This is a genomic window from Sphingomonas rustica, assembly GCF_039652585.1.
GTDB classification, from domain to species: Bacteria; Pseudomonadota; Alphaproteobacteria; order Sphingomonadales; family Sphingomonadaceae; genus Sphingomonas; species Sphingomonas rustica.
This window is the reverse complement of record NZ_JBDIZK010000003.1, coordinates 283977-447875: the sequence shown is the minus strand read 5'-3', so window position 1 is coordinate 447875 and position 163899 is coordinate 283977. Positions and strand designations below refer to the sequence as shown.

The following is a 163899-nucleotide window of genomic DNA, read 5'->3' as shown; positions in this document are numbered from 1 at the left end:
GCCGTCAGAGGGATCGGCATTGGCTTCGTCGACGGTGAGCTATTGCTGCTCAAATCCTGATGCGTTTGTAGCAACCGCTAACCACCAGTTATCACCGCTCCGCGGTTTCCAGACCACGCTTACGCTCGGGGCATTTCGACGGCAGGAGCAGCAAGGTGATGTTGTCGGGCACGACCAGCGCACGCGAGTCATGCCATCCGGCTTGATCGAGCAGCAGTATGGCGTGTGCGCCCGGCGCGACGGCAGCGGATATCTCTGCCAGATGCAGGGTCATTCCTTGCGTATTGCACCTTGGCAGCACGAGGGCGGCACCCTTGCCCTCAGCAGGGCAGATCGCGCCATAGATATAGGCCGATGCCGTACGCTGGTCCTTCGGCGCCGAAGGCCGGGTCCCGCGCCGCGCCCAGCGGCGGGTGATCCCGCTCTTTTGGCCGATCCGCGCCTCGTCCTGCCACCACAACTCTATCGCCGTGCCGCGCGGGAGCCTCGAGCGGATCGCTGCCACTTGGCCGGGGAAGTTTTTTTAAACGTCGGGATGGCGTCCTCCTCCTGGGCATGGTGGCGGGGCCGCGCCGACAGCTTGCGATACCCCATAGTGCGCAACTCCCGGCTCAATGTCTGCTTGCTGATCGCGATCTCGAACGCGTCCCACACCCACTGCGCCAGATCGATCAGCCGCCAGCGCACGACACCGTGCGAGGCCGGGATCGGGCCACTCTCGATGACCTGCGCCAGGGCTCGGCGCTGCGCGTCGTCGAGCAGCCGCACGCCACCCGGCGGCGGCGTATCGATCAGCCCGTCAGGCCCGGCGGCGTTGAACCGCAAGACCCAATCGCGAACCGTCTGGAGACCAACACCGCCAAGCTGCGCTGCAGCGCTGCGCGAGCCACCTTCGTAAATCGTCGCCAGCGCCAGCAGCCGGCGAACCTGGTTCGCGTCCCGGCTCGTGCGCGCCAGCGCCCGCAAACCAGCCCCGGTGAAATCCCCTCGAAGCGCTATCGCCGCTGCCATCGCAAACCTCCCTCGGTTCGCGACCATTGAATCGAACTTCGAGCCGCTTGGGAATCCCCCCTGTGAGTCAGACCTCACAGGATTTGGTATAAGATGTCCTTGGGATGCAAACATGGTATGGGGTTCTGATCGAACATCCGGGCCATCAGGCCTCGCGTCCGCGTACTAACGCAACTCCCACTGGTAGGCAGGGATGATCTCGCCGCGCGGCTGGTATCGCAGCGTCTGCATCGAGCCATCGCGTTTGATTTCCAGCGTCAGCCAGGCCTTCTGGTCGCCCTGCATGGCATCTTGCGAGAAGGGATTGAGAATCTCGTCCCCTTCGCGCAATCCTGCCATCTCGGCATTGGATCCGGCGACCAGCCCACGGACGATCCTGGGTCTGGCCAGCAATGAATCCGGGTCGAAGCCCAGATCGAAACGCCGCAAAGGCTTTTCCACCCGCCGGAACTTCGGCCCGAATGCGTCCGATGGCGGCAACACCACGCCACCCGCCAGCATCGCGTCGAGCCTGGCGATCCCGTCCGCGCCCAGTTCAGCCGCCAGAAGCTTGCGATACAGTGCCTCGTCCATCGGACGTCCCGCGCGACGCTCGGCAAGCATCTTGCGCACGATGTCGTCGATGCTTCGGGCGCTCCCCGAAGCGGATCGGATCGCCGCGTCGGTTGCGGCGAAATAGAGCGAGCCGCGGTCATAGGGGAGGACGCGGATGCGGGTGTCGCGCCAGAACCCCGCGGCGATGTCGTGGTTCGGAACGCCGATCTTGATGTTCGTGTAATAGCGGGCGGCAGTCTCGTTGAGGTCGGCCAGGAATTCGGCGTCGGAGATCAGTCCGGCGCGCCACGGGAGCAGCCGCTGATAATGGACCGCCAGCCCCTCGCCGAACCAGGATCGATTGAGCCCGTCGGGCGCATCCATCGAATCATCGAGCGAATTGACCCAGGCGTGCAACATCTCGTGCGCAAGGAGCGAGCGCAGGTCCTCGGGCGTGGACGTGTCGTTGAAGGTGAAGGCGAAGCTGTCGGTCAGGCCGATGCCGCTACCGGGATTGCGGGTGTTGGTTCGCCCAAACACGCCGAAGCTGGGCGGCATATAGCCGAAGAACGACCCGTAAAACCGGTGCAGCCGCGACGCCCAGTCCATCAGCGACGTCATCTCGAACGGTGGAACGCCTTGCCAGGCGGCAAAGAACCCGTCTGTGTCGGAGCGATAGGTGCCGGGACGGCCGCCCATAAAGTACATCGATGCCAGCTTCGCGACCGAAAGCGCCTCGCGGCTTGTCGCATTGCCCATGCCCAGGCTCGACACGCCGATCCCACCCGCGCCGTAGCCCTTGAAGTCCCAATCAACGCGGGCCAGGCGCATCGTCTCGTCCGCCGGCAGGATCAGGAACGCGTTGCCGGCCGCCGAGAAGCCCCCTCGCTCGGTCCGCATCTCGTATTGCGGCAGGGAAAGCGGCGGGGCCGCGGCATCGATCATCACCCGGTAGCTGACCGTTACCGTACCGCTGACCGCGCGCTGTGCGAGCCAGAAGCGCGTCCGGTTCGATCCGTCCTCCTCGAGATCCTCGACCCGCACGGCGATCTGTCCCTCATCATCGCGAAAGCTGAGACCGGTGACGTCCTTGCCGCTGGTCACCACCGTGTTCGCGACCAGCGGCAGGCGAAACAGCCGCCCCCCGGCTTCCGCCTCCACCTTGTCGGCGACGATCGTCACATCGAGATACGGCACCTGATGCGCGGCATTTGGCGTCCCTGGGGCGAGCGTGATGCGGATCGTCGGTGCGCCATGTGCGGCGACCGGCACAGCGATCACGAGAAGCGGCGCAGCGAGTGTCAGCAGCGTGGATCGTCGAGTGAGCACCTGATCGTCTCCTGAAGTGGATCCCCGGATCTTATCGGCTCATTGGGCAGCCCCTAACGCGCAGGGCCCCGATAAATTGCGCTCGTGCGCATCATCTATGCGCTCCGCGAGAAGTTCCCGCGTCGATGCGTTCGATGCCGGATGAATTGGCTTCGCGCCTGGACCTCACGCAGTCGGCAGCGGCAGGCGATGGGTGCATTTGATCTCGGACAGCGTCGCGGTCGATCGGATGTCCTCGACTCCGGGCAGCCGCAGCAAGGTCCGGAAGGTGAAATTCTGATACCAGGCCATGCTCGGCGCCAACACCTTGAGCATCACGTCCATCTCGCCGAACAGCGTATAGGCCTCGGTAATCTCGGGAGTTTCGTCGACCGCACGCATGAAGCGCTCGCGTCCCTCATCGTTCAGCCGGCCCATCTTTAGCTGGGCGAAGATGTACATGCTCTCGCCGAACTTCTCGCGATCCAGGACCGCGACCTGCCCCTTGATATAACCCTCTTCCTTCAGCCGCTGCATCCGCCGCCAGCAGGGGGACTGCGACAGCCCGACGCGCTCGGCGATCTCGCTCGACGATTCGGAGGCGTCGATTTGCAACCGGTCGAGGATCTTCAGGTCGAGCCGGTCGAGGGATTCCGCCATGTTTATGCGCCTTCTACGAGATTGCCGCATTAAGTACCCGTCAAAACTAGATAGCAACGCAGTTTAAGGCAAGGATTGCCCGGAGATCGGGCTAGGCTGTGTCTCAGACGGAAGGACTGGCAGATGAAACGCGAGCAGCTGACGATCTTCGACAGCGAGGCGGTTCGCGAAAACCTCTCCTATCCCGACTGCATTCGGGTCGTCCGCGATGCGATGATGGCCTTGTCGGCGGGCACCACCCGCCAGCTGCTGCGTACGATGATCTCCCTGGGCTCGGGTCGCACCTTTGCTCAAATGCCCGGAGCGCTCGGCGAGCGCGACATGTTCGGAACAAAGGCCATCAGCGTCTTTGCCGATCCGCACTCGCCGGGCCTCCGACGGCACCGCGGCCTGGTCGTGCTGTTCGAGCCCGATCAGGGCCGGCCGGTCGCGATCGCGGATGCCGAGGAAATCACCCATATCCGAACTGCCGCGGCGACCGCGGTGGCGACCGATGCCCTTGCGCGTCCGGATGCGAAAACGCTGCTGATCGTCGGCACCGGCGGCCAGGCGCACACGCACCTGAAGGCCCTTCCGCTGATTCGCGATTTCAAGCGAGTGCTGATCTGGGGCCGGTCGTTCGACAAGGCGCAGGCGCTTGCGACGGACTATCCTCATCTCGCGGCCGAAGCCGTCGCCGACCTCCCGCTCGCGGCTGCCCAGGCCGATGTGATCTGCACCCTCACCACGTCGGCGACCCCGGTGCTGCTCGGCGAGTGGCTTTCACGCGGCACGCATGTCAACCTGGTCGGATCCAGCGGCCCTGGCCGGGTCGAGGTGGATAGCGCGCTGGTGGCTGCCGGGCGGTATATCGCCGACAGTCGCGCGTCCGCGCTCGACGCCGCCGCCGAGTTTCTCGTCGCCCGCGATGCCGGCCTGATCGACGGCGATCATATCGTAGCGGAAATAGGCGACGTCCTGAACGGGACCGTGCCAGGGCGATGCTCGGACGAAGAGATCACGATCTACAAGTCGCTTGGCCATGCGGTTCAGGATCTTGCCGCTGCCGCCCATCTTTACCGGAGTTCGCGCCGCTGATGTCGTCGTCCCTGCTGCGCGCCGCGCTCGCTTCCACCCTGCTCACCGCCCTCCCCGCCCTCGCCCAGCAGGAACGATACAGCGTCATCTCGAACGGCGAGAAGGTCGGCTTCATCGACGCCGACCAGCAAGGCGACCGCGTCGTGATCCAGTATGATGTGAAGAACAACGGCCGCGGCCCGACGATGCGTGAGACGATCGACCTGGGTTCGGACGGCCTGCCGGTGCGCTGGACGCTGGACGGCAAGGCGACGTTCGGCGGCGAGGTCCATGAGCGTTTCACCCGCGACGGCACTGCCGTGCGATGGACCGATTCCATGGGCGAGAAGCGCGCACGCGCTACCAGCACCGCGCTCTATATCGGCCAGAACGCCAGCCCCTGGGCGCTCGGCCTCTACGCCCGCGCGCTCCTGAAGGATGAAGACGGAAAGATCCCCGCCCTGCCCGGCGGCGAACTCAGCATCGAGAAGCTGGGGCCTGCCACGATCGGCAAGACGCGCTATCAGGCCTATGCGATCAGCGGCATCGACCTGTCGCCCGAACTGATCCTGCTGGATGATAACAACCGGCTGTTCGCGACCCTGGACACCGGCGGCGCGACGGTGCGGGAGGGACATGAATCGGAGGTGCCGGCGCTCACCGAGCTGGCGACGATCCTGACCAGCGTCCGCTATGCCGCACTCCAGAAGCGTTTCGCCCACCGCATCGATGCGCCGGTGCGGATCCGCAATGTCCGCGTGTTCGATTCCGCCAGCGGCACGCTCGGCGAACCGGTCTCGGTGGTGTTCGCGCATGGCCGAATCACCGGGGTCCAGCCGCCCGACGCCCCGACGACGCCGGGAGAGGCGCAGATCGATGGTGCCGGTGGTACGCTGCTCGCCGGGCTGCACGACATGCATGCGCATGTCGGGCTGGAATCCGCCTTGCTCTACATCGCCGCCGGGGTGACCTCGGTACGCGATATGGGCAATCATAATGATTTCCTGCCCGCGCTGATCGACAAGATCGAAAGCGGCGAAGTCGCCGGGCCACGTATCGTGGCCAACGGCTTCCTCGAAGGCCGCAGTCCCTTCTCGGCGCGGCACGGCATCGTGGTGGACAGCGAGGCAGCGGCGATCGACGCGGTGCGATGGTATGCCGCTCGCGGCTATTGGCAGATCAAGGTCTATAACAGCATGAACCCGGCCTGGGTGCCGGCGATCGCGCGGGAGGCCAAGCGGCTCGGCATGGGGCTGACCGGGCACATCCCCGCCTTCACCAATGCCGACGAGATGATCGCCGCGGGCTATGACGAGGTCACCCATGTCAACCAGCTCATGCTCGGATGGGTGCTCGATCCGAAGGAAGACACGCGCACCCCGCTACGCCTGACCGGCATGAAGCGCACCGCCGGGCTCGATCTCGATTCACCGCGCGTGCGCAAGACGATCGATACGATGGTCGCGAGGAAGATCGCGCTCGATCCTACCGCGGTGACGCTGGAACTGCTGATGCTCAGCCGCGATGGAACCCCGAGCCCGGCGGTTGCCAGCTATATCGACCACCTCCCGATCGGGCTCCAGCGCCGCCGCCGCCAGGCGATCGCGCCGATCGCCGGCCCGGATGACGATCGTGCCTATCTCGGCGGCTTCGATACGGTGAAGCGCGTGCTCAAGCGGCTCCACGATCGCGGCATCATCCTCCTGCCGGGCACCGACGACCAGACCGGCCTGTCGGTCCACCGGGAGCTGCAGATCTTCGGCGAGGCGGGCATCCCGACTGCGGATGTGCTGCGCCTCGGCACATTGGTTCCCGAAATCTATATGGGCCGCGATCAGGAGCTAGGCTCGATCGCTCGCGGCAAGCGCGCCGACTTCCTGCTGCTGCCCGGCAATCCGCTCGCGGACCTGCGCGAGCTCCACCGCATCGCGATGGTGGTCAATGACGGCGTGATCTACTTCCCGTCGGAAATCTATCCGGCGTTCGGGGTGAAGCCATTTGCCCAGGCGCCCAAAGTCATATTGCCCGAAGGAGCCGCCCCTTCCAGCGCAGCGGGCCGCGCGAAGGAATAGCGCCCCAAGTTGCCGGAGAGCCCCGCCGCCAAGGGATATCGACAGACGCCCTAGGCGATCTTCGCCACCCTGGCGTGGACCATCCGGAAGATCGCCCCGATCAGGGTCCAGCCGCCGAGCAGCGCATAGGGCCGCCAATCGGCCTTGAACCCGACAAAGACCAGCGCGAGCGCACATAGCGCCCCGGCATAAGCGAGAACGCGCATCTTCGGCTTTGCGAGCTTGAACGCCGCCAGGTCGTAGAGGTCGGGATGTCGCTCGACGACCCGCGCCGCGGACAGGCAGATTGCAGCATATTTGAACAGGTTCGGAATATTGACCGCCAGGAACAGGAAGGTCAGCTCCATCGGCAGGAACAGTCCGGCGCAGCCGATCACGAAGACTGCGAGCAGTGCAATATGCGGCGTCTGCCAGCGCGGGTGGATACGACCCAGCGCCGCCGGCAGCATCCCCGCGCTGCCCATCGCGAACAGGCTGCGGCTGAACATCGCGAACATCGCGTTGAGCGACTTGCCGATCGAGAGCACTGCGGCAAGCACTGCCAGCGGCGTCGCCAGCGGCCCCATGAACGCCTTGGCAGCGTCGAGGATCGGCGCCTCGCTTGCCCCCAGCGCCGGCGCGCCGATGACACCGAGCGCGACGAAACCCACCGCCAGATAGAGCAATGTCGCCGATCCGATCGACAGGGCGATACCCAAAGGGATCGCCCGCCGGCTGTCGGCGACCTCGGCACCCGCCTCAGTCGCGGCCTCGATCCCGAAGAACAGTCCCATCAGCAGCGGAATGGCCGCGATCATGCCGTGCGCGCCGGTGGGGAAGATCGGCGAGAGCCGGGCGACATCGACCGCAGTCGTCCCGCCCCAGGCGACGAACACGGCAAACAGCAGCAACATCGCCCCCAGCAGCCATTTCTGGACCGTGGCGGCGATGTGTACGCCGAACCAGTTGGCGAGCAGTGCCAGCAGCAGCACCGCGAACATCGTCGGCTTCACCGGCAGCGGGACGACCATCGAGGCATAGCGGACCAGAACCAGCGCCAGCACGACCATCGCGCCCATATTGGCGACGATCCGCGCCCAAGCGATGAAGAAGCCGACAGCAGGATGCAGGAACCGGGCAGGCCAGGCGAAAGACGCGCCCGACACGGGCAGCGCCGAACCGAGAAAGGCGTAGCTGACCGCGATCAGGTACATCGGCAGCGCAGCGACCAGGACCGAGACCAGCATCGCCGGCCCTGCAATCGCCGTAGCTGGCGCGATCGCGGAGAAGATCGATACGCCGACAGCCGTGCCCAGGCCCAGCGCGACCACGCCCCACAGGTCGATGCCCTTGGCGAGCGCGGGCTTGTCGATCACTTGCTGCCCTCAAGCACAAAAGCGCGAATGTCACCGACGAAACTGCGCCAACTGGTGTCGTCCGAATAGGCGACATGCCCGGCGGGATAGCGATGATTGACGAACCGATCCGGCGCGAGCGTCGATTGGGCGAACAGATAGTCCGCGGCGCCGATCGTGGTGGTCAGGTCGTACATCCCGCTGCCGACGAACAGCCTCAGCTTCGGCTCGGCAGCCATCGCCGCTTCGAGCTTCGCCATGAACGGCCAGTCGTTGAACGGCGAATCCCCCGCGCCATAGGCCCAGTCACCGGAGAACCGCGCGATCACCTTGTAGCGCTCCGGCGCCTCGACGCCGATCCGGCGAAGCTGATCGATGACCGCCTTTCCGTAGAGATCGGAAACTGCCGAGAACGCGTCGGAGCCGACCACCGGCCCGGCATCGGCGGCGCGAGGCGCGGTGTAGCGCGCATCATAGCGTCCGAGTACCCTTCCCTCTTGGCGTAACAGTTCGACGCGAAACCGCTCTTTCGAGATGCGCAAATCGTTGGCGAGATAGAAGGCGCCTGGAATGCCTGTCAGATTCTCCAGCTTCTCCGCCACGCGACGGCGCTCCCCGTCGGGCAATGCGCGGGCACGATACAAGGCGGCGAGATAGGTCGGACCATATTCCGTGGCCTCGGCCGCACTCGCAGCGGGGTCGCACGGCATGGGACGCTTGCGATGATAGCAGGCCAGCGCCGCGAGCGTGGGGAGCGCGACCGGATAGGTCACGACATTGTCGGGCCGCTGGGATGTCTCGATCATGTTGAGCGCCTGACCGAACAGCAGCACGCCGCGTACCGCCAGTGCCGGATCCTGCGCGCGTAGCGCGTCGACCATCGCCGCGGCGCGGATCGTGCCATAGCTCTCGCCGAGGATAAACAGCGGCGAGCCGGTTCGCCCGTTCGCCGCCAGCCAGGCGCGCACGAGTTGCGCTGCCGCATCGGCATCGCCCTGGACCGACTGGTAGAAGTTCCTGTCTGCACCCGTAGCAATCGACGAGAACCCTGTCCCCGGCGGATCGAGGAAGACTAGGTCCGCGATGTCGAGCAGCGACTGGTCATTGGCAACCACCGGCGCCGCTGCGGGCAGCGGAGCAGCGGGAACCTGCGGCACCTGCGCACGCACCGGCCCCAGTGCGCCCATTTGCAGATAGGCCGATGCCGCCCCGGGCCCGCCGTTGAAGATGAACAGCACCGGGCGCCGCGCATCGACGCCGTGGCGAACATAGGCGATATATCCCGCCGTCGCGTCAGGGCGGCCCGGCTTGCTCGCCACGGGGAACAGCCCGGCCTCCGCGCGATAGGCAACGCGTTTGCCGCCAATCGTCAAATGCTGTTCCGACCGTCCCTCGATCCCGGGCGCCTCCTGCGCCGCGGCGGGCACGACCATCGCCATCAGACACACCGCCAGCCAGCGCGCTGCTCTCGCTCGCATCATCCGCCTCTCTTGCCTGCCTGGAGATCGCGGTAATGGATCAACCCGTCGGTCAGCGCCTGCAACCCGTAATCCACATCCGCCGGTGCGCGGGCGAACCCGATCCGGACATGCCCGGCCGATCCGAAATACTCAGCCGGCGCAACGATGACGCCACAGCGATCGGCCAGCCATTCGGAAAAGCCGATCGTGTCGTCGATCCCGCACAGCCGGGGAAACGCGATACAGCCGAACTGCGGCAGCGTACCCGATACCAGCCCCTCGCCTTGCCAGTGCGCGTGATAGCTCTCGATGATCGGCCTTGCCTTGCGCAGGATCTCGTCGCGATAGCTGTCGAACGGAGCCGGTCGTTCGAGCACCAGCGCCGCCACGGCGTGGGCGAGATTGGAGATGCCGAACTCGGTTTCCTCGGCAAGCGCCCGGATCCGCCTCATCGTTGCGTCCTCTGCAACGATCCAGCCGCATCGCAACGTGCTCAGGCCGTAGGATTTGGTCAGGCTGTTCACGCTGATCACCGCAGGCGACAGCGTCACCCCCGGGCTGGGCCGACGTTCCGGATCGACATAATCTGCATAGACTTCGTCGACGATGACATGGATGCCGCGAGCCTTGGCGAGCCGTGCAACCGCGGCGAGCGTCCCGGGGTCGAGCGCCATGCCGGACGGATTGTGGAGGTTGGACAGCACGATCAGTCTCGTCCGGGGCCCGATCTTCGCCGCAATCTCGTCCGGATCGATCGTAAATTTATCGCCACGCCGCTCGAAACCGTCGACGCTCAATCCGTGAGTATGCGCGATCGTGTGGAAGAGATCGAAACCGGGGGCCTCGACCAGCACATGATCCCCCGGGCCGGCCAGCGCACGGTAGATCAGCGACAGCGCACCGGTCGCGCCGGTGGTGGACAGAATCTGATCGTCGCTTACGCCGTAACGCCGCGCAAGTTGCTGAACGACATAGGGGTTGCCGTTGAACGCACTGGTGTAGCGCGAGGTAGTGGGCTCGGAAAAGCCGTCGAGCACGATCTGGCGCAGCAGTTCGAACGGTTCGGGCACCGAGCTGTCGAAGAGGCTTACCAGCAGCGTTCGCTCGGACCGCACCGCGCGGATCATCTTGCGGATCCACTGCGAATAGGATCCCGACGCCGGGGTGCCAGGCTCCGCCTCGCTCGCCAACGCTGTCAGTACGAAATCGGAGGACTCCGGCCGGGTCATTGCATCCTTTTCCCATTCGAAGCCAGGAACAGGCGGTGCCGCCCGGCACGGGGCCGGGCGGGAAGCCGCATCATTTCAGCTTGATCGTCGCGCCGACGAAGAAGCGCCGGCCCAGAATGTCGCCATAGGCGATCTGGGGGTAGGACGGTTCCTTGTCGGTCAGGTTGTCGATGCCCGCCCGGATCGCGAACTTGCCCATATCGTACAGAGCAGAGACGCTGTGGACGATGTTCGTGGCGAGGATCGGGTTCGGGTTGGTCTCGATCGTCGCATCGTAGCGGGCGCGGGTCCGGCCGAGATAGTCGGCCTGATAGGTCAGCCGCAACGGGCCGTTGTCATAGGCAAGGTTGAACCGTCCCACCCATTCCGGGCTGAGATAGGTATCGTCCTCGCGGATAAAGGTGGTGCCCGTGACCGAACGGGTCAGCAGCGCATTGTGGGTCGCGGTCGCGGTCAGCCGCAGGCGTCCGATATCCCCGCCGAACACATCCCCGAGCGCAAAGCTGTAGTCGATCGTATAGGTTTCGCCGCGATACTTGATCACGCCCGCATTGAACGTGGTCGTGGTGCCGGTCACGATCGTCCCACCGATACTGGTGGCGTCGGGGGCAGCCAGGCGGGTGAAGGCGTTGCACACCGCCGCATTCCGGGTCGGCTCGTCGAAGCACGCTGCGGCGAAATCCTCGGTGGTGAACGGCGACAGCCCATCCTTCAGGTCGATCTGGATACGGTCGGCGCTGAGCGTCAGGCCGGGAACGAAGCGCGGCTGAAACACCACGCCGAACGTCAGCGTATCCGAGATTTCGTTGCGCAGATTCGGATTGCCGCCGCTGACCACCGTGGTGCGGTTGAAATTCTCCGCCGGGCTCTGAAAACGCGCCAGCCGCTGCGCCGCGCTCAACCCGGCGCCAGTGCCGTCGGGATCGACACCATAGCCGGCGTTGGCGGTGAACAGCGCCAAGCAATTCGCGCGTCGCGCCGCCGGATTGGGGCCGGCGTTGATACGATCTGCGTCGCACGGATCAAAGCCGGCGCTTTCCAGCGTGCTGCTGCTCGGTGCGAGCAACTGTGTCAGCGTTGGCGCGCGGAAGTTGCGGCTACGCGAACCGCGCAGCGTCAGCCCCTCGAACACTTCCCAGCGCAGTCCGGCATCCCAGACATTCTCGCTGCCGGCGATCGAGTTGTCGACGAGTCGAAACGCCCCCTTGAACTCGAGCGCCTTGACCAGCGGCAGGGTGAAATCGCGCCCGACCAGCGGGACGATCAGCTCGGCCGACACCTCGTCGGTATTGTAGCTTCCTGATTGGGCGACCTGCCGCGATCCGTCCCCGAAAACGCCGTCGAGATTGGCCTGCAGCGGATTGAAGGACGCCGTCTCGTTGCGATGTTCATAGGCAGCACCGAACTGGACTTCGCCCATCGGAAGCGTGAACAGCGTACCGCCCAGCGTCGCGAGGAGGTCGATCTGCTCGTTGCTCCAGTCGAGCCCGGCGCGGGTGCTCACATAATTGCGCGCCTCGCTGCTGACCGTTCCGCGTCCGAACGGGTTGATCGGTGCACAGCTGGCGTCGTCATTGGCCGTGGTTGCATCGGCGTTGATCGCACAGACCGCGCGACCGCCCGACAGCACCGAGTTGATGGCGTTGTTATAGCGGCTGTTGATCACTTCCCAGCTGCGCTGCCGGCCTTCGACGCGGGCATAGCTGCCGGACAGCGACCAGTAGAAATTGCGGCTGCCGACATCGAAATCGCCGTCAAGCGTCAGCGCTCCGCGCCATGTGTCGGTCGCGTAGGTCTGCACCGGGTCGGGAACGAGATCGTAGAAATATTTCGAGAGGAAGAGCGGCGCGCCGGCGGCGAAGCTGGGCCGTGCCGCGACCAGAGCCGACTTGGCCGCATCGCTGAGAAAGGCGTTGTTGATCGTGAACGCGATCGGCCCGGCATAGCTGCCCGGATTGAGCACGGTGCGGCTGTTGCCCTGGGGGATCTCCCGCCCCTTGGTCTTCGCATAGAGGAGTTCGGCCGAGAGGTTGATGCCGTCGGTCAGCTCGTAGCTCGCCACCGCATTCGCGGTGAAGCGCTCGACACCGGTGCGCAGTCCTGCAAGCTCCTGATAGGGGAATCCGTCGCCGCCAGAGGCGAAGGGTATGCCCTGGATCGCGCCGGTATTGTACGGAACGACCCTGCCGTCGGCGCCGAACTGCAGCGCGCTGCCGGTGCCGTTGCGCAACAGGAAATTGGGCGGCGGCGCGGGCGCGGTGAAGATCACGCCATTGCCGTTGAACGGCCAGAAGCTGGCATTGAAGATTTCGCGCAGCGCCGGGATCCCGTCGCTCGGGCCGGTATCGGCCGGATTCGAAACGGTCAGGCGGCCCAGATTGGACAGCGGACGCGCCGCGAACGTCAGCGTGGGCGTCTTCGACCAGCCCACGTCCACCGCCACATTGCCACGGCCGCCACCGAAGCTGGTGCCGGCGGTGCCGCGCAGGGCATAGGTGGCGTAGTCGCCACGATCCGAAATGCCGGTCTGCGCGTCGAGCTGGAGCCCGGTGAAATCCTTCTTGAGGATATAGTTGACCACGCCTGCGATCGCATCCGAGCCGTATACCGCGGCGCCGCCGCCCTGGTACACCTCGACGCGCTCGAGCAGGCCGAGCGGGACGATATTCGAATCGACCTGAGCATCGCCCACGCCCCCCGGCGCACCGATGCCAGAGCTGCTGGTCACCATGCGGCGCCCGTTGACGAGCGTGAGCGTGCGACCGACCCCAAGCCCGAACAGATTCGGGGACTGGATGCCCGAGCCGCTGGGATCGCCCGACCCGTCGGCCTGATTGAGAACCGGCACGTTCGAGGTCAGGTCGTTGAGCGCGTCCGCGACACTGACATAGCCGCGGTCGACGATCGCCTGCTGCGAAACCTCGACAACCGGCGCGGCATCGGAATTGGCGGCGCGGCGGATGCGGGAGCCGGTCACCACGATCGTCTCTGCGGCTCCAGGCTCGTCCGTCTCGGCCGGAACGCTCTGCGCATAGGCCGAAGAGGCACAGATCGATGCGACCAGCGCAGTCGACGCCATAAGCCTTCGAATGCGTGTCGCGTGGGTACGAATGATCATAGCCTTGGTGCTCCCCGTGCTCGTCCCTGAGGCGGCCGGCTTGTGCGCGGCCCTTCCATCGGCAACCAAGGTAGCGGCGACCACGGAAATAGTGTTGCGTTCGCGCGAAACGAGACCGGCTTCCTGCAACGAAGATGTCGCATTTTAGCTAGAGTGCGGAATTTTTATGCGCCGCCAGCGAGAAATGTAGAAAGCTCGCGGCCGAACCGATCGGTTTCGCGCGGATCCTCATACATCATGTGACCACCCTCATAGCAGCGCAGCACGAAACGCGCGGCCACCGATCCCGGCAATGCTGCCACGGTCGCCTCGTTGCCCGCGCAACTATTGAGCGAGTCGTAGCGGCCGGCGGCAACCCAGGTGCGCAGACCGGCGGCCTTCTCCATCGCCCGAAGCGTCCAGGGTTGCGAAGGGCTCGGCGGCCCCTCCCCCGCCATCGCTCGTGCGAGTGTGTCCTTGGTGATGGGCGACTGGTCATACTGCCATGTGCCGCCAGCATCGCTTTGCGGACCGTCGATGCCCGCATAGGTCCCGTGGCGATAGCGCAGGCTTGCCCGGTAATAGTCGATGACGAGGCGGGCCTCCGCTGTGTCGTCGCCGCTGCCCCCGGTCGTGCGCATGTCGAAGATACCGAGCGTTTTTCCCTCGGCCGCGAGCAATCCGGTGCGGAACTGACGGGGCGATACCCAAAGGGTCGGGATGTCGATGGCCGAAACCGGCAGGCCCTGATATTGCGCGAGCGCAGCGATCACCGCCGTGCGACGCTCGGGTGTGAGCGCGTCGGGATCGGCGAGTGCAGGCGCATAATCTCGCAACCCCCATGCCCGAACCTCGGCCAGCGTCCGCTCGCGATCGGCCTGAAGCTCGGGCGCGAGACGACCCAGCGCGTGCGCGGTCGCGACTCGGCTGTCGAGCGAGAGTGCGCGGATCCGGTTTCTGTCCGGCAGGTCGCCGAGCGGAATCCCGCCGGAGATCAGCGCGATGCCCGCGACTTTGGTCCCGCGATCGATCAGCACCTCTGCCACGCCGGCCGCACGCCACGTCCCGAAACTCTCTCCGACAAGATAGAGCGGCGCATCGCGGCGCCGGTACGTCCTGCGGAAATCGCCGACAAACCCTGCCACCGACGCGATGTCGGCATTGGTGCCATAGAAATCAGCCGCCTGTTCCGGCCTGTGGGCGGTGCTGAAACCGGTCCCGACCGGATCGACGAAGACAAGATCGCTGGTACCGAGCGGGCTGACCCTATTATCGGCGAGCGTGCCGCCTCTGAAGACGCGCGGGCCAAGCGCATGGAAATGGAGCAGCCGCGAATCTGCGCCGGGCCCGCCATTCCATATGAAGCTCAGGGGCCGCGTCCTCTTCGTCGGAACGATATAGGCAGTGTAGAAGATTCGTCCCGTCGTACCCTTGAGGCTGCGCACCGGCAGCGTGCCCGCGCAGGCGACGTATTCGAGATGCTTGCCACCGATCGACGCACTATGCCGCGTCTCGCTTGCGCCGGAGGCGCAGACGCCGGCCGCCTGAGACGCCGGAGCAAACCCGATCAGCAGGGCACAGCTTATGGCCAATCGCAGCATGTCATTCTCCCTGCCACCCAGGATACAGAGGCACTCCCGGCATTTTTATGCGCAATCCCTCGCTGCAAGCCACAGGCTCTGACCAACCGGGCCGCCGAACGACCCGTAAAATGGCGAGACCTATTCGTCGACGCCGCGCTAAGCTTGTTATCGATGCAGGAGGTCGGATGACGTCACGGGGCAAGGGGATGACGCGGCGCGGCGTGCTGGCCGGCGCAGGCGCGATGCCGGTCGCCGCGCAGGCGGCACGACTGGAGGTCCGCGCGACGCTGCCCGACAAGGCCGCCTTCGCCCCGATGGCGGGAACCTATCTCGATTCCGGGACGATGCATCCGATCCCGCTTGGCGCGCGAGCGGCGGTGCAGCGCTATCTCGACCAGCGCACCAGCATGGATGACCACTATCCGACCGACGACGTCGAGGCCCGGGTAAAGGCCAATTTCGCGCGCCTGATCAACGCCGCGCCCGAGGAACTCGCCTTCGTCCAGAGCACGACCGCCGGCGAGCAACTGGTGATCGAGGCGCTGGACCTGCCGCGCGCTGGCGGCCGGATCGTCACCGACACGCTGCACTTCTTCGGCTCCTTCTATCTGTATGAGGAACTGGCAAAACGCGGCATGGACCTCGCCTGGCTGCGCCCCGAAGGCGGCAGGATCGCCGTCGAGGCTTTCGAAAAGGCGATCACCCCGGGGACGCGACTGGTCTCGCTCTCGCTGGTCTCGACCTATAATGGCTTCGAGCATGATCTGGCACGAGTGTGCGAGATCGCCCATGCGCGCGGGGCTTTGGTCTATGCCGATATCATCCATGCCGCCGGCACCATCCCGATCGACGTCCGGGTGAGCGGCGTCGATTTTGCCGCCACCGCCAGCTACAAATGGCTGATGGGCGATTTCGGACTGGGCTTCCTGTATGTCCGCGCCGATCTGCGCGATAGGCTGAAGCGCACTCGCTTCGGCTATTATCAACTCGCCGGCTTCACCCCCCACGTCTATCCTTTCGACGCTCCCGGGACGACGATCGCGGATACCAAGCCGCGCAATGACATGGAGGGGCTGTTCGCCGGCGGTACGCGCTCGCACGCGGTGCTTGCCCAGCTCGACTGGTCGCTCGATTATCTGCTCAAGCTCGGCGTCGCGCGGATGACCGAGCATCGCCAGCCCTTGCTCGCCCGGCTCCGCCAGGGCCTGGCCGGCAAGGGGTATGCCATCGTCACGCCCGAGGGCAGCCGAACCCCCTTGGTGACCTGCGCGCTCGAAGGCGCCTATGCCAGGCTCGCAGACCCGCTGAAGGCCGCGAAGGTCCAGATCACCCTCTCGCGCAACCGCTTCCGTGTCTGCCCGTCGGTGTTCAACGACGCGGCCGATATCGATCGCCTGATCGCGGCATTGCCGCCTGCCTGATCCGAAGGACACATGATGCGTCTGCTCGCGCTTTTCGGCCTCCCCCTCGCCCTTTTGCCGCTGCCTGCCCAGGCCCAGGATGGCGAGGCGCCGATGTCACCCGCCTTCCTGCGGGCGATGGAGCCGATGGTCGAGCGCGACACCGCGACGAGCCGCATCGTCACCACCCGGCACAGTGTCCGCATTGGCGGCAAGCCGATACCCTATCAGGCGATCGTTTCCGAGCTGCCGATGCCCGGGCCGGACGGCGCCCCGGTCGCGGTGGGCGTCAGCTACGCCTATGTCGCGCAAGGGCAGCGAGATCCCGCCAGACGACCGATCCTGTTCGTGTTCAACGGCGGCCCGGGCGCCTCGTCCTCACCGCTGCACATGCAGGCACTGGGCCCGCGTCGACTGGTCGGCAAAGGTGACGCGTTGCGCCTGGAGGATAATCGCTTCAGCCTGCTCGATGTCGCCGACCTGGTGTTCATCGATCCGGTCGGCACCGGCGCGAGCATGCCGATCAAGGGGAAGGATGCGTCCGGCTATTGGGGCGTCGGCGGGGATGCCCGCGGCGTCTCGCTGATGATCGACGCCTGGGTGCGGGCGAACGGCCGGATCGGCTCCCCGCGGATCCTGGTGGGCGAGAGCTATGGCACTGCGCGCGCCGTTGCGATCCTCAATGAGGACGCCAAGGCCGGGAAGCCGCTGCCCGACGGGGTTGTTCTGCTGTCGCTCTCGCTGGGAGACAGCGATGGCCCGGTCCTGTCGGAAGTGACCACCTTCCCGACCTATGCCGCCGTTGCCTGGTATCATCAGGCAATCGACCGGAAAGGTCGCAGCGTAGCGCAGCATTATGCCGAAGCACTGGCATTTGCGCAGACCGACTATGCCTCCGCCCTGATGCGCGGTCCAAGTCTCCCCGCCGCCGAACGCCGCCGCATCGCCGGGCGTATGGCCGAGCTGATCGGCATCCCCGCCGCGACGATCGAGGCCGAGAATCTGCGGCTCGGGAAATATGACTTCATGCTCGGTCTGCTTGGCGGGAAGGGACTGCGTACCGGACAGCTCGATGCGCGCGCGACCCGGGCAATCGCCGACTCCCGGTTGCGTCCGCCGTTCGACGACCCGTCGATGTCCCTCGGCTCCGGCTCGAGCGCCGCGATCGAGGCCTATCTGAGAGACGAACTCGGCTATGCCCTGCCCAGCGCCTATCGCAGCCTCAACCTCGGCATCAACTTCAAGTGGAACTGGGACAAGGATTATGGCGGCAGCTATCGCGCCATGTCGTTCGCACCTTATTTGAAGACGGCGATGGATGCCAAGGCGACGATGAAGCTGTTCGCCGGCGGGGCCTATTACGACATCACTACGCCGTTATACGCGGGACAGTTCGCGCTGGAACAGGCAGGCATCCCAGCTGAACGCACCACCTACGGACGCTACACCGCCGGGCACTCGGTGTTCGAGGACGAGGGTGAACTCGCCAAGCTCAGCGAGGAGCTGCACAAGTTCGTACGCGACGTCTCGGTCTCTCATTAGTCGTCCGGACCAGATCGTCCGAGTTGCGCGCGGACATGGCGCCCGCCAGGATCGGGTATCAAACTGCCGCGCTTCCCGGATGAAAACCGATATTGAAGGCATTCTTCCGGTGCACTGCTGCACGTCACGTCCCGGCGGCGGCGATCATCGTCAGGCTCGCCTCGACGATCCCGTCCTCGGCGCAGCCCGGCTTCAGGCGCGAGCCGATGACCTGGAAGGTCAGATAGGGGCTCGCCGCGTTCGAATAGATATAGCCCGAGTTCGACCAGCCATTGGCGAGGCTGGTCATCATCAGGTTCGCGACCGGCGCCTCCCGCTTCAGGCGGAGCGCGATCTCGCTATAGACCTCGCCGTTGACCGTGCTGATGTAGACGTCGCCGATCCGCAGCATGCCGACCCGGATCTCGACGGGGGCGCCATCGGCATAGGGCGGCAACGCGCCTTCCCGGACCGGGTCGTCGCGATCCTGCCGGTCGCGGCCCGGACACCGGACCAGCGTCGATGCCCCGCGGATGACCGCGCGGTCCCGCCGCGACGAAATCCGGTAGCGCATGAGGTCGATGGCGGTTTCGCCGAGGATGGTTCCGGTCGCCGAAACCAGCTCGCCCACCTCGTCGACGGCGGTCCGGTAGGCGGTGTTTCGGTCGGCCGGGACGGGCGCGCCCAGCGCGGCGAAGCGGCGGCGCATCACGTCGGCACCCTCTGCGCCCGGCTGCCACGGGCGCGGTGCGGTCAGTCGCATGTCATCGGCGTCTGGCGACCCCGTCCGCGTCCGGCTCAACTTGTTCATCGGCCGCATCAGGCGGGGATTCTGGTCCCCCGATGCGCCCTGCGCGAAGATCGCAACGGTCGCCGGGCCATAGCGGCGCTCGATATAGCGCGACGCCTCGCCGGCGAAGTCGCCGCTCACCACGCCCGCCATGTTGAAGTGGATCGGGTGCATCGCATAGTTGAGATAGACGCCGATCGGCAGGTCGTCGGCGCCCAGGATCTCCAGCACCGACAGTGTCTTGTCCGAAACGCCCGCCGGATTGGGGCCCTGCACCCAGCGCCCCTTCTCGAACAGGTCGCGATTGACGTTCAGATCGATCCGGGTCGTGCCATATCCGATCCGGGCGGGACGCAGCGCGGCCCGGGCGTCGGTCACCGCCTTGACGATCGACTCCGTCAGTAGCGCCGCATCCGGCCTGGACGACCGCATCGGCCCGGCGCTGCTGCTGTGCGTATGGGTCGCGGACACCACGAAATTCCCCGCATCGCATCCGGTCGCCTTCGACGCGCGCCGAATTGCGCCCTGGGCGATCTCGTCGCCGATCCCGACCGCATCGACGCCGACCAGCACGGCGCAGCTCGTTCCGCTCGCGATGACGATGGCCCGCACGAACAGGCGGTCGCGCAGCACATCGCCCGGCCCGAGCGAAGATGCGGCAGGGGTGATGTCGACCTTCGCGGCCCCGGCGGTTACCCTGTCGCCCTGGGCATGCGCAGCCGGAACGAGCGACGACAGCGCCAGCGCCGCCGTCATTACGATGCGTGACGATGCCATTTTCAGTCCTTTGATCAGATAGATGCGCCGGAGCCGCCAGCGAAGGATCCGACAGGCAGGGCGTTGCGCGGGCGGCATGAACCGCCCGCGCTCCCCCTTTATCTGCGCGCGCCCGGCAACAGGTCGCCATATTTCTTCTCGAGCTCGCGGGTGAATGCGTCGCGCTGGCGCAGCGCTTCGAGCGCGCCGTTCACGTCGAATGCGGCGACCTGCGCCGCGATATAGTCGGCACCCTGGCGCCCCCATTCTGCGCGCTGCGCCTCGGTGACCGGAGTGACCCAGCCGCCATGTTCGGACGGGTCAGCATAGAAGCTGCCGGCGGGCGTCCCGTTATAGGGCGGCACGAAACGCGACAGGCCGCTGGGATCCTTCCTGAACTCGTGCTTCGGCTGGCTCAGCCCGATCGGCATGTCGTCCAGGCGACCGGCGATCTGATAGGCGCCATAGGCGAGCAACCTGAAATTGCCGGGTCCGGCATCCGCAGCGGGTGGGGCGGCCCCCTGCCCGCCCATCGCCTGCGCCGGCGGGGCCATCGGCGACCGCGATCCCGATCCGGGCGGCCCGACCAGGCTGGTCGACATCCACAGGACCGGGACGTGCAGTTCGTCATAGGTCTCGCGCACCAGCGGCAGCATCGTATTGCCCGACGGACCGTGCGCGGTCAGGAACACGATGCGGCGGAATCCCTGGCGGATCAGCGAGCGGGTCAATGCCTTCAGATAGGGCAGGCTTTCCGACGTCGAGACATAGACCGTCGCCGGGCTGGTCGTCGTGCCGCCCGGATAGAAATAGGCAAGATAGGGCAGGACAAGTCCGTCGGACTTCTCGGCGAGCTTCATCGCATAGGCGAGCGGAATGACATATTCGACGTCGGTCGGGTTGCCGCCATTGACCTCGGTGGGGCCGACCGGGACGAAGATGGTGTCGTTGCGCTTCAGATATTCGGCGACCTCGTAGCCGGTGAGGCTCGTGAGCAGGCGCGTCCGCATCTTGGCAACGGGCTTGTCGGTGCCCGCCTGTGCGGACGCGGTGTTCGTGGCGAGCGGCGACGCAAGCGCGATGCACAGCCCGGCCAATGCCAGCAGTGCCGTTCGACCCGACGATATCATCCTCATGCTCATTTCCTCCCTGGTTGCGACGTGTCCGGCAGCAGGCGGCACAGGTCGCCGCGCAGATCGGAGGCGGGCTGCACGTCCTGCGGAAAGGCCGAGGAGAAACGGACATAGTCCGGTCTCGCGCTCGTGAAGCCGGGCCAGTCGGGCAGGCCCGCACCATTGGGATTGCCGGTCCTCGCGAAGTTGGCCCAGTAGCGCGTCATCAGCGCCGAGAGCCGCCGGTCCGCATCTCCGTAGTTCGCGGCCGCGAAGCCGGTCGGCGACAGCGTGCCGAACACATAGGGGACCTCGGCGGAATGCGCGGCGCCCAGATGCTCGCGGCCGGGGACGAACTGTTCGAACTGATAGTGCCAGATCGGCGCGCCCAGACCTGCCGCAATCCGTGCGATCTCGACGGCGCCGCAGCGAAAGCTGACATCCGTCGCGAATTGCTCGGCAGGCGTGCCCAGCAGCGGGTCGGCGGTTCCGGCGCGTCCCTCGGCGATGCCGTAATATCGCAGAGCCTTGCCAGCGTTCGGCCCGAAGGCCCTTGCAATCTCCGATCCGAGCGTCGCCGCATCCGGCGTGCCCAGTCCCTCGCGCGAATTGCTTCCGATCAACAGCGCAAGTGGCTTGCCCGATCGAGCCTTCAACCCGCTCGCGGGATCATGCGTCAGCACATGGCCGTCGATGGCGGGCCCGAAGCGCGCGATGTCGCGCGGGGCATGGTCGACAAGCGCCAGGACCCCCGCCTTGTCCAGGCCGCGCAATGCGGCGATGCCCTGCGGCCCGGCCAGTGCGACCCCGCGCTTCTCCGCCTCGGCGATCGTCACCGGGGCGATGGCCTGGCGTGCCGCGCCGCTCTGGACGATCGCCCTGACGAACAGCCCGCGCGTAAGGGGCGACACCATCAGGTCGAGCACACTGGCACCGCCGGCGGACTGGCCCATGAGGGTGACGTTCGACGGGTCGCCGCCGAATGACGCGATATTCGCCTGCACCCAACGCAGCGCGGCGATCTGGTCCTCCAGGCCGAAATTGCCCGAAGACCTGTTTCGGGATTCGGCGGTCAGGTCGGGATGTGCGAGAAAGCCGAAGACGCCCAGCCGATAGTTGATCGTGACGACGACCACGCCTTCCGCCGCGAACCTCGCGCCGTCATAGGTGGGGCTGGTGCCGGACCCGTTCACGAACCCGCCGCCATGGATCCAGACGATCACCGGGCGCCTGGCACCGCCGGTCTGGCGGGGCGTCCAGACGTTGAGGTAGAGGCAGTCTTCGCGACTGAGATCGGACAATTGGGTCATGCCGCGCAGCGGCGCCTGCGCACAGGGCGGCCCGAACGTGTCGGCGGAGCGGATGCCCGACCAGGGGGCAACCCGTTGCGGCGAGCGCCAGCGCAGCGGTCCGGTGGGTGGGGCCGCGTAGGGAATGCCCTTGAACACGGTTCCCGAACCGGTCGAGACACCCGCCACCACACCGGCCGTCGTGCGAACCCGGGCTTCGTCCTCGTCACGGGCACATGCCGGATCCGCCGTGACGGCGGCCAGCATCATCCACGCGGCAACCGCCGCATGGCCGGAAAGCCAGTGCTTCATCGTCCTGCTCCGTCCTGTTGCGGACCGGGCGGTGGCTACCGCCCGGTCCCGAGATGCACGCCGGAGATCAGAAGGCGAGGCGAACCCCGACCCGGAAGGAACGGCCGAGCAGATCGTAATAGGCGTTGTTGTTGATCGCCGGCAGCGGCGGATCCTGGTTCAGCAGGTTGTTGATCGTGAAGTAAACTTCGTTGCGCTTCTGCGGCGTCCCCAGATTGTAGCTCGCGCTGAGGTTCACATAGCCGATCGCCGGGATGACGTTGTTGCTGATGCTGTTGACCAGCGTCGGGCTGTAATCGGGATCGTCCGGGCCGATCTGGGCATTGTTCTGGTGGCTGCGGCTGATCCAGCGATACTGGACGCTGGTTTCGAACCGGCTGCCACGATAGGCGATCGTGGAATTGACCAACCAGCTTGGCAGTCCGGCCGATCCCCCGAACAGCGCGCCGGTCTGGCCCGCGCGGTTCACGCCGTCCGGGAACAGCAGCGAGACGTCGAAGGTCGACTTGTATTCCTGCACATGCGTCGCCAGCACGTTGAAGGTCAGCCGGCCGTTCGCGCCGGAGAAGATCTCGTCGAGCGGCTGGACATAGGACAGACCCAGATCGATGCCGCGGGTCTTGAACTCGGCGAAGTTCGCGTTGTTCGACACCACGCTCAGGATGGCACCGTTGGTCCGGTCGTTGTTGGCGAAGGTGATCAGCGAGCAGAAGGGGCTCGACGGGTCGGCGACGCCGGTCCCGATGCAGTTGCTGATGATCGTGCCTGCCCCGGTCGCACCGATCGCGTCCGAAATCCTGATGCGATAGAAATCGACGGATGCCTGCAGGCGGCTCAGGAAGCGCGGGTTGAGCACCACGCCGAAGGCGGTGGTGCGACCGATTTCCGGCGTCAGGCCGACATTGCCGCCCGTGACCGCATCATAGGCATAGGCGGGTGACGATGCGAAGGCCGGGCGGGGATCCGCGACGATCGGGCGGGGAACGGTGTTGACCGATGCGGTGAAGAGTTCGGGCAGGCTGGGCGCGCGGATGTCGCGCGACAGCGTCCCGCGGAACATCACGTCCGGAATCGGCTTCCAGGTCAGGCCGCCCTTCCACGTGTTCACGCTTCCCGACACGCTATAGTCGGTGTAGCGGAACGCTCCGTTGAACTCGAGCGACCCGGCAAAGGAGTCGCTGGCCATCAACGGAACGATCGTCTCGAAATAGGCTTCCTTCACCGACTGGCCGGCCTTGGCGAAGTTGCGCGGCGTGCGCGCCATGAACAGGCCGGCCTGGCTCCGCTCGTCGACGACGGTTTCGAAGGTCTCCCGGCGATATTCGACGCCCACGCCGACCGAAACCGGCCCCGCCCACAGCGAGAAGGGTTCGCCGTTCAGATTGGCGGCCGCCTCGAACAAGGTGGTGGTGGCAACCGCATCGGTCGTGCCGAAGGCATAGTTATAGGCCTCGGGCGTATAGCTGGCGCGACCCAGGATATTGATCGGCTGGCAGCCCGCCGCGCGGGCCGTGGCGTTTGCGCACACGATCTGGCCGTTCAGCGTCACCGCGTTGATCGCGTTCTGGAAATTGGCCGTCAGCGCCACGTTGCTCTGGACCTGGCGGCTGCGGTTGCGGCCATATTGGACGCTCACGTCCCACTTCCACCGATCGGCAAGCTCGCCCTTCAGGCCGCCGGAAAAGCTGTAGGTCTGGCTCGTCGTCGTGATGACGGGAGGGCCGAAATCATTCCCCAGATACCCGATGGTCAGACCACCGGCCGGGACCAGCGCCAGCTGCTCCGGCGTCAGCGCCGCCTGGAGATAGGGGTTGTTGCGACCGATGTTGAGGAACGAGGTCGTGCCGCCCGTGGCGGCGCGGATCTGGGCGCTGATATTCTGGGTGCGGACGTTCGAATACAGGCCCTGCGCCCAGATCTCGACGCCGTCGCTGATGTCGTATTTGACATGACCGAGGAAATTGTACCGCCGCGACTGGCCGCGCAGCACCTGATACGGGTTCACGTTCGTGCCCCCGACCATGTTGGTCCCGATCTGCCCCTGGTACAGCCCTGCATCGAACGGGGCGGTGGTGACGGTTCCGTTCGGCCCGACGACGAACTGGAGGTTGCGGAGCGCCGCGGGGTTGCTTGCCACGTTCGGCGCGATCAGCCCGCCCGTGGTCAGCGTCCCGAAGATCACATCGTCGGTGACCAGGTTCGCGGGAAGTCCGGCGGGGCGGCTGCCGCTCAGCGCGACGGTGCTGACGTTGCGCCGACCCCAGTCACGCTCGTCGTTGAACAGGCCGGTTCCGTCATTCTGGCTGAATTCGCCGGCGACGACGACATGGCCGCGGCCGCCGGCAAAGGGCGTTCCGCCGGCAAGCGCCAGGAATACGTCGCCCGCATCGCCATATTGCGTCATGCCGCCCTGGGCGGTGGCCCGAACGCCGGTCAGCGTCGTGTTGAGCTGCAGGTTCACGACGCCGGCGATGGCGTCCGACCCATAGGCGGCCGAGGCGCCGCCGGTCACCACATCGGCACGCGCGATCAGGGCGGACGGGATCAGGTTGAGATCGGTTGCCCCGGCAACGGTCGAGCCGGGAAGGTTGACCGCGGGCAGGCGCATGCGATCCACGAGCACCAGCGTGCGCGTCGGCGTCAGCCCGCGAAGATCGACATTGTTGCCGCCGACATTGCCGATACCGCCGCTCTCCGGCGCCTGGGTGCGGCGGAACGAGGGAAGCTCGTTCAGGACATCGGCCACGTTGACGGTTGCGCGGTCCCGGAACGTCTCCGCGCTGACCACCACCGTCGGGGTCGGCGCGACGAAGCCGCTTCGCTCGATGCGGGACCCGGTCACGATGATGTCGTTGGCGCCGTCGATCACCTCCTGCGACGATCCGTCCTGGGGAACGTCAGGTGCCGCAGTCACGGTCGATCCGGCGGGGGCGGGCGCGCCCTGCCCGGGCGCGTCCTGCGCAGCCGCGGAAGGGACCATTGCTACGGTGATGGCACTGGTTGCCAGCAGGTAGCACGCATAGGACGAAAAAAGCCGGATCATCGCTCCCCTTCCAAATCAGTCGCATTGTGGCGATCTAGGTAATTGGCTTGACCAACATCATAAGCTGGCATCGGTCCAACACATAATATTGATCCACTTCCATCAATCCTATTGCTGGATCAGCCAATACCCGCGGAAATGCGTCACTTTCGGCACGCGTTCCTAGCCAGTACAACGCTCTGGTCATACCACGCCGCGTGCCGGTTCAGCGGATTGGACCATGTCCGGCCACGCGAACGGCACCGCACCCATCGATACCATCGATCATCACGCAGCTATTTTATCGATTCACATGTCGCCCGCAGCTCTGCTAACCCGAGCATCAACACGCAGCGGACCGGTGGTCTTACCACCCGGACGTGGACAGACGGCGATCCACGGCTCGCCCCGCTGCAAGATGATCGCCGTCAGGGGAGTGACCAATGAAGACTCTGCGCACCAGGACCGGCTTCATGCTGGCCGCAGCGGCATTGGCCGCCCTGCCCGGTATCGGCGCTGCCCAGTCATCCCGAGGCGCAGCGTCGACGCCGGCGGTCACGATCGACAGCGGTCGCCTCGACGGCGTGCGCACGGGCGCCGGGGTCGACGCCTTTCTGGGCATCCCCTACGCCGCTCCGCCGGTGCGCGACCTGCGGTGGCGCGATCCGCAACCGGTCCGCCCCTGGTCCGGCACCTTCCACGCCGACCGGTTCGCCCCTCAATGCACCCAGCCCCAGCGTACCGGCGAGACCAACCAATATTCCGGGGCGGAAATCACCAGCGAGGATTGTCTCTATCTGAACGTCTGGGCGAAGCCGGGTGCGCGCAAGGCGCCGGTGATCGTCTTCATCCATGGCGGCGGCTTCTTCATCGGCTCGGGGTCGATGCCGCTTTATGGCGGGGAGGAAGCGGCGCGGCGCGGCGCCGTGGTGGTGAACCTCAACTATCGCCTGGGCGTGCTGGGCTTCCTTTCCCACCCGGAACTGACGCGAGAATCCCCGCACGGCACCTCCGGCAACTACGCCTTTCTCGATCAGATCGCGGCCCTGCAATGGGTGCGTCGCAACATCGCGAGGTTCGGCGGCGATCCCGATAATGTGACGATCGCCGGCCAGTCGGCCGGATCGATGGCGGTGCTGGCGCTCCAGGCAAGCCCGCTGGCGCGCGGCCTGTTCGATCGCGCGGTGGGGATGAGCGGTGCGCTGCTGGGCAGTTCGGGGCCCGGCGCGATGCGCCCGCTGTCCGAAGGCGAGAAGGAAGGCGCCAGATTCCTCGACCTGATGAAGGCGAAGGACATTCGCAGCCTGCGGCTCGTCCCCGCGGACCGGCTGGTCGTGCCGCGCGTCCCGGGCAGCCCCGCGATCGGCGCCATCCAGGACGGCTATGTGCTGCCCGCTTCGATCGACGAGATCTTCGCGCGCAAGCAGCAGAACGACGTGCCGCTCCTGCTCGGCTTCACCCGTGACGAATCGCTGGGCGGACTGGGACCGATCAGGACGCTTGCCGAGTATCGCGAGCGCGTGTCGGCGCGCTACGGACAGCGTGCCGGGCAGTTCATGGCGCTCTATCCCGCGAGCAGCGACGAGGAGGCACGAGCCCAGGCCCGCCTGGCGGATCGCGACGCCACGATGGTCGCGTCGATGAAGATGTGGGCGGTCGCGCAGACCGTCAACGGCCGTTCGCCCGTCTACAGCTACATGTTCGCACGACCGCACAGCTATGCCCCGGGCGTGACGTTTCCCGATCTCGATCCCGCGACGGCCGGCGCCTATCACACGTCCGAAGTACCGTTCTGGCTCGGCACCCTCGACAGCTTCAACACCTATCTCACGACGCGCGCCTGGACCGCCGCCGACCGCGCCTTCAGCGCCGAGATGACCGACTCGCTGATCGCCTTTGCGAAGACCGGAAACCCGGACACGCGGACCTTCCACTGGCCGAAGTTCGACCCTGCCGACCCGCAGCTCCTGGAACTGGGCACGACCGCCCGGCCGGGCGCGTGGCCCAGTGAGGGACGACTGGCCTTCTTCCGCGATACGCCGACACCGCGCGGGCCAGGCGGCGCGATCCGCGACTGACGCGCGCGGCCGGGCGAGATGTCGCGAAAACCCCACAAAATGCCGGAGCCGATTGACAGTGCAATCGCGTTGGTATCTGGTCTTACCAATTATCGGAGAGGTCGAATGTGCATTCTACACGCCAGCCTTTGCGGCGCAGCCGCCACGGCGCTCGTCGCTGCGGTCGCGATCCCGGCGGCGGCCGCCGCGCCCGGAGACCGGGTCGAGGCCGTGCGGGAAGCCAAGGCGCCGCGCCAGGTCACCTCGCTGACCGAGGGCTGGCGCTTCCGCTTCGGCGGGGATGCGACAGGCGTAACCGACCCGACGTTCGACGACAGCGGCTGGGAACAGGTCGCACTGCCGCACAGCTGGAACCGCCTGGGCGAATATCAGCCGACCCGCTCTGCCGACAGCAATCTGGCGCAGGGCGTGGGCTGGTACCGCCTGGCATTCACCGCGCCGCCCCGCGACAAGGGCCAGCGGCAGGTGATCCAGTTCGACGGCGTCGGCGCCGTCGCCGAGGTCTGGGTCAACGGGGTTCGGGTCGGCGGCCATGCCGGCGCCTTCTCGATCTTCCGGTTCGACATCACCGACCAGCTTCGCGCCGGAGCGCCCAACCTGATCGTCGTCAAGGCGGACAACAGCAAGCCCGCACCCGGCAGCGCCACCGCCGACGTCATTCCGCTCGGCGGCGACTTTTTCGTCCATGGCGGGATCTATCGCGGGGTCTCCCTGCTGACGGTCGATGCCGCGCAGTTCGACACGCTCGATCATGGCGGCCCGGGCATCTATCTGAGCACGCCGCAGGTCACGGATGCCGCCGCCAGCGTCGCGGTCCTGGCGCGGTTGCGCAATGCGGGGCCGGGCCGGCGCCGGCTGACGGTCAACACCCGCATCCTCGACGCGGGCGGCGCCCCGGTGGCCACCGACAGCGCGCCGGCGACGCTGGGCGCCAACGCTACGCTGGAAGTGCGTCGTTCGCTGACCCTCGCCCAGCCGAGGCTGTGGCAGGGGCGGCAGGATCCCTATCTCTACCGCGTCGTCGCCGAGCTGGTCGACAAGGGGCGGGTGATCGACCGCGTGGAACAGCCGCTGGGCGTGCGCACCTTCGCGTTCGATCCGGCCAGAGGCTTCATCCTGAACGGCAAGCCCACCCGACTGCACGGCGCGTCGCGCCATCAGGACCGCCAGGGCAAGGGCTGGGCACTCAGCCCGCAGGATCATGCCGAGGACATGGCGATCATGGCCGAGATGGGGGTGAACACCGTCCGTCACGCCCATTACCAGCATGCGCAGGAGTGGAGCGACGAAGCCGACAAGGCGGGCATGGTCGTGAAGGCCGAACTGCCGTTCGTGCACCAGTCCTCCATCGTCGACGGCCCGCCGACTGCGGCGCTGGTCGCCAATGCGCGTGCCCAGCTGCTCGAGCTGATCCGCCAGAACTATAATCACCCCTCGATCATGATCTGGTCGGTCGGGAACGAGATCGATATCGGCGCCGCGATCAACGCGCTGCGCAAGGGCGGAAAGGGCCCCAACGCCCAATCGCGATCGATGCTGGTCGAGCTGAACGCCGCGGCACACGCCGAAGACCCCAGCCGACCGACCGCCTATGCCGATTGCTGCGACGGTACGCCCTCGCCGCTGTCGCGACCCGGCGCGGAAGTGCTCAACGACGTCACCGACCTGATCGGGCTCAATCGCTATTTCGGCTGGTATTACGGACAGCCCGGCGGCGTCGCGGGCGCGCTCGGGACCTTGCATGCCCGATATCCGGACCGGGCGATCATGCTTACCGAATATGGCGCCGGCGGCGCCTTTTCGCAGCATACCGACAATCCGCTGGGCGGGCCGGTCAACGCCAATGGCCGGCCGCATCCCGAGGAGTTTCAGTCCTGGGTGCATGAGGAAACCTGGAAAGTCCTGAAGAAGCAGGACTATCTGGGCGCGACCTGGCTCTGGAACATGTTCGATTTCGCATCGGACAGCCGCGAGGAGGGCGAGGCGATGGACCTGAACGACAAGGGTCTGGTCAGCTATGATCGCAAGACCCGCAAGGACGCCTATTATTTCTACAAGGCGAACTGGTCCGACGCCCCCGTCCTGCATCTCAACGGCCGGCGCTATGTCGATCGCGCCTACCCGGTGACGGACGTGCGGGCCTATAGCAACGCCGACACCGCCAGCCTGACGGTCAACGGCCGTGACATCGGGTCGGCCCCCTGCCCCGATCGCATCTGCGTCTGGCCGGCAGTGGCGCTGAAGCCGGGCGAGAATTCGGTTACGGCCACGGCGACGATCGGCGGCAAGCCGCAGTCCGACACCATTGTGTGGCAGGCGCCGGACGCGGCGGACGGGCTGCACATCCGCGTCGGCAGCCTGACCGGGATGACGGTATCAACCGGCGCGCGGTTCGGTTCGGACACCTTCTTCGTCGGCGGAACCGTGCCCGAGATGCGCATGGGTGCGCGCGGCAAGCCCGCGGAAAGCGGCGTCGGCGGGACCCAGGATGCCGAACTCTACGGATCCTATCGCGAAGGCGATTTCGGCTATGAGCTTCCCCTGCCCGACGGGCAGTGGACGGTCACGCTGCACATGTTCGAGCCCGATGCGGCCAAGGCGGCATCGCGCAGCTTCGACGTGGCGGCGAACGGCCGCGTCGTGCTGGCGAAGTTCAATCCCGCGCAGGCCGCGGGCGCCCCGATGACCGCGGTGACCCGCAGCTTCCCGGTGCGCGTGACCGGCGGCAAGCTGTCGCTTCGCTTCACCGCCGTCGGCGGCCCCGCGCTGGTCTCCGCGATCGAGGTCGTGCCTGCGGCGAAACCGACGGCGCGCTGACCGACTGAGGACGGTTCCGCAGCCGGACCGGCGGCGGAACCCGATGTCGATGCCAGGCGACGCGCCCCTGGCCCCGAACGAACCGCCCGACACCCGCCGATCGCCGCTTGCCCGATCCGCTCCCGGCCAACGCCATCCTTCGAAAGCTCAAACCATGCCTGCGCAGCGTCTCGGCCGACTTCGGTGGTGGATCATCAGCCTCGTGACCCTGGGCACGGTGCTGAACTATCTCGCCCGCTCCTCCCTGTCGGTCGCGGCGCCGACGCTGAAGACCACGTTCGACATGAGCACCCAGCAATATAGCTGGGTCGTGGCGGCATTTCAGGCAGCCTATACGGTGTCCCAGCCGCTCGCGGGCCTGGCACTCGACTGGATGGGCGTGCGGCTGGGCTTCGCGATGTTCGCGATCGGATGGTCGGCGGCCAATTGCTGCCACGCCTTTTCGACCGGATGGCCCAGCTTCGCGTTCTTCCGGGGCCTTCTCGGGCTGACCGAAGCGGCGGCGATCCCGGCCGGGATCAAGGTCGTGGGCGAATGGTTTCCGCCGGTGGAGCGGACGGTGGCCACCGGCTGGTTCAATATCGGGTCGTCGCTCGGTGCGATGATCGCCCCGCCGATCGTCGTCTTCTGCATCGCCATGTGGGGCTGGCAGTCCGCCTTTCTCGTGACCGGCGCCGTCGGCTTCGCCTGGGCGGGACTCTGGTATTGGGGCTATCGCAGTCCCGCCGATCATCCCAAGCTGGGCGATGCCGAACGGGCGCACATCCTGGGCGGACGCGACGGGGAGGATGCCGCAGCCGACGCACAGGACGGCGATACGCCGCTGGGCTGGCGCGCGGTCATCATGCGTCGCGATTTCTGGAGCATCGCGATCCCGCGCTTCCTTGCCGAACCGGCATGGCAGACGTTCAGCTTCTTCATCCCGCTCTATCTGGTCGAGGCCCGCGGCATGGACCTCAAGTCCATCGCGGCCTTTGCCTGGCTGCCGTTCCTCGCCGCCGACGCGGGATCGATCCTGGGCGGCTATTACGCCCCATGGCTGATGCGTCGGTTCAAGGTCTCGCTGCTGACGTCGCGCAAGATCGTGATGACCACCGGCGCGCTGTGCATGATCGGGCCCGCCTGTATCGGCCTGGCCGGCAGCCCGGCCATGGCGATCGCGCTGTTCTGCGTCGGCGGATTCGCCCACCAGATGCTGTCGGGCGCGCTGCTGACGCTGTCGGCCGACCTGTTCGACCGCCGGGTCGTCGCCACCGCAACCGGCATGGCCGGGTCGGCGGCATGGATCGGCGGTCTCAGCTTCTCGCTCATCATCGGCGCGCTTGCCGACACGATCGGCTATGACCCGCTGTTCGTCTGCCTGGCCCTGTTCGACATCGCCGGCGCGGCGATCCTGTGGACGCTGCTGCGCGACAGGAAAGTCGGCGTCGTCCGCCCGGCATAGCGCCAGGCCGCCCGTTCACCGTCAGCAGTAGCGGCCCCGGCCTGTCAGGCCTGCCAGGGCAGACGCCGCCGACACGATTACGCATCGACGCAACAAGGCCCCGGAGACGATGTGTCTCCGGGGCCTTGTTGCGTCGTCGGCGCGACGGCAGTGCCTGTGCCGCGGCCTTACCAGTTCCACATCGTCCCGTCCTCGAGCCGGGCGACCGGCAGATAGGCAGGCTTGTAGGGATATTTCGCGGCAAGCGTCTCGTCGATGTCCACGCCGTGGCCCGGCGTGTCGCCGACGAACATCTCGCCCGCTTCGAAACGATAGTCGTGCGGGAACACCTCGTCGGTTTCCGGGGTGTGGCGCATATATTCCTGGATGCCGAAATTCGGCACCCAGGTGTCGAAGTGCAGCGCGGCGCCCATCGTGACGGGCGACAGGTCGGTCGCGCCATGGCTGCCGGTACGCACCTGATACAGCGCCGCCAGATCCGCGATGCGGCGCAGATGGGTGATCCCCCCGGCGCCGACCACGGTGCAGCGGATGAAATCGATCAGCTGGTTCTGGATCAGGTCCTTGCAGTCCCAGATCGTGTTGAAGATCTCGCCGACGGCCAGCGGCGTCACGGTATGCTGGCGCACCAGCTTGAACGCCTCCTGGTTTTCCGCCGGCGTGCAGTCCTCCAGCCAGAACAGCTGATAGGGTTCGAGCATCTTGCCGAGATTGGCGGCTTCCTGCGGCGTGTAGCGATGATGGCCGTCATGCAGCAGATGGTGATCGAAGCCATAGGTCGCGCGCAGCTTCTCGAACAGCTTCGGGACATGGTTCAACGCCTTGCGCGTGTCCCAGCCCGTCACCGACGGGAGGGCGGCGTCGGCCGGTTCGTAGAACAGCTTGCCGCGGCCGACGCCATAGGCGTCCTTGATGCCGGGCACGCCGGTCTGCGCACGGATCGCCTTGTATCCCATGTCGATATAGCTGCCGACCGCATCGACCGTCTCTTCGATGTCGCCGCCATTGGCATGGCCATAGACCATGATCCCGTCGCGGCTGCGCCCGCCGAGCAGGTCGTAGACCGGCATGCCCGCCATCTTGCCCTTGATGTCCCACAAGGCGGTGTCCACCGCGCTGATCGCGCGCATCGTCACCGGCCCCCGCCGCCAATAGGCCCCGCGGTACAGATACTGCCAGATATCCTCGATGCGCCGAGGATCCATGCCGATCAGGCAGGGAATGACGTGATCCTCCAGATAGGACACCACGGCAAGCTCGCGCCCGTTGAGGGTCGCGTCGCCAATGCCGTACACGCCCTGATCGGTTTCGATCTTGAGCGTCACGAAATTGCGTCCCGGGCAGGTGACAATCACGCGTGCCGCTTGAATTTTCATGGATTCCGGTCCCTTCGCCGCTAGTCTCGGTGCAAGATGGTGTTACACTTCTCTTGCCGATTTTTCGATAATTGGTAAGACCTATTTACGGGCAGGGGCAAAAAATGGTTGCGACGACGAAGACCGACGAGCCGGCGACCGAAGGCGGCACCACCCGCCTGTACCAGAAGCTCGCCCGGCGCCTGTTCGAGGATCTGGTCGCGGGTCGCTACGCCATCGGCGACCGCCTTCCGGCCGAGCGCGAATTGTCGGTCCAGCACGGCGTCAGCCGCCCGGCGGTGCGAGAGGCGATGATCGCACTGGAGGTCCAGGGACTGATCGAGGTCCGCATCGGGTCGGGCGCCTATGTCCGCGCCCTGCCCAGCGGCCAGGAACGCCCCGGCTTCACCGTCACCGCGTTCGAGCTGATGGAGGCGCGCCTGCTGGTCGAAGGCGAGGCCGCGGCGCTGGCGGCGGTACATATCCGCGACGACGAACTCGACGAGCTCGACCGGCTGGTGAAGCAGATGGCCGATGAGAACCGCCTGCCCGGCGTCAGCACCAATGCCGATCATGACTTTCACCGCCTGATCGCTGCCGCCACCCGCAACGCGGTGATCCACAACCAGGTCGAGGAAATGTGGCGGCTGCGCTCGACCTCGCCCGATTGCGCCCTGCTGCTGGAAAAGGCGCGCACCGCCAATATCCAGCCGGTGATCGCGGAGCACAGCGCCGTGCTCGACGCGCTGCGCGCGCGCGACCCGGCGGCGGCCCGCGCCGCGATGCGTGCCCATCTCGCCTCGGTGATCGACCATCTCCTGTTCGCGACCGAGGAGGATGCGGTGGAGATCGCGCGGCGCAGCGTTGCCTCGACCCGCGCCCGCTATGGTCGCGCGGCGACTTTATAGGGTTGCCGGGACCATGCGATCGACGACCGCAGGGGGCACGGCTTTTCGGATGAAAGTGGCGGATGCGGCTCGACCAGTTTGATCTCAATCTGCTGATCGCATTCGACGTGCTCGTCGAGGAACGCGGCGTGACCCGGGCTGCGGAGCGCCTGAACCTCACCCAGTCGGCGATGAGCGCCGCCCTGAAGCGCCTGCGCGAGGCATTCGCCGACGATATCCTGGTCCAGCACGGCAAGCGGATGGTCCCGACACCCGGCGCCTTGTCGCTGGCGCCGCATGTCGCTGCGGCGGTATTGAACCTGCGCGGTATCCTGGCCAGCGGCATGCGCTTCGACCCGGCGCAGTCGCGTCGTCGCTTCCGCATCGTCGCATCCGACTATATCACCACGGTCCTGCTCGGCCCTGCGCTGCGGCGGCTCCAGCGCGAAGCGCCCGACATCCAGATCGAGATCACGCTGCCGACCTCGGATATTCTCGAGCAGCTCGACGACGGCGAGATCGATCTCCTGATTTCCCCGGAACAGTTTCTCAGCCCCGACCATCCCCGCGAACTGGTGTTCGAGGAACGCTTCGTCGTGGTCGGGTGCGCCGGCAATCCCGCGCTGCAACGGCCGCTGGATGCCGACACCTTCTACGACAGCGGCCATGTCGTCGTCAGCGTCTCGCGCGACGGGACCTTCATCGACAACTTCCTGCGCGGCCAGGGCGAGCAGCGCCGCATCGAGGTGATCTGCGCGTCCTTCACCCAGGTCCCGTGGATGCTGCCGGGAACGACCCGGCTTGCGCTGATGCACGAGCGGCTTGCCCGCGAACTGGCGCCGCAATTGTCTCTGATGATCCACGATGCCCCGTTCGAGTTGCCCGCGATGCAGGAAATGATGCAGTTCCACAGCGCGCGCGCCGCCGACCGGGGCCTGTCCTGGCTGCGCGAGCGACTGCACGGCGCGGCGATGCCGGAACCTCCGGCACCCGTGACGGACGATGCCGGCTGACGGGCACGGTCGAAGGCAGCAAAGATCATCCCGTAGCGTGATGCCGAATGGCAGGGCAGTCAGCGCCAACTATCCGCCATCAACAGCCGTTGGCATCGACCATGAAAATGACGGGCCTGCCTCGCGAGGTTGGTTCCCACCCTGCCGCCAAAGCAGCGCGAACTCCGTTGATTGCGACGGCGCCGTTCAGCTTCGGGCGCTGACGCTGAGGCGAGCCGTTTGTGGTGCGCGTAGGCATGGGAAACTCCAGTATCGCTTGCCGCTGGGCACCGACCAGCCAAACCGCGACAGTCATTCCACGCCAACCCTCTGCTGTACACCATTGCGGCTCGCGCTGTAGCTCCCACGCATAGGTCTGGCCGTCGACCTCGATCGCCCCGGCAAGATCGCGTTTATAAAGCATGAGGCGATCCTATCACGCGGAAGAACGCGTCGCACGTCACTGGCGCCGAAAGTTGCCAGTCCCGCCTTCCACCCGAGATCGCGGTATTTGCGGCGGCATCGACACTCGGCCAAATAGCATTATTCGATTATTTCAGTACGTGCCTATTCAAGGCCGGCCTGCAGCCACGCAGTCAGTGCCACGAGGATGCTCGCGGTCTCCGCCGGGTCGCGAACCGCGACGGTGTCGATACGCGCGGCCCGGACGGGATCGTCATTGCCGCCCGGATAGATCGCATCGCCCAGAAACAGGATCGCCTCGCGCGCGACGCCGCTATGCTCGACGAGTCGCTGAATGGCATAGGCCTTGTCGACGCCCTTGCCGGTAATGTCGATTGAGGTCGAACCGCCGATCCTGACCGACACGTCGGGCAACGCGACCAGCAGCTTCTGCTGGAGCGCCTTGCGTTTAGCCACGTCCGGATCCCAGGCCTGCTTCTCGGCGAGCGGCGCCTGCTGGCCGAGCGCGGAAAAGGTGATCTGACTGCCGCGATCCTCGATCTGTTCGCCCCAGACATGCTCGGGAACGAGCCCCGCATCCGCGACAGCCTGCGTCACCGCAGCGATGATCCGGTCGCGATCCTCGGCGGAGAAGGTCTCGGCATAAACCTGCGCCCAGCGCCCGTCGATGAAGCGATAGAGCTTTGCTCCGGTCGTCGGCATGACGAACAGGCGGTCCAGCCGGGCGCCCTGAGGGAGCCGCTCGACGAGTTGCGTCTCGAACTGCGGCCAGTCCCCGCCCGAGATCACCGCGACCATGGCGACGTCGAGCATCCGTGCGAGCAGCGCGGCCATATCCGGCTGCAGCGGCTGCTTGCTGTCGGCCAGCGTGCCGTCGAGGTCGAAGGCGATCAGCCGCTTCATGCCGCAGCACTCCGGATGTCGGCGATCGCCTGTTCGCGGTCGGCACTGCCGAAGATTGCGGTGCCGGCAACGATCACATCGGCACCGGCGGCAACGACCGCGCGCGCCGTATCGACGTCCTGTCCGCCGTCCACCTCGATATGGGGGTGAAGCCCCCGCCCTGCACACAGCGCCCGGAGCGCCGCGATCTTGGGCAGCATCTCGGGCAGGAACTTCTGTCCGCCAAAGCCGGGATTGACCGTCATCACCATCACGATGTCGACCAGATGCAGGACATGCTCGATCCAGGCGATCGGGGTCGCCGGGTCGATCACCACGCCCGGCCGCTTGCCGAGCTCGCGGATCCGGCTGAGCACCCGGTGGAGATGGACGGTCGAGCCGGGCTCGGCCTGGACCAGCAGATGGTCGGCGCCGGCATCGACATAGGCGGCGAGCGACCGTTCGGGCTCGACGATCATCAGGTGGACGTTGAGCGGCTTCTCCGTCGCCTTGCGGATTGCGCGCACCATGCCCGGACCGAAGCTGATCTCCGGCACGAAGCGGCCGTCCATGACATCGACATGGATCCAGTCGGCACCCGCCCGGTCGATGCTGCGCACCTCGTCGGCCAGATGGCCCAGATCGGCGGCAAGCACCGAGGGCGCAATGAGGACGCCGCTCATCCCGCGACCAGCGGCATCAGGATATGGTCGATCGCCTGCGCAACGCCATCCTCCGCGTTGGAGCCCGTGATCTGCACGGCCGCGGCCCGGACCTCGTCGGGCGCCTGCCCCATCGCGATCGACAGCCCCGCCCGCGCGAACATCGGCAGGTCGTTGCGCTGATCGCCGATCACCGCGACCGCATCCAGCGGAACCGCCAGCTCGGCCGCGAGCGCGGCGACACCGTCGCCCTTGTTCGCTGCGACTGCGGTGACGTCGAGATAATAGGGCTGCGACCGGGCGACGGTGGCACGGATCCCGAGGGCAGCGGCAACTTCCGCCTCGAGCCCCGCCAGCATCGCATGGTCCGACGACACGGCGACGATCTTGTCGGTTTCCTCGGCAAAACGGGCAAGGTCGGTGCACAGCACCGGTTCCTGATTGGACGAGACCCGCTCGCGTGGGGTGAAATCCTCGTCCAGCCGATCGGCATACCATTGCCCCCGGGCGAACAGCCATCGGATCACCCCGGGCCGATCGATCAGCGCCAGCGTCCGCGTCACGGTTTCGGCGCCGAGATGCTCGGCGGACAGGATCCGGCCGTCGGGATGCAGGATCGTGCCGCCGTTGAAGGCGCCGATCGGTGTCGCGAGGCCCAGCCGCTCCGCGATCCACAGCATCCCGCTGGGCGGACGGGCGCTGATCAGCGACACCGGGACGCCTGCCGCCACGAGCCGGCCGACGGCATCGATCACCGGCGCGCTCAGGCTCTTGTCGGGGCGCACCAGCGTACCGTCGATGTCCGAGATCAACAGGCGCGGGATCATGCGATCACGCGCCCACAGCGCGTCGCGAACGCAGCCGGCGCGAGGCTCATTGCGGCATCTCGACATGCCCGCCGAAACCGAAGCGCATCGCGGAGAGCAGCTTGTCGCCGAACGTCCCCTCCACCCGGCTGCGATAGCGCGCGAACAAGGCAGCGGAGAGGACATAGGCCGGCACCGCCTCTTCCATGGCGGCGTCGATCGTCCACCTGCCCTCCCCCGAATCCGCGACCTTGCCGCTATAGGAATCGAGCATCTGGTCCTTGGCCAGCGCATCGGCCGACAGGTCCAGCAGCCAGGACGAGATCACCGACCCGCGCCGCCAGACCTCGGCGATGTCGGTGAGGTTCAGGTCGAAGCGCTCGTCTTCGGGCAGCCGGTCCGACGACTTGCCCTTGAGCACGTCGAAGCCCTCGGCATAGGCCTGCATCAGGCCATATTCGATGCCGTTGTGCACCATCTTAACGAAATGGCCCGATCCGGCGTCGCCGGTGTGGATATAGCCCTTCTCCGCGCGCGTATCGCAGCCCTCGCGATTCAGGCGATTGGGCGTCGGCGGGATGGTGCCGACGCCGGGCGCCAGCGCCTCGAAGATCGGGTCGAGGCGATCGACCGTCTCCGTGTCCCCGCCGATCATCATGCAGAAGCCGCGGCTGAGCCCCCAGACACCGCCGGAAGTGCCGACATCGACATAATGGAGGCTGCGTTCGCGAGCGGCTTTCGCCCGCCGGATATCGTCCTTGTAGAAGCTGTTGCCGCCATCGATGATGATGTCGCCTGCATCGGCGATCGCCATCAGTGCCTCGATCGTGCTTTCGGTCGGGTCGCCTGCCGGCAGCATCACCCAGAAGATGCGCGGCGTTTGCAGCTTCGCCGCGACATCCTCGAGCGAGGTCGCCGGTGTCGCCCCGTCACCGGCCAGCGCGTCGACCGCTTCGGCATTATGATCGAAGCCGACGATCTCATGGCCATGTTCCATCAACCGGCGCGCGATCCCGGCACCCATTCGGCCGAGACCGATCATGGCAAGACGCATGTGCAGAGTTCCTTTCGTTCAATCACGGAGTCAGAAGGCATTTACGATCGACGTTCCGCCAGGCTGTCACTTCGCCCGATCCAGCAGGGTGCGGGCCTGTTCGACGATATGATCGACCGAGAAGCCATATTTTTCCTGCAGCTTGGCAAGCGGGGCGGAAGCGCCGAAGGTCGACATGGTGATCGTCGCGCCGTCGCTGGTGACGTAGCGATCCCAGCCGAAGGATCCGGCCTGCTCGACCGCGAGGCGGGTCGTCACCGCCGGCGGCAGCACCGCCTCGCGATAGGCCCGGTCCTGCTGTTCGAACAGATACCAGCTGGGCAGCGACACGACGCGCGACCGGACACCCTGGGCGGTCAGCCGCTCATGCGCCTCCACGACCATCGGCAACTCGGATCCGGTGCCGATCAGGATGATCTCCGGATCGCCGCCCTCGGCATCGCCGAGGATATAGCCGCCTTGTGCCAGTCCGTCGGCGGACGCATATCGGTTGCGATCGAGCGTCGGAATGGCCTGGCGGGAAAAGATCAGTGCGGTCGGCTCATGCGTATGTTCTAGCGCCACCTTCCACGCGACTGCGACCTCGTTCGCATCGCCCGGACGGATGGTGTCGAGCCCCGGGATTGCGCGCAACGTCGCGAGATGCTCGATCGGCTGGTGCGTCGGCCCGTCCTCGCCCACCCCGATCGAATCATGGGTGAACACGAAGACCACCGGAAGCTCCATGATCGCCGCGAGCCGGATCGGCGCACGCATATAGTCGGCGAAAACCAGAAAGGTGCCGGTGTAGGGTCGCAGATAACTGAGCGCCATGCCGTTGGCGATCGACCCCATCGCATGCTCGCGCACGCCGAAATGCAGGTTCCTGCCGGCATAGTCGCCCGGCTCGAACGACGCGGCACCCTTGATATCGGTCTTGGTCGAGGGCGACAGATCCGCGGCGCCGCCCAGCAGCGCGGGGATGTGCGGCGCGACCGCGTTCAACACCTTGCCACCGCTATCGCGTGAGGCCAGGCCCTTGGCGTCCGCATCGAACGTCGGGATGGCGTCCTGCCAGCCCGCCCGGATCTTGCCGTGCCGCAGATCGTCGATCTCGGCGGCTTCATCGGGGAACGTCTGGCGGTAGCGCTCGAACAGTGCCTCCCAGGCTTCTCGTGCCGGGCGTCCATGATCCGACACCGCCCCGCCGAACGCCTCGGCGACGCCGTCGGGCACCAGGAACTGCGCATCCTCGGGCCAGCCATAGGCGCGTTTGGTCGCGCGCACATTGTCCTCGCCCAGCGCCTCGCCATGCGCCTTTTCCGAACCGGCGCGCGGCGAGCCCCAGCCGATGACCGAGTGCACGACGATGAAGGTCGGGCGATCGTCGGTCGCCTTGAATTTCTCGAGCGCCGCCACCAGCGCGGCGGTGTCATTGGCATCGTCGACATGGAGGACCTGCCAGCCATAAGCCTCGAAGCGCTTGCCGACATCCTCGTCGAAGGCGAGATCGGTGCTGCCCTCGATCGAGATGCGATTGCTGTCATAGATCCAGCACAGGTTCGACAGCTTGAGGTGACCGGCGACCGAAGCGGCCTCGCCCGAGACGCCCTCCATCATGTCGCCGTCGCCGCACAGGACATAGATGTCGTGATCGAACAGGTCGAAGCCGTCACGATTGTAACGCGCGGCCAGCGCGCGTTCGGCGATCGCCATCCCGACCGAATTGCCGCAGCCTTGGCCGAGCGGGCCGGTGGTGGTCTCGACCCCGGTGGTCATGCGATATTCGGGATGGCCCGGCGTCTTCGACGACAGCTGGCGAAACTGGCGGATATCGTCGAGGCTGACCGCCGGTGCCCCGGTCGGGCGACCCTCGGCGTCGATCTCGCGCACACCGGCCAGGTGCAGCACGGCATAAAGCAGCATCGAGGCATGGCCGACCGACAGCACGAAGCGATCGCGATTGGGCCAGTCGGGCACGGCGGGATCATAGCGCAGGAACCGGGTCCAGATCGTGTGTGCGACCGGGGCGAGCGCCATGGGGGTACCCGGATGCCCGCTATTGGCCTTTTGCACTGCGTCCATCGCCAGCGTGCGGATCGTGTCGATCGCCAGCCGCTCGGGCGATCCGTCCTCGTGCAGGGTGTCGGCGCTATCGGTCATGGGTCGAAAACTCCTGGGTCGCGGTGCGAGCCGGTGGCTTGCAGTTGCGGGAATCGGGTCGGGTTTCCAAGGCAACGTTGCCGGCCGCGTCGGCGATGTACAGGCCGTCAATCTCGGTAACGAACAGGCCGTGACCGAACACGCCCGGGATCGCCGAGAGCGCAGTTGCGAGGGCTGCGGGATCGGCGATGGGGCCGAACCGGCAATCGAGGATGGCGTTTCCGGCGTCGGTGACGAACGCCGCCCCGGTCCCGCCGCGAAGGACGGCGGAGGCGCCAAGATCGGCGACGCGCGCGGCGACGAACGCCTGCGCCGCCGGCAGCACCTCCAGCGGGACCGGGCGCGCGCCCAGGCGCGGCACGCGCTTGCTGGCATCGGCGACGGCGATGTTCCGTTTTGCCATCGATGCGACGATCTTTTCGATCAGCATCGCCCCGCCCCCGCCCTTGATCGCGCGCAGCTCTGGATCGATCTCGTCGACTCCGTCAATACACAGGTCGATCCGGCTCAGCCCGGCGAGGGGCAGGATCGGGATGCCGAGTGCACGAGCGGCAGCCTCCGTACCACGCGACGTTGCAACGGCGCTAACGGCAAGCCCGTCGGCGACGCGACGGGCCAGCAACTCCACGACAAAGGCTGCGGTCGATCCGGTACCCAGCCCGATCACCATATGGTCGCGCACCGCTTCGACCGCGGCGGCGGCGGCGCGCCTCTTCATCTCGTCCGGCGCAGCGTCGACCATGACCCAGAAACGAGGCTACGTCATTGCAGTTCCGCAAGCCGCGCCCTCCGGGAACGCCGGAGCGTCAGACACTGCTTCAGCTGCTGCGCCTTGCCGACTGCGAAGAACATTGCCGCAACATCACCAAGATTTAATGATACATCATATCACGCTATGGTAGGGGTTGGTGCGTTCGACCATCATTCGGAAATGCACGTCATGCGAGTTTCTCCCCTGGTTGCCCTCCTTGCCGCTTCGTTTCTCACCAGCCCCGCCCTTGCCGACGAGGGCATGTGGACCTTCGACAATTTCCCCGCCGCGAAGGTGAAGGCGGAATATGGCGCCACGATCGACAAGGCATGGCTCGACAAGGTGCGGGCCGCGGCGGTGCGACTGTCCGGCGGCTGCTCGGCTTCGGTCGTGGGCGCCCGCGGGCTGGTGCTGACCAACAATCACTGCGTCGCCGAATGCGCGCAGGATCTCTCCTCCAAGGGAAACGACCTCTACACGCACGGGATAGTTGCCGCGCGGGTGGAGGAGGAGCGCAAATGCCCGGGCATGCAGGGCGAGATCCTGGAAGGCATCGACGACGTCACCGCGCAGGTCCGAAGCGCCGGAAGCGGCCTGACCGGGGCCGCGCTGATCGAGGCGCGCACCGCCGCAATCGGCGCGATCGAGCAGAAAGGCTGCGCCGGGTCGCCGACGACGCTTCGCTGCCAGGTGGTCGACCTCTATCATGGCGGCCAGTACAAGCTGTATCGCTATCGCAAATATGACGATGTCCGGCTGGTCTTCTCGCCCGGCGTCCCGACCGCATTCTTCGGCGGCGATCCCGACAATTTCAATTTCCCGCGCTACGCGCTCGATGCCGCATTCCTGAGGCTCTATGACGGCGGCAAGCCGGCCGCGACGCCGCAACATCTGCGCTGGAACCCGGAGGCGCCGGTCGCGGACGAGGCGGTGTTCGTCGCCGGAAATCCCGGCGGGACCGATCGCCAGCTGACCGTCGCGCAGCTGGAACGCCAGCGCGACCGGACGCTCCCGCTCGCACTGGTGCGGCTGTCGGAGCTGCGTGGGCGCCTGATCCAGTTCAGCGGCGAATCCGACGAACATCGCAGGCTGGCGCAGGACCTGCTGTTCGGAATCGAGAACAGCTACAAGGTCTATTACGGGCGGCTGTTCGCGCTGAACGATGCCGGGTTCATGGCCAGCAAGCGCGGGGACGAGGCGGCGCTTCGCGCCCGCGCTGGCCTGAGCGACGATCCCTGGCAGCAGATTGCCGATGCGCAGGTCAAGGCGGATACGCTGAACCTGGACTATAGCTATATCGCGGGCGGCCCGATGGAGTCGTCGCTGTTCGATTATGCCCGCGCGCTGGTTCGCGCCGGGGCCGAACGTGCCAAGCCGTCCGGCAAGCGCATGTCCGGATATGCCGATTCGCAGCTGGCGCTGCTCGAGAAGGAACTGCTGGACCCGACGCCGGTGTCCCCGGAAATGGAGCGGCTGGTCCTCGCCTTCTGGCTGTCCAAGGCGCGCGAATATCTGGGCGCCGACGGTGCACGGACCAGAGTGCTGCTCGGCAAGGACAGCCCCGAGACGCTGGCCGCCGCTCTGGCGGGATCGCGGCTGGGCGATCCGGCATATCGCAAGCACCTATGGGACGGCGGCGCTGCGGCGATCTCGGCGTCGGACGATCCGATGATCCGGTTCGTCCGCCGCATCGATCCCGAGGCGCGCCGGCTGCAGTCCGCCTGGAACGAGGCGGTCACCGGGCCGACGGTCGCGGCCGGCGAGCAAATCGCTCAGGCCCGGTTCAAGGCCTATGGCGACAGCCTCTATCCCGACGCGACCTTCACCCTGCGCCTGTCGTTTGGCCGGATCGACGGCTGGAACGAGCGCGGCAAGACCGTGCCGCCCTTCACCTATTTCGGCGGGCTATATGATCGTGCAACGGGCCAGGACCCGTTCAAGCTCGATCCGCGCTGGATCGCGGCGAAGGACCGGCTGAACCCGAAGACGGTCTTCAACATCAGCACCACCAACGACATCATCGGCGGCAATTCGGGCTCGCCGCTGATCAATGCGAAGGGCGAGGTGATCGGCGCGGTGTTCGACGGCAACATCCACAGCCTGGGCGGCGATTATGGCTATGACGCCGCGACCAACCGCGCCGTGTCGGTCTCCGCCGCGGCGGTGAGCGAGGCGCTGCGCAAGGTCTATGGCGCGACCGCGCTGGCGGACGAACTGGGCGCCTGACAATCCATGCTCAGCGGACAATATCATCAAGGTTCGTTCGGGCGCCCGGCCCTCGGCGAGCGGTCATCGCGATCAGCGCGAGCACAAGCCTCGCACCCAACTGCGACCATCATCCAGTCCCGCCTCCCGGCGTCTCCCTGGAACACCGCCTGCGCCGCGCCACTGCGAAGCCCAAGATGACCGCCGGTACGGTCAACCGACCGTAAACCATATCCTTAGGGGGTTCGGTATCAACCTGTGACGCATGGACCGGGGACGCCGGGCGAAGGCGCAGTTGTGGCGATGATGGGGACCTATGCCGTTTGACTCCTTGCAGATCGCGCAGTCGAGCGGCGCCGCCGGACCGCTGGGCCTGCTCGCGGCATCGGACGGCGTCGCGGTTCATCGCTGGCTTGGCGCCCTGGCAGGCAATGGCGAGCCGATCCGCGACCTGGCGGACGCAGCGCATTATCTGTGCCTGTTGCACGCAACCCATCCGGGCGTGATCGACCATGCCGTGCTTCAGGCGGCCACCGGGATCGAGCGCGACTGGCTGGAAAGCGCGGCCGCGGCCTTTGCCGCCGAGCGTGACTATCTGGCGCGGATCGCCGCGGCAGCCGGGCCGGTACCAAGCACGCCGGGCCAGGCGGAGTGCGAGGCAGCGGCACAGCAGCAGCGCCACGCGATGGAGACCCTGGCGCGATCCGACCGGGCGGGCTGCGCCACGGGTGCGGCGCTTGCGCTCGCACTGGACTGGGAGGCCATTCGCGACCTGCTCGACAGCGGCGCCGATCGACTGGACATCGCGGTGCCGCCCCGCGCCCTGCCGCGCGCGGAGGAAACCGCGACCGTCATCGGCACGCTGATCGCCAATGGTCGCATCGAACGGGCGATGCTGTTCGGCGCGCAGCAGATGTTCGCGCAGCATCGCGGGCTGTTCGACCTGCTCGAGGCGCGCGCGGGCGCGCGTGGGGCGATCTAGGCGCAGCGCCCCTTGCCACCCCCTGCCCTTCCCCTTTACGCATCGAGACGGGTTTCAAAGGACTACCGATGCGCTTCGAAGGCACTCAGAGTTACGTCGCGACCGATGACCTGAAGGTCGCGGTCAATGCAGCGGTCACGCTGCGCCGCCCCCTCCTGGTCAAGGGCGAGCCGGGCACCGGCAAGACGGTGCTCGCCTATGAGATCGCCAAGGCGGTCGGTGCGCCGTTGATCGAATGGAACGTCAAGTCGACCACGAAGGCGCAGCAGGGGCTGTACGAATATGATGCGGTCGCGCGGCTGCGCGACGGCCAGCTGGGCGAGGCCCGCGTCCACGACATCGCCAACTATATCCGCAAGGGCAAGTTGTGGGAGGCGTTCGAGGCGCCCGAGCTGCCGGTGCTGCTGATCGACGAGATCGACAAGGCGGATATCGAGTTCCCCAACGACCTGTTGCAGGAACTCGATCGCATGGAATTCCATGTGTACGAGACTGGCCAGACCGTCCGCGCGAAGGAGCGCCCGATCGTCGTCATCACCTCGAACAACGAGAAGGAGCTGCCCGACGCCTTCCTGCGCCGCTGCTTCTTCCACTATATCAAATTCCCCGATCGCGAGACGATGCAGGCGATCATCGACGTCCATTTCCCCAAGATCCAGAAGCTGCTCGTAAGCCGGGCGATGGATATCTTCTACGACCTGCGCGAGGTTCCGGGGCTGAAGAAGAAGCCGTCGACCAGCGAGCTGCTCGACTGGCTGAAGCTGCTGCTGCACGAGGACATGCCGCTAGAGGTGCTGCAGAACCGCGACCCGACCAAGGCGATCCCGCCGCTGCACGGCGCGCTGCTGAAGAACGAGCAGGACGTGATGCTGTTCGAACGCCTCGCCTTCATGGCCCGGCGCCAGCAGAACAAGGGCTGATCATGTCGCGCGGTGAGCGGCAGCCGACGCCGATCGGCTGAGCGGTGCGCGGCGCGCGAAAGCCCTGGCTCATCGCCGCTGCGGCCGGCGGCGCAGTCCTGATCTGCGGTGTTGCCGCACTGCTCCCCTGGAGCTTCGAGGAACGATTGAGCCTTGCGACGCGGCTGACCTCGCGCTGGGCGGCTTTTTGGTTCCTGGTCGCGTTCACTGCGCGGCCGATGTCTCTACTGATCGGCGGTCCATGGCGCGAGATCCTGCGCCAGCGTCGCTGTATCGGGCTCGGCTTTGCCGCGATCCATACGATCCATGCCGGCTGCTTTCTCTGGCTGACCGCCGCAACCGACCTGACGCGGTCCTTGTCGACCTGGATCGGGGGCGGGATCGCCTATCTGTTGATCTGGGCCATGGCGATCACCTCCAACGATGCGTCGATGCGTGCGCTGGGCCGCAACTGGAAGCGGCTGCACCTGATCGGCGGCTGGTGGGTCTGGGCGGTTTTCGTCTTCAGCTATTCGGGTCGGATCGCCGGGCCGGATACGATGGTTCTGGGCAGCATCATGACGACGCTGTTTCTTGGGGCCGGCCTGATCCGCCTCACGATGCTGCACCGCGCAGCAAGGCAATCGGGGTCAACGCCGTGATGAGAGTCCGGACATACTCTTTACGCGCTTTACGCGCCCGCCGCCGAACGTCATCACCATGGGGAATGATCATCCGGCCTCGCGAGAGCATCTTAGACTCGATGTACCAGTCATGAAATTCCTCAGAAAGCTGTTCGGCAGCGCGAAGGCCGAGCCGGCGCCTGCCGAGCGTGCGCAGGACCTGTTTGCGCAGGAGTTGCTGGCCGCGCTCAGGACCGCGGCGCCCGGCCTTGCGCCGACCTATGATCCGGAAGCTTTCGAGCTGCAGTGTCCGGGCGCGGGCAAGGGTCAGCGAATCTTCCTGCACAACATGTACGCGCAGTATTGCCGGACCCCGGAGACGGAGTGCGGCGATTTGTTCGGCGGTTTCGTCGGGTTCATCCTGGACAGCCAAGCGCCGTTGCCGGCGGGAAATGTCGCACTCGACGCGCTCCTTCCCGTGCTGCGTGCGCGTGCCGATCTGCTGGTCACGATGCCTGAGGATGTTCCGTTCCCCTATCAGAACGCATCGCGGCCTTTCTGCGAGACGATGCTCCTGATGCTTGCGATCGACACGCCGACAACGATCGCGCTGGTCAACGACGAGACGCTGGCGGAACTTGGCATTTCGTTCGATGACGCGATCGGCCTGGCCATCGCGCAGCTGGACGAACGCGGAAACCATAATTTCGGGCAGCTGGGCGACGGAACCTTCGTCACGACCTGTGGCGACCATTATGACGCGTCGCGGATCCTGATCCCCGATCTGGTCGCGCAATTGCCCGTCCGCGGCAATCCCGTGGCAATCGTCCAGGCGCGGTCGGCGGTACTGATCACCGGCAGCGAGGACCCGGAGGGGCTTGCCACGATCGCGGATTATGCGCTGCAGGACTTCGCCGACAATGAGCGCGCGATCTCGCTCACGCCGATCGAGCTGATCGACGGGACGTGGCGGCTGTTCGCTGTCGAAGACCATCACCCGGTGTCGCTGCGCAACCTGCGGTCGCATCAGAGCCTTTGGAGTTACGGCGTCACGAAAGATCGGCTCCAGGCCAGGCTTGGCGAAGAAATTTTCGTGGCCAATCCGCTGGTCTTTGCGAACGCGTCCGACGGCCTGCATTTCACCGTCGCGTCATGGGCGGACGGGGTCACCACCGCCTGCCCCATCACCGACGCGATCATCCTGCAGGAAACAGAGGCGTTTCCCTCGATCCGGCGGCGGTTCGACGACGTGATCCACTTCCTGCCAGATATCGTGCGCGCAGGGGACACCGACTATCCACCCCGCGTGATCCTGCCCGCCGCACTTGACGACGATGCCCGTCGCGAGCTGACGGACGACTATCCCGAATTCAACCCTTCCTGATCTCGAACCCCGCCACCCGGATCGGAACCAGCCATGTTCTTCTCCTTTCTCGACGAGCTGCGCGCCGCAGGCATCCAGGCCAGCCTGAAGGAGCATCTGGTGTTGCTCGAGGCGCTGGACCGCGACGTGATCGAGCATACGCCCGAGGCATTCTATTTCCTCGCCCGCGCCACCTTCGTGAAGGACGAGGGTCTGCTCGACCGGTTCGATCAGGTCTTCGCGAAGGTCTTCAAGGGCGTCGCCTCGACCTATGGCGTCGCACCGGCCGAGATCCCGGAAGACTGGCTGAAAGCCATCGCCGAGAAATATCTGAGCCCGGAGGAGATGGCGAAGATCGAGTCGCTGGGCAGCTGGGACGAGATCATGGAGACGCTCAAGAAGCGGCTCGAGGAACAGCAGGGTCGGCACCAGGGCGGCAACAAGTGGATCGGGACCGGTGGCACCTCGCCATATGGCAACGGCGGCTATAATCCCGAAGGCGTGCGGATCGGCGGGGAGAGCCGGCACAAGCGCGCGCTGAAGGTCTGGGAAGGCCGCGAGTTCCGCAACCTCGACAACACGCGCGAACTTGGCACGCGCAACATCAAGGTGGCGCTGCGCCGCCTGCGCCGCTTCGCCCGCGAGGGGGCTGCCGACGAGCTCGACCTGGACGCGACGATCGAGGGAACCGCGCGCCAGGGCTGGCTCGACATCCGCATGCGCCCCGAGCGGCACAATGCGGTCAAGCTGCTGCTGTTCCTCGATGTCGGCGGGTCGATGGATCCGTTCATCAAGCTGTGCGAGGAACTGTTCTCGGCCGCGACGACCGAGTTCAAGAATCTCGAATTCTTCTACTTCCACAACTGCCTCTACGAGGGCGTGTGGAAGGACAATGTCCGCCGCTTCACCGATCGCACCCCGACCTGGGACGTGCTCCACAAATATGGCCATGACTATAAGGTGATCTTCGTGGGCGACGCCGCGATGAGCCCGTACGAGATCAGCCATCCCGGCGGATCTGTGGAGCATTTCAACGAGGAATCGGGCGCGGCCTGGATGCAGCGGGTCGTGAACACCTATCCCGCCTGCGTGTGGCTCAACCCGATCCCCGAAGCGCAATGGGGTTATTCCCAGTCGACGCGGATCCTGCGCGAGCTGATCCAGGATCGGATGTATCCCCTGACGCTGGGCGGGCTGGACGAGGCGATGCGCGAGCTGAGCCGCAAGCGCTGATGCCCCCGCGCGACAGCGACCGGCACCGCGCGCGATGATCCTGTCGCGTCGTCACCGCTTCATCCTCGTGCGCGGGCGCAAGGTTGCGGGGACCAGCGTCGAGACCGCGCTGTCCACGCTATGCGGTCCCGAGGACATTGCCAGCCCGATGGTGCCCGCAGACGAGCTTCGGCGTCAGGCGATGGGCGGCTTTTGCGGCAATTACTCCGACGATCCGGCGTTCGAGCAGGCCTATCTTCAGCTGGTCCGCCAGGGGCGGGCCGGCCTCCGACGCCCGGCCGCCCGCTACAAGGCGCATATGCCCCTGGCCGCGATCGAGGCCGAGTTCGGCCCGATCGACGGATTCCGCGTGATCGGGATCGAACGCGACCCCTATGCCCGGGTCATCTCCGCCCTGGGCGGGGTCGAGGATCTGGCAGGCCGGCTCGATTCCGCCGCGGAGGATTTCCTGCCCCAGTTGCGCAGCATCTGGCGCTATCGCAATCGTGCCGGCGAACTGGTCGCGACCGCGCTGCGCTACGAGCGGCTGCAGGCCGATCTCGATGCATTTCTGGGCGCGCTGGGCATCGCACCGATCGCCCTGCCCCATGCCAAGCCCGGCATCCTGTCCAACCGCATCGATCCCACGCAGGTGTTCCGCCGCGACCAGATTGACAAGATAAATGCGGTGATGGCCGAGGAGTTTGCCTTCGGTAGTTACCAGAGGCGCTGAGCCGCGCTCAAAGGCGATCGATTGCCCGGTGGAGCCGCCGCAACACCGCTGCGTCGTTTGCCTGGCCGGCAGCGGCCTCGCCCGCCAGCGCCATCAGCCGGATCGCGCCGAAACTGGCCGCCAGCCCCTTGAGCCGGAGCGCCGCTGCGATCCAGCCATCGGCATGCGTCGCGGCCTTCATCGCCTCCAGGCAGCGGCGCACCCCCAGCAGAAAGGCCTCGCGAAGTTCCGCGATCAGCATGGGCTCGTCGCCTACCGCCGCCGCGAGGGTCGCATCGATTGCACCGGGATCATAAGCCATGGCCGTGGAATAACGCGGCAAGATTAACGCTTTCCCACTTCTGCGGGAGTTGGACCGGCTGCGAAATATGGTAAACCCTGTCCATGACAGGGGCAAACCGTATCCATCCCATGGCGTCGACCGTTCAGAGCGCCGAGACTCCTCAGCTTGACGAAGCAGTCGCCGCCGCGATCGCCGGCACACAAGTGGCTCAGGACGAGCCAACCTATCTGCAGGAAGCCTGGGAGGAAGATGATACCGAACGCTCCTTCAGCTGGGTCGCCCCGACGCTCGCGATCGTGGCGACGATCGCCTGGTTCGCCGGCATGGGCTGGCTGTTGCGCGACAGCCTGAGCCCGGCCCTGTCCGCGCCGCAGATCGTCCAGCTGATCGCCGCGCTGTGCGTGCCGCCTGCGCTGATCGGGATCCTGTACCTGCTGGCGATGCGCAACAGCGCTGCCGAGGCGCGCCGGTTCGGCAACAGCGCGCGGGCGATGCGTGCCGAGGCCGCCAGCCTGGAGCGCGTGGTCGGTACGCTGTCGCGCCGGCTGGAGGAAAATCGCGCCGAGCTGGCGCGCCAGACCACCACGCTGATGGCGATGGGCGAGGCCGCGACCGACCGGATGGGCGGTCTGGCAAACGACATGAGCCAGCAATCGCGCATCGTCGATGCGGCGACGCGCACGCTGCACGAAGCCGTCGACGAGGCCGAAAAGAGCGTTGCTATCGTCCTGTCCTCGCTCCCAAAGGCGAGCGCGGAGATGCAGGGCATGGCGACCCGGGTCGAATCCGCCGGTCTGATGGCGAGCGAACGGGCGGCGGCGCTCGACACCCAGCTGACGGCGCTGGCCGAACGGGGTCGCGATGCCGATGCGGTTGCCGGCGGCGCTGCGGATCGGCTGGCGGCGCATATCGCCCGGATGGAGGCGACGAGCGAGAGTGCCGGCGTCCGGCTGGAACAGGTAACCGGCGACATGTCGGTGGCGGTCGATGGCGTGCTCAATCGCGCCGCCCGCGCCGTCGACGAGGCGCGCAAGGGAATCTCGGCGCAGGGCGAGGCCATGCTGGCGATGCTGGAAGCGAACCAGGCGGCGCTCGACCGTACCGGGCGCGACAGCGCAGACGCGCTCGCCCAGCGGATCGCGACGATCGAGGACGCGATCGAACGCATCTCGGTTCGGCTGCACGAGGAACGGGGTCGCGCCGACCTGCTGTTCGACACGCTGGTCAACGGGACCGAGCGGTCCGACCGCGAGCTGAGCCAGTTGCACGACACCGGCATGGAGCGAACCCAGGCGCTGGCCGCGCAGGTCACGATGCTGGGCGACGCATTCGAGGCCGCCAGCGTATCGATCCAGGCGGGCGATGCAGTCGCACGTGCGGTGATCGCGACGTCGGAGGACCTGCTGGTGGCGCTCGACGCATCGGCGCGCGAGATCGACGAGACGCTGCCCGCGGCGCTGGAACGGCTCGACGCGCGGATCCGCCAGACGCGCGACGCGGTTGCGGAGAGCAAGCCCGAACTGATGGCGCTGGTCGCGGCCGCCGAAAATACCCATGACGCGATCGAGGCGATCGCCGATGTCGTCCGCCATCAGCGCGACACGCTTGCCCGCACCCAGGTCTCGCTGCTCGAGACGCTGACCGATGGCCGCGAGCGCGCCGATGCGCTGGAGTCGATCGTCGATGACACCGTGTCGACCGCGCGGCGCTTCGCCGCCGAGGCCGCACCGCAGTTGATCGAGACGCTGCTGCGCGTCCGCGAGACCTCCGCCCAGGCAGCCGACCATGCGCGCGCCACTTTGGCCAGCATCGTGCCGGAGGCCGAGGCGGCGCTGGAACAGGCAGGCGAGGCAGCCCTGCACCGCGCGGTGAACGGATCGATCCGCCACCAGCTCAGCGAGCTGGCGGACACGACCGAGGCAGCGGTCAACGCGACGACGCGCGCATCGGAGCGGCTGACCCAGCAGATGCTGGCGCTCGCCGAGACGACCGCGCAGATCGACCGCCAGATCGAGCGTGCACGGACCGAGCACGAGAAGAAGGACGGCGACAATTTCGCCCGCCGGGTCTCGTTGCTGATCGAGGCGCTCAACTCGGCGTCGATCGACATCACCAAGCGCTTTGCCACCGAAGTCAGCGACAGCGCCTGGGCGGCCTATCTCAAGGGCGATCGCGGCGTGTTCACCCGGCGCGCCGTCCGGATCCTGGACGGCGGAGAAACCCGCGAGGTCGTCCGCCTGTACGGCGAGGATCCCGAATTCCGCGACAATGTGAACCGCTACATCCACGATTTCGAGGCGATGCTGCGCCAGATCCTGGCACTGCGCGACGGATCGTCGATGGGCGTGACCCTGTTGTCGTCGGACATGGGCAAGCTGTATGTCGCGCTCGCCCAGGCGATCGAGCGGCTGCGCGGCTGATCATGGGGGAATCGGGGGTCGGTCGGTGCCGCCCCCTCCCCGGTCACTGGGGGTGATTGACCCAGTCGAGCATCTCGGGCGTCACCCAGCCATAGACATAGTTCAGGTAGAAGAGTGCGAACAGGATCGCAGAGACGATCGTGGTCCGGATCAACACGCGCCTGAGATTGAAATTGACCGGCGCGCTCTCCGCCTGGCCCGGCACCAGATCAGTCTGCGCCTCATGCGCGGTGCGGACGCCGAAGGGCAGCACCAGGAACACCGTCAGCGTCCAGAACAGCATGTAGATCGCCAGGGCCGACTGGAACTGCATGGCGTCAGACCCGGACGATCAGCACGTCGACCACCGGCTTCTTGCCGGTGAAGCGGGTCGCGCAGCGGCGGACGCCAAGCCGCAGCGACTCGCGCAGCCGCTCCTCGGTCTTGCCGCGCTCGTCGCGCACCGCCTCGGCCGCTGCCTTCGATGCCTGCTCGATGAAGCGGTCGCGATCCTCCTCGACCGGGACGCCTTGGACGCGCACCTGCGGCACGCCCTTGAGCTTGCCCGAGCTGTCGATGGCGACCGCCACGGAAATCTGGCCGTATAGCGACAGGCGACGGCGCTCCGCGATGGTGGTGCCGTCGGCCGGCAGTATGACGTCGCCGTCGAGCACCAGTCGCCCGGCCGCGATCTCGCTCAACTTCTTCGGCTTGCCGGGCGCCAGCCGGATCAGATCGCCATTCTTCTGGACGACGGCCTGCGGCACGCCCTGTTCCTGGGCGAAGCGCGCCTGTTCGTGGATGTGCCGCGCCTCGCCATGCACCGGCAGGATGATCTCGGGCCGGATCCACTTGTACATCTCGGCCAGCTCGGGCCGGCCGGGATGGCCGGAGACATGGACGAAGGCCTGGCGATCGGTGATCATCTCGACGCCGGCATCGGCGAGGATGTTCATGATCCGGCCGATCGCAATCTCGTTGCCCGGGATCTGGCGTGACGAGAACACGACGCGGTCGCCCTGGCTGAGCTTCAGCTGGTGCGTGCCGTCGGCGATGCGCGCCAACGCTGCCCGCTGCTCGCCCTGCCCGCCGGTCGCGACGATCAGAACGCGGCTGGGCGGCAGGCTCATCGCCGTGTCGAAATCGATCGTATCGGGGAAGTCGCGCAGATAGCCGGTCTGCTTCGCCACGCGCAGGATGCGGTCGAGCGAACGGCCGGCGACGCACAGCTGGCGCCCCGTGTCGATCGCCGCCTGGCCCAGCGTCTGCAGCCGCGCCGCGTTCGAGGCGAAGGTGGTGACGAGCACGCGCCCCTTGGCCGAGCGGATGACCTCGTCGATGCCCTCGCGCACCGCAGCCTCCGACCCCGATGCCTCGGGGTTGAAGACGTTGGTCGAATCGCACACGAGCGCGAGCACGCCCTCGTCGCCGATCGCGCTCAGCTCCGCGGCGGTCGACGAACCGCCCAGCGCGGGGGCGTCGTCCAGCTTCCAGTCGCCGGTGTGAAAGATCCGGCCATAGGGCGTCTCGATCAGGACCGCATTGCCCTCGGGGATCGAATGGGCCAGCGGGACATAGCGCAGGCCGAACGGGCCGATCTGGAACGGCTCCTCGTCATGGACGATGTTGAGCTGCACCCGGTCCTCGATGCCCTCTTCTTCCAGCTTGCCGCGAATGAGACCTGCGGTGAACGGGGTTGCGTAGAGCGGGACGCCGAGATCGCCGGCGAGATAGGGCAAGGCACCGATATGGTCCTCATGCCCGTGGGTCAGGACGATGCCGACCAGATCGTCGAGGCGTTCCTCGATGAATTGCAGATCGGGGAGGATCACGTCGATACCCGGATAATCCGGCGTGCCGAAGGTGATGCCGCAATCGACCATCAGCCATTTGCCCTGGGTGCCGTAGAGATTGACGTTCATGCCAATCTCGCCGGAGCCGCCGAGGGCGATGAAGAGAAGTTCGTTACCGGGAGTCACTGTTTTCCTGTCTATTCTGTCGTCAGCCAAGGCTCAGCCGGAGCCATGGCCGCGTTCCCAGAGCATCGCGAGGCCCTGGATGGTAAGGTCATGTTCGACGATGTCGAACACATCGGTATGTTTTTCGAAAAGGACTGCGAGGCCGCCGGTTGCGATCACCCTGGCAGGACGGCCGATTTCGGCCTTGGTCCGCGCCAGCAGGCCCTCGATCATCGACACATAGCCCCAGAAGATGCCGATATGCATCTGGTCGACCGTGTTGCGGCCGATCACACTGGCGTCGCGCGGCGCCTCGATCGCGATGCGGGGAAGCTTCGCCGCGGCGCTGACCAGCGCGTCGAGCGACAGGTTGATGCCGGGGGCGATCACCCCGCCCTTGTAGGCGCCGCGGAAGTCAACGACGTCGAACGTCGTGGCAGTGCCGAAATCGATGATGATCAGGTCGCCGGGATGGTTGGCGTGCGCCGCGATCACGTTGAGCGCGCGGTCGGCACCGAGATTGTTCGGTTCCTCGACATCGAGTGCGAAGCCCCATTGCGCGGCGCCCTGTCCGGCGATGACCGCGTCGGTCCTGAAATATTTGCTCGCCAGCACCTGGAGATTGTGGAGCGCGCGCGGGACGACCGTGCCGACGATCACCGCCGTCACGTCGCTGCGCTGATAGCCTTCGAGCGCCAGCAACTGACTGAGCCACACCGCATATTCGTCGGCGGTGCGGCGTGGATCGGTGGCGATCCGCCAGCGTGCGCGGATTTCCCGGCCGCCCTCGACATCGACCAGCGCGAAAACGATATTGGTGTTGCCGGCATCGATCGCGAGCAGCATGGATCCGGCCTTTCTCAGATCAGGAACACGTCGGCAGCGTGAATGGCATGGCTGGTGCCGTCGGCCAAGCGAAGGATGAGCGCGCCCTCGCGGTCGAGGCCGTCGAACAGCCCCTCGATCGCGTCTCCGTCGGCCAGGCGGGCGGTCAGCGCCGTGCCTGCCGGATGGGCACGGGCGAGCCAGCGCTCGCGCACCGGCGCCAGTCCCTCGCCGCGCCAGCGGGCGACCCAGCGATCGAGGCTCTCGGCCAGCGTCTCGGCAAAGACCTGCGGATCCGGTGCGGCGATGCCGTGGGCGGACAGGCTCGTCACTGCGCGTTCCAGCCCCTCGGGGTGGTGCGCGAGATTGACGCCGAAGCCGATGATCACCGCGTCGCCGACGCGCTCCAACAGGATGCCCGACAGCTTCGCCCCGTCGATCAGCAGGTCGTTGGGCCATTTGAGCATTGCGCCGCCTGACAGGAACACGCGAACCGCATCTTCGAGCGCGACAGCGGCGACCAGCGCCAGCGTCGCCGGGCTCGGATCGGTCGGACGCAGCCGGATCAGCGTGCTGGCGAACAGATTGCCGGGCGGCGACTCCCAGGCGCGCCCCTGCCTGCCCTTGCCCGCCGTCTGCCGCTCAGCCCGCAGCCACACGCCCTCGGGCGCGCCGGCGCGGGCAAGATCGGCCAGATCGGCGTTGGTCGATCCCGTCTCGGTGACGGTGCGGACGCGCTCGCTCAGAACAGCGACCGTGCCGCCAGCATGCTGAAGGCCGACAGCGACGACAGGCCGATCAGGCCGATCGGCGAGATCGCCGCCGCAGTCAGGACGATCAGGCCGCCCTCGACCGCACCCGGCGTGCTTTCGAACTTCGGCGCCGCCGGATCGAAATACATCCGCTTGACAATGCTGAGATAATAATAGGCGCCCGGGACCGAGCCGACGATGCCGATCACCGCCAGCCAGAGCAGGTTCGCCTCCACTGCGGCGTTGAACACCGCCAGCTTCGAGAAGAAGCCGAGCAGCGGCGGGATGCCGGCGAGCGCGAACATGAAGATCGCGAGTGCCAGCGCCAGGCCGGGACGCGTCGTCGACATGCCCGACAGGCTGTCGATCGTCTCGACCTGCTGCCCCTGCGCATCGCGCATCTGCAGCACGATCAGGAAGCAGCCGAGCGTCATCACGACATAGACCGACATGTAGAACAGCACGCCGGCGACGCCCGCCTGCGATCCGGCGGCCAGGCCGATCAGCGCGAAGCCGACATTGTTGATCGACGAATAGGCCAGCAGTCGCTTGATGTTCTTCTGGCCGATGGCGCCGAACGCGCCCCAGATGATCGAGAGCAATGCGGCGAACACCACGATCTGGCGCCAGTCGGCGATCGCCGGGCCCATCGCTTCGATCGCGACACGGATCGCCATCGCCATCGCCGCCATCTTGGGCGCGCTGGCGAAGAAGGCGGTGACCGGCGTCGGCGCGCCTTCATAGACGTCCGGCGTCCACATGTGCATCGGCGCCGCCGAGATCTTGAACGCCAGGCCGGCGAAGACGAACACCAGTCCGACCAGCAGGCCGATCGAGCGGCCGCCGTCGGCTGCCGCGGCGGCATAGGCCTCGGCGATGCCGGAGAAGACCGTCGTGCCGCTGAAGCCATAGACCAGGCTGATGCCGTAGAGCAGCATGCCCGAGGCGAGCGCGCCGAGGACGAAATATTTCAGGCCCGCTTCGGCCGAGCGACCGTCGCGGCGCATGAAGCTGGCCAGCACATAGGCGGCAAGGCTCTGCAGCTCGAGGCCGACGTACAGGGTCAGCAGGTCGGACGCCGACACCATCATGCCCATGCCGGCGGTCGAAAGCAGCATCAGCACCGGATATTCGGGGCGCAGATCGTCGCCCGAGGTACGCTGGAAGAAGCCCGGCGCGATCAGGATGCAGACCGCGGCAGCGATGTAGATCACGCCCTTGGAAAAGGCCGCGAACATGTCGGCGCGGTACAGGCCGTCAAACGCCGTACCGCCGGCCGAAGCCGGACCGAACAGCGCGACGAACGCGCCGACCAGGATGGCGACGGCGGCATAGCTGACCGCACGCGACGAGCCCTGCCCGCCCCAAGCGGCGGCGAGCATCAGCAGGATCGCGCCCAGGCCGAGAATGATCTCGGGCAGGGTCATTGCGAGCTGGAGCGAATAGGACATCAATGCGTCTCGGTCTTTGCGGCGGCTTCGCCGTGAGCGGCTGCGGGAGCCGCGCCATGATGGTCGCCATGGGCGGCCTTGGCGGCTGCGGGGTTGCCGGGCGTCGGCTGCGAGTCACCCGCGGGGCGGGCACGCTCGATCCGTTCGACCAGGCGCGCCACGTCGGGCCGCATCGGCTTCATGAAGCTTTCGGGATAGACGCCCATCCACAGCACGACCGCAGCGATCGGCGCCAGCGTCAGCATCTCGCGGCGATTGAGGTCGGGCATGGCGCGGACATCGTCCTTGGTCAGGTCGCCGAACGCGACCCGGCGATAGAGCAGCAGCATATAGGCCGCGCCGAGGATGATGCCGGTCGTGCCGATCAGCGTGATCGTCGTCGACACCTTGTAGGTGCCGGCCAGTGCCAGGAACTCGCCGACGAAGTTGCTGGTGCCCGGCAGGCCGACTGCGGCCATGGTGAACAACAGGAACAGCACGGCATATTTCGGCATGTTGATCGCAAGGCCGCCATAGCGGTCGATCTCGCGGGTGTGCAGCCGATCGTAGATGACGCCGACGCACAAGAACAGCGCGCCCGATACCAGGCCGTGGCCCAGCATGACCATCATCGCGCCCTCGATCCCCTGGGCGTTGAAGGCGAACAGGCCCATGGTCACGATCGCCATGTGCGCGACCGACGAATAGGCGATCAGCTTCTTCATGTCGCTCTGAACCAGCGCGACGAGGCTGGTATAGACCACCGCGACGGCCGACAGGGCGAAGACCAGCCAGGTGAACTGCGCCGACGCCTCGGGGAACATCGGCAGCGAGAAGCGCAGGAAGCCGTAGCCGCCGAGCTTCAGCAGCACGCCCGCCAGGATGACCGAACCCGCCGTCGGCGCCTGAACGTGCGCGTCAGGAAGCCAGGTGTGGACCGGCCACATCGGCATCTTCACCGCGAACGATGCGAAGAAGGCAAGCCACAGCCAGGTCTGGACCTCTGGCGGGAAGTCGTACGCCATCAGCGTCGGGATGTCGGAAGTGCCCGCGACGTTGATCATGTACAGCATCGCGATCAGCATCACGAGCGAGCCGAGCAGCGTGTACAGGAAGAACTTGTACGAAGCGTAGATCCGGTTCGCACCGCCCCAGATGCCGATGATCAGGTACATCGGGATCAGGCCGGCCTCGAAGAAGACGTAGAACAGCAGCATGTCCTGTGCCGCGAAGGTGCCGATCATCAGCACTTCGGTGACCAGGAACGCGGCCATATATTCGGGCACGCGCTTCTCGATCGACTGCCAGCTGGCCAGGATGCAGATCGGCATCAGGAACACGCTGAGCATGATCAGCATCAGTGCGAAGCCGTCGATGCCCAGCGCCCAGGCAAAGCTGCCGAAGACCGGATAATTCTCGACGAACTGCCACTGCGCGGCGTGGAGGCCCTGGTCGAAGCTGGCCCAGAGCAGAGCGCCCAGCACCAGGTCGACCAAAGTCGCCGCCAGCGCGATCCAGCGTGCCCGCTCGGCATCGACGAAGATGCAGGCCACCGCCGCCAGGGCGGGAATGGCGAGCATCACGGAGAGGATGGGGAAACCGTCGAACATCGGGTCAGCCCACCATGAACCAGGTGATGGCCGCAGTGAGGCCGATCAGCATGACGAACGCATAGCTATAGACATATCCAGATTGCAGACGGACCGCGCCGACGCTTCCCAGCTGGACCAGCCTGGCGAGCCCGTTGGGCCCGAACCGGTCGATGGTACCCTCGTCGCCGCGCTTCCACAGGAAGCGGCCGATCGCCTGGGCAGGCTTCACGAACACCACATTGTAGAGTTCGTCGAAATACCATTTGTTCAGCAGGAACAGGTACAGCGGGCGGAAGGCGTCGGCGAACTTCGCGGGGAAGTCCGGGTTCTTCACATAGGCCAGCCAGGCAATCAGCAGGCCGCTGATCATGGCGATGGTCGCGGACAGCTTCACCAGCGTCGGCACCTCGTGCATCGCGTGCATCAGGTGCGTGTCGAACGCCAACGCGCCGCGCCAGAACTCGGCGCCCGTCTCCGCCTCGATAAAGAAGCCGTGGAACACGAAGCCTGCAGCGATCGCACCGATGGTCAGGACCAGCAGCGGGATCAGCATGACCAGCGGGCTCTCGTGCGGGTGATAGCCCGCCGTGCCGGTGACCGGGCCATGATGATGGCCGTGATCGTGATCATGCGCATGGCCGTGCGCATCCTCGTGCGGCGCGTGGCCGGCATCTTCCTGCGGCGGATCGTCATGGTGATGGCCATGATCGTGGACCGCGTGCTGGATATGCTCCGACCCGGCCCAGCGCGGCGCGCCGAAGAAGGTCAGGAACACCAGCCGCCAGCTGTAGAAGCTGGTGAGCAGCGCGACGCCGACGCCGACCCAGAAGGCACTGGGATAGCCGGCAGCCCAGGCAGCCTCGATGATCGCGTCCTTCGAATGGAAGCCGGCAAAGCCGATGGCGAGATGGTTGCCGAACACCGCCGGGATGCCCAGGCCGGTGATCGCGAGCGTGCCCGCGGTCATCGTCCAGAAGGTGATCGGGATGTGCTTACGCAGGCCGCCATAATAGCGCATGTCCTGCTCGTGGTGCATCGCGTGGATCACCGAGCCGGCACCCAGGAACAACAGCGCCTTGAAGAAGGCGTGGGTGAACAGGTGGAACATCGCCGCACCGTACGCGCCGACGCCGGCAGCGAAGAACATGTAGCCGAGCTGCGAACAAGTCGAATAGGCGATCACGCGCTTGATGTCGGTCTGCGTCGTGCCGACGGTCGCGGCGAACAGGCAGGTCGCGGCCCCGACGAAGGTCACCACGCCCTGAGCCACGATGCTCGTCTCGAACATCGGCGACAGGCGGCACACCATGAACACGCCCGCGGTCACCATCGTGGCGGCGTGGATCAGCGCCGACACCGGGGTCGGGCCTTCCATCGCGTCCGGCAGCCAGGTGTGCAGGCCGAGCTGGGCCGACTTGCCCATCGCGCCGACGAACAGCAGCAGGCACAGCACCGTCATCGTGTCGAAGCGCATGCCCAGGAAGCCGATCGTCGATCCCGCCATGCCCGGCGCAGCGGCCAGGATCTCGGGGATCGAGATCGTGCCGAACAACAGGAAGGTGCCGAAGATGCCGAGCATGAAGCCGAGATCGCCGACGCGGTTGACGACGAACGCCTTCATCGCCGCGGCATTGGCGCTGGGCTTCTTGAACCAGAAGCCGATCAGCAGATAGCTGGCGAGACCGACGCCTTCCCAGCCGAAGAACATCTGGACCAGGTTGTTCGCGGTCACGAGCATCAGCATCGCGAAGGTGAACAGCGACAGATAGGCGAAGAAGCGCGGCTGGTCCGGGTCCTCGCTCATATAGCCCCAGCTATACAGGTGGACCAGCGCCGAGACGCTGGTGATCACGACCAGCATGACCGCGGTCAGCGCGTCGACCCGCAGCGCCCACTGGACGTTCATCTCGCCCGAGATGATCCAGGTAAAGGCGGGCGCCACATCCGCCTCGGCCCCGCCGAGGAAACGGATGAAGATCACCCACGAGAGCGCGCACGCGACGAACAGCGCGCCGGTGGTGACGACCTTCGGGAACAGCGTCCCGAACGCCTTGTTCGACAGGCCCCCGATCGCCGCTGCGAGCAGCGGGAGGAGGACGATGAAATGAATCGCCGACATCAGCCCTTCATCCGATTGACGTCGTCGACCGCGATGGTGCCGCGGCCGCGGAAATAGATGACGAGGATGGCGAGGCCGATCGCGGCCTCACCTGCGGCAACGGTCAGCACGAACATCGCGAACACCTGGCCGACCAGGTCGTTCAGCTGCGCCGAGAAGGCGACGAAGTTCAGGTTCACCGCCAGCAGGATGAGCTCGATCGCCATCAGGATGATGATCAAATTCTTCCGGTTCATGAAGATGCCGAGCACGCCCAGCGTGAACAGAATGGCCGAGACGACCAGATAATGGGTGATGCCGATCACAGCTCGACCCCCTGCCCCACGGGCTGATTGACCTTGCGCACGGCGTCCTTCGAACGGCGGTTGATCTGACGGTTGATGTTCTGCGTGTGGACGTCGCCGCGCTGGCGGTGCGTCAGCACGATCGCCCCGATCATCGCGACGAGCAGGACCAGACCCGCGCCCTCGAAGATGAACAGGTAGCGGGTGTAGAGCAGACGCCCGACCGCCTCGATATTGGGTACGGCGCCGTCGATCGGCGCGATGCGGCGACCCAGTTCAAGACCGCCCGCCGAATAGGCGCCGATCGCGATGACGATCTCGGCCGCCAGCGCGACGGCCAGCGCCAGGCCGACCGCGGCATAACGCATCACGCCGGCACGCAGTTCGGCGAAGTCGATGTCGAGCATCATGACCACGAACAGGAAGAGGACCGCGACCGCGCCGACATAGACGATGACCAGCAGCATCGCGATGAACTCGGCCCCGGCCAGCACCATCAGCCCCGCGGCGTTGAAAAACGCCATGATGAGCCAAAGCACCGAATGCACCGGGTTGCGCGACAGGATCGTCAGCGCCGCGGATGCGACGACGACAATGGCGAACAGGTAGAAGGCTAGAACCTGGATCACGGAATCGAACGGCCCCTGAGAATTGGCGTGCGCTTAACGGTACGGTGCATCGGCGGCAAGGTTCGCGGCGATCGCGCGCTCCCAGCGGTCGCCGTTCGCGAGCAGCTTGTCCTTCTGATAGATCAGCTCCTCGCGGGTTTCGGTCGCGAATTCGAAATTCGGTCCCTCGACGATCGCATCCACCGGGCAGGCCTCCTGGCACAGGCCGCAATAGATGCACTTGGTCATGTCGATATCGTAGCGCGTGGTCCGGCGGCTGCCGTCGTCACGCGGTTCGGCCTCGATCGTGATCGCCAGCGCCGGACACACCGCCTCGCACAGCTTGCACGCGATGCAGCGCTCTTCGCCATTGGGATAGCGGCGCAGCGCATGCTCGCCGCGGAAGCGGGGCGAGATCGGGTTCTTCTCGTACGGATAGTTGATCGTCGCCTTGGGCTTGAAGAAGTACTTCAGCGTCAGGGCATGCGCCTTGACGAACTCCCACAGCGTGAACGACCGGATGGTCTGGGCGATACTCATTATTGGCCTTCGCTATATTGAGTTGGGGCGCAAAGCCCTCTGGCAGCCGCGAAATCGGGATCGCCGGCGACAATGTAATTAAAGCTTAAGGCTGTAGCACCCATCATGGAGCTGCGGTTCAGATAGAACATCTCTACCCCCGAAGGGGCATTATCACCCTCGGTGACAGGCCGGAACGAGCCAAAACCATAATAAATTCCATCATCGCTCGGAGGCATCGGCGGACTGATCCAGGCGGTTTTGACGCCGCCCTTATCCCAACCCGGAAGGTCATCTGACTCGAACACGAGCGTGTCCGACGCACGACTGAGCGAGAACGTGAATGGCCGTCCAGAGTAGGTGACGCCAGCGCAAATCCGCTTTTGCCCTATGACATCAAATGACTGGCTACGAGACACGACCGGAACGAAGTTAGAATAGTTTCCGCAGATACCGGTGAGTTGCACGACCCCCTGCTCGGCCCCCTCCTCGCCATACATATCCAGTGTAGAGTACGCACGACCAAGGAACCCTTTCCACAGCCGCCCCTTGTATCGGACTCCGGCTATGGTCGCCTTAAACTTAACATCACCATCCGACGATGAAACGTCGAAGAACTGAATCGGCTTCGCTCCCGAGCCAAGACCAGTCGCTTTAAGCGAAGAGCCACCTCCCGCTCCGCCAAGTTCAATCGCGTAAGACGCTAGACCGTGGTGAACGGACACGACATTGCACTTGACGGAAGTGTGCTGAGCAGAGCTCAGCGATAACGCTGCAGCCACGACTAGTATCATGACGGCAATCCAACCCGGGTGACCATCAGGTAACCGGAAACGAGGAAGACGAAGAACAGCGAGAGCGGGAGGAAGATCTTCCAGCCCAGCCGCATCAGCTGGTCGTAGCGGTAGCGCGGGACGGTGGCCTTCACCCAGCTGAAGCAGAAGAAGAAGAACAGGATCTTCGCGAACAGCCAGATGATGCCCGGCACGTAATAGAGCGGCGCCCAGTCGAACGGCGGCAGATAGCCGCCCCAGAACAGCGTGGCGTTCAGCGTGCACATCAGGATGACGTTGGCATATTCGCCCAGCCAGTAGAGCGCGAACGCCATCGACGAATATTCGGTCTGGTACCCGGCGACGAGTTCGGACTCGGCCTCGGTCAGGTCGAACGGCGCACGCTGCGTCTCGGCGAGCGACGAGATGAAGAACACGATCGCCATCGGGAACAGCAGCGGGTTGAACCCGTATCCGTTCACGGGGAAGAAGGCGAAGTTCCAGACGTTGCGCTGGTCTTCGACGATACCGGAAAGATTGAACGTGCCCGCCCACAGCACGACCGCGATCAGGACGAAGCCGATCGAGACTTCATAGCTGACCATCTGCGCCGCGGCGCGGATCGCCGAGTAGAAGGGATATTTGGAGTTGGAGGCCCAGCCGGCCAGGATGATGCCGTACACACCCAGCGACGAGGCCGCGAGCACGTAGAGCAGGCCGACATTGATGTTCGAAAGCACCACGCCCGCCTGGAACGGCACCACCGCCCAGACGATCAGCGCGACCGTGAAGGTGATGATCGGCGCCAGCAGGAACAGAACCTTGTTCGCGCCCGAGGGAATGATGGTTTCCTGCAGGAACACCTTCAGGCCGTCCGCGAACGACTGGAGCAGACCGAGCGGGCCGACGACGTTCGGTCCGCGGCGCAGCGCCATCGCCGCCCAGATCTTGCGATCGGCATAGATGATCATCGCCACTGCCAGCATCAGCGGCAGCGCGATCAGCAGGATGCCCGCGATCGTCGCGACCAGCCAGGCCGCCTCGAACGGGAGCCCGAGCCATTCAAAAAACGCGGTCACTCCGCCGCCTCCGCAAAATCTTCGCCGTGGATCAGTTCAGCCGAGCAGCGCTGCATCGTCGGGCTCGCGCGGCAGATGGCGTTGGTGAGGTAGAAATCCTTGACCGGATAGCCGACCTCGCCCGAGGCGGCGCTCGCCAGGCTGGGCGGTGCCCACTCGTAACGTACCAGGCCCTCCTGCCCCAGTTCGGGCACGTCGGACGCCATCGCGGCGCGCAACTCGACCAGGCTGTCGAACGGCAGCGTGCGTCCGATCTTGTCCGACAGCGCGCGCAGAATCGTCCAGTCCTCGCGGGCGTCGCCCGGCGCATAGACCGCACGGTCGGCTCGCTGCACGCGGCCTTCCAGGTTTACATAGGTGCCCGGCTTCTCGGCATAGGTCGCACCCGGCAGGATCACGTCCGCGTGATGCGCGCCGGTATCGCCGTGGTGGCCGATATAGACCTTGAAGCTGGTCGCGAAGGCCGAGAAGTCGACCTCGTCGGCGCCCAGGAAGAAAGCGAGCTTCGGCGCGGCGGCGACGATGTCGGCGATGCCGCCCTTCTGCGCATAGCCGAGCATCAACCCGCCCATCCGCGCCGCGGCGAGGTGGACGACGTTATAGCCGTTCCATGCCGCATCGGTTTCGGTCGCGTCGCGCATGAAGCCGCCGGCCATCGCCAGCGTCGGGCCGTGGCCGTCCTTCAGCGCGCCGGGGCCGACGATCAGCACCGGCTTCTTCGCCGCGTCGATCGCCTCGGCTGCACGATCGGGCAGCTTGCCCAGCAGGCCCAGATCGTTGCCCAGCCACTCGACCTTGTAGGTCAGGTCGGTCTCGGCCCCGATCGCGAAGACGCGTGCGCCTTTCTTGATCGCCTTGCGCACGCGGGTGTTCACCAGCGGTGCTTCCCAGCGCAGGTTGCTGCCGACCAGCAGGATCGCGTCGGCATCCTCGATGCCGGCGATCGTGGTGTTGAACGCGACGGCGCCGAGATTGCTCGTGTCATAGGCCATGCCGGTCTGGCGGCCTTCGAGCAGGTCGGAACCCATCGACTTCACCAGCGCCTTGGCGGCGAACATCGTCTCGCAATCGACCAGGTCGCCGGCGATCGCCGCGACGCTCGATCCCGCGTCCTTCGCGACGGCTGCGATTGCCTCGAACGCCTCGTCCCAGCTTGCCTCGACCAGCTTGCCGTCCTTGCGGACATAGGGCTTGTCCAGGCGGCGGCGCGACAGCCCGTCGACATGGTGGCGCGTCTTGTCGTGCGCCCATTCCTCGTTCACGTCCTCGTTGATGCGCGGCAGCGCGCGCAGCACGGCGCGGCCGCGGCTGTCGAGGCGGATATTGGTGCCGACGGCGTCGCTGACGTCGATCGACAGCGTCTTCTTCAACTCCCAGGGACGCGCCTCGAACGCATAGGGCTTCGAGGTGAGCGCACCGACCGGGCACAGGTCGACGACGTTGCCCGACAGCTCGCTGGTCACCGCCTTTTCGAGATAGGAGGTGATCTGCATGTCCTCGCCGCGATAGATCGCGCCGATCTCTTCCACGCCGGCGACTTCCTCGGCGAAGCGAACGCAGCGGGTGCACTGGATGCAGCGAGTCATGACCGTCTTGACGATCGGACCCATATATTTCTCGGTCACCGCGCGCTTGTTCTCGGTGTAGCGCGAATGGCCGCGGCCATAGGCGACCGACTGGTCCTGCAGGTCGCACTCGCCGCCCTGGTCGCAGATCGGGCAGTCCAGCGGGTGATTGATCAGCAGGAATTCCATCACGCCTTCGCGCGCGGCCTTCACCATCGCGCTGTCGGTGCGGACTTCCTGATTGTCGGCGGCGGGCAGCGCGCAGCTCGCCTGCGGCTTCGGCGGTCCGGGCTTCACCTCGACCAGGCACATGCGGCAATTGCCGGCGATCGACAGCCGCTCGTGATAGCAGAAGCGCGGAATCTCCTTGCCCGCGGCCTCGCAGGCCTGGAGCACGGTGGCGCCGGCGGGGACCTCGACTTCGATACCGTCGACTTTAAGCTTTGGCATTACTCTGCCGCCTCTTGGAATGCGGTGTCGCCGCCGCCGTTGCGCTCGGTGATGCGGCGCTCCAGCTCGGGACGGAAATGACGGATCAGGCCCTGGATCGGCCATGCGGCCGCGTCGCCCAGCGCACAGATGGTGTGGCCCTCGACCTGCTTGGTCACCTGGAACAGCGTGTCGATCTCGCTGATGTCGGCGTCGCCGGTGCGCAGCCGCTCCATGACCCGCCACATCCAGCCGGTGCCCTCGCGGCACGGCGTGCACTGGCCGCAACTCTCATGCTTGTAGAAATAGCTGATCCGGCTGATCGCCTTCACGATGTCAGTGGATTTGTCCATGACGATGATCGCCGCGGTGCCCAGGCCCGACCCGACGCCGCGCAGGCCGTCGAAGTCCATCGGGCAGTCCATGATCTGCTCGGCCGGTACCAGCGGCACCGAGGATCCGCCCGGGATCACCGCAAGCAGATTGTCCCAGCCGCCGCGAATGCCGCCGCAATGCTTCTCGATCAGCTCGCGGAACGGGATCGACATGGCCTCTTCGACCACGCACGGCTTCTCGACATGACCCGAGATCTGGAAGAGCTTGGTGCCCTTGTTGTTCTCGGCGCCGAAGCTGGCGAACCACTCGGGCGAACGACGCAGGATCGTCGGGACGACCGCGATCGATTCGACATTGTTGACCGTCGTCGGGCAGCCATAGAGACCGGCACCGGCCGGGAATGGCGGCTTCAGCCGCGGCTGGCCCTTCTTGCCCTCGAGGCTTTCCAGCATCGCGGTCTCTTCGCCGCAGATATAGGCGCCGGCGCCGCGGTGGACGAACACGTCGAAGTCATAGCCCGACTTGCACGCATTCTTGCCGATCAGGCCCGCGTCATAAGCCTCCTGGACCGCAGCGAACAGCGTCTCGGCCTCGCGGATATATTCGCCGCGGATATAGATATAGGCCGCACGCGCGCGCATCGCGAAGCCCGCGACCAGCGCGCCTTCGATCAGCTTGTGCGGATCGTGGCGGATGATCTCGCGGTCCTTGCACGAACCCGGCTCGGACTCGTCGGCGTTGATCACCAGGAAATTGGGGCGATCGGGACGCGGCTCCTTCGGCATGAAGCTCCACTTCATGCCCGTCGGGAAGCCTGCGCCGCCGCGGCCGCGCAGGCCCGACGCCTTGATCCGGTCGATGATCGTGTCGTTGCCGATCTCCAACAGCGCCTTGGTCTGATCCCAGTCGCCACGTTCCATCGCGCCCTTCAGCCCCCAAGGCTGAAAGCCGTACAGATTGGTGAAGATGCGGTCCTTGTCCGCCAGCATTTACTTCTTGCCCTTCCTGGAGGCGGTGGTCCCGGCATAGATCGCGACAAAGGCGCCGGCGAATGCGGCAGCCAGTGCGAACCAGACTGGGTTCACCTGCCCGGTCCCTTCTTCACGAACAGCAGATAGATCCCGACAGCCACGGCGATCAGCAGCAACGGGCCGATCAGCGCGAAGGTCACGCGCAGCACCCAGCCCAGCACGACGAGGCCGCCGATGATTGCGAGGATCGTGACGATCAGATTCTTGTTCTCGGCGTTCATCTCACCACTCCTTGCGATAGTCGTGATTCTCGCCGACCATCGCGGTCAGCGTCGTCGGTCCACCGACCGGTTCGACGGTATGGCGGCCCGGCTCCTGCGTGCCGGCCTTGGGCGTCTCGCCCTTCGCCAGCGCGTCGAGGATCGCGAGCGTCCGCTCGTAGGTCAGATCCTCGTAATTGTCGTCATTGATCTGGACCATCGGCGCCGACGAGCAATTGCCCATGCACTCGACCTCGGTCAGCGTGAACAGACCGTCCTCGGTCGTGTGGCCCTTTTTCAGGCCGCGCGCCTTGCACGCCTCGAACACATCGTCCGACCCGCGCAGCCAGCACGGCGTGGTGCCGCACACCTGGACGTGATGGCGCCCGACCGGGTGAAGGTTGAACATCGTGTAGAAGCTCGCGACTTCCAGCACGCGGATATAGGGCATGCCCAGTTCGCGCGCGATGAACTCCATCACCGGAATCGGCAGCCAGCCCTGGGTCTGCGTGTCCGCGCCCACCTGGCGCTGCGCCAGGTCGAGGAACGGGATCGAGCAGGACTGCTGCCGTCCCGCCGGATAGCGGGCCATGATTTCCTGGGCCTTGGCCGCATTCTCCGCGGTCCAGGCGAACCCGCCCCAGCGCTCGCGAAGCTCCGGCGTATCGAGAAGAGGAGGTTTCTCAGCCATCAGCGAATGAACTCCACCCGATCGACCTTGTCGTCGGTGAAAGAATAGATCGACATCACCTCGAACGGCTCGGCGTCCGCCGCGCGCGACACGCGCTCGTGCAGGACCACCGTCTCGCCCAGGGCATAGGAGCCGAGAATCTCGGCACGATTCTCGGGAAACTGCGCGAACATCGCCGACAGACCGGAACGAACGCCCTCGCGGCCCTCACGCAGCACGTCGCCGCGATAGGTCGCCTCACACGCAGTCTCGGTCATCAGCGCGACATAGCCGTCGACATCCTGCGCATTGTAGCGCTCGATCATCGCCGTCGCGGTCGCGATCCGTGCATCGCTCACCGGTCGCACTCCCCGAACACGATATCCAGCGCACCCAGAATGGCGGTGGTGTCGGCGAGCATGTGACCGCGCGACATGAAGTCCATCGCCTGGAGGTGGCTGAACGCGGTCGGGCGGATCTTGCAGCGATACGGCTTGTTGGTGCCGTCGCTGACCAGATAGACGCCGAACTCGCCCTTCGGGCTCTCGGTCGCGACGTACACCTCGCCTGCGGGGACGTGATAGCCTTCCGAATACAGCTTGAAGTGGTGGATCAGCGCTTCCATCGACTGCTTCATCTCGCCGCGCTTCGGCGGGCCGACCTTGCGGTCGAGCGTCATGATCGGGCCTTCGGGCATCTCCGCCAGGCACTGCTTCATGATCCGCGCGGACTGATAGACTTCCTCGACGCGCACCATGAACCGGTCATAGCAATCGCCGCGGGTGCCGACGGGAATGTCGAACTCCATGCGATCATATACGTCATAGGGCTGCGACTTGCGGATATCCCAGGGAATGCCCGCACCGCGGATCATCGGGCCGGAGAAGCCCCATTTGATCGCGTCCTCACGGCTCACCAGCGCGATGTCGACGTTGCGCTGCTTGAAGATGCGGTTCTCCGCCACCAGGCTGATGGCATCGCCGAACAGCTGCGGCAGGCGCGTGTCGAGCCATTCGCCGATATCGGCGAGCAGCTTGAGCGGCACGTCCTGGTGGACGCCGCCGACGCGGAAGTAATTCGCGTGCATCCGCGCACCCGAAGCGCGCTCGAAGAAGTTCAGGCAGTCCTCGCGGATCTCGAACATCCACAGGTTGGGCGTCATCGCGCCGACGTCCATCACATGCGACCCGAGGTTCAGCATGTGATTGCAGATGCGGGTCAGCTCGGCGAAGAACACGCGCAGATACTGGGCGCGCAGCGGCACTTCCAGGTCGAGCAGCTTCTCGACCGCGAGCACATAGCTGTGCTCCATCGCCAGCGGCGAGCAATAGTCGAGCCGGTCGAAATAGGGCAGCGCCTGCTGATAGGTCTTGTACTCGATCAGCTTCTCGGTGCCGCGGTGGAGCAGGCCGACATGCGGGTCGAGCCGCTCGACGATCTCGCCGTCCAGCTCCATCACCAGACGCAGCACGCCGTGTGCCGCAGGGTGCTGCGGGCCGAAGTTGATCGTGTAGTTCTGGATCTCGACATCGGTGGCCGGAGTGTCCGGTCCGCCGCGATCCATCATGCCCTGAACGGTATCGGTCATTGATCCTGGCCCTTGCCCTTGCTCGGAACCACGTCCGGATCCTTGGGCTTCCTGCTGAGCTTCGGCTTCGGCTCAGCCTTGCCCTCGCCGGTATCGGCCGGGCTGTCGTCGGTCTTGGCGGTCTTCGCGCTCGGCTCGACATCCTTGGTCGCGGCGGCGTCGGCCTTGACCACATCGTCCGCGGTCACCGGCGTCGGCGCACCCTTTTCCTGGGGCACGGGCGGCGGCGGCGGTGCGGCGGGGGTCGGCGCGGGCGCAGGCTTGCCCTGCGGCGTATCGCCCGGACCGCTGCCGGCAGCCTTTTCGTCGCCCGGCAGGATATAGGCGGCGCCTTCCCACGGGCTCATGAAGTCGAAATTGCGGAAGTCCTGCGCCAGCTTGACCGGCTCATAGACGACGCGCTTCGCCTCTTCCGAATAGCGCAGCTCGACGAAGCCGCTCAACGGGAAGTCCTTGCGCTGCGGATGCCCCTGGAAGCCATAGTCGGTCAGGATGCGGCGCAGGTCGGTGTTGCCCGAGAAGAGCACGCCGTACATGTCGTACACTTCGCGTTCGAGCCAGCCGGCGACCGGCCAGATGCCCGTCACCGACGGCACCGGCTTCACGTCGTCGGTGAGGACGCGGACACGGATGCGATGGTTGCGGGTCAGGCTGAGCAACATGTAGCACACGTCGAACCGCTCTTCGCGGTCGAGATAGTCGACCCCGGCGATCTCCATGCACTGCTGATATTCCAGGCCCGGCGTGTCGCGCAGCGCGATCATCGCCTCGACCAGCCTGGGGCGGTCGATCGTGAGCGTCACTTCGCCGACCGCGTCGAGCGTGTCGACCAGCATGTCGCCGAGCGCGGCCTTCGCCGCCTCGATCACGCCGTCATTGGCGGCGTATCTGGGTGCGGGCGCCTTCACCGTTCGATCGTCCCCGAACGGCGGATCTTCCGCTGCAGCTGCATGATGCCATAGAGCAGCGCCTCGGCGGTCGGCGGGCAGCCGGGGACATAGATGTCCACCGGAACGATCCGGTCGCAGCCGCGAACGACGCTGTAGCTATAGTGATAATAGCCGCCGCCATTCGCGCACGACCCCATCGAGACGACATATTTCGGCTCGGACATCTGGTCGTACACGCGGCGCAGCGCCGGTGCCATCTTGTTGCACAGCGTGCCCGCGACGATCATCACGTCCGACTGGCGCGGAGACGCGCGCGGCGCGGCGCCGAACCGCTCCATGTCGTAGCGCGGCATGTTCACGTGGATCATCTCGACCGCGCAGCATGCGAGGCCGAACGTCATCCACCACAGCGAACCGGTACGCGCCCACTGGAACAGCTCCTCGGTCGAGGTGACCAGGAAGCCCTTGTCGTTGAGCTCGGCGTTGATGTCGTTCAGGAAGCCGACATCCGGAAGCGTGCCCGGAGGCGGTGCCTGCGTCAGATCTACTCCCAATCTAGGGCTCCCACTTTCCAGGCGTAAACGAGGCCGAGCGTCAGCTCGGCGATGAAGACCATCATCGAGATCCAGGCCACCCAGCCCAGGTCGAATACCGACACCGCCCACGGAAACAGGAAGGCGGCTTCGAGGTCGAAGATGATGAAGAGGATCGCGACGAGGTAGAAGCGCACGTCGAACTGACTGCGCGAATCCTCGAACGCCGGGAAGCCGCACTCATATTCGGTGAGCTTCTCGGGCGTCGGCTTGTGCGAACCGGTAAGCCGGCTCACCGCCATCGGCAGGAACACGAACGCGCTGGAAAGCACGAGCGCGATGCCCAGGAACAGCAGGATCGGCAGATATTGCGAAAGGTCGATCAATGTCTCTTCTCGCGAGTGCGGAATCTGAGGCGGCTTTAGGACTCTGAACCCCGCGACGCAACGCCTGCGGCCATGAGAATGACTCGCAACTAGAGACATAATAACATCGTTCCATTCCAGCGCTTTCGCAGGTACCGGCTGACATGGCATCGATTGCGCTGCGCTTGCGGACCGGCGCGAACCATTTCTTCAGACGCCCGGGCTATCGTCAGGCGATGCTCGCCCGAATGCCCGCCTTTGCCGTCCTGACCGCGCTGTGCGCCGGCCTCGTCTCGCTGCTGCTCGCATGGGCCACCGGCGGCCTGTCGCCCAGCCTGATCAATCCCGACGAGGGCGCCCACTATGTCAATTCACTCTTCATCGGCGACTGGATCCGGGCAGGCTTCCCCTCCCCCATGGCATATGCGCAGACCTATTATGCGCACTTCCCTCGGCTCTCCATCGGCCACTGGCCGCCCGGCTGGTATCTGGTGCAGTCGCCGGTCTTCGCGCTGCTGCGCCCATCCCCGCTCGGCGCACTGGCGATCTCGGCAGTCGTCGCGGCGCTGCCAGCGGGCGCAATTGCCTGGACGTTCGATCGCATGGGGCGGCGCATGCTGGGCCTGGCGCTCGCTCTTAGCTATGTCGCCCTGCCTCTGGTCAGCGACAGCGCGCGCTACATCCTGCTCGATCAGCCCGTCGCCCTCGCAGTCGCCCTGGCGGCGATCGCATGGATGCACGCGTCGGATGCCCCGCAAAGCCGGCGCTTCCTGCTCTTCGCGTTGCTCGCCGCCGCCGCGGTGCTGATCAAGGGCAATGGCGCGCTGATCGCGCTGGTCCCGGCGATCGACATCGCGCTGACCGGTCGCTGGCATCTTCTGCGACGACCCGGCCTGTGGATCGCGGCGGCGGTGGCGCTGATGCTGGTCGCCCCCTGGTACTGGCTGTCGTTCCGCATCTCCGCCGGCGGGTTCAACTACGAGCCCGGGCTTGCCTATGCGGCCCTCTCGCTGCGCGCCAACGCGGCGGCGCTGTTCGGCAATCTCGGTCCGGCCGGCATCACCCTTGCACTCACAGGGGCGGTCTCGGCATTCCGAACGACGGACGTGATGGAAACCCGGATCGCCAGGCTGTCGCTGGCGGTGATCGCGTCCACCCTTGTCTTCCAGGCGATCGTGCCCGCTGCGATCGAGCCGCGCTATATCGCGCCGATGCTGCCCTGGATGCTCGTGCTGATCGGTATCGGACTGACCGCATTGTGGCGACTGCGCCCCGTCGGACGCCGCCTTGCAGTGCCCGCCGCAATGCTGGCGGCCCTGCCCGCCTGCCTCGCACTGGCGTCACTCGCACCCAAGCCCGATATCGGTGCACCCGCGCTGGGCAGAGAGATGGCGGATACCGGCGGACTGTGGCTGGTCGATGGTCGCGCCGGTGGCGAAGGCTCACTGATCGCTGCTGCGGCCTATGCCGATCGAGGCGCGATGCGCATCTGGGTCGGCCGGGCCTCGCAATGGCTCTCGACCAGCGACTTCATGGGTCAGGACTATCGGCTCGCCGCCGACACGCCTGATCAGGTCCAGGCCATTCTCGACCGCCTCGGCACCAGCGGCGTGGTCTCGGCTGCGGAGAGGAACGCCCTCGCCTTTCCCCATAGCCGCCTGCTTCGGGAAGCGGTCGTCAGCGACGGCTACGCAACGTCCAGGCGCCCCTTCACCCGGGGCAACGGCACGATGATGGTCGCCCGCCGCATCGGGCGCATCACGCCCAACCCGGCGCTGATCGAACGCAATACGGGCTCGGCCAATGTCGGCAGGATGAGCGCCGCCCTGGACTGACGCGCCGCCGCCCGAGCGATCAGCGCAGCGAGTTCGCCACCAGCTTGTGCAGCTTGGAATGCAGTCCGTCGTTCGCTGCCAGGAACTCGTTGCGCTGCATCGCCATGTCCTGTCCGCGGAAGTCGGTGACGAAGCCGCCGGCCTCGCGGATCAGCAGCATGCCGGCCGCGACGTCCCACGGCTTCAGGTCCGATTCCCAGAAACCGTCGAACCGGCCCGCCGCGACCCAGGCGAGGTCGAGGGCTGCCGAGCCGAGCCGGCGGATGCCCGCCACTTCCGGGGCGACCGCACCGAAGATGCGGCTCCACTGCGCGAAATTGCCATGGCCCAGGAACGGGATGCCGGTCGCGATAAGCGCTTCGTCGAGGTGGCGGCGCGACGACACGCGCAGCCGCTGGTCCTGCAGCCAGGCCCCGCGGCCCTTCTCGGCCCAGAAGCTCTCGTCGGTCAGCGGCTGATAGATATAGCCGTGCGTGATCTCGGGCTTGCCCTGCGCACCGTGCGGATCCTCGACCGCGACCGAGATCGCGAAGTGCGGGATGCCGTGAAGGAAGTTGCTGGTCCCGTCGAGCGGGTCGATGATCCAGCGCGGCTTGTCCGGATCGCCGGCGATCTCGCCGCGCTCCTCTACCAGGAACCCCCAGTCGGGGCGGGCCTTCTGCAGTTCCTCGATCATCGTGTCTTCGGCGCGCTTGTCGGCCATCGACACGAAGTCGGCGGGACCCTTGCGGCTCACCTGGAGGTGCTGGACCTCGTTGAAGTCGCGCCGCAGCCGCGGGCCGGCCTTGCGGCAGGCACGCTCGATGACGGTGATGAGGCCGGAATGCGAAACCAAGCAAATTCTCCCGCTTCCCTCGGGAAGCGCTGGGGTGGTCGCCCGCATCCACTGGCGGGCGAGAACGCGATCGGGCGGACGCGAACGCCCGCCCTTTCGTCAATCAGTCCGCGCGGCGGACGTAGGTCTGTTCGTACACGTCGACGACGATGCGGGTGCCGCTGGCGATGTGCGGCGGCACCATCACGCGCACACCATTTTCCAGCAGCGCCGGCTTGTAGCTCGACGAGGCGGTCTGGCCCTTCACCACGGCATCGGCCTCGACGATCGTCGCCTCGATCGTGTCGGGCAGCTGCACGTTGATCGGATCCTCGTCATAGAGTTCCATCACGACGTCCATGCCGTCCTGCAGGAACGCGGCGGCATCGCCGAGCAGATCCCGCGGCAGGGTGATCTGGTCGTAGGTTTCCTTGTCCATGAAGGTCAGGACATCGCCCTCGGCGAACAGGAACTGGAAATCCTTGGTGTCGAGGCGGACGCGCTCGACCGTCTCGGCGGAACGGAAGCGGACATTGTTCTTGCGGCCGTCGCGCAGGTTCTTCAGCTCGACCTGCATATAGGCGCCGCCCTTGCCGGGCTGGGTGTGCTGGATCTTGACCGCACGCCAGATGCCGCCTTCATATTCGATGATGTTGCCGGGACGGATGTCCACGCCGCTGATCTTCATGGGATCGTGCCTGTAGCTTGAGAAAGAGCGAGGCGGCCCTTTAGCTTCCCGCGCCGCCCGGGGCAAGCATCAGCATCGGACAGGGATTGATCGGCTCGCCCTGCGACCAGCGTTGTTCGGGCGTCATCCGCGCCACGCCGAAATGCAGGTGGAAATTGCCGGCACCGGCATTGCCGGTATCGCCGACATAGCCGATCGCCTCGCCAGCACGGACCCATTTCCCTTCCTGAAGCCCGGGTGTGTAGCCCTGGAGATGGGCGTAATAATAGCTCCACAGGCGATCCGGCGACCGGACGTACAGGCTGATCCCGCCGCCGCCTTCCGAGAAGAACAGCTTCTCGACCTGCCCGTCGGCGGCCGCGAGCACGGGCGTTCCAGCGGCGGCCATGATGTCGCACCCCTCATGCGCCCGCGTGCCGTCGCCGCGCGGGTCGCCCCAATTGTCGGTGATCTGCGACCGCTGCACCCCAGCGACCGGAACGGTGAGCGAGGCGACGGCTCCGGGCTGAGCAGTCGAACGCGCAGCTGGCGCACTCGCGGTCACTGCCGTCGCCGAGACATGCGGTGTCGGCTGCGCCGGAGGGGGTTCGGCGGGGACGATCCGGATCATCGAGGCGGCCATGATGACCAGCCCGCCGGCGCCGATCGCGGTAATTATCGTGCTCGCCTTCACAGGGAAGCCCGGGTCGAACAGAGCGGGTGGAACATCGGCACAGGCTCCGGCAGGGATCGGTTCACCTGCACAACGACCTTGCGGCCGATTCTATCCGGTGGGCACTATCCCAGCAGTTCGGTGAACGCCTTGACCGCGGCTTCCTCGTCCCCGCCCCACACGGCGTTTGCAACTGCAAGGAAATCGGCACCCGCGGCAACCAGCGGCGCGGCGTTGTCCGGGGTGATGCCGCCGATTGCGACGCACGGGATTTCGAACAGGGTTGTCCACCAGGACAGGATGGCAGGCTCCGGATGGTGCTGCACCTCCTTGGTCGGGGTCGGATAGAAGGCGCCGAAGGCGACATAGTCGGCCCCGGCCTCGCCCGCCTCCATCGCCAGATGGCGGCTGTCGTGACAGGTCACGCCGATCTGCGCCTGAAGCCCCAGCACCGCCCGCGCCTCGCGCGGGTCACCGTCGCCCTGTCCCAGATGAACACCATCGGCGCCCAGCCTTTTGGCCAGTGACATGCTGTCATTGACGATGAACGCAACCTCGTGATCGGCGCAGATCCGCTGAAGCGGCTCAGCCAGGCGCGCCGCCTCATGCTGGTCGACGCCCTTCACCCGGAACTGGAACGCCGCCACGGGCCCCGCCCCCAGCGCACGCTTCAGCCGCTCGTCGAACCCGCCGGTCACGTCCTGCGGCGAGATCAGATAGAGCTGGCACGGCGGCCGGCGATCGTCCCGCTTGAAATTGGCGGCGAACTCGGCCGCGATCTCGGGGGTGAATTCGGGTGCGTCGTCATCGTCGATCATCCCGCCCCAATCGCGCGCATGATCCCTCGGCGCAAGGGGTCAGCGCGAGCGGGCGCCTATACGATCGTACAACAGGTGTTGTTCGCGGCTTCAGCCGTCCAGGCCGACGCCGCCCACGGGCCTGGTTTCGACATGCGTCTCGAAGCCTGCGATCATCGGGCGGCCCTGCGCAATCGCGCCCTGAACTTCAGGAAGCTTCAGCGAGTCCGCGTGATGCTGCTTCGTTTCCCACACTTCGGTGACCCAGATACCGTCGGCATCCTTCACATCCTCGGCGATGACATAGGCAAGGCAACCCGGCATCGCGCGGGTGCCCGCGCTCAGGATCGCGATCAGCTCGGCGCGCTTGCCGGGCTGCGCTTTCATCTTGCCGATCAGGCCATGGCGTTCGACTTCTTCCATGCGAACTTGCTCCCCGGCCCAGGATGGGCCGCCCAGCACCGCCAGCCCGAGGCCGGCAAGCACCGGGCGGCGCGATACCATTATTCCTCGCCCTTGTAGATGCGGACGAGCTTGTCGAGCATCGCGAGCGCTTCGCCGCGCTCGCGCTGGAAGGTGTTGCGGCCGATGATCGACCCGTTGCCGCCGCCGTCGCGGATGTCGATCGCGTCCTGATAGACCGCGTCGGCACCCTTGGCGGCGCCGCCCGAGAAGACGACGATGCGGCGGCCGGCGAAGCAGGACTGGACGACGTGGCGTACGCGGTCCGACTGCTTCGACCAGTCGGTGCCCTCATAGGACTTCTGCGCGTCCTTCTGCTCGATATGGTCGCCGGGCAGCTTCACCTTGATGATGTGCGCGCCGAGCAGCGCCGCCATGTGTGCGGCATAGGCGCCGACGTCGAGTGCGAGCTCGCCCGACTTGGGCAGCAGGCCGCCGCGCGGATAGGACCAGATGACGGTGGCGACGCCGACCGACTTGGCCTGCGCCGACAGTTCGCGGATCTCCTCCATCATCTCGAAGACATCGTCGCTGCCCGGATAGATGGTGAAGCCGATCGCCGAGCAGCCGAGGCGAAGTGCGTCATCGACGCCGCCGGTCACCGCCTGGTTGGCGCCGCCGGCCCAGCTGTTCGAGCTGTTGACCTTGAGGATCGTCGGGATCTGGCCGGCGAAGGTCCCTGCCCCCGCCTCGAGCATGCCGAGCGGTGCGGCATAGGCGCTGAGCCCAGCGTCGATCGCGAGCTGAAAGTGATAATGGGGGTCATAGGCCGGCGGATTGACCGCGAAGCTGCGCGCCGGGCCGTGTTCGAAGCCTTGGTCGACGGGCAGGATGATCAGCTTGCCGGTGCCGCCCAGGCGGCCCTGCATCAGGATGCGGGCCAGATTGGCTTTCACGCCGGGATTGTCGGACTCGTACTGGTCGAGAATGGCCTTGACGGCTGGCGTGATGCTCATTGGGATCCCCTGATTCGGTCGGATGGACAGGTCCCTATCCTCCCGTTTCGCAGGCGAAAAGGCTGACAACGGTGACGTTCGCACCTGCAGCGAAAATAGATGGGACAGGAGACCGGTACGCTGTAATTTTGCCCCGTCGACCTGACTTCGCGCGCACAAAAAAAGGGCCCGGCGGTCGCGCGACCGCCGGGCCCTGATTGTCCAGCTCGCGGGGTCAGGCGCGGATCAGCGCCGCCACGCCCGGAAGCTCCTTGCCTTCCATCCACTCCAGAAAGGCACCGCCCGCGGTCGAGATGAAGGTCATGTCGCCCGAGACTCCGGCCTGGTTGAGTGCCGCGACGGTATCGCCGCCGCCGGCAACCGAGACCAGCGACCCCTCGCGGGTGAGCGCCGCCGCCGTGCGGGCCAGCGACATGGTGGCGGTGTCGAACGGCGGCGTTTCGAACGCGCCGAGCGGACCGTTCCAGACAAGGGTGCGGCAGGTCTTGAGCACGTCGGCGAGAGCCTCGGTCGCCGCCGGGCCGATGTCGAGGATCATCTCGTCCGCCGCCACTTCATGGACGTTGACGGTGCGCGTCTCCGGGTTCGCCTTGAACTCCTTCGCCACCACCACGTCATAGGGCAGGTGCACGATGCAGTTCGCCGCGTCGGCGGCATCGAGGATCGCCTCTGCGGTGCCGGTGAGGTCGTGCTCGCACAGGCTCTTGCCGACATCGACGCCGCGGGCGGCGAGGAAGGTGTTGGCCATGCCGCCGCCGATGATCAGGTGATCGACCTGGGCCACCAGATGTTTGAGCACGTCGAGCTTGGTCGAGACCTTGGCCCCGCCGACCACGGCCGCGACCGGATGCTCGGGATTGCCCAGCGCCTTGTCGAGCGCATCGAGCTCGGCTTCCATCTGGCGACCGGCAAAGGCGGGCAGCTTGTGCGCCAGCCCCTCGGTCGAGGCATGGGCGCGGTGCGCGGCCGAAAAGGCGTCGTTGACGTAAAGATCGCCCAGCGACGCAAAGCGGTCCACGGTCTCGGGAGCATTCTTCTCCTCGCCCGGATCGAAGCGGGTGTTCTCGAGAATGCCAACCTCGCCCGCGCTCATCTTGGCGATGCTGTCGGCGGCGTCCTGGTCGTCGATGAATCGCACCGGGCGGCCGAGCACCTGTTCGAACGGCCGGGTGACCAGTGCCAGGCTCATCTCCGGATTGCGCTGGCCCTTGGGCCGGCCGAAATGCGCGAGCACCACGACCTTTGCACCGCGGTCGGCAAGTTCGGCGACGGTCTGAACCGCGGCACGAAGCCTTGTGTCGTCAGTGACCTGGCCGTCGGCCATCGGCACGTTCAGGTCCTCGCGGACCAGCACGCGCTGTCCCGCAATCTCACCCATGTCGTCCAGCGTCTTGAAATTACGGCTCATATTTCGATCCTGACCTTTTCGCCGATCCTGATGTCGCCGCCCGCAACGACACGCGTGCAGGCGCCGCCGCGCCAATCGGGCCGAAGCGCAGCCTGCAGCCCGTCCTGAAGTTCGTCCATCCGGACGCATGGATCGCATTCGACGGTGACGCGGAGCACCACGTCGTCGCCGATCAGGATCCGCGCGCCCTCAATCTGGGGCAGGTCGATGCCCGCGACCAGCAGGTTCACCCGCCGCTGCCACCAAGGCAGGTCGGCGCCGATCTCGGCCAGGGCCGCCGCCCAGTCTTCCGCTTCCATCACGGTGACCTGGCGGCGGTTCCTGCCACCGGGTTTCAAGGGCCCGCGATAGCAGCCCTCGATCCCCTTCTCGACCGACACCCTTACCGAATCGAGTGTCTCGATCGGTCCCCGCTTCCTGTGATGGCGGGCGATGCCGGCGAGCGTGCCGATCACCCCAGCTTGGCCATCGCCGATGCGGTGTCGACCATGCGGTTCGAGAAGCCCCATTCATTATCGTACCAGCTGACGACGCGGACCAGCTTGCCGTCGATCACCGCCGTTTCCAGGCTGTCGACAGTCGACGATGCCGGGGTGTGGACGATGTCGATCGAGACCAAAGGCTCGTCCGAATAGACCAGCACGCCCTTTAGCGGGCCGCTCTCGGACGCCGCCTTCAGGATCGCGTTGATCTCGTCCCTGGTCGTGTCGCGCTTCGGCGTGAAGGTCAGGTCGACCAGGCTGCCGTCTGGCACGGGCACGCGGATCGCCGAGCCGTCCAGCTTGCCCTTCAGCTCCGGCAGCACCTCGCCGACGGCGCGGGCGGCGCCGGTGGTGGTCGGGATGATGTTCATCGCCGCGGCGCGGGCACGACGCAGGTCCGGGTGGATCTGGTCGAGGATCTTCTGGTCGTTGGTATAGGCGTGGACCGTGGTCATCAGGCCACGCTCGATGCCGACGCTGTCGTTCAGCACCTTGGCGACCGGCGCCAGGCAGTTGGTGGTGCAGCTGGCGTTCGACACGATCGTGTGGCCGGCCTCCAGCTTATCGTGGTTGACGCCGTAGACGACGGTCAGGTCGACATTCTTGCCCGGTGCCGAGATCAGCACCTTCTTGGCGCCGGCATCGATATGCTTCTGGGCGCTGGCGCGGTCGGTAAAGAAGCCGGTGCATTCCAGCACCAGGTCGACGCCGTTCTCGGCATGCGGCAGGTTGGCGGGGTCGCGCTCGGCAGTCACCTTGATGCGCTTGCCGTCGATGACCAGATCGTTGCCGTCAGCCTCGACCGTGCCCGGATATTTGCCGTGGACGCTGTCGCGCGAGAAGAGCCAGGCGTTCGACTTGGCATCGGCCAGGTCGTTGATCGTCACCAGTTCCAGACCGCTGTCGGCACGCTCGAGAATGGCGCGCGCCACCAGACGGCCGATGCGTCCGAACCCGTTGATCGCAACCTTCGTCATGTCCCAGCTTCTCCTGCTTAGTTCAGTTTCTCTGTGATCTGCGGCACGATCGCCGCTGCGGTCAGGCCGAACAGCTCGTACAGCCCAGGCGCCGGGCCCGAGGCGCCGAACCGGTCGATGCCGAAGCTGAGCCCGTCGGTTCCGACATAGCGTTCCCAGCCGAAGGTCGTGCCGGCCTCGATCGAGACCTTCAGCGCGTCCGCCGGGATCAGGTCGGCGCGATAGGCGGCGTCCTGTGCATCGAACCGTTCCCAGCACGGCATGGACACCACATCGGCACCGATGCCCTGCGCTTCAAGGGCATCGCGCACCTCGACCGCAATCTCGACTTCCGATCCGGTCGCCAGCAGCACGACCTTGCGGTCGGCCTGCGCCGCGCGGAGGCGATAGCCGCCCTTGGCCGACAGATTGCCGGCCTGTTCGCGAAGCTGCGGCAGGTTCTGGCGGGTCAGCGCCAGCAGCGACGGCGTCGCCTTGGTCGCGAGCGCCTCGGCCCAGGCCTCGGCGGTCTCGATCACGTCGCATGGGCGCCAGACCTCGAGGTTGGGCATCGCGCGCAGGCTCATGACATGCTCGATCGGCTGGTGGGTCGGGCCGTCCTCGCCCAAGCCGATGGAGTCGTGCGTCATGACGTAGACGACGCGGGTCTGCTGGAGCGCCGACAGGCGGATTGCCGGGCGGGCATAGTCGGAGAAGACGAGGAAGGTGCCGCCATAGGGGATCACGCCCCCGTGCAGCGCCATGCCGTTCATCGCCGCGGCCATGCCGAACTCGCGAATGCCATAATAGACATAGCGGCCCGAATAATCGTCCGCGGTCAGCGGGCCGGTCTGCTTCGTCTTGGTGTTGTTCGAGCCCGTCAGGTCGGCCGAGCCGCCGATCGTCTCGGGCAATTGCGCGTTGATCGCGTCCAGCACCATCTCGCTCGCCTTGCGGGTCGCGACCTTCTGCGGCGCGGCGAGCAGGCCGGCGATATAGTCGTCGAGCGAGAAGGCAGCAGGCAGGTCGCCCGCCATGCGGCGCTCGAACTCGGCGCGGTCGGCATGATCGGCGAGGCGCGCGGCCCAGTCGGCATGGACCTGCGCGCCGCGCTTGCCGGCGGTCAGCCAGGCCTCGCGAATGTCAGCGGGCACCTCGAACGGCGGGTGGTTCCAGCCCAGCGTCTCGCGCGCGGCCGCGATCTCGCTGGCACCGAGCGGCGAGCCATGGGTCTTCGACGTGCCCTGAAGATTGGGTGCGCCCTTGCCGATGATCGTGCGGCAGCGAACCAGGGTCGGCCGGTCGTCGGCGATCGCGGTGTCGAAGGCGGCACGGATGCTGTCGGCGTCATGACCGTCGCATTCGACGACCTGCCACCCGGTCGCGGCATAGCGCGCGGGAATGTCCTCGCTCGACGAGAGCGAGACCGATCCGTCGATCGTGATCCTGTTGTCGTCCCACAGCACGATCAGGCGGCCGAGCTTCAGATGCCCGGCAAGGCCGATCGCCTCGTGGTTGATGCCTTCCATCAGGCAGCCGTCGCCTGCGATCACCCAGGTGCGGTGATCGACCACGGCATCGCCGAAGCCGGCATTCAGGTGGCGCTCGGCCACGGCCATGCCGACTGCCATCGCCAGGCCCTGGCCCAGCGGACCGGTCGTGCACTCGATGCCCGGAAGCTCGAAATTCTCGGGATGGCCCGCGCACGGGCTGCCGATCTGGCGGAAGGTCTTGAGATCTTCCAGCGTCGGACGGGCATAGCCGCTCAGGTGGAGCAGCGAGTAGAGCAGCATCGAGCCGTGACCGGCCGACAGGACGAACCGGTCCCGGTCCGCCCAGTGCGGATCGGCGGCGTCGAACTTCAGATATTCCTGGAACAGGACGGTCGCGACGTCGGCCATGCCCATCGGCATGCCGGGATGTCCCGAGTTCGCCGCCTCCACGGCGTCCATCGAAAGCGCTCGGATCGCATTGGCGCAATCGGTGAAAGATGCGGTCACTGGAACTCCCCCGGATAGCTGGCGCGGACGCCTTTGGGACGCATGGGCGCGCGCGTCAACCGCTCCGCCGAATAGCGTCGAGACGTGCGACGATAGCGGGTTGCAGCGCCCCGAGGCTGATCGTAAGCGAAATTCCATGGCGGACACTGTATCGAACCGCATCGAAAAGGCGTTGGAACGGATCGAGGCAGCTGCCGCGTCGCGCGCATTCGCTCATGCGCGACTCGCCCGGCGCCATGCCAGGCTGCGTGAGCGGATCGAGGACGCGGTCTTCTCGCTCGACGCGCTGATCGCCCGCGAAAAGGGGGATGCCGAGTAATGGCGGAGATCACGCTGAGCGTGGCGGGCCGAAGCTACACCATCGCCGCCCGCGATGGCGACGAGCCGCATCTGCGACATCTCGAATCGCTGCTGGAAGACCATGCGGCAACGGCGCAGCGCGCCTCGGGCGGTCTGAGCGCAGAGAAAACCCTGGTCTATCTGGCGCTGATCCTGGCCGATCTGCTGGACGAGGCGCAGCGCCATCCCCCGACCGGAGTCTCCCCGGTCCTGCTCGACCGGATTGCCGATCGACTGGAAGCCGTCGCAGCGGCCCTTGAGGAAGACGACGAGGACGCCTAGATAGGCAGGCGGCGGGTACTGCCCGGTACGAGCCTTGGCATTATCCCTGAGGCTATTCATCATCCATGGGGGCTGTCCCTGTGCAGATCCTGGTCTGCGGCATATGGTCCCCACCTGACGTACCAGGCGTCGGAGGATATTCTGGCAAACGGCCAGGGCGGTCCCGCCACCGCACTGTCTCACCCTCGAACCGAAGGGAGACCGCATGATCCCTGACAAGCTGATTCTCCGGGCACGGCTGCGTGCCGAACGCGACCGTTTCGCAAGCGAATCGGAAAGCGGCATCATGGCGCCTGCCGAATTCCTCGACCGGCTTCGGCCAGGGATGACGGTGAGCAGCTATATCGCGGTCGGCAGCGAGGCCGACCCGACCCAACTGGCCGCCGCGGCGGCAGAGCGGGGCTGCCGGCTTGCCCTGCCCCATGTCACGACCCGCGCCACCCCGATGCGATTTCTGCTGTGGGACATGACCGAGCCGCTGGTGCCGGGCCCGATGGGCCTGAAGCAGCCGCCCGCCGATGCCGAGGATGTTGCGCCCGACATCATCATCACGCCGCTGGTCGGGTTCGATTCGCGCCTGGGGCGGCTGGGCCAGGGCGCGGGCTATTACGACCGGGCATTCGCCCGCTTTCCCGACGCCTGGCGCGTCGGCTGCGCATGGAGCGTTCAGGAGGTGCCGGCGATACCGACCGATATCTGGGACGTTCCGCTTCATGCGGTGATTACCGAACGCGGCATGCTATGGCACCCCGAGACATGAGCAGCGGACCCGAACCCACCTGGCGCAAACCCGCCGGCATGATGGCCATCCTGACACTGATCCTGGTGTGGATCGTGCTGGTCGCGACCTTTTCCGCCGAGATCGGGTCGCTGCCCGTGCTGGTGCAACTGATCATCTATCTGGTGCTGGGGATCGTCTGGATCCTGCCGCTCAAGCCCTTGCTGCGCTGGATGGAACTCGGGCGCTGGCGGTGAACGACCCCCAGGCGCCCTCTCCGGGGCCAAAGGGCGGTCGCTGGGAGGCAATCGTCGTCGCCGCGACCTTCGCCTTTGGCGGCGGTCTGGTGTCGCTGACGCTGGTCGGGCTTGCCTGGCTGACCATGGGACCGTCGTTCAGCTGGCCGCTGGTTTCGTCCTTCGTGAACTTGTGCCTCGTCGCCGTGGCGATCGGGGCACCGATTCTCGTGATCGACAGGATTCGCACCCGCACCGACAGATAACAAGGGAGAAAAGATCAATGGCCGACTGGAGGACGCTGGTAGCGCAGCCGCGCTGGGCAACGCGCGGCGACATCGTCCTTCTCGTCACCCGGCTGGTGATCGGCAGCTTCCTGATCTGGGGCGTGTGGGACAATATCGCCAGCGCGGCGCGCATGGCCGAGTTTGTCGATTTCCTGCGGCGCCATCATTTTCCGATGCCCGAAATCGCGGCGCGACTGTCGGTCTGGGGGCAGTTTTTGTGCGGGGTCGGATTCGTGACCGGATTCGCGATTCGCTGGGCCGGACTGGTCTGCGCGATCAATTTCGCGGTTGCGGTTGCGATGGTGGATGCGAACGTCGGCGTGCGCGGTGCGCTGCCGTCGACCTGCCTGATCCTGTTCGGTCTGATCTTCGCTACAACCGGCGGTGGCCGCTTCGGGGCCGACGCCATCGCACTTAAAAAAGGCTAAGCCTTTCAAGGCGATGGCGCGAGTGACGGGGCTCGAACCCGCGACCTCCGGCGTGACAGGCCGGCGCTCTAACCAACTGAGCTACACCCGCTTGAACCAGCGAGGAGGCGGCCACTACCCGGCCCTCAAATGGGTGTCAACCGGATTGATCGCGATTTGTGCGACGAAATCTGCTTGCCGCCCGATCGCCCACCAAAGTTCCATGCTCGAACAGGAATCCGGCGATGTCCGGCTTGCCCGCGGCGTTCATCACCGTCTGCACGATGATGAGGATCGGCACGGCCATCAGCGCGCCCGGCGTGCCCCAGACCCAGCCCCAGAAGCTCAGCGAGATCAGGATCAGGATCGGGCTGATGGTCAGGCGATGGCCGACGATCAGCGGGGTCACGACATTCGCCTCGATCAGATGCGCGCCGATCATGATCGCCGCCGGTGCCAGCGCCCACCAGATGTCGGGAAACGTCATCAGCCCGCCCAGCGCCATCAGGAACGCCGCCAGGATCGGCCCGAAATAGGGAACATAGTTGAGCAGCGCGACCATGCCGCCCCACATCAGCGGGCTGGGCATGCCGACGGCCCATAGCGCGCCGGCGACGATGAGGCCCAGGGTCAGGTTGATCAGCGTGATCGTGCCAAGATAGGCGGACGTATCGTCGACCACGTCCTGGATCACCCGCGCGGTCGCCATCGCGCCGCCGAAGCTGGCGCGGCTGGTGATCGCCCCCCGCCTCAGCCGGGTCCAGCCCGAGAGGAAGAAATAGATGACGAGAATCGCGAAGAAGCTCTCGATGATCGCCGAGGGCGCCGAGGTGGCGAACAGGTCGAGGAGCGAGCGCGGCGGCGTCGCCGCCATCACGGCAGGCTGCTTCATCGGCTCGGCGGCAAAATTGGTCAGCGTGCGATTCACGAACTGGTCGAGATTCGCATAGAGCTCGATCAGCGGCGCCAGATTCTTCTGGATCTGGGGGATTCGCGCCGGCAGGTCGCGAATCCACTGGATCGCCGGCATCACGATCGAGGCCAGCGCGACATTCGCCGCCAGCAGGAACAGCAACACGCAGGTGAAGGCGGCCAGCGCCGACGGCACGCGGTGCCGTTCGAGCCATTCGAGCAGCGGCACCAGCGCGATCGCAATCACGATCGCCGCGGTCAGCGGCAGGAAGAACTCGCTTCCTGCCTTCAGCGCGAAGGGAAGCGCGAGCAACAGCCCGATTCCCGCGATCAGCGCCAATGATGCCATCAGCCGGTCGCGCTGGGCATCGCTTCCCGCTGGTTCGGGCAGGATCGGACTGGGGGGCACCGGCTCCGGCACGGGGACCGTCCCCGCTGCCGCACCGCGGGGCAAATCCACCCCCGCCTGATCTGCCGCGTCGTTCATGATTTCAACCTCATGCCGCAATGTACATCGTGCCGGTCACCAGCAACAAGCGAGCAATGATCGGGGGCACCACATGACTTTCGCCTGCCCTGCCCTTGCGCTAGCGTCGCGCGATGGGAGAGATGCTGCTGGTCATCGACGAGGGGACGACATCGACCCGCGCGATGCTGTTCGCGCCGGATGGAACCGTCCTGGGGTCGCATTCCGCCGAGCTGGAACAGCATTATCCGGGACCCGGCCTGGTCGAGCATGATGCCGCCGAAATCTGGGAAAAGACGCTCGGCTGCGCGCGCAGGATGGTCGAGCAGGCCGGCGGCCCCGATCGAATCGCGGCGATCGGCATTACGAATCAGCGCGAGACGCTGGTCTTCTGGGACAAGGTCAGCGGCGAGCCGCTGGCCCCGGCGATCGTCTGGCAGGACCGGCGCAGCGCGGCGCTGTGCCGCACGCTGAAGGAACAGGGCGAAGAGCCCGGCGTCCAGGCGCGCACCGGCCTGCTGCTCGATCCCTATTTCAGCGGCACCAAGATCGCCTGGGCAATGGAGAACTGGTCCCAGTTGCGCGAGGCGGGCGACCGGCTTGCGCTGGGCACGATCGAAAGCTGGCTGGTGTGGAAGCTGACCGGCGGATTGCATGTGACCGACGCGACCAATGCCTCGCGCACCTTGCTGATGGGGCTGGGCAGCGGCGGATGGAGCGACGGGCTGGTCGATATGTTCGGCGCCCCGCGCGATGCGCTGCCCGAGATCGTCGATTGCGCCGGGACCTTCGGTACCACGACCCTGTTCGGCGGCGAGATCCCGATCTGCGGCCTGGCGGGCGACCAGCAGGCGGCCACGATCGGCCAGGCCTGCCTGAAGAAGGGCGAGACCAAGTCGACCTATGGCACCGGCGCGTTCATCCTGACCAATGCGGGCACCACCCCGCCGACATCGAAGCATCGCCTGCTCGCCACCTGTTTGTGGCAGCTTGGCGGGCGGCGGACCTACGCGCTGGAAGGATCGGTGTTCGTCGCCGGCAGCCTGATCCAGTGGCTGCGCGATTCGGTGAAACTGGTCGAGACGGCACAGGAGACCGAGGCGATCGCGCGGTCGGTCGACGACAATGGCGGTGTCTATCTGGTCCCTGCCCTCTCCGGTCTCGGCGCGCCCTGGTGGCAGCCCGAGGCACGCGCGGCGATCACCGGCCTGAGCTTCTCGACCGGGCGCGCGCACATCGTCCGCGCTGCGCTGGAGGCGATGGCGCATCAGAGCCATGACCTGAAACAGGCGTTTGCCGCCGATGGTGCCGATTGGGCGATGCTGCGCGTCGACGGCGGCATGGTGACCAATGACTGGATCGCACAGGACCTGGCCGACATGCTTGACCTGCCGGTCGAACGGCCCGAATTCGCCGAGACGACGGCGCTGGGCGCGGCGATGCTCGCCGGCGTCGGTTGCGGCTGGTTCGCGGGACTGGAGGAAGCGGCGACGATGCGAGGCGAGATTCGGACATTCGAGCCAAGGGTCGACGGCGCGGTGCGCGACGCGCGGCTGAGCGGATGGAAGTCCGCGATCGAACGCGCCCTGCCCTGAGCCGATCGATGCAGTTTCATCGCGGCTATGCCGTCCTCGCCCTTGCCGTTTTCGCGATCGAGGTCGTCATCGCGCTCTATGTCCGCGACCGGTTCGTTCGGCCCTATCTGGGGGACGTGCTTGCGGTCATCCTGGTCTATCTCGGCCTGCGCACGGTGACGCGGCTGCGGGTGACCGCCGCGGCGATTTGCGCGCTGGCGATCGCATTTCTGGTCGAGTTCGGCCAGTTGTTCGGGTTCGTCGACCGGATCGGCCTGGGCCACAACCGGGTCGCGCGGATCGTGTTCGGCACCGGATTCGACCCTCACGACCTGCTTGCCTATGCCGCGGGCGCGCTGATCGTCGTCGCGATCGAGCGCAGCTGGCCGGGACGCAGGCGGTAGAAGGAGCCGATTCGTTCGCCATGCGTCTGATCCGACGACAGGGTGTGAGTCGCGAACAGGGGCAATCAGCCGATGATCGAACAGGCGAGAGCGAGCAATTCATGCGGCGGCTTTGCCGATGCCGAGCTGGACGAGCTCGAGTCGATCGCCCGCGCGCTTGTCGCCGCCGACACGCTGTTCATGAAGCTCGTCAACCGCGCAGGCAAGGTGACCGGCAGCGTGCTGTCGCGCCTGCCCGAGGGCTGGCAGGGCATGGTGCAGAAGGCATCGGCGGCAGCGCTGAAGGCGGCCTGGGCGGCGGCAGGCACCACCCAGCCGCAGCGACATCGCGGCCGGGTCGGCCGGGCGCTGTCGAACACCACCGGCGAGGGGTTTCACCGGGTGGCGACGGCGGTCAGCGGCGCGGTGGGCGGTGCCGGCGGCGCGATGACGACGGTGCTGGTCGATCTGCCCGCGACGACGACGCTGATCCTGCGATCGATCCAGCAGATCGCGGCGGACTATGGCGAGGATCTGGACGCACCCGATGTGCGCGCGAACTGTATCGCGGTCTTTGCGATGGGCGGGCCGATGTCGGCCGACGACGATCGCGAGATGAGCCTCTATGCTGCGCGCACGGCGCTGACCGGCAAGGCGATCGGCGACATCATCCTCAGCGTAGCTCCGCGCTTCGGCGTGGTGGTGTCGCAAAAGGCGGTGGCGCAGGCGGCGCCGGTGCTGGGCGCGGTGGCGGGGGCGGCGATCAACCCGATCTTCACCCGCTATTACCAGAAGATGGCGCATGTCCGCTTCCGGCTGCGCCGGCTGGAACGCGCGCATGATCCGGCGCAGGTCCAGGCCTGTTTCGAGCGGATGGTCCGATCGATCCGCAAGCCCGATCCCGCGCCGGATGGCGCGGATTAAGCCCGATCAGCCCACCTCGTCGCTGACGAACAATGCCTTCAGATCCTTTTTTAGGATCTTGCCATTGGCGTTGCGGGGCAGCGTCTCGGGCGCGAACAGCACTTTGACCGGTACCTTGAACCCCGCCAGCCGGTGACGCACCCAATCCTGAAGGTCGCTCTCGCTGGCGCTTGCCCCCGGAGCGAGGTGGACGACGGCCGCGGGCTCCTCGCCCAGCGTCTTGTGCGGGACGCCGACCAGGGCGCAGTCCATGACGCCGGGATAGGCGTAGAGCACGTCTTCCACTTCCGACGAATAGATGTTCTCGCCGCCGCGGATGATGATGTCCTTCGCGCGGTCGACGACGTACAGGAACCCTTCCTCGTCGATCCGGGCGAGATCGCCGGTGCGGACCCAGCCGTTGACGAACGTCTCGGCAGTCGCCTCGGGCTTGTTCCAATAGCCCTTCACGATCATCGGCCCGCGCGCCCAGAGCTCGCCGACCTCGCCGATCGGGAGGTCCTGTCGGCCTTCGACGTCCATCACCTTGATGTCGGCGGCGGCAACCGGGATGCCCGCACTGCTCGGCCGCGCGAGATAATCCTCGCCCGAATGCTGGGTCACGGTGGCGGTGGTCTCCGTCATGCCCCAGCCATTGCCCGGCAGTGCCCCGAACTCCTCATAGATGCGCTTGACCAGTTCGGGTGCGGACGGCGCGCCGCCATAGGCGATGCTCTCCAGGCTCGAGAGATCGTAATTCGCACGATTGGGGTGCTCGATCAGCTGCCAGGCGATGGTCGGCACGCCGCCGGTCATGTTGACCTTCTCGCGCTGGATGATCTCCATCGCCAGTTCCGGTTCCCAGCGGCGCATGAAGATCATCGTGCCGCCTGCCGCCACCAGCGTCATCATCGCCGCGCTGCACGCGGTGACATGGAACAGCGGGATCACCAGCAGCATCGTCTTGTGCTCGGGCGCCTCGGGCGGGATCTCGCCCCGGCGCAGCATCGCACGCGCGGCGGTATAGCCGCTCGACATGATGTTGGTGACGAAGTTGCGGTGCGTGCCCAGCGCCCCCTTGGGGCTGCCGGTGGTCCCGCTGGTATAGAAGATGGTGGCGTCGTCGTCGGGCAGGACATCGGCCTCCGGCAGTCCGATATCGTCGAGCGCCGCCCAGGAGCCCGGCGTCCCGATCAGCGCATCGAGCAGCGCGGCACCGTCGAGATCACCGCGCGCCCGGCTGACGATCGCGCGTTCCAGCGCCGGGATCTTGTCGTAGCAGGTCTTCAGCCGCTCGTGCCGCTCGCCATCGACGAACAGCAGCTTCGCGCCCGAATCGTTGAGCGCATATTCCAGCTCGCCGCCGGTCCACCAGGCGTTGAGCGGGACGATGATCGCGCCGATGCTGACGGTCGCGAAATAGATGACCGGCCATTCGGGCAGGTTGCGCATCGCCAGCGCGACGCGGTCGCCCTTCCCCACCCCCATCTCGCGCAGCCGGTGCGCCAGATGGCTGACCGCCCGGTAATTGGCCTCATAGGTGACGCGCTCGTCGTCATAGATGGTGAATTCGCGCGGGCCATAGGCGCGCACCAGCTGGGTGAGGATGCGCAGCGTCGGCGGCGCATTCTTCCACACTTTGGTGGGCACGCCGCCGATATCGACCGTGTCGAGTTCGAACTTCGCGCCGGGAGCGGTCAGCAGCGCGCGGATTTCCGCTAGGGAAGCCTTGGGCCAGTTCGGGTCCAGCGGCACGATCGGATCGGTCGACACGACGGCATCTCTCCAATTGTTGAATGTCGGGTTTGTCCCGCGATCTGTGATTCCTGATTGACCTAGTGTTGATTCAAGCGGCACTCAAGGCAATAGGGGATGCGCAACGAGCGGAAACGCTTGAGACAAGATTCGAAACAAGGGTATGGAGTACGCATGAAGATCGAACGGCCGGAATCGCATGGCTTCGACCCCGGCCGGCTCGCGCGGATCGATGCCTTCGTGAAGGATCGCTATCTCGATTCGGGCAAGCTGCCCCATGCCCAGCTGCTGATCGCGCGCGACGGCGAGATCGTCCATTTCAGCCACCAGGGCGCTGCGCGCGACGGCGGCAAGACCGTTGACGAAGCCACGCTGTTCCGTATCGCGTCGATGACCAAGCCGATCACGAGCCTGGCGTTCATGATGCTGGTCGAGGAATGCAAGGTGGCGCTCGACACGCCGGTCCATCATGTGATCCCGGAGCTGAAGGGCGTCGCGGTCTATGACGGCGGCGGCGCGGGCGTACCGTTCGTGACCAGGCCGGCGCTGGCGCCGATGCGGATGATCGACCTGCTGCGCCATACCTCGGGCCTGACCTATGGCTTCCAGAATCGCAGCAACATCGACGCCGCGCACCGCGAGGGCAGGATCGAGAACTGGTGGGGCAATCTGACGCTCGACGAATTCGCCGCGGCGCTGGGCAGGCTGCCGCTGGAATTCTCGCCGGGAGAGGCGTGGAATTACTCGGTGTCGACCGACGTGCTGGGCCTCGTCGTCCAGCGCCTCTCGGGCATGACGCTCGACCGTTTCTTCGCCGAGCGGATCCTCGAGCCGCTGGGCATGGACGACACCTTCTTCCAGGTGCCGGCGGACAAGCTGGACCGGCTGGCCGATTGCTGGACGCTGTCGCCCAACCGGGAGCGGGTGATGTACGATCGCGGCGCCGAGAGCCATTGGGCGACGCCGCCGCGTCAGCTCTCGGGCGGCGGCGGACTGGTCTCGACCGCGCTAGACTATCACCGGTTCAACACGATGCTGCTGAACAAGGGCGAGCTGGACGGGGTACGGATCATCGGCCGCAAGACGATCGAGCTGATGACGATGAATCATCTGCCCGGCGGATCGGACCTGGCCAGCCTGTCGCGATCGCTGTTCAGCGAGGCGACCAATGCGGGCGTCGGCTTCGGCCTGGGCTTTGCCGTGACCACCGATCCCGCCCGCACGCTAGTTCCCGGATCGGTCGGCGAATATTATTGGGGCGGCATGTTCTCGACCGCCTTCTTCGTCGACCCGGTCGAGCATATCACCATGGTGTTCATGACGCAGTTTTCGCCGTCGAGCTTGTACCCGATCCGCCGCGAGCTGAAGACGCAGATCTATGCGGCGCTGACCTGAGCCGGCGCCCCCTCACCCCTTTTTCCGGCGCCTGCCGGGCCTGATCCAGAAACGGAGAGAAACATGACCTCCCCCATCACCACCAGCCGCCAGGGCGACGTTCTGATCATCACCTCGGACAACCCGCCGGTGAACGCGCTGGGTGCCGCGGTGCGCCAAGGCCTTCAGGCCGGCATCGAGGAAGCCGCCGGCGACGACATCAAGGCGGTCGTCATCACCTGTGCTGGCAAGACCTTCTTCGCCGGAGCCGACATTACCGAATTCGGCAAGCCGATGCAGGAACCGTCGCTGCCGGTACTGATCGATGCGATCGAGGCGCTGGACAAGCCGGTGGTCGCCGCGGTCCACGGCACCGCGCTGGGCGGCGGGTGTGAGGTTGCGCTGGGCTGCCACTATCGGATCGCAGTGCCGAGCGCGAAGTTCGGCCTGCCCGAGGTGAAGCTGGGCCTGTTGCCGGGTGCCGGCGGCACCCAGCGCCTGCCGCGCGTCGCCGGTGTCGAGCTGGCGCTGGAAATGGCGGCGAAGGGCGACCCGATCCCCGCGTCCAAGGCCAAGGACGCCGGGCTCGTCGATCGCCTGGCGGGCGAGGATAGCCTGGTTGCCGACGCGGTCGCCTTCGCCCGCGAGATGGCGGCGGCTGGCGGGCCGCTGCCGCGCGCCAGCGAGAAGCAGGCAAGCGCCTCGCCCGCGCTGTTCGAGACCTTCCGCAAGACCAACGCCAAGCGGTTCCGCGGCTATGAGGCGCCGGCCGACATCATCGCGCTGATCGAGAAGACCACCGGTATGCCCTATGAAGAGGGCGTCCAGCTCGAGCGCCAGGGCTTCATGAAGCTGATCATGGGCACGCAGTCGGCGGCACTGCGCCACATCTTCTTTGCCGAGCGCAAGGCGGCCAAGATCGACGGCATCGCCGACGACATCAAGCTGCGCGACGTCAAGCGCGTCGGCGTGATCGGCGCCGGCACGATGGGCGGTGGCATCAGCATGAACTTCCTGTCGGCCGGCATCCCCGTGACCATCGTCGAGATGGCACAGGACGCGCTGGACCGCGGCACCGGCGTGATGCGCAAGAATTACGAGGCGACCGCCGCCAAGGGCCGGATGACCGCCGAGCAGGTCGAAGGTGCGATGGGCCTGCTGAAACCGACGCTGAACTTCGACGACCTGGCCGAGTGCGACCTGATCATCGAGGCGGTCTATGAGAGCATGGACGTCAAGAAGGAGGTGTTCGGCCGGCTCGACAAGATCGCCAAGCCCGGCGCGATCCTGGCGTCGAACACCAGCTATCTGAATGTCGACGAGATCGCCGCCAGCACGTCGCGGCCGCAGGATGTGGTCGGCCTGCATTTCTTCTCGCCCGCCAACGTCATGAAGCTGCTCGAGATCGTGCGCGGCGCGAAGACGGCCGACGATGTGCTGGCGACCGCGATGGCGCTGGCCAAGAAGATCAGGAAGGTCGCCGTCGTCGCGGGCGTCTGTTACGGCTTTATCGGCAACCGCATGCTGATGCCGCGCCAGGTCGAGGCGATGAAGCTGCTGATGGAAGGCGCCACGCCCGAGCAGATCGACCGCGTCCATGTCGCCTTCGGCATGCCGATGGGCCCGTTCCAGATGAGCGACCTGGCCGGCGTCGATATCGGATGGCACCGCGACCCGACCCGGATCGAGAATATCCGCGACGCGCTGGCCGCCGAGGACCGCTGGGGCCAGAAGAAGGGCAAGGGCTGGTACGATTACGACGAGAAGCGCAACCCCAGCCCCTCGCCCCGCGTCGCCGAGATCATCGAGGAGTTCCGCGCGAAAAGCGGTGCGACCCAGCATGAGGTAACCGACGAGGAGATCGTCGAGCGCACGCTCTACACCATGGTCAACGAAGGCGCGCTGATCCTGGCCGAGGGCATGGCCCAGCGCGCCAGCGACATCGATGTGGTGTGGATCTATGGCTATGGCTGGCCGGTCTATCGCGGCGGCCCGATGTTCTGGGCCGACACCGAAGGGCTGAAGAAGATCGTCGCGGGGCTTGAGAAGCATGGCTTCGAGGTCGCTCCGCTGCTGCGCGAAAAGGCCGAAACGGGCGAGCGCTTCAACAAGTAACGAACAGGCGTCGCGTCGCCGTCGGCACCGGCCGGCGGCGACGGCGACGCGGGAGAGGATGATGAGCGAGGATCTCGAGGCTTTCCGCGCCGAGACGCGGGCTTGGCTGGAGGCGAACTGCCCGCCGACGATGCGCACCCCGCCGCGCAGCGAGAAGGAAACGACCTGGGGTGGCCGCAATCCGGTCTATGCCCATCCCGACCAGAAGGTCTGGCTGGACCGGATGGGCGAACGCGGCTGGACCGTGCCCGACTGGCCCAGCGCCTATGGCGGCGGCGGGCTGAGCGCGGCCGAGACCAAGATCCTGCGCGAGGAGATGGCACGGCTGAAGTGCCGCAACCCGCTCAACAGCTTCGGCATCTCGATGCTCGGCCCGGCGCTGCTCAAATATGGCACCGAGGCGCAGAAGCTGGAGCATCTGCCCAAGATCGCGCGCGGCGAGATCCGCTGGTGCCAGGGCTATTCCGAACCCAATGCCGGCTCCGACCTTGCCGGGCTCCAGACCTCGGCCGAGGACATGGGCGACCATTTCCTGGTCAACGGCCAGAAAGTATGGACCAGCTATGCCGACGAGGCCGACTGGATCTTCTGCCTGGTGCGCACCGACAGGAGCGTGAAGCAGGGCGGCATCAGCTTCCTTTTGTTCGACATGGCCAGCGAAGGCGTCTCGACCAGGCCGATCCTGCTGATCTCCGGCAACTCGCCCTTTTGCGAGACCTTCTTCGACAATGTGAAGGTGCCCAAGGAAAATCTGGTCCACGAACTCAACAAGGGCTGGGACGTCGCCAAATATCTACTCGGGCACGAGCGCGAGATGATCTCGGGCTTCGGCCTCGCCGGCGGCGGCAAGGATGCGCTGCTCGATGCCGCAAGGGCCGGCACCGATCCGATCCTGCGCGCGCAGATCGCGCTGTTCCAGGTCCGAGCCAAGGCGTTCGCCGCCATGTCGGAGAAGTTCATCGACGAACTCAAGGCGGGCAAGGCGCACCCTGCCCAGCCTTCGATGATGAAATATTACGGCACCGAGCTGAACAAGACTCGCCACGAGCTGCTGATGGCGGCCGGTGGCAGCGACGCGCTGGAATGGGAAAGCGACGCATCGACCCATGGCGCCGCCGCCCGCGCCTGGCTGCGAACGAAGGCGAACTCGATCGAAGGCGGGACCAGCGAGATCCAGCTGAACATCATCGCCAAGCGCATCCTCGAACTGCCCGGCGCCTGACACGAAAGTCCCCGACATGCCCATCTATCTTGACGATGATCAGACGCTGCTTCGCGACACCGCCCGCGACTTCGTGGCGGAACATGCCCCGGTCGGCCACCTGCGCGCGCTGCGCGACGCGAACGATGCCACCGGCTTCTCCCGCGACCTGTGGAAGCAGTTCGCCGAGCTCGGCTTCACCGGCATGCTCGTGCCCGAGGCCGATGGCGGCCTGGGTCTCGGCCATGTCGAGGCCGGGCTGGTGCTGGAGGAGATCGGGCGCAACCTGTCGCCCTCCCCGTTCCTGTCGACCGCGGTCGCCGCGGTCGAGGCGTTGAACGGAAGCGCAGCACGCGAACGCTGGTATCCCGGCATCATCGCCGGCGACGCGGTCGCGGCGCTCGCGCTCGACGAGGGCCGCAAGTTCGCCGACGCGGTCGCGCTGAAGGCCGAACGGTCGGGTAACGGCTTTCGCCTGTCGGGCGTGAAGCAGTTCGTCACCCACGGCCATGTCGCCGACCTGATCCTGGTCTCGGCGCGAACCGCGGGCAGCGCCGACGACGCGGAGGGCATAACCATCTTCGCGATCGATTCCAGGGCGGCGGGACTCGACGCATCACCCGAACGGCTCGCGGATTCCAGCATCGCCGCACGGCTGACCTTCGCCGATGTCCAGGTCGATGCGGATGCGGTGATCGGCGAGATCGACCAGGGCCGCACCGTCCTGAACCGGCTGCTTGCCGCCGGCAGGACCGGCGCCTCGGCGGAGATGGTCGGAGTTGCCGGCGGGGCGGCCGACATGACCTACAGCTACCTCAAGGAGCGCAAGCAGTTCGGCGTCACGATCGGCAGTTTCCAGGCGCTGCAACACCGTGCCGCACACCTGTATAGCGAGATGGAAGTCGCGCGCGCCGCCGTGCTGAAGGCGCAGCAGCTGCTCGATGCCGGGACCGACGCGACCGAGGCGGTCGCGGTGGCAAAGGCGATGGCCGGACTCGCCACCACGCTGGCGGTGCAGGAAGGGGTGCAGATGCATGGCGGCATCGGCATGACCGACGAGTATGACATCGGCTTCTACATGAAACGCGCGCGGGTGCTGACCGAGATGTTCGGCGACAGCAATTTCCTTGCCGATCAACTCGCGATATCAGCCGGCTACTGATGGCCGAAGACACACCCCCGCCCACCCCGGAACAGCTGGTCGAGCAGCTGACGACCCTGCTCGACGTCGAGCAGATCGACACCGACCTGTATCGCGGTCCGCGCCAGCCCGGCGGCGTCGGCCGCGTGTTCGGCGGACAGGTGATCGGCCAGGCGCTGCAGGCGGCGCAGCGATCGGTCGAGGACGGCAAGCACGCCCATTCGCTCCACGCCTATTTCATGCGTCCGGGCGACGAGAATCACCCGATCATCTACCGCGTGGTGCGCGATTTCGAGGGCCGCAGCTTTGCCACGCGCCGCGTGATCGCGATGCAGAAGGGCCAGCCGATCCTGAACATGGCGGCATCGTTCCAGCTGCCTGCCGAGGGCCTGCATCATCAGGACCCGATGCCCGACGTGCCCGATCCCGATGCGCTGCGCTCCGAGCGCAAGCTGCGCGAGGAGATCCGCGACCAGGTGCCGGAGAAATATCGCCGCTTCTTCCTGCGCTCCCGCCCGGTCGAGATCCGTCCGGTCGCGCCGCGCAACTGGTTCCGGCCCGATCCCACCGAGCCGGTCCAGCACAGCTGGTTCCGCGTCGTCGCGCCCCTGCCCGACGACCCCGCGCTGCACCGCGCGATGCTCGCCTATGCCAGCGACATGACGCTGCTCGGCACCTGCATGCTGCCGCATGGGGTCAGCTGGATGACCGGCAACGTCCAGACCGCCAGCCTCGACCACGCCATCTGGTTCCACGAACCGATGCGCTTCGACGAATGGCTGCTCTACACGACCGACAGCCCCTGGTCGGGACACTCACGCGGCTTCAACCGCGGCCGCATCTTCACCCGCGACGGCCGACTGATCGCCAGCGTGGCACAGGAAGGGCTGATCCGTGTCCGCGACTGAGCGGTGGGCGGTCACTTCCGCGTGACGGTGTAGCTGGACGGCAGATAGAGATAGACCTCGGTCAGACCGGCGCGCGACCATTCGACCGGACGATCCAGGCCGGTGACATCGACGCCATAGGCCGGGCCGAACTTCGCCGCCTGGCTTGCCGCATCCGCGGCGATCAGGTCGATGATCGCGCTGCGATACTGGTCCGGGTTCACCATGCTGAGCGTCGGCTCGCCCCATAATTTCATCGTCGAGCGGCCGACCTTGTCGACCGACGTGACGAAGCGCGCGACGCGCTCCCTTGCCGCGGCGATATCAACGCCGGGCGCCAGCCGGACCTTCACAAGGATCGTCGTCTGCGACGTGTCAGGGCGCCCGTCGGAGCCATAGGACAGGTTGCGATAATTGGCCGAGCTCAGGGGTTCGACGACATAGTCGCCGACCGCCAGTTCGACCCCGCCCTTTGGCGCGGTCGCGATCGCATTGCGCAAGGTGGCGTTGATTTCCTCGGCCCGAGCGGCCGTTTCGCGGGTATCGCCCGCAACCCGCACCTCCTGGATGACATAGTCGGCGGACCGTTTCAGGACGATGATCGGACGCTGCGCAGGGATCACGACCCCGACATAGCCATTGTCCGCGCCGCGTCGCTTGGCCGTGACGATCACTTCCTGAGCAGCCGCCGGTGCCGCGACGCTGACGGCCGTTGCGGCAATCATCATTCGGAACATCATGGTCATGGCATACCCCCCTGGATACGATCAGTTGCGCGGCCGGACGGTACTGCTCGACGGCAGGAACAAATGGACCTCGGTCAGGCTGGCCCGCTTCCACTGGATCGGCCGGTCCAGCCCGGACACTTCCACGCCATAGCCCTGACCGAAGCGCGCGCTGGTGGCGGAAGTATCCCTGGCGATCAGGTCGATGATCGCGGTACGATATTGCTCGGGGTTCACGACCGACAGCGTCAGCTCGCTATAGGGCTTGATCTGGGCCCGACCCACGGCGGGCACCGCCTTCAGGAACTTCTCGATGCGGGAAAGTGCGGTGCGGGCATCGATGCCGGGCGCCAGTGGCACTTTCACCAGGAACTTGACTGCCTGCCCGTCATCTTCATCATCTTCGTCATCACCGATATCGAGATTGGTGTAGTTGGCCGGGGTCAGCGCCTCGACGACCACCTCTCCGCTGGCCAGCTGGACGCCCGATGTGCCGGCAAGGCCGATCGCCCCGCGCGTCATCGCATAGACTTCCTTGCGAGCCTCTTCCTCATTTACCGTGTCGGAGATGACGATCACCTGCTGGACGGCAAAGTCGGCGGTTCGTCGAAGCATCTGCACCGCTGCCGGGACCGGGACGGGCTTTTCCCGAACGTCATCTTCGCTATCGCGGTCAATACGCCGCATGCCGGTGACGACGATCTCCTCGCTGCCGTCCTGCGCCCATGCCGGCGCGGCTCCCACGAGCAGGCTCGCCGCGACGATCCCGAGAACAAGTCCACGCATGCCCCACGCCCCCTGGTTGCAAGGAGACTGCGCGCGCTTGGGAGGCGTGTCAATCAAAGCCATGCCCGCCGGGGCCGGATCATTTCCCGGACCGCATCGTTCTCGCCGCGACATCGGAATGGGCAATTGAACGGCTGGGAGGCGAGATGCGAAAATCGATGAGGTCGGGGTTGAGGAACGCCATTCCGATCGTTCTTTCGGCCTCCTCCGTGCCCGCGCTTGCGCAGTCCGCCGAACCGATCCAGTCCTATGACAGCTATCGCAGCTGGTTCGTCGCCTGCGACAATACGCTAAGCTGCTTGGTCAAGGGGTTCGATGGGGACCGGGGCGGCTCGGAGATGCGGATCGAGCGCGATGCCGGTCCGGCGGGCCCGCTGGCCGCCACGATCAGCGCGACCGACAAGTTTGCGCCGGCCGATGTTCGGATCGATGGCGCGCCGGCGGGTCTGACCGGACCGGCCTGGAGCTATTCCAGCACGCAGGACGGGACGTCCGTCACCAGCACCGATCTGACCGCGATACGGGCGCTGGTCCAGAAGCTGCGCAACGCGAAGACGATAACATTGGGCGGTGACGCCTCGATCCCGCTCGACGGGTTCAGTGCGGCGATGCTGCGCCTGGACGATCGTCAGGGCCGGAACGGCGGGATGACCGCGCTGATCAAGCCGGGCGCGCTGCCCGCCGCGCGGGTTCCGGCCGCGCCGCCGCTGCCCCGTATCCCGGCGCATCCGATCCAGGCGCGTCTGAAGCCAGGTGAGGACACGCGGCTGATCGAGCGGGTCCGGGCCGAGCAAAAGGCGTTGTTCGACAAGGAATGCAGCGAATCCCCGCAGCAGCCCGAGGCCCATGCGCTCGACGATGCGCGGGCGCTGGTGCTGCTCCCCTGCATCATGGGCGCCTATCAGGGCTCGTCCTTCGCCTTCCTCGCACCGCTCGGCAGCGGCAAGGCGGAACGGCTGATCCTGCCTTTGCCCTATCGCGGCAACGACAGCGATCCCGCCACCGCCGCCTATCTCACCGAAGCCGGGTTAGATCCCAAGACCGGCACGTTGAGCATGGGGGCACGCGGAAGAGCCATGGCCGATTGCGGCATGTCGGCAAGCTGGATCTGGAACGGCCGCGCATTCCAGCTCTCGGCGATGACCCTCCAACAATCCTGTGGCGGCCTGGGGGACCCCGGCGACTGGCCGACGCTGTTCCGGTCGAGGCAATGACCAAAGGGCTCGCTTCGGCCTCGCCCGTCACGCCGCCGTCTTGCCGAACTCCTGGCGTGTTACCGGATGGCTCGACGACAGCCCGCCGTCGACGACCCAGGCCTGGCCGTTGACATAGCTTGCCTCGTCGGAGGCGAGAAACAGCGCGACCCGCCCGATCTCCTCGGGCACGCCGGCGCGGCGCAGCGGATTGAGCCGGCCGATCTTTTCCTCGACGCCCTTTTCGCGGGCATAGTCGAAGGCGCGCTGGGTCATGCCGGTCTCGATCAGCCCGGGGCAGATCGCGTTGACCCGGACGTTCGATCCCGACAGCTGCTGCGCGCTGGTCTGGACCAGGTTGATGACCCCCGCCTTCGACGCGGAATAGGCGGGTCCCCCTGCCCCCGAGCGCAGCCCGGCCACGCTGGCGGTGCAGATGATGCTGCCGCCACCGCGATCGACCATCTTCGGGGCGGCATGCTTGATCGCCAGGAACGGGCCGATCAGGTTCACGCGCAGAACCTCGGTCCACAGCGTCACGTCGGATTCGAACAGCCCGGTGATCCCGCCCGAGATACCGGCATTGGCGTAGAAGATGTCGAGCCCGCCAAACTCGCTGCACGCCAGCGCGACCAGATCCTCGACATCGCGCTCGATCCCGGCGTCCATCTGCACCGCGATCGCCCGCCCCCCCGCATCGGTGATCGCGGCAACGGTCGCGTTGACGGCGTCGGTCTTGTCCGCTGCGATCACCTGCCCGCCTTCGCCCGCGAACAAAGACGCGGTGGCACGACCGATGCCTGATCCGGCGCCGGTGACGATGATCGACTTGCCCTGAAACCTGCCCATATGTCTCTCCGTCAGATCGTGACGCCGCCGTCGATGACGATCGCCTGGCCGGTCATGAAGGCTCCCGCGCGGCTGGCGAGGAACACCACCGCCCCGGCGATGTCGTCGGGCTCGCCGATGCGGCGCAGCGGCACGGTCGAGTTGGTCGCCTCGATCCGCTTGGGGTCTTCCCACAGCGCGCGGGCGAAATCGGTCTTCACCAGCCCCGGCGCGATGCAGTTCACCCGGACATTGTCCGGACCGAGCTCGACCGCCAGGTTGCGCGTCAGCTGCATGTCGGCCGCCTTGGAGATGCCATAGGCGCCGATCACCGGCGTCCCGCGCAGCCCGGCGATCGACGAGACGATGATGATCGATCCGTCGCGCCGCGCGCGCATGTCGGGTGCGACCATCTGAACCAGCCAGTGATTGGCGAGGATGTTGTTGTCGAGGATCTTGCGGAACTGCTCGTCCGAAATCCCGTCCATCGGCCCGTAATAGGGATTGGACGCGGCGTTGCAGACCAGTATGTCGATCCGGCCGAAGGCGTTGCGGGTACCGTCGACCAGCCGCTGCAGCGCCGCCTTGTCGGACAGGCCGGCGGCGATGGCCATGGCACGCCCCTCACCGAACCGATCGTTGATCTCGGCCGCGACCGCGTCGCACGCGTCCTGGTTGCGGCTGGAGATCGCGACCCTGGCACCCTGCGCGACCAGCGCCTCGGCCGTTGCCCTGCCGATCCCCTTGGTCGACCCGGTGACGATCGCGACCTTGCCGGTCAGATCGAACAAGCTCATTGCCCTGTCCCTCCGTTATGCTGGCGCCCCGGCCCTTCGCGCAAAGTCCCAGGACGCGGCGACTAGCCCCGGCAGGCGGGCGACCGTGGCGGCGGCATTGTCGCTCGACGCATTGCCGTCGATCATCCGTTTCTTGATGCCCTGAACGATGCCAGCCAACCGGAACAGATTATAGGAGAAATACCAGTCGAGATCGGGGACGCCGTCACGACCGGTGGCCGCACAATAGCGGTCGACGACCTGCTCGAGCGTCGGGATGCCGGTGTCGGGCCCGGTCAACCCCATCACCCCGGATCGGCTCTCGGGCTCGGTGACCCAGCTCATCAGGAAATAGGAAAAGTCGGCCAGCGGATCGCCCAGCGTCGACAATTCCCAGTCGAGCACCGCGAGCACGCTCGGCTCGGCGGGCGCGAAGATCATGTTGTCGATGCGGAAGTCGCCATGGACGATACTGGTCCGGGTCTGCTCGGGCACGGTGCGCGGCAGGAACGCGATCAGCTTTTCCATCTCGGGCAGGTCGTCGGTCTGGCTGGCCTTGTACTGTTTCGACCAGCGGCCGACCTGTCGCTCGAAATAATTGCCGGGCTTGCCGTAATCGCCAAGTCCAACCGCATCCGGATCGATGCGGTGCAGTGCGGCCAGTGTGTCGGTGATCGCATCATAGGTGGCAGTCCGCTCGCCAGGCGCCATGTCGGGCAGCGACCCGTCCCACAATGTCCGGCCCTCGACCATCTCCATGATGTAGAATGCCGATCCGATGACCGTGTCATCCTCGCACAGCCCATAGGGCCGGGCGACGGGAAAGCCGGTCGGATGCAGCGCCTCGATCAGGCGATGCTCGCGATCGACGGCATGCGCCGACGGGAGGATCGGGCCGAACGGCTTGCGGCGCAGGACATAGGCGCCGCTGCCCGCATCGATCCGGTAGGTCGGATTGCTCTGCCCACCCGCGAATTTGGTGACAGTGATCGGCCCGGCGAACCCGGCGACGTTCGCCGCCAGCCACGCCTCCAGCTGTGCTTCGTCGAGATCGCTCATGGGAAGACGATCACCGACCGCGCGCTGTCGCCCTTGCGAAGCTTCTCCAGCGCGTCGTTGACATCGGCCAGCCCGATCCGCTCCGCTACCATCGTGTCGAGATCGAGCACGCCGTCGAGATACATCTGCACCAGCCGCGGCATGTCGATCGGCGACCGGGTCGATCCCAGCGACGACCCCTGAAGCTTCTTGCCGCTCAGGAAGGTCGGCCCCGCAATGTTCACTGTGTTACCCGGCGCGATCATGCCCAGGATCGTCGCGGTGCCGCCGCGGCGGAGGACGTTCCAGGCAAGCTCGGCCGTGCTGCCGCGCCCGACCGCCTCGATCGCATAATGGACCCCGCCATCGCTCAGCTTCATCACCTGCTTGACGACATCGGCGTCGCCGGCGTCGATCGCGTGGGTCGCGCCCATCCTTCGCGCCAGCTCGCGTTTCTCGGGTACCGGATCGATCGCGACGATCCGGCTGGCTCCGGCGATCTTCGCGGCATTGATTGCCGCCAGCCCGATGCCGCCGGCACCGATCACCGCGACCGTCTCGCCGGGCCGGACCTGGCTGTCGTTGAAGATCGCACCGGCCCCGGTAACCACCGCACAGCCGAGCAATGCGGCGCGGTCGAGCGGCATGTCCTTGCTGATCGCGACGCAGGCATTTTCATGCACCAGCATCAGTTCGGCGAAGGCCGACAGGTTGATGAACTGGTTGACCGGGGTGCCGTCGGCCAGTTTCAGGCGGGGCTCGGCATCCGGCGCGCGCCTCGTCGATGGATCGACGCACAGCGAGGGTCGACCGCTGACGCAGAATTCGCACTGGCCGCAAAAGACGGTGAAGAAGGTCACGACATGGTCGCCGACCTTCACATGCCCGACATCGCTGCCGACCGCCTCGACCACGCCCGCGGCCTCGTGGCCGAGCACTGTCGGCATCGGATAGGGCCAGGCGCCGTCCGCGAAGTGGAGGTCGGACCGGCAGACCCCGGCGGCGGCGGTGCGGATCAGCACCTCGCGCGGGCCGGGCTTCGAGACCTGGACCTCCTCGATCTGCAACGGCGTCTTCGCCTCTCGCAGGACTGCAGCCTTCATGCGCTCTCCATTCCGCTTCGATTGGGCGAGGATCCTGGGTTCAGCGGCTGACGCCGACATCCCCGGACGACACGCGGTCCGCCTTGAACTCGGCATATTTGCCGAATTCGTTGCGCGCGATCGCGCGGTTGTGGACCTCGTCCGGCCCGTCGGCGAAGCGCAAGGTACGTAGGCTCGCCCAGTTGTGCGCCAGCTCGAAATCCTCCGACACGCCGCCGCCGCCATGTGCCTGGATCGCGTCGTCGAGGATCTGCAGCGCCATGATCGGCGCCTGGACCTTGATCATCGCGATCTCGAGCTGGGCCGCCTTGTTGCCCGCCTTGTCCATCATGTCGGCAGCCTTCAGGCACAACAGGCGGGTCATCTCGATGTCGATGCGGGCACGCGCGATCCGCTGTTCCCAGATCGAGTGATCGGCGATCCGCTTGCCGAAGGCGACGCGGCTCAGCAGCCGCTTGGCCATCGCCTCGATGCCCTCTTCCGCAACGCCGATCGTCCGCATGCAGTGATGGATGCGCCCCGGCCCGAGCCGACCCTGGGCGATCTCGAACCCGCGGCCTTCGCCCAGCAGGATATGGTCGGCCGGAACCCGAACGTTCTCGAGCAGGACCTCGCCGTGCCCGTGCGGCGCGTGATCATACCCATAAACCGAAAGCATCCGCTCGATCTTCACGCCCGGCGCGTCCATCGGCACCAGGACCATGCTCTGCTGAGCATGGCGGGAGGCGTCGGGATTGGTCTTGCCCATCACGATCGCGACGCCGCAGCGCGGGTCGCCGACCCCCGACGACCACCATTTGCGGCCGTTGATCACATAGTCGTCACCGTCGCGGACCATCTGGGTCTGGATGTTGGTCGCGTCCGACGATGCGACCGCCGGCTCGGTCATCAGGAAGGCGGAGCGGATTTCGCCCTGCATCAGCGGCTTCAGCCAGCGATCCTTCTGGGCGCGGGTGCCATAGCGGTGGAACACCTCCATATTGCCCGTGTCAGGGGCGGAGCAGTTGAACACCTCCGACGCCCAGCCGATGCGGCCCATCTCCTCGGCGCACAGCGCATATTCGAGATTGGTGAGCTGGGTGCCCTGGAATTCGAAACTGTCGTCGACATGCGACTGGCCGGAATGCGGCGGCATGAAGAAGTTCCACAGCCCTTCGGCCTTGGCCTGGGCCTTCACCTCCTCGATCACCCGGTTCACCTTCCAGCGCTCGCCGGTTCTGGCCTCTTCATGATAATCGGCATCGCGCGGACGGATCCGCGTCTCGATGAACGCCTTCACGCGATCGCGGAAATAGGTCTCGCGCTCGGTCAGCGTGAAGTCCATGGCATCGCTCTCCTGATTGCTGTCGGATTCGGGCTTAGAGCGTACCCGATATTCGGTAAAGCGATTTGATCCCTGAAAATGCGTCGCTCGTCGCGCATCGCGCAATTCCAAAAACCCTCTTTTGGATTGCGCCGAAATGGCTAGAGTGGTGCGATGAACGCGCCCAACAAAGCAGGCGCGGCGGAGGGGGGAACCAAGCGCTTCCTGGCAAAGCGCGACGCCATCCTTGCAGCCGCCGCCGATGCGATCAACGAACAGAGTGCGAAGGGCATGACCTTCGCAGACGTCGCGCGGCGCGTCGGGCTGAACACGACCAGCGTCACCTATTATTTCAAGCGCAAGGAAGACCTGGCCGCTGCGGCGTTCGAGCAGACGCTCGAAAAACTGAAGGAGATGCTTGGCGAGGCGCTGCGCGAGCCGACGCCGGAGCGGCGGGTGGCGCGCTATCTGGCGATCAACTTCGAACGGCTGGCGGCGATCGCGCGCGGCGAGGCCAAGGCGCTGGCGATCCTGTCGGACCTGCGCGCGATGGACGGCGACATGAAGCGCGACCTGCTGGCTGGCTGGCGCGAGGTATTCCGCCTGACGCGCAGCCTGTGGGGCAGCGAGGGCAGCCGTGCTGAGACCGACCTGCGCGGCGCGCGCGCGCATGTGCTGCTCGAGAATACCTTCTGGCTGACCGTCTGGCTCACCCGATACGAGATCGACGAATATCCCCGCGTCGAGGCGCGGCTGATGGAAGTCTTCACCCACGGCTTCGCGGCGCCCGGCGCCCGCTGGCAGCCGCACCTGCTCGACCTGGTGCATGACGACGCGGAGCCGGGGCGCGAGGCGTTCCTGCTGGCGGCAACCCGGCTGATCAACGAGCTCGGCTATCGCGGCGCGTCGGTGCAGAAGATCGCCAGCGAGCTCAACGTCACCAAGGGCAGCTTCTACCACCATCTCGACGCCAAGGATGAGCTGGTCATCGCCTGCTACAAGCGCAGCTTCGACATCATCGCGGATACCCAGCGCCTGGCCGAGGAGCGCGGCGGCAGCTATTGGGACCGGCTCGAGAACATCATGGCGACCTTGCTCGACGTCCAGTTCTCGGAACGCGGGCCGTTGCTGCGCACCACCGCCCTCTCCGGCCTGCCCCCGCGCGAGCGAGAGGTCATGATCGACCGGTCGAACCGCATCGCGCGTCGCTACGCCGGCATGCTGGCCGACGGCATCGCCGAGGGATCGATCCGGGCAATCGATCCGCTGGTCGCCAGCCAGGCGATGATGGCGATGCAGAATGCCGCCTTCGACATGCGCAAATGGGCGAGCACCATGCCGCGCGACCGTGCGGTGGCCTTTTACGCCTCCACCCTCGCCTACGGCCTGTTCGACGATCGGGTGCTGAGCGACTGACGCAGTCAGCGCATCGGTCGCGACGCGGTATGGCTCAGGCCGTCATGCGTCTCGATCGTGATCGGACCGCGCGGATCCCGCGGCAACGCTGCCTTGACCCGCTGGAACAGCCGCCGGGCATCGGCCGGACGCCTCGTGATCGCGCACAGCGTCATCTCGCCCTCTCGGCCCCAGCGGTGGCTGCTCGTGCGACGCACCGTGCGGTCGCGCTTCAGCAGCCGCTCGGTCCGCTCCAGCGCCGGCCGGTCGATCCCCATCGCATAGCTGCCGAACGAGACGGTCACACTGCAGGTGTCGGGAACGCCGCGCTGGGGCAGCTCCGGCGCAGCGGCCGCGGATGCGGCCGGAAGCGACACGAGTGCGGCGATCATCAAAAAGGTCTTCACCAACGGGCTCCTCGAAATCCTGTCCGGACCCTGGTCGGCCGAGGGTGAACGCCGGCTGAGCAATTCAGCGCGCGCGCAGCAGCACGCCCGCGCGCCAGTAATGCCAGATCGCCCAGGGCGTGACCGCGGCGAACAGGATCATCGACCAGCGCAACGAATCCTCGCCCAGCGGCCCGCGCAGCACATGGCTGATCGTCCCGACCAGCGTCGGCCCCAATCCGAGCCCGACCAGATTGATCACCAGCAGGGTGATCGCCGCCCACAAGGCGCGCTGGCGCACCGGCGCCAGGCCCTGGATCAGCGCGAAGCTGGGGCCGAGATAGGAATTGGCGAGCAGCAGGTTGATGAAATAGGCGGCGATCGCCAGGCCGGGCTGGTCGATCAGCAGGAAGCCCAGGGTGAAGGGCAGTGCCAGCGTCTTGAGCACCGCGACCATCGTGCTTTGCATGTGCAGCCCGTGCGTACGCGCAAACCGGTCGGCGAGCTTGCCGCCCAGCACCGCCGACAGCGTGGCGCACAGCCCGCCGGGCAGCGCTATATAGAGCGCGATCTCGGCCTTGGTGAAGTCCAGCGAGCGCTGCATGTAGCTGGGGCCGAACGCGGTCAGGCCATAGCCGATCATCGACGTGATCGTCACCGCCATCACGAGATGCAGCGCCGCCGGGTTGCGCAGGATCGCGGCGAAACCGTCACGCAGCGGCGGGATCGGCGCAGCCATCGCCGCGGCATGCTGCGGATCGGACAGGCCGCGCCGGGGCTCGACGACGAACAGCCACACGATCACCGCCAGCGCGACCCCGGGCAGGCCGATGACGTACATCGCCGCACGCCAACCGTAATGATGCGCGACCAGCCCGCCGATGAACGTCCCGAACGCCGACCCCAGCACCACGCCCAGCGAATAGATGCCCATCGCCCCCGCGCGCTTTTCGGGCGGGTACAGGTCGGCGATCATCGAATGGCTGGGCGGCGAGGATCCTGCCTCGCCGATTCCGACGCCGATCCGCGCGGCGAGCAGCTGACCGAAATTCTGGGAGAGCCCGCCGAATGCGGTCATCGCGCTCCAGATCGCCAGGCTGATCGCGACGATGTTCTTGCGATTGGTCCGGTCGGCCAGCCAGGCGACGGGGATGCCCAACGTCGCGTAGAAGACGGCGAAGGCCAGCCCGGCGAGCAGGCCGAGCTGCCAGTCGGCCAGCATCAGCTCGCGCTTGATGTCCTCCTGGAGGATCGCGAGGATCTGGCGATCCATATAGCTGAAGAAATAGGTGATGGTGAGCAGTGCCAGCGTCAGCCCGCGTCGGCGCAACGCCCGCTGATCCTGCGCGAGCGTATCGATGGCTGGCATGAGCTTACTCCACACTGGGGACGAAGGGCGCGGACCCGCTGGTCCGCGCCCCTCCCGTCCGGTCGCCTCAGAAGCGGAAGCGTCCGGTGATGCCGTAGGTCCGCGGCTCGGCGAGATAGGCCGAGAAGATCTGCGTGCCGCCCGGATAGCGCGCATTGTTATAGGCCGAGTTCAGCGCGGCGCCGGCGGTCGGCCCCTGCTGGAACGGCGAGTTGAACGCGACCTGGGTATAGCCTTCGTTGAAGATGTTCTGCGCCCAGAACTCAAGCGCCCATTTCTGCTGCGGCCCGCGGATGCCGACGCGGCCATTGGCCAGCACGAACCCGTCCTGCTCCTTCTGCGGGAACAGGTCCGAGCCGGTGTTGAAGTCGCCCGTCATGCGCGCATCGACATAGAAGAGCGCGCTGAGCCCCGAATTGCCGATCTCGGGCGTCCAGGCGAAGCTGCTGGTCGCAACGATTTCCGGTGCGTTCGACATGTTGTCGCCGGGCAGCAGCCGGAGCGCCGGGTCCAGCGGCGTGCCGCGCTGGTTGCCGATCAGATTGTCGCGATACTTGGTGTCCGAATAGGTCACGCCCAGGCTGACCCGGATATCGCGGTGCGGGACCAGCGACGCCTCGACCTCGACACCCTGCGAGCGCACGCCCGCCTTGACGTCGCCGGCGGCACAGCCGCCGGTGGTCGCCGCCGGATTGCTGTTGGTCGCGGTCGGCGCGACATAGCCGGGCAGCCCCGGATTGATGCTCTGGTCACGGTCCGCGCCGTTCAAGTCGGTGCCGCAGGAATTGATGTTCTGGACGAGGAAGACCGAGCCATTGAACGTGTTCAGCTGGAAATTCTTGAAGTCCTGGCGGAACGCAGCGACGTTCAGCGAGAACGGACCCGTCGAATATTTCAGGCCGATTTCATAGGCATTGTTGATCTCCTGGTCGAACTCCAGGTTGCCGACCAGCGCCTGCGCGCCGCCCAGGCTGGCAAAGCTCGGGACGGGCCCCTTCAGCGCCGAGCGATCGAGGTTGAACCCGCCCGCCTTGTAGCCGCGCGCATAGCTGGCATAGACCATCAGATCCTCTGTCGGCTTGTACGAAAGGATCGCCGTGCCGGTCCATTCGTCCTCGCTGCGCTCGCGGTTGATGCTGACGCCGTTCAGCTCGCTGCTTGAATTGCCCTGGCAGGTCAGGTTGATGAGGCCGCCCGCGACCGCCGCCAGGCCGGGATTGGCCAGCAGCGGGCCAAGCGCCGCCTGTTGCGCCGGGCATGCGGTATTGTCGCTGCCGAAGGTCGCGTCGAACTTCTTGCGTTCGTTGGTGTAGCGCAGGCCGACGGTCAGGTTCAGCCCGCTGGTGATCTCGAAGATATTGTGCGTGAAGAACGCATAGTTCGAGCTGTTCTGGCGATAGGTCGACAGCGTGTCGCCGACATTGCGCACCCCGTCGAGGCGATCGAACCCGGCCAGGATCAGCGGCCCGGCGGCGCCGAACGCACCCGATACGGTGGGCCGCAGTGCCGGATTGATACAGCCCGTGGCATTGGGCGCATAGGCGAAGCCAAGCGCACCGCTCGTGATGATGCGGCATGCCGCAAACCGGCCATATTGGCTTCCGAAGCGCAGATTGTCGGTGACCGTCAGGTCTTCATTCGCGTAATAGGCGCCGACCATCCAGTCGAGCTTCCCGCCGAACGCCTCGCCCTGCAGGCGAAGCTCCTGCGAGAAGGTGCCGAATTCGCGCGCCGAATTGCCGTCCGCGGCGCGGAACAGGATGTCGACATAGCTGTAATCGGTGTCCGACCCCTGATCGCTATGATAGCCGCGATAGGCGGTGATCGAGGTCAGCTTCGCGCCGCCCAGATCATAGTCGATCTGTCCCGACACGCCCCAGTCGCGGGTCTCGCCGGCATAGCTGCGGCCCGGCGAGGTATAGATGTCGCGGTCATAAGGCGTGGTGAACGCCGCCAGTGGCTGGCCCAGGTCGCGCAGCACGCGCACGATCGGGTTGGTCGCCGGATTGAGCAGGCCCAGATTGGCCGGCGCAACCGTCTCGTCGATGAAGGTCGCCGCGCAGCAGCTTTCGTTGCGCTTGGTATAGTCGCCGATGATCCTGACCGACAGCGCGCTCGACGGTTCGAACAGCAGCTGGCCGCGCACGAAGTAACGGTCACGGTCGTTGACGTCGGTGTTGTTGGTGACATCGCGATAATAGCCGTCGCGCTTGACATAGACGCCGTCGACGCGGCTCGACAGCGTGTCGCCCAGCGGCACGTTGATGTAGCCGCCGACGCGCCACAGATTGTAATTGCCATAGGTCGCCTCGGCCCCGGCGCCGAAGGTGGAGGCCGGTGCCTTGCTCACGATGTTGATCAGGCCGGCCGATGCGTTGCGGCCGAACAAGGTGCCCTGCGGTCCGCGCAGCACCTCGACCCGCTCGATATCGCCCAGTTCGTTGAGGCCGATGCCCGAGCGGGAGCGGTAGACGCCGTCGATGAAGGTCGCGACCGAGCTTTCGAGGCCGGGATTGTCGCCGACCGTGCCGATGCCGCGGATGCGGGCCGATCCGTTCGCTTCCGATCCGGTCGACGAGACCAGCAGCGACGGGGCGATCTGATTCAACTGGCGGATGTCGGTCGCGCCGGTCAGCTCCAGCGTCTCGGCGGCGATCGCGGTCACCGCAATCGGCACGTCGGACAGCACCTGCGCGCGTCCCTGCGCCGTCACGACGATCTCGTTGGAAGGGTCGTCCTGCGCCGGGGCATCGGCATCCTGCGCCCAGGCAGGCGCCGAGAGCGCCATCACGAACGCAGGAACCGCACACGCCGACAAAAGGCGAATCCGCATCATCATCTCTCTCCCACCATGGCCGGAGCACTTTACGGCTCCATACCCTAAACTCGAATAAGCCGGTTTACGCGAAAGACGTCAAGCGCAACACGCGTTGCAAAGCAGGACGCTTCTCAGGTGTTGCAGGAATGTCATAGGAAGACGCGGCCGATCGATCCGAACTGAACCGATCTTCGAAACGAGTAATGCACGGCAGCAAAAAGGGGTGCCGCCGGCACCCCCTGTGGACGTCAGTAGCCACTCAGCCGCGCGAAGCGCTCTCTGTGCCAGGACCCGCTTCCCCACATCGCCTCCAGCACACGCGACCGCTTGAGGTAGAAGCCGGCATCATGCTCGTCGGTCATGCCGATCCCGCCGTGCAGCTGCACCATCTCTCGGCTGACCAGATTCAGCGTCTCGTTCATCACCGCCTTGGCCAGGCTTACCGCGACGCTGACGTCGGCGCGGTTCGCATCGATCGCCTCGAACGCCCCCTCGACCGCCGAGCGCGCGAGTTCCAGCTCGGTGAACATCTTCGCCATGCGGTGCTGCAACGCCTGGAAGCTGGCGAGCGCCTGTCCGAACTGGACTCGGGTCTTCAGATAATCGTTGGTCTGCGCGAACGCCGCTTCGGCCATGCCCAGCATCTCGGCACACAGCGCCGCGGCCGCGCGATCGGTCACCGCGGTCAGCAGGTCCCCGCCCCCCTCCAGCTTCTCTGCCGGCGCGCCATCGAACCGCACCTCTGCATGGCTGCGAAAATCGACCAGATGCCGCGGCGATCGCGTCACGCCGGCATCGCCCGATACCAGATAGAGTCCATCCGTGGCCGCGACCACGAACAGCCCGGCGCTGTCGCCTTCCGCGACGAATGCCTTGGTCCCGGTCAGCGCGCCGCCCTCGACGCGTGCCTCGATCCGATCTGGCGCAAAGCGCGGCCCCTCGTCGATCGCAAGGGTCGCGACCGTTTCGCCGCTGGCGATCTTGGGCAGCCATTCCGCCTTCTGCGCATCCGACCCGCCCAGCAGGATCGCGCTCGATGCGGCGGCGGTGCTCGACAGCGGGGTCGCGACCAGGTTGCGGCCCAGCTGCTCCAGCACCTGCGCGAGCGACAGGAATCCCATGCCGACGCCGCCATGCGCCTCCGGGATCAGCACCCCGGCCCAGCCCATCTCGGCCTGTTCCCTCCACGAATCCGTATCATATCCCGCGGCGGGCGCGGCATTGCGCACTTTGCGGAAGGCGCCCACCGGCGCCTCGTTGTCGACCCATTCGCGCGCCATGTCGCGCAGCATCGTCTGTTCTTCGGTCAGTACGGCCATGTTCTTCTTCCTGACGTCCCGGCGCGCCTCGGCGCGGCCCTGGGAGAGCGATTACTGGTGGTCGAGCATCCCCAGGATGCGCTTGGCGATCACATTGTTCTGGATCTCGGTCGATCCGCCATAGATCGACACCGCCTTGCCGAAGAGCCACATGCGCACCTGCGCCAGCTCGTCCTCGCTGAACCCCTCGCCCTCCCAGCCCAGTCCTGCCAGCCCGCGGATCTCGATCAGCAGTTCGGATCGCTCCTGCATGATCCGCGCGCCGACATTCTTCATGATCGATGTGGCTGCGGACGGCCCTTGGTTGGACTTGGCTTCCATCTGCGCGCGGCGCAGCGTCAGCATGAAGGCACGGGCATCCATGTCGTGACGGATGATCCGGGTGCGCAACTCGGAATCTGCAATCCTGCCCTCGCCATCGACGCCGACCGTCTTCTTGGCGATCTCGGACAGGGGCGGGCCGGAGAACATCCGGCCCGCGGTCGATCCGCCGCCCGACAGGCTGTTGCGTTCATGCTGGAGCAGCCGCTTGCCGATCGTCCAGCCCTGCCCCTCCTCGCCGACGCGGTTCGTCTTCGGCACCCGAACATCGGTGAAAAAGGTTTCACAGAAGGGCGATGCGCCCGAGATCAGCCGGATCGGCCGCGTCTCCACGCCCGGCGCGTCCATGTCGCACAGCAGGAAGGTGATGCCTTCATGCTTCTTCGACTTGTCCGTGCGGACGATCATGAAGCACTTGTCCGCCCATTGCCCGCCCGAGGTCCAGGTCTTCTGGCCGTTGACGACATAATGGTCGCCGGCATCCTCGGCGAAGGTCTGCAAGCTGGCGAGATCGGATCCCGCACCCGGCTCCGAATAGCCCTGGCACCAGCGCACGGTGCCCATCGCGATCGCCGGGATATGCTCGCGCTTCTGTGCTTCCGATCCATATTCCAGCAGCGTGGGGCCGAACATCATCACGCCCATGGTGCCGGCAACCGGGTTGGTCGCGCCCGCGCGCGCCAGTTCCTCCTGGACCACCCGAGCCTCGGCACGACCCAGCCCGCCGCCGCCATAGTCCTTCGGCCAGGTCGGCACCGTCCAGCCCTTGCCGCCCAGCGCCTCGCGCCATCGGGTTTCCTCGGGTGTCTCCTCGACCGGACCTTCGACCGCGGAAAGCCCGCGATCCTTGCCCTTCAGCGTTTGGGGGAAATTGCCCGCGATCCAGTCGCGGACCTCGGTGCGGAACGCGTCGAGCGGAGTCGCCGGCGCATCGATGGTTGCTGCGGAGGCCAAGACATCTCTCCCGGTTGGCCGTTTATCTCTATTTCGAATTTGCGGTATGGTTCCGTCCACGTCAAGCGATGTTGCGCTTGATCGTCAACTTGCGTCCTTGTTCCTTTCATGTTCCATTGGCGTGCCGGCTGGACGGCAGGCTGCGGTTCGGGGCGAGTCGGAGGGGGAAAGCTCGCATGACGTTCCATCATCGTGCCGTGCCGATCGTGCTGATGGCCGTACTGATCGATTCGATCGGCTTCGGCATCGTGATGCCGGTCCTGCCCCGCCTGATCGTCGAACTGAGCGGCGCGACGCTGGCCGGGGCGACCGAAACGGGCGTCTGGATGCTCGCCGCCTATGCCGCGGCGCAATTCCTCGCCGGACCGGTGATGGGCAGCCTGGGCGATACGATCGGACGCCGCCCTGTGATCCTGTTCTCGATGCTCGCCTTCTCGGTCGACTATGCGCTGATGTCGGTGGCGCCGACGATCGCCTGGCTGTTCCTGGGCCGGGTCGTCGCGGGACTTGCCGGCGCGGTCTATGGGCCCGCCAACGCGGTGCTGGCCGACGTCACCCCGCCGGAAAAGCGCGGCCAGGTGTTCAGCCTGATGGGGGCCGCCTTCGGGATCGGCTTCATCCTCGGCCCGGCCCTGGGGGGATTGCTTGCCGAATTCGGCCACCGCGCGCCGTTCATCGCCGCTGCCGCGCTCGCCGGGGTCAACGCCATCTGGATCCTGGTCGCGCTGCCCGAGACGATGACCGCAGAGCGGCGCCGCCCGTTCGTGTGGCGCCAGGCGCATATCGTCGGCGCGTTCCGCCCGCTGATGGACTCGGGCGCCGCCAAATGGCTGTTGCTCGCCGCCTTCTGCTGGCAGTTCGCTCATATGGTCTATCCCGCGACCTGGGCCTTCTGGGCCGAGATCGCGCTGGACTGGGGCCCGCGCGAGATCGGCTGGTCGCTGGCGGCATCGGGCCTGTCGATGGCGCTGGTGCAGGGCTTCGTCACCGGCAAGGCGATCACCCGCTTCGGCGAGGAAAGGACGGTCGTGATCGGCATGACCATCGCCGGGCTGGTCTTCCTCAGCTATGTCTTCATCCGCCAGGGCTGGCTCGTCTATCTCGTGATCCTGCCGGGCGCGCTCCAGGGGTTCGTCTTCCCGTCGATCAATGCGTTGCTGTCGCGGTCGACCGACGCATCGCACCAAGGCGCGGTCCAGGGCGGGATGCAGAGCCTGTCGGCGATCGCCGCGATCCTGTCCCCGCTGGCGCTCGGCTATGCCCTGTCGATCGGAGCGCGAAACGGCTTTCCATCGGGCAATTTCGTCGCGGCATCGCTGCTCGCGTTCGTCGCACTGGGGATCGTGCTTTCGAAGGTGCTAGGGAAACTATCGCCCCGGCCGGTTGCGTAGCGGGGCCGGCTTCCCATCTGGCTGGCTTCACCTCTCAGGGAGCCCGCGCGATGATCGACCTCTTCTACTGGCCCACGCCGAACGGCCACAAGATCACCCTCTTTCTCGAGGAAGCGGGCGTCGATTACACGCTGCACGGCGTCAACATCGGTGCCGGCGACCAGTTCAAGCCTGATTTCCTGAAGATCGCGCCGAACAACCGCATGCCGGCGATCATCGACACCGCCCCGGTCGACGGCGGCGATCCGGTCAGCGTGTTCGAAAGCGGCGCGATCCTGATCTACCTCGCGCTCAAGCACGATCGTTTCTACGGCGAGACGCAGCGCGAGCGGACCGACATCCTGCAATGGCTGATGTGGCAGATGGGCGGCCTCGGCCCGATGGCCGGGCAGAACGGCCATTTCAACATCTACGCGCCGGAACAGGTGCCCTATGCCATTGCGCGCTACACCAACGAGACCAACCGGCTCTACGGCGTGCTGGACCGCCGCCTCGAAGGCCGCGAGTTCGTCGCCGGCAACGGCTATTCGATCGCCGACATGGCGATCTATCCGTGGATCGTCCCGCACGAGGCGCACAAGCAGGACCTGAACGACTTTCCCAATGTGAAGCGCTGGTTCGACGCCATCGCCGCCCGCCCGGCGACGCTGCGCGCCTATGAGGAGGGCAAGACGATCCAGGCCGAAGCGAAGCCGATGACCGACGAACAAAAGGCGGTCCTGTTCGGCCAGACCGCAGCGAACACGACGAAGGCCTGACGGGGTTCGCGGACCCCGACCGTCAGCGGCGGCCGGGGACCGCGCTCAGATGGCGCGGCCGGCCAACACCGCCTGCGCGCGCGGCGTCATCGGAACGCCGGGCGGGAACAGCGCCAGCGCTTCCCTCGCCCGTTCCAGGGTACCGACATTGGCCGCAAGCGTCAGCAGGTCGCCGCGAAACGCGATGTCGAGGTTCACCGTCTTCCAGAAGGTGCGGACATCGACCCGCTCGATCTCCGCAAAGCTGCGCTCGCGCTTGCGGATCACCCGATAGCGCAGGCCTGAGCGCAGGATTTCCAGCAACGGCCGCGCATTGTTGGTCGCAACGGCAAACCACCAGGGCATGCCGCGCACGCCGGCAAAGCTCGCCATGAGGGGGATCGACCTGCCGCCGTCGACGCCGACCTCGATCTCGCCGCGCGCGACGGCTGACGATCGCTTCTTCCAGCCCCGATAGAGCAGCATCACGACCGTCGATACGATCAGCAGCTGTACCGCGAGCACCGCAACGCCAAATATCGTCGCCGTCATGTCCATTCCGCTTCCCCCTGTCCGGGATGCGAAACTCCCCGAGTGGCCGGACGATCCGGAGGGGACGCCGGATTCCGGGCTTGGGCCTATCCCTCCCGGCCCGGCCGCCGTGACTGGCCGATGTCAAGATGTGCCCCTGCATCGACTCGCACGATCTCTCCCGCCAGCGCCCGGCTGACGGGATCGAGCAGGTGGACGACATGCACCGCGATATCGTCGGCCATCGCCGCCAGCGCCATCGGCACCCCGGATGCGATCCGGTCGTTGAGCGCCGCGAAACCCTCGGCACTCAACCGCTTCTCGAACCAGCCGGTGCCGACATAGCCCGGCGCGACCGCATTGATCCGGATGGCCGGCGCCAGCACCCGCGCCAGGCTCTGCGTCATCGTCGCCAGCGCGCCCTTCGACGCGGCATAGGCGACCGACGACCCGTGGCCGGAAATGCCCGCGACCGAGGCGATGTTGACCACCGCGCTCGCCGGCCCCTTGCGCATTGCCGGGGCACAGGCGCGGATCATCTGGAACGGGCCGATCGTGTTGAGCCGGTACAGGTCGAGGAAGTCGTCCGCGCTCAGCGCGTCGAGATCCTCATGTGCGGCAAATTTCGTCTTGCCGGCATTGTTCACCAGCAGGTCGATCCGGCCGTAATTGTCCATCGCCGTGGCGACGAGCGCGCGACACTCGGCATCGTCGCCCACATCGGCGCGAACCGCGATACCGCTCACGTCCGCGGCCAGCGCCTCGGCATCGTCGCGGCTGCTGGCATAGTTGACGACGCAGCGCACGCCGCGCCCAGCCAGCCGACGCACCGTCGCTGCGCCGATGCCCGTTCCGCCGCCGGTCACGATCGCCACCATGCCCTGCATCCGATCCGACATCCTCGCGCTCCTCCCGAAATTTTTCGAAGATCGCGTATGGCATTCCGGGCGCCCCTCGCCTAGCGCTTGCGCGAAAAGGCGAGGGTGAATGAACGCAGAAACGATGCTGGCCAGCGAGTTCGCGACGCTGTCCGACCTGATCCGGGCGAACGCGAACGAGCGTGGGGCCAAGCCGGCATTGATCGCCGACCAGCGCGTGCTCGATTATGCCGGGCTCGGCGCGGTCATGGACCGGGTCGCGGCAGGGCTGCAGCGCGACGGCCTGGTCAAGGGCGATGCGGTCGCGCTGCTGGGCACGGCCTCGATCGACTATGCCTGCGCCTTTCTCGGCGCGCTGCGTGCGGGCTGCGTCCCCGCCCCGATCGCGCCATCGTCCACCGGGGACCAGATTGCCGCGATGGTGGCCGATTGCGGCGCGAAGATCCTCTTCCTCGATCGCGCAGGGGCGACCCGGATCGACGGCATCCACATCGCCGCGAACCGGATCGGGCTCGACGGTGCTACTGCGGACATCGCGTGGCAGGACTTCCTTGCCCCTGCCGGCGTATCCCCGGTGCCGGTCAGCATCGCGCCTTCCGATCCGTTCAACATCATCTATTCCTCAGGGACCACCGGCACGCCCAAGGGAATCGTCCAGCCGCACAGCATGCGCTGGCAGCATATCGGCCGCTCGCCGACCACATTCCGCGATGCGGTGACGATGATCGCGACGCCGCTCTATTCGAACACGACGCTGGTCAGTTTCCTGCCGACGCTCGCCAGGGGCGGTGCCGCGGTACTGATGCCCAAGTTCGATGCGCGCACCTATGTCGAGATGGCGGCACGGCACCGTGCCACCCATTCGATGCTGGTACCCGTCCAGTATCAGCGGATCATGGCGCTCCCGGATTTCGACAGCTTCGACCTGTCGAGCTACCAGTTCAAGAGCTGCACGAGCGCGCCGTTCAGCGCCGAGCTGAAGGCGGACGTGCTGGCGCGCTGGCCCGGGCTGCTGATCGAATATTACGGCCTGACCGAGGGCGGCGGCACCTGCATCCTGATCTGCAACGCATTTCCCGACAAGCTGCACACCGTTGGCCGGCCGCTTGAGGGGCACGACATTCGCCTGATCGACGAGGACGGCGCTGAAGTGTCCCAGGGCGAAACAGGCGAAGTCGTCGGCCGCTCGGCCGCGATGATGAGCGGCTATCACGGTCGCGACGACGTGACCGCCGCCAGCACCTGGCATGATGCGGACGGCAATGCCTATCTGCGTCACGGCGATGTCGGCCGGTTCGACGAGGACGGCTTCCTGATCCTGATGGACCGCAAGAAGGACCTGATCATCTCGGGCGGGTTCAACATCTATCCATCCGACCTCGAGGCCGTCCTCGCGCAGCATCCGCAGGTGAAGGATTGCGCAGTGATCGGCGTTCCGTCGGACGAATGGGGAGAGACCCCGGTCGGCTATTATGTCGGCGACGACGACACCCGGGCGATCCTCGACTGGTTCAACGGCCAGGTCGGCAAGACCCAACGCCTCGCCGCGCTGGAGGCGATCGACGAACTGCCGCGCAGTGCGATCGGCAAGGTGCTGAAGCGCGAACTGCGCGACCGGTATCTCGCGAAATGACCCCGCTCGCCGACATCCTCGCCACCGCGACGCCCATCGACGGCGGCTTCCGCACCGCGATTCCCGCCGACTGGCTTCAGGGCCGCACCGCTTATGGCGGGTTGTCGTCCGCGCTGGCGCTGCATGCCGCCATGCAGGTCGAGCCCGATCTGCCGCCGCTGCGTTCGGCACAGGTCGCCTTTATCGGACCGCTGTCCGGCGACATCGCGGTGACCGCGATCAAGCTGCGCCGGGGCCGCAACGCAGCGTTCATCCAGTCGGACATCGTGTCCGACGCGGGTCTCGGCTACCGGGCGACCTTCATCTTCATGGCACCGCTCGCATCGCGGATCGACCATGACGAGGCGCCGCGCGCGCCGATCGCGCCGCCCCCGGACGGCGCCGATCTCTACACCGGGCCGGACAATTTCTTCACCGGCAACTTCAACTTCTTCGATCCCAAGGCGGCCCGTGGAAAGGCGGAGTGGTTGCGCTGGGTCCGGCTGCGCGCGCGTGACGGCCTGCATCCGATGACCGAGGTGATGGCGATCGGCGACGGCCTGCCGCCGGCCGCATTCAAGCTGATCGAAGGCCAGCAGGCGCCGGTCAGCTCGCTCAACTGGCAGATCAACCTGCTCTCGCCCGAACCAAGAACCGACGACGGCTGGTGGTTGCTCCACGCCATTTCCGACCAGGCCCGCGACGGGGGCGCCAGTCAGCGCATGGCGATCTGGAACGCGGCCGGTGAGCCGATCGCAGAGGCGATGCAGGCGGTGGCAATCTTCGCCTGAGGGCCAAGGCTCCCCGGTACCGGAACCTCCAGGGGCTCCCCCGCCCTTGCGACATCTTGCGACAGATTCCTGAACGCCTGACAAATGCCTGCGACAGCTTGGCTTCAGAAAGCGGATCAGGGCCGGGACCGTTCGGCCGTTCGTGTCACAGGAGTCCAGGAATGAAGACGCCCCTGCTCGCCGCCGCCCTCGCCTCGCTCGTCGCGGGCGGAAGTGCCTATGCCCTTGTCCAGCCCGCCGCCCCCGCAAGTGGCCCGACCGCTGCCACACCGCAGGATACGTCTCCGCCCGGCCGCGGGCGGGGCGGCATGCTGATGCGAGCCGACAGCAATGGCGACGGCGTGATCACCCGTGAGGAATTCATCGCCGCATCCGATGCACGGTTCGCGCGCATGGATGTCGACAAGGACGGCAAGCTGACCGCAGCAGAACGTCAGGGCCGGCGCGGCGGCGGCCGGATGGGCGCCGCGCTGGACCATAATGGCGACGGTGTCGTGACGCTCGACGAGCAGCGCGCTCAAGCCGCCCGCAGCTTCGACCGTCTGGACCGCAACAAGGACGGCAAGATCGATTCGTCCGAGATCGCCGCGATGCGCGATGCCGCGGGTGCGGCGGGCGGCCGCCGTGGCTCGGACGCCATCCCTCCGGCCGGGGATGCGGACGCCACGCCTGGCGCCTGAACCGGGCCGGTTTGCCGGGGCGGGGTGACTTGCCTCCTCCCCCGCCCCGGCACTTTCCTCAATTCGACGAGTTGCTATCACCCTGTCATGTCCGAGATCCCCCACCTCCTTCTCGTCGACGACGAGCGCTCGATCCGCGAACCGCTTGCTCAGTATCTGACCAAGCAGGGCTTTCGCGTCACCCAGGCCGGCGATGCGGAAAGCGCGCGCACGCGCATGTCCGCCTATGCCATCGACCTCGTCATCCTCGACATCATGATGCCGGGCGAGGACGGGCTCAGCCTGTGTCGCCACATTCGCGAGACCAGCGAGACGCCGGTGATCCTGCTCACCGCGCGCAGCGAGGAGACCGACCGCATCGTCGGACTCGAGATGGGTGCGGACGATTATGTCGTGAAACCCTTCTCGCCGCGCGAGCTTGCCGCGCGGATCAAGGTGGTGCTTCGCCGTCTCCAGGCAGGCGGCACCCGCCAGAATGCGCCCGAGGCGGGCAGCTATGCCTTTGCCGGCTGGGTGCTGAAGACCGGCGAGCGTGCCCTGGTCGATCGCGACGGCGTGTCGCTGCCGCTGTCGACCGGCGAATATAACCTGCTGCTCGCACTGGTGACGCGGCCGCGCGCGGTACTGACCCGCGACCAGTTGCTCGACCTGACCCAGGGGCGCGAGGCAGCCGCCTTCGACCGGGCGATCGACAACCAGGTCAGCCGCCTGCGCAAGAAGATCGAGGCCGATCCCAAAAACCCCACGTTGATCAAGACCGTCTGGGGCGGCGGCTATACGCTGGCGGCCGAGGTTACCCGGCTTTGACGCGGTTCCTGCCGAAGAGCCTGACCGGCCAGATCGGCCTGATCGTCGCCGTCGCGCTGTTCCTGGCTCAGGCGATCAATTTCGGACTGTTGCTGAACGAGCGTCGCAACGTGCGCTTCAGCCAGATCATCGTTCCCGCCGCCACACGGCTGGCCGGCGCGGCGGATCGGGTGGTCAACCCGCCGACCGATGCCGGCCCGCGTCAGGCGCAGGAGGGCAGACGCCGGGGCCCGCCGGGCTATGACCCGCGCACCCGGGTTCAGCTTCTCCCCTCGCCTCCGGAGATTCCGACCGAAGATCGCCGACCCGATATCGAGCAGGTGATCCTTCGCGAGCTGAAGGAGGTCGGCGTCGACGCCGATCAGGTCGTCGCCGTGGTGCGACCGGTCGACGAGACCCGGCCGCTGATCCGGCGGCTGAACCCCGAACGCCTCGAACGCATGCGCCGGTTCGGCGCCGAGCTCCATGTCCTGGCCCATCTCAAGGGCGGGCAGTGGCTGGCACTGTCGAGCGCCTGGCCGCGCAGCGATTCGGTGCTGGTGTGGCAATTGGCCGCCCAGACGGTGATCCTGTACATCTTCGTCCTGATCCCGGTGCTGCTGGCGGCGCGACGAATCGCCCGGCCGCTGCGCACGCTTGCCGCGGCGGCGCGCGGCTTCCGTCCCGGAGGCAATGCCGAGCCGGTGGAGGAACGCGGGCCGCGCGACGTGCGATCGGTGATCGCCGCCTATAACGGCATGGGAAGCCGGGTGACGGCCATGCTGGAGGAGAAGGACCGGATGCTCGGCGCGATCGGTCATGATCTGCGCACGCCGCTGGCGGCGCTCAGGGTACGGATCGAATCGGTCGAGGACGACGAGGACCGGCTGCGCATGGCCGACACGATCGACGAGATGAACCGAACGCTCGACGATATCCTGTCGCTGGCGCGGCTGGGCCGGCCGAGCGAGCCGCCGACCGACGTCGACCTGTCGTCGCTGATCGATGCGGTCGTGGAGGATTTCCGCGACCTCGACATGAACGTCACCTTCGAGGAAGCGCCGAAGCTGCGCATGCACCTGCGCCCCGCGCTGATGCGGCGCGCGGTGCGCAACCTGATCGAGAATGCGGTCAAATATGGCGGCGGTGCCGAGGTGCTGCTGGAATCCTCGACGGACCGGGTCGCGATCCGCGTGTGCGACCGCGGACCCGGCATTCCCGAGGCCAAGCTCGGCCATGTCTTCACGCCGTTCATCCGCCTGGAGGAATCGCGCAACCGCGAGACGGGCGGGATCGGGCTGGGGCTTGCGCTGGCGCAGGCGATCGTGCGCGAGGCGGGCGGCGAGATCACGCTGGCAAACCGCGAAGGCGGCGGGCTGGTCGCGACGATCGCCCTGCCCCGCCGCTGAGCTGGATCAGCGCGCCGCGGCGATGCTCGCGGCGACTGCCTCGGCTGCCTTGATCCCGTCGATCGCGGCCGACAGAATGCCGCCGGCATAGCCCGCGCCTTCGCCGGCGGGGAACAGCCGGTCGACGTTCAGGCTGTGCATGTCCTTGCCGCGCGTGATCCGAACCGGTGACGAGGTGCGCGTCTCGACCCCGGTCATGACCGCATCGGGATGATCGTAACGCGGGATCTGGCGCCCGAACACCGGCAGCGCCTCGCGAAACGCCTCGATCACGAAGGGCGGCAGGCACTGCGCCAGGTCGGTCATCGTCACGCCGGGCTTGTACGATGGGGCGACATCGCCCAGCACGGTGGACGCGCGGCCGGCGAGCAGGTCGCCCACCGTCTGTCCAGGTGCATGATAGTTGGATCCGCCGGCGATGAACGCCTGGTCTTCCCAGTGGCGCTGGAAGTCGATCCCGGCCAGCGGGCCGCCCGGATAGTCCCGCGCGGGGTCGATCGCCACGACCAGTCCCGAATTGGCATTGAACTCGGCACGCGAATATTGGCTCATGCCGTTGGTGACGACGCGCCCTTCCTCCGACGTCGCCGCGACCACCCGGCCGCCGGGGCACATGCAGAAGCTGTAGACCGTCCGCTCGTTCGCGCAGTGATGCGCCAGGCTGTAGGCGGCCGCGCCCAGGTCGGGATGCTTGGCGCAATTGCCGAATCGCGCCTGGTCGATCCAGGCCTGGGGATGCTCGATCCGCACCCCGATCGAAAAGGGCTTCGCTTCCAGATGAACGCCGCGGCGGTGGAGCATTTCGAAGGTCGGGCGCGCACTGTGGCCGACCGCCATGACGACGTGATCGGTCTCCAGGAAGCTGCCGTCGTCCAGGTGCAGCCCGCGTACCCCCTGGCGGCCGTCGGGCAGGCGGTCCAGCTCGATGTCGTCGACCCGGGTCTGCCAGCGATATTCGCCGCCCAGTTCCTCGATGCTGCTACGCATGTTCTCGACCATCGAGACGAGGCGGAACGTGCCGATATGCGGATGCGCCTCCCACAATATGTCGTCGGGCGCCCCGGCGCGGACGAACTCCTCCAGCACCTTTCGGCCCAGGAAGCGCGGATCCTTGACGCGGCAATAGAGCTTGCCGTCGGAGAACGTCCCCGCCCCGCCCTCGCCGAACTGGACGTTCGAATCCGGGTCCAACTCACCGCGGCGCCACAGCCCCCAGGTATCCTTGGTCCGCTGCCGCACCACCTTGCCGCGATCGAGGATGATCGGGCGAAATCCCATCTGCGCCAGGATCAGCCCGGCGAACAGACCGCACGGCCCCGCCCCGATGACGACCGGCCGCAGCCCGCCCCAGCCCTCGGGCGCCCGGACCGGGGGTCGGTAGCTCATATCGGGGGTCGGCCGGACGTCCTTGTCCCCGGCGAAACGCTCCAGCACCTCGCCCTCGTCGGTCAGGTCGACGTCGACGGTGTAGACCAGCTGGATCGCACTGCGCCGGCGCGCGTCATTGCCGCGGCGGTAGATCGAGAACCCGCGCAGCGCTTCCGCGTCGATGCCCAGCCGCCGGCAAATCGCCTGTGGCAAAGCCTCGGGCGGATGGTCGAGCGGGACGGACAGGCCGGACAGGCGCAGCATAGGAAATTTCCTAGACCGGGGCGCCCCCGCGCCCCAAATGAAAAAGGCCGAGGCGCCGCCCCGGCCTTTTCCCGAAAACGTTCGAAAACCGTCGGGTTCAGCCGACGATTTCTTCCGGCTTGAAGAAATAGGCGATCTCGATCGCGGCATTCTCTTCCGAGTCCGAACCATGGACCGAATTGGCCTCGATCGACTCGGCCAGTTCCTTGCGGATCGTGCCGGCGTCGGCATTGGCCGGGTTGGTCGCGCCCATGATGTCGCGGTTGCGCTGCACGGCGTTCTCGCCTTCCAGCACCTGCACCACGACCGGACCCGAGGTCATGAAGCTGACCAGGTCGTTGAAGAAGGGGCGCTCCTTGTGGACCGCGTAGAAGCCCTCGGCCTGCTCCTTGCTCAGCAGGACGCGCTTGGACGCGACGACGCGCAGGCCGGCTTCCTCGAGCATCTTGGTGACCGCACCGGTCAGGTTGCGGCGGGTGGCATCGGGCTTGATGATCGAAAAGGTCCGGGTCGCGGCCATGGCCGTGCGGCTCCATATGCTAGATTGTGGAAAAGTCGCGGTTCTCTAGTCGCGGGCGCGCATCGATGCAACCCGCTGCACGTACCGTTATGGCGCAGTCCCGTCAGGCAGCCTGTTCCCAGCGGCCGGCATCGTTCTGCTTCCAGTATCGCCGCTCGATCCCCTCGCGCTCGGCAAGTCCCTTCCACGCCGCGCGTGCCTCGCGGATCCGCTCCTCGTCGAAAAAGTGGAAGGCACGGTCGAAATCGAGCGCCTCGTCGCGCCACACTCCGTCGACCAGTGCGATATGCCGCGCGCCGTTGGCGGCGTCCGGCGACCCGGCAATCAGCACCGGCTGGCGCGAATCATCCTCGCCTCCGGCCTGGCCATGCGGCAGGAAGCTGTCCGCGGAATAGGTCCAGAGCAGCTGGTCGATCTGGCCGCGGCGCGTTTCGTCGTTCGCCACGATCAGCAATCTTCCACCGCTTTCCAGTATCTTCTGGGCGATCTGTGGCAAAGCGCGCTCGAGCGGGACCTGTGTCAGATGGTAGAAATCGACCTGCATGGCTCCTGTTTGCCCGCTCGTGCGTTGGAGAGCAACGCGACGTTGCGACGCACGAACCGGTGCGATAGGGCAGCAGATCAGGCGTCGCGCGGGAGTGAGTGAAAAGGTGGGATTGGACGTGACGCGCACTGCGCTGTTGCTTTCGGGTGCGTTGCCGCTGGCATTGTGCCTGACGTCGCAGGCGCATGCCCAGAATTCGGCGCCGACCGCCAGCCCCGCCCCGGCACCGACATCGCCGTCTTCGCCGCCGGATGCGCAGCAGGCTGCGCCCCAGGACCAAGACGTTCCCGCCGCCAATCTTCAGGATCGGCCGGTCGAGCCTGCGCCGCCCTCGCCCACCGGCACCCCGGACGATCCCAACCAGGTCCAGTTCTCCGCCGACCTGCTGGAATATGACGAGGGAAGCGACACCGTTACCGCCAGCGGCGACGTGCGCATGTACCGGCGCAGCGACCGGCTGCGCGCCGACAAGGTGGTGTGGAACCGCAAGAGCGGCCAAGTGGTGGCCGAGGGCAATATCGTCATCGTCAATCCCGAAGGGGACGAGGCCTATGGCGACCGGATCGAGCTGACCGACTCGCTGAAGGACGGCGTGGTCGACAATATGCTGGTGGTGCTCGAGGCCGGCGGGCGGATCGCGGCCGAGCGCGGCGAACGCAACGGCGACATCATCACCGTCCGCAACGCCGCCTACACCCCCTGCTCGGTCACCAATTCCGAGGGCTGCCCCAAGGAGCCGAGCTGGAAGATCACCGCAGAGAAGGTGGTGTACGACCCCAACAAGGGGCGGCTGCGCTATACCGGCGCGCGGGTGTCGATCTTCAACCTGCTGACGATCCCGCTGCCGGTCTTCTCGCATCCCGCGGGCGGACGCAGCGATTCCGGCTTCCTGATGCCCGATGTGCGCGTCACCCGAGTCAACGGGCTCCAGATCGCCGCACCCTATTTCTTTGCGCTCGCGCCCAACCGCGACCTGACGGTCACGCCGCACATCTTCACCGGCGTGCTGCCGATGATGCAGGCCGAATATCGCGAGCTCAACTCGCTCGGTGCGTTCCGCATCGCCGGCTATGCGACGTACAGCCGCAGGTCGGACGACCTGACCGTGCCGATCACAGACGCCACGTCGAAGAACGCGTTCCGCGGCTATATCGACGGCAATGGCCGCTATCAGCTCGATCCCTATTGGAGCGTCAGCGGGTCGATCCGCGTCGCCAGCGACCGCACCTTCATGCGGCGCTACGACATCAGCCGCGACGACCGGCTGCGCAACAACCTTCGGGTCGAGCGGATCAGCGACGACAGCTATTTCGCGATCAACGGCTGGGCAGTTCAGACGCTGCGCGTCGGCGAACGCCAGGCGCTGCAGCCCTTCGTCCTGCCCGAGATCGATTATCGCAAGCGCTTCGACGAGGGACTGGTCGGCGGCCGGGTCGAGATGCAGCTCAACACGCTGGCGATCGCCCGCGACGAGGGGCAGGATTCGCAGCGTGCCTTCGCCTCGCTGCGCTGGGACCTGCGCCGGCTGACCGCCTGGGGCCAGGAAATCACCCTGACCGCCTATGGCCGCGGCGACGCCTATAACACGAAGGATTCGCTGCTCACGACGGTCGAACGCTATCGCGGCGACGAGGGCTTCCAGTTCCGCGCAGTCGGCGCCGTCGCGCTCGACATGAAATGGCCGCTGGTGGGCGAGTTCCTGGGCGGGACCCAGCGCATCACGCCGCGCGTGCAGATCGTCGGCGCGCCAAAGGTGTCGAACTTCAACGTTCCCAACGAGGATGCGCGCGCGGTCGACCTGGAGGATTCCAACCTCTTCGCGCTCAATCGCTTCCCCGGCTACGACCGGTTCGAGGGATCGAGCCGGGTGACGTGGGGCGTCGACTATGCGCTGTACCTGCCGGGCTTCAGCATCGACGCCAATATCGGCCAGAGCTACCGTTTCTCGTCCGACCAGCTGTCGATCTTCCCGCAGGGAACCGGCCTGAGCGACCAGGTGTCCGATTTCGTCGGCCGCACCGTCGTGCGCTTCCGCGACTTCGTGACCTTCACGCACCGCTACCGGCTGGACAAGGACAATTTCGCCGTCCGCCGCAACGAAATCGACCTGACGCTCGGCTCGCGCGCCAGCTATCTCCAGCTCGGCTATCTGCGGCTCAACCGCAATATCGGCCCCGAGCTCGAGGATCTGCAGGATCGCGAAGAGGCCCGTGTCGGCGCCCGCGTGCAGGTGGCGCGCTTCTGGTCGCTGTCGGGGTCGATGCTGATCGACTTGACCGATCGCAACGAGGACATATTGTCGGAATCCGATGGCTTCCAGCCGGTACGCCACCGACTGGGCGTCACCTATGAGGACGATTGTCTCAGGCTGGGCCTGACCTGGCGGCGCGACTACCAGACGACCGGCGACGCGCGACGCGGCAACGGCTATCTCCTGTCGCTGTCGTTCAAGAATCTGGGCCGATAGCCGTTCGCTAAGCCTTGGTTCAGGCACAATTGGCGATTAATCGCCGCATTCTCCGGATGGGATGAGGGTAAATATCCACGTGAAGACTGGTGCTGCAAACGCAATCCGCATGGCCCGCAAGACCGTGCTGATGCTTGGCCTGGCGGCGATCGCGCTGCCCGCCGCCGCTCAGACGGTGAACGATGACCAGGCTGCGCCGCCCCCGGCCGGTCTGGACCTGCCCTCGAACCTGCAGCTGTTCGGCAAGGCCGATCCCAATGTGCGCAAGCCGACTGCGCTGGTGAACGGCTATGTCATCACCGGCACCGATGTCGAGCAGCGCCTGGCCTGGCTGGTCGCGCTGAACGACTGGAAGCTCACCCCCCAGGACCGGGATCAGTTGCGCCTCCAGGTGCTGCGGCTGCTGATCGACGAAACCCTTCAGATCCAGGCGGCGACCGCCGACAAGATCACGATCGACAAGGCCGATGTCGACCGCAGCTTCAACGGCCTGGGCCGCCGGATGAACCGCAGCCCGGACCAGATGCGCACCTGGCTGCGCCAGGTCGGATCGTCGGAGCGGTCGGTCCGCCGCCAGATCGAGGGCGAAGTCGCCTGGAGCCGCGTGCTGCGCCGCCGCGTCGACGTGTCGGTCGGCGATGCAGAGATCAACGCGATGCTCAAGCGTCTGCGCGATGCGCGCGGCACCGAGGAATATCACTTCTTCGAAATCTACAAGAGCGCCACGCCGGATCGCGCGAACGAGAAGTTCGCCGAATTGCAGAGCGTCATCGAGCAGCTCCGCAAGGGCGACCGGTTCGACTATCTGGCGCGCGTCCACTCGGAATCGTCGACCGCAGCGGTCGGCGGCGACCTGGGCTGGATCCGCCTCGCCACCCTGCCCGACCAGCTGGCTAATGCCGGACGCGAGATGCAGCCCGGCCAGGTCGCCGGCCCGGTCGAGGTTCCGGGCGGCTATTCGATCCTGTATCTTGCCGAGAAGCGGAAGATCGCGGTCGCCGACCCGCTCGACGCGAAGCTGAGCCTGAAGCAGCTGACCGTCGCCTTCCCCGCCGGCATCAGCGAGGCGCAGGCGCAGAGCCGCGCCGCGGCGTTTGCCGAGGGCACGCGCGGGATCAAGGGCTGCGGCGACGTCGATCGGGTCGCCAAGGACATCGGTGCCGAAGTGGTCAACAATGATTCGATGAAGATCCGCGACCTCCCGCCTGCGCTTCAGCAGATCATCCTGAACCTGCAGGTCGGCCAGACCACCCAGCCCTTCGGCTCGCTCGAACAGGGCGTGCGCGTGCTGGTGCTGTGCGGCCGCGACGATCCGACCGAGTTCGTCGAGCCGTCGGTCGACCAGGTCCGCGAGCAGCTGGAAGAACAGCGCACCAACCTGCGCGCCTCGCGCATGATGCGCGACCTGCGGCGTGACGCGCTGATCGACTATCGGTGATGCGAGGGCGGCGGGGATGAAGAACCTTGCCCCGCTGGCCATCGCGATGGGAGATCCGGCCGGGATCGGTCCGGAGATCACCGCCAAGGCATGGGCGGCACGGGAGCAGCAGGCACTCGCGCCGTTCTTCGCCGTCGGCGACGTGCGCGCCGTAGAAGCGGTTTGGCATGGGCCGGTGACGCGGATCAACGATCCGCGCGAGACCGCGACGGTGTTTCCCGATGCGCTGCCGGTCCTCTCGGTCGCCGACAGCGGCGAGATCCTTCCCGGCCGGCCCGACACCGAAGGTGCGCGCTGCGCGCTTCAGGCCCTGGAACTGGCGGTCGGACTGACGCGATCCGAAGCCGCCAGCGCATTGGTCACCGGTCCGGTGTCGAAGGCCCAGCTGTACGGCATCGGCTTCACCCATCCCGGCCAGACCGAATTCGTCGCCGAACGCTGCGGCGTGTCGGCCGAGAATGCGGTGATGATGCTGGCCGGCCCGACGCTGCGGGTGGTCCCGATCACCGTTCACGTCCCGCTGGCACAGGTGCCGTCGCTGATCTCGATCGACCTGATCGTGGCGAAGGCCCGGGTCACGGCGCGCGGTCTCCATCGCAATTTCGGGATCGAGAAGCCGCGGCTCGCCTTTGCCGGGCTGAACCCGCATGCCGGCGAAGGCGGCGCGCTGGGCCGCGAGGAGATCGACTATCTCGAACCCGCGATCGACCTGCTGCGCGCCGAAGGGATCGACGCGGTTGGCCCGTTCGCCGCGGACACGATGTTCCATGCCCGCGCGCGCGCCGGCTATGACGTGGCGCTGTGCCTGTATCACGACCAGGGGCTCGTGCCGCTCAAGACGCTGCATTTCGACGATGGCGTCAACATGACGCTGGGCCTGCCGATCGTCCGCACCTCGCCCGACCATGGCACCGCCTTCGGGATCGCGGGCAAGGACGAGGCAAATCCCGGCGCGATGATCGCCGCGTTGCGAATGGCGCATTCGGCGGCCTTGCGCCGCGCCGAACTCGCTGCCAGCGCAGGCCTGTGACCGACTCGCTTCCCGACCTGCCTCCGCTTCGCGACGTCATCCAGCGCCACGGCCTGTCGGCCAGCAAGGCGCTGGGTCAGAATTTCCTGTTCGACGGCCAGTTGCTGGGCCGGATCGCCCGCGTGCCCGGCGATCTGGCCGGTCAGGACGTGTTCGAGGTGGGCCCCGGCCCCGGCGGCCTGACCCGCGCGCTGCTCCAGGCGGGCGGCAATGTCGTCGCGGTCGAGCGGGACCGGCGCTGCATCCCGGCATTGTCCGAACTGGCCGACGCCTTTCCCGCCAAGCTGCGCGTGATCGAAGGCGACGCGCTGGAAATCGACGCCCCGTCCCTGTTCGCGGGCAAGCCGCATATCGTCGCCAACCTGCCCTATAATGTCGGCACCGCGCTGCTCGTTGGCTGGCTCTCGGCCGAATGGAAACCCTGGTGGGCGAGCCTGACGCTGATGTTCCAGAAGGAAGTCGCCGACCGCATCGCGGCGACACCCGACAGCGACGCATATGGCCGGCTGGCGGTCCTGTCGCAGTGGCGCTCGACCGCGCGGATCGCGATGACCGTCCACCGCTCGGCCTTCACCCCGCCGCCCAAGGTGATGTCCGCCGTCGTCCATATCGTCCCGACCGACGCGCCCGAGGGCGTCCGCTTCCGGACGCTGGAGGCCCTGACCGCCGCCGCCTTCGGCCAGCGCCGCAAGATGCTGCGCCAGAGTCTGAAGGGCGTGCCCGGCGCGCTGGCGGCGATGGAGCAATTGGGGATCGAGTCGAGCCGTCGCGCGGAGACCGTCTCGGTCGACGAGTTCGTCGCGCTGGCGCGGATCTTGTCGGCCTGACGCCGACCGGGTCCTAGAACGGGAAGAAGATCGTGATCGCCGCGATCGCCACCGCGAAGGTGATGATGTTGAGCGGCAGGCCGACGCGGACGAAGTCCATGTAGCGATAGCCGGCCATCTGATAGACGATGACGTTGGTCTGATAGCCGAACGGCGTGGCGAAGGCCGCACTGCCCGCCATCATCACCGCCACCAGAAAGGGCCGCGAGCTGACGCCGAGGCTCTCGGCCAGCGCAACCGCGATCGGCGTCACCAGCACCGCGACGGTCGCGTTGGACAGCAGCTCGGTCAGGACCATCGTCGCGAGGTACAGGACGATCAATGCGGTCAACGGTCCGAAGTCGTGCAGCGATGTGACGAGGGCGCGGGTCGCCACCTCGGCCAGGCCGCTTTCGTCCATGGCGATGCCGATCACCACCATGCCCGCGATCAGGATCAGGATATCGGGCTTCAATCCGCCATAGGCCTGGTCCGCCGAGATCACCTTGAGCAGGATCAGCAGGACGGCCCCGGCAAAGGCTGCCGCCGCGATCGGGGCGAAGCCCAGCGCGGCAATGGCGATCGCGCCGACGAAGACCGCGCCGGCGATCGCCGCCTTTGCCGGCTGAAAGGGCCGCGGCTCGGCAAACAGCTCGGCATGGCCGACCTGCGCACCGCCGATGGTCAGGTCCGGATTATAGTCGCTCGTCACTCGCGTCTCGTCGTCGGGGCCCAGGCTCCTGCGCATCAATCGCCCGCTGAACAGGAACAGATAAAGTCCCCCGGCGATCGCCATCGGCACCCCGACCGGCGTGATCTCGAAAATCCCGAAGCGCGGCTGGCCCGCATTGCTCGCCATGTCGTCGACCAGCAGGTTCGTCGAGGTTCCGATCAGCGTGCAGCAGCCGGTCAGGACGGTGATGTAGGACAGCGGCATGAGATACAGCTTGGGCGACTTGTTCATCGCCACTGCCACGTCGCGGATGACCGGCGCCCCCAGCACGACGATCGGGGTGCTGTTGAGGAAGCAGGACACGCATCCGATCGCCGTCAGCAACAGCCAGATGCCCGCCGAACCCGCACGCTTGCACAGGGTGACGCCCGCGGCGATGGCGCGATCGAGCAGGCCGGACAGTTCAAGCGCGTAGGCGATCACGAAGAGCGACGCGAGCGCGATGATCGCCGGGCTCGCGAAGGCGCCCTGCACCTCGACCGGACGCACCACCCCGGTCATCAGCAGCACCGCAGCCCCGCTCAACGCGACCACGTCGGAGCGGACCTTGTCCCAGATGAGCGCTCCGACCACCGCAGCAAGGACGAGGAGCGTGAGGATCTGATCGATGGTCATTGCCGCCTCGAAGGCGGCGCGACACGCTCGTGATACGGGATCGTACCTCTCCCAGACCGCCGCCGGATGGCCCGACCGATTAGGGTCTGGAGACTGCGGGGGGTTTTGCTATCAAGACTTCATGCAGGAGCCAAGCTTACGCACCAGCCGGCTGGCCATCGCGAGCGGCCTCGCCGCGGCGATCGTGCTGGGCGGCGGCGGGTTCCTGCTCGGTCGCGCGGCGAGCGATCCCCCCAAAAACGCGCATGTGCCGATGCCGGCGCCCGGGCCGACAATGTCGCCTTCCCCTGCTCCGGCCGCTCCCGCCGTACTGGGCCGCGCCGACCTTATCGACCTCGCGCGACTTGCCTCCGACCCCGGCGAACAGGCAACCGCGCAACTGGCCCGTGCGACAGGCAGGCGGTTCGAGATCCGGTTGCCGTTCGGATGCGACGGCCCGGACGCCGAAGCGAGCGCAGCCCCGATGCGGTGGCAGTTCGATGCGGAGCGCAGCACCCTTCGCATACAGGCCGCGCCGGTAACCTGGACGATGGCCGACTGGCGGGACGAGGCCGGCCCACAGGACGACGCGGTGGTCGAAGGCTTCTGGATCTCCCGCGCCTGGACCGCAAGCGATGCCTGCCCTGTTGCTGCGGCTCGGGCAACGGACGGCCGGACGGGGGCGGCATCCGGCGAAACGCTTGCCCTCGGCCAGGTGTTCGTCGGCGACGGCCCGAGGCGGGCACGCCGCGATGGCCAGCCCTACCGGATTACCCAGCGCATTTCGGAAGGGCAGATGGACGGATCCCAGGGATTTCATCTGCGACTGACCGGGCGGATTGCCGCCCTGCCCGGCGCCCCAGCGCCGGTCCATTGCCATCAGCCGGGCGGCCCCGATCAGCGACCGATCTGCCTGGTCGGCACCGTCTTCGATCAGGTCGCGATCGAGAATGCGGCAACCGGCCAGGTGATTGCCACCTGGGACGGCGTGCCGGGCGACGCGTCCATCCGGGATGGCCCAACCGCCGGCACACGGCCCGCGCCTCCGGATCCGGGCCGCTAGACGACGACACAGCTTCACTCGGGTCATGATTGACGCCCGCAGATCGTCACAGGCCCGGTATCGACCGCAAGCATGATTCCCCATCGCAAAGAAGGATCTTACCATGCGCTTCATCCTGCTCGTCAGCGCCCTCGCCCTTGCCGGCTGCGGGTCTTCGGAAGAAACGACCACGATTGCCGGAACGACCTATTCCAGCAACGACAAGGAAGGCACCGCCTCGATCAAAAGCAGCGACGGGGAAGTGAGCGTCGTCGATGGCGCCGCTGCGAACAAGGTCGAGATGCCGGCCTTTGCGCCCCGCTATCCGGGATCGACCATCACGGGCGTTATCGAGACGAAGAAGGCCGGCCATGTCTCGACCATGGTGAACTTGCGGAGCGCCGACGCGCCGGCGGCGGTGGCGACCTTCTACCGCGATAGTTTCACCAAAAACGGAATGAAGATGACGTCCGACCTCCCTGCCGAAGAGGGCGCGATGCTCACCGCGGAGGGTAAGGGCAACAAGGTCACGGTGGTGGTATCGCAGGAAGATGGGTCGACGCTCGCCACGATATCCCATTCCGCCCTCTAGCAACGGAAGGCGACGAGCCCGTTTCGGCTGGCGCTGGCAGACCATTTGGAAATGCGCCTGTCGGAGTGACTAAGGCGATCAGCGTCGAGGCGAGCGCAAGCGCGAAATTGACCCGATCGGAACCATCGAGGAAAACCCACAATCGATAGGCTGGCCTATCGATTGTGGGCGAGTTCTTTTCCTTGTCATAGACGGAGCGCGCAACGCTGCGCCGCTGGTTAACGATTTGGTGAGCGGGCGCGACTTATAGCGGTACAATGTCCGACGTTGACGAGGATGCGCGCCTGGACGCGCTGCACAGGCTGAACCTGCTCGATACCCCGCCGAGCGAAAGCTTCGACCGTATCACCCGGATGGCGAGTCAGATTTTCGACCTGCCGATTTCCGCCATCTCGCTGACGGATCGCGACCGGCAATGGTTCAAGTCCCGCGTCGGCGTGGCGCATATGTCGATCCCGCGCGAGAATGCGCCGTGCGCGCTGGTGGCGGAAAGCGCCGACATCGTCCTCATCCCGGATCTGCTCGCAGATGCGTGTTTCCAGGACAGCATCCTGGCCGGCCAGGGTGTGCGCTTCTATGCGGGGGCACCCCTCGTCACGCGAGAAGGCTTCGGTCTGGGCGCACTGTGCGTCTTGGGAACCGAGCCGAGGACCGCGTCGGACCAGGAGATGGCGGCGCTGAGCGACCTTGCGCAGATGGTCATGGCGCAGATCGAGCTTCAGCACGCCTTCGGCCGGATCGACCCGATCAGCGGATTGCCGAACCGAACGCAGTTCCTCGACGACCTGGATGATCTCGCGCGGGACGATCCTGGCACGCAGAGGATGGCGATCCTGGTCGATCTCGCACGGGCCGAACAACTCAATGCCGGCGTCCGCGTGATGGGCTCGAGCTATGTCGACGACATGGTGCGGGAGGCGACCCGCACCCTGAAAGGACTCCTGGGTGCCGACCGAACCGCCTATCATGTCGGGGCGACGCAATTCGCGTTCCTTGCCCCGCCGGGCGAGCCGCAGGACGGCTATGTCGTGCGGGTCGGGTCGATGCTGGCGCAGCTTCGCGCGACGTCGGGCACGCGCATGATCATGACGGCCGCGGTCGGCGTGGCCCCCTTCGTGACCGGGGACGTGTCGCCGCAGGACGTTCTGCGCACCGCGCACAATGCGGCGTTTGATGCCCGAACGACGGACACTTCGGTCAGCCTATACTCCGCGTCCGAGGACGATGCGCATCGTCGCAGATTCCGGCTGCTCAGCGATTTCGGCGCCGCGCTGGACACGCCCGGGCAGCTGCGGCTGGCGTTCCAGCCCCGGATCGATCTCGCCACGCGCCGCTGCGTCGGTGCCGAAGCCCTGCTCCGCTGGTCGCATCCGCTGCTGGGCGACGTGTCCCCCGGCGAGTTCGTCCCGATCGTCGAACAGACATCAATGGCGCGCCGTGCCACGACCTGGGTACTCGACGCGGTGCTGACGCAGATCGGCCGCTGGCGCGATGCCGGCCTGGACATCCCGCTGTCGATCAACGTGTCTGCGGCAAATCTCGACGAGCGGGACTTCGCGCAACGGGTTCAGCTCTATCTGCTCAAGCACCGCATCGCGCCCGAAATGCTGGAACTCGAGGTGACCGAGACCACGGTCATGGAGAAGTCGAGGCACGCGCTGCTCCAACTCGGCACGCTGGAGGAAGCGGGCGTGTGCATCGCGATCGACGATTTCGGCACGGGTTACAGCAGCCTTGCCTATCTGCAACGGCTTCCGGCCAAGGTCCTGAAGATCGACCGGTCCTTCATCCTGGACATGGTTAACGGGGAGCGCGAACAGACGCTGGTGCGCTCGATGATCTCGCTTTCGCACGATCTGCGCTATCGCGTCGTGGCCGAGGGCATCGAGACGGAGGAGGCTGCCGCGATGTTGGCCGAGATGGGCTGCGATGAGGCCCAGGGTTTCCTGTTCGCGCAGCCGATGTCCGCGCAGGATTTCACCCGGTGGTTCGAAGGGCAGACCGTGCTTCAGGTGCAGGCCGCCGCCTGAGGACCCCGCGTCGAGGTCGATCCATCGCAGCCGGACGGAACCCGTGCGCCGACGCCTTCGTATGGCACGCGCCCGCATGATCCTCGTGATCAGGCGCGCGTCAAACCCGGAGGACAGACCCATGCAGAACCGTTCGACTTTCAGCTGGATCCGCGACGTTGCCGGCCACCGCGGCACGGTCGCCGGCCTGACGATGTGCGCGACGCTGGCGCTCGCCGGGTGTGGCGGCTCGGGCCAGCCTGCCGCGACTGGCCCGCAACAGGACATCCCGGCCGCGTTCGACACCGCGGCACGCACGATTTCCGCGGAGGGCTATCCGCTCGCGAGCTGCGTCGCGATCGCCGACGACAAGGCGAAGCTCGATTGCTATGCCGCGCTCGGCTTCAAGGACAAGGGCGATGTCGCCCGGGTCGAGGCGATGGCCGGGTCGGCCGATATCCTTGCAGGCAAGCGCTGGCTGGTCACGGCGCCCAGCCCCGGCGGTGCGGACAGCTTCCAGGGACTCGCGATCCTGACCTTCGCCGGGATACCGAACTCCGGCCCGATGGCCTTCCGCAACACCCGCATCACGCTGCGGTGCCCGGCGAACTGGGGTGGACCGAGCAACCAGAAATGGAGTGCGGCGATCGACCTGCCCGACGACGTCGCCTATGACTCGAACAGCAAGGATCGCGGGACGATGGCGGTGACCGTGGACGGCAAGCCATTCAAGGCAACCCAGTTTTCGCGGACCAGTTTCGACATCGCCGACGATCAGGCCACCGCGTTCCGCGATGCCGTCGTGGCCGGCAGGAATTTCGGCTTCACGGTCACTACGATCGACGGCAAGACCGGGCAGATGGCGGCGCCGCTTCCCGAGGCGCGTGAGGGCCTGACAGGCTATTTCGCCAAATTCTGTCCCTGATCCTGGCTCGGCCCGGCGCATCGCACGATGCGGCCGGGCCGGATCCGAAGACGCCCGGCCCCGCTGAACCCGGCGCCGCAGCAATCGGGACGGCAAGTCAGCCGAGCGCCCAGCGATAGCGTCCGGTCAGCGGATGCGTGAACAGTGCCGGCTCCTCGCGCGCGCCGCCGCCGATATTGTGGATCACGACACCGGGACCGCGATCGGAGACGATGCCGGTGTGCGGCAGGCGCCCGTCGATCAGGCTGGTGAAGATGTCTCCCGGCCGCCAGCCGCCTGGATCGGACGGCACCGGCAGGCGCGCCTGCTTTCGCGCGAAGAAGGTGGCGAGGTTGGGCACGCGACGATGATCGATGTTACGGTCCGGCGCCTTCAATCCCCAGCGCCTGGGGTAGGCGGAAAAGGCGGCCCGCATGTCGGCATTGACCAGCGCCTGCAAATCCAGTCCGAACGCGTCGCGATAGGCGCGGATCAGTACGTCGGTGCAGACCCCCTTGGCCCGGGGTACGTCGCCGCCGGGAAAGGCCAGGCGGGTATAGGCAGGATCATAGGCGAGCGTGACGCCAACCTGACGCCGCGCTGCCGCGATCAGCGCCGTCGCGGTACGCGCGGGCGCGGCGAAGGCTGGCAAGGACCACGGAGCGGCGATGAGGCCGGCAATCACGGCGCGACGCGAAACGCCGGCGGGCTCGGTCGTCACGCTCATCATCGCCTCCGTCATGGCTCAGTCCTTCATTTCAGGCCGAACCAGATGCCGACCGTCGATCCTCGCCAGCGTAGAAGACCGCGACGGGTTCGAGAAGCGCGACACGGTTCGCCATGTCCCGCCCGCCCAACGATCGAACCGGCTGGACAACGACTACAATTGTAGTCATCGATACATGATGCTCCATTCGGTATCGAGGTGAAGATGATCCTGGCAGCATTGCTCCTGGCCGGCACCCCGGCCGGACAGACGTCAGATCCCGCGAGATGCGAGGCGATCCGCGAGGCGATCCCGCCGACGCAGCGCTGCATGCCGACGCCTGGCGGCATCGTCATCGCCGGTTCTGCCGAGCGCGCCGCTCAGCTCTCGCGCATCGCCACATCGGGTGAAGGTCGATTCGAGCAGCGCTTCGGTCGCAAGGTTCCCGCCTATGCAGTGGTCGAGACGGGGGACGGCACGCAAAACGCCGCGCTGGATGCCATATTGGAGAGGCGCGGCTATGTGTCCCGCCTGCCCTGGCTCTCGCCCGAGGCGATGGCGAACGCCTATCGTGCGTCGATCACCCGTGCGGTGACGGCGCAAGCCGCGTCGCGCAACCTGACTGCGGCGCAAACCAGCGCGCTGATCGAGTCCGCGCTCGCCCAGCAATCGGCGAAATGGGATCCTGCGACGCTGGCCGAGCTGGAGACGGGGACGCTGCCGCACGAGCTGGGGCATGGTTGGTTCATCAAGGCGTTCTGGCCGACTTCGGCTCCGAAGGCGGGCGACCATTATGGTGGCCCGGCGCCCGACTGGATGGACGAAACTGCGGCGGTGCTGATGGAGAGCGATGCGCTGGCCGAAAAGCGCCGGCGCCAGTTCGCGACGATCTATTCCGGTTCGGACGCGGCGGCCAGGGCAAGCCTGCTCGATCTCGGCACCTTTCTGTCGGGCGGGCACCCTGCCCTGCCGAAACTCGACCCGTCGACCTCCGGCGGCAGCGTCAACGTCCTTACCGGCGACGAAGCCGCGCGGATCGCGAAGGCAGCGGGCAGCTTCTACCTTCAGGCACGCCTGTTCGCCGACTACGTCCTCGACCGCAGCGGCGATCCGGCTGCCTTCCGCAGCGCCGCGGACGCATTCGCCGCCGGCAAGGACAGCGCCGGCTGGCTGGCGGCGAGCGGACCGCGCCTTCGCCTGCCCTCTGACATCCCGGCGCTGCAAAAGGATTGGGAGCAGTGGCTGGCGCTGCATCTCGCCCCCCGCAAGGACTGAGTGTGGCCGACGGTTGACGGGTTGTCGGCGTGATTTAGTCGTGTAGTACACCCGTGTAATTCGAGGGGGCATGACCGTGGCATTTCTTGTGTATCGATTCGTGATGGGCGCCGCCGCCTTGCTGGCGTCGCCCGTCGCGATGGCGGCTGCGGATCCGGCGCCCCGGTTCGAGAAGGCGGCCTGCGCCATCCCGGTTGCCGCCGACGAGAAGATCGAGTGCGGCGTGCTGATCGTTCCGGAACATCGTGGCAAGAAAGGCAGCCGCACGATCCGCCTGCCGGTGATGATCCTGCGGAGCACGGCATCGTCCCCGGCACCCGATCCGGTCGTCTACCTGCCCGGCGGCCCCGGTCTCAGCAGCATCGACGGCCGCACGACCGGCAAGGGCAACCCGTTCCTTGCCGAGCGTGACCAGATCCTGCTCGAGGGCCGCGGCAACAAGTTCGCGCAGCCCTCACTCGCCTGCCCCGAACTGAACGCCCTGCGCGCCGCCGGTGCCGGCGACGGCGAACAGCTCGCGGCCGCGGCGCGCTGCCGAAAAACGCTGGTCGCGGCGGGGGTCGATCTCGACGGCTATAGCTCGGCGGAAGCCGCCGACGACCTCGACGATCTGCGCCGTCTGCTCGGCATCCGGCACTGGAATCTCATCGGCTTTTCCTATGGCACGCGTCTGGCGCAAACGGTGCTGGCGCGGCACCCGGACGGCGTGCGCAGCGTGGTGCTCGATTCGGTGCTGCCGATCGACATCAATTATGACGAGGTCGCCGCGGCCCCGCTTCGACGCGCGCTGAACCTGGTGTTCGACGGTTGCGAGAGCGACCCCGCATGCACGGCACGACATCCCGATCTGCGCGGCCGGTTCGCGGCGGCAGTCGCACGGGCCGACCGGGAAGGAACGGCCGGTCCAGGCGGGCGACTCCTGCGCGGACGCGACATCGTCGATGCCCTGGCGATTGGGCTGCAACAGCCGCAGAACATCCCGGCATTGCCGAAGATCATCGACGAGCTGGCGGCCGGGCGAGCCGGTGGACTGGCACCGTGGCTCCAGCCCCAGCGTTCCGAATTCAACTGGGGCCTGCGGCTGTCGATCTGGTGCGGCGAGGAGATGCCGTTCGAGGATCCGGCACGCATGGCTGCCCAGGCATCTCCCGCGCTTGGCCTGGGCGGGGCGAACGGACGTACCGCGACACCGGAACTCTGTGCGGCATGGAAGGTCAAGGCCGCCGACCCCATCGCCAATGTCGCGACCCGAACCGATGTGCCGGTGCTGATACTTGCCGGCGAGTTCGACCCGGTGACACCGCCAGCCTGGGGTCGCCGCCTGCTCCGCACCATGCCGAACGCACGCTTCGTACTGATCCCCGGCCAGGTGCATGGCGCGATGTTCAATCGCTGCGGCGGACAATTGACGATCGCCTTCCTGCGCGATCCGAACGCGCCGCTGAATGCAGATTGCGTTGCGAAGCTGACGGGACCGATTTTCCCGGAATGACGGGGCGATGCCCCCATAGCCGCTCTCGCGCGTTGCCTGACTCCTGAACCGCGCCCCGTCTTCAAATGGGGTGTGGCACTTCGACAGTTGGGAGCATGGACATGGCCGGAACAGCATTGGTTGTGGGCGCGAGCGGGATCGTTGGCGGCGCGACGGCAGAGTGCCTGCTGCGGGAAGGCTGGACGGTTCACGGCTTGTCGCGCCGGCCCACGGCACAGCCCGGCGTGGGTGCGGTGGCCGTGGACCTTCAGGACGCGGCGGCAACCGGGACGGCACTGGCGGATCTGCGCCCCGACGCGGTGTTCATCACCACCTGGCTGCGTCAGGACAGCGAGGCGGAGAATATCCGGGTCAATTCGGCGATGGTGCGCAACCTCCTGGACGGGCTCCGCCCCGGCGGCAGCGCCCGCCACGTCGCACTGGTGACCGGCCTGAAACATTATCTCGGGCCGTTCGAGGCCTATGGAAAGGGCGCGCTGCCCCAGACGCCCTTTCGCGAGGACCAGGCTCGTCTGGACATCGAGAATTTCTATTATGCGCAGGAGGATGAGGTCTTCGCCGCCGCCGAGCGCGACGGCTTTTCCTGGAGCGTGCACCGTCCCCACACGGTGATCGGTCTTGCGGTCGGCAATGCGATGAACATGGGCACCACGCTTGCGGTCTACGCGACCCTGTGCCGCGAAACCGGGCGGCCGTTCCGCTTTCCGGGATCGGCGGCGCAGTGGAATGGCCTGACCGACATGACCGATGCCGGTTTGCTGGCGCAACACCTGCTATGGGCAGCAACCACCCCGGAAGCGCGGAACGAGGCGTTCAACGTCGTGAATGGCGACATATTCCGCTGGAGCTGGATGTGGGGACGCATCGCCCGATGGTTCGGCGTCGAGCCGGCGGCATTCGATGGATCGGTGCAGCCGCTGGAAGTCCAGATGGCCGATGATCGCGCGCTGTGGCGATCGATCGCCGAGCGCGAGGGGCTGGCCGAGCCTGACCTGACCCGGCTCGCCTCGCCCTGGCATACCGATGCCGATCTGGGACGTCCGATCGAGGTCGTCACCGACATGGGCAAGAGCCGCAAGCTGGGCTTCACCGGCTATCGCGCGACCGACGACGCCTTTTTCAATCTGTTCGAGCGATTGAGGGAAGCGCGGCTGATCCCGTAATCGATCAGCCACCCCTCACTTATTGCTTCGATGCTTCCGGCTTGTCCGGGGTTGCGGGCGTCGGCTCAGCCGCCGCGGTGGTCGTCACCGGCGGGCCCTTGGCGATCGCCGCCGCAAGGATCGTTCCGTCGGCGCATGCCTTGGTGCCGCAGATCGTCTTGATCTTCGCCAGGTTCTGGTTGGCGCGTTCGACCGCGCCTTTCTGGACCATCGCCACGCCCTGCCCGCGCAGCGCCTGGACGTCGTTCGGTTCGAGACGCAGCGCCTCGCCATACATGCGGATCGCCTTGCCCGGCAGGCCGCGGGCATTCGCGACCTCGGCCAGTGCGGTGAAGGCCTCGCGATTGCGCGGATCGATCGCCAGCGCGCTTTCATAGGCATCGGTGGCGCGATCGAAATTGCCCGCGGTCTGGGCGGCGCGCCCCTCGCTGACCAGCGCGATCGAGCGCGGATCGATCTGATCGTCGGGCCGCTGCGCGACCAGGGCCGAGGAAACCGACAGCAGCATCAACGCAAGCGCCGCCGAAATCGCAGTGAAACGCATCACCATCTCCGAAACTCTAGTCGTTCTCGCTACCATTGCCGCACCAGTTTCGCGACAAAAAAGCCATCGGTCGAGTGGGACAGCGGGGTGAGGCGCACGCCTGCGCCGCGCGCTGCGCCGCGATCGAATTCCGGCGCCGCCGCCTGCCAGTCGGGATGCGACGCGAGAAAGGCATCGACCTGCCCCGCGCCCTCCGCATCGAGCAGCGAACAGACGATATAGACCAGCGCACCGCCGGGCCGCACGAGATCGGCGGCGATCCCCAGGACATGGCGCTGGGTCGCGACATAGCGATCGAGCCGGTCGGGGGTCAGCCGCCAGCGCGCTTCGGGATTGCGGCGCCACGTGCCGGTACCCGAACACGGCGCGTCGACCAGAACGATGTCGGCGCGGCCGGTCTGGTCGACGAGCTGCTGCGCCTCCTTGCCCGGATCGAGCAGTCGCGTCTCGATGATCGACACACCGGCCCGCTCCGCGCGGGGCGGCAGGCGTTGCAGGCGCGCTCGATCGATGTCGCAGGCCAGGATGCTGCCATGGCCCGCCATCGCCGCCGCGAGCGCGAGCGTCTTGCCGCCGCCGCCGGCGCACAGATCGATGACATGCTGGCCGCGCTCGGGCCGGGCAGCGATCGCGACGAGCTGGCTGCCGGCGTCCTGCACCTCGATCTCGCCGCGATTGAACGCAGGCAGGTTCTCGACGCGGGTGTCGGACGGCAGGCGCAGCGCGTCGGGTGCGAAGCCGACCGGCTCGGCCCCGGGGATCTGGGCGGCGACCGCCGCGGGGTCCGCCTTGAGCCGGTTGACGCGGATATCCAGCGGCGCGCGGGTGAGCAGCGCCGCCTGTTCGCCGTCATCGAGGCCTGACGTCTCCAGCGCGGCAATCAGCCAGCGCGGCGCCACGCCGGGCTCGGCGACCGGTTCGGCCGGATCGATCGTCGCGGGACCATAGGGTGATCCGTCAAACGCGGGCTTCAGCTCGGGCGAGGACTCGGCCAGCGCCAGCAACGCGGCGCGCCCGCTGACCGGCGGCTCGCCGACCAGCCGGATCGCCTCATAGACCAGCTCGCGGATCGCACGGCGGTCCTTCGACCCGGCATAGCGCCGCGTCGCGAACCAGCGCGCGATGATCGTGTCCGCCGCCGCCCCCTGTCCCCGCGCTGCGGCGGCGATCAGGTCGAGGAGGTCGATAGCAGCCTGGGCACGTGCGGATGGTGTCATGAAGCAGAAGTGGTCACGTTGATGAAGGTCGCCGTGACCCAAGCAGACCCGCACTGCTTTGGAAAGACGCGAACGGAAGTGACAGCGCCCCTGATGTCGGAAGGTGTGTCAGTTCAGTCGAAATATGGAGCAAACGCGCCTCGCACCTGCTGATCGCGCGTCGCGTCGTACACCGCCATGACCACCCGGCTGAAGCAGCCAGCAAACTCGCCAGACAAAAGATCGTGGAACATTTGCGCGATGGCGCCCGCATCATTGCGAAATACGCCACAGCCCCATGCGCCGAGCACGAGCACCGAATGCCCGTGGCGATTGGCCACCCAAATCAGCTTGCGCGCGCGTTCGCGGTTCGTAGCATCGATCAGGTTGGCGCGGTCAGGCTCATTCTGCCACACCGCTCCTGCGTTGACCGCCGGTGCTGTCAGGAAGCTCACCATATATGGTGTCGCCAACAGATGGCCATCGTCACGACGAAACACGGGAACGCCGGGCGAATACAGCATCCAGTCGGAGTAGAGGCATGTCGAGCGAGCGCGATTATGCTCGTAGAGTTCGAACTGCGCCATCTGGGTCGGGTAGAGTGCAGAGGCCCGAGCGAGTGACTCTTCCTGCGCCTGCGATCCGTTCAGAAAGCCCCCGCCCGGATTCTTCGCCGAGGCGAAATTCAGCGCAAAAAGATCTTTAGCACCTTCCCCAACAAGCCGCTCCGCAGCTTGCAGCGTCGTCTCTCCGGTCAGCTCGAACGCGGTAGCCGCAAAGCGACGCTCAACTTCCATCTGCGTCGGGAAGTCAGCGTCGCGATACAGGCGGGCGCTCGCGACCGCCTCAGTCACCGCGTCACGGATCGACACTGTCGCGCCAAACTCGTCGGCATAGGTCCCGCGATCGATAATCGCGAGCGTCTCCTCGGCCAGCGCGACGCGGGCGGCGCGGTTCATCGATCAGCGCGTCGGATAGTTCGGCGCCTCGCGCGTGATCGTCACGTCATGGACATGGCTCTCGCGCAGACCGGCATTGGTGATGCGGACGAAGCGCGCGCGCTCCTGCAGCTCGGGGATCGTGTGCGAGCCGGTATAGCCCATCGCTGCCTTGATGCCGCCGACCAGCTGGTGGATCACGTCCTTGGCCGGGCCCTTGAACGCGACCTGGCCCTCGATGCCTTCGGGCACCAGCTTGAGCTGGTCCTTGATGTCCTGCTGGAAATAGCGATCCGCCGATCCGCGCGCCATCGCGCCGACCGAACCCATGCCGCGATACGCCTTGTAGGCGCGGCCCTGGTACAGGAAGGTTTCCCCCGGGGCCTCGGCGGTGCCGGCCAGCAGCGAGCCGATCATCGCGCTGGATGCGCCCGCGGCAAGCGCCTTGGCGATGTCGCCCGAGGTGCGGATGCCGCCATCGGCGATCACCGGCACGCCGGCCTTCTGCGCGACCTTTGCCGCTTCCATCACTGCGGTCAGCTGCGGCACGCCCACGCCGGCGACGATGCGCGTGGTGCAGATCGAGCCCGGGCCGATGCCGACCTTCAGCCCGTCCGCGCCGGCATCGATCAGCGCCTGTGCGGCATCGCCCGTCGCGATGTTGCCGGCGATCACCTGGACGCTGTTCGACAGCTTCTTCAGGCGCTCGACGGCGCGCGCGACATCCCGGTTATGGCCGTGCGCGGTGTCGATCACGACCAGATCGACCTCGGCATCGACCAGCGCCTCGGTCCGCTCGAAACCCTTGTCGCCCACGGTCGTCGCAGCCGCGACGCACAGGCGCCCGGCAGCGTCCTTGGTCGCGTGCGGGTAGGTGACCGCCTTCTCGATGTCCTTCACGGTGATCAGGCCGACGCAGCGATAGGCGTCGTCGACGACCAGCAGCTTTTCGATCCGGCGCTGGTGCAGCAGCTTGCGCGCCTCCTCCTGGCCGACGCCGACCGAGACGGTGGCCAGATTCTCGTGCGTCATCAGCTCCGAGACCGGCTGGTCCGGATTGCCGGCGAAGCGGACGTCGCGATTGGTGAGGATGCCGACCAGCTTGCCGCTTTCCTCGACGATCGGGATGCCGCTGATCCGGTGGCGCTCCATCAGCGCGCGCGCTTCGGCCAGCGTGCCGTCGGGCGTCATCGTGATCGGGTTGACGACCATGCCGCTTTCGAAGCGCTTCACCTGGCGAACCGCCTCGACCTGCTGGTCGACATCGAGATTGCGGTGGAGCACGCCGATGCCGCCGAGCTGAGCCATGACGATCGCCATGTCCATCTCGGTGACGGTATCCATCGCCGAGGACAGGATCGGGATGTTCAGCGCCAGGTTGCGCGTGACGAAGGTGCGGGTGTCGGCCTGGCTGGGCAGCACTTCGGATTCCGCCGGAAGCAGCAGAACGTCGTCGAAGGTAAGGCCGAGAGGGATTTCCATGTGGGTGCCAAGATCCTGAGTCGGAGGTTGGCGAGCCATGTAAACGCGCCCTCCCGGAAACGCTAGGGGGTCAGGCCAGCTTGTGCGGGGTCGGATCGCCGCGTTCGGCGATCAACCGGCGCCTGGCCTCGTCCCGCGCCCGGGCGAAGTCGGCGCGGATGTCGGGATTGGCTGGATCGAGATCCGCCAGGATCGCCTCGTCCTCCTGAAGCGCAATCCGCCCGACCATTGCCTCCGGGTCGTGCCCGATCGCAGCCGCCAGCATCCTCATCGTGCGGGCGCGCAGGCGGAATTCGAAGTCCATCAGCCGCGCGGACTCGATTTCCTCCTTCTTCAGCAAGGCGCCGCGAAGATCGAACACCATGACGCCATCCTAGGGTCGATCGGCGCGGGCGATCAAGGCGCGCGCCTGATCGACATGCATCGCCTCGATCATGCGATCGCGGAACCGCTCCGCCCCGCCGGTCGCGGCTTCGATCAGGGCACGGGCATCGGCGAGTTCGGCGTCGGTCGGTCCAAAGGCCAGCGCGGTGGTCGCGATCTGGTTCGGGTGGATCAGCGACTTGCCGTCGAAGCCGAGCGCGCGACCATGGCGCGCCTCGTCGGCCAGACCGTCGGCATCGTCCAGCCCGTTGAACACGCCGTCGAACGCACAGATGCCGGCGGCCCGCGCGGCAAGCACGATCGACTGAAGCGCCAGCGACAGGCTGTCCCGGCTGGCGACCGGGGGGATGCGCAGCTCCGCACGCAGGTCGTTGGTCCCGGCGAGCAGGCCGATCACACCCGGGACCGCGGCGATCGCCGCGGCGTTCAGGACCCCGCGCGGCGTCTCGATCATCGCGATCAGCCGGGCGCCGCCGAGCGCGGCGATCACGGCCGCGACCTGATCGGGCGACTCCGCCTTGGGCAGGACCGCCAGCCGGCACGCGCTGTCGCGCACCGCGGCGAGGTCGGCGTCATGTTCGGCCGTGCCGCGGCCATTGACGCGGATGGCCAGGATTCGGGCACCCCAATCCTCCCCGGCCGCTGCCACCGCCATGGCCCGCGCTTCGTCCTTCAACGCCGGCTTCACCGCGTCTTCGAGGTCGAGGATCACCATCTCGGCATCCAGGCCGTGCGCCTTCTCGATCGCGCGGGCATTGGAAGCGGGGAGGAACAGGGCGGTGCGGGGCGCAAGGGCTGTGGTCATGGCCGTTGCCTATGCTAGCAAGGGACAGGTTTTGCGAGAGGTGAGAATCGAAGATGGACCCGCTGTTTATCCTGGCCATGCTCGCGCTGGCAGTCGTGATCCTCTACCTCTTTTCCAGCCTCAAGATCGTCACCCAGGGCTATCAATACACGATCGAGCATTTCGGCCGCTTCACCGCGGTCGCCTCGCCGGGTCTGAATTTCTATCCCGCCTTCTTCTACCGTGTCGGCCGCAAGGTGAACATGATGGAACAGGTGATCGACATTCCGGGCCAGGAGATCATCACCAAGGACAATGCGATGATCTCCACCGACGGCGTGGTGTTCTTCCAGGTCCTCGACGCCGCCAAGGCCGCCTATGAGGTGTCGGACCTCTATGTCGCGCTGCTCCAGCTGACGACGACGAACCTGCGCACCGTGATGGGCTCGATGGACCTCGACGAGACGCTGTCGAAGCGCGACGAGATCAACGCGCGGCTGTTGTCGGTGGTCGATCATGCAACCACGCCTTGGGGCGTGAAGATCACCCGGGTCGAGATCAAGGACATCCGTCCGCCCGCCGACATCGTCAACGCGATGGGCCGCCAGATGAAGGCAGAGCGCGAGAAGCGCGCGAACATCCTCGAGGCGGAAGGCACGCGCGCCTCCGAGATCCTGCGCGCCGAGGGCCAGAAACAGTCGAAGATCCTCGAGGCCGAGGGTCGCAAGGAAGCCGCCTTCCGCGACGCCGAGGCGCGCGAGCGCGCCGCCGAGGCCGAGGCCAAGGCGACCGAGCTGGTGTCCGACGCGATCGCCAAGGGATCGGCCAGCGCGATCAACTATTTCGTCGCGCAGAAATATGTCGATGCGGTCGCCAAGTTCGCTACCTCGCCCAATGCCAAGACGATCCTGTTCCCGGTCGAGGCGACCCAGCTGATCGGCACGCTGGGCGGCATCGGCGAGCTGGCGCGCGAGGCACTGGGCAATGGTCCCACGCCCCCCGCCCCGCCCACCCCGCCGCGGCGTGAGCGGCCGCAGCCGTTCCTGACGCCGGAGCCCAACCAATGAACGAGCTGCAGGCCATATTGGCGCAGCCTGGCATCGCCTGGCTGGCGCTGGCCGCGGTGCTGGCGATCGTCGAGCTGATCGTGCCGGGCATCTTCCTGGTCTTCATCGCCGCCGGCGCCGCCGCGACCGGCCTGATCGCGCTGGTCCTGCCGCTGCCGGTCTTCGTCGAGATCGGCATCTTCGCGGTCGCGTCCTCGGTCGCCGTCGCGGTCGGGCGCCGCTGGTATGTCGATCGCCCAGTGCCCAGCAGCGACCCGTTGTTGAACGATCGTATAGCAAGGCTGATCGGCCAGACGGTCACCGTGTCGCATCCGATCATTGCCGGCGAAGGCCGGGTGCGGGTTGGCGATGGCGAATGGCCGGCGCGCGGGCTGGACGCGCCCACCGGCGCGCGGGTCCGCATCGTCGGGCAGCGCGACGGGTCGCTCGATGTCGAGCCCGTGATTTCCTGAAGATTCGGAGAAGTTGATGCGTACCGACCGCCGTACCCTTCTGATCGGGGCGGGCGCCACCGCCGCCCTGTCCACCCTGCCCGCGCGCGCGCTGGCAGCTGGCGCAGCCGATGCGCGCGCCGAGACGATGCTGACGGCCATTGCCGAGCAGTTGCTGGTCGATTCGCCCGAGGCCGCGACGCAGCTGGGCATCGACACCGGCAAGCGGGCGAAGCTGAAACAGCGGCTCGAGGATCGAACGACCAAGGGCAAGCAGGCGGTCGCCGACCATCTCCGCAAGGGGATCGCCGACCTGTCGACGCTGGACCCCGACAGCCTCGACCATACGATGCGCGTCAATGTCGACGTGGTGAAGACCGCCTTCCAGTCCGGGCTGGACGGGATGAAGTTCGGCTATGGCGATGTCGCGGTCGGCGGATGGCGCAACTCGCCCTATGTCGTCGTCCAGAATGTCGGCGCGTTCCTCGACACGCCGCGCATGCTGGAGAATGAGCACCGCATCGAGACCCCCGCGGACGGCGAGGCCTATCTCGACCGGCTCGCCGCCTATGCCGGTCAGCTGGATGGCGAAACCGAGCGGCTGAAGATCGCCGAGGGCAAGGGCGTGGTCGCGCCCGATTTCCTCCTCGACAAATGCCTGAAGCAGATCACGCTGGCGCGCAGCGGTCATGTCGCCGCTTGGGGCGTCGTCACCTCGCTCGCCAACCGCACCGCGGGGATGAAGGGCGATTTCGGTCAGCGCGCATTCGATATCTGCACCTCTGCCGTCATTCCGGCGCTCGACCGCCAGATCGCCGAGCTCCAGCGCCACCGGGCCAAGGCGACCGGCGACGCGGGCGTGTGGAAATTCCCCGATGGCGACGCCTATTATGCCTGGGCCCTGCGCGCCGGGACCACGACCGATCGCAGCCCCGACGAGGTGCACAAACAGGGCCTGGCGGAGCTTGCCGAACTTCAGGCGAAGATGGACGTCATCCTCAAGCAGCAGGGCTATGCGCAGGGCAGCGTCGGCGCGCGGATGACCGCGCTCGGCAAGGATCCGCGCTTCACCTATCCGAACACGGACGAGGGCCGCGCGGCGATCGTCAAGCTGCTGACCGAGCGGATCACCGACATGCGCGGGCGGATGCCGCAGGCGTTCAACACGCTGGTCCCGGGCAATGTTGAGGTGAAGCGCCTGCCGCTCGCCGAGGAGCCCGGCGCGCCCGGCGCCTATGGCGGCCCCGGATCGATCGACGGCAAGACGCCCGGCCGGCTGTGGATCAACCTGCGCACCACCGACATCTGGACGAGCTACAGCCTGCCCGACCTCGCCTATCACGAATCGATCCCCGGCCATGCCTGGCAGGGCGAATATACGTTCAAGCTGCCGCTGGTCCGCTCGCTGCTGCAGTTCAACGCCTATAGCGAAGGCTGGGCGCTCTATGCCGAGCAGATCGCCGACGAACTGGGGGTATATGACGCAAACCCGGTCGAGCGGCTGGGCTATCTGCAGAGTCTGGCGTTCCGCGCCTGCCGGCTGGTGGTCGACACCGGCCTCCATGCCAAGCGCTGGACGCGGCAGCAGGCGATCGAATGGTTCGCCTCCACCAACGGATCGTCGGTCGACGAGGTACAGGGCGAGGTCGATCGCTATTGCTCGTGGCCGGGCCAAGCCTGCGGCTACAAGGTCGGGCATAGCGAGATCAACCGCCTGCGCGACCGGGTGAAGAGCGAACTCGGCCCGCGCTACGACTTCAAGGCGTTCAACGACGCGATGGTGCTGGGCGGCAACGTGCCGATGACGGTGCTCGGTCGCGTGATCGACCGCCACATCGCGGAACGCAAGGCGTGATCCTGCGCCGCTGGTCCAGTCGCATCCGCACCGCCGAGCGCGACGCCTATGCCGCCTATATCGAGGAAACGGGCGGCGCCGATTACGGATCGACGCCGGGCAATCTGGGCTTCCAGATGCTGTTCCGTGACCTGGGCGACGGCACCAGCGAGGTGACGACGCTCAGCTGGTGGCGCAGCCTGGACGACATTCGCGGCTTCGCCGGCGAGGATATCACGGTCGCCCGCTATTATCCCGAGGATGACCGCTATCTGCTCGACCGCCCCGAGACGGTCGAGCATCACGAGGTCGTGCGAAACAGCCTGCCGTTCTGACCCGTGACGGCCGGGCCTGGATGGCCCGGCCGCCGGTCGCCTCAGGCCACTTCGGTCGAGCGCGGTGCCGCCTGACGCACGCCTTCGTCGACATGATCCGCAAACTGCGCGAAGTTGGCGACGAACTCGTCGACCAGCCGCGCGGCGGTCAGGTCATAGTCGCCCTTGTCGGCCCAGGCCGCCCGCGGATCGAGCATGTTTGGATCGACGCCCTCGACCGCGACCGGCACCATGAAGCCGAAATTCGGGTCCTTGCGGAACTCGGCCGAGGCCAGGCTGCCGTCCAGCGCGGCATTGAGCAGCGCACGGGTCACGCGGATCGGCATCCGCTTGATCCCCGGCATCGTCGCCTTGCCGCCCGACCAACCGGTATTGACCAGCCAGCACTTCACCCCGCCCTTCGCGATCCGCTCCTTGAGCAGATTGCCATAGACCGAGGGGTGGCGCGGCATGAACGGCGCACCGAAGCAGGTCGAGAAGGTGGCGGTCGGCTCGGTCACGCCGATCTCGGTCCCGGCGACGCGCGCGGTATAGCCCGACAGGAAGTGGTACATCGCCTGTTCCGGGGTCAACTGCGCGATCGGAGGCAGCACGCCATAGGCATCGGCGGTCAGGAAGATGATGTTCTTCGGCACCGGCCCCAGGTTGCGCGCGCTGGTGTTCGGGATGAAGTCGAGCGGATAGGACCCGCGGCTGTTCTCGGCCAGGCTGTTGTCGAACAGGTCGAGCTCGCGCGTGTCGGGCTCCATCACGACATTTTCGAGCACCGTGCCGAAGCGCCGGGTCGTGGCGAAGATCTCGGGCTCGGCCTCGGCCGACAGGTTGATCATCTTGGCATAGCAGCCGCCCTCGAAATTGAAGACCGCCTCGTCCGACCAGCCATGCTCGTCGTCGCCGATCAGCGTGCGGCTGGCATCGGCGGACAGCGTCGTCTTGCCGGTGCCCGACAGGCCGAAGAAGACCGCGGTATCGCCGTCGGGGCCGATATTGGCCGAACAGTGCATCGGCATGATGCCGTCGACCGGCAGCAGATAGTTGAGCAGGCCGAAGACCGACTTCTTCATCTCGCCCGCATAGGCGGTGCCGCCGATCAGGATCAGCTTCTCGGTAAAGTTGACCGCGATCACCGTCTCGCTGCGGGAGCCGTGGCGATCCGGGTCGGCGCGGAAGCTCGGCAGGTCGATGATCGTATATTCGGGGACGAAGCCCGATAGCTCGTCCTCCGACGGCCGCACCAGCAAGGTGCGGATGAACAGATTGTGCCAGGCGAGTTCGTTGATCACCCGCACGCGGACGCGGTGCTCGGGCTGGGAACCGCCATACAGGTCCTGGACGAAAAGGGTGTCGCGCGCGGCCACTTCGGCCAGGAAGTCGGCCTTCAGCGCGGCGAAATGCTCGGGCGTCATGCCGCGATTGGTATCGCCCCACCAGACGGTGCCTTCGGTCTCGGCATCGCGGACGATGAACTTGTCCTTGGCGGAGCGCCCGGTGTGCTTGCCGGTCGTGACGACCAGCGGACCGTCCTTGGCCAGTCGCCCCTCGCCGCGGCGGACGGCGTGTTCGATCAGGGGGGCGGTGATCAGGTTCCAGTGAGTCGTGGCATCGGTCGCGATGCCCTGTGCGTCGAGCGCGTGGCTCGGCGTGCGCGTGTTCATGGTCGTCTCCCGGTTGCGCCGCATTCTCTGACGCTTGACTGACGTTGGCCGGCGGTAAGCACCCACCGAAACCGGGGTCAATCCGTGTAAACGTTGTCAGATTCAGGGTAACCGATGTCATCGGATTGAGCGGTGAGAAACTTTGGTCTAACGGTGGGCCAATGGCTCGCAGCAACGCCCCGTACGTCGGATGACGGCGACGATCGCGCTGGTCGATGACGACCGCAATATCCTCACCTCTGTCTCGATCGCGCTTCAGACCGAAGGCTTTCTCACACGGGTCTATTCGGACGGCGAAAGCGCGCTGAAGGCGCTGATCGAGAATCCGCCCGACCTGGCCGTGCTCGACATCAAGATGCCGAAGATGGACGGGCTAGAGCTGCTGCGCCGCCTGCGCGAGAAACGGCCGATCCCCGTCATCTTCCTCACCAGCAAGGATGACGAACTGGACGAGGCGCTCGGCCTCGCCATGGGCGCCGACGACTATATCTCGAAGCCGTTCAGCCAGCGGCTGCTGATCGCCCGAATCCGCGCGATCCTGCGCCGCACCGAGGCCAGCCTGCCCTCGATCGAGGGGCAGCCGCAGGAGGCGGCCCAGCCGCTGGTCCGCGGCCGGTTGGCGATGGACCCGGCACGCCACCGCGTCACCTGGGACGGCACCAACGTCACGCTGACCGTCACCGAATTCCTGATCCTCGAGACCCTGGCGCAGCGCCCGGGGATCGTGAAGACCCGCAACCAGCTGATGGATGCGGCCTATCAGGACGATATCTATGTCGATGACCGGACCATCGACAGCCATATCAAGCGCGTCCGGCGGAAGTTCCGCCAGGTCGATTCCGACTTCGATGCCATCGAGACGCTCTATGGGGCCGGATATCGCTTCTCGGACGAGTGACGAGCGCGGCCTCGCGCTCAAATTGTCCAACAGGATTTCGCTGACTCCGCGAATCCTGGCGGTCAACATCTTCGCCCTAGCGCTGCTGGCCGGCGGCTTCTTCTATCTCGATTCCTATCGCAGCCGGATCGTCGAGAGCCGGATGGCGCAGGCCAGCCGCGAGGCGCGACTGATCGCCCAGTCGCTCGCCTCGGCAACCAAGGAGCGTCGCGACCTGCTGGTGCTCAGCCTGGCGCGCGACATGGGCGTGCGCGTGCGGCTGTACGACCAGAAGGGCGTGATGCTGTCCGACAGCCGCGACCTGGGCCTGCGCAACGTCGTGCTGCGCGACCCCGACAAGGATCCGTGGAACCAGTCGATCGCGCGATTCCTGGATGCGGTGATCGACACCGTCGCCGGCGCCGATCGCGCCCCGCAATATCGCGAACGCGACCCGCATCAGGGATTCGACTGGCCCGATGTCCAGACCGCGGCGGAAACCCACGGCGCACCGGCGACCGTATGGCGCGCGCCCGATCGCACCCCGATCATCACCGCCGCCGCGCCGATCACCGGGCTAGGCGTCGTCATGACCACGGTGAACGCACGCGACATCACCCAGACGGTCCGGATCGAGCGCTATCGCCTGGGCGTGGTGCTGCTGATCGTCTCGCTCGCCTCGATCTTCCTGTCGCTGTTCCTGGCGCGCACGATCGTCCGCCCGCTGCGTCACCTGGCGCGCGCCGCAATCCGCGTCCGGCTGGGGCGCGCGCGCGAGGTGGTGGTTCCCCGCCTGCCCTCGCGCTCGGACGAAATCGGGCTGCTGGCGCGCGCCCTGTCCGACATGACCCAGGCCTTGCGCGCTCGGATCGATGCGACGGAGGCCTTCGCCGCCGACGTGACCCACGAGCTGAAGAACCCGCTGGCGTCGCTGCGATCGGCGGTCGACAGCCTGGCGACGGTCAGGAAGCAGGAACATCGCGACCAGCTGCTGGAAATCGTCCGCGACGATGTCCTGCGGCTCGACCGGCTGATCACCGACATTTCCGAGGCATCGCGCCTGGATGCACAGCTGAGCCGCGCGACGTTCGAGCCGATCGATATCGGGCAGATGGTCCAGGCGCTGATCGACCAGCGCGAGGCGCGCGGGCTGCCGCTGGGCATCCGATTGGTGTTCGATCGGACGAGCGACGCGCCGCTGGTCGTGCTGGGCGAAGGCGCCCGGCTCGAGCGGGTGTTCGACAATCTGATCGAGAATGCGATCTCGTTCTCGCCCGAGGGCGGGCTGATCGCGATCTCCGCCACCAGCGACGATCGCATGCTGACCGTTCGCGTCGAGGATGACGGCCCCGGCGTGCCCGAGGAAGCGCGCGACGCGGTTTTCCGCCGTTTTCACACCGTTCGTCCCGCCAGCGAGGCTTTTGGCCAGCATTCCGGCTTGGGGCTTGCCATCGCGCGTACGATTGTCGAGGGGCATCAGGGAAGCATCGTGGTGGAAAGCCGCGAGGATCGGGTGAGCGGGGCGCGATTCGTGGTCCGTCTGCCCCTGGCCGAGGGCGAATGATGGTCGAACTGAGGGTGCCTCAACTGTCGTCCGAAACGATCCACGCAAGCTGCGTGGCGATCGACGGCCGCGCCGTGCTGATCGAGGGGGGATCGGGCGAGGGCAAGTCGGACCTGGCGCTGCGGCTGATCGATCGCGGCGCGTCCTTGGTCTCCGACGACCAGACGATCTGTCATCGCCCGGATCGCGGCGGAAGTGCCCTGATCGCATCGTCGCCTGCCACCATCGCCGGCAAGATCGAGGTGCGCGGCATCGGCATCGTCGAGATGCCGCATGTCGACAAGGTGCCGGTGGCGCTGGTCATCGAGATCCTCGATTCGCCGCCACGCTTTCCCGAGGATCGCCGGACGCGACGGATCGCCGGCGTCGAGGTGCCCGTCCTCCCCCTTCCCGCGCTCGAGCCGTCTGCGCCGATCAAGGTCGAACTGGCGCTCAAACGGATCGGCGCGTGAGCAAGCCGCGCCCGAAACAGATCCTGTTGGTGACCGGCATGTCCGGCGCCGGCAAGTCGACCGTGCTGCGTACGCTGGAGGATCTGGGTTGGGAGACGGTCGACAATCTGCCGCTGCTGCTGCTCAACCGCCTGCTCGACACCGCCCCGCGCGAGGACGGCGACGATGATCGCCCGCTGGCGGTCGGCATCGGCGTCGCCACGCGCGGTTTCGACGCCGAGAGCATCGTGCGCCGCATCAAGAAGCTGCGCGAGGATCACGGCCACGACATCGGCACGCTGTTCCTCGATTGCGCCGGCGCCGAGCTGGAACGCCGGTACAGCGAGACGCGCCGCCGCCACCCGCTGGCGCAGGACCGGCCGGCGAGCGACGGCATCGCGCATGAGCGCAACCTGCTGATGCCGCTGCGGCGCTGGTCGAACCGGCTGATCGACACGACCAGCCTGGCGTCGAACGAGCTGGCGCACCAGATCCGGGCGACCTTTGCCGGCGACCGCGAACCCACGCTGTCGGTAATGTCGTTCGGCTTTGCCCGGGGCCTGCCCAGCAATGCCGATCTGGTCCTGGACATGCGCTTCCTGCGCAATCCGCACTGGGTCGACGCGCTGCGTCCCGGAACGGGCAAGGACGAGGACGTCTCGGCCTATATCGCCAGCGACCCGGCCTATGATCAGGCAATGGTCGAGATCGAGTCGCTGCTCCTCCTGCTGCTGCCGCGCTACGAGGCCGAAGGAAAATCCTATGTTACGATAGCGTTCGGATGCACCGGTGGCCGCCATCGTTCCGTGCATGTCGCGGAACGGGTTGCCGCGCGGTTGCGCGAGGAAGGTTTTTCGCCCACGGTGACCCATCGCGATCTGCAGACTGCGCCGCAGGATTCGCTTGAAGGGGCGCCGGCGGCGGCATCAGGGGGCGGAGTTCAGGTGAAATGATTGGTCTCGTACTCGTGACGCACGGGCGGCTCGCCGAAGAGTTCGTGGTCGCGATGGAGCATGTGGTGGGTCAGCAGGAGCGCATCGCGCCCATCTGCATCGGCCCCGAAGACGATATGGAAGAACGCCGTGCCGACATCGCCAAGGCGATTGCCGAGGTGGATGGCGGGCGCGGCGTGATCGTGCTGACCGACCTGTTCGGCGGCACCCCGTCCAACCTGGCCATCTCGCTGATGCAGGCGGGCAAGGTCGAGGTGATCGCCGGCATCAACCTGCCGATGCTGATCCGGCTTGGCGGTGCCCGCAAGACGATGAAGGTGACCGAAGCGGTCGCCGCCGCGCGCGACGCAGGCAAGAAATACATCACCGTCGCGTCCGAAGTGCTGGGAGAGGCTGCTGCATGAGCGGAACGAGCCGCACCGTTCTCATCGCCAACCGCCGTGGCCTGCACGCGCGCGCCAGCGCGAAGCTGGTGACGCTGGCGTCCAGCCAGACGGTACCGGTCACGGTCGAAAAGAACGGATCGGCCGTCACGGCGACCTCCATCATGGGCCTGATGATGCTCGGCGCGGCGATGGGCGATACCATCACCATCAGCGCCGAGGGCGACGGCGCCGCCGATGCGGTCGCCGCGCTGGCCAAGCTGGTCGAGGACCGGTTCGGCGAGGATTGAGTTTCCCGCAGCCCTCACCATGTGTATGATTCACATCGGGAATACACATCATGCGCACGAACATCGTTATCGATGACAGATTGATCGCGGATGCGATGGAAGCGACGGGCCTTCGCACCAAGCGGGAAGCGGTTGAGCTCGGGCTCAGGACGTTGCTTCGTCTGCATCGCCAGGGACATATCCGCGCCCTTCGCGGCAGGCTGGCCTGGACCGGCGATCTCGAGGCGATGCGAACCGACGGATGATCCTGGTCGATTCGAGCGTCTGGATCGATTTCTTTCGTGGTGTTTCCGCTCCGCAGACCGACAGGCTGGATGCGGCCTTGGGAATCGAACTCGTCGCGATCGGCGATCTGAATGTGACCGAGGTGCTTCAAGGGTTTTCATCCGACCGCGACTATGTCCAAGCCGAAGCGCTGCTCGCGACGCTTGTCCTTGTCGAAATCGGTGGGTGGGACGTTGCCGAGCGCGCTGCCCGACACTTCCGGACGTTGCGGGCGAAGGGCGTGACTGTGCGAAAGACGATCGATACGCTGATAGCGACCCGCTGTATCCTTGATGGCATACCGCTGCTCTATTCTGATCGTGACTTCGACCCGTTTGTGGAGCATCTGGGGCTGCAACCATGCCTCGTGAAATCACCGCCTTTTCCAACCCGCTGATCAAGCGCGTCCGCAACCTCCGCGACAAGAAGCATCGCCGCGAGGAAGGCCTGTTCCTGGCCGAGGGGCTGCGCATCCTGACCGAGGCGCTGGAGGCGGGGCGAATCCCCGATTATCTCTTCTATGCCCGCGACATGGCGACCCATTCGCTGGTCCATGACCTGATCGACGCGACCGAAGCCGCAGGCGGCGAAGCGATCGAGACCAATGCCGATATTCTCTCCAAGCTGTCGGGCAAGGACAATCCGGGCGCGGTGGTCGGCGTCTATCCCGAATTTACCGTCGCACTATCGGACCTCGACCGCAGCGCAGCGCCGATCTGGCTGGTGGCGGAGCGGCTGCGCGATCCCGGCAATCTGGGCACGATCCTGCGTACCGCCGACGCGATCGGCGCGGGCGGACTGATCCTGGTCGACGACTGTGTCGATCCCTTCTCGGTCGAAGCGGTGCGCGCATCGATGGGCGCGCTGTTCACCGTGCCCGTCGCCAGGGCCAATTGGGCAGAATTCGCGACCTGGCTGCGCGCCGGGCCCGGCCAGCTGGTCGGGCTCAGCCTCGATACCGAGGTCGATTATCAGGCCGCGCGCTACGAGGCGCCCACCTTCCTTCTGACCGGCAACGAGGCGCAGGGCATGCCCGACTTCATGGCCGCGGCGTGCGACATCACCGTCAAGATCCCGATGCTCGGCAAGGCGGACAGCCTGAATGCCGCGATCGCGACTGCGGTGATGGCCTATGAAGTGCTGAATCAGCGGCGACGCGGCTGAACGGCTGCGAAACAAAACGGCCATCGCGCGTTCAGTCATCGGGATCCAGAGATGGGTCGGAGGAGACGAACATGAGACTGCTGATGACCGCCGCCATAGCGCTGTCCGCGCTTGCCGCGCCCGCACTTGCCCAGCCTGCCGCGCCATACAAGGCGCTGGGGACCGAGCCGTTCTGGTCGCTGTCGATCGACAAGCGGACGATGCGGTTCGAGGCGCCGGGACGGCCGACGGTGACGGTTCCGACGCCGCGCCCGATCAACGGATTTGCCGGCGAGATCTATCGCACGCGCCGGGTCGACGTGAACATCGTCCACAAGGGTTGCGGCGACGGGATGAGCGATCGCAGCTTCCCCGACACGGTGACGGTCCGCGTCGACGGTCGCAGCTTCAGCGGCTGCGGCGGCACGCCGATCGGCGGCGAGCAGCGATCGGTTCTGGACGGCGACTGGGCGGTCGAGAGCATCAGCGGCGGCGTCGTGCCCCGCAATGCCGATGTCCGCGTCAGCTTCCGCGAGGGCCGGCTGAGCGGCAACAGCGGCTGTAACAGCATGAACGGGTCGTTCCGGCTGGAGCGCGGCTTCCTGACCACCGGCCCCATCGCCACGACACGCCGCGCCTGTATCGGGCGCGCAGCCCAGGTTCAGGAGCGCAACCTGCTCGCGCTGCTCGGCGAGCGGCTGAGCGTCAGCCGCAATCGCGGCGGCAAGCTGGTGCTGACCGGCCGGGGTGGCAAGCGGCTAGTGCTTGCACCTGCGCGCGGCGGACCGCGACCGCGATAATCTGACACGGTCGGGGTCGTCCGTCTCCCCTGCGGACGCCCGACCACCTCGCTATTCGTCGAGCATATCCCCAACGATTCCAAGGGGATCGAGCGTGAACTGTCGAATCACTCGGAAGTGATCGGTCGCCTCAAGATCGACCGGCTCGAGTCCATATTTGGCCATCCGCGCTATTCGGCGCCCGCGATCAGCTTGGTGAGCGGCCGCGTGGCGGTTTCGATGACGGGCAGCGCCTCGATCTCCTTGGCGCCGCCCGATACCTCCAGCGCCTCGAAGCGCTTGGCCTGGGTCATCACCTGGCTCTCCAGGCTGCCGACCATCGCGTTATAGGCGCTGGTGGCGGAATCGAGATTGCGGCCCATCCGGGCGACATGGCCGCCCATGGTCGCAAGCCGCGCGTGCAGCTCCTTGCCGAGCCGGGCGATCTCGGCGGCCTCCTCGGCCAGTCGCTCCTGACGCCAGACGCTGGCGACGGTCCGGGCGATCGCGACGAGATTGGTCGGCGTCGCGAGCAGGACCCGCCGCTCGAATGCCCATTCCCACAGGTGATCGTCCTGCTCCAGCGCGGCGGTCAGGAAATGCTCGCCGGGGATATAGAGGATTACATAGTCGGCGGCGTCGCCGAACTGCTGCCAATAGGCCTTGGACCCCAGCTGCTCGGCATGGCGGCGGATCGCGGCGGCATGCGCCTTGAGGTGCGCGACGCGGCGCGCCTCGTCGACTTCCTCGCTGGCATCGAGAAAGGCGTTGAGCGAACATTTCGCATCGATGATCAGCTTGCGACCGCCGGGCATCCGCACGATCACGTCGGGGCGCAGCCGCCCATCCTCGGTCGTGACCGAGACTTCGGTGGCGAAGTCCGCGAACTGCGAAAGCCCCGCCTGCTCCAGGACGTTCTTCAGGCTCTGCTCGCCCCAGCGACCGCGTGCCTTGGGGCTGGCGCGAAGCGCGTTGACCAGCTTGGCAGTCTCGTCGCGCACCTGGGTATGCCCGGCATGGAGCAGGCCGACCGCCTCGCGCAGCGCCTGATAGCTGCCGACGCGTTCCTTCTCGACCTGGCTGAGGCCCTCCTCATAGCGCTTCAGCGTCGCCTCGACTGGCTGCAGCAGCGACTTGAGATTCTGCCCCGCCGCTTCCTCGGACTGGCGGAACCGCTCATCGGCGCGCTTGAGGAACGCGTCCTGCGCCTGGCCAAGCACCCGGCCGGCGAGTTCGGCGAAGCGCGTCTCGAGCCCGCTGGTCTCGGCCCGCAGCGTGGCGAGTTCGACCTGCGCGCGGCCCAGATCGGAGAGCGCCGCGCGCAATTCGGCATCGCGGGCATCGCGCTCGATGCGCATCTGCGCACCGCTGCGCCCACCAAGCAGCCAGCCGACGGCCAGCCCCGCGAGCAGGGCGATGATCACTATAACTATGCTTGCAGTATCCATTATGTTTCCAAACACGAAGAGCGGATCCGCAAACGCGAACCCGCCCCCCTTTTAGAGTGCTTGAGCGATCGGCTGCAGCCCCCGAAGGTCCTGCAGCATAGCCGACAGAGTCGGATAATACTTCACCGACATAGCAACGATATCGTTGCTATGATCAGAAATGGTGAAGCGCCATCCGCACTCATCATCGACATCAAGCTCGAAAACGAACTTGGTCATGATAAACTCCCTGGATCTCGTATCTCGGCGATTTCCTGGGAACGGCTGATGCGGAGTATAGGAGGTACCAAGGGCCCTCAAATTACTCAGGATCTAATCCGCGCCCCCGCTCGACCGAAACGATTGAGGTGCTTTGCTTGCCCTAACCTATAGGCGCCTCCGTTATGAGTACGAATCCATTATACCCCCGGAACGACCGCGCAGCAACGAAAACCTCCACCCCTAGTCAGTTTCGACCACCAGCGGAGGAGTTTGCACAAGCAACCGGGCTAACTATGGCTGCGGCGCAATGCTGTCCGATATCGAAATCTCCCGCGCGGCGACGCTTCGTCCGATCCACGACATAGCCGCCCGCCTCGACATTCCCGACGACGCGCTGGAGCCCTATGGCCGCTTATGCGGTGACCGAGGCGGGGTTCGGCGCCGATCTGGGCGCAGAGAAATTCTTCGGCATCAAGTGCCGTCAGGCCGGTCTTAAGCCGGATGCCACGGTGATCGTCGCGACCGTGCGCGCGCTGAAGATGAATGGGCGCGTTGCCAAGACCGATCTGGCCGCGCCCAACCTGGACGCCGTACGGCTGGGCAGCGTGAACCTGATCCGGCATCTGGAGAATATCCGCCAGTTCGGCGTCCCCGCGATCGTGGCGATCAACCGCTTCCATACCGATAGCGACGAGGAACTGGCCGAGCTGATCGCCATCACCGCCGCGCATGGCGCCGAGGCGGTGATCTGCACCCATTGGGCGGATGGCGGCGCGGGTGCGGAGGCACTGGCGGAGCAGGTCGTTGCGCTGACCGATCGCGGCAACGCGCAGTTCGCGCCGCTCTATGGCGACGGCCTGCCGCGGTTCGAGAAGATCAACAGCGTTGCGACGCGCATCTACCGCGCCGAGGCGGTGCTGGCCGATCCCGCGGTGCACGCGAAGCTGGCGGCATGGGAAGAGGCGGGGTTCGGCAATCTGCCGGTGTGCATGGCGAAGACGCAATATAGCTTCTCGACCGACCCCTCCGGGCTGGGCGCGCCGACGGGGCATATCGTGCCGGTGCGTGACGTCCGACTGGCCGCCGGGGCCGGCTTCGTCGTAGCGATCTGCGGAGAGATCATGACGATGCCAGGCCTGCCGAGGCAGCCCGCGGCGGAGGCGATCCGGTTCGATGCGCAGGGATTGGTCGTCGGGCTGTTCTAACCGACGACCGGGGAGCATCAAGCTCCCCGGTGATCAATGGCTTAGGCGGCGGCCTTGCGAGCCTTGTTGAGCTTCTTCATGATCATGTCGCGTTTCAGGCGCGACAGATGGTCGATGAACACCACGCCTTCGAGATGGTCCATCTCGTGCTGGATGCAGGTCGCCCACAGCCCCTCGAACACCTCGTCGTGCGCCTCACCCTTCTCGTCGAGCCAGGTGACGCGGCAACGCGCCGGGCGTTCGACATCGGCGAACTGGTCCGGCACCGACAGGCAGCCCTCGGTATAGAGCGACTGATCCTCGGACGGATCGTGGATCACCGGATTGATGAAGACGCGCGGATCGCGGATCGGCTTGCCGTCCTCGCCTTCCTGCTCCTGCAGGTCCATGACCAGGACACGCTTCGGCACGCCGACCTGGATCGCCGCCAGGCCGATGCCCGGGGCGTCGTACATGGTGTCGAACATGTCGGCGATCAGGTCGCGCAGCGCGTCGTCCACCTGGTCCACCGGGGACGAAACAATACGCAGCCGGGGGTCCGGCACTTCGATGATCGGAAGCAAAGCCATGCGATGAATTTAGGCCCTGCGGCCGATTCCCGCAAGATCAGGGTGAGCGCCTAAGCCACCGGGCGCCGCGCGCGCAGCGCCTGGGCAAGCGTGCCCTCGTCGAGATAGTCGAGTTCGCCGCCCACCGGCAGGCCGTGCGCCAACTGGGTGACGCGTACCGGATAGGTCTCGATCCGCTCGGCGACATAATGGGCGGTGGTCTGACCCTCCAGCGTTGCATTCATCGCCAGCACGACCTCGTCGATGCCGCCGTCGGCGACGCGGCGAACCAGGCTGTCGATCGCCAGATCCTCCGGCCGGACCCCCTCGAGCGCCGACAGCCGCCCGCCCAGCACATGGAAGCGGCCGGGAAACAGCCGCGACCGGTCGAGCGCCCACAGGTCGGCCACCTCCTCGACGACGCACAGCGAGCGCGCATCGCGGCGCGGATCGGCGCAGATCGAGCAGGGATCGGTCGTATCGACATTGCCGCAGATCGAGCAGGTGTTCAGCCGCTCGCTCACGCGCGCCAGCGCCAGCAGCAGCGGATCGAGCGCCGTCTCGCGCTTCTTCAACAGATGCAGCACCGCGCGCCGCGCCGATCGCGGCCCCAGGCCGGGGAGCCGCGACAGGGCCTGGGTCAGCGCTTCGATTTCGGGGGATGCCATGGTTCAGCAGACATAGGGGCTTGCGCCCGCCTCTGCCAAGCGGTTGAGGGGAGCGATGCGGATCATCTTCATGGGAACCCCCGAATTCGCCGTGCCGGTGCTCGATGCGCTGGTCGAGGCCGGCCACGACGTCGTCGCTGCCTACAGCCAGCCGCCGCGCGCCGGCGGCCGTCGCGGCAAGGCGCTGACCCCCTCCCCGGTCCATGCCCGTGCAGAGGCCCTGGGGATCGAGGTGCGCACCCCGCTGTCGTTCCGCAAGGAACCCGGCGAGGTCGAGGCGTTCGCGGCGCTGGACGCCGATGTCG

At 66.5% G+C, this 163899-nt stretch carries 151 protein-coding genes, 1 tRNA gene and 1 pseudogene (1 of these 153 cut by a window edge); 68 read left to right on the top strand and 85 right to left on the bottom strand.

The annotated features are described in order from the left end of the window. Window positions 1-124: 124 nt before the first annotated feature. The 3 genes and pseudogenes from TPR58_RS07705 to TPR58_RS07695 all read right to left on the bottom strand — a co-directional run. Window positions 125-1038 (bottom strand): annotated as a pseudogene (locus TPR58_RS07705) (IS630 family transposase); the annotation flags it as partial. 138 nt (window positions 1039-1176) lie between these two features. Continuing rightward, window positions 1177-2874, bottom strand: coding sequence for a M61 family metallopeptidase (locus TPR58_RS07700; protein WP_346246039.1), 1698 nt, complete (start codon window positions 2872-2874; stop codon window positions 1177-1179). A 165-nt stretch (window positions 2875-3039) separates the two neighbouring features. Continuing rightward, window positions 3040-3513 carry an Lrp/AsnC family transcriptional regulator gene (locus TPR58_RS07695; RefSeq protein ID WP_346246038.1) on the bottom strand — a complete coding sequence of 158 codons (474 nt, stop codon included), beginning with the start codon at window positions 3511-3513 and terminating at the stop codon, window positions 3040-3042. Between the two features lie 123 nt (window positions 3514-3636). Between TPR58_RS07695 and TPR58_RS07690 the strand changes: the two genes are divergently transcribed. Further along, window positions 3637-4590, top strand: coding sequence for an ornithine cyclodeaminase family protein (locus TPR58_RS07690; RefSeq protein ID WP_346246037.1), 954 nt, complete (start codon window positions 3637-3639; stop codon window positions 4588-4590). After that, window positions 4590-6641: an amidohydrolase family protein gene (locus TPR58_RS07685; protein WP_346246036.1), complete on the top strand. Its 2052-nt coding sequence runs from the start codon at window positions 4590-4592 to the stop codon at window positions 6639-6641. The genes TPR58_RS07690 and TPR58_RS07685 overlap by 1 nt, the downstream gene beginning before the upstream one ends. Before the next feature lie 50 nt (window positions 6642-6691). On the opposite strand, the gene TPR58_RS07680 is transcribed toward TPR58_RS07685, so the two are convergent. The 5 genes from TPR58_RS07680 to TPR58_RS07660 form a co-directional block, all read right to left on the bottom strand. After that, window positions 6692-7996 (bottom strand): APC family permease, encoded by a 1305-nt coding sequence (locus TPR58_RS07680; protein WP_346246035.1) that lies wholly within the window; start codon window positions 7994-7996, stop codon window positions 6692-6694. Further along, window positions 7993-9453 (bottom strand): S10 family serine carboxypeptidase-like protein, encoded by a 1461-nt coding sequence (locus TPR58_RS07675; protein WP_346246034.1) that lies wholly within the window; start codon window positions 9451-9453, stop codon window positions 7993-7995. Before TPR58_RS07675 ends, TPR58_RS07680 begins: the two co-directional genes overlap by 4 nt. Beyond that, window positions 9453-10664 (bottom strand): pyridoxal phosphate-dependent aminotransferase, encoded by a 1212-nt coding sequence (locus tag TPR58_RS07670; RefSeq protein WP_346246033.1) that lies wholly within the window; start codon window positions 10662-10664, stop codon window positions 9453-9455. The genes TPR58_RS07675 and TPR58_RS07670 overlap by 1 nt, the downstream gene beginning before the upstream one ends. A 70-nt stretch (window positions 10665-10734) precedes the next feature. Further along, window positions 10735-13743 (bottom strand): TonB-dependent receptor domain-containing protein, encoded by a 3009-nt coding sequence (locus tag TPR58_RS07665; protein WP_346246032.1) that lies wholly within the window; start codon window positions 13741-13743, stop codon window positions 10735-10737. A gap of 203 nt (window positions 13744-13946) precedes the next feature. After that, window positions 13947-15362: a S10 family serine carboxypeptidase-like protein gene (locus TPR58_RS07660; protein WP_346246031.1), complete on the bottom strand. Its 1416-nt coding sequence runs from the start codon at window positions 15360-15362 to the stop codon at window positions 13947-13949. Between the two features lie 167 nt (window positions 15363-15529). Here TPR58_RS07660 and TPR58_RS07655 point away from each other — a divergent pair, with 167 nt between their 5' ends. Together TPR58_RS07655 and TPR58_RS07650 are read left to right on the top strand one after the other, a co-directional pair. Beyond that, a complete protein-coding gene (locus tag TPR58_RS07655; protein WP_346246030.1) occupies window positions 15530-16765 on the top strand; it encodes an aminotransferase class V-fold PLP-dependent enzyme in 1236 nt (411 codons plus the stop codon). 15 nt (window positions 16766-16780) lie between these two features. Further along, the gene (locus TPR58_RS07650) at window positions 16781-18286 is read left to right on the top strand and encodes a S10 family serine carboxypeptidase-like protein (protein ID WP_346246029.1); all 1506 of its coding nucleotides are present in this window, start codon (window positions 16781-16783) and stop codon (window positions 18284-18286) included. A 124-nt stretch (window positions 18287-18410) separates the two neighbouring features. On the opposite strand, the gene TPR58_RS07645 is transcribed toward TPR58_RS07650, so the two are convergent. From TPR58_RS07645 to TPR58_RS07630, 4 genes are all read right to left on the bottom strand, one after another. Further along, complete coding sequence (locus TPR58_RS07645) at window positions 18411-19832, bottom strand: neutral/alkaline non-lysosomal ceramidase N-terminal domain-containing protein (protein WP_346246028.1); 1422 nt, start codon at window positions 19830-19832, stop codon at window positions 18411-18413. Between the two features lie 98 nt (window positions 19833-19930). Beyond that, window positions 19931-20947 (bottom strand): creatininase family protein, encoded by a 1017-nt coding sequence (locus tag TPR58_RS07640; protein ID WP_346246027.1) that lies wholly within the window; start codon window positions 20945-20947, stop codon window positions 19931-19933. 2 nt (window positions 20948-20949) lie between these two features. Beyond that, window positions 20950-22524 (bottom strand): carboxylesterase/lipase family protein, encoded by a 1575-nt coding sequence (locus TPR58_RS07635; protein WP_346246026.1) that lies wholly within the window; start codon window positions 22522-22524, stop codon window positions 20950-20952. A gap of 67 nt (window positions 22525-22591) precedes the next feature. After that, window positions 22592-25567, bottom strand: a complete 2976-nt coding sequence (locus tag TPR58_RS07630; RefSeq protein ID WP_346246025.1) for a TonB-dependent receptor plug domain-containing protein — start codon at window positions 25565-25567, stop codon at window positions 22592-22594. A 422-nt stretch (window positions 25568-25989) separates the two neighbouring features. On the opposite strand from TPR58_RS07630, the gene TPR58_RS07625 reads away from it, so the two are divergent. From TPR58_RS07625 to TPR58_RS07615, 3 genes are all read left to right on the top strand, one after another. Beyond that, complete coding sequence (locus TPR58_RS07625; protein ID WP_346246024.1) at window positions 25990-27624, top strand: carboxylesterase/lipase family protein; 1635 nt, start codon at window positions 25990-25992, stop codon at window positions 27622-27624. Window positions 27625-27729: 105 nt separating this feature from the next. Then, a complete protein-coding gene (locus tag TPR58_RS07620; RefSeq protein WP_346246023.1) occupies window positions 27730-30441 on the top strand; it encodes a glycoside hydrolase family 2 TIM barrel-domain containing protein in 2712 nt (903 codons plus the stop codon). Between the two features lie 154 nt (window positions 30442-30595). Then, a complete protein-coding gene (locus TPR58_RS07615) occupies window positions 30596-31885 on the top strand; it encodes an MFS transporter (protein WP_346246022.1) in 1290 nt (429 codons plus the stop codon). Between the two features lie 167 nt (window positions 31886-32052). On the opposite strand, the gene manD is transcribed toward TPR58_RS07615, so the two are convergent. Then, on the bottom strand, window positions 32053-33261 hold the full coding sequence (gene manD, locus TPR58_RS07610) for a D-mannonate dehydratase ManD (RefSeq protein ID WP_346246021.1): 1209 nt from the start codon (window positions 33259-33261) through the stop codon (window positions 32053-32055). Between the two features lie 104 nt (window positions 33262-33365). Here manD and TPR58_RS07605 point away from each other — a divergent pair, with 104 nt between their 5' ends. Then, entirely contained in the window at window positions 33366-34148 is a 783-nt protein-coding gene (locus tag TPR58_RS07605) for a FadR/GntR family transcriptional regulator (RefSeq protein WP_346246020.1), read from the top strand. Window positions 34149-34210: 62 nt separating this feature from the next. Continuing rightward, window positions 34211-35140, top strand: coding sequence for a LysR family transcriptional regulator (locus TPR58_RS07600; protein WP_346246019.1), 930 nt, complete (start codon window positions 34211-34213; stop codon window positions 35138-35140). Window positions 35141-35219: 79 nt separating this feature from the next. Here TPR58_RS07600 and TPR58_RS07595 read toward each other — a convergent pair whose 3' ends face one another. From TPR58_RS07595 to rpiA, 7 genes are all read right to left on the bottom strand, one after another. Beyond that, complete coding sequence (locus TPR58_RS07595) at window positions 35220-35543, bottom strand: hypothetical protein (RefSeq protein ID WP_346246018.1); 324 nt, start codon at window positions 35541-35543, stop codon at window positions 35220-35222. Window positions 35544-35686: 143 nt separating this feature from the next. Beyond that, window positions 35687-36445, bottom strand: coding sequence for an HAD-IIB family hydrolase (locus TPR58_RS07590; protein WP_346246017.1), 759 nt, complete (start codon window positions 36443-36445; stop codon window positions 35687-35689). After that, window positions 36442-37107, bottom strand: coding sequence for a ribulose-phosphate 3-epimerase (rpe, locus tag TPR58_RS07585; protein WP_346246016.1), 666 nt, complete (start codon window positions 37105-37107; stop codon window positions 36442-36444). Before rpe ends, TPR58_RS07590 begins: the two co-directional genes overlap by 4 nt. Further along, entirely contained in the window at window positions 37104-37913 is an 810-nt protein-coding gene (locus TPR58_RS07580) for a Cof-type HAD-IIB family hydrolase (protein ID WP_346246015.1), read from the bottom strand. Before TPR58_RS07580 ends, rpe begins: the two co-directional genes overlap by 4 nt. Window positions 37914-37959: 46 nt before the next feature. Then, a complete protein-coding gene (gene gnd, locus TPR58_RS07575) occupies window positions 37960-38946 on the bottom strand; it encodes a phosphogluconate dehydrogenase (NAD(+)-dependent, decarboxylating) (RefSeq protein WP_346246014.1) in 987 nt (328 codons plus the stop codon). Window positions 38947-39012: 66 nt separating this feature from the next. Next, window positions 39013-41088, bottom strand: coding sequence for a transketolase (gene tkt, locus TPR58_RS07570; RefSeq protein ID WP_346246013.1), 2076 nt, complete (start codon window positions 41086-41088; stop codon window positions 39013-39015). Then, the gene (rpiA, locus tag TPR58_RS07565; RefSeq protein ID WP_346246012.1) at window positions 41078-41806 is read right to left on the bottom strand and encodes a ribose-5-phosphate isomerase RpiA; all 729 of its coding nucleotides are present in this window, start codon (window positions 41804-41806) and stop codon (window positions 41078-41080) included. Before rpiA ends, tkt (TPR58_RS07570) begins: the two co-directional genes overlap by 11 nt. A gap of 222 nt (window positions 41807-42028) precedes the next feature. Here rpiA and TPR58_RS07560 point away from each other — a divergent pair, with 222 nt between their 5' ends. The 7 genes from TPR58_RS07560 to TPR58_RS07530 all read left to right on the top strand — a co-directional run bounded on the left by TPR58_RS07560 (window position 42029) and on the right by TPR58_RS07530 (window position 49856). Continuing rightward, on the top strand, window positions 42029-44065 hold the full coding sequence (locus tag TPR58_RS07560; RefSeq protein WP_346246011.1) for a S46 family peptidase: 2037 nt from the start codon (window positions 42029-42031) through the stop codon (window positions 44063-44065). 295 nt (window positions 44066-44360) lie between these two features. Beyond that, the gene (locus tag TPR58_RS07555) at window positions 44361-45026 is read left to right on the top strand and encodes a DUF6975 family protein (protein ID WP_346246010.1); all 666 of its coding nucleotides are present in this window, start codon (window positions 44361-44363) and stop codon (window positions 45024-45026) included. Between the two features lie 68 nt (window positions 45027-45094). After that, window positions 45095-45946 carry an AAA family ATPase gene (locus tag TPR58_RS07550; RefSeq protein WP_346246009.1) on the top strand — a complete coding sequence of 284 codons (852 nt, stop codon included), beginning with the start codon at window positions 45095-45097 and terminating at the stop codon, window positions 45944-45946. A 44-nt stretch (window positions 45947-45990) separates the two neighbouring features. Next, complete coding sequence (locus tag TPR58_RS07545; protein WP_346246008.1) at window positions 45991-46587, top strand: ferric reductase-like transmembrane domain-containing protein; 597 nt, start codon at window positions 45991-45993, stop codon at window positions 46585-46587. A gap of 112 nt (window positions 46588-46699) precedes the next feature. After that, window positions 46700-47932: a DUF1444 domain-containing protein gene (locus TPR58_RS07540; RefSeq protein WP_346246007.1), complete on the top strand. Its 1233-nt coding sequence runs from the start codon at window positions 46700-46702 to the stop codon at window positions 47930-47932. Window positions 47933-47965: 33 nt separating this feature from the next. Beyond that, a complete protein-coding gene (locus TPR58_RS07535) occupies window positions 47966-49144 on the top strand; it encodes a vWA domain-containing protein (protein ID WP_346246006.1) in 1179 nt (392 codons plus the stop codon). A gap of 34 nt (window positions 49145-49178) precedes the next feature. Beyond that, a complete protein-coding gene (locus tag TPR58_RS07530) occupies window positions 49179-49856 on the top strand; it encodes a hypothetical protein (RefSeq protein WP_346246005.1) in 678 nt (225 codons plus the stop codon). A 7-nt stretch (window positions 49857-49863) separates the two neighbouring features. Here TPR58_RS07530 and TPR58_RS07525 read toward each other — a convergent pair whose 3' ends face one another. Further along, on the bottom strand, window positions 49864-50097 hold the full coding sequence (locus TPR58_RS07525) for an Hpt domain-containing protein (RefSeq protein ID WP_428835699.1): 234 nt from the start codon (window positions 50095-50097) through the stop codon (window positions 49864-49866). A 170-nt stretch (window positions 50098-50267) separates the two neighbouring features. Here TPR58_RS07525 and TPR58_RS07520 point away from each other — a divergent pair, with 170 nt between their 5' ends. After that, a complete protein-coding gene (locus TPR58_RS07520) occupies window positions 50268-52559 on the top strand; it encodes a coiled-coil domain-containing protein (protein ID WP_346246004.1) in 2292 nt (763 codons plus the stop codon). Between the two features lie 43 nt (window positions 52560-52602). Here the strand turns inward: TPR58_RS07520 and TPR58_RS07515 are convergent, their stop codons facing one another. From TPR58_RS07515 to TPR58_RS07415, 21 genes are all read right to left on the bottom strand, one after another. Beyond that, the gene (locus TPR58_RS07515) at window positions 52603-52872 is read right to left on the bottom strand and encodes a DUF1467 family protein (protein ID WP_346246003.1); all 270 of its coding nucleotides are present in this window, start codon (window positions 52870-52872) and stop codon (window positions 52603-52605) included. 4 nt (window positions 52873-52876) lie between these two features. Next, window positions 52877-54517, bottom strand: coding sequence for a ribonuclease J (locus tag TPR58_RS07510; RefSeq protein WP_346246002.1), 1641 nt, complete (start codon window positions 54515-54517; stop codon window positions 52877-52879). Window positions 54518-54550: 33 nt separating this feature from the next. Beyond that, complete coding sequence (locus TPR58_RS07505) at window positions 54551-55342, bottom strand: type III pantothenate kinase (RefSeq protein WP_346246001.1); 792 nt, start codon at window positions 55340-55342, stop codon at window positions 54551-54553. 14 nt (window positions 55343-55356) lie between these two features. Beyond that, a complete protein-coding gene (locus TPR58_RS07500; RefSeq protein WP_346246055.1) occupies window positions 55357-56067 on the bottom strand; it encodes a biotin--[acetyl-CoA-carboxylase] ligase in 711 nt (236 codons plus the stop codon). Next, window positions 56064-57524 carry an NADH-quinone oxidoreductase subunit NuoN gene (gene nuoN, locus TPR58_RS07495; RefSeq protein ID WP_346246000.1) on the bottom strand — a complete coding sequence of 487 codons (1461 nt, stop codon included), beginning with the start codon at window positions 57522-57524 and terminating at the stop codon, window positions 56064-56066. Before nuoN ends, TPR58_RS07500 begins: the two co-directional genes overlap by 4 nt. After that, complete coding sequence (locus tag TPR58_RS07490) at window positions 57524-59113, bottom strand: NADH-quinone oxidoreductase subunit M (protein ID WP_346245999.1); 1590 nt, start codon at window positions 59111-59113, stop codon at window positions 57524-57526. Before TPR58_RS07490 ends, nuoN begins: the two co-directional genes overlap by 1 nt. A gap of 4 nt (window positions 59114-59117) precedes the next feature. After that, complete coding sequence (gene nuoL, locus TPR58_RS07485; RefSeq protein WP_346245998.1) at window positions 59118-61214, bottom strand: NADH-quinone oxidoreductase subunit L; 2097 nt, start codon at window positions 61212-61214, stop codon at window positions 59118-59120. Next, window positions 61214-61519 (bottom strand): NADH-quinone oxidoreductase subunit NuoK, encoded by a 306-nt coding sequence (nuoK, locus tag TPR58_RS07480; RefSeq protein ID WP_346245997.1) that lies wholly within the window; start codon window positions 61517-61519, stop codon window positions 61214-61216. The genes nuoL and nuoK overlap by 1 nt, the downstream gene beginning before the upstream one ends. Then, on the bottom strand, window positions 61516-62127 hold the full coding sequence (locus TPR58_RS07475) for an NADH-quinone oxidoreductase subunit J (protein ID WP_346245996.1): 612 nt from the start codon (window positions 62125-62127) through the stop codon (window positions 61516-61518). Before TPR58_RS07475 ends, nuoK begins: the two co-directional genes overlap by 4 nt. 33 nt (window positions 62128-62160) lie before the next feature. Then, window positions 62161-62646, bottom strand: a complete 486-nt coding sequence (gene nuoI, locus TPR58_RS07470; RefSeq protein ID WP_346245995.1) for an NADH-quinone oxidoreductase subunit NuoI — start codon at window positions 62644-62646, stop codon at window positions 62161-62163. Continuing rightward, window positions 62646-63419: a hypothetical protein gene (locus TPR58_RS07465; protein ID WP_346245994.1), complete on the bottom strand. Its 774-nt coding sequence runs from the start codon at window positions 63417-63419 to the stop codon at window positions 62646-62648. Before TPR58_RS07465 ends, nuoI begins: the two co-directional genes overlap by 1 nt. Next, window positions 63416-64477 (bottom strand): NADH-quinone oxidoreductase subunit NuoH, encoded by a 1062-nt coding sequence (gene nuoH, locus TPR58_RS07460; protein WP_346245993.1) that lies wholly within the window; start codon window positions 64475-64477, stop codon window positions 63416-63418. Before nuoH ends, TPR58_RS07465 begins: the two co-directional genes overlap by 4 nt. Further along, window positions 64474-66492, bottom strand: coding sequence for an NADH-quinone oxidoreductase subunit NuoG (nuoG, locus tag TPR58_RS07455; protein WP_346245992.1), 2019 nt, complete (start codon window positions 66490-66492; stop codon window positions 64474-64476). Before nuoG ends, nuoH begins: the two co-directional genes overlap by 4 nt. Continuing rightward, window positions 66492-67796, bottom strand: a complete 1305-nt coding sequence (gene nuoF / locus TPR58_RS07450) for an NADH-quinone oxidoreductase subunit NuoF (protein WP_346245991.1) — start codon at window positions 67794-67796, stop codon at window positions 66492-66494. The genes nuoG and nuoF overlap by 1 nt, the downstream gene beginning before the upstream one ends. 92 nt (window positions 67797-67888) lie before the next feature. Further along, the gene (locus TPR58_RS07445) at window positions 67889-68059 is read right to left on the bottom strand and encodes a hypothetical protein (protein ID WP_346245990.1); all 171 of its coding nucleotides are present in this window, start codon (window positions 68057-68059) and stop codon (window positions 67889-67891) included. A gap of 1 nt (window position 68060) precedes the next feature. Beyond that, window positions 68061-68729: a complex I 24 kDa subunit family protein gene (locus tag TPR58_RS07440; RefSeq protein ID WP_346245989.1), complete on the bottom strand. Its 669-nt coding sequence runs from the start codon at window positions 68727-68729 to the stop codon at window positions 68061-68063. After that, window positions 68729-69067: a nuclear transport factor 2 family protein gene (locus TPR58_RS07435; protein ID WP_346245988.1), complete on the bottom strand. Its 339-nt coding sequence runs from the start codon at window positions 69065-69067 to the stop codon at window positions 68729-68731. The genes TPR58_RS07440 and TPR58_RS07435 overlap by 1 nt, the downstream gene beginning before the upstream one ends. Beyond that, on the bottom strand, window positions 69064-70275 hold the full coding sequence (locus TPR58_RS07430) for an NADH-quinone oxidoreductase subunit D (RefSeq protein WP_346246054.1): 1212 nt from the start codon (window positions 70273-70275) through the stop codon (window positions 69064-69066). Before TPR58_RS07430 ends, TPR58_RS07435 begins: the two co-directional genes overlap by 4 nt. Window positions 70276-70292: 17 nt before the next feature. Then, a complete protein-coding gene (locus TPR58_RS07425) occupies window positions 70293-71204 on the bottom strand; it encodes an NADH-quinone oxidoreductase subunit C (protein ID WP_346245987.1) in 912 nt (303 codons plus the stop codon). Then, window positions 71201-71740, bottom strand: coding sequence for a NuoB/complex I 20 kDa subunit family protein (locus tag TPR58_RS07420; protein ID WP_346245986.1), 540 nt, complete (start codon window positions 71738-71740; stop codon window positions 71201-71203). The genes TPR58_RS07425 and TPR58_RS07420 overlap by 4 nt, the downstream gene beginning before the upstream one ends. Further along, entirely contained in the window at window positions 71731-72105 is a 375-nt protein-coding gene (locus tag TPR58_RS07415) for an NADH-quinone oxidoreductase subunit A (RefSeq protein WP_346245985.1), read from the bottom strand. Before TPR58_RS07415 ends, TPR58_RS07420 begins: the two co-directional genes overlap by 10 nt. A gap of 143 nt (window positions 72106-72248) precedes the next feature. On the opposite strand from TPR58_RS07415, the gene TPR58_RS07410 reads away from it, so the two are divergent. After that, window positions 72249-73919 carry an ArnT family glycosyltransferase gene (locus TPR58_RS07410; RefSeq protein WP_346245984.1) on the top strand — a complete coding sequence of 557 codons (1671 nt, stop codon included), beginning with the start codon at window positions 72249-72251 and terminating at the stop codon, window positions 73917-73919. A gap of 19 nt (window positions 73920-73938) precedes the next feature. Here the strand turns inward: TPR58_RS07410 and TPR58_RS07405 are convergent, their stop codons facing one another. From TPR58_RS07405 to tkt (TPR58_RS07360), 10 genes are all read right to left on the bottom strand, one after another. Then, the gene (locus TPR58_RS07405; RefSeq protein ID WP_346245983.1) at window positions 73939-74754 is read right to left on the bottom strand and encodes an inositol monophosphatase family protein; all 816 of its coding nucleotides are present in this window, start codon (window positions 74752-74754) and stop codon (window positions 73939-73941) included. 103 nt (window positions 74755-74857) lie between these two features. Next, complete coding sequence (efp, locus tag TPR58_RS07400; RefSeq protein WP_346245982.1) at window positions 74858-75421, bottom strand: elongation factor P; 564 nt, start codon at window positions 75419-75421, stop codon at window positions 74858-74860. Between the two features lie 40 nt (window positions 75422-75461). Then, window positions 75462-76094, bottom strand: a complete 633-nt coding sequence (locus tag TPR58_RS07395; protein WP_346245981.1) for a M23 family metallopeptidase — start codon at window positions 76092-76094, stop codon at window positions 75462-75464. Between the two features lie 104 nt (window positions 76095-76198). Further along, window positions 76199-76891, bottom strand: coding sequence for a thiamine phosphate synthase (thiE, locus tag TPR58_RS07390; protein WP_346245980.1), 693 nt, complete (start codon window positions 76889-76891; stop codon window positions 76199-76201). A gap of 90 nt (window positions 76892-76981) precedes the next feature. Beyond that, entirely contained in the window at window positions 76982-77374 is a 393-nt protein-coding gene (locus tag TPR58_RS07385; RefSeq protein WP_346245979.1) for a putative quinol monooxygenase, read from the bottom strand. Beyond that, entirely contained in the window at window positions 77374-78288 is a 915-nt protein-coding gene (locus tag TPR58_RS07380; RefSeq protein ID WP_346245978.1) for a class I fructose-bisphosphate aldolase, read from the bottom strand. Before TPR58_RS07380 ends, TPR58_RS07385 begins: the two co-directional genes overlap by 1 nt. A 214-nt stretch (window positions 78289-78502) precedes the next feature. Next, the gene (locus tag TPR58_RS07375; RefSeq protein ID WP_346245977.1) at window positions 78503-79696 is read right to left on the bottom strand and encodes a phosphoglycerate kinase; all 1194 of its coding nucleotides are present in this window, start codon (window positions 79694-79696) and stop codon (window positions 78503-78505) included. Next, window positions 79693-80151 carry an MOSC domain-containing protein gene (locus tag TPR58_RS07370; RefSeq protein WP_346245976.1) on the bottom strand — a complete coding sequence of 153 codons (459 nt, stop codon included), beginning with the start codon at window positions 80149-80151 and terminating at the stop codon, window positions 79693-79695. Before TPR58_RS07370 ends, TPR58_RS07375 begins: the two co-directional genes overlap by 4 nt. Further along, window positions 80148-81155, bottom strand: coding sequence for a type I glyceraldehyde-3-phosphate dehydrogenase (gap, locus tag TPR58_RS07365; RefSeq protein ID WP_346245975.1), 1008 nt, complete (start codon window positions 81153-81155; stop codon window positions 80148-80150). The genes TPR58_RS07370 and gap overlap by 4 nt, the downstream gene beginning before the upstream one ends. 17 nt (window positions 81156-81172) lie before the next feature. Further along, window positions 81173-83134, bottom strand: coding sequence for a transketolase (tkt, locus tag TPR58_RS07360; RefSeq protein WP_346245974.1), 1962 nt, complete (start codon window positions 83132-83134; stop codon window positions 81173-81175). A gap of 136 nt (window positions 83135-83270) precedes the next feature. On the opposite strand from tkt (TPR58_RS07360), the gene TPR58_RS07355 reads away from it, so the two are divergent. The 6 genes from TPR58_RS07355 (at window position 83271) to TPR58_RS07330 (ending at window position 85424) form a co-directional block, all read left to right on the top strand. Beyond that, window positions 83271-83453 carry a hypothetical protein gene (locus tag TPR58_RS07355; RefSeq protein WP_346245973.1) on the top strand — a complete coding sequence of 61 codons (183 nt, stop codon included), beginning with the start codon at window positions 83271-83273 and terminating at the stop codon, window positions 83451-83453. Further along, window positions 83453-83755, top strand: coding sequence for a cell division protein ZapA (locus TPR58_RS07350; protein WP_346245972.1), 303 nt, complete (start codon window positions 83453-83455; stop codon window positions 83753-83755). The genes TPR58_RS07355 and TPR58_RS07350 overlap by 1 nt, the downstream gene beginning before the upstream one ends. Before the next feature lie 205 nt (window positions 83756-83960). Continuing rightward, a complete protein-coding gene (locus TPR58_RS07345; protein ID WP_346245971.1) occupies window positions 83961-84515 on the top strand; it encodes a 5-formyltetrahydrofolate cyclo-ligase in 555 nt (184 codons plus the stop codon). Next, a complete protein-coding gene (locus TPR58_RS07340; RefSeq protein WP_346245970.1) occupies window positions 84512-84730 on the top strand; it encodes a DUF2842 domain-containing protein in 219 nt (72 codons plus the stop codon). Before TPR58_RS07345 ends, TPR58_RS07340 begins: the two co-directional genes overlap by 4 nt. Further along, window positions 84727-84975 carry a hypothetical protein gene (locus TPR58_RS07335; protein WP_346245969.1) on the top strand — a complete coding sequence of 83 codons (249 nt, stop codon included), beginning with the start codon at window positions 84727-84729 and terminating at the stop codon, window positions 84973-84975. Before TPR58_RS07340 ends, TPR58_RS07335 begins: the two co-directional genes overlap by 4 nt. Window positions 84976-84992: 17 nt before the next feature. Beyond that, the gene (locus TPR58_RS07330; protein ID WP_346245968.1) at window positions 84993-85424 is read left to right on the top strand and encodes a DoxX family protein; all 432 of its coding nucleotides are present in this window, start codon (window positions 84993-84995) and stop codon (window positions 85422-85424) included. Window positions 85425-85438: 14 nt separating this feature from the next. On the opposite strand, the gene TPR58_RS07325 is transcribed toward TPR58_RS07330, so the two are convergent. Together TPR58_RS07325 and TPR58_RS07320 are read right to left on the bottom strand one after the other, a co-directional pair. Further along, window positions 85439-85515, bottom strand: a tRNA-Asp gene (locus TPR58_RS07325). A gap of 45 nt (window positions 85516-85560) precedes the next feature. Then, window positions 85561-86802, bottom strand: coding sequence for an AI-2E family transporter (locus TPR58_RS07320; RefSeq protein ID WP_428835698.1), 1242 nt, complete (start codon window positions 86800-86802; stop codon window positions 85561-85563). Window positions 86803-86915: 113 nt separating this feature from the next. On the opposite strand from TPR58_RS07320, the gene glpK reads away from it, so the two are divergent. The 3 genes from glpK (at window position 86916) to TPR58_RS07305 (ending at window position 89662) form a co-directional block, all read left to right on the top strand. Then, window positions 86916-88376: a glycerol kinase GlpK gene (gene glpK, locus TPR58_RS07315; protein WP_346245967.1), complete on the top strand. Its 1461-nt coding sequence runs from the start codon at window positions 86916-86918 to the stop codon at window positions 88374-88376. 8 nt (window positions 88377-88384) lie between these two features. Beyond that, window positions 88385-88759, top strand: coding sequence for a ribosomal maturation YjgA family protein (locus tag TPR58_RS07310; RefSeq protein WP_346245966.1), 375 nt, complete (start codon window positions 88385-88387; stop codon window positions 88757-88759). 72 nt (window positions 88760-88831) lie between these two features. Further along, window positions 88832-89662 (top strand): EcsC family protein, encoded by an 831-nt coding sequence (locus tag TPR58_RS07305; RefSeq protein WP_346245965.1) that lies wholly within the window; start codon window positions 88832-88834, stop codon window positions 89660-89662. Between the two features lie 6 nt (window positions 89663-89668). On the opposite strand, the gene TPR58_RS07300 is transcribed toward TPR58_RS07305, so the two are convergent. Further along, complete coding sequence (locus TPR58_RS07300) at window positions 89669-91414, bottom strand: class I adenylate-forming enzyme family protein (protein WP_346245964.1); 1746 nt, start codon at window positions 91412-91414, stop codon at window positions 89669-89671. A gap of 156 nt (window positions 91415-91570) precedes the next feature. Here TPR58_RS07300 and TPR58_RS07295 point away from each other — a divergent pair, with 156 nt between their 5' ends. The 5 genes from TPR58_RS07295 (at window position 91571) to TPR58_RS07275 (ending at window position 98135) form a co-directional block, all read left to right on the top strand. After that, the gene (locus TPR58_RS07295; RefSeq protein WP_346245963.1) at window positions 91571-92791 is read left to right on the top strand and encodes a serine hydrolase domain-containing protein; all 1221 of its coding nucleotides are present in this window, start codon (window positions 91571-91573) and stop codon (window positions 92789-92791) included. 63 nt (window positions 92792-92854) lie between these two features. Next, on the top strand, window positions 92855-94885 hold the full coding sequence (locus tag TPR58_RS07290; RefSeq protein WP_346245962.1) for a 3-hydroxyacyl-CoA dehydrogenase NAD-binding domain-containing protein: 2031 nt from the start codon (window positions 92855-92857) through the stop codon (window positions 94883-94885). A 61-nt stretch (window positions 94886-94946) separates the two neighbouring features. Beyond that, the gene (locus TPR58_RS07285) at window positions 94947-96107 is read left to right on the top strand and encodes an acyl-CoA dehydrogenase family protein (RefSeq protein WP_346245961.1); all 1161 of its coding nucleotides are present in this window, start codon (window positions 94947-94949) and stop codon (window positions 96105-96107) included. Window positions 96108-96123: 16 nt separating this feature from the next. Then, window positions 96124-97248, top strand: a complete 1125-nt coding sequence (locus tag TPR58_RS07280) for an acyl-CoA dehydrogenase family protein (RefSeq protein ID WP_346245960.1) — start codon at window positions 96124-96126, stop codon at window positions 97246-97248. Continuing rightward, window positions 97248-98135, top strand: a complete 888-nt coding sequence (locus tag TPR58_RS07275) for an acyl-CoA thioesterase (protein ID WP_346245959.1) — start codon at window positions 97248-97250, stop codon at window positions 98133-98135. Before TPR58_RS07280 ends, TPR58_RS07275 begins: the two co-directional genes overlap by 1 nt. A gap of 11 nt (window positions 98136-98146) precedes the next feature. Here the strand turns inward: TPR58_RS07275 and TPR58_RS07270 are convergent, their stop codons facing one another. Both TPR58_RS07270 and TPR58_RS07265 read right to left on the bottom strand, forming a co-directional pair. Beyond that, window positions 98147-98860, bottom strand: coding sequence for a TonB-dependent receptor (locus TPR58_RS07270; protein ID WP_346245958.1), 714 nt, complete (start codon window positions 98858-98860; stop codon window positions 98147-98149). A 21-nt stretch (window positions 98861-98881) separates the two neighbouring features. After that, complete coding sequence (locus TPR58_RS07265) at window positions 98882-99625, bottom strand: TonB-dependent receptor (RefSeq protein WP_346245957.1); 744 nt, start codon at window positions 99623-99625, stop codon at window positions 98882-98884. A 209-nt stretch (window positions 99626-99834) separates the two neighbouring features. Between TPR58_RS07265 and TPR58_RS07260 the strand changes: the two genes are divergently transcribed. Continuing rightward, window positions 99835-100839 (top strand): DUF1176 domain-containing protein, encoded by a 1005-nt coding sequence (locus TPR58_RS07260; RefSeq protein WP_346245956.1) that lies wholly within the window; start codon window positions 99835-99837, stop codon window positions 100837-100839. Window positions 100840-100866: 27 nt separating this feature from the next. On the opposite strand, the gene TPR58_RS07255 is transcribed toward TPR58_RS07260, so the two are convergent. Genes TPR58_RS07255 through TPR58_RS07235 form a run of 5 tightly spaced genes read right to left on the bottom strand, consistent with a single transcriptional unit; the run spans window position 100867 to window position 105887 of the window. Beyond that, on the bottom strand, window positions 100867-101667 hold the full coding sequence (locus TPR58_RS07255) for an SDR family NAD(P)-dependent oxidoreductase (protein ID WP_346245955.1): 801 nt from the start codon (window positions 101665-101667) through the stop codon (window positions 100867-100869). A gap of 11 nt (window positions 101668-101678) precedes the next feature. Beyond that, window positions 101679-102443, bottom strand: a complete 765-nt coding sequence (locus tag TPR58_RS07250) for an SDR family oxidoreductase (RefSeq protein WP_346245954.1) — start codon at window positions 102441-102443, stop codon at window positions 101679-101681. A gap of 15 nt (window positions 102444-102458) precedes the next feature. Then, the gene (locus TPR58_RS07245) at window positions 102459-103481 is read right to left on the bottom strand and encodes a phosphotransferase family protein (protein ID WP_346245953.1); all 1023 of its coding nucleotides are present in this window, start codon (window positions 103479-103481) and stop codon (window positions 102459-102461) included. Beyond that, window positions 103478-104563 (bottom strand): Zn-dependent alcohol dehydrogenase, encoded by a 1086-nt coding sequence (locus TPR58_RS07240; protein ID WP_346245952.1) that lies wholly within the window; start codon window positions 104561-104563, stop codon window positions 103478-103480. Before TPR58_RS07240 ends, TPR58_RS07245 begins: the two co-directional genes overlap by 4 nt. A 40-nt stretch (window positions 104564-104603) precedes the next feature. Then, the gene (locus TPR58_RS07235) at window positions 104604-105887 is read right to left on the bottom strand and encodes an acyl-CoA dehydrogenase family protein (protein WP_346245951.1); all 1284 of its coding nucleotides are present in this window, start codon (window positions 105885-105887) and stop codon (window positions 104604-104606) included. A gap of 153 nt (window positions 105888-106040) precedes the next feature. On the opposite strand from TPR58_RS07235, the gene TPR58_RS07230 reads away from it, so the two are divergent. Then, on the top strand, window positions 106041-107282 hold the full coding sequence (locus TPR58_RS07230; RefSeq protein ID WP_346245950.1) for a TetR/AcrR family transcriptional regulator: 1242 nt from the start codon (window positions 106041-106043) through the stop codon (window positions 107280-107282). Between the two features lie 5 nt (window positions 107283-107287). Here the strand turns inward: TPR58_RS07230 and TPR58_RS07225 are convergent, their stop codons facing one another. The 5 genes from TPR58_RS07225 to TPR58_RS07205 form a co-directional block, all read right to left on the bottom strand. Beyond that, window positions 107288-107668, bottom strand: a complete 381-nt coding sequence (locus TPR58_RS07225; protein WP_346245949.1) for a hypothetical protein — start codon at window positions 107666-107668, stop codon at window positions 107288-107290. A 64-nt stretch (window positions 107669-107732) separates the two neighbouring features. Next, window positions 107733-109016: a spinster family MFS transporter gene (locus TPR58_RS07220; protein ID WP_346245948.1), complete on the bottom strand. Its 1284-nt coding sequence runs from the start codon at window positions 109014-109016 to the stop codon at window positions 107733-107735. Between the two features lie 67 nt (window positions 109017-109083). Then, window positions 109084-111852, bottom strand: coding sequence for a TonB-dependent receptor (locus tag TPR58_RS07215; protein WP_428835697.1), 2769 nt, complete (start codon window positions 111850-111852; stop codon window positions 109084-109086). 230 nt (window positions 111853-112082) lie between these two features. Beyond that, a complete protein-coding gene (locus TPR58_RS07210; RefSeq protein WP_346245946.1) occupies window positions 112083-113153 on the bottom strand; it encodes an acyl-CoA dehydrogenase family protein in 1071 nt (356 codons plus the stop codon). Window positions 113154-113204: 51 nt separating this feature from the next. Further along, a complete protein-coding gene (locus TPR58_RS07205; RefSeq protein ID WP_346245945.1) occupies window positions 113205-114428 on the bottom strand; it encodes an acyl-CoA dehydrogenase family protein in 1224 nt (407 codons plus the stop codon). Window positions 114429-114604: 176 nt separating this feature from the next. On the opposite strand from TPR58_RS07205, the gene TPR58_RS07200 reads away from it, so the two are divergent. Then, on the top strand, window positions 114605-115819 hold the full coding sequence (locus tag TPR58_RS07200) for an MFS transporter (protein ID WP_346245944.1): 1215 nt from the start codon (window positions 114605-114607) through the stop codon (window positions 115817-115819). A gap of 50 nt (window positions 115820-115869) precedes the next feature. Continuing rightward, a complete protein-coding gene (locus TPR58_RS07195) occupies window positions 115870-116577 on the top strand; it encodes a glutathione binding-like protein (RefSeq protein ID WP_346245943.1) in 708 nt (235 codons plus the stop codon). 45 nt (window positions 116578-116622) lie between these two features. On the opposite strand, the gene TPR58_RS07190 is transcribed toward TPR58_RS07195, so the two are convergent. Together TPR58_RS07190 and TPR58_RS07185 are read right to left on the bottom strand one after the other, a co-directional pair. Continuing rightward, window positions 116623-117108, bottom strand: coding sequence for a hypothetical protein (locus TPR58_RS07190; RefSeq protein WP_346245942.1), 486 nt, complete (start codon window positions 117106-117108; stop codon window positions 116623-116625). An 86-nt stretch (window positions 117109-117194) separates the two neighbouring features. Then, on the bottom strand, window positions 117195-117986 hold the full coding sequence (locus TPR58_RS07185) for an SDR family NAD(P)-dependent oxidoreductase (protein ID WP_346245941.1): 792 nt from the start codon (window positions 117984-117986) through the stop codon (window positions 117195-117197). Between the two features lie 88 nt (window positions 117987-118074). Between TPR58_RS07185 and TPR58_RS07180 the strand changes: the two genes are divergently transcribed. The 5 genes from TPR58_RS07180 (at window position 118075) to TPR58_RS07160 (ending at window position 123243) form a co-directional block, all read left to right on the top strand. Next, window positions 118075-119598 (top strand): class I adenylate-forming enzyme family protein, encoded by a 1524-nt coding sequence (locus TPR58_RS07180; RefSeq protein ID WP_346245940.1) that lies wholly within the window; start codon window positions 118075-118077, stop codon window positions 119596-119598. Continuing rightward, window positions 119595-120368, top strand: a complete 774-nt coding sequence (locus TPR58_RS07175) for a thioesterase family protein (protein WP_346245939.1) — start codon at window positions 119595-119597, stop codon at window positions 120366-120368. The genes TPR58_RS07180 and TPR58_RS07175 overlap by 4 nt, the downstream gene beginning before the upstream one ends. 161 nt (window positions 120369-120529) lie before the next feature. Next, window positions 120530-121048, top strand: coding sequence for an EF-hand domain-containing protein (locus TPR58_RS07170; RefSeq protein WP_346245938.1), 519 nt, complete (start codon window positions 120530-120532; stop codon window positions 121046-121048). An 87-nt stretch (window positions 121049-121135) separates the two neighbouring features. Then, entirely contained in the window at window positions 121136-121855 is a 720-nt protein-coding gene (locus tag TPR58_RS07165) for a response regulator (protein ID WP_346245937.1), read from the top strand. Further along, complete coding sequence (locus TPR58_RS07160) at window positions 121852-123243, top strand: sensor histidine kinase (protein WP_346245936.1); 1392 nt, start codon at window positions 121852-121854, stop codon at window positions 123241-123243. The genes TPR58_RS07165 and TPR58_RS07160 overlap by 4 nt, the downstream gene beginning before the upstream one ends. 6 nt (window positions 123244-123249) lie before the next feature. Here the strand turns inward: TPR58_RS07160 and TPR58_RS07155 are convergent, their stop codons facing one another. The 3 genes from TPR58_RS07155 to TPR58_RS07145 all read right to left on the bottom strand — a co-directional run bounded on the left by TPR58_RS07155 (window position 123250) and on the right by TPR58_RS07145 (window position 125939). Beyond that, complete coding sequence (locus tag TPR58_RS07155) at window positions 123250-124875, bottom strand: NAD(P)/FAD-dependent oxidoreductase (RefSeq protein ID WP_346245935.1); 1626 nt, start codon at window positions 124873-124875, stop codon at window positions 123250-123252. A 97-nt stretch (window positions 124876-124972) separates the two neighbouring features. Then, the gene (gene ndk, locus TPR58_RS07150) at window positions 124973-125395 is read right to left on the bottom strand and encodes a nucleoside-diphosphate kinase (RefSeq protein WP_346245934.1); all 423 of its coding nucleotides are present in this window, start codon (window positions 125393-125395) and stop codon (window positions 124973-124975) included. 103 nt (window positions 125396-125498) lie between these two features. After that, on the bottom strand, window positions 125499-125939 hold the full coding sequence (locus TPR58_RS07145; RefSeq protein ID WP_346245933.1) for a DNA polymerase III subunit chi: 441 nt from the start codon (window positions 125937-125939) through the stop codon (window positions 125499-125501). A gap of 118 nt (window positions 125940-126057) precedes the next feature. On the opposite strand from TPR58_RS07145, the gene TPR58_RS07140 reads away from it, so the two are divergent. The 4 genes from TPR58_RS07140 (at window position 126058) to rsmA (ending at window position 131701) form a co-directional block, all read left to right on the top strand. Continuing rightward, on the top strand, window positions 126058-128406 hold the full coding sequence (locus TPR58_RS07140) for an LPS-assembly protein LptD (RefSeq protein WP_346245932.1): 2349 nt from the start codon (window positions 126058-126060) through the stop codon (window positions 128404-128406). A gap of 109 nt (window positions 128407-128515) precedes the next feature. Beyond that, a complete protein-coding gene (locus TPR58_RS07135; RefSeq protein WP_346245931.1) occupies window positions 128516-129844 on the top strand; it encodes a peptidylprolyl isomerase in 1329 nt (442 codons plus the stop codon). Between the two features lie 16 nt (window positions 129845-129860). Then, window positions 129861-130874, top strand: a complete 1014-nt coding sequence (gene pdxA, locus TPR58_RS07130; protein ID WP_346245930.1) for a 4-hydroxythreonine-4-phosphate dehydrogenase PdxA — start codon at window positions 129861-129863, stop codon at window positions 130872-130874. Further along, entirely contained in the window at window positions 130871-131701 is an 831-nt protein-coding gene (rsmA, locus tag TPR58_RS07125; protein ID WP_346245929.1) for a 16S rRNA (adenine(1518)-N(6)/adenine(1519)-N(6))-dimethyltransferase RsmA, read from the top strand. The genes pdxA and rsmA overlap by 4 nt, the downstream gene beginning before the upstream one ends. 13 nt (window positions 131702-131714) lie before the next feature. On the opposite strand, the gene TPR58_RS07120 is transcribed toward rsmA, so the two are convergent. Next, window positions 131715-133028, bottom strand: a complete 1314-nt coding sequence (locus TPR58_RS07120; RefSeq protein WP_346245928.1) for an SLC13 family permease — start codon at window positions 133026-133028, stop codon at window positions 131715-131717. Window positions 133029-133149: 121 nt separating this feature from the next. Here TPR58_RS07120 and TPR58_RS07115 point away from each other — a divergent pair, with 121 nt between their 5' ends. The 4 genes from TPR58_RS07115 (at window position 133150) to TPR58_RS07100 (ending at window position 137575) form a co-directional block, all read left to right on the top strand. Next, window positions 133150-134070, top strand: a complete 921-nt coding sequence (locus TPR58_RS07115) for a hypothetical protein (RefSeq protein WP_346245927.1) — start codon at window positions 133150-133152, stop codon at window positions 134068-134070. A 103-nt stretch (window positions 134071-134173) separates the two neighbouring features. Continuing rightward, window positions 134174-134641 (top strand): hypothetical protein, encoded by a 468-nt coding sequence (locus tag TPR58_RS07110; protein WP_346245926.1) that lies wholly within the window; start codon window positions 134174-134176, stop codon window positions 134639-134641. 257 nt (window positions 134642-134898) lie between these two features. After that, complete coding sequence (locus TPR58_RS07105; RefSeq protein WP_346245925.1) at window positions 134899-136671, top strand: putative bifunctional diguanylate cyclase/phosphodiesterase; 1773 nt, start codon at window positions 134899-134901, stop codon at window positions 136669-136671. Between the two features lie 121 nt (window positions 136672-136792). Next, window positions 136793-137575 carry a hypothetical protein gene (locus TPR58_RS07100; RefSeq protein WP_346245924.1) on the top strand — a complete coding sequence of 261 codons (783 nt, stop codon included), beginning with the start codon at window positions 136793-136795 and terminating at the stop codon, window positions 137573-137575. 97 nt (window positions 137576-137672) lie between these two features. Here TPR58_RS07100 and TPR58_RS07095 read toward each other — a convergent pair whose 3' ends face one another. Continuing rightward, complete coding sequence (locus TPR58_RS07095) at window positions 137673-138296, bottom strand: DUF1287 domain-containing protein (protein ID WP_346245923.1); 624 nt, start codon at window positions 138294-138296, stop codon at window positions 137673-137675. Window positions 138297-138485: 189 nt separating this feature from the next. Here TPR58_RS07095 and TPR58_RS07090 point away from each other — a divergent pair, with 189 nt between their 5' ends. The 3 genes from TPR58_RS07090 to TPR58_RS07080 all read left to right on the top strand — a co-directional run bounded on the left by TPR58_RS07090 (window position 138486) and on the right by TPR58_RS07080 (window position 142190). Further along, complete coding sequence (locus TPR58_RS07090; RefSeq protein WP_346245922.1) at window positions 138486-139535, top strand: hypothetical protein; 1050 nt, start codon at window positions 138486-138488, stop codon at window positions 139533-139535. 76 nt (window positions 139536-139611) lie between these two features. Then, window positions 139612-141027: an alpha/beta fold hydrolase gene (locus TPR58_RS07085; RefSeq protein ID WP_346245921.1), complete on the top strand. Its 1416-nt coding sequence runs from the start codon at window positions 139612-139614 to the stop codon at window positions 141025-141027. Between the two features lie 101 nt (window positions 141028-141128). Further along, window positions 141129-142190 carry an SDR family oxidoreductase gene (locus TPR58_RS07080; protein ID WP_346245920.1) on the top strand — a complete coding sequence of 354 codons (1062 nt, stop codon included), beginning with the start codon at window positions 141129-141131 and terminating at the stop codon, window positions 142188-142190. Window positions 142191-142209: 19 nt separating this feature from the next. Here the strand turns inward: TPR58_RS07080 and TPR58_RS07075 are convergent, their stop codons facing one another. The 6 genes from TPR58_RS07075 to TPR58_RS07050 all read right to left on the bottom strand — a co-directional run bounded on the left by TPR58_RS07075 (window position 142210) and on the right by TPR58_RS07050 (window position 147539). After that, on the bottom strand, window positions 142210-142734 hold the full coding sequence (locus TPR58_RS07075) for a tetratricopeptide repeat protein (protein ID WP_346245919.1): 525 nt from the start codon (window positions 142732-142734) through the stop codon (window positions 142210-142212). A gap of 29 nt (window positions 142735-142763) precedes the next feature. Beyond that, complete coding sequence (locus TPR58_RS07070; protein ID WP_346245918.1) at window positions 142764-143951, bottom strand: RsmB/NOP family class I SAM-dependent RNA methyltransferase; 1188 nt, start codon at window positions 143949-143951, stop codon at window positions 142764-142766. A 113-nt stretch (window positions 143952-144064) separates the two neighbouring features. Beyond that, window positions 144065-144889 (bottom strand): TIGR02452 family protein, encoded by an 825-nt coding sequence (locus TPR58_RS07065; RefSeq protein ID WP_346245917.1) that lies wholly within the window; start codon window positions 144887-144889, stop codon window positions 144065-144067. A gap of 3 nt (window positions 144890-144892) precedes the next feature. Continuing rightward, window positions 144893-146350: an IMP dehydrogenase gene (gene guaB, locus TPR58_RS07060; RefSeq protein WP_346245916.1), complete on the bottom strand. Its 1458-nt coding sequence runs from the start codon at window positions 146348-146350 to the stop codon at window positions 144893-144895. A 70-nt stretch (window positions 146351-146420) separates the two neighbouring features. After that, window positions 146421-146714 (bottom strand): hypothetical protein, encoded by a 294-nt coding sequence (locus TPR58_RS07055; RefSeq protein ID WP_346245915.1) that lies wholly within the window; start codon window positions 146712-146714, stop codon window positions 146421-146423. 9 nt (window positions 146715-146723) lie between these two features. Next, on the bottom strand, window positions 146724-147539 hold the full coding sequence (locus tag TPR58_RS07050; RefSeq protein ID WP_346245914.1) for an HpcH/HpaI aldolase/citrate lyase family protein: 816 nt from the start codon (window positions 147537-147539) through the stop codon (window positions 146724-146726). A gap of 53 nt (window positions 147540-147592) precedes the next feature. On the opposite strand from TPR58_RS07050, the gene TPR58_RS07045 reads away from it, so the two are divergent. From TPR58_RS07045 to TPR58_RS07030, 4 genes are read left to right on the top strand one after another with little or no spacing between them, the layout of a single operon-like run. Then, window positions 147593-148585: an SPFH domain-containing protein gene (locus TPR58_RS07045; RefSeq protein WP_346245913.1), complete on the top strand. Its 993-nt coding sequence runs from the start codon at window positions 147593-147595 to the stop codon at window positions 148583-148585. Next, window positions 148582-149037, top strand: a complete 456-nt coding sequence (locus tag TPR58_RS07040) for an NfeD family protein (RefSeq protein WP_346245912.1) — start codon at window positions 148582-148584, stop codon at window positions 149035-149037. Before TPR58_RS07045 ends, TPR58_RS07040 begins: the two co-directional genes overlap by 4 nt. 16 nt (window positions 149038-149053) lie before the next feature. Continuing rightward, window positions 149054-150871 carry a DUF885 domain-containing protein gene (locus tag TPR58_RS07035; RefSeq protein ID WP_346245911.1) on the top strand — a complete coding sequence of 606 codons (1818 nt, stop codon included), beginning with the start codon at window positions 149054-149056 and terminating at the stop codon, window positions 150869-150871. Further along, window positions 150868-151185, top strand: coding sequence for a hypothetical protein (locus TPR58_RS07030; RefSeq protein WP_346245910.1), 318 nt, complete (start codon window positions 150868-150870; stop codon window positions 151183-151185). Before TPR58_RS07035 ends, TPR58_RS07030 begins: the two co-directional genes overlap by 4 nt. Window positions 151186-151226: 41 nt before the next feature. Here the strand turns inward: TPR58_RS07030 and TPR58_RS07025 are convergent, their stop codons facing one another. Then, window positions 151227-152840, bottom strand: a complete 1614-nt coding sequence (locus TPR58_RS07025; RefSeq protein ID WP_346245909.1) for a phosphoenolpyruvate carboxykinase — start codon at window positions 152838-152840, stop codon at window positions 151227-151229. A gap of 190 nt (window positions 152841-153030) precedes the next feature. Between TPR58_RS07025 and TPR58_RS07020 the strand changes: the two genes are divergently transcribed. The 10 genes from TPR58_RS07020 to TPR58_RS06975 all read left to right on the top strand — a co-directional run bounded on the left by TPR58_RS07020 (window position 153031) and on the right by TPR58_RS06975 (window position 159545). Then, on the top strand, window positions 153031-153738 hold the full coding sequence (locus TPR58_RS07020; RefSeq protein ID WP_346245908.1) for a response regulator: 708 nt from the start codon (window positions 153031-153033) through the stop codon (window positions 153736-153738). Next, window positions 153707-155281 carry a sensor histidine kinase gene (locus TPR58_RS07015; protein ID WP_346245907.1) on the top strand — a complete coding sequence of 525 codons (1575 nt, stop codon included), beginning with the start codon at window positions 153707-153709 and terminating at the stop codon, window positions 155279-155281. The genes TPR58_RS07020 and TPR58_RS07015 overlap by 32 nt, the downstream gene beginning before the upstream one ends. Beyond that, window positions 155278-155733 carry an HPr kinase/phosphorylase gene (locus tag TPR58_RS07010; protein ID WP_346245906.1) on the top strand — a complete coding sequence of 152 codons (456 nt, stop codon included), beginning with the start codon at window positions 155278-155280 and terminating at the stop codon, window positions 155731-155733. Before TPR58_RS07015 ends, TPR58_RS07010 begins: the two co-directional genes overlap by 4 nt. Then, window positions 155730-156665, top strand: a complete 936-nt coding sequence (gene rapZ, locus TPR58_RS07005; protein WP_346245905.1) for an RNase adapter RapZ — start codon at window positions 155730-155732, stop codon at window positions 156663-156665. The genes TPR58_RS07010 and rapZ overlap by 4 nt, the downstream gene beginning before the upstream one ends. After that, window positions 156662-157069, top strand: coding sequence for a PTS sugar transporter subunit IIA (locus TPR58_RS07000; RefSeq protein ID WP_346245904.1), 408 nt, complete (start codon window positions 156662-156664; stop codon window positions 157067-157069). Before rapZ ends, TPR58_RS07000 begins: the two co-directional genes overlap by 4 nt. Then, window positions 157066-157338, top strand: a complete 273-nt coding sequence (locus TPR58_RS06995; protein WP_346245903.1) for an HPr family phosphocarrier protein — start codon at window positions 157066-157068, stop codon at window positions 157336-157338. The genes TPR58_RS07000 and TPR58_RS06995 overlap by 4 nt, the downstream gene beginning before the upstream one ends. Before the next feature lie 50 nt (window positions 157339-157388). Continuing rightward, window positions 157389-157583 (top strand): type II toxin-antitoxin system VapB family antitoxin, encoded by a 195-nt coding sequence (locus tag TPR58_RS06990; protein WP_346245902.1) that lies wholly within the window; start codon window positions 157389-157391, stop codon window positions 157581-157583. Beyond that, a complete protein-coding gene (vapC, locus tag TPR58_RS06985) occupies window positions 157580-157999 on the top strand; it encodes a type II toxin-antitoxin system VapC family toxin (RefSeq protein ID WP_346245901.1) in 420 nt (139 codons plus the stop codon). The genes TPR58_RS06990 and vapC overlap by 4 nt, the downstream gene beginning before the upstream one ends. Further along, a complete protein-coding gene (locus TPR58_RS06980; protein ID WP_346245900.1) occupies window positions 157963-158766 on the top strand; it encodes a TrmH family RNA methyltransferase in 804 nt (267 codons plus the stop codon). The genes vapC and TPR58_RS06980 overlap by 37 nt, the downstream gene beginning before the upstream one ends. 71 nt (window positions 158767-158837) lie before the next feature. Then, complete coding sequence (locus tag TPR58_RS06975; RefSeq protein ID WP_346245899.1) at window positions 158838-159545, top strand: META domain-containing protein; 708 nt, start codon at window positions 158838-158840, stop codon at window positions 159543-159545. Between the two features lie 170 nt (window positions 159546-159715). Here the strand turns inward: TPR58_RS06975 and TPR58_RS06970 are convergent, their stop codons facing one another. Then, window positions 159716-160948 (bottom strand): DNA recombination protein RmuC, encoded by a 1233-nt coding sequence (locus TPR58_RS06970; protein WP_346245898.1) that lies wholly within the window; start codon window positions 160946-160948, stop codon window positions 159716-159718. Window positions 160949-161023: 75 nt separating this feature from the next. Beyond that, complete coding sequence (locus TPR58_RS06965) at window positions 161024-161191, bottom strand: hypothetical protein (protein ID WP_346245897.1); 168 nt, start codon at window positions 161189-161191, stop codon at window positions 161024-161026. A 386-nt stretch (window positions 161192-161577) separates the two neighbouring features. On the opposite strand from TPR58_RS06965, the gene TPR58_RS06960 reads away from it, so the two are divergent. After that, a complete protein-coding gene (locus TPR58_RS06960; protein ID WP_346245896.1) occupies window positions 161578-162378 on the top strand; it encodes a formate--tetrahydrofolate ligase in 801 nt (266 codons plus the stop codon). Between the two features lie 41 nt (window positions 162379-162419). On the opposite strand, the gene def is transcribed toward TPR58_RS06960, so the two are convergent. Continuing rightward, window positions 162420-162947, bottom strand: coding sequence for a peptide deformylase (gene def, locus TPR58_RS06955; protein ID WP_346245895.1), 528 nt, complete (start codon window positions 162945-162947; stop codon window positions 162420-162422). A 50-nt stretch (window positions 162948-162997) separates the two neighbouring features. Further along, complete coding sequence (gene recR / locus TPR58_RS06950; RefSeq protein WP_346245894.1) at window positions 162998-163594, bottom strand: recombination mediator RecR; 597 nt, start codon at window positions 163592-163594, stop codon at window positions 162998-163000. Window positions 163595-163649: 55 nt separating this feature from the next. On the opposite strand from recR, the gene fmt reads away from it, so the two are divergent. Beyond that, window positions 163650-163899: the beginning of a methionyl-tRNA formyltransferase gene (gene fmt, locus TPR58_RS06945; protein ID WP_346245893.1), read on the top strand. The gene runs 659 nt beyond the window's last position; the window shows 250 of its 909 coding nt (coding positions 1-250); the start codon lies at window positions 163650-163652; its stop codon lies beyond the right edge, outside the window.

What these genes read in the sequence shown, in the direction of transcription:
- TPR58_RS07695 (WP_346246038.1), bottom strand. Translation starts at nt 3,513, where the DNA reads ATGGCGGAATCCCTCGACCGGCTCGACCTGAAGATCCTCGACCGGTTG.
- TPR58_RS07690 (WP_346246037.1), top strand. Translation starts at nt 3,637, where the DNA reads ATGAAACGCGAGCAGCTGACGATCTTCGACAGCGAGGCGGTTCGCGAA.
- TPR58_RS07685 (WP_346246036.1), top strand. Translation starts at nt 4,590, where the DNA reads ATGTCGTCGTCCCTGCTGCGCGCCGCGCTCGCTTCCACCCTGCTCACC.
- TPR58_RS07675 (WP_346246034.1), bottom strand. Translation starts at nt 9,453, where the DNA reads ATGCGAGCGAGAGCAGCGCGCTGGCTGGCGGTGTGTCTGATGGCGATG.
- TPR58_RS07670 (WP_346246033.1), bottom strand. Translation starts at nt 10,664, where the DNA reads ATGACCCGGCCGGAGTCCTCCGATTTCGTACTGACAGCGTTGGCGAGC.
- TPR58_RS07665 (WP_346246032.1), bottom strand. Translation starts at nt 13,743, where the DNA reads ATGGCGTCGACTGCGCTGGTCGCATCGATCTGTGCCTCTTCGGCCTAT.
- TPR58_RS07660 (WP_346246031.1), bottom strand. Translation starts at nt 15,362, where the DNA reads ATGCTGCGATTGGCCATAAGCTGTGCCCTGCTGATCGGGTTTGCTCCG.
- TPR58_RS07655 (WP_346246030.1), top strand. Translation starts at nt 15,530, where the DNA reads ATGACGTCACGGGGCAAGGGGATGACGCGGCGCGGCGTGCTGGCCGGC.
- TPR58_RS07650 (WP_346246029.1), top strand. Translation starts at nt 16,781, where the DNA reads ATGCGTCTGCTCGCGCTTTTCGGCCTCCCCCTCGCCCTTTTGCCGCTG.
- TPR58_RS07645 (WP_346246028.1), bottom strand. Translation starts at nt 19,832, where the DNA reads ATGGCATCGTCACGCATCGTAATGACGGCGGCGCTGGCGCTGTCGTCG.
- TPR58_RS07640 (WP_346246027.1), bottom strand. Translation starts at nt 20,947, where the DNA reads ATGAGGATGATATCGTCGGGTCGAACGGCACTGCTGGCATTGGCCGGG.
- TPR58_RS07635 (WP_346246026.1), bottom strand. Translation starts at nt 22,524, where the DNA reads ATGAAGCACTGGCTTTCCGGCCATGCGGCGGTTGCCGCGTGGATGATG.
- TPR58_RS07630 (WP_346246025.1), bottom strand. Translation starts at nt 25,567, where the DNA reads ATGATCCGGCTTTTTTCGTCCTATGCGTGCTACCTGCTGGCAACCAGT.
- TPR58_RS07625 (WP_346246024.1), top strand. Translation starts at nt 25,990, where the DNA reads ATGAAGACTCTGCGCACCAGGACCGGCTTCATGCTGGCCGCAGCGGCA.
- TPR58_RS07620 (WP_346246023.1), top strand. Translation starts at nt 27,730, where the DNA reads ATGTGCATTCTACACGCCAGCCTTTGCGGCGCAGCCGCCACGGCGCTC.
- TPR58_RS07615 (WP_346246022.1), top strand. Translation starts at nt 30,596, where the DNA reads ATGCCTGCGCAGCGTCTCGGCCGACTTCGGTGGTGGATCATCAGCCTC.
- manD (WP_346246021.1), bottom strand. Translation starts at nt 33,261, where the DNA reads ATGAAAATTCAAGCGGCACGCGTGATTGTCACCTGCCCGGGACGCAAT.
- TPR58_RS07605 (WP_346246020.1), top strand. Translation starts at nt 33,366, where the DNA reads ATGGTTGCGACGACGAAGACCGACGAGCCGGCGACCGAAGGCGGCACC.
- TPR58_RS07600 (WP_346246019.1), top strand. Translation starts at nt 34,211, where the DNA reads ATGCGGCTCGACCAGTTTGATCTCAATCTGCTGATCGCATTCGACGTG.
- TPR58_RS07595 (WP_346246018.1), bottom strand. Translation starts at nt 35,543, where the DNA reads ATGCTTTATAAACGCGATCTTGCCGGGGCGATCGAGGTCGACGGCCAG.
- TPR58_RS07590 (WP_346246017.1), bottom strand. Translation starts at nt 36,445, where the DNA reads ATGAAGCGGCTGATCGCCTTCGACCTCGACGGCACGCTGGCCGACAGC.
- rpe (WP_346246016.1), bottom strand. Translation starts at nt 37,107, where the DNA reads ATGAGCGGCGTCCTCATTGCGCCCTCGGTGCTTGCCGCCGATCTGGGC.
- TPR58_RS07580 (WP_346246015.1), bottom strand. Translation starts at nt 37,913, where the DNA reads ATGATCCCGCGCCTGTTGATCTCGGACATCGACGGTACGCTGGTGCGC.
- gnd (WP_346246014.1), bottom strand. Translation starts at nt 38,946, where the DNA reads ATGCGTCTTGCCATGATCGGTCTCGGCCGAATGGGTGCCGGGATCGCG.
- tkt (WP_346246013.1), bottom strand. Translation starts at nt 41,088, where the DNA reads ATGACCGATAGCGCCGACACCCTGCACGAGGACGGATCGCCCGAGCGG.
- rpiA (WP_346246012.1), bottom strand. Translation starts at nt 41,806, where the DNA reads ATGAAGAGGCGCGCCGCCGCCGCCGCGGTCGAAGCGGTGCGCGACCAT.
- TPR58_RS07560 (WP_346246011.1), top strand. Translation starts at nt 42,029, where the DNA reads ATGCGAGTTTCTCCCCTGGTTGCCCTCCTTGCCGCTTCGTTTCTCACC.
- TPR58_RS07555 (WP_346246010.1), top strand. Translation starts at nt 44,361, where the DNA reads ATGCCGTTTGACTCCTTGCAGATCGCGCAGTCGAGCGGCGCCGCCGGA.
- TPR58_RS07550 (WP_346246009.1), top strand. Translation starts at nt 45,095, where the DNA reads ATGCGCTTCGAAGGCACTCAGAGTTACGTCGCGACCGATGACCTGAAG.
- TPR58_RS07540 (WP_346246007.1), top strand. Translation starts at nt 46,700, where the DNA reads ATGAAATTCCTCAGAAAGCTGTTCGGCAGCGCGAAGGCCGAGCCGGCG.
- TPR58_RS07535 (WP_346246006.1), top strand. Translation starts at nt 47,966, where the DNA reads ATGTTCTTCTCCTTTCTCGACGAGCTGCGCGCCGCAGGCATCCAGGCC.
- TPR58_RS07530 (WP_346246005.1), top strand. Translation starts at nt 49,179, where the DNA reads ATGATCCTGTCGCGTCGTCACCGCTTCATCCTCGTGCGCGGGCGCAAG.
- TPR58_RS07525 (WP_428835699.1), bottom strand. Translation starts at nt 50,097, where the DNA reads ATGCTGATCGCGGAACTTCGCGAGGCCTTTCTGCTGGGGGTGCGCCGC.
- TPR58_RS07520 (WP_346246004.1), top strand. Translation starts at nt 50,268, where the DNA reads ATGGCGTCGACCGTTCAGAGCGCCGAGACTCCTCAGCTTGACGAAGCA.
- TPR58_RS07515 (WP_346246003.1), bottom strand. Translation starts at nt 52,872, where the DNA reads ATGCAGTTCCAGTCGGCCCTGGCGATCTACATGCTGTTCTGGACGCTG.
- TPR58_RS07505 (WP_346246001.1), bottom strand. Translation starts at nt 55,342, where the DNA reads ATGCTGCTCGCGATCGATGCCGGCAACACCAATATCGTTTTCGCGCTG.
- nuoN (WP_346246000.1), bottom strand. Translation starts at nt 57,524, where the DNA reads ATGTCCTATTCGCTCCAGCTCGCAATGACCCTGCCCGAGATCATTCTC.
- TPR58_RS07490 (WP_346245999.1), bottom strand. Translation starts at nt 59,113, where the DNA reads ATGTTCGACGGTTTCCCCATCCTCTCCGTGATGCTCGCCATTCCCGCC.
- nuoL (WP_346245998.1), bottom strand. Translation starts at nt 61,214, where the DNA reads ATGTCGGCGATTCATTTCATCGTCCTCCTCCCGCTGCTCGCAGCGGCG.
- nuoI (WP_346245995.1), bottom strand. Translation starts at nt 62,646, where the DNA reads ATGAGTATCGCCCAGACCATCCGGTCGTTCACGCTGTGGGAGTTCGTC.
- TPR58_RS07465 (WP_346245994.1), bottom strand. Translation starts at nt 63,419, where the DNA reads ATGATACTAGTCGTGGCTGCAGCGTTATCGCTGAGCTCTGCTCAGCAC.
- nuoG (WP_346245992.1), bottom strand. Translation starts at nt 66,492, where the DNA reads ATGCCAAAGCTTAAAGTCGACGGTATCGAAGTCGAGGTCCCCGCCGGC.
- nuoF (WP_346245991.1), bottom strand. Translation starts at nt 67,796, where the DNA reads ATGCTGGCGGACAAGGACCGCATCTTCACCAATCTGTACGGCTTTCAG.
- TPR58_RS07445 (WP_346245990.1), bottom strand. Translation starts at nt 68,059, where the DNA reads ATGAACGCCGAGAACAAGAATCTGATCGTCACGATCCTCGCAATCATC.
- TPR58_RS07440 (WP_346245989.1), bottom strand. Translation starts at nt 68,729, where the DNA reads ATGGCTGAGAAACCTCCTCTTCTCGATACGCCGGAGCTTCGCGAGCGC.
- TPR58_RS07430 (WP_346246054.1), bottom strand. Translation starts at nt 70,275, where the DNA reads ATGATGGATCGCGGCGGACCGGACACTCCGGCCACCGATGTCGAGATC.
- TPR58_RS07410 (WP_346245984.1), top strand. Translation starts at nt 72,249, where the DNA reads ATGGCATCGATTGCGCTGCGCTTGCGGACCGGCGCGAACCATTTCTTC.
- efp (WP_346245982.1), bottom strand. Translation starts at nt 75,421, where the DNA reads ATGAAGATCAGCGGCGTGGACATCCGTCCCGGCAACATCATCGAATAT.
- thiE (WP_346245980.1), bottom strand. Translation starts at nt 76,891, where the DNA reads ATGATCGACGATGACGACGCACCCGAATTCACCCCCGAGATCGCGGCC.
- TPR58_RS07385 (WP_346245979.1), bottom strand. Translation starts at nt 77,374, where the DNA reads ATGGTATCGCGCCGCCCGGTGCTTGCCGGCCTCGGGCTGGCGGTGCTG.
- TPR58_RS07380 (WP_346245978.1), bottom strand. Translation starts at nt 78,288, where the DNA reads ATGAGCATCACGCCAGCCGTCAAGGCCATTCTCGACCAGTACGAGTCC.
- TPR58_RS07375 (WP_346245977.1), bottom strand. Translation starts at nt 79,696, where the DNA reads ATGAGCCGTAATTTCAAGACGCTGGACGACATGGGTGAGATTGCGGGA.
- gap (WP_346245975.1), bottom strand. Translation starts at nt 81,155, where the DNA reads ATGACGAAGGTTGCGATCAACGGGTTCGGACGCATCGGCCGTCTGGTG.
- TPR58_RS07355 (WP_346245973.1), top strand. Translation starts at nt 83,271, where the DNA reads ATGGCGGACACTGTATCGAACCGCATCGAAAAGGCGTTGGAACGGATC.
- TPR58_RS07350 (WP_346245972.1), top strand. Translation starts at nt 83,453, where the DNA reads ATGGCGGAGATCACGCTGAGCGTGGCGGGCCGAAGCTACACCATCGCC.
- TPR58_RS07345 (WP_346245971.1), top strand. Translation starts at nt 83,961, where the DNA reads ATGATCCCTGACAAGCTGATTCTCCGGGCACGGCTGCGTGCCGAACGC.
- TPR58_RS07340 (WP_346245970.1), top strand. Translation starts at nt 84,512, where the DNA reads ATGAGCAGCGGACCCGAACCCACCTGGCGCAAACCCGCCGGCATGATG.
- TPR58_RS07330 (WP_346245968.1), top strand. Translation starts at nt 84,993, where the DNA reads ATGGCCGACTGGAGGACGCTGGTAGCGCAGCCGCGCTGGGCAACGCGC.
- TPR58_RS07320 (WP_428835698.1), bottom strand. Translation starts at nt 86,802, where the DNA reads ATGAACGACGCGGCAGATCAGGCGGGGGTGGATTTGCCCCGCGGTGCG.
- glpK (WP_346245967.1), top strand. Translation starts at nt 86,916, where the DNA reads ATGGGAGAGATGCTGCTGGTCATCGACGAGGGGACGACATCGACCCGC.
- TPR58_RS07310 (WP_346245966.1), top strand. Translation starts at nt 88,385, where the DNA reads ATGCAGTTTCATCGCGGCTATGCCGTCCTCGCCCTTGCCGTTTTCGCG.
- TPR58_RS07305 (WP_346245965.1), top strand. Translation starts at nt 88,832, where the DNA reads ATGATCGAACAGGCGAGAGCGAGCAATTCATGCGGCGGCTTTGCCGAT.
- TPR58_RS07295 (WP_346245963.1), top strand. Translation starts at nt 91,571, where the DNA reads ATGAAGATCGAACGGCCGGAATCGCATGGCTTCGACCCCGGCCGGCTC.
- TPR58_RS07290 (WP_346245962.1), top strand. Translation starts at nt 92,855, where the DNA reads ATGACCTCCCCCATCACCACCAGCCGCCAGGGCGACGTTCTGATCATC.
- TPR58_RS07285 (WP_346245961.1), top strand. Translation starts at nt 94,947, where the DNA reads ATGAGCGAGGATCTCGAGGCTTTCCGCGCCGAGACGCGGGCTTGGCTG.
- TPR58_RS07280 (WP_346245960.1), top strand. Translation starts at nt 96,124, where the DNA reads ATGCCCATCTATCTTGACGATGATCAGACGCTGCTTCGCGACACCGCC.
- TPR58_RS07275 (WP_346245959.1), top strand. Translation starts at nt 97,248, where the DNA reads ATGGCCGAAGACACACCCCCGCCCACCCCGGAACAGCTGGTCGAGCAG.
- TPR58_RS07270 (WP_346245958.1), bottom strand. Translation starts at nt 98,860, where the DNA reads ATGACCATGATGTTCCGAATGATGATTGCCGCAACGGCCGTCAGCGTC.
- TPR58_RS07265 (WP_346245957.1), bottom strand. Translation starts at nt 99,625, where the DNA reads ATGCGTGGACTTGTTCTCGGGATCGTCGCGGCGAGCCTGCTCGTGGGA.
- TPR58_RS07255 (WP_346245955.1), bottom strand. Translation starts at nt 101,667, where the DNA reads ATGGGCAGGTTTCAGGGCAAGTCGATCATCGTCACCGGCGCCGGATCA.
- TPR58_RS07250 (WP_346245954.1), bottom strand. Translation starts at nt 102,443, where the DNA reads ATGAGCTTGTTCGATCTGACCGGCAAGGTCGCGATCGTCACCGGGTCG.
- TPR58_RS07245 (WP_346245953.1), bottom strand. Translation starts at nt 103,481, where the DNA reads ATGAGCGATCTCGACGAAGCACAGCTGGAGGCGTGGCTGGCGGCGAAC.
- TPR58_RS07240 (WP_346245952.1), bottom strand. Translation starts at nt 104,563, where the DNA reads ATGAAGGCTGCAGTCCTGCGAGAGGCGAAGACGCCGTTGCAGATCGAG.
- TPR58_RS07235 (WP_346245951.1), bottom strand. Translation starts at nt 105,887, where the DNA reads ATGGACTTCACGCTGACCGAGCGCGAGACCTATTTCCGCGATCGCGTG.
- TPR58_RS07230 (WP_346245950.1), top strand. Translation starts at nt 106,041, where the DNA reads ATGAACGCGCCCAACAAAGCAGGCGCGGCGGAGGGGGGAACCAAGCGC.
- TPR58_RS07220 (WP_346245948.1), bottom strand. Translation starts at nt 109,016, where the DNA reads ATGCCAGCCATCGATACGCTCGCGCAGGATCAGCGGGCGTTGCGCCGA.
- TPR58_RS07215 (WP_428835697.1), bottom strand. Translation starts at nt 111,852, where the DNA reads ATGATGCGGATTCGCCTTTTGTCGGCGTGTGCGGTTCCTGCGTTCGTG.
- TPR58_RS07210 (WP_346245946.1), bottom strand. Translation starts at nt 113,153, where the DNA reads ATGGCCGTACTGACCGAAGAACAGACGATGCTGCGCGACATGGCGCGC.
- TPR58_RS07200 (WP_346245944.1), top strand. Translation starts at nt 114,605, where the DNA reads ATGACGTTCCATCATCGTGCCGTGCCGATCGTGCTGATGGCCGTACTG.
- TPR58_RS07195 (WP_346245943.1), top strand. Translation starts at nt 115,870, where the DNA reads ATGATCGACCTCTTCTACTGGCCCACGCCGAACGGCCACAAGATCACC.
- TPR58_RS07190 (WP_346245942.1), bottom strand. Translation starts at nt 117,108, where the DNA reads ATGACGGCGACGATATTTGGCGTTGCGGTGCTCGCGGTACAGCTGCTG.
- TPR58_RS07185 (WP_346245941.1), bottom strand. Translation starts at nt 117,986, where the DNA reads ATGTCGGATCGGATGCAGGGCATGGTGGCGATCGTGACCGGCGGCGGA.
- TPR58_RS07180 (WP_346245940.1), top strand. Translation starts at nt 118,075, where the DNA reads ATGAACGCAGAAACGATGCTGGCCAGCGAGTTCGCGACGCTGTCCGAC.
- TPR58_RS07175 (WP_346245939.1), top strand. Translation starts at nt 119,595, where the DNA reads ATGACCCCGCTCGCCGACATCCTCGCCACCGCGACGCCCATCGACGGC.
- TPR58_RS07170 (WP_346245938.1), top strand. Translation starts at nt 120,530, where the DNA reads ATGAAGACGCCCCTGCTCGCCGCCGCCCTCGCCTCGCTCGTCGCGGGC.
- TPR58_RS07165 (WP_346245937.1), top strand. Translation starts at nt 121,136, where the DNA reads ATGTCCGAGATCCCCCACCTCCTTCTCGTCGACGACGAGCGCTCGATC.
- TPR58_RS07155 (WP_346245935.1), bottom strand. Translation starts at nt 124,875, where the DNA reads ATGCTGCGCCTGTCCGGCCTGTCCGTCCCGCTCGACCATCCGCCCGAG.
- ndk (WP_346245934.1), bottom strand. Translation starts at nt 125,395, where the DNA reads ATGGCCGCGACCCGGACCTTTTCGATCATCAAGCCCGATGCCACCCGC.
- TPR58_RS07145 (WP_346245933.1), bottom strand. Translation starts at nt 125,939, where the DNA reads ATGCAGGTCGATTTCTACCATCTGACACAGGTCCCGCTCGAGCGCGCT.
- TPR58_RS07135 (WP_346245931.1), top strand. Translation starts at nt 128,516, where the DNA reads ATGGCCCGCAAGACCGTGCTGATGCTTGGCCTGGCGGCGATCGCGCTG.
- pdxA (WP_346245930.1), top strand. Translation starts at nt 129,861, where the DNA reads ATGAAGAACCTTGCCCCGCTGGCCATCGCGATGGGAGATCCGGCCGGG.
- TPR58_RS07120 (WP_346245928.1), bottom strand. Translation starts at nt 133,028, where the DNA reads ATGACCATCGATCAGATCCTCACGCTCCTCGTCCTTGCTGCGGTGGTC.
- TPR58_RS07115 (WP_346245927.1), top strand. Translation starts at nt 133,150, where the DNA reads ATGCAGGAGCCAAGCTTACGCACCAGCCGGCTGGCCATCGCGAGCGGC.
- TPR58_RS07110 (WP_346245926.1), top strand. Translation starts at nt 134,174, where the DNA reads ATGCGCTTCATCCTGCTCGTCAGCGCCCTCGCCCTTGCCGGCTGCGGG.
- TPR58_RS07105 (WP_346245925.1), top strand. Translation starts at nt 134,899, where the DNA reads ATGTCCGACGTTGACGAGGATGCGCGCCTGGACGCGCTGCACAGGCTG.
- TPR58_RS07100 (WP_346245924.1), top strand. Translation starts at nt 136,793, where the DNA reads ATGCAGAACCGTTCGACTTTCAGCTGGATCCGCGACGTTGCCGGCCAC.
- TPR58_RS07095 (WP_346245923.1), bottom strand. Translation starts at nt 138,296, where the DNA reads ATGACGGAGGCGATGATGAGCGTGACGACCGAGCCCGCCGGCGTTTCG.
- TPR58_RS07090 (WP_346245922.1), top strand. Translation starts at nt 138,486, where the DNA reads ATGATCCTGGCAGCATTGCTCCTGGCCGGCACCCCGGCCGGACAGACG.
- TPR58_RS07080 (WP_346245920.1), top strand. Translation starts at nt 141,129, where the DNA reads ATGGCCGGAACAGCATTGGTTGTGGGCGCGAGCGGGATCGTTGGCGGC.
- TPR58_RS07075 (WP_346245919.1), bottom strand. Translation starts at nt 142,734, where the DNA reads ATGCGTTTCACTGCGATTTCGGCGGCGCTTGCGTTGATGCTGCTGTCG.
- TPR58_RS07070 (WP_346245918.1), bottom strand. Translation starts at nt 143,951, where the DNA reads ATGACACCATCCGCACGTGCCCAGGCTGCTATCGACCTCCTCGACCTG.
- TPR58_RS07065 (WP_346245917.1), bottom strand. Translation starts at nt 144,889, where the DNA reads ATGAACCGCGCCGCCCGCGTCGCGCTGGCCGAGGAGACGCTCGCGATT.
- guaB (WP_346245916.1), bottom strand. Translation starts at nt 146,350, where the DNA reads ATGGAAATCCCTCTCGGCCTTACCTTCGACGACGTTCTGCTGCTTCCG.
- TPR58_RS07055 (WP_346245915.1), bottom strand. Translation starts at nt 146,714, where the DNA reads ATGGTGTTCGATCTTCGCGGCGCCTTGCTGAAGAAGGAGGAAATCGAG.
- TPR58_RS07050 (WP_346245914.1), bottom strand. Translation starts at nt 147,539, where the DNA reads ATGACCACAGCCCTTGCGCCCCGCACCGCCCTGTTCCTCCCCGCTTCC.
- TPR58_RS07045 (WP_346245913.1), top strand. Translation starts at nt 147,593, where the DNA reads ATGGACCCGCTGTTTATCCTGGCCATGCTCGCGCTGGCAGTCGTGATC.
- TPR58_RS07040 (WP_346245912.1), top strand. Translation starts at nt 148,582, where the DNA reads ATGAACGAGCTGCAGGCCATATTGGCGCAGCCTGGCATCGCCTGGCTG.
- TPR58_RS07035 (WP_346245911.1), top strand. Translation starts at nt 149,054, where the DNA reads ATGCGTACCGACCGCCGTACCCTTCTGATCGGGGCGGGCGCCACCGCC.
- TPR58_RS07025 (WP_346245909.1), bottom strand. Translation starts at nt 152,840, where the DNA reads ATGAACACGCGCACGCCGAGCCACGCGCTCGACGCACAGGGCATCGCG.
- TPR58_RS07020 (WP_346245908.1), top strand. Translation starts at nt 153,031, where the DNA reads ATGACGGCGACGATCGCGCTGGTCGATGACGACCGCAATATCCTCACC.
- TPR58_RS07015 (WP_346245907.1), top strand. Translation starts at nt 153,707, where the DNA reads ATGGGGCCGGATATCGCTTCTCGGACGAGTGACGAGCGCGGCCTCGCG.
- TPR58_RS07010 (WP_346245906.1), top strand. Translation starts at nt 155,278, where the DNA reads ATGATGGTCGAACTGAGGGTGCCTCAACTGTCGTCCGAAACGATCCAC.
- TPR58_RS07000 (WP_346245904.1), top strand. Translation starts at nt 156,662, where the DNA reads ATGATTGGTCTCGTACTCGTGACGCACGGGCGGCTCGCCGAAGAGTTC.
- TPR58_RS06995 (WP_346245903.1), top strand. Translation starts at nt 157,066, where the DNA reads ATGAGCGGAACGAGCCGCACCGTTCTCATCGCCAACCGCCGTGGCCTG.
- TPR58_RS06990 (WP_346245902.1), top strand. Translation starts at nt 157,389, where the DNA reads ATGCGCACGAACATCGTTATCGATGACAGATTGATCGCGGATGCGATG.
- vapC (WP_346245901.1), top strand. Translation starts at nt 157,580, where the DNA reads ATGATCCTGGTCGATTCGAGCGTCTGGATCGATTTCTTTCGTGGTGTT.
- TPR58_RS06980 (WP_346245900.1), top strand. Translation starts at nt 157,963, where the DNA reads ATGCCTCGTGAAATCACCGCCTTTTCCAACCCGCTGATCAAGCGCGTC.
- TPR58_RS06975 (WP_346245899.1), top strand. Translation starts at nt 158,838, where the DNA reads ATGAGACTGCTGATGACCGCCGCCATAGCGCTGTCCGCGCTTGCCGCG.
- TPR58_RS06965 (WP_346245897.1), bottom strand. Translation starts at nt 161,191, where the DNA reads ATGACCAAGTTCGTTTTCGAGCTTGATGTCGATGATGAGTGCGGATGG.
- TPR58_RS06960 (WP_346245896.1), top strand. Translation starts at nt 161,578, where the DNA reads ATGGCCGCTTATGCGGTGACCGAGGCGGGGTTCGGCGCCGATCTGGGC.
- def (WP_346245895.1), bottom strand. Translation starts at nt 162,947, where the DNA reads ATGGCTTTGCTTCCGATCATCGAAGTGCCGGACCCCCGGCTGCGTATT.
- recR (WP_346245894.1), bottom strand. Translation starts at nt 163,594, where the DNA reads ATGGCATCCCCCGAAATCGAAGCGCTGACCCAGGCCCTGTCGCGGCTC.